Source organism: Ramlibacter agri, assembly GCF_012927085.1.
In the GTDB taxonomy this organism is placed as follows: Bacteria; Pseudomonadota; Gammaproteobacteria; order Burkholderiales; family Burkholderiaceae_C; genus Ramlibacter; species Ramlibacter agri.
The window spans coordinates 382112-606932 of sequence record NZ_JABBFX010000001.1 but is presented as its reverse complement, the minus strand read 5'-3'; the positions used below and the strand labels follow the sequence as shown (position 1 = coordinate 606932).

The following is a 224821-nucleotide window of genomic DNA, read 5'->3' as shown; positions in this document are numbered from 1 at the left end:
CGCCATCGAGGATGGGCACCACCAGCATCTGCTTGGTGCGATAGCCGGAGCGCTTGTCCACTTCCTTCAGGAAGCTGAGGCTGGGGTGGATGCGCTTGAGCGCCTCGTCGTCGTAGACGTCGGCGATGTTGACCATCTGCTTGGTCAGCGCCACGTAGCCGGCCACGCTCTGCGGGCTGATCGGCAGCTTCAGGTCGCGGCTCGCATTGAGGCCGGTCTTGATCTTGGAGACGATCGCCGTGTGATCGTCGTTCACGGCGTACAGCGTCAGCCGGTCGGCGTTCAGGAGCTTGCAGATGTCCTGGCTCGCCTCCAGCATGATCTCGTCGACGTTCTCCGTCGCGTGGATGCGGGTGGTGACGTGCTGCAGCTGGCGGAAGAACAGGGCCTCGAAGGAGATGCCGCGCTTGTCCGGCGGCAACTGCTGGGAGCTGAGGAATTCCTGTTCGGCGTTGTTGTTCTTGAGGACCGCGTTCATAACTTGAATTCCTGGCCTGCCCGCAGCCAGCGGATGTCATGCACGACGTTGGGACCGAAAGGCTGCGTTTGGTCGAAGCGCTGGATCTCCGCCATGATCAGCTCGGTCTCGGCAGGCTTGGTGTGCGTGATGTAGATCGGGAACTTCTTGCCCTTGTCGATGCAATCCAGTTCCTCGGCGAGCGCCAGCGGCGACAGGTGCAGGCTGCGGCGCGCGAGGTCCTGCTCCCGGTTGGAGAAGGCCGTCTCGATGACCAGCGCGGCCACGTCCAGCTGGTTGATGCGCCGCCAGAAAGCGGGGTTGCGCTCGGTGTCGCCGGTGAACACCCAGCAGCCCTGGCCGTTGGCGATGGCGTAGCCGCAGGCCGGCACCGTGTGCACCGCGGGCAGCACCTCGATGGACTTGCCGCCCAGCTCCAGGGTCTGGCCCACGTGGACTTCGTGGAAACTCACGAACGGTGCCTCGGGCGAGGGGATGACGCTGAAATCGGGCCAGATGACGTTGTTGAAGATGTGCGTCTTCAGCGCCTGCAAGGTCCCGGGCAGCGCGGAGATGCGGATCGGCGCGGTGAGTTGCGAAGCAATGGAGTCGACCATCAGCGGCAGGGCTGCCACGTGGTCGAGGTGCGAGTGGGTGAGGAACACGTGCCGGATGGCGCGCATCTCCTCCAGGCTGAGGTCGCCCACGCCGGTGCCCGCGTCCACGAGGACGTCCCCGTCGATCAGGAACGACGTGGTCCGGCAGTCCCTGGCGATCGCGCCGGAACAGCCCAGCACCCGCACCCTCATTCAGCGCCCCCCATTACTTGGTCTCGAAGGTGGTCGCGCCGTCCCAGCTCGGGTCGAAAGGCAGCAACCTCATCGACGTTACACGTTCGGAGTACAGCTCGTAAAGGTACTTTTGCGCATTCATCCGCTGGAGGTTCAGGAGTTGAAGGTCGCATTGGTCCCAGTCCTGGGCCCGGTAGGCCTTGAGGAAGGCGTTCCAGGTCTTGAGCTCGTCCGCCGTCGCGCGGTCCAGGCTGTCGGCCGGGCCCAGCGGGTAGAAGATGCCCACCGCCTGCTCCTTGCCCTTCACGCGCACGCGATCGAGTTCGAGCCAGGCGAACTCCGGCGCCAGCTTGCGGGTCGTCTCGCTCACCACGATGTCGACGCCGTAGACCTTGGACAGGCCTTCCAGCCGCGAGCCCAGGTTCACCGCGTCGCCGATCACCGTGTAGGCGCGGCGGATGTCGGAGCCCATGTCGCCCACGCACATGGTGCCGGTGTTGAGGCCCACGCCGACGCCGATCTCCGGGATGCCCTTGCTGCGGTTCTCGGCGTTGATCTCCTGCACCGCCCGCGACATCTCCACCGCGGACTTCACCGCCAGCGTGGCGTGGTTGGGGGTTTCGACCGGCGCGCCCCAGAACGCCATGACGCAGTCGCCCATGTACTTGTCGATGGTCCCGCGGTTCTGGCCGCGGATGATGTCCGTGAGGCGGTTGAAGACTTCGTTCAGCAGCTCCTGCAGCTGCGTCGGCTCCATCTTCTCGGACATCTTGGTGAAGCCCCGCATGTCGCAGAACATCACCGTGAGCTCCTTGTTGGCCGCCTTCATCGAATAGCTTTCCGGGTCCTTCACCATCTCGTCCACCAGCTCCGGGGGGACGTAGGTGCCGAACAGGTTGGCCAGCTCGCGCTTGCTGCGGCTTTCGACGAAGTAGCCATAGCTCATGTTCAGCGCGAAGGCCGCGCCCGCCATGGCCAGGGCGGCCGCCAGCGGCAGCGCCCACATGTAGCTGAAATAGAGCCAGTAGTTGAGGGCCAGGATGGCCGTCCCGATGGCCAGGCTCAGGACCACGGCGCGGGTCGCCGAGAGCAGCGGCAGCAGGATGGCCAGCGTGAGGCCGGCCACCACCAGGATCACCAGGTCGTAGCCCAGGGACCAGTCCGGCTTGATCGGGATGCGGTCGTCCATCAGGCCCGAGATCAGGTTGGCGTGCGTCTCGACGCCGGCATAAGCCTCGCCCACCGGCGTCACCCGCAGGTCCAGGAGGCCGGGCGCGGTGGTGCCCACCAGCACGATCTTGCCCTTCAGGCTGTCCGCCGGCAGGCGCTTGGACAGCACGTCGGACGCCGACACGTAGCGGTAGGAGCCGCCTTCGACACCACCGGGCCCGCGGAAAGGGACCAGCGTGGTCACGCCCTCGGCCACCGGGATGCGCCGCACGCGTTCGCCCAGGCGCAGCCGGATGTGGTCCAGGCCCTGGTAGTTGCGCCCGGCCAGGCTCTCCTGCGCGAAGCCGGGTTCCACCACCGGCGAGCCGATCATCATGCGGAACATCGCCAGCGCCAGCGATTCGTAGTACTTGTCCTGGTACTCCGCCACCAGCGGCACGGCGCGCACCACGCCGTCCTTGTCCACCATGGGATTGAAGAAGCCCGCGATGGGCGCCGCGTCGGCCAGCTGCTGGATGTTGGAGCCGTAGCCGGTCCAGTGGGTGAACTTGATCGGGCGGCCATGCAGCGCCTCGGGCCCCATCACCGGCTTGGGCAGCACGCCGCTGGTGCGGCCGCGCGGGTCGGTGGTGAAGTAGTAGCCCAGGACCACCGGGCGGTCCTTCAGCGCGCGCGCGAAGGAGGCGTCGTAGTCCAGGGTGGACTGCAGCTGCTGCAGCTTCTCGCCGAAGGCCGGCTGCTCCTTCAGTTCCGATTGCGCCAGCTGGCGCAGCCGCTTGAGGCCCGAGCTGTCGTCCGGCTCGGCGAACACCACGTCGAAACCGAGGATGGCGATCTTCTGCCGGTCGAACAGTTCATCGACCAGGTCGGCGAGCCGGTTGCGGCCCCAGGGCCAGCGCCCCACTTCCGCCAGGCTCTTCTCGTCGATGTCGACGATGACGACACGGTCGTCCAGCGTGCGCGGCATCGAGGCGCGCAGCCGGGCGTCGTAGATGATGTTGTCCAGGCGCTGCAGCACGCCGATGGGCAGGATGTCCATCGCGTGCAGCAGGGCGAACATCAGCGGCACGAGCGTGATCGCGATGCGTGGCCAGTGCTTGGACAGCAAGCTTCAACCTCCCACGGGGGGCGGAGCGGACGGTGGAAAAGGCGGGCCTCAGCCCGCCTGCAGGAATTGCATCTGGGTGCCGGCCAGTTCCAGCATGTCCCCGTTCTTCAGCGTCACCGGCTCGGGCCCGATCGCCGCGCCATTGAGCGTCGGCTTGTTCGCGCCTTCCACGTGCGCCACGACGAAGCCGTGGGCGCGCTTGGTGATGGCGGCGACGGCCACGCCCGGCTTGCCGATGGTGGTGACCACCTTGACCAGGGGCACCTCGCGGCCGGCGGCCGCGCCGGACAGCACCTTGATGCTGGCGTTCATGGCGGCCATCTCGGCATGCACCGGGCCGCTCATGCTCGCGCCGGCCGGGGCCGGGGCGCCAGTTGCAGCGGGTGCGCCGGCCGGGGCTGGCGCGGGCTTGGCCGGCATGGGCGGCACCATGCCCGGCTTCATGATCATCGTCTTCTCGAACGTGGCGCCGGGCGCCTCGTTGATGAACTTGATCTTGTACTTGCCGATCTCCACCGTGTCGTTGTTCTGCAACAACTGCTTCTTCACGGCCTTGCCGTTCACGTAGGTGCCGTTCGTGGAATTCAGGTCTTCGAGGTAGACCTCGTTGCCCGTCAACTGCAGCACCGCGTGCTCGCCGCTGACGGCGAGGTTGTCGATGACGATGTCGTTGTACGGCCTCCGTCCCAGCGTCGTACGGTCCTTCGTCAGCTGCACTTCCTTGATGACGACACCGTCGATCGAGACGATCATTTTCGGCATGTCGACTCCTGTGATCCCTTTTTGATACTGCCTAGTTTGTCAGCATGGCTATTGTCCCAGCCAGCGGGAAATCAAGCCACGCTTTTTGGAGCCGCTGTTGGCTTGAGCCAGCAGCACCGAAATATTGTCCCGTCCTCCATTCGCGTTCGCCGCGTCGATCAGTTGCCCCGCCTTCTGGTCCAGGGGGATCTCCGCCGCCACGATGCGCGCGATGGCCTCGTCGTCCAGCATATCCGACAGGCCGTCGGAGCACATGAGATAAAGGTCGCCCGCTTCCACCTTGTGCTCGTTCACTTCGAGCAGCACGGCATCCTCGACGCCCAGGGCGCGCGTGACGAGGTTCTTGTTGGTGGAGGTCGCGGCCTGCTCCGGAGTGATCAGGCCGGCGTCCATCTGCTCCTGCAGCAGCGAGTGGTCCTTGGTGATCTGCTCCAGCGAGCCATGGCGCAGGCGGTAGCAGCGCGAGTCGCCGATGTGACCGAGCATGAGGCGGCCGTCCTGGAACACGCCCACGACGAGTGTGGTGCCCATGCCGCTGTACTGCGGGTTGGAATTGGCGGCGTTGAAGATGGAACGGTTCGCGTTGTCGACGCAGATCTCCATCGCCCGGCGCACCTCGCGTGCGTTGGCGTGCCGGCCCGCCTGCGCGAGCCAGCGACCGAGTTCCGACTTGATGAACGTGGTCGCCATCCCGCTGGCGATCTCGCCGGCGTTGTAGCCCCCCATGCCGTCCGCCAGGATGCCCAGGCGGGTCGGCTCGTCGAAGGTGACGGAATCCTCGTTGTTCTCGCGCGCCAGACCGGGGTCGGTGCGGAGGCAAAACTCGTAGTTCATAAAGGTCGCGCGGATCAAGGCTCCTGGCCAGTCTTGCCACCGCCGTCCTGGGGGTTCGCCCCGGGCCTGTTCATCACGGAAGTCTTGTCGAACTGCGGCGCCGCTGAGTCTTTCTGGACGGCATCATAGCCGGGCATGGCCGATGCCGGCACGGTCGCAGCAAAAGCGGGTTGCGTTTCCGCGAATGTCGCCCCCAGTCCGGACGGACTGCCGGGCGCGCGGTCGAAGGCCATCACGACCGTCTTGTCCCCCGCGTCGTCGGTGGCGGCCGGCCGCCAGGTCTGGGTGGCCTCGGCCGCGGCGGTGGTGACGATCGGCTGGACGGTCGCCATGGCCGGCTGGGCGGCGGCGACTGCCGGGCCCCCGGCCAGCATGGCGGCCACCGCCTTCAGGTCCTGGGCCAGGCTTTCGCCGTCCTGGTAGCGCAGCTCCGGCTTCTTGGCCAGGGCACGCGCGACGACGGCAGCCAGTTGCGGCGGCAGGTCCGGGCGCAACATGCGCAGCTCGGGCGCCTCCTCGTTGGCGATCTTGTACATCAGCTCCGCCATCGAGTCGCCGCGGAAGGGCAGCACGCCGGTGAGCATCTGGAACAGCATGACGCCCAGCGAGTACAGGTCCGAGCGGCCATCGACCTTCTTGCCGGCGATCTGCTCCGGCGACATGAAGCTGGGCGTGCCCAGTACCAGGCCCGTCTTGGTCTTGCTGGAGTCGGTGATGCGCGCGATGCCGAAGTCCGTCACCTTCACGGTGTCGGTGCCGAGCTCGTACATGATGTTGGCCGGCTTGATGTCGCGGTGCACGACGTTCTGCCGGTGCGCATAGGCCAGCGCCTCCGCCACCCGGGCGACGATGGACAGCACCTTGGGCACCGGCAGCAGGTTGCCGTCCTTGCAGTGATCCACCAGGTCGCGGCCCTTGAGGAACTCCATCGCGATGTAGGCCAGGTCGTGTTCCTCGCCGGCATCGAAGATGGTCACGATGTTCTGATGCTGCAGGCGGCCCGCGGTCTCGGCTTCGCGGAAGAAGCGCTCGCGCGCATCGGTGAGCTCCTCGCCCTCGAACTCCTGCGACAGGGCCATCGTCTTGATGGCCACCACGCGGCCGATCTTGGGATCGCGGCCCTGGTAGACGACGCCCATGGCGCCCTTGCCCAGCTCCTTCTCGACCTGGTAGCGGCCCAGCATCGGTTTTTCGACCGCGCCGCCATCCAGCAGCATGGTGCCGCCAGGATGGCTGCCACCGCCGCCGAGGATGACCGTCTCCGACAGGTTCTTGGCCCGCGTGAGCTTGGACTCGAGGTCCTTGTACTTCGGGTTGAAGCTGGCCATGTGCTCGTACACCGCCTGCGCCTTGTTGAACTGGCGCTTGCGCTCGAAGTCCAGCGCCAGGTTGTACAGGTTGGCCATGACCTCGTCGTTCAGCGGCACGCGGCGGAAGCGGTCGAAGGCCATGTCCAGCTGGCCCTGGCCTTGCAGCGCCAGGCCCATCATGCGGTTGGTCTCGGCGGACTCTTCATCGGCCTTCACCTTGCCGGCTTCGGTGACGAGGAAGCGCTTGGTGGTCAGCGCCAGGTGCCCGATCAGCAGCACCGCCGCCGGCAGGACCAACTGCAGCCAGACGCCGGAGCTGGAAAGCATCGCGTACTCGGCGCCCACCAGCACCACGAAGGCGCCGGCGGTCACGGCGCCGGCCATGCCGGCCGACAGGCGCGGCAGCAGGAAGACGATGTACCCGGCCACCAGCAGCAGCGCCGCGGCCATCAGGCCGTGGCCCCACGCCGGCTGCACGATGAAGTGTTCCGACAGGATGCTGGAGGTGGTCTGGGCCAGGAGCTCCACCGGCGTCATGCCGCTGTAGCCCGGCGTCGGGAAGGAGCTGCCCAGGCCGGCGGCCGTGGGGCCGATCAGCACGATCTTGTCGGCGTACTTGGAGGCCGGGATCTTGCCGCTCAGCACGTCGTAGAAGGAATCGATCGCGAAGGGGAACTTGCCATCGCGCACCTTGTAGAACTGCGGGCGCATGTGCGCCATGTCGTCGGTCTTCACCCGCAGCTTCCCGAGCTGCACCGACTCGCCGGCGTTCAGGCGGATGTCGCCCGGGCCGAGGTTGAGGCTCTTCGCGGCTGCCAGCAGCGCCAGCGAGGGCACGGCCTTGCCGTAGTAGTTGACCAGCAGCGGCTCGGAGCGGACCGTGCCGTCGGCGTCATTGAGCTGGTTCAGGTGGCCGACGCCGGCCGCCGCATTGGCGATGGCGTCCAGCGGCTGCTGCGTGCTGACGGTGGGCTCGGAGTAGCCCTTGTTCTCGTCCAGCGCGGACTTGAGCGCAGCGGGCGGCAGCGGCTTGTCCGGCCGTCCCTGCGGCTCGCCCAGCACGAACACCGAAGGCGTCAGCACGTTGCCGGCCTTCTGCATGCTGGCGGCAAGCTTGGCGTCGGTATCGAGCGCCTGCTCGGCGTCCGCGATGATCTTGCCGGCATCGGTGGCATCGCCCGGCAGCGCCTGCTTGATCTTGCGGATCCAGGGCAGGCCGCGGTCCACCTGCGGCTCGAAGAAGAACACCGTGTTGACGATGGTCTTGGCCTTGGCGGCGGAAAGCTTGTCGATCAGTTCGGCCTGCACGTCGCGCGGCCACGGCCAGCGCCCGATGTTGGCGAGGCTCTGGTCGTCGATGGCGATGATCGCGATCTTGTCACTGGGCTGGCGGCTGCTTTGCGTGCTGGCGTAGTCGTAGAAGCGGCGGTCGAGGGTGGCGAAGAGATCGGTGGACCAGTGCAGGACCAGCACCGCGACGACGACGAGCACGCCCACGAACCAGTCGGTGCGCCAGAACTTGCCACGCGTGGCGGATGACGAAGTGCTCACAATGCAGCCCCTTGCCCGGCTTGGCCGGGACGCCCCTTGAAGTTAACCGACAGCAACGTCCCCGTACACCTCCAAAGGGCGCAGGACTCCAGGCGGGTGACGGTAGCAGAGGCCTTTCGTACCCACAAGCGACTTTCGCACGCTGGGCCTACATTCTGTTGCAATCGTGCATGCGGGCACGAAAAAGCCGGCGGCCCTGGCGGGCGGCCGGCTTGTTCGCGAGGCTAGAAGCCGCTTACAGCATGGCCTTCAGCAGCTTGCCCATCTCCGACGGGTTGCGCGTCACCTTGAATCCGCACTCCTCCATGATGGCGAGCTTGGCGTCGGCGGTGTCGGCGCCGCCGGAGATCAGCGCGCCGGCGTGGCCCATGCGCTTGCCGGGGGGCGCCGTGACGCCGGCGATGAAGCCCACGATCGGCTTCTTCATGTTGTCCTTGCACCAGCGGGCGGCGTCCGCCTCGTCGGGGCCGCCGATCTCGCCGATCATGATGACGGCGTCGGTGTCCGGATCGTCGTTGAAGGCCTTCATCACGTCGATGTGCTTCAGGCCGTTGATCGGGTCGCCACCGATGCCGACGGCGGACGACTGGCCGATGCCCAGCTCGGTGAGCTGCGCCACGGCTTCATACGTCAGCGTGCCGGAACGCGACACCACGCCGATGCGGCCCTTCTTGTGGATGTGGCCGGGCATGATGCCGATCTTGATCTCGTCGGGCGTGATCAGGCCAGGGCAGTTGGGGCCCAGCAGCAGCGTCTTCTTGCCGCCCTTGGCTTCCTTGGCCTTCATCTTGTTGCGCACTTCCAGCATGTCCCGCACCGGGATGCCTTCGGTGATGCAGATGGCCAGGTCCAGGTCGGCTTCGACCGCCTCCCAGATGGCCGCAGCAGCGCCCGCCGGCGGCACGTAGATCACGGACACGGTCGCACCGGTCTGCGTGGCGGCTTCCTTCACCGATGCGTAGATCGGGATGTTGAAGATGGACTCGCCCGCCTTCTTGGGGTTCACGCCGGCCACGAAGCAGTTCTTGCCGTTCGCGTATTCCTGGCACTTCTCGGTGTGGAACTGGCCGGTCTTGCCCGTGATGCCCTGGGTGATGACCTTGGTGTCCTTGTTGATGTAGATCGACATGTCTGTTTACCTCAGGCCTTCTTCACAGCGGCGACGACTTTTTGCGCGGCTTCCGCCATCGTGTCCGCGCTGATGATCGGCAGGCCGCTCTCGGCCAGCATCTTCTTGCCCAGTTCCTCGTTGGTGCCCTTCATGCGCACGACGAGCGGGACGTTCAGGTTCACGGCCTTGCAGGCGGTGATGACGCCGGTGGCGATGGTGTCGCACTTCATGATGCCGCCGAAGATGTTGACCAGGATGGCCTCGACCTTCTTGTTCTTCAGCATGATCTTGAAGGCTTCGGTCACCTTCTCGGGGGTGGCGCCGCCGCCCACGTCGAGGAAGTTGGCCGGCTCGGCGCCGAACAGCTTGATGGTGTCCATGGTCGCCATGGCCAGGCCCGCGCCGTTCACCAGGCAGCCGATGTTGCCGTCCAGCGAGATGTAGGCCAGGTCGAACTTGGAGGCTTCGATTTCGGCCGGGTCTTCTTCGTCCAGGTCACGCAGGGCCACGATCTCGGGGTGGCGGAACAGCGCGTTGGAGTCGAAGTTGAACTTGGCGTCCAGGGCGACGACCTTGCCCTTGGAGTCGCGGTTCAACGGGTTGATTTCCACCAGGGACGCGTCCGTGTCCATGTAGCACTTGTAGAGCTTCTGGCAGATGTCGACGAACTGCGCCATCGAGTCGGCCGGCATGCCGATGCCCTTGCCCAGTTCTTCGCCCAGGGCCTGCGTGAAGCCAACCAGCGGGTCGACGAAGATCTTGACGATCTTCTCGGGAGTGGAGTGGGCCACTTCCTCGATGTCCATGCCGCCTTCGCTGGAGGCGATGAAGGCCACCTTCTGCGTGCCGCGGTCGGTCACGGCGGACAGGTAGTACTCCTTCTGGATGTCCGCGCCGTCCTCGATGTAGAGGCGACGGACCTTCTGGCCTTCGGGGCCGGTCTGGTGCGTCTTCAGCTGCATGCCCAGGATCTGGCCGGCCAGCGCCTTGACGTCGTCCACGGTCTTGGCGACCTTGACGCCGCCGCCCTTGCCGCGGCCGCCGGCGTGGATCTGCGCCTTCACGACCCACACCGGGCCGCCCAGCTTCTGGGCGGCTTCGACGGCTTCCTGCACGGTAAACGCCGGGATGCCGCGCGGAACGGGCACGCCGAAGTTGCGCAAGATCTCCTTGCCTTGATACTCGTGAATCTTCATTGAGGTGTTCTCTCGAGAGTCTGAAAATCGGGGGGTGGCAGCGGCTCAGGCGGGGCGCATTGTCCAGGCCGGGCGCGGTGCGCGGGGGTTCAAATGTATCATGCTGCAATGCACAACAATCCAGCAGGGTTTAGAGTGCGTTTCAGCAGTCATTTCAGGAACGAGCATGCCCAAGGTCTTCATTGACGGCGAGGCCGGCACCACCGGCCTGCAGATCCGCGAACGGCTGGCCGCGATGCCCCAGATCGAGCTGGTCAGCATCGCGCCCGAGAAGCGCAAGGACCCGGCCGCCAAGCGCGAGCTGATGGCGGGCGTGGACCTGGTCATCTTCTGCCTGCACGACGACGCCGCCCGCGAGTCGGCCGCGATGATCGAAGAGATCGGCCGGGCCGGCGGGAAGAAGCCGCGCATCATCGACGCCTCGACGGCGCACCGCACCGCCGAGGGCTGGGTGTTCGGCTTCCCCGAGCTGGCCCCGGGCCAGCGCGAGGCCGTCATCAAGGCCGAACGGGTCAGCAACCCCGGCTGCTACGCCACCGGGGCCATTGCGCTGCTGCGCCCCCTGGTGGACGCCGGCGTGCTGCCGAACGACTACCCCGTGGTGCTGCCTTCGGTGAGCGGCTATTCGGGCGGCGGCCGCACGATGATCGAGGCCTACGAGTCCGGCAGTGCGCCGGCCTACGAGGTCTACGCGCTGGGCCTGAAGCACAAGCACCTGCCGGAGATCATGAAGTACACCGGCATGGTCCGCCGGCCGCTGTTCATCCCCGCCGTGGGCAATTTCCGCCAGGGCATGCTGGTGGAGTTGCCGCTGCACCTGAACACCTTGCCCGGCAAGCCGACGCCGCAGGACCTGGAGTCGGTGCTGCGCCGCCACTACCAGGGCAGCGAATGGGTGACCGTGCAGGAGCCCACCGCCGACGGCAAGCTGGATCCGCTGGCGCTGAACGACACCAACAAGATGGAGCTGCGCGTGTACCACAACATGGACTACGCGCATGCCGTGCTGGTCGCCCGGCTGGACAACCTGGGCAAGGGCGCCAGCGGCGCGGCAGTGCAGAACCTGAAGCTGATGCTGGGGCTCTGAGGCAGGTCAGGAAGCCGCGCGGCGGGCAAGCTCTTCGCGCACCCGGGCTATCACCGGCGCCCAGTCGCCCGTACCGTCCTGCCGGAACAGGCGGGCGCTCGGATACCAGGGCGAATCCTCGCGATGCAACAGCCAGCGCCAGTCGGCGCGCTGCGCCAGCAGCACCCACGTCGGCAGGCCCAGCGCGCCCGCGAGGTGGGCGCCGCTGGTGCAGACCGTGATCACAAGGTCCATCTCGGCGGCCAGCGCCGCCGAATCGCTGAAGGTCTTCAGGTCCTCGCCGAAGTGGCGCAGCTCGCGCCATTCGCGCAACGCCGCCTGGTCGCGCGGCTGCACCACGTTCAGCAGGCTCACGAATTCGACGCCGGGCACGGCCAGTCCACGGAACTGCGCCAGCGGCATCGAGCGGTTGTGGTCGTTCTTCTGCGCCGGGTTGCCGGACCAGACCACGCCCACGCGCAAGCCCCGACGCGGGCCCAGCTGCCCGGCCCAGGCGCTGCGACGCTGGGCGTCGGCGTGCAGGTAGGGCACGGCCGCCGGCAAGGTCTCCAGCGTCGTTCCCAGCGCCAGCGGCAGGCTCATGATCGGGCACTGGAAGTCGAAGGGCGGCAGCGCTTCCAGCTTGCTGCCCACCACGCAGTTCGGCGATACCGTGGCGACCAGCCCCACCAGGGGTTCCGGCACCCACACCAGCACGCGCGCGCCAGCCTGCTCCAAGGCGGGCACGAAGCGGATGAACTGCAGCACGTCGCCATAGCCCTGCTCGGGATAGAGCAGGATGGACTTGCCGCGCAGCGGCTGCCCGGTCCACAGCGGTTCGCGGAAGGGGTGGCGCTGCAGCGCCACGCCGATGTCCGCCGTGCGCCAGCGCGCCTCGAAGGCGGGCCAACCCTCCTGCATGCGGCCGGCCAGCAGGTGGCCGAAGCCGTAGTCCCATTCGACCCGGGCGTCGCCCGGGTAGGCGGCCTTCAGGCGCTCCAGGCTTGCCAGCGCCTCCGGCTCGCGCTGCGCGTACAGCAGCAGCATCGAGCGCATGTAGAGCGCGTTGCGGTGCGCCGGCTCCAGGCCAAGAGCCCGGTCCAGCGAGGCGATGGCCTCGTCGTAGCGCTTGAGGCGGTCGAGCGCGACGGCGTGGTTGGCCCAGGCATCGGCCCACTCCGGCGCCGCCGCCACGGCCTGCGCATAAGCTTCGGCAGCTTCGGCAAAACGCTGCAGGCGGAACAGGCCGTTGGCCCGCGTGTAGGCCACGTAGGCGTGTCCGGGGGCCAGCTGCTGCGCCCGGTCCAGCACGGGCAGGGCTTCGGCGTCGTGACCGAGGGCCTGCAGGGCCTGCGCATGCACGAAGTGCGCGCTCCAGTCCTCGGGCGCCCGCTCGCTCCACGCCCTGGCGCTTTGCAGCGCATCCGCGTGGCGTCCGAGTTGCAGCAGCATGCGGGCGCGGCCGCCCAGGGCGTCGACCAGGTCCGGGGCGTGGCGGCTCGCGCGCTCGTAGGCGTCCAGCGCCGCCGGTGCATCGCCCAGCTGCTCGCAGGCCACGCCCAGGTCCTTCCATGCAAAGCCGAAGTCGGCGCGGGCGTCGACGGCGCGGCGATGGCTCGCGCGGGCCTCCGCCCAATCGCCGCGGGCGGCGTGGGCCTGCCCGAGCAGGTAGTGCGCATCGGCGCCGCCGCCCAGCGCAACGGCCTTCTCGAGGCTGTCGCGGGCGACATCGAGCTGGCCCTGCTCCAGCAGCACGTAGCCGAGGTTCAGGTGCGCCATGGCATCGCCGGGCGCCTGCCTCACGGCGGCGCGGTAGTGCTTGCCGGCCGCCGCCAGGTCACCCGCGGCCAGCGCGGCGTTGCCTGCCTGCAGGTGCGCAGCCTGGGATTCGGGCGTGGGCGTGGGCGTGGGCGTGGGCGCCGGCACCGGCGGCGTGTTGCGGCCCAGCAGCCGGCCGAAAAGTGCTCGCATCAGCGGGCCTCCCCGGTTCGCCGCTGCTGCACCAGCGCGGCGAGCTCGCCGCGCACGCGCGCCAGCACCGGGGGCCAGCCGTCCGCGTCCTGCTGCCGCAGCAGGCGCGCGCTCGGATACCAGGGCGAGTCTTCGCGCTCCAGCATCCAGCGCCAGTCCGGCGAGCGGGGCAGCAGGATCCACAGCGGCCTGCCGAGCGCGCCGGCCAGGTGCGCCACGCTGGTATCGACAGTGATCACGAGGTCCAGCGCATTCAGCAGGGCCGCGGTGTCGTTGAAATCGCGCAGCTCCGCGCCGGCCGGCGCGAGGCCGGCCCAGTCCCGCAGCACCGCCTGGTCGCTCTCGCGCACCTCGGGCTGCAGGCTGACGAAGCGGACGCCAGGAGTTTCCAGCGCGCGCATGGCATGCAGCGGAATGGAGCGCCGGCGGTCATCGCCATGGCCCGGGTTGCCGGACCAGACCAGGCCGACCCGCAGGTCGCCACTGCCATCGTCCAGCCGCGCCCGCCAGGCCTCGGCACGCGTGGCGTCGTGGGGCAGGTAGGGGACCGCTCGCGGCAAGTCCTGTTCGCCGGAGCCGAACGCCAGCGGCAGGCTCATGAGCGGGCAGTACCAGTCGAACCGCGGCAGCGGCGCTCCTGGGGGGACCACCACGCAATTGGCGGGCAGCCCCGCCTGCTGCACGAGCGAGTGGACGCCCAGCGAGACGTGCACCAGCACGGACGCCGCGCGCGCCGCCACCAGCGGCACGTAGCGCAGGAACTGGATGGTGTCGCCGAAACCCTGTTCGGCAAACAACAGGATGGTGCTGCCGGAAATGTCCTCTGCGCCGGTCCAGCGCGGTCGGCCGAAGTCGGGCAGCGGTGCCTGGTTCTTGCGGCTCGATGTATGCCAGCGCCATTCATGCTCCACCCAGCCCGCCTGGAAGTCGCCCGCCAGCAGCAAGGCGTTGGCGAGCTGCCAGTGCAGGTTGGCGTCCTGCGGATGGTGCGCCAGTCCGGCGCGGGCGGCGGCGGCGGCTTCCTCGAGGCGATCGAGGTCGAGCATCACGGCAGCGCGGGTGGAGTGCACAGCTTGGTGACCGGGCTGCGAGGCCAGGGCCTGCTCCAGCAGGGACAGCGCTTCTTCCTCGCGGTGCAGCGCGCGCAGCGAGTTCGCGGCCTGCACGAAGACATCCGGGTCCGGGCCGCCGAGCGCCACGGCGCGCTCGAAGGAACGCAGCGCGGCTTCGTGCTCGCCGGTGGCCTGCTGGGCCTCGCCGCGCAGGAACCAGGCCGCGGGCTGGTCCGGCGCCTGCGCCAGCACCTCGTCCAGCAGCTTTCCGGCTTCGTGCGCACGGCCCAGGGCAACCAGCTCCTGCGCCTGCAGCAGCGTCCCTTCGGCCGGCCGCAAGGCGGCCAGGCGGCGGCTGTAGCCGAGCGCCTCTTCGTGGCGGCCGGCCTGGTGCAACAGCCGCACGGCCGCTTCCAGCGGTTCGGCGAATGCGGCCTGCGCGGAGGCCGCGGCCTCGAAGGCGGCCAGTGCCGCATCCGGCGCGCCCAGCTGCTGGTGCGCGCGTCCGAGCAGGAACTGCGCTTCGTGCACGAAGGTGTCGCCAGGACGCCGCAGCGCGAGCGCCTGCTGCAGGCTCTCCGCCGCCGGGGCGCCTGCGCCCTGTTCCAGCAACACGAACCCGAGGTTGACACGGGCCAGCGGGTCGGCCGGTTCGGCCTGCACGGCTTCGCGGTAGCAGCGCCCGGCCTCGGCCAGGTCGCCCTTCGCGAGGGCCTCGTTGCCGCGCGCCTTCCAGTCGGGGGGAGCAGGCGGCGCCGGCGCGAAGAAGGAGGTGACGTTGCGCAGCCAGGCCATCACAGCCGGAACGTGAGCCACTCCGTCAGCTGCTTCGCGTACTCGGGCGGGCAGCCGCCGTCCTTCAGCTTCCAGAGGAAGGCGTTGGCCAGGCGCGCCTTCTTGTAGAAGTTCAGGCGTTCGCGGGTGCGGAAATCGCGCGCGTTGCGGTCCACGCGCACCAGCACCTTTTCGGCCTTCGCCGTGAACTTGGCATCGCGCTTGTCCATCGAGCCGCGCAGCTGCGACAGGATGAAATCAGCTTGCTCCTGGGCGAACTGCTGCGCCGGTGCCGTTGCGAACCACTTGAACATGTTGGGGGACCGGGAAAAGACCAGCCTTTACTCTACCCGAGGTCCCGCGGTACACCCGCCGAGCCGGCCCGCTGCGTGACGAGAGCACGCAGGTTGTCGCGTGCACGCGCCAGGGGCGCGTGCCAGCTGCGCTCCGGGCCCTGCCGGTACAGCCTTGCAGTGGGGTACCAGGGCGAGTCTTCGCGCTCCAGCAGCCAGCGCCAGTCCGGCACGTGCGGCAGCAGGAGCCACACGGGCCGTCCGAGCGCGCCAGCCAGGTGCGCCACGCTGGTATCGACGCTGATCACCAGGTCGAGCGCCTCCACCAGGGCCGCCGTGTCGCCGAAGTGCCGCAGTTCGCGGCCGGCGTGCAACAGCTCGGGCCAGGCCGCGAGGGCGTCCGCGTCGGCGGCCTTCACCTCCGGCTGCAGGATGACGAAGCAGCAGGCTTCGCTGGCCAGCGTGCGGCAAGCCGCCAGGGGAATCGAGCGGCGGCCATCGTTGACGTGCGTGGGCTTGCCGCTGAAGGCGATGCCCACGTTCAGGCGATCGCTGCCCAGGCGCTTGCGCCAGGCGGCGACGGCGGCCGGCTCCGCGCGCAGGTAAGGCACGGGCGCGGGGACCGTCGCCAGGCGGGTGCCCAGTACCGCCGGCAGGCTCATGAGGGAAGCCTGGAAATGCACCTTCGGCAGCACCGCACGTTCGGGCAGGAGCCGGCAATTGGCAGGCAGCTCGCCGAGCAGCGGCACCAGGGGCAGCGGCAGCTGCAGCAGCACCGTGCCGGCGCGGCGGGCCAGCTCCGGCAGGTAGCGGATGAACTGGATGCTGTCCCCGAAGCCCTGCTCGCCATACACGTAGATGGTGCGGCCGGCCAGGTCCTCGCCCTGCCAGGGCGGGCACTCGGCCTGCGGCAGCGGCGCCTTCAGGCCCGCGCTGCGGCCGCGCCACTCGTGGTCGGCCCAGCCCTGCTCGAACTCTCCCAGCAGCAGGTGGCAGAAGGCCCGGTTCACGTGCAGGTCGGCATCGTCCGGCCGCGCCGCCAGCAGCGCATCGGCGCAGGCGATGGCTTCGCGCGGGCGGGCGGCCTCCATCAGCGTCGCCACCTTGTTCAATTGCGCCTCGCGGCGGCCTGGCTGCAGGCGCAGCGCTTCGTCCAGGCAAGCCAGGGCTTCGTCGAAGCGCCCCAGCTTCTCCAGCACGACGGCCTTGTTGATGTTCAGCGCCGCGCTCGGCCCGGCCTGGGCACCGGCGCTTTCCGCGATGGCCAGCGCCTCGGCGTAGCGGCCCTGCGCCAGCAGGTCCTGGAACTGGCGGAAAGCGGCGTCGAGGTCGAGGGGCGCAGCCGGACGCGCCGGCACGGCCAGCGCCGTGCAGCGTTCCCGCCAGGCCCGCTGCAGCAGCGCTTCGAAGTCGGCGGCGAAGCGCTTTTCGTCCATCAGCGGCGACGCCCGCATCCGGCCGCGCAAAGTGCGCCGCAGTTGCGCGATGGTCGCGGTGTCCCGCGCGCGTTCGATGGCGAGGGCCTCGTAGTTCCCGATGCCGTCCGCGATCCAGTCCGTGAGCCCGAGCGCGCCGACCACGGCGGCCGCGCTGCGCGACACTGGCAGCGGGCCGGTGGCGGTGAGCACCGGCACGCCCATCCAGAGCGTGTCGAAGGTCGTCGTGCCGCCACCGCAGGGATAGGTGTCGAGGGCGATGTCCACGTCGTTCATCAGCCGGTAGAAGCCCTCGAGATCCAGCCGCGGCATGAACTGCACCCGCTCGGGCGCGCAGCCGGCCTGCTCCATGGCGGCACGGACGGCGGCCCGCTTGCGATCCGAGGCGACCGTGACCACGACCAGCCGCGAGGAGGGAACGGCGTTGAGGATGCGTGCCCAGCGCGCGGGCATGTCCTCCGTCAGCTTGGTGACGTTGTTGAACGAGCCGAAGGTGATGTAGCCATTGCGCTCGAAGGGCGCCGTCGCGGCGGCCTCCACATGCATGAAGGGGCGGTAGCACCACTGGCTGTGCGGCAGGTACAGCAGGCGCTCCGTATGCAGGTGCTGCGACAGCTGCGGCGGATCGGCGCGGACGTCCGTGATGCGGTAGTCGATGCGGGTCAAGCCCGTGGTGTTCAGGTATCCGAGCCAGCTCACCTGCACCGGCGCCGGCCGCGCGGCGAACACGCCGAGGCGGATGCTGCCCGTGTGGCCGCCGAGATCGACGAGGATGTCGATGCCGTCGGCCGCGATCCGGTCGGCCAGTTCCAGGTCGTGCAGCTCGCGCGCATCGACCCAGCGGTCGACCAGCTGGCGCATCTGGCGCGTCACGTGGTCGGCGCCCTTGGAACTCGAATAGCAGACGAACTCGAAGCGCTCGCGCGAATGGTGCTCCAGCAGGGGCAGCAGGAACAGGGCGACCGGGTGCGAGACGAGGTCTTCCGACACGAAGCCCACGCGCAGCCGCGGTTTCGCAGCGATCGGCGGCGGCAGCTGCCGCGGACGGACCGCGGCTTCCAGCTCTCGCCCGAGGGCGACGTGCCGCTCGAACAGGCTTTCCGCGGTCTCGCCCTCGACCAGGCTTTGCAGGAACAGCTCGCGGCAACGCAGGGCCAGGCGCTCCGGCGCCGCGGCGATGGCGCGGCGCAGGGGCTCCAGGCCTTCGCGCACGAAGCCCTGGATGTAGAGCAGCAGGCTGGCCAGCGAAAGGTATTCGGGCTGGTCGGGCCGCAGCTGCGCGGCCCGGCAGGCCGATCGGGTCGCGGCGTCCAGCTGGCCGAGCCGGCGCAGCAAGCCCGCCTGCTGGAACAGGGCGCTGGCCTGTTCAGGCTGCAGGCGCAACGCCTGCGCAATGGCGTCGGCGGCGCCTTGCGCGTCATCTGCCTCCAGCACGCCGGCCAGCAGCACCCATGCATCGAAGAAGCCCGTCTTCGCCGCCAGGGCCTGCCGGAGCAATGCCTCGGCCTGCGACGCGTTCCCCCGGGCGGACTCGCGCCGGGCAGCCTCGTACAGCTCCAGCGCCTGGGAGACCCCGGCCAGGCGCTCGCGGGCGGCCGGCAAGGCTGCCGCCGCGCGCGCGTAAAAGGCCTGCGCCTCGCTCACACGCCCGGTCGCCTCGGCCGCCTCGCCTGCGGCAAGGAGCTCCTGGCCTTGCGCTTGCGGGTCGGCCGACGCCGCAGCCGCGCGCTGCGCGAGTTCCGCGTGCACCCGCCCCAGGACGGGAGTCCAATCGCCGGCCCGCTGCTGCCGCAACAGGCGCATGCCGGCGTACCAGGGCGAATCCTCGCGCTCCAGCAGCCAGCGCCAATCGGGACAGGCGGGCAACAGCACGCAGGTCGGCTTGCCCAGCGCGCCGGCCAGGTGAGCCACGCTGGTGTCGACGCTGACCAGCAGGTCCAGGTTGTCGATGAGGGCCGCGGTGTCGGCCATGGTCCGCAGCTCCTTGCCGAAATGCAGCAGCCCGCCGGGCCAGGCCTGCAGCGCCGGCAGGTCGCTGTCGCGCACCTCCTGCTGCACGCTGACGAACTGCACGCCCGGTCTGGCAAGGGCCTGGAGCGCTTCGAGCGGAATGGAGCGGTTGCTGTCGTTCTGGTGCGCGGAGTTGCCGGACCACGCGAGGCCGACGCGCAGAGCACCCCGCGGGCCCAGGCGCTGGTCCCACTCGCGGCGGCGCTGCGCGTCGCTGCGGAAATAAGGCTGTTGCTGCGCCGGGATCGTGGCCAGGGTCGTCTGGAACGCCCCGGGCAGGCTCAACATGAAGCAATGGAAGTCGCTCGCCGGCACCGGGCCATCGCTCGCCATCACCTGCACGCCGGGGAAGGCATCGGCGACCAGGGCATGCAAGGGGCGCTGCAGCAGCACCGAGACCTGGGCGCCACGTTCCTGCAGCAGGGGCAGGTAGCGGACGAACTGGATCGAGTCACCGAGCCCCTGCTCGCAAACCACCAGCATGCGCTTGCCACGCAGATCCTCGCCGCCGGTCCAGGCGGGCGAACCGTAGTCGCGACGCGCCGGATGCGGCTGCGTCGCCGCCGCGTCCCAGCGTGCCTCGTAGTCGCCCCATCCGGCTTCCAGGCGACCGGCCAGCAGCAAGGCGATGGCATGGTTCCAGCGCAGGTCGGCATCGCCGGGGTGCAGTTGCAGGGCCGCTCCCAGCACCCGAGCGGCCTCCTCCAGCCGCAGCAGGCCGACGAGGATCGCACCGCGGTTGTACAGCGCGTCACGATGGCCGGCGTCCAACGCAAGCGCCCGTTCGGCGGCCGCCAAGCCTTCCTCCAGCCGGCCGGCGGCATGCAGCGCGGCCGCGATATTGGACAAGCTGCCAGCGCTGGGGCCCCGCAGCGCCACGGCCCGCTCCAGGCTGGCCAGCGCCTCCTGCGGGCGGCGCAGTTGCAGCAGGACGTTGCCGCGGCCTTCCAGGGCGCTGGCGTGATCCGGCTGCGCGCCGAGCACCGCATCCAGCGCTGCGAGCGCCTCCACCGGCCGCTGCAGCTCGTAGAGCGCAATCGCGGCCGCGAGCGCCGCGTCCAGCGAGCCCGTCGCGGCAGCCCAGCGGCGCGCCCACTCCAGCGCCTCCGCGTGCCGGCCTGCCTGCTGCAGCAGCTGCACGGCCGCCTCCAGGGGCTCGCCGAAACCGGCTCGCGCCTGCACCGCCTTGCCGTAGCTGGCGAGCGCCTCTTCGGGCTGGCCGGCGGCTTGCTGGGCCCGGCCCAGGAGAAAGTGGGCTTCGTGAAGGAAGTCGTCGCTGCGGCGCAACGCGATGGCCTGGTCCAGCTCCTTCGCCGCCTCGGCAGGCCGCTGTAGTTCGAGCAGGGCGAAGCCCAGGTTGAGGCGCGCGAGCGCATCGGCAGGGTCCGCCGCCGTGGCTTCGCGGTAGCACCGCTCCGCTTCCGCAAGCTGGCCCGCGCCGAGGGCGGTATTGCCGCGCGTGCGCCATTGCTCGGCGCTTTCCGTCGGAGGCGCCGGCGGCTGGGCCGGTGCCTTGCGGCGGCCGCCGCTCAGCGCATTCAGCAGGTCTCGGAACAAGGCAGGCTCGAGGGCGTCATGGACATCGGGCAACTCTACCCCAGGGCCTGCGAAGCGCTCCGCCGGCAGCGCGCGCTATTCCTCGTCCGGCGCGTTCAGGACGCGACGCACGACGTCGCCACCAAACCCACGAGCCGCCAGGAAGCGCGCCTGCTTCGCACGCTGCGCCGCGTCCAACGGCGGCACGCCGAACTTCCGCCGCCAGACCTCGCGCGCCCGTTCGAACTCGCTGGCGCGCAGGTCGGCGACGGCGGCCGCAATGCGTTCGGCATCCAGCCCCTTGGCCTGCAGCTCCTGCTTGATGCGACCGGCGCCCAGGCGCGGGGCCCGGCGATGCAGCAGCGAATCGAGCACGCGCTGTTCGTCGAGGAAGCCCTTGGCCTGCAGTTCGTCCAGTGCCTGCCGCAGCTGGCCGGGCTCCTGTTCGTGCTCGGCCAGCTTGCGTTCGAGCTCCTGGCGGGAATATTCGCGGCTGGCGAGCAGCCTGAGCGCGCGGCCTTTCAGGGACGGCTGCGCAAAGCCCACGGAAGATTATTCCTCTGCGCCGATCTCGGCGGGCAGCAACGCGATGTTGAGGCTCTCGCGGACCTTGTTCTCGATCTCGCGCGCCAGCTCGGGGTTTTCGCGCAGGAACTCGCGCGCGTTGTCGCGGCCCTGGCCGATCTTCTCGCCGTTGTAGGCGTACCAGGCGCCGGACTTCTCCAGGATGTTGTGCGTGACGCCCATGTCGATGATCTCGCCTTCGCGGCTGATGCCCTCGCCGAACAGGATGTCGAACTCCGCCGTCTTGAACGGGGGCGAGACCTTGTTCTTGACCACCTTCACCTTGGTCTCGTTGCCGATGGCCTCTTCGCCCTTCTTGAGGGTGCCGGTGCGGCGGATGTCCAGGCGCACGGAGGCGTAGAACTTCAGCGCGTTGCCGCCCGTGGTGGTCTCGGGGCTGCCGAACATCACGCCGATCTTCATGCGGATCTGGTTGATGAAGATGACCATGCAGTTGGTCTTCTTGATCGTGGCGGTGAGCTTGCGCAGCGCCTGCGACATCAGGCGGGCCTGCAGGCCGGGCAGCGAATCGCCCATTTCGCCTTCGATTTCGGCCTTGGGCACCAGGGCCGCCACCGAGTCGATGACGATCAGGTCGACCGCGCCGGAGCGCACCAGGCTGTCGACGATTTCCAGCGCCTGCTCACCGGTGTCCGGCTGGGAGATCAGCAGGTCGGAGACGTTCACGCCCAGCTTCTGCGCGTACTGGATGTCCAGCGCGTGTTCGGCGTCGACGAAGGCGCACTGGCCGGCCTGCTTCTGCATCTCGGCGATGACCTGCAGGGTCAGCGTGGTCTTGCCCGACGACTCCGGACCGTAGATTTCGACCACGCGACCCCGCGGCAGGCCGCCGACGCCCAGGGCGATGTCCAGGCCCAGCGAGCCGGTGGAGACCACCTGGATGTCCTCGATGGCCTCGCCTTCGCCCAGCCGCATGATGGTGCCCTTGCCGAACTGCTTCTCGATCTGGGCCAGCGCGGCCTGCAGGGCCTTGGCCTTCTCGGTGTCGGCGGCGGCGATCTTGGTGCCCTTGACTTGTGCGTCCATCGAAGTTTCTCCTTGGGAATCAACAGGTTGGCGTTTTCTCATCCAGTGGATTTAAGCACAGGCTGGATACATGGCCAGTACTTTAACGAGCGAGGTGGCCGCCGGACAACGGTATTTTTGGTCAGTTTGCCTTACGATCTGTGAAATATGAACCAAGAAGGCTGGCGGCTCACGCACCTGGGGCGGCTCCTCGGCCACGCAGTGCGGCGTTTCGACGAACGGGTGCTGTACCTGATGTCGCACGACGTCGACGTGCCGCTGGCGCTGTCCAACCTCGCCGCCCGCGCGCAGGTGAGCGCCGCGCACATCCACATCACGCGCCACCTGGAGTTGCAGGGGACGCGGCTGACGGACCTCGCGCAGAAGGCCGGCATGAGCAAGCAGGCCATGGGCGACCTGGTGGACCAGTGCGAGGCCTGGGGCCTGGTGACGCGCGCAGCCGACCCGCGCGATGCCCGCGCCCGCATCGTCAAGTTCACGGCCACCGGGCTGGCCTGGCTGCAGGCTTTCAAGGACGCCGTGTCACAGGCCGAAAGTGAATTCCGCGCGGAAGTGGGCGAGGAGGTTGCGACGGTGGTGGCGATCGGGCTGGAGGCCTACGCCGGCACGGCCTGACGTGCATCAAGGCGGAAAGGAGAGCTGGGGTTCGCTGCCGCGAAACCCAGCCTACACTCCCGTGAGCGCACGCAGAGGCGCCGAAGGAGACAAGCATGCGGATCCTCATTGCCGAAGACGACCAGGTGCTGGCAGACGGCCTGCTGCGCAGCCTGCGCGCTTCCGGCGCCGCCGTGGACCACGTGGCGAGCGGCACCGAAGCCGACGCCGCGCTGCTGGCGAACAGCGAATTCGACCTGCTGATCCTGGACCTGGGCCTGCCCCGCATGCACGGCCTGGAGGTGCTGCGCAAGCTGCGCGCCCGCGGCTCCTCGCTGCCGGTCCTGATCCTCACCGCCGCCGACGCCATCGAGGAGCGCGTGAAGGGCCTCGACCTCGGCGCCGACGACTACATGGCCAAGCCCTTCGCGCTGTCCGAGCTGGAAGCGCGCGTGCGGGCGCTCACCCGCCGCGGCATGGGCGGCACCAGCAGCACCATCAAGCACGGTCCCCTGGTGTACGACCAGGCTGGCCGCGTGGCCACCATCGACGGGCGCATGGTGGAACTGTCCGCGCGCGAGCTGGGCCTGCTGGAGGTGCTGCTGCAGCGCGCCGGCCGCCTGGTCAGCAAGGACCAGCTCGTGGAGCGCCTGTGCGAGTGGGGCGAAGAGGTGAGCAACAACGCCATCGAGGTCTACATCCACCGCCTGCGCAAGAAGATCGAGAAGGGCCCGATCCGCATTGCCACCGTGCGCGGGCTCGGCTACTGTCTGGAGAAGATTCCGTAGAGCGTTCGGCGTTGAGCGTTCAGCGTGAATTCCGCTCGACGCCCAACCCTCGACGCCCACCCGCATGAAGATTTTCCAGCGTGAGCAGCGCTCCCTCTTCGGCGAAATCCTCGACTGGATGCTCACGCCCCTGCTGCTGCTGTGGCCGGTCAGCCTGGCGCTGACCTGGCTGGTGGCGCAGAGCATCGCCGGCAAGCCCTTCGACCGCGCGCTCGAATACAACGTGCAGGCGCTCGCGCAGCTGGTCACGGTGCAGCCCCAGCACGCCAGCTTCAACCTGCCGCAGCCGGCCCGCGAGATCCTGCGCGCCGACGACTCCGACCAGGTCTACTACCAGGTGCTGGGCCCGCACGGCGAGCTGCTTTCCGGCGAACGTGACTTCCCGCAGCCCTCGGAGGACGATCGCGCCGCCCCGGGCGAAACGCGCCTGCGCGACGACGAGATCCGCGGCCTCGACGTGCGCGTGGCCTACACCTGGGTGCAGGTACCGGGCGCCACGCCGGCGCTGGTGCAGGTGGCCGAGACGCGTGAGAAACGCTCCGTGCTGGCCACCGAGATCATCAAGGGCGTGATGCTGCCGCAGCTGGGCATCCTGCCGCTGGCGGTGCTGCTGGTGTGGCTGGCGCTGGTGCGCGGCATCAAGCCGCTGTCGGAACTGGAGGAGCGCATCCGCGCCCGCAAGCCGGACGACTTGAGCCCACTGGACGAGAAAGTGGTGCCGCTGGAAGTGGCGCCGCTGGTGTCCTCGGTCAACGACCTGCTGACGCGCCTGAAGGACTCCATCGCGGCGCAGAAGCGCTTCCTGGCCGATGCCGCCCACCAGCTGAAGACGCCGCTCGCGGGCCTGCGCATGCAGGCCGACCTGGCGCAGCGCGAGCAGTTCAACGCCGAAGAATTGAAGCAGTCGCTGAAGCAGATCGGCCGCTCCAGCATGCGCGCCACCCACACCGTCAACCAGCTGCTGGCGCTGGCGCGCGCGGAAAGCGGCGGCAGCACGCTGGTCCGGCAACGCTGCGACCTGGCGGCTCTGACGGTGGACGCGGTGCGCGACACGGTGCCGCGCGCCATGGAGAAGCACCTGGACCTCGGCTACGACGGCGCCGAGCCGGGCAGCCCGGGCGTGGTGCTGGAGGGCAATCCGACGCTGCTGAAGGAGATGATCCGCAACCTCCTGGACAACGCCGTCAACTACACGCCGTCCAGCGCACGGCAGCCGGGCGTGATCACGGCGCGCGTGCTGGCCGACCCTTTCGGCCGCGCGCTGGTGCTGCAGGTGGAAGACTCCGGCCCGGGCATCCCGCCGGCCGAGCGCGAGCTGGTGTTCCAGCCCTTCTACCGCAGCCTGGACACCCAGGTGGATGGCTCGGGCCTGGGGCTGCCGATCGTGCGCGAGATCGCGCAGCAGCACCGCGCGGCGATCAGCCTCGAGGACGCCCGTCCCGGCCACAAGCCGCCGGGGACGCGGGTGACGGTGCGCTTCGAGGCGGCGGAGGAAAAGGCGGCGCTGCACGCCGCCGACGCTCAGGCCTTGTAGAGATTCAGCTCCAGCCGTTCGCGCTCCATCGCGCGCTTCACGGCCGGCAGCTCCGCCACCTTCTGCACGTGCGCCCACAAGGTCTTGAACTGCGCCGGGTCGACCTTGGCGAAGCCGCCCCAGCGCAGCACGGTCAGCGCGTAGGCGTCCAGCGGGCCGAAGCGCTCGCCTCCCAGGAAGGGGCCTTTCGCCAGCGCCTTCTGCGCGATCGCATCCAGTTCCGCCATCAGGCCCGGGTAGACCTTGGCCGCGTGCGCCTTGATGTCCGCCTGCCCTTCGGGCGTCTCGGCGAACTTGAAGGGCATGAAGAAGTGCGTGAAGGTGGGATGCACCGTGTTGTTCAGCCAGGCCAGCGTCTCCATCGCCCTGGCGCGGGCCAGCGGCTCCTTCGGCAGGAACTGCTGCTCGGGGAACTTCGCGTCGAGGTAGGTGATGATGGCCAGGATCTGCGTGACCACCGCCTCGCCGTCCACCAGCACGGGCACCTGCGCGCGCGGGTTGACGGCCTTGAAGGCGTCCAGCTGCTGCTCGTTCTTGTGCAGCTTGACCAGCATGGGCTCGAAGGGCGCGCCGGTCGTTTCCAGCAGCGTATGCGGGATGAAGGAACAGGCGCCGGGGGCGTAGTACAGCTTCAGGCTCATGGCTTTCTCCAGGGATGCGATGGGATCAGCGGCAGGGCCGCAGCGGCCGGCTGGCCAGCGGGGCCTTCAGTTCGTCCAGCCGCGGCCGCAGGCTGTCGTCGACGGCCGGCAGCACCAGCCGCTGGCCCCGGTGCTCGGGCCGCTCCTGCAGCACCCGGGCGGTGTGCACGCCGCGCTCGGCCAGCGACTGCAGCTGCTGGTTGGCGGCGGCCTCGCTGGTGAAGCCGCCCAGCGACAGGCCCGGCTCGAGGTCCGGGTTGGCCGGGGCCTCGAAGCTCACGCCGATCTGGCGTAGTTCGGCGCGCTTGCGCGCCACCTGCTCCACGCCGGCGTACTTGCCCATGTAGATGATCCAGCGCGGCGGCTCCACGGTCTGCTCGAAGTTCCAGCTGCCGGTGGGCCACGTGTCCAGCACCGGCTTCAGGGACGCCATGGCGGCGTCATCCAGCGTCACGCTGGCCAGGCATTCGGGCGGGCGGGGCGCCTGGGCGGCGGCCACTTCGGCCCGCTTCAGGTCCTCGCCTTTCAACACGCGGATGGCCTCCGGCTTGATCTGCTGGTCCAGCCGCTGCGGCTCCGACTGCTGCATCGGGCCCTGGCCCCAGGCCTGCAGGTAACCCTGCGACCAGGCGAAATAGGCGCCATTCGCAAGCAGCAGCAGGAGGACGATCAGTCGCAGCATTCGTGGGCGGGCTCAGGGGGCAGCCGGCCGCACGCTCACCTCGGAGCTGCTGATGGCCTGCATGCCGGCCGCAGTATGCACCAGCAGGCTGCCGTCCTCGGCCACGCCGTGGGCCGTGCCGGCCGTGCCGTCACTGAGCTTCACCGGCCGGTCCAGGAGCACGTCGCGGGCCGCAAAACGGGCCCGGAAGGGCGCGAAACCGTAGTCCTGGAAGGCCAGCACGGTGCGCACCAGCGGCTCGGCCACGCGCAGCAGGGTGCTGCCGGCCTCGGCCTGCAGGTCCAGGTCCTGCAGGCAGGCCGGCGGCGTGGACAGGCCCAGCGCCGGCCGGGGCGCGATGTTGATGCCGACGCCGATGACGGCGTAGCGTGGCGTTGCAGCGCCGCCACTACTGGCCGTTTCGATGAGGATGCCGGCCAGCTTGCGGTCGTCGTCCAGCCACAGGTCGTTCGGCCATTTGAGGCGGGCCCGCGGGTGCAGGCTTTCCGCCACGCTGACGCCGACGGCCAGCGACAGCCCCGACCAGTCGGCGGGCGCCAGCGGCAAGCCCAGCGAAAACATCAGGGAATCGCCCGGGGCGCTCTGCCAGGCCCGGCCCAGGCGGCCGCGGCCGGCGGTCTGCTGCTCGGCCACCAGCAGGACCGGCCCGGTCCGGCCGGCACGGGCGCGGCGCATCAGCTCGGTGTTGCTGGAGTCGATTTCGGCCAGCACTTCGACTGCAAAGCCCGGCAGCAGCGGCGCCACGGCCTCCCGGATCGCGTCTACCGGCCAAGCACCCATGGGGTTCAGCGGCGGCGCTTGGGCGCCAGCAGCGTGCCGCGGCAGTCCTTGCTGCCGCACCAGCAGGGGTATTCGGCCTTCAGCTTCTTCGTGTACGGCTCATCGATGATCAGGCCGTAGTCGTAGCTCAGCTCTTCGCCGGCCTTGATATTCCGCAGGCTCTTGATGAAGATGCGGCCTTCTTCCTCGTCCGCCTCGCAGTTCGGCTCGCAGGAGTGGTTGATCCAGCGGGCGGCATTGCCGCCGACCGAGGCATCGATCACCCGCTTGTCGTCCACGTGGAAATAGAAGGTATGGTTCGGATCCTCAGGGTTCCAGGGGTGGCGGCGCTGCGCCTCCTTCCAGGTGATGATCTCGCCCAGGTATTCGATGAGCTTCTCGCCTTCGGGGATGTCCTGCACGGCGAAGACGCCCTTGCCGTGGACGCCCGACTTGCGGACCTGGATTCTGCGGTTGGACTTGGGAGCGCCGGAAACAGCCATGCCGGGAATTTCTGTTAAGTTGAATTCGTACACGTGCGCACATGCGTGCGCGTATGCGCGCGAGGAAAAGCGCAGATTGTAAGAACATCCGACATGAGCAAGACCCTAGTCATCGCCGAGAAGCCCTCCGTCGCACAGGACATCGTGCGGGCACTGCAGCCGGTGGCCGGCAAGTTCGACAAGCACGACGAGTACTTCGAGAACGACAAGTACGTCGTCACCAGTGCCGTCGGCCACCTGGTGGAGATCCATGCGCCGGAGCAGTTCGACGTCAAGCGCGGCAAATGGAGCTTCGCCCACCTGCCCGTCATCCCGCCCTTCTTCGACCTGAAGCCGGTCGACAAGACCAAGTCGCGCCTGAACGCGGTGGTCAAGCTGGCCAAGCGCAAGGACGTCACCGAGCTGGTGAACGCCTGCGACGCGGGCCGCGAAGGGGAGCTCATCTTCCGCCTGATCGAGCAGTTCGCCGGCGGCGCCAAGCCGCTGGGCAAGCCGGTGCGGCGCCTGTGGCTGCAGTCGATGACGCCGCAGGCCATCCGCGAAGGCTTCGAGAAGCTGCGCAGCGACAAGCAGATGGAAGGCCTGGCGCACGCGGCGCGCTCGCGCTCCGAGGCCGACTGGCTGGTGGGCATCAACGGCACCCGCGCCATGACCGCGTTCAACTCGCGCGACGGCGGCTTCTTCCTCACCACCGTCGGCCGGGTGCAGACACCCACCTTGGCCATCGTGGTCGAGCGCGAAGAGCAGATCCGCAAGTTCGTCAGCCGCGACTACTGGGAAGTCCACGGCAGCTTCGACGCCGAGGCGGGCCAGTACCCGGGCAAGTGGTTCGACCCCAATTTCAAGCGGGACCCGGAAGACGCCGAGAAGAAGGCCGACCGCGTCTGGAACGAAGCGCAGGCCAAGGCCATCGCCGACGCCGTGCGTGGCAAGCCCGCCACGGTCAGCGAGGAATCCAAGCCCAGCACGCAGGCCTCGCCCGGCCTGTTCGACCTGACCTCGCTGCAGCGCGAAGCCAACGGCCGCTTCGGCTATTCGGCCAAGACCACGCTGGCGCTGGCGCAGTCGCTGTACGAGCGCCACAAGGCGCTGACCTACCCGCGGACCGACTCGCGCCACCTGCCTTCCGACTACGTGAAGGTGGCGCAGGACACCATGGGCATGCTGGCCGGCAGCGGCATGGGCCACCTGGCGCCGTTCGCGCAGCAGGCCCTCGACGAGAAATACGTCAAGCCGATCAAGAAGGTGTTCGACGACAGCAAGGTGTCGGACCACTTCGCCATCATCCCCACCCTGCAGGCACCGAGCGGCCTGTCGGAGGCGGAGCAGAAGCTGTACGACCTGGTGGTGCGGCGCTTCCTGGCGGTGTTCTTCCCCAGCGCCGAATCGCTGGTCACCACCCGCATCAGCGAAGCCGCGGGCCACAAGTTCCGCACCGAAGGCAAGGTGCTGGTCAAGCCGGGCTGGCTGGCCATCTACGGCAAGGAAGCCGCCGACCCCGAAGCCGAGGCCAAGGAAGGCGACAAGACCCTCGTTCCGGTGAAGCCGGGCGAAATGGTGCTGACCGAGTCCGCCGAGGCCAAGGGCCTGAAGACCCGGCCGCCGGCGCGCTACAGCGAAGCCACCTTGCTGGGCGCGATGGAAGGCGCCGGCAGGTTCGTCGAGGACGAGGAACTGCGCGAAGCGCTGGCCGAGAAGGGCCTGGGCACGCCGGCCACCCGCGCGGCCATCATCGAAGGCCTGATCAACGAGAAGTACATGCTGCGCGAAGGCCGCGAGTTGATCCCGACGGCCAAGGCGTTCCAGCTCATGACGCTGCTGCGCGGCCTGGGCGTGGAGGAACTGAGCAAGCCCGAGCTGACCGGCGAGTGGGAATACAAGCTGTCCCAGATGGAGCACGGCAAGCTCTCGCGCGAGCAGTTCATGCACGAGATCGCCGACATGACGAAGCGCATCGTCATGAAGGCCAAGGAGTACGACCGCGACACGGTGCCGGGCGACTACGCCACCCTGAAGACGCCCTGCCCCAACTGCGGCGGCGTGGTGCAGGAAACCTACCGCCGCTACAACTGCGTCGGCAAGAAAGGCCAGCCGCCCTGCGGCTTCTCCTTCACCAAGATCCCCGCTGGCCGCGCCTTCGAGCTCGACGAGGTGGAAGAATTTCTGGCCAACAAGAGGATCGGCCCGCTGCAGGGCTTCCGCTCCAAGGCGGGCTGGCCATTCACGGCGGAACTTGCGCTGGTCTACGACGAGGAAGAGAAGAACTGGAAGCTGGAGTTCGACTTCGGCAACGAGGACGATCCCGCCGAGACCGGCGAGGTCGTCGACTTCTCGGCGCAGGAGCCGCTGGGCCCTTGCCCCAAGTGCGGCCACAAAGTGTTCGAGTGGGGCAGCAACTACGTGTGCGAGCGTTCCGTGCCCACGCAGGAGCATCCGCACCCGACCTGCGACTTCCGCAGCGGCAAGATCATCCTGCAGCAGCCGGTGGAGCGCGACCAGATGGCCAAGCTGCTGGCCACGGGCAAGACCGACCTGCTGGACAAGTTCGTCTCCATGCGCACGCGGCGCTCGTTCAAGGCCTTCCTCGCCTGGGACGCGGAAGCGGGCAAGGTGAACTTCGAGTTCGAGCCGCGCGCCTCCAAGTTCCCGCCGCGCAAGGGTGCACCCGCGGCCGGCAAGACGGCCACCGCCAGGAAGGCACCCGCCACGCCGGTGAAGGCCACGGCCAAGGCCGCCAAGGCGGCGGCGAAGGCACCGGCCGCGAAAAAGGCGCCCGCCGCCAAGAAGGCCGCGGCGCCGCGCAAGACCGGCCCCGGCCTGAAGCCGAGCCCGGAGCTCGCCGCCGTGGTCGGCAGCGAACCGCTGGCGCGCACCGAGGTGATCAAGAAGATCTGGGACTACATCAAGGCCCAGGGCCTGCAGGACGCCAAGGACAAGCGCGCGATCAACGCCGACGAGAAGCTGCGCAAGGTGTTCGGCAAGCCGCAGGTGACGATGTTCGAGCTCGCCGGCATCGTCGGCAAGCACTTGTCTTCGGAGTGATCAGGCCGGCAACTTCGTCGCCAGCACCGCCCAATCCACCAGCACCTGCACCGGCTCGGGCGGCTCCATCGCCTGCGTGACGCCCACCTCGGCGCGGCCGGTGTTCCCCAGCGGGATGCGGCGCAGCAAGTGCCCGAAAGGCAGCAGCGCGATGCGCAGCAGCTGCCCCGCCGCCTCGCCCCAGTCGCGCGTTTCGCCGGCCAGCCGCAGCATGCGGCGATGGCTGTCGAAATGCAGCCCCGGCTCGTGCTGGCCCACCACGTGGGCGGCCATCAGCCAGTTCCAGCGCACGTCCGACGCGGCGTCGACGAAGCCGCGAACCAGGCGGGCGTAGGCAATGCGCCGCTCCAGGGGCGTGAGGGCATCCATGTCATTTTGTAACGCGAAAGCTTGAGCTGGGTCAAGGACCGCGAGAGCGTTCCAGCCCGCGGCCCGCCGCATCCGCCCCCCGGCGGCGCAGGCCGACGGCACAATGCGCCCCGTGAAGCTTCCGTTCCCGCCGCCCGAGCCGCCCGGCGCCGCGCTCATCACGGGCCAGCTGCGCGTGCGCAGCATCCTGCTGGCCGCCATCGCGCTGCTTGCCCTGCTGCACCTGCACCTGTTGTCCTCGCTGTTCGCGGGACTGACCGGCTTCGTGCTGTATCGGCGCATCCGCGCCTTCACGGGGCCGGCTGGCGGCAACTGGCGCACGCGCGCCATCCGCTGGCTGCTGCTGGCGGCGGCCGTGGCCGGCTTCGTGCTGGCCGTGCTGGCCGGCTTCGAGCTGCTGTTCAAGTCCGGCGGGCTCGGGCGCTTGCTGCAACTGCTGGCCGACACGCTGGACCAGGTCCGCGCCATGGCGCCGCCCTGGCTGGTGCAATGGCTGCCCGAATCGGCGGACGCCGTGCAGCACGCGGTGACCACCTGGCTGCGCGAGCACGCCGGCGAGGTGCAGCACTGGAGCGGCACCGCGCTGAAGGTGCTGGTGCACATCATCATCGGCCTGGTCATCGGCCTGATGGCCGCGACCGGCACCGCCAACGCGCGCCGCATGCCCTCGCGCCGGCCGCTGGTGCTGCTGGCGCAGTCCCGGCTGCTGCAGCTGGCGCAGGCGTTCGAGGACGTGTTCGCGGCGCAGTTGCGCATCTCCGCGATCAACGCCCTGCTGACCGGCCTGTACCTGCTGGTGCTGCTGCCCATGCTGGGCTACCGCGTGCCGCTGTCGCCGACGCTCGTGGGCTTCACCTTCTTCGCCAGCCTGATCCCCATCGTCGGCAACCTGTTGTCCAACACGGCGATCACCATCGCGGCCCTCACGGTGTCGGCCTGGCTGGGCGTGGCATCGCTTGGCTTCCTGATCCTCGTGCACAAGCTGGAGTACTTCCTCAACGCGCGCATCGTCGGCGGCCGCACCAACGTGCCGACCTCGGCCATGCTGGCTTCGATGCTGGTGCTCGAAGCGGCCTTCGGTCTCTCGGGGCTGGTCGCCGCGCCGATCTACTGCGCCTGGCTCACGCGCGAGCTGCGCGACGAGGACTGGGTCTAGCACTGCTCGGCCGTTTTCGTCCTTCGTGAGGTGGACGCGTCAACGCCGCACGCCTAAGCTTGCCTGGCGTCTTCCCGGGCAAGGGGGTCTGACATGACGGCGTTCGAGATCGTGGCGCTCACGGGCGCCCTGGCTGGCATCTCCATGGTCCTGGGCGGTATCTGGCTGGTGGCGAAGGGCGTGATCACGCTGGCGGCCACGCCCAAGCGGGATGCCATCACCATCGAGTGGAAGAAGCAGTTCCGCATCAACACGCAGGTCCCCGGCATCGCCTTCTTCCTCGTCGGGCTGCTGTTCATCACGATGTCGCTCGGCTTCCTGAAGCCGCCCGACATCGTCCCCATCGAATTCGACGGCGAGATCAAGGGCATCGACGACCCGCCCGCCATCCTGGTGCGGCCGGCCAACTGGGAACTGCCTTCGAGCACGGGCGGGCGCATCAACGGCCGCGTGTACCCGGACCTGTCGGTGGTCGTGCTGATGATCAACGCGCCGGGCTACGAGCCCTATACGCAGTCGATCCGCATCAACCCGCGCGGGCGCCGGGTGGCACACGTGGGCACCCTGGAACTGCGACGCAAGGTGCAGGAATCGGACCTGGAGAAGCGCATCGCCGTCCTGCCTTTCACCACCCCGGCCACGGAGGGCGGTTTCGGGGTGGCGCAATGAACCGCCGCCTGGGCCTCGCAGCGGCCTTGCTGGCGCTGCTCGCGCCGTGGCCGGCGGCGGCACAAGGGCGGGGCATGGTGCCCGTGCAGGGCCAGCTGCTTTCGCGCAACCGCGGCCCGGTGCCCGGCGTCACGGTCGTGCTGGTGCACAGCGTGCTCGGTCGCAGCACGGCCGCCACCACCGACGCCTACGGACGCTTCGGCTGGAACGCCATCCCCGTGCGGCCGGAGCCGTATTTCCTGGAGATGTACTGGGGCCAGAAGCTGATCTTCCGCGACCAGGTGCTGGTGCGGGAACCGGTGGTGCTGCAGCCGATCGTGCTGTAAGCCGCTCAGCCCGCCCCGGCTCGCGCCAGGTGCACCTGGTGCAGCGTGATCTTGCGCACCTCCGCCTGGCTGGTCTCGATGTGGGCGCGCAGCAGCAGCACCGCCTGGTCGCCGCGGCGGCGCTGCACCGCCTTCAGGATCCTGGCGTGTTCGTCGTAGGTGGCGGCAATGCGCGGCTGCTTGGTGAAGTCCAGGCGCCGGATGATGCGGATGCGCTCCGTCACCTCGCGGTGCACGCGCGCCATTTCCGCGTTGCCGGCCGCGGCCACCAGCGCGCAGTGGAAGGCCTCGTCCCAGGCCGCCACCTGTGCCGCATCGCCGCTGCGCGCGGCGGCCGGCACCAGCCAGATCGCGGCCAGTTGCTCCAGCAGCGCCTGGTCGACGCGGCTGTCGCCGGCGCAGATGCGCTGGACGGCCGTGGTCTCCAGCACCATGCGCAGGTCGTAGAGCTGCTCGAAGCGGTCGAAGTCGAAGGGCAGCACGCGCCAGCCGCTGCGGAACAGCACCTCGACGAAGCCCTCCTGCTGCAGCCGGTACAGCGCCTGCCGCACCGGCGTGCGGCTGACGCCCAGGCGCTCGCTGACTTCGTGCTCGGTCAAGCGGTCGCCAGGCACCAGCCGGAATTCGGCCACGTCGCGCTTGAGCTGGTCGTAGACGTCGTCGGCGCGCGAACGATGGGCGTGGACGGCGGCGTGGGTGCGGGCCGCGACGGCCCTAGCGTGTGAGTGCATGCAGCAATTGTGGGCTGGTGGCGGTCCAGCCGACGATGGCGCCCTGGGCCCGCACCATCTCCAGCGTGGCCGCCTTGAAGGCCGGGAAGTAGCTTTCGGTGCAGTCCTCCAGCAGCAGGCAGTCGTAGCCGCGGTCGTTGGCTTCGCGCATGCTGGTCTGCACGCACACTTCGGTGGTGACGCCGCCGAACACCAGGTGCGTGATGCCCTGGTCCTGCAGCAGTTCGTGCAGCGGCGTGGCGTAGAAGGCGCCCTTGCCGGGCTTGTCGATGACGATCTCGCCCGCGAGCGGCGCCAGCTCCGGCACGATCTGGTTGCCGGGCTCGCCGGCAACGAGGATGCGTCCCATCGGCCCTTCGTCGCCGATGCGCAGGCGCGGGTTGCCGCGGTTGCGCTTGGCCGGCGGGCAGTCGCTGAGGTCCGGCCGGTGCGCCTCGCGCGTGTGCACCACGGTGCCACCGGATGCTCGCCAGGCGTCGAGCACTGCGCTGCACGCCGGCAGGATCGCCTGCAGCAGCCGAACGTCGTTACCCAGCGATTCGCCGAAGCCGCCCGGCTCGACGAAGTCGCGCTGCAGGTCGATCAGGACGAGGGCGGTAGTGGCGAGCTCGAAGTCGTAGGGGAAGGGGTGGGCGGCCAGGCGCGTCATGCGGCGACCTCTTCTTCCTGTTCGACGACCTGCGGCAGAGCGGCTGCCGGCGCATGGTGGCCGCCGCCCATGTGCGCGCCCAGCACCTGGCGTTCGGCGCTCGCCGCATCGCATTCGTAAGCAATGCGGCCTTCACTCATCACCGCGATGCGGTCGGCCAGCTCCAGCAGTTCGTCCAGGTCTTCGCTGATCAGGAGCACCGCGCCGCCGCGCTCGCGCACGCCGCGGATGCGCGCGTGGATCTCCGCCACCGCCGCGAAGTCGAGGCCGAACACCGGGTTGGCGGCGATCAGCACGCTGATCTCGCCGGCCAGTTCGCGCGCCAGCACCGCGCGCTGCACATTGCCGCCGGACAGGCTGCGCATCGGCGCGTCCTCGCCGCGGGTCTTGATGCCGTAGGCCGTGATCCACTCGCGCGCGCGTTCGCGCCAGCGGGAGAAGTGCAGCACGCCGGCGGCCGCCAGCGGCGCGCGGTCGAAGTCGCGCAGCGCCATGTTCTCGGCGACGCTCAGGTCGCCGACGCAGGCATTGCGCAGCGGCTCCTCGGGCAGGCTGCGCACCTGCAGCCTGTGGTTCTCGCCGCGCCGCGCCGCATAGGGCTCGCCGCGCACGCGCACGCGGCCGCCGGCGCGTTCGCGCTGCCCCACCAGGGCTTCCACCAGCTCGCGCTGGCCATTGCCCGAGACTCCCGCCAGGCCGAGGATCTCGCCGGGCCGCACTGCCAGCGACAGGCCGCGCACGGCCAGCGTGCCGCGATCGCCCATCACATCCAGCGCGTCCACCTCCAGCGCGGGCCTCGCTGCCACGGCCGGCCGACAAGGCGCGCGCGGACGGACATCGGCCTGCGCCACCTGCGCGTCACCGACCATCGCCTGCGCGAGGCGCGGCGGGTCGGTGTCCCGCACCGCGCATTGATGCACCTGGCGGCCGCGCCGCAGCACGGTCACGTCGTCGGCATAGGCCATCACCTCCCGGAACTTGTGCGTGATGATCAGCACCGTGCAAAGGCCAGCGCGCGCGAACGCGCGCACGTGACCCAGCACCTCGTCGGCCTCCTGCGGCGTCAGCACCGAGGTGGGCTCGTCCAGGATCAGCAGGCGCGGCTTCAGGTACAGCTGCTTCAGCAGTTCCAGCTTCTGCTTCTCGCCGGCGGCCAGCGCGATCGGGCGCGCGTCGAGGTCCAGCCGGAAGGGCGTGGTCGCCAGGAAGGACTCCAGCGCTTCGCGCTGCCGCCGCCAGGCGATCACGCCCGGCACCGCGCCGCCGGCCAGCAGCAGGTTTTCGGCGACGGTCATGCCCGGCGCCAGCGTGAAGTGCTGGTAGACCATGCCGATGCCCAGCCCGCGCGCCACGACCGGGTTCGCGATGTCCTGCTCGCGGCCGTCGGTGACGATGCTGCCGTGCTCGGCGCGGTGGAAACCGGCAATGCACTTCACCAGCGTGCTCTTGCCGGCGCCGTTCTCGCCCAGCAGCGCGTGCACGCTGCCCGGCGCCACCTTCAGGCTGACGCCGTCCAGTGCCGTGAAGCTGCCGAAGCGCTTGGTGAGTTCGTAGGTTTCCAGCGCCATGGCGCCGGTGGGTGGCGGCAGCGGATCGACTCTCATAAGACCTCCAGCACCGCGGACGAAGGCGCGTGCGCTCCGAACACGCCGCCCTGCATCGTGACCATCTTCAGCGCCGCTTCGTGGTTGCAGCGGTCGGTGGCCGCCGTGCAGTCCGAGAGCAGCAGGCACTCGAAGCCGCGGTCGTTGGCTTCGCGCATCGTGGTGTGCACGCAGACGTCGGTAGTGATGCCCGCCAGCAGCAGGTTGCGGATGCCGCGCGTGTGCAGCACCAGTTCGAGGTCGGTGGCGCAGAAGCTGCCCTTGCCCGGCTTGTCGATGACGGTTTCGCCGGGCAGCGGCGCCAGCTCCGGGATGATTTCCCAGCCCGGCTCGCCGCGCACCAGGATGCGTCCGCACGGGCCCGCATCGCCGATGCCGACGCCGCCGGTGCCGGCCTGGCGCGAGCGCCAGCGCTTGTTGGCTGGCAGGTCCGACAGGTCGGGACGATGGCCTTCGCGCGTGTGCATCACGTGCCAGCCACCGGTGCGCAGCGCCGCCATCAGCTGGCGCAGCGGCGCGATGGGCGCGCGCGCGAGCGAGATGTCGTAGCCCATCTTGTCGACGTAGCCGCCAGGGCCGCAGAAGTCGGTCTGCATGTCGATGACGATGAGCGCCGTGTTCGACGGCTTCAGGTTGCCGTCGAAAGGCCAGACATAGGGATTCGCGCGGACGTAGCGTTCCATGTCACCTCGCCGAGAACTCGCCCGGCGCGCCCGCCGCCAGCTGGCCCGGCTTGCAGCTCAGGACCAGGATCAGCAGGGTCAGCACGTAAGGCACGATGTTGAACAGGTGGTAGCCCCAGCCGATGCCGATGGCCTGCAGCGCCGGCCCGAGGGCACCGGCTCCGCCGAACAACAGCGCCGCGCCGACGCAGCGCAGCGGGCTCCAGCGAGCGAAGATCACCAGCGCCACGGCGATCAGGCCCTGGCCGCTGGAGATGCCCTCGTTCCAGCTGCCCGGATAGAACAGCGTGAGGCAGGCGCCGCCGAGGCCCGCGACCATGCCGCCGGCGATGGTGGCTGCGATGCGGATGGCGGGCACCGAGTAGCCGAGCGCGCGCGCCGCCTGCGCCGAATCGCCCGCCATGCGCACCAGCAGGCCGGCGCGCGTGTTGGCGAAGCCCCACCAGAGCGCCACGGCCAGCAGCAGGCCCAGCGGCACCAGCGGGTTGATCTGCAGCGCCGCCTTCACCGCCGGCGAACTGCTCCAGTTGCCCAGTTCGATCGGCGGCAGCTGCGGCGCCTGGGGCTGGATCAGCGGCTTGCCCAGGTAGAAGGCCAGCCCGGTGCCGAGCAGCATCAGCGCGATGCCGGTGGCGACGTCGTTGACGCGCGGCAGCGAACACAACACGCCGTGCAGCGCAGCCAGCGCGCCGCCGGCCAGCACCGCGCACAGCACGCCCAGCCAGACGGAACCGGTGAGGTAGCTGCCACCGAAACCGCACATGGCCGAGAGCACGAGAACGCCTTCCAGCCCCAGGTTGATGCGACCCGCCTTCTCGGTGATGCATTCGCCGAGGGAGACGAAGAGGAAGGGTGCGCCGACGCGCAGGGCGCCGCCGAGGATGCCGGCGACGAGGGCGAGGAGTTGATCGGCAGTCATGCGCTCTTGCCACGCCACGATGGATCCCGGGTCGGGCCCGGGATGACGAACAGGCGGGCCCAAAGCGCCTTCCAGTCCACGTCCCGCAGCGCTTCGCTCGCGAGGATCAACACGAACGCGATCCCCTGCAGCACCAGCACCGACGCATCGGGCAAGCCCAGGCGCCGCTGCAGCAGGCTGCCCGCCGCACCGAAGCCGCCGAACAGGATGGCCACCGGGATCACCGCGAGCGGCTCCTGCCGGGCGATGAAGGCCACCAGGATGCCGGCATAGCCGTAGCCCGCGATCAGCGAGGCATTCGCGCTCGTGTGCACCGCCGCCACTTCCACCGCGCCCGCGAGGCCCGCCGCGCCGCCACCAAGCGCGCAAGCCAGCAGGATGAGCCCCGCTGCCGGCAGCCCTACGAGCTGCGCCGCGCGCGGGTTCCCACCCACCACGCGCGTGGCGAAGCCGGAGGGCAACCAGCGCAGCCACACCGCTGCGGCCAGGCAGGCCAGCACGCCCAGCACCAGCCCCCAGTGAACGTCCGAGCCGGCGATGCCGCCGATGCGCAGGCTCTCGGCGAGCGCATGCGTCGACGGCTTGTTCAGCGACGCCGGGTCGCGCAGCGGTCCTTCCACCAGGTGCTTGAACAGGCCGATCGCTACATACGCCAGCAGCAGGCTGCTGATGGTTTCGTTGACGCCGCGCCATTGCCGCAGCCAGCCGGCCAGCGCGATCCAGGCAGCCCCGGCCAGCGCGCCCGCGACGCACACCGCCACCGTGCCCGTCCACCCGGTGAATGGCAGCACCTGCGCCGACGCAGCCGCCGCCAGCCCGCCCAGCACCAGCGCGCCTTCGCCGCCGATGATGACCAGCCCGGCGCGCGCGGGGATCGCCACGCACAGCGCCGTGAGCATCAGCGGCGCGGCGCGCTGCAAGGTGTTCTGCCAGGAGAACCAGTCGCCGAAAGCGCCCTTGAACAGGATCACCCAGGCTTCGACCGGGCTCGCGCCGGCGAAGGCGACGAAGCCGCCGAACAGGACCAGCGCCGCCAGGATGGCGGCAACCGGCAGGGCGGCTTGTTGCAGGACGCTTCGCATGCCCTTGCTTTCAGCCGGCGCTGCCGACCACGCCTTCGACCAGGTAGTTCATCTTCTCCAGCTCGATGTCGGTCTGCTTGTAGACCTTGCCGGCGGGGATGGCGACACCGCCCTTGTTGTCCTTCAGCGGGCCCTTGAAGATGTCGAACGTGCCGGCCACCATCTGCGCCTTGATGCCGTCGGCCTGCTTCTTCGCGGCGTCGCTGACCGCGGGCCCGTAGGGCGACATCTTCACGTAGCCCTCCTTCAGGCCGCCGCGGATGAAGTTGGGATGCGGCTTGCCGCTGCGCGCCGCGTCGAGGAAGGTGGTGTAGGCCGTCAGCCAGTTCCACTCGGCGCCGGTCAGGTAGGCTTGCGGCGCCAGCTTGGCCTGGCTCGCGTGGTAGCCGCAGACCATCTTGCCGCGCTTGGCGGCCGTCTCCACGATCACCTTGGGCCCGTCCACGTGCATGGTGAAGACGTCCACGCCCTGGTCGGCCAGGCTGTTGGTCGCCTCGGCCTCCTTCACCGGCATGGACCAGTCGCCGGTGAAGATCACCTGCGTCGTGAGGTTCGGATGCACCGAGCGTGCGCCCATGGTGAAGGCGTTGATGTTGCGCAGCACCTGCGGGATGGGCTTGGCGGCGACGAAGCCCAGCTTGCCGCTCTTGCTCATGTGGCCGGCGACGACGCCATTGAGGTACTGGCATTCGTCGATGTAGCCGAAGTAGCTGGCCGTGTTCTTCGGGTGCTTGCCCTCGGTCCACATGCCGCCGCAATGCGCGAAGCGCACGTCCGGGTACTTGGCGGCCACGGCCAGCATGTGCGGGTCGAAGTAGCCGAAGGAGGTGGGGAAGACCAGCGTGGCGCCGTCCTGCGCGATCATGCCGGTCATGGTCTTCTGCACGGCGGCGGTCTCGGGCACGTTCTCCTCCTCGACCACCTTCACGCCGGGCAGTTTCTTCAGCGCCGCCGCGGCCTCGGCCTGCGCCTGGTTGTAGCCGTAGTCGTCGCGCGGCCCGACGTAGATGACGCCCACCGTGATCGGCTTCTGGGCGAAGGCGAAGGGGCTGGCGCCGAGCGCCGACAGGGCGGCGATGGACTTCAGCGTGTCGCGGCGGTTGAAGTGCTGGCTCATGGTGCTCTCCTCACGGGTTGAAAGGGAATCAGGCAAGCAGGCTCACGTGGGCGGCGACGACGCGCCAGCCTTCCGGCATCCGTACCCAGGCCTGGCTCTGGCGGCCGGTGCGCGCGCTGCCGCTGCGGCGAAACTCGGTGTCGGCGGTAGCGAAGTCGCGGCCGTAGGTGGTGATGACCGTCTTCAGCAGCTCGCGCCCGAGGCCTTGCGCAGGACGGGCCGCGCGGAAGGCCGCGATCGCGTCCCAGCCGTACAGGTTCTCGCCGGCGCCGTAGCGCAGCGTGTGCGGGCTGTTCCAGAACAGCTCGTCGAGCACGGCGACGTCGTTGGACGTGAGCGCGCGTTCGTAGCGTTCGAACTGGGCCCGCACTTCGGCCAGGACCTCGGGCAGGTTGATGTCCATCACAGCCGCGCCACTCCTTCGTCCTGCAGCACCTGCGCGGCGCGCAGGCAGAGGTCTTCGCGCCAGGGCGCGGCGATCAACTGCACGCCGATCGGCAGGCCGCCTGCTCCTTCCGGCCACAGCGGCGCGGCCACCACCGGACAGCCGGCGAAGGAGATCGGCTGCGTCAGCAGGCCCAGCGAAGGCCGGCTCGGATGCCGCTGCCCATTGATGTCTATCCACTCCTCGCCGATGCGCGGCGCGCTCACCGGCGTCGCCGGTGCGATGAGCAGGTCCCAGTGCTCGAACAGTGCGTTGACCCGCGCGCGGTAGGCGCGGCGGAAGCGCTGGGCCCGCAGGTACCAGGCGGCGGGCTGCAGGGCGCCGGCGATGAAGCGGTCCACCGACAGCGGCTCGAAATCCTGCGGCCGCCGGCGCAGGTCGTCCAGGTGCAGTGCGCCGCCTTCGCTGGCGGTGACGATGAAGGCGGCGGCGCGGGCGGCAGCCGCATCGGGCCATTCCACCTCCTCGCTCGCGCCCAGCGTGCGCGCAGCCAGCTGCGCGGCGGCGCGGGCAGCCGGGCCGGCAAGATCGTGGAAGTAGCCGCCCAGCAGGCCGATGCGCAGTCCTTCGACGCCGCGTGCCAAATGGGGCACAGCGGGCTGCGCACGCAAAGCGTGGCAGCCGGGATCGAGCGGGTCGGCGCCTTGCATCGCATCGTAAGAGAGGGCCAGCCCTTCGACGCTGTCGGCCAGCGGCCCGAGATGGTCGATGCTGTGGACGAAGGGATAAGTGCCACGGCGCGAAAGGCGGCCGAAGGTGGGCTTCAGGCCCCACACGCCGCACAGCGAAGCCGGCACGCGGATGGAGCCGTTGGTGTCCGAGCCCAGCGCCAGCGGCACCTGGCCCGCGGCCACCGCCGCGCCCGAGCCGCCGGAAGAACCGCCCGCCATGCGCGCTGCGTCGTGCGGATTGCGCGCCGCCCCGTAGTGCGTGTTCTCCGTGCTGAAGCCGTAGGCGTATTCGTCCATGTTGAGCGCGCCCACCAGCACCGCGCCCGCTTCACGCAGGCGCTGCACCAGCGCGGCGTCGGCGCGCGCCGGCGCCAGCTCGCGGTTGATCTTCGAGCCGGCCAGGGTGGTGACGCCTTCGATGTCGAACAGGTTCTTCACCGCGTATGGCAAGCCCGCGAGCGGCGGCAGCGGCTCGCCGGCCGCGCGCCGGCGGTCGATGGCATCTGCCTCGGTGCGAGCGCGCTCGATGGTGCGTTCGGTAAAGGCGTTGATGCGCGGCTCGCTGGCGGCGATGCGCTCCAGCGCCGCCTCGCACAGCTCGCGCGCGCTGCGCTCGCCGGAGGCCACCGCCTGCAGCAGGTCCAGCGTCTTCATGCGGCGTCCTCGGCCGGGAAGGGCGCAGGCCGGTAGACCTCGGCCGGTTCGTCCTCGGGCGCCAGCGGCGCGGCTTCCAGCAGGCGGGCCAGCGCCACGGTGCGCGCGAGGTGCATGGCCACGGCTTGCGCCCGCGCTTCGTCCAGCGGCATGGCGAGCAAGCCCGCAGCGGCCTTCACATAAGCCAGGACTTCGTCTTCCGTCATGCGACCCGCTCCGTCTGTGCGGCCAGGTAGGCGCGCCAACCGCCGAACTCGCTGATGTCCTCGGCGTGCTCGGTGGCGAGCGCTTCGCAGCTGAAGCCCTGCACCTGCGTGCCGTCGTCCAGGCGCAGCGTGGCGATGCCCAGCGGCGGCGGGATCATGGCCACGAAGGAGCCGTACTGCTCCAATGGCATCTCCCAGATCTCCAGCGCGATGCGCGCACCGCTCCCCGGCGCGACGCGCAGCAGCCCCGGCTTGGGCGGCGTGGTGCCGGGCAGCGCATAGAGCCGGTAGTCGGGTGCCGTATGTGCGCTGCGCAGCAAGGTCGCGCCCCGCTCGGTGAGCTGGCCATTCAGCGGCATGCCGGACAGGTGCGCGCCGACCACTGCGACCTTCACGGTGCGCGGCGCTGCGAGGCCGGGAATCGATTCCGGCGGCGGCAGCGGCACGCCGGTCGCCCCTTGCGGCAGGCCGGTGGCGTGGTGAAAGCGCTGGCCCAGTTCCGCCAGCTGCCAGTCGCTGCCGCAAGCGCCGATGAAAGTGATGCCGAAGGGCAGGCCGTCCGGGCGCATGGCGGCCGGCACGGCCAGCGCCGCGTAATCGAGCAGGTTGACGAAGTTGGTGTAGGCGCCCAGGTTGCGGTTGAGCGCGACTGGGTCGGCGTGCATCTGGGCGATCGTGTAAATCGTCGGCGCGGTGGGCACCACCAGCGTGTCGATGCGGTCCCACATGACGTCAGCCAGCTGGCCGTAGGAGCGCAGCATGGCTTGCGCCTCGCACCACTCGGCGGCGCTGTAGCCGCAACCGGCGCCGATGATGCTGCGCACCGGCTCGATGATGTCGCCATCGCGGCCGTCGAAGAAGCTGCGCAGGGCCGCATAGCGCTCCGCCACCAGCGCGCTTTCATAGAGCAGCGCGCCGGCGCCCGCCAGCGGCCGGTAGTCGACGGCCACGCGCGTGCCGCCCAGCTCCTGCAGTGTCTGCACGGCCTGCACAAAGGCGAGGCGCGAGAGCTCGTCGCCGAAGAAGTTCAGGCGGTCCGGCACGCCGAAGCGGAAACGCGCCGGGAAGGGGCGGTCTACCAGCTTCAGCTTGCGCGAGTACGGATCCTCCGGGTCGTGGCCATGCGCCGCCTGCAGCACGCGTGCCGCCATGCCGACTGTCGGCGCGAAGATCGACACGCAATCCACGCTCTGCGCCGCCGGCAGCACGCCGCGCGTGCTGAGCAGGCCCTTGGAGGGCTTCAGCCCCACGATGTTGTTGAAGCCGGCCGGCACGCGGCCCGAGCCCGCCGTGTCCGTGCCCAGCGCGAAGTCCGCTTGCCCGGTGGCCACGACATAGGCCGAGCCCGAGCTCGAGCCGCCGCACACATAGGCAGGGTTGAACGCATTGGGTACCGCGCCGTAGGGCGAGCGCGTGCCGTTCAGGCCGCAGGCGAACTGGTCGAGGTTGGTCTTGCCGAGCAGGCGTGCACCGGCGGCGAGCAGGCGCTGCACCACGCTGGCGTGCCGCTGCGGGCGGTAGCTGAAGGCAGGGCAGGCCGCGGTGGTGGCGACGTCCTCGACGTCGATGTTGTCCTTGACGGCGAAGCGCAGGCCGGCGAGCGGCCCCTCGTCCCGCAGCGCGATCGGCGGCTCGGTGCGGACGATCCAGGCCGCGGCCGGCGAGCCATCGCGATCGGGTTGCACGGGGAGCCGGAGTTGCACCATGGGCGAGCATCCAAACTTGTATGCAAGTGCTGGATGCAAGGGTTGTGCCAAACAACCGGGCGCGCCCGGGGCCCCGGCGCGGGAACAAGAGCCGTCGACTCAGTCCAGCTCGCGGACGCGATAGAGCTCCCACCGGTCCGGCACGCCCCGCAGCGAATGCGTCCCACGCTGCGTGAACGCCAGCGGGGAGCCGGCCAGGAGATCCTTGATCGTGCGAGACGCCAGCACCTCCCCGCATCCGGCCAGGGCCGCGATACGAGCGGCCGTGTGCACGGCAAGCCCCATGACCTGGCCGCCGCGGACCTCGACCTCACCGGTGTGGACTCCGGCCCTGGCTTCCAGGTCCAGGGTGCGCACATAGCGCAGCATCGCCTCGGCGCAGCGGACCGCCTGCCGCGGCCCCTCGAACACCGCGAGGATCCCGTCGCCGGCGGTGTCGACCACCTCGCCTCCATGGTGCCGGACCTGCTCGCGCAAGCCTGCATGCAGTTGCTCCAGCACGTCTGCCCAGCGCTGGTTTCCCAGTTCCGCAAGCGTTCGCGTGGAATCGGCCACGTCGGCGACGACGATCGTGGCCACACGCCGATGCGCCGCCTCCCCGGGTGCCTTGCCCGTCAGGAATTCCTGGATGGCCCCTGCGATTTCCGAGCAGTTCTCGGTGGTGTGCGGGAAGTGGTCCCGGGACTGGAGTTCCACGTACCGCGCGCCAGGGATGCGCGCGGCAAGCTCGCGGCTGTAGTCCACAGGCACCACCTGGTCCCCACTGGCATGCATGACCAAGGTGCGCGCCTGGATAGCCGGCAGGATGTCCCGCAGGTCGACCTGGGCCGACGCGGCACTGAGCGCACAAGCCCGTGCAGGTGATGCCGCCAGGCGCTGGGCGTGCGCGAGCCAGAGGCGGTAGTCGGCATCCTGCGCGAGCGCGGGAGCGATCGCTTCCAGCCACGCGGGGTTGGCGTCGTTCCCCCACCTCTGCGCCAGCAAGCGCAGGTACTTTTCCTGCACGGGCGCCGGGACGCCGTCCGGATAGCCAGGAACGCTGGTATGCGCCCAGCTCGCATACAGGACCAGCGCATCGACACGCCCGGGGTTCGCTGAAGCAAAGCTCAGGACCGCGGACCCGCCGCCGGCGATGCCCATGAACGCCGCGCGCTCGAGCCCCAGGGCATCCATCAAGCTGGCGAGATCGCGGGCGCGCCCCTGCGTCAGGTCGTTCGGGGTGATGGGCGACGGATCGGACAAGCCGATGCCGCGCTTGTCCAGCAGCACCACGCGCGTGAACCTCGCGAGAGCCAGGAACAGCCGGGAGGGTTCCGGCCGCGACCAGACCGCCTCGATGTGGGTCAACAGGCCGGGAACGACCACCAGGCAACCCGTGCCTGCCCCGAACGACTGGTAGGCGATGCTGCCGTCGGCTGTGCTCAGGTACTTCACTTCGGGTGGAGTCATGGGAGCTGTGGCAGGGCTGCAGGCTTCTGCCGACTCTGAACCGAAAGCCGCCCGTGCGCAACACGCGATTCGCCGGGCGGCTTGGCCTTGTTCCCCCCCTCGCCCCCGGGCAAACCCGGATGGTGTACCGGTTAGTACATGAATTAACGTACTGATTCGTACATTTCATCCGCCGCCTCCGGGCGGGCCGGTTTTCCCACCTCCACTCCCCGGAGGCCACGTGCTTCGAATGGTCCTGCGCCGCTTGGCGCTCTCGGTGCCGCTGCTGCTGGCGGTCACCCTGCTCACCTTCCTCCTCAACAGCCTGGCGCCCGGCGACCTCGCGCGCACCCTCATGCAGGGCGAAGGCAGCGAACAGCAGTACCAGGAACTGCGCCACCAGCTGGGGCTGGACCAGCCGCTGCTGGCGCAGTACGGCCACTGGCTGCAGCAAGCCGCCACCGGCGACCTCGGCACGTCCTACTTCACCAAGGAGAGCGTGGCCTCGCTGCTGAACGACCGCATCGGCGTCACCGTGTCCATCATGGCCGGCGTGCTGGTCGTGTGCCTGGCCGCCGGCCTGGCGCTAGGCGTGCTGAGCGCGCTGCGCGGCGGCTGGGTCGGCCGCTTCATCGACACGCTGTCGCTGGTGGGCCTGACCCTGCCTTCCTTCTGGGTGGCGCTGGTGCTGATCGCGGTGTTCGCGGTCTGGCTGCAGTGGCTGCCCGCCACCGGCTACACGCCGCTGCGCGACAGCCCGCGCGAGTGGTTCCTCTCGCTGGTCCTGCCGGTGCTGTCGGTCTCGCTGATCTCCATCACCACCATCGCCAAGCAGACGCGCGACTCGATGAACGAGGTGATGGGCCGCGACTTCATCCGCAGCCTGCGCGCCAGCGGCCTGCCGGAGCGCAGCATCATCTGGAAGCACGCCCTGCGCAACGCCTCGCTGCCGGTCGTGACGGTGCTGGGCCTCGTCATGGTCAACGCCATCAGCGGCGCCGTGTTCGTGGAGCGCGCCTTCGTGCTGCCCGGCCTGGGCAGCCTCGCCGTCAGCGCGGCGCAGAACAACGACATGGCGCTGATGCAGGGCGCCACCTTGTACTTCACGCTGCTCACCATCGTCATCAACCTGCTGGTCGACCTGAGCTACGGCTGGCTGAACCCCAAGGTGCGCGTGCAATGAGCGAAGCCACCGCTGCCCTGCCGGTGACGGCGCCGGTCGCCATCGCGCTGCCGAAGACCTTCCTGCAGCGCCTGCTGCGCAAGCCGCTGGCCTGGGTAGCCATCGCCTGGCTGGCGCTGGTGCTGGGCCTGGGCCTCGCCGCCAACCACGTCGCGCAGTTCGACCCGCTGGACCAGGACCTGCTGGCGGTCAAGCAGCTGCCGTCCGCCGAACACTGGCTGGGCACGGACACGCTGGGCCGCGACGTCGCCAGCCGCGTGCTGCACGGCGTCACGCCCACGTTCATCGGCGTGCTCCAGGCGCTTCTGGTGGTGTCCGCGCTGGGCGTCGGCATGGGCCTGGCGGCCGGCTACTTCGGCGGCCGCACCGATGCCTTCGTGGGCCAGCTCACCAACCTGTTCCAGGCCTTGCCGATGATCGTCATCGCGCTGGCGGTGCTGACGGTGTTCCACCGTTCGATGCTGGCGGCGATGGTCACCTTCGGCATCATCGGCTCCGCCGGTCCGGCGCGGGTGATCCGCAGCGCCACGCTGGCGATCCGCAACGAGCTCTATATCGAGGCCGCGCGCATCTCCGGCCTGTCAGACATCTCCATCCTGTTCCGCCACGTGCTGCCGCGCGTGGTCGGCCCGGTGATCGTGCAGCTCTCGCTGATCGCCGCCATCGCCGTCATCGTGCAGACCGGCATCAGCTTCCTGGGCCTGGGCGTGCCGCCGCCCGCGCCCACCTGGGGCGGCGGAATCTTCGAGGCCGCCGCCAGCCTCAACGACTTCCCCTGGCTGCTGGTCCCCAGCGGCGGCGTGGTGGCGCTGACCATCCTGGCTTTCGGCCTGCTGGGCGACGCGCTGCGCGACACCGCCGTGGAAGCCTGGTCGCGCCCGGTGCACCGCAAGGCCACGCGCCTGGTGGACAACGCCGGCCTGGCCGCCGGCGCCTTCGGCCAGGCGCCCGGCAACGCCGTCCTGTCCGTGCGGGCGCTGAGCATCGTCACCGGTGAAGGCGCGCAGCAACGCACGCTGGTCGACCGCGTCGACTTCGACCTGCTCGCCGGCGAGACGCTGGGCCTGGTCGGTGAGTCCGGCAGCGGCAAGACGCTGACCAGCCTGGCCCTGATGGGCCTGCTGCCGCCCGGCACGCGCATCGCCAGCGGCGCGCTGCGCCTCGCGGGCCAGGTCATCGACCTCACCGACGAAGAGCGGCTGCGCTCGCTGCGCGGCCAGGACTTCGCGATGATCTTCCAGGAGCCGATGGCGGCTCTGGACCCGTGCTTCACCATCGGCCACCAGTTGGCGGAAGTGATCCGCTGCCACGCCAGGCTCGATGGCCGCCAGGCGCGCGAACGCGCGATCGCGTTGCTGCGCCAGGTGAAGATCCAGAACGCCGAAGAGGTGGCGAAGCGCTACCCGCACCAGATCTCCGGCGGCATGGCGCAGCGCGTGGGCATCGCGCGCGCGCTGGCGCCGCACCCGAAGGTGCTGTTCGCCGATGAACCGACCACCGCGCTCGACGTCACCGTGCAGGCCGACATCCTGGAGCTGCTGCGCACGCTGAAGGAGGAGCACGGCATGGCGGTCGTCTTCGTCACGCACGACTGGGGCGTGGTAGCCGACATCTGCGACCGCGCGATGGTGCTGTTCCGCGGCCGCATGCTGGAGACGGCGGACGTCATCGACATCTTCGACCGGCCGCAGCACCCCTACACGCAGGCGCTGCTGCGCGCCAACCCACACAACGCGCCGCCCGGGCAGGTGCTGCCCACGGTAGACGAGACGCTGGCGCGCATGGCGCAGGAGGCCGCATGAATCCGCTTCTTTCGGTGCAGGACCTGCGCATGGACTTCGCCCAGGGCCGCGGCAAGGTGGCCCAAGTGCTCAAGGGCGTCAGCTTCGACATCGCACGCGGCGAGACGGTCGGCCTGGTGGGCGAATCGGGCTCCGGCAAGACCACCATCGGCAAGATCATCCTGGGCCAGCTGCAGGCCACGGCGGGCCGCGTCGTCTTCGATGGCGAGGACATCACGCACGCCACGCGCCAGCGCCGCCGCCTGCTGGGACGCGAGATCCAGGTGGTGTTCCAGGACCCGATCGGCTCGCTGAATCCCTCGCGCACCATCGGCGACACGCTGGCCGAACCGCTGATCGCCGCCGGCGTGCGCGATGGCAACGAGATCCGCCAGCGCGTGGCCGACATCCTGCAGCGCGTCGGCATGCCCGTGGACACCGCGCTGCGCTACCCGACGCAGTTCTCCGGTGGCCAGCGCCAGCGCATCGCCATCGCCCGCGCCGTCATCAACCGGCCGCGGCTGGTGGTCTGCGACGAGCCGGTGAGCGCGCTGGACCTGTCGGTGCAGGCCCAGGTGCTGAACCTGCTCAACGAGCTGCAGCGCAGCCTGCAGCTGTCGCTGCTGTTCATCTCGCACGACCTCACGGTGGTGCGCCACGTGTCGCGCCGCACCGTGGTGCTGTACCGCGGAGAGATCGTGGAGCAGGGCGATGCCGCGCAGGTGCACGACGCGCCGCGCGATCCCTACACCCAGGCGCTGCTCGCCGCATCGCCGGTGCCGCATCCGGTGCTGCAAAGGCAAAGACGCGAACAGTGGCGCGCCCAGCGCACCGCTGCCTGAAATCATTTCGTCCACAAGGAAGAACCATGGAGAGACATCCCCTTTCGCGCCGAGCCGTCCTGGCCCTGGCCACCGCGGCGGCCCTCGTTAGCGTGCCGGCCTTCGCCCAGGACAAGGTGCTGACTGTCGGCAACCCCTTCGCGCCCCTGAGCATGGATCCGTCCCTCTCGGGCAATGGCCGCGCCGGCACGCACCTGATGCCGGCCTACGAGCCGCTGGTGCGCGTGCGCGCCGACGGCAGCCTCGAGCCGGCGCTGGCCACCGCCTGGGAAATGAGCCCGGACAGCAGGCAGGCCACTTTCACCTTGCGCCGCGATGCGAAGTTCAGCGACGGCGAACCCGTCAACGCCGAAGCGGTGAAGAGGTCGGTCGACTACTTCCGCAACAAGAAGGGCGGGCCGTTCGCGGTCAACCTGGCGACCGTCACCGCCATCGACACGCCGGCGCCGGACAAGATCCGCTTCACGCTGAGCGAACCGAACCCGGCTTTCCTGAACCTGTTCGAGGCCTACTGGCTCGCCGGCGACATCATCAGCCCCAAGGCGCTGGCGCACCCCGACAGCCTGGCCAAGGAGACCTTCGGCGCCGGCCCCTACAAGCTGGACCCGAACGCCACGGTCACGGGCAAGACCTACACCTACGTCCCCAACCCGTTCTACTACGACAAGTCGCGCATCAAGTGGGACAAGATCGTGCTCTCGGTGTTCGAGGACCAGAACGCCGCGATCCAGGCCATGAAGGCCGGCCAGGTGAAGTTCCTGGTCAGCGACCCCGTCACCGGGCATGCCAACGCCGGCAAGCTGGGGCCCAGGATCCACGTGGTCTCCGAGCCGGTGCAATGGACCGGCATGGTCGTCGTGGACCGTGACGGCGCCGTCAACCCCGCGCTGAAGGACGCGCGCGTGCGCCAGGCCATCAACCTGGCGCTGGACCGCAAGCTGATCTCCAAGGCCATCCTCGGCGAGTTCGCCGAGCCCACCGTGCAGCTGCAGGGCAAGGGCTTCATGGGCTACGACGCCGCCAACGAAGCGAAGTACCCGTACGACGTCGCCAAGGCCAAGGCGCTGCTGGCGCAGGCCGGCTACGCGAACGGCCTGAACATCAAGCTCTCCTACGTCAACAACACGCTGAGCCGCACGATGTCGCAGGTGGCCGTGGGCCAGCTGAAGAAGATCGGCATCAACGCGCAGCTCGACGAGCTGCAGGGCTTCGGCGCCATGCTGGCCGCCGCCGCCAACAAGCAGCTGGAGGTGCTGTTCTTCAACAGCAATTCCGGCGTGCCCAACCTCGCGCGCTTCCAGACGCTGGCGCCCAACGGCAGCCTCAACTTCTACCACTCGCAGGACGCGGAGCTGACGAAGCTGATGGACGAAGCCGCGAAGCTGCCCTTGCCCAAGGCCGAAGCCGCCTGGAAGAAGGTCTACGCGCACACGGTGGACCTGGCCTGGTTCGCGCCGGTGGCCGCCACCAGCACCGTCTATTTCACCAGCGACGACGTCAAGACGCCCAGGATCGGCCAGTCCGTCGTCATCGACCTCGTCAACGTGGTGCCCGCCAAATGAGTGAAACGAAAGCTCCCCTCGACGCCGAGATCGCCGAGATCGACCGCCGCTGGAAGGCCAGCGGCATCCCCGACCTGTACGTGGGCAGCGGCCCCGAGATGCGCGCCCGCGGCATCGAGGTGCGCAACCGCTTCTATCCCAAGCCGAAGCTGAAACACGGCGAGATCCGCGACATCCGCATCGGCAACATCCGCGGGCGCGTCGTGCGGCCCGTGCAAGGCGAGCCCACCGCGACGCTGGCCTACTTCCATGGCGGCGGCTTCATCCTGGGCGACCTCGATTCGCACGAGGCGCACTGCATCCGCATCGCCAACGCGACCGGCGCGGTGGTGGTGAGCGTGGACTACAGCCTGGCGCCGGAAGCTCCCTTCCCCGCCGGCGCCGATGATTCGATCGCGGCCTCGCGCTGGATCTACGAAAACCGCGCCCAGTTCGGCGGTGCGGACCAGCCTTTCGCGCTCGGTGGCGACAGCGCCGGCGGCAACATGGCCGCGGTGTCGGCCATCGCCTGCCGCGACGCCGGCGTCCCGGTGGCGGTGCAGTTCCTGCTCTATCCAGCGACCGACATGACCGGCCCGGCACACGGACCGGTCGGCACGCATTACCTGGGCGAAGGGCCGGAGCGCGAACGCAAGGCGCGCGACTGGCGCGCCTCGCCGGTGCTGGGGGACCTGAAGGGCGTGGCGCCCGCCATCATCGGCGTCGGCCCCTACGACTTCCTGTACCGGGACAACCTGGCCTTCGCGCAGGCGCTGCGCGCCGCCGGCGTGCCGGTGAACCTGCGCGAGTTCCCCACGCTGAACCACGGTTTCTTCAGCTACACGGCGGTGTCGAAGGCCAGCCTGGAAGCCGCCGAATCGCTCTGCGCCGACCTGGCTGCAGCCCTGAAGCGCTGACGCATGGACCGCTTGCCCCTGAACCCCGTGGTCGAGGACATCCTCACCATGGCCGTGAGCGAGTTCGCGGCCCACGGGCTGGCGGGCGCGCGCGTCGACGCCATCGCCGCGCGCACCCGCACCAGCAAGCGGATGCTGTACTACCACTTCGGCAGCAAGGAAGGCCTGTATGCGGCCGCGCTGGACCACGCCTTCCGCGTGGTGCGGCACGCCGAGCCGGACTACGACGCGCTGCCGCCGATGGAGGCGCTGCGCGCCTGGACCGGCTTCGTGTTCGACGCCCACCTGCGGCATCCCGAGTTCGTGCGCATGGTGATGGGCGAGAACCTGGTGGGCGGCCGCTTCCTGCGCGAGGCGGATGGCATCCAGAAGCTCAACCGTGCTGGGGTGGAGGTGCCGGCGCGCATCCTCCGGCGCGGGCAGGCCGAAGGCAGCATGCGGGCCGACGTGCGGGCGATCGACGTCTACACCAACGTGATCGGACTTTCCTTCTACTTCGTGTCCAACCGGCACACGTTTTCGGCGATCTTCGAGCCCGGCAAGGACCCGCAGCAAGCCGCGGACGAGCGCAAACACGTCATCATCGATACCATCGAACGCCAGGTGACCGCTTGCCAGCCATGAACCCACCGACCCTGCGGCATGTCTACGACGCCCTTGTCGACATTGCCCCGCGCCGCGACCTCGGCCGCTCGGCGCGCGGCGAGCGCTTCATCGTCGACATCCTGGGTGGCACCTTCGAGGGCCCCGGCCTGCAGGGCCGGGTGCTGCCCGGCGGCGCCGACCGCCAGCTGCTGCGCGCCGATGGCGTGAAGGAGCTCGATGCGCTGTACGAAATGGAAACGCACGACGGCGCCGTGATCACGGTGCACAACCGCGTCCTCATCGAAGATCCTTCACCGGACGGCCGCTATGTGCGCTCGGTCGTGCAGCTCAGCGCGCCGGAAGGGCCTTATGCCTGGTTGAACCGCCGCGTCTTCGTGGGCACGCTGCAGGGCCTGCAGCCGGAGCGCGCCGCCGTCAAGATCTCGGTCTACCAACTCGCCTAGCATTCGGCCATGGCACGCACCAAGAACAACGCACCCGCCGGCGTCCCGCAACTGCTGCAGGACTGGCGCTTCGACGAACCGCGCAAGAAGATCGACCTGGCCAAGCTCGACCCGGCCGCAAAGCCTTTCTCCAGCGGGGACAAGGCCCTCGACAAGCAGCAGGTGGAGCAGCTGGCCATCGACCTGGACGCCTGCCAGAACCTGCTGTGGGCGAACAAGCGGCCCCGGCTGCTGGTGGTGCTGCAGGGCATCGACACCAGCGGCAAGGACGGCACGCTGCGCGCGGTGTGCGGCCGCATGAGCCCGCTGGGCGTGCGCACGACGGCCTGGAAGGCGCCGAACGAGACGGAGCGTTCGCACGACTTCCTCTGGCGCATCCACCGGCAGATGCCGGCGGCCGGCGAGATCATGGTCTTCAACCGCAGCCATTACGAAGACGTGCTGGTGCCGGTGGTGAACGGCACGCTGGAAGGCGCGGACATCGCGCGGCGCTACGCGCAGATCAACGACTTCGAGCGCCTGCAGCACGAGACGGGCACCGTGGTGCTGAAGTTCATGCTGCACATCTCCCGGCAGGAGCAGCGCGCGCGGCTGCAGGCGCGCATCGACGACCCCACCAAGCGCTGGAAATTCCAGCGCGAGGACCTCGACGTGCGCACCCTGTGGGACGCCTACCAGCAGGCCTATGCCCGCGCCATCGCCGCCACCTCCACGCCGAACGCGCCGTGGATCATCGTGCCGGCGGATTCCAAGACCCACCGCAACCTGATGGTGGCGAGCGTGATCAAGCACACCCTGCAGTCGCTGAAGCTGGAATATCCGGACCAACCGGACATCGCCGGCCTGAAGATTTCCTGAGCCCGGCGGCAGCCCGCCCGGATCCGGGCGTATCAGGGTAAGCCAGGGTTTCTTGTTACTAACCAGATGGTACATTTTCCGTGACCAAGCTGCGGGCACCTGTCCCTGCAGCTGGAACCCCAACACGAAGATGAACCACTCAGTCGCGGCCTCGGAGAACGAGCCCACCGGCCCGGGATCGGTCGCGCACGACGACCTGCCCCACCAGCCGTTTTCGCCGGCCATCGAGCACGCCTTCGACGTGCTGCTCGCGCTGGTCCTGTTCCTCGAGCTGGTGCTGCTGTTCGGCAATACCGCCATGCGCGGAATGTTCAACACCTCGCTGGTCTGGGCCAACGAGGTGGCCGAATATTCGCTGACCAGCCTGGCCTTCATCGGCGGCGCGGTCGCCTATCACCGCGGCCTGCACCTGGTGGTGCGCATCGGCATCGACCAGTTGCCCAGGCGCTGGCAGGAATATGCGGAGTGCGCGCGTCACTACTTCGTGATCGCGGTGGCCATCATCGGCCTGTGCTACGCCTGGCCCATGTGGCACGACTCGTGGACCGTGCTGACGGTGGTGCTGCAGATCCCGAAGTCGTGGACCCTGCTGCCCTTCTTCATCGGCATGGGCCTGACGGTGATCTTCGCGCTGGCGGAACTGCGCCGCCACACGCTGAAGGAAAACATCGTCGCTGGCGCCGCCGTCGCCGTGCTCGTGATCGCCTGGTACCTGGCCTGGTACTTCACCGGCTCCTGGAGCGGCGGCCCGCTGATCGCCTTCGCGCTGGTACTGCTGCTGTTCCTGGTGTTCGCCGGCGTGCCGATTGCCTACGTGCTCTCGGTCACCGCCTACATCGCCATCTACAGCTCGGGCGAAGACATGATGGCCGTGTCGCTGGCCATGTCCAACGGCATCAGCAGCTTCATCCTGCTGGCCGTGCCTTTCTTCATCCTGGCCGGCAACGTCATGACCGACGGCGGCCTCACCAAGCCGCTGGCCGACTGGGTGACCGCGATGGTCGGCCGCATGCGCGGCGGCCTGCTGCAGGCGCTGGTCGTGGCCATGTACATCTTCTCCGGCATCTCCGGCTCCAAGATCGCCGACGTCGCGGCCGTGGGAACCACGCTCAAGGGCATGCTCAAGGAACAGGGCTACGACCCGGCCGAAAGCGCCGCCGTGCTGGCCGCCGCCGGCATCATGGGCGAGACCATTCCGCCCAGCCTGGTGATGATGGTGCTGGCCTCCATCACCACCTTGTCGGTCGCCACCTTCTTCGTGGCCGGCGTCGTGCCCGCCGCGGTGCTGGGCGTGTGCCTGATGATCATCATCCACCGGCGCGCCAAGAAGCATGACTGGCCGCGCTGCGCCCCCATCTCCTGGCCCGAGCGCCTGCGCCTGAGCGGCCGCGCGTTGCCCGCACTGGCGGTGCCCATCATCCTGATCATCGGCATCGTCGGCGGCATCGCGACGACGACCGAGGTGTCCTCGATCGCCGTGGTGTTCTCGATCGTCGTGTCGGTGTTCATCTACCGCGGCATGAACCTGCGCTCCTTCATCCGCACGCTCGCGAGTTCGGGCGCGATGGCCGGCATGGTGCTGTTCATGGTCAGCGCCGGCAGCGCCTTTTCGTGGACGCTGGCGATCAGCGGCCTGCAGTCGGTGGTGACGGACTTCCTGGCACTGCTGGGCGGCTCGGCCTTCGCCTTCATGGTCTTCTCCGTCGTCCTGATGGTGATCATGGGCTCGATCCTGGAAGGCCTGCCTTCGCTGCTGATCTTCGGCCCCATGCTGCTGCAGCTGACCAAGAACTACGGCATCGACCCGATGGCCTACGGCATCGTGATCATCATCTCGATGGGCATCGGCACCTTCATTCCGCCCTTCGGCGTGTGCTACTTCGTGACGTGTTCGGTGATGGACACCACCGTCGAACGGGTGACGCCGCGCTTCCTGCCCTATCTCCTCATGCTGCTGGTCGGCCTGGTCTTCATCGCCATCTTCCCGGCGATCAGCCTGGCCCTGCCGCACGCTTTCAATCTCCACTAGCCCATCAACAACAGGAGTTCATCCCATGAAGACTTCATCCAGCCTTTTCTCCGCCGCCGCCCTCGCCGCCGCCGTGGCCTGCACGCCCGCCCTGGCCCAGAACAAGTTCGTGCTGAAGCTGGCGCACTCCGACTCGGTGGACATGGCCACTTCGCGCAAGGCCGTCATGTCCGATGTCTTCGCCAAGGAAGTGAAGGCACGCAGCAACGGCCGGATCGACGTGCAGGTGTTCGGCGCCGGCGCGCTGGGCGGCGAGAAGGACCTGGTCGAAGGCGTGAAGAACGGCGTCATCCAGGCCGGCCTGGCCTCCGGCGTGATGGCCAACTTCTTCCCCAGCGCGATGGTCACCGACATGCCCTACCTGTTCCCGAACGACGAAGTCGCGGACAAGGTGATGGACGGCCCCTTCGGCCAGAAGCTGTCGGCCGACTTCCAGGCTGCCACCGGCATGCACAACCTGTGCTTCGGTGAAGTGGGCTTCCGCCACTTCTCCACCGGCAAGACCCCGGTGCACGCGCCCAAGGACCTGAAGGGCCTGAAGATCCGCGTGCAGGAGACCCCGCTGTACGTGACCGAGATGAAGGCCCTGGGCGCGCAGCCCACGCCGATCGCCTTCCCCGAGACCTACACCGCGCTGCAGACCGGCGTGGTCGACGGCCAGGAAAACCCCCTGCCCACGTTCATCTTCGCCAAGTTCTACGAAGTGCAGAAGAACGTCACGCTCGATGGCCACAACTACGGCATCGACTGGTTCGTGCTGAGCGACCGCTTCTGGAAGTCGCTGCCGGCCGACCTGCAGAAGGTCGTGGGCGACTCCGCCAAGGCCGCCTGCGCCGCCGAGCGCAAGGCCAACCGCACCTTCACCGCCAACGGCACCAAGATTCTGGCCGAGAAGGGCGTCGCGGTCTACACGCCGACGGCCGCCGAGATGGCCGAATTCCGTGCCGCTGCGCAACCGCCGGTGGTCGAATTCCTGAAGACCAAGGTCGACGCCAAGCTGATCGACAGCATCCAGGCCGCCGTCAAGGACGCCGAAGGCAAGAAGTAAGCAGCGCGCGTCCCATGGCCTCCACCATCCGATGGGGCGTGCTCGGCGCCGCCGCGATCGCCACCGGCCGCACGATGCCGGCGATCCAGGCGGCGCCCAGCGCCACCTTGCTGGCCCTGGCTTCGCGCGACCTCGCCAAGGGACGGCGGGTGGCCGCCGAACTCGGCATCCCGCACGTGCACGCGAGCTACGAGGCGCTGCTGGCCGACCCTGCCATCGACGCCGTCTACGTGCCGCTGCCCAACCAGCTGCACTTCGAGTGGGCGCTGAAAGCGCTGCAGGCGGGCAAGCACGTGCTGTGCGAGAAGCCGCTTTGCATCAGCGCCGAGCAGGTGCGGCAACTGTGCGCCGAGCGGGACCGCAGCGGCAAGCACATCGAGGAGGGCTTCGCCTTCCGCAACCACCCGCAGTGGGCCAAACTCGATGAGGTGATCGCGGCGGGCACCCTAGGCGACGTGCGTTCGGTGCATGCCACGCTGGCCAAGCAGTTCCTCGACCCGGCGGACGTGCGCAACAACCCGGACGCCGGAGGCGGCGCGCTCTACGACCTGGGCTCGTACGCGATCAGCGCCTGCAACCTGGTGTTCAAGCGCGCGCCCGCTCGCGTGGTGGCCACGCTGGATCGCGACCCGAACTTCCGCATCGACCGCCTCTCCAGCGCCTTGCTGGATTACGGCGACCGCCATGCCGCTTTCACCGTCGGCACCCAGGCCGGCTCCGATGCCTGGGGCACGCACCAGCAGTTCTCCGTGCTCGGCTCCAGGGGCTGGCTGCGCATGAACTTCGCGTTCGCGCATGCGCGGCCGACGGCATCGCAGCTGGAAGTGGGCGACGCCAGCAGCGTCGGCGCCTTTCCGACCACGACCTACACCTTCGAGCCGGCCAACCATTACCTGCTGCAGGTGGAGCGCTTCTCCCGCCTGCTGCTGGGCGACAAGGTACCCAGCTGGCCGATCGAGGATGCGCTGGACACCATGCGCACCATCGAAGCGCTGTTTACCTCGGCCCGCCAGGACAGCTGGCAGGACGTCGCGCGCTAGAGATCCACTTTCACCTCCGCCACGTAGCTGCGCTGCGGGTAGGGGTGGAAGTTCCAGTACTGGTAGCCGTTGACGTTGTCGATGCCGAAGGCAAGCCGCGTGGTCTTGCTCGCCTGCCAGGTGGCGCGCAAGTCCACCGTGAAGAACTTGCTGACGCCCATGTAGCTGTAGCCGTTGGTGTCGCTGTTATTCATCGTGCGGAACTGCGGCCCGCTGTAGCGCGCGGCGACGCTGGTGCTGAAACCCGGCAGCCAGCGGTAGGCGGCCACCGCGCTGGCGCGCCAGCGCGGCACGTTGGGCTGCTGCTTGCCGACGGTGTCGCCCGGCACGGCGACGAAGCCGGCGTTCTCCTTGATGATGGAGTCGGCGTAGGTCACGCTGCCGGACAAGTCCATGCCCGTGAGCAGCACGTCGCTGCCTTCATAGGCCAGCTCGACGCCTTGCGTCGCGATGCGGCCGACGTTCTGCACCCGCGTGACGTTGACGTTGGCATTCGCATCGAACAGCGTCTGCGAAAACAAGGCATCGCGCGTGTCTTCTGCAAACAGCGTCACGCGCAGCAGCGCATTGCCCAGGTCCTGTTCCGCGCTCAGCTCGCCGGTCCAGGAACGCTCCGACTTCAGGTTGGGATCGTTGATGAACTGCGCGTTGGTCGTGGAGGTTGCGCCATAGAGTTCCGCCACCGTCGGCATGCGCACAGCGCGCCCCAGCGAGGCCTTCAGCACCGTGGCCGGCCGCCATTGCCAGGACAGCGCCGCCTTCGGCGACCAGAAGTCTTCGCTGCGTCCCGGCCAGTTGGTCGCCACGTTGGCGCCCGGGATGATCGTGCGGCCCGTTGCAGCGGTCCAATGCTCGCCGCGCAGGCCCAGCACGGTCTTCCAGCCCGGCGCGAAGGCCCAGGTGTCCTGGCCCCACAGGCTGCGCAACTGCGTGCGGCCGCCGACTTCGCTGACCAGGCTGCCGGGGTCTCCGGTCAACCAGCTGGCCACCGCGTTGCTGGTCACATAGCGCAGTTCGTAGCTGTCCTGCTGCAGGCCGAAGTCGAACAGGTGCGGCCCGCCCGGGCGCCACGTGCCCTTCCAGGCCAGCGTGTTCCAGCCGGTGCCGTCGCCATCGGCGATGGTGCCGGCGCCACCGCTCGCCGCACCGGGCAAGGTGTTTCCTGCGGCGTTCTGCCGCTTGCGGTCCTCCACGTAGTCGTAGCGGCTGGCCGCCAGCTCCCAGTCGAACACGCCTTGCGTATGCCGCTTCAGCGAAAGCCCCTGCATCACGTGGAACAGGCTTTCGTCGGTGAGCGGCAGGTCGCCGCCCGTGAGCGGCGCGAAGCTGCTGCCGTTGATATTGATCGCGCCGCTGGTGACCGGCTGGCCGGCGGCATTGCGCAGGTAGCTTTCGGACGAACCCTGCGACCGGTTCTGCCAGGCGCCGATGGTGTACGCCGCCCGCAAGGTCGGCGAGATGTCCCAGGCCAGCTTGGCCTTCGCGTGGTCCTGCACGGTGTGGTACTGGGTCGCGGCGCCGACGATGTACCAGGGCTGGCCCGCGCTGTTGCGATCCAGCACGGCGCCGGTCACCGGCTGGCCGGCGCCACCTGACGTGCCACTGGAGACGAGCCGCGTCGCGAAAGTGAGCGGCTGGCTCTCGCTGTCGGTGCGGCTGAAGTCCAGCCACCAGGCCCAGTCGCCTGCGCGGTTGCCCACCGAGGCACTGGCCTCGTAAGCCTGGAAGTTGCCATGCGTGCCGTACAGGTCGAACGGCTGGCTGACGAAGCCGGCCTTGCCGTGCGCCTCGAACCGCTGCGGCATGCGCGTCGTGTATTCCACGACCGCGCCCACCGAGTTGCCCGGATAGGCCGCGGAGAAGGGCCCGTACATGACGTCGACGCGCTCGATCTCCTCCGGCGTCACCAGGCCCCAGCGCGGCGGGAAGCTCAGGCCGCCGACGCCGTTGCCGAGGAAGTTGGACAGCAGGATGCCGTCGGCATAGACCGCCGAACGCGCGCTGTTGCCGGTGCCCGAGGCCCGGCTGGAAAGGATGGCGTGGTTGTAGTCGCCGATATAGCGCTTGCGCACCAGCAGGCTGGGCAGGTACTTCAACGCATCCTCGCTGTCGCGGGCATTGATGGTCTGGTCGATCTGCTCGCGCGTGACGCTTTCGACGGTGGCGGGGATCTGCGTGGGCAGCGAGGTGGGCTGCCCGCCCGTGACGGTGACGACGCCGAGCGAGCGCACGGGGGCCTCGACGGTCTGCGCCGCGAGGACGAAGGGAAAGGCGGCGGCCAGGGCCGCGGCCAGGGGATGGGGACGCACGGAAAACTCCTGATGCGATGGACAGTCGCCCGCGGACGCAGGCGCGTTCCGCGGGAGCGGGCCGGATCAGGAGAAGGCGGGAGGTCCGCGCGCGGGCAGCGGCGCGGCGGAGTGAGGCGGGGGCGGCGCGAAGAGCGCGGGAACAGGAACGACGCTGGCGAGTTCCGCCGGCACGCGGGGCAACTGCGGCAACGGCGGCGGCGCAGCAACGTGCAGGCACAGCACGCAGTGCGCGGCATGGTCGCCCGGCAAGCCTTGCGGCGCGTTGTCCTGCAGCTGGATGCCGGCGCTGGAGCAGACCACGTCCGGAACCGGCGTGGCAAAAGCCGGCGCCAGCACCGCCGCCGCGATGGCCAGCGCGAACCAGGCCAGCACGAGGCGGGCGAGGTGGCGGGCGCGGCGCAGTTGCTGCATGGCCGCGATTATGTCCCCGCCGAGCTTGGACGCAACTGCCCGCCGCCGGTGAATCCGTACGCCGCGAGTGAACCCCGCGCGGCGCTACGCCGGCGAGCGCAAATGCCAGGCCTTCGGCCGTGTGAAGGCCTGGATGCCGTACTTCGACAGGGTCAGCCCCACGCCGGAATCGCCAACCCCGCTCCAGGGCAGGCGCGGGCTGACGCGGTCGCAGCAGTTCCAGTAGACGCTGCCCGCGTGCACGCGTGCCAGGAGGCGCCGCGCGCGCGCCTCGTCCGGCGTGTAGACGCCGGCCGTGAGGCCGTAGCGTGTGTCGTTCATCAGCTTGATCGCCTCCTCGTCATCGGCGACCTGCTGGATGCCGATGACGGGCCCAAAACTTTCCTCGCGCATCAGCTCCATACCGTGGTGCACGTCCACCAGCACGGCCGGCTCGAACCAGTTGCCCGGTCCCGCAAGCGGCGTCGCGTTGCCGGCCAGCAGCTTCGCGCCTTGCCGCACCGCGTCTTCCACCTGCCGCTGCAGCACTTCGAGCTGCGGCCCGCGCGTGAGGGCGCCGATGTAGGTTTCCTCGTTCATCGGGTCGCCGCGCTGCATGCCGCGCACGGTCTTCACGAAAGCCTCGACGAAGGCGTCGTGGATCTTCTCGTGCACGTAGATGCGCTCCACCGAACAGCAGCTCTGGCCGGTGTTGTACATGGCGCCGTCGGCCAGCGACTCGGCGGCGGCCTGCGGGTCTGCATCCTCGCAGACGTAGGTCGGGTCCTTGCCCCCCAGTTCCAGTTGCAGCTTGACGAAACGCTTGCCCACCGTCTCGGCGATGCGCTGGCCCGTGGCATACGAGCCGGTGAAGAACACGCCGTCCACAGGTTGCTCCAGCAGCGCCCGGCCCACTTCGCCGCCGCCGACCAGGACGGTCATCACGTCGCGCGGTACGCCGGCTTCGTGCAGCAGCCGCGCGATTTCCAGGCCGGTGAGCGTGGCGTACTCGGAGGGCTTGTACAGCACCGCATTGCCGGCCAGCAACGCTGGCAGGACGACGTTGCAGCCGACGAACCAGGGATAGTTCCAGGCCGAGATGTTGGCGATGACACCCAGCGGCTCGTGCTGGATCTGCTCGCGCATGCCGCCTTCGTCGTGCACCGTCTCGGCGCCGAGCGCCTGTGGCGTCTCGCCGAGGAAGAAGTCGATGCGCGGCAGCAGCCCGTTCAGCTCGTTGCGCGACATGCGGATCGGCTTGCCGGTCTCGCGCGTCATCGTCGTGGCGAGTTGCTCCAGGTCGCGCACCACGCCCGCACGGAAGCGGGCGATGCAGGCCAGGCGTTCGTTCAGGTGCCGCGCCGCCCAGAGCGGCTGCGCGGTGCGCGCCGCGGCGGCCTTGGCCGCCACCGACTCCGCGTCGTCCGCGGGCAAGGCGATGATCAGCTCCCCGTTGGCGGGGTTGTGGATGGTGAGGGTGCTCATTCTTTGGCGCGGGCGCGGCGCGCGGCCTCCAGGAAGTCGCGCAGCAGCGGCGTGTCGTCCACCACGCCCAGTTCGGGGCGGTGGAACTCGGGATGCCACTGCACGGCGGCGATCCAGGCGTCGCCGCCGTGGCGAATGGCCTCGATCACGCCGTCGGCGGGCGAGACCGCTTCCACCTGGAAGCCGGGCGCGACGTCCTTGATGCCCTGGTGGTGCACGCTGTTGATCTTGTGGCGGCCGCCACCCAGCAGCCGCGCCAGCCGCGAATCGGCCAGGATGTCGACCTGGTGGAAATTGAGGTCGTAGGCTACGGCGTCGCGGTGCACCAGCGCGCCGGGCTTCTGGGTGCTGATGTCCTGGAACAGCGTGCCGCCATGCGCCACGTTGATCAACTGCAGGCCGCGGCAGATGCCGAACACCGGCTTGCCGGCGGCGGCGAAGGCCTTCACCAGCGCGATCTCGTATTCGTCGCGCACGCGGTCACCGTGCCATTCGGGCCGCAGCGGCTTTTCGCCGTAGCTGCCCGGCCAGACGTCGGCGCCACCGTGCATGACGAGGCCGTCCAGGAAGTCCACGTAGTCCTGCACGTGGATCGGGCCGCGGAAGGTGGAACCGCCGAAGGACGGCACCATCACCGGGAAGGCGCCTTCGGACATCAGCCAGTGCGCGGTGGACTGCTCGATCCACAACAAGGTCTTGGACGGCGCCGCTTTGCGCTCGCCATCCGGATGGAAGAAGCAGGCGGAAACGCCGATCCTCAGGCGGTCCATCTCACATCGCCGCTGCGAACAGCCGCTCGAAATCCTGCGGCGTGCACGGCCGCGGGTTGGTCTGGTGGCAGATGTCCTGGAAAGCGATGTCCACCAGCCGCGGAAGCTGCGCGGGCGTGACGCCATGCGTGGCCAGGGTGCCGGTGATGCCGATGTCCTGCTTCAGCTGGCGCAGCCAGGGCACGAAGGCCGCGCCGCCGCCGGCCACTTTGCACACGTGCGCCAGCTCCTCGAACTTCTCCGGCACCGCTTCCTGGTTCCAGGCCAGCACCGTATCGATCATCAGCGCGTTGGCCAGCCCGTGGTGCAGGTCGCAGACGGCGCCCAGCGCATGGGCGCAGGAATGCACCGCGCCCAGGTCTTTCTGGAAGGCGATGGCGCCCATCATGGAAGACATCAGCATGTCGCCGCGCGCCGCCAGGTTGCCGGGCTCCTTCACCGCGGTGCGCAGCGAGCGCGCCGCGATGCGTGCACCTTCCAGCGCGATGCCGTCGCACAACGGGTGGTAGGCCGGCGAGAGATAGCTTTCGATGTTGTGCGTCAGCGCGTCCATGCCGGTGGCCGCGGTCACGTGCGGCGGCAGGCCGACGGTCAGCTCCGGATCGGCGAACACTTTCTGCGCCAGGATCTTCGCGCTGAACACCACGCGCTTGAGGTGCGTCGCGTCCTCGCTGATCACCGAGGAGCGGCCCACCTCCGAGCCTGTGCCAGCCGTCGTCGGCAGCGCGACGAAGTACGGCAACTCCTGCGCGATCACGCGCACCTGCGGATGGTCCCAGCGGTATTCGAGGATGTCGCCTTCGTGCGTGGCCGCAAGGCCCACCACCTTGGCGACGTCGAGCGCCGCTCCGCCGCCGAAGCCGATGACGCAGTCGGCGCGATGCGCCTGGTACGCCGCGGCGCCAGCCATCACCTGGCTGGCGGTCGGATTGCCAGCGACGCCGCTATAGACCGCAACGTCCAGGCCCTGCAGGTGGGAGCGGAATTCAGCCAGCACGGGCAGCGCCGCCAGCGCCTTGTCGGTGACGACCAAGGGCCGCTGCAAGCCCTGCCCGCGCAGGTGCGGCCCCACTTCCTTGCGGGCGCCGGGCCCGAAGCGGATGGCGGTGGGAAAGGCAAAGCTGGCGAGCGTCATGCGGATTCCAGTTGCAGCAGCATGTGGTTCTTGGCGTAGTAGCGGCCGTCCACCTTGATCGCACGCGGCTCGATGCCGAAGCTGCGGAAGCCGGCGCGCTCGTACAGGCGCTGCGCCGCCTCGTTGCCCTCGGTCACCGTCAGCACCAGCGCCTCCAGGCCTTCGGTGCGCGCCTGCGCCACCAGCGCCTCCAGCAGCTTCACGCCCAGCCGCTGGCCGGACGCTTCCGGCGCCACATACATGCCGACCACCGTGGCCTTGTGGCGGTTCTTGGCGCGCGGCTCGCGCTCCAGGCCGACGATGCCGTACAGCTCGTTGCCGCGGAAAGCGCCCCAGAAGGTCGTGCGCGTGGACGCCAACCGCGTTTCGGCGCTGGACACCGGCTGCTGCGCGTCCTCCTCGTAGCTGGAGGTGAAGGCGTCCGGATGCTCGCGCAGGCCGCGCAGGCGCAGCGAGCGGTAGGCCGAGGCGTCGGCGGGATGCAGCAGGCGGATGTGGATGTCGCTCACGTCAGATGATCTCGAAATAGCGTTTGAGCTCCCAGTCTGTCACGCCGTCCTGCCACTGGCGCCATTCCCATTCGCGGGTGGCGGCGAAGTGTTCGACGAAGGTGTCGCCCAGCCAGTCGCGGGCGATGCGCGATTCGCGGAAGATGCGGGTGGTCTCGATCAGCGTGCGCGGCGCCCGCGCGACGCCTTCGCTGCCCTGGTTGGTGCCGGTGATCGGCGGCGTGGTCAGCTTCAGGCCCTGCTCCACGCCATGCAGTCCGGCGGCGATGACGGCAGCCATTGCGAGGTAGGGGTTGACGTCGGCGCCGGGGCAGCGCGTCTCCAGCCGCGTGCCCTTGGGCGAGCCGGCGATCACGCGGAAGCTGGCGGTGCGGTTGTCGATGCCCCAGGTGGGTTTCACCGGCGCCCAGAAGCCGTCGACCAGCCGCTTGTAGCTGTTGATGGTGGGCCAGATCATCGGCCCGAACTCCATCATGCAGGCCACCTGCCCGGCCAGGTAGCTCTCGAACAGCGGGCTCATGCTGCGCGCGTTGCCGCCGTCGAAGAACAGGTTCTTCTTGCCGTCCGACAGGCTCTGGTGGATGTGCCCGCTGCAGCCCGGGTACTTCTGGCTCCACTTCGCCATGAAGCTGGGCATGATGCCGTAGCCCTTGGCGATCTCGCGCGCGCCGGTCTTGAACAGGATGGCGCGGTCGGCCTGCTCCAGCGCGCTCGAAAAGCCGATGGCCACCTCGTACACGCCGGGGCCGGTCTCGGTGTGCAGGCCTTCGATCGGCACGCCGAAGGCCAGCATGTCGTCCATCAGCGCATTGAAGAAGCCGGGGTTGTCGGCCATGCGCAGCAGCGAATAGCCGAACATGCCGGGCGTGATGGGCTCGGGCGGCGCGCCGTTCTTCGCGGCCCACGTGTGTGGCGTCTCGCGGAAGTTGAACCACTCGAATTCCATGCCCGTCATCACCTGGAAGCCGAGCTTCTCCGCGCGCGCCAGCACGCGCTTCAAGGTCTGGCGCGGGCACACCGGATGCGGGGAACCGTCGGCGTTGACGAACTCGCCGAGGAAGAAGGGCACGCCGTTGTCCCAGGGGACGCGGCGCGCCGTGTCGAGGTCGACGCGGGCGAGCGCGTCGGGGTAGCCATGCTGCCAGCCGGTGACGCTGGTGTTGTCGTAGGTGACGTCCAGCATGTCCCAGCCCAGCACCACGTCGCAGAAGCCGAAGCCGCCTTCGGCCGCGCCCTCGAACTTGTCGATGTGCAGGTACTTGCCGCGCAGCACGCCGTCGATGTCGCTCACCGCCACCTTCACCTTGGTGGCGCCTTCCTTCTTCAGTTCGGCGAGGGCAGGATGGTTGACCAAGTGGATTCTCCCGGCTTCGGGAAAATCCTAGCAGGCTACGGCCGGGCGCGGGGGTCCGCGCCGTCGTCAAGTGGTGAAGGGGTCGCGGCATCGGGCGCTACGCCCTCGTCACGGAGATTGCGGTTGCCGTTGCCTTCGCTCAGCTGCGCGAGTTGCTGCGTCAGCAGCTGGCGCTGCAGCGTCCTGCCGAGCTCCTTGGTGTAGTACGCGACTTCGAATTCAGGCCGGCCCCCGGGATGTTTGCGATTCCTGTCGGGCATACGGTCCAGCATGAGCGAGCTTGCGCTCACATTGTGTAGGACATCGCCGAACGCGCCGTCGGACACCGGAGGACAGCGCCCGAACCACGCGTTGACGTCATTGCGGGCCGCGCGCCGGGGCCGTAGGATGGTCCCTCCCTGAAGTTGCCGGAGGTCCCGTGGCTTCTCATCGCGACATCGCCGCCCGGCGCACCGTGGCCCTCGTGGGGCCCAGCGCCGCAGGCAAGACCAGCCTGGCCGAGGCCTTGCTGTGGAAAGCCGGGGCGGTGGGCGCGCCCGGCAGCGTCGAAAAGGGCAGCACTGCCTCCGACTACGACCCGCTGGAAAAACGCTTCCTGCGCTCGCTGAACACCAGCCTGCTGCACGTCGAACACCGCGGCATCCTCACCCACCTGGTCGACACGCCCGGCGCCCCTGACTTCCTGGGCCAGTCGCTGCCCGCGCTGGAAGCGGTGGAAACCGCCGCCGTCGTGATCAACGCGTCCACCGGCATCGAGCCGATGGCGGTGCGCATGATGGAATGGGCCAGGCAGCGCGGACGCGACCGCATCATCATCGTCAACAAGATCGATGCGCAGGGCGTCAACCTCGGCAACCTGCTGCAGCAGCTGCAAGCAGCTTTCGGCAAGGAATGCCTGCCGGTCAACCTGCCCTCGCAGAAAGGCGAGCAGGTGCTCGATTGCTTCTGGAAGCTGAAGGACGAAGGCCCGCCGCCCGACTTCTCCTCGGTCGAGGCCGCGCACCGCGCGCTGGTGGAGCAGGTGGTGGAAGTCGATGCCGCTTTCGTCGAGCGCTACCTGAACGAAGGCGACGTCAACCCCGAGGAGTTGCACGCGCCGCTGGAGCAGGCGTTGCGCGAAGGGCACCTCATCCCGGTCTGCTTCGTGTCCTCGCGCACCGGGGTCGGCGTGGAAGAACTGCTGGACGTCATCGAGCGCCTGCTGCCCGACCCGACCGAAAGCAACCCGCCCGAATTCCTGCAAGGCACCGGCGACGACGCGAAACCCATCGAGGCGTTGCCCGACCCGGACAAGCACGTGCTGGCCCACGTCTTCAAGGTCACGCAGGATCCTTACGTGGGCAAGATGGGCGTGATCCGCGTGCACCAGGGCACCGTCACGCGCGACAGCCAGCTCTACGTGGGCGACGGCCGCCGCCCTTTCAAGGTCGGCCACCTCTTCATGCTGCAGGGCAAGGACGTGAAGGAGGTGGCGAAGGCGGTGCCGGGCGATCTCTGCGCGATTGCGAAGGTGGAGGAACTGCACTTCGACGCCGTGCTGCATGACGCCGCCGAGGACGCCACCATCCACCTGAAGCCGCTGGAATTCCCGGTGCCGGTGCACGGCCTGGCGATCGAGCCCAAGCGGCGCGGCGACGAACAGCGCCTGCACGACATCCTGCAGAAGCTGATCAGCGAAGACCCGTGCCTGCGGGTGGAGCAGGCCACCGGCACCAACGAGACGGTGGTCTACGGCCTGGGCGAGTTGCACCTGCGCACGCTGCTGGAACGCCTGACCGACGTGCACAACTGCCAGGTGGAGACGCGGCCGCCGCGGATCGCCTACCGCGAGACCATCATGGCGCCGGCCGAGGGCCACCACCGGCACAAGAAGCAGACCGGCGGCGCCGGCCAATTCGGCGAGGTCTTCCTGCGCATCGAACCCCTGCCGCGCGGCAGCGGCTTCCAGTTTTCCGACGAGGTGAAGGGCGGGGCCATCCCCTACAATTTCATGCCGGCGGTGGAAAAGGGTGTGCGCCAGGCCATGGAGCAGGGCGTGCTGGCCGGCTATCCGGTGGTCGACCTCAAGGTGACGGTGTACGACGGCAAGCACCACACGGTAGACAGCAAGGAAATCGCCTTTGTCACCGCCGGCAAGAAGGCGTTGATCGCCGCCGTGCAGGCCGCGCGGCCCTGCGTGCTGGAGCCGATCGTCAACGTGGAGATCTCGGCGCCCGAGAACAACATGGGCGACATCACCGGCGACCTTGCCTCCCGGCGCGGCCAGGTCAGCGGCACCGCGGCTGCCACTGATGGCGCACTGACAGTGCTGGCGCAGGCGCCGCTATCGGAGCTGTCCAGCTACCAGTCGCGCCTGAACTCGCTGACCGGCGGCCAGGGCCGCTACACCATCGCCTTCAGCCACTACGAGCCGGTGCCGGCCAACGTGCAGGCGCAGCTGGCGTCGCAGTACAAGGTGAAGGACGAAGGCTAACCGCGGTTCGAGCGGCCGCGGCCTTCACCCTGGCCGCGGTTGTTCTGGTCGTCGGCGTCGCGCTCCGGCCTTTGCTGTTGCTGCTGTTGCAGGCGCTGGCGCGCCTGCTGTTGCTGCAGTTGCTGTTGTTGCTGCTGCTGGAGTTGCTGCTGTTGCTGGCGCTGCAGCACACCGGCTTCTTCCATCTGCCGCCGCAAGGCCTCGCGCTGCGCGTCCATGCGCTGCATGTTCGCTTCGTGCTGCTGGCGGATGGCCTCCTGGTTGCGCGCGGCGTCCTGCTGTTGGCGCTGCAGCAGGTTCTGCTGCTCCTGCTGGTGGCGGGTCGCTTCGGCCTGCTGGCGCTGGTCGCGGGCGGCCCGGTTGGCTTCGCGCTGCAGGCGGTCCTGCTCGCGCTGCGCCTGCCATTGCTCGCGCGCAGCGCTGCTTGGCGCCACCTGCTGGGGCGTCGCGGGTTGGGCGAAGCGCTGCGGAGTCTGCACCACGCCGGGCTGGTCCAGCGGCACCGGATGCTGCGGCCGCGACTGCACGAAGTGCGGCTGCTGCGCCGGCGCCGGTGGTTGCTGCTGCGGCGAAGCCACCAGCGGCTCGCGCCGGTTGCCGCCCCAGAAGCGGCTGGGCATTCCGGACCCCGTGCCGGCCGGCGGCGCCACCTGCAGCCGCGGCGCGGCGCCGGGCTGCACGCTGGTGCGCTGGCGTTCCGGCCGCGGCGGCACCACGCCCGGCTGGCTGAAGCTGCCCGGCAGCACCGGCTGCCATCGACCCCGCGTGCCGCGGCCACCGCGGAAGTCGTCCTCCCGCAGCGAGGTCTGCGCCCAGGAACGCTGGCGGAACTGGTGGTTGTCGAACTGGCGCGGATACGCGTTCAGGTTGATGTTGAAGTTGGCGAAGCCCACGTAGCGGTTCGAGGCGCGATAGGTCGGCCACCAGGCCTCGCCGGGCGCCAGCGGATACCAGCCGATGCCTTGCGATGACCCATTGCCCATGAAGGCCACCAGCGCCGGCGAATAGACCGGCCGCGCCACCATGCGGCCCGGCACCCAGGCCCAGCGATTGCCGATCGTCGTCCAGCGGCCGTAGTGGAAAGGCGCGAAGCCCCAGGGCGCGTCGTCGATCCAGGTCCAGCCCCAGGGGCTGATCCACTCCCAGCGGCCATAGCGGTAGGGCGCCCAGTCGCTCTGCGCGACCGCCGGGTACCAGACCTCGCCGTACTGCTGGTCCTGCGACCAGCTGCCGTAGGCATCCAGCTGCGAATAGCCGACCACCCCCAACGGCACATTGCGCGCCGCCGCCGAAGCGTCTTCGGCCCGGTTGCGCTCGGCCGCCCATTGGCTGAAGCCATCGGCGCGGAACGGCGTGCCGGCGACCTGTCCCAGGTAGCGCCCGGCGAAGCTGGCCTGCTGCCCGGCGCCGAGGTTGATGGACTGGCCGCCTTCGCCGAAGACGGTCGCCAGCCCGCTGTCCACCACCACGCGCGTCTCGCCGCCGTCGGGGCTGATGTCGATGCGGTAGTCGCCCGGCTGGTTCGCCCGGAATGCGAGGTTGGGCGTGTCGATCTCGAAGTTCTCGCCCTGGGTGACCTCGCGCACGCGCGCATTGACCGTGCCCTGCATCAGGATGAACTGCGCCGCCCGCTCGTCCAGCGCGGCGATGCCCAGGTGGCTTTCGGAGGCGACGTGGACCGTGGCGGAGCCGAGCTGCACTTCGGCGCGGGCGCCGGCATCGGTCCAGAGGCGGTCGCCCAGCGTGAGCGGCCGGTTCTGGGGCAGGGTCACCCACTCTTCGTCGCCCTGCGGCGCGAACACGACGCTGCCCTCGCGGTAAGTGACGACGGCCACGCGGCCGGGCGGATCGCCCTCCTGCTGCGCGAACGCAGCGCCGGTGCCAAGGAGGAAGACGGCAGCGAACAGGCTGCCCCAGAAACGGTAGGTAGCGAGGTAATGCATGGCGACCCCCTGATGACGATCCATGGTCTCTCAACGCACGAGCGTGGACCCATCTGGTAAACCCGGCGTAAAGGCCGCAACGCCGGTATGTACGTGCAAGCTCTTCCGTGATTTTGTTACGGCCGCCTGCCCCGCCACAATGCAGCCTTCCAACTGAACGAGAGATGAACGTGCCCACCGAAGTCCTGAGTCCCGTCGTCGCCGCCGTTTGTGAAGCGCGCCGCTCGCGCCAACCCGTCCCCGCCGCCCCGCTCGCCGGCCTGTTGCCCGATGCCGAAGCCGCCTACGCGGTGCAGGACCAGGTCGCGCGCGAGCTCGGCTGGTTCGCGCCCGGCGTGCCCCGCCACTGGAAATCGGGCGGTCCTTCGCGCGAGGCCGTCCTCACCCACGCGCCCATGCCCGATGCCGGCATCTGGGCGAGCCCGGCGCGCGCCGGCGCTTTCCACCTGAACCTGCGGCAAGTGGAGGCGGAAGTGGCGCTGCGCCTGGCCCGCGACGTCACGCCGGCCCAGGCCGCCGCGCTGACGCACGAGCAGGCCGCGTCGCTGGTCGATGCCATGACCGTCGCCATCGAGCTGGTCGACTCGCGCTGGAGCGACGTGCGCCAGGCGCCGGCGCTGCTGAAGCTGGCCGACCAGCAATCGCACGGCGCCTTCGTGTTCGGAGCGTGGCAGCCTTTCGTGGCGCGCGACTGGGCGCAGCAGGACTGCGTGGTGCGCATCGGCGCCGGCGCGCCGCAGGCCTTCCGCGGCACCCACACGCTGGGCGACCCCACTTGGCTGCTGCCGACCTGGCTGCGGCACGTGTCGCGGCACGGCGCGACGGTGCCCGCCGGCACCGTGGTGACCACCGGCACCTGGTGCGGCCTGCTGCCGGCGCAGGCCGGCGATCGCGTCCACGTGGCCTTCGAGGGGATCGGCGAAGCGGAAGTCCAGTTGTGACGTCTTCGTCCAAGCGCACGGCCTGGACGATGCTGCTGGTCCTGGTCGGCGGCTTCGCCCTGAGCCAGGCCTTTCGCACCGCGGCCGCCATCATGGCGCCGCCGCTGCAGCAAGCCTTCGCGCTCACGCCGCAGCAGCTGGGCCTGTTCGCCGGCGCCTTCCACTTCGCCTTCGGCGCGCTGCAGCTGTTCATGGGCATGGGCATCGACCTGTACGGGGTGCGGCGCACGGTGGTCGCGGTGTTTCCGCTGACGATCCTCGGCGCGCTGGTCACCGCCAGCTCGCACGACTTCACCAGCCTGCTGCTCGGGCAGGCGCTCACCGGCATCGGCTGCGCGCCGGCCTTCCTGGCCTGCACGGTGTTCATTGCGCGGCGCTTCCCCGCCGGGCAATACGCGTCCGTCAACGGCGCTGCGCTGGGCATCGGCTCGGTGGGCCTGCTGCTCACGGGCACACCGCTCGCCCTCGTGATCCAGGCCTGGGGCTGGCGTGCCGGCTACGTGGCGCTGGCGGCCTGCGCGGCGCTGGCCTGGCTAGCCATCTTCCTGTTCGTGCGCGAAGAAGCGCCGGCCCGCACGGGCGAGCGCCTCGACGTGATGGCCGCGCTGCGCGGCTACGGCGAACTGTTCCGGCTGCCGCAGACGGCCGGCATCATCGGCCTGGCGCTGTTCACCTATGCGTCCTTCCTGTCGCTGCGCGGGCTGTGGCTGGGGCCGGTGCTGATCGACCGCTACGGCTTTTCGCTGGTGCAGACCGGCAACGTGGCGCTGGCGATCTCGGTGCTGGGCATGGTCGGGCCGCCGCTGTTCGGCCGCCTGGACCCGGGCGACGCGCAGCGGCGCCGCACCTGGATCGGCAACTTCACCATCGGCTGCGCCGCGCTGTTCGCGCTGCTTGCCTTCGCGCTGCCGGCCTGGCTGGAAATCACGCTGGCACTGGGCGTGGGCATCGTGTCCGGCTACATGGTGATGCAGTACGCGGACGTGCGCGCCACCTACCCGGCCCGCATGACGGGCCGCGCGATGGCCGTGTTCACGATGGCCATGTTCCTGGGCGTCGCGCTGATGCAGTGGCTGACCGGCCTGGCTGCGTCGGCCGCCGCGGCGCTGCACGCCGAGACCTACGCGGCCGTGTTCTTCACCATCTGCTTCTTCCTGGTGCTGGGCGCCTGCCTGTACCGCTATCTGCCCGGCCCCAGCACGGTCACGGCCGAACCGTCACAATCGGCGCCATGAAAATCGCGAAGGACACCGTCGTCACCCTGCAATACAAGGTGGCCGACAGCAACGGGCGGCTGATCGAGCAGAGCAAGGACCCCATGGTCTACCTGCACGGCGGCTACGAGAACACCCTGCCCAAGATCGAGGAAGCGCTGGAAGGCCAGGAAGCCGGCTACCAGGTGACCCTGGCGCTGGAGCCCGAAGACGCCTTCGGCCAGCGCGACGAAGCGCTGCTGCGCGTCATCCCCAAGAGCGAATTCCCGCCGGGCGTGAAGGTCGGCGGCCAGCTCGAAGGCCGCACCGACGACGGCACGCCGCACGTCTTCCACGTCATGAAGATCAAGGGCCAGGAAGTCCATCTGGACGGCAACCACCCGCTGGCCGGCAAGTCGCTCAAGTTCACGCTGATGGTCACCGGCGTGCGCATGGCCAGCGGCGAGGAGATCGAGCACCGGCACGTGCACGGGGAGCACGGGCACCACCATTGATCGCGGGCGCGGCGCCCTCATCTAGTTCGTCATGACCACTCCGACCTCTCCCGTCCTCGCGGTGCGTCCGCTCGGTTTCCCCTGGGAAACGGCGGATCCCTTCCTGTTCTGCGCCTATCACGACGACGCCTATCCCAAGGGCAACGGCCAGATGGGGCCGGCGGTGTCGCTGGCCGGGCGGGACATCGGCCAGGACTTCAGCCGCAAGGACGGCTGGAGCATGTACCACGGCGACACGGTGCCGGGCTTTCCCGCGCACCCGCACCGCGGCTTCGAGACGGTGACCATCGTGCGCAAGGGCCTCATCGACCACAGCGACTCGCTGGGCGCGGTCGCGCGCTTCGGCGGCGGCGACGTGCAGTGGGTGACCGCGGGCAAGGGCATCGTGCACTCGGAGATGTTCCCGCTGCTCCAGACCGCTGAAGAGAATCCGCTGGAGCTGTTCCAGATCTGGCTGAACCTGCCCAAGCGCAGCAAGATGGCCGACCCGCACTTCACCATGTTCTGGAACGAGCAGATGCCGCGCCGCGTGGTCGAAGATGCCGCCGGCCGCAAGACCGAAGTGGCCGTCATCGCCGGCCGCTACGGCGACCTGCAGCCGCTGGCTGCGCCGCCCGATTCCTGGGCCGCGCAGGCCGAAAGCGACGTCGCCATCTGGACGCTGCGGCTGGAGCCGGGCGCGGGCTTCTCGCTTCCTCCTGCAACTCTCGCGGGCACGAAGCGCACGCTCTACTTCTTCAAGGGCGCGGCGGCCCATGTGGGCGGCCAGGCAGTGCAAGGGCCCGCGGCCATCACGCTGGAAGCGGACGTGGAAGTCGCGATCGCGGCCGGTGACAGCGTGTGCGAGTTCCTCATGCTGCAAGGGCGCCCGATCGGCGAGCCGGTCGCGCAGTACGGCCCCTTCGTGATGAACACGCAGGCCGAGATCATGCAGGCCATGCAGGACTACCGCCGCACGCAGTTCGGCGGCTGGAGCTTTGCGGATTCCGCGCCGGTGCACGGCAGCGAGCCCAAGCGCTTCGCGAAGTACCCGGACGGACGCGAAGAAGTCCCCGCCTGAGGCGGCATCGGGTCCTACAGGTGGGGCGGGATGGCGGCACCTAGAGTGCCCGCCATGCCAGCCTCAGCTGTTCGCCCGCTCGCCATCGCAGCCTCGCTGCTGCTCGCCACCGTCACCGCCTTCGCGCAGGAAGCGCCCCGCGAGGTCCAGGACCAACCGCAGCTGCCGCACTGGCGCGACCCCGGCCTGGTGGCGGCCGAGATCGTCGGCTTCCAGGTCCTGCTGAACCGCTTCAATTATTGTTGCGGTGCCAGCGGCGACCGCGAGGACTACCACGTGACGATGGACTCGATCCGTCGCAACCTGCACCACAGCTGGGTCGTGGACCACGATCCCTTCAGCGTCAACCAGCTCGGCCACCCCTACTCGGGCTCGATGTACTACGGCTTCGCGCGCTCGAACGGCTTCAACTTCTGGGAGTCGGGCGGCGCCGCCATTGCCGGCAGCGCGCTGTGGGAGATCGCCGGCGAGACCACGCCGCCCTCGCGCAACGACCTCATCTCCACCGGCATCGGCGGCAGCTTCCTCGGCGAGTCGCTGTTCCGCATGGCCAACCTGCTGCTGGAACAGGGCGGCGGCATGTCGCCCTTCTGGCGCGAGACCGTGGCAGCCGTGGCTTCCCCCTCGACCGCGTTCAACCGCTACCTGCAGGGACGCGGGCCCGCCACCGTGTTCAGCAGCCGCGGCGCGCCCTACTACAGCCGCGTCGACCTCGGCGTGATGGGCAGCACGCAGACCTCGCAGGGCAACTCCACCGCCACGGTGAGGAACGAGGCGCAGGCGCAGTTCTCGCTGGACTACGGCATGCCGGGCAAGGAGGACTACCAGTACCGCAACCCGTTCGACTACTTCGCCTTCCAGGCCACGGCCACCACGGCGAACTGGTTCGAGAACGTGATGACGCGCGGCATGCTGGCCGGCGCCAACTACCGGGCCGGCCGCAACTACCGCGGCATCTGGGGCCTGTACGGCAGCTACGACTACATCTCGCCGCAGATCTTCCGCATCTCCACCACGGCGCTGTCGCTGGGCACCACCGGCCAGTGGCGCAACGGCGACTGGGTGGTGCAGGGCACCGGGACGGCCGGCGTGGGCTATGCGGCCGTCGGCACCATCAACAGCACCGCCGGCGGTTCGGACCAGGACTACCACTACGGCGTGGCGCCCCAGGCCCTGCTGGCCGGCCGCCTGATCCACGCGGACCAATGGGCGCTGGACATCACGGCGCGCGAGTACTTCGTCACCGACATCGTGCCCGGCTCGCGCGGCGGCCACGACAACATCGTGCGGGCCGACATTGGCTACACGTGGCGCATCCGCGGACCGCACGCGATCAGCGTGAAGTACCTGTGGAACCGGCGCGACGCGCAATACCCCGACCTGGGCGACCGCAGCCAGACCCGCGGCACGGTCGGCGTGTTCTACACGCTGCTCGGGCAGGACCGCTTCGGCACCGTCGACGAGTAGAGCCTAATCGCGCAGGAAATCTGACAGCAAGTGCGCAGCGACGCGCCGGTCCTGGTCCAGCGCGCGGCGGAACAGGGCGATGGTGGCGTCGCAGGCGGCGGCCGGCTCCAGCTGCGCGACCTCGCGCGAGCGCAGCTTGGCGACGACGTCGCCATGTTGCGGCTGCAGCTCGTCGAGGATCGCGCGGTAGGCCAGCTGCACTTCGCGCATCTCCACCGGCGCTGCGACCGGGTCGGCGTTGCGCGCGTCGCGGCTCTTGCTGAAATCGAGTTCCGCGCGACGCACCACCAGGCCCGCGGCGTCCTGGTAGGCGGCCCCGGTTTCGGGGCTGAGCTGCGCAGCGACCGGGAAAGCCGGCCCGCCGTTCTTCCACGCCAGCCGCACGCACAGCGCGGGGTCACGCGCCTTCAGTTCCTGCAGCGCCGGCAGCACTGCCTCGGCATAGCGAAGCACGGGCGTGCCGAAGGCGAAGGGCAGGTAATGCCGCACCAGCGGCAGTTGCTGCTCGCGCGTGCGCGCCAGGATCTGCGGCGGTGGCATGCCGCCCACCGCGGCCTGTTGCACGAAGGGCTGCAGCTTTTCCCATTCCCAGGGCTTGGTGTCGCGCAGCGCGGCGTTCACCGGGTCGGCCATGACCACGCGGTCGGCCCTCACCTGCGGGTCGAAGCGCTCGCGGAACCAGTCGCTGCGCGGCACGGCCAGCGAGGCGCCGACGAAGAACAGGGTGGCCGCGAGGAAGAAGCCCAGCAAGTGGCCATCTCCCGGCTCCTGCCGGCGCAAGGCCAGCCAGGTGCAGACGCCGCCCAGGAGCGCGCTCGCGGGCAGGACGAAGAAGGGAAGCAGGGCCAGCCAGAGGGCGAACATGGGGCTCACTCCCGCGCTCCCAGCAGGCCCACGCGCCAGCCCGCGGCGCGCAGGGCGCGCGTGGCCTGCACGCTCAGCACGATCCAGGTGAGCAGGTTCGCGAGCGGCAGGAAGGTGAGCACCATGCAGGCGACCTTGGCGCCCACCGAGCGGCGCAGGCCCGAGGCCAGCCGCAGCACGCCGAGCAGGCTGTAGACGGTGAGCGCGAGGCTCAGGGCCAGCACAAGCACGGGCGAGACGTTCGCGCCATATTCGAGAGCGTTCAGCACGAAGCCGCCGAGGATGCTGAACACCAGCATGCGCTGACCGCGCGCAGCCTTTTCCAGGTCCGCTTCCTCGGCGCCGGGTTGCGGCGCGTCGTCGTCGTCATCCGCGCGCGGTGGCGGCGCCGCAGGCCGCGCCAGCTCCGCATGCGGATGCCAGCCCTTCTCGTCGAAGCGGTAGATGCAAGCCGAGAGCGCGGCATCGCCGGCGTTTGCCAGCAAGCGGGTCGCCTGGCGGGACAGCTCGCCTTCGGAGGCGGGGTCGCCAGCCGGCACGAACATCAGCATGCCGCGCCGCGGCAGGGCCGCGAGCAGGCCTTGCGGAAACTTGGCGAGCTGGGCGCGCCAGAAGGTGCGATCGAGCAGCCAGCAGGGATCGTAGTCGCGATGCTGGCCTCGCAGGGAGTAGACGCCGTTGCCCAGCGAGGCGACCTGCGGCGGCCCGGCGAGCCGGCGGAAGTTGGCCACCGCATGCGCCACGGCCTGCGGCGGCTGCAGTTCCAGCCGCAACAGGTCCTGCGGCCGCACCACGGCCGGCGTCGCGACGCCGGGTTCGTCGAACACGAAACGCAGCTGCATGTCGCCGAGGAAGCCATAGGCGACGGCCTCGGTCCCCCCCTGCGGCGGCGGCACCAGGCTTTCGCGCGGCACGCGGTCCCAGGGCCAGGCTTGCAGTTGCACCAGCAGGTTGCCGCGCTCGCGCGCGGGCTCCTTCGTCCCCATCGTCTCCTCCGGATGATGGAGAACGATGCTAGCTGCAGTGTCGAATCAACCGTCTCCGCCGAATGGCGGAAACGCAACAGCGCCTGGAACGCCCGACGATAATTGCCGACCCATGCACCTGAAGGTCGGCGAACTCGCGCGGCGCACCGGCCTCACGGTGCGCACGCTGCACCACTACGACGAGATCGGGCTGCTGAAGCCTTCGGGCCGCAGCGAGTCCGGCTACCGCATGTACGACGCGCAGGACGTCGCGCGGCTGCATGCGATCCAGGCCCTGCGCTACCTGCGGCTGCCGCTGGCGGAGATCGGGCCGCTGCTGGAGGGCCGGCACGCGCAGCCCGAAGCGATCATCGACGAGCAGATGCGGGCACTGCAGCGGCAGATCCGCGAAGCCACCGAGCTGCACGAGCGGCTGGCGCTGCTGCGCAAGGGCATCCTGGCCGGCAAGTCCCCCGATATCGCCGACTGGGTGGAGAGCCTGGCGCGGATGGCGACTCTCGACAAGTACTTCAGCGCCGACGAACTCAAGTCCATCTTCACCCGCTACGCCGAGATCGAGCGCGAATGGCTGGCCCTGCAGCCCGAGGTGCGGGCGCACATGGATGCCGGTGGCGCGATCGATTCGCCGCAGGGCCAGGCGCTCACGCGCCGCTGGATGCAGCTGATGATGCGCTGGATGCGCGGCGACTTCGCGCTGATGGAACGCTGGGGCGCGATGTACCGCGAGGAACCCTCGGCGCACGGCATGCGCGGCGCGCCGCCGGCGGACATGATCGCGTACATGGAGGGCGCGATCGCCTGGCGCTACCGGCTGCTGTGCACGCACTTCGAGGAGGCCGAGATCAAGGTCCTGGGCTACGTGCCGGACGCGGAGTTCGCCGCCATCGACGCGGCCGGGCAGAAGCTGCTGGCCGCCGGCGCCAGCCCGCACAGCCGCCCGGCCCGGGCCCTGCTCGCCCGCTGGCAAGCCTTGACCGAGCGCACGGCCGGCGGCAACCCCGCGATCCGCCGCAAGCTGCAGACGATGCACCTCGCCGATCCGCTGCTGCTGGCGGGGCATCCGCTCGGCCCGGCAGTGCGACGCTTCCTGCAAGCGGCCGGCGAAAGCGCTTGACCCTCACGTAACGTGAGGCCTGACAGTGGATCCCGTCCCAGGAGGATCCACATGCAAACAACAAAGACGAATCCACGCGCCGAACTGCTGCGCGACCCCAACTTCCGCTGGCTGATGGCCGGCAGCGCCGTGTCGCTGCTGGGCGACCAGTTCACCCTGATCGCGCTGCCCTGGCTGGTACTGCGCATCACCGGCGACACGGCGGCGCTCGGCCTCGTGCTGGCGCTGATCGGCGTGCCGCGCGCGCTCTTCATCCTGGTCGGTGGCGCGGTGGTCGACCGCTTCTCGCCCTATCGCGTGCTGATGCTGACCAAGCACGTCAACGCGGTGCTGCTGGCGGTGCTCGCCGCCGGCGTCTACCTGGGCGCGCTGCCCTTGCCGGCGCTCTATGCGCTGGCGCTCGCGCTGGGCCTGGCCAGCGCCTTCAGCATCCCGTCCGGGACCTCCATGCTGCCGCACGCGCTGAAGCCCCAGTTCCTGGGCGCCGCCAACGGCATGATGATGGGCCTGCGCCAACTGAGCTTCTTCATCGGGCCGATGGCCGCCGGCCTGCTGATCGCGCTGTTCGGCGACGGCGGCGGCTCGGTGCGCCAGCCGACCGGCATCGCCCTGGCCTTCGCGGTCGATGCCTTCAGCTTCGCGCTGTCGGCATGGACGCTCGCGCGCGTCCGGCTGCATGCGGCGCCCGCGCCGGCCAAAGCCAACGCCACGCTCTGGTCCTCGATCGCCGAGGGTCTGCGCAACGTCGGCCGCGACCGCGAGCTGAAGGCCTGCTATCTCTATTGGACGGCGGTGGCGCTGCTGGTGCTGGGGCCGCTGCAGATCGCGATGCCGGTGCTGGCGCAGAGCCTTCCACAGCTGGGCGCCTCGGCGCTGGGCCTGATGGCCGGCGCGCACGGTGGCGGCACGCTGCTCGGGATGCTGGTTTCCGGCACGCGGCGCCTGCGCATTGGCACGCTGGGCACCCGCCTGCTGCTGGCCGACGTCGTGATCGGGCTGCTGTTCGTGCCCATGGGCCACATCACGGCGACGGCGCAGGGCGCGGCCCTGATGCTGGCCATCGGCGTGCTGGGCGGCTTCATGCAGGTGGCGGTGTTCACCTGGATCCAGCGCCGCGTCGCGCCGGCGATGTTGGGCCGGGCCATGAGCCTGTTCATGTTCATCTTCATGGGCCTGGTGCCGCTGGCCTCGGCCGTCACCGGCTGGGTGCTGCACTACGTGCCGCTGGCCACGCTGTTCAGCGCCTGCGGCCTGCTGCTGGTCGCGGTGGCGGCGATCGCCTGGGTGGCGTCGCCGGTGCGGCGGATCGACGACGCGCTGCAGCCGGCGTGAGCCGGCCGGCACTCAGAACGCCGTCTTGCCCCGGCACCAGGCGCCGCGCACCACGGGCATGCCCGCCACCTCGCGCACGCGCAGGAAGTCGGCACGCAGGCCCGGCGCGATCTCGCCGCGGTCCGCGAGGCCGATGGCCTGCGCCGGATTGCGCGTGACCGTGGCAATGGCGCGCGGCATGCCCCAGTCCAGGTCGTTGCGCAGCAGGAAGGCCGCCTGCAGCAGGCTGGACGGCACGTAGTCCGAGGACAGGATATCCAACAGCCCGCGCTCCGCCAGTTCCGCCGCCGACACGTTGCCGGAATGCGAGCCGCCCTTCACCAGGTTGGGGCCGCCCATGACGATGGCCATGCCAGCGTTGCGCGCCGCCTGCGCCGCGCGCACCGTCGTCGGGAATTCCGAGATCTGCACCTTCTCCGCGATCGCGAGGTCGACGTGTTCCAGCTCGGTGTCGTCATGGCTGGCGAGCGGGATGCCGCGCTCGTGGCAGCCGGCCACCACCTTGGCGCGATGGCTGGCCGCATACAGCGCCTGCTGCTCGGTGCGCTCCCTCACCAGCAGGTCGTACTCGTCGTCGCGCAGGCTGCCGTTGCGCTCCGTGTAGCGACGGTACTTGGACAGGTCGCGCCACTGGCGCTGGCCCGGCGTGTGGTCCATCACGCTCACCAGTTCCAGCAGCGGGTCGTTGCCGAAGCGCTCGAAGTTCTCCACGATGTCCGCCGCCGACACCTCGCAGCGCAGGTGCAGCAGGTGCTCCACCCGCAGCAGGTCCGCCAGCCGGCAGGCATGCAGCGCGTCGATGGAGACCTGGTAGGTCTGGCTGCGGGTCCCGCCGTTGTCCATGTCGCCGATGACGATGGAGTCGAGCACGGTGGTGATGCCAGCCGCGGCGCATTGCGCGTCGTGCGTCACGGTGGCGGAGGTCGCGTTCCAGATCACGCCCGGACGCGGCACCAGGTGCTTTTCCAGGTTGTCGGTGTGCAGCTCCACCAGGCCGGGCAGCAGCCAGTCGCCCTCCCAGTCCTCCGCGCCCAGGGCGGAAGTGGAGCCGGTGTCGACGGCGCGGATGACGTCGTCTTCGAACACGACGCAGCCGGTGAAGCTGGCGTTGGCGGTCACGATGCGCGCGTTGCGGATGATGCGCTGGTTCATGGTTGGGGTCTCAGGTGCGGAAGGCTTCGAGGTCGAGGCGGCCCGTGGCGACGGCGTCGCGCACCTCCTCGTCGTGGAAGATGCCGATGACGGCAGCGCCGCGGGCGCAGGCCTCGCGGATCAGGTCCACCACCACGGCGCGGTTGGCGGCATCGAGCGAAGCCGTGGGCTCGTCGAGCAGCAGGATGGGTTGCGCGGCGATCATTCCGTGCGCGATGTTGACGCGCTGCTGCTCGCCGCCGGAGAAGGTGGCCGGCGGCAATTGCCACAGGCGCGGATGCAGGTTCAGGCGAGCCAGCCAGGCGCCGGCGCGCTCGCGCGCTTCTTCGATGCCCACGCCCAGCTGCCGCAGCGGCTGCGCCACCACGTCCAGCGCCGGCACGCGCGGGATGACGCGCAGGAACTGCGAGACGTAGCCCAGGGTGTCGCGGCGCACGGCCAGCACTTCGCGCGGCTGCGCCTTCGAAAGCGCCAGCCATTCGCCCTGGTGGCGCACACCCACTTCGCCGGCGCTGGCGGCATAGTTGCCGTACAGGCAGCGCAGCAGCGAACTCTTGCCGCTGCCGGAGCGGCCGGTCAGCGCCAGGCATTCGCCGGAGCGCACCTGCAGGTCGACATCGGCGAACACGGGCAGCTGCACGCCGCCGCGACCGTGCAGCGTGAAGCTCTTGGCGAGGCCGCGGGCCTCCAGCATCGGGTTCGTCATGGTGTGAGCACCGAGGAAACGAGGAGTTGCGTGTAAGGGTGCTGCGGGTCGTCCAGCACGCGGTCGGTGAGGCCCTGTTCCACGACCTGGCCGTCCTTCATCACCAGCATGCGGTGCGCCAGCAGCCGCGCCACGGCCAGATCGTGCGTCACGATGATGGCGGAAAGATGAAGGTCCGCCACCAGCTCGCGCAGCAGGTCCAGCAGGCGCGCCTGCACCGAAACGTCGAGCCCGGTCGTGGGCTCGTCCATGAACACCAGCCGCGGCTGGGTGACCAGGTTGCGGGCGATCTGCAACCGTTGCTGCATGCCGCCCGAGTAGGTGCCGGGCAGGTCGTCGACGCGCTCGGTGTCCAGCTCCACCCGCTCCATCCAGTGCAGCGCCTCGCCGCGCAGCCGGCCGTAGTGGCGCGCGCCCAGCGCCATCAGCCGCTCGCCGATGTTGGCGCCGGCCGAGACGTTCATGCGCAGGCCTTCGCGCGCCTGCTGTTCGACGAAGCCCCAGTCGGTGCGGGCCAGCCAGCGCAGGCGCGCCTCCGACAACGCCGCGAGATCGCTGAGCCCGCCCTCGCCGGTGCCGGTGTCGCGCACGTCGTAGTGCACGGCGCCTTCGTCGCAGGGCAGGCGCGCCGCCAGCAGCTTCAGCAAGGTGCTCTTGCCGGAGCCTGATTCGCCAACCACCGCCAGCACCTCGCCCTGCCAGAGGTCGAAGCGCACGTCGCGGCAGGCCCAGCGCGTGCGGCCGTTGCGGGTGAAGGCCTTGCCGAGGCCGTCGGCGCGCACCAGGAGTCCTTCGCTCATTCGCTGGCCTCCAGCACGTTGCGCATTTCCACCGCCTGCTGCGTGCCGGCGTGGCCCTGGTCGCGGCGCTCGCCGCAGAAGTCGCTGTCGGAGCAGACGAACAGGCGGCGGCCGGCGTCGTCGACGATCATTTCGTCGAGGAAGCTCGCGCGCGAGCCGCACAGCGCGCAGGCATGTTCCCAGCGCTGCACGGTGAAGGGATGGTCCTCGAAGTCGAGGCTGCGCACGCGCGTGTAGGGCGGGATCGCGTAGATGCGCTTCTCGCGGCCCGCGCCGAACAGCTGCAGCGCCGGGTTCATGTGCATCTTGGGGTTGTCGAACTTGGGGATGGGCGAGGGCGAGGTGAGGTAGCGCTCGTTCACCAGCACCGGATAGTCGTAGGTGCGCGAGATGGCGCCCAGCTGCGCGATGTCCTCGTACAGCTTGACGTTCATCAGGCCGTATTCGGCCAGCGCGTGCATGCGGATCGCTTCCGCGCGCCGCGGCTCCAGCCGGAACAGCGGCTCGGGCATCGGCACCTGGTAGACCAGCACCTGCCGGTCGGTGAGCGGCGTCTCCGGGATGCGGTGGCGCGTCTGGATCACCGTCGCTTCGGCGGTGCGCTCGGTGGTCGCCACGCCGGTGGTGCGCTCGAAGAAGCGGCGGATGTTGACGGCGTTGGTCGTGTCGTCGGCGCCCTGGTCGATGACCTTGAGCACGTCGCCGCGGCCGATCAGGCTGGCCGTCACCTGGATGCCGCCGGTGCCCCAGCCGTAGGCGAAGGGCATCTCGCGCGAGCCGAAGGGCACCTGGTAGCCGGGAATGGCCACGGCCTTCAGCATGGCGCGGCGGATCATCTTCTTGGTGCGTTCGTCCAGGAAGGCGAAGTTGTAGGGCTGGTCCATCTCAGGCGGCCTTCTGTTCCTGTTCCGAAGCGGCTTCGCGGGCGTGGGCGGCGCGCAGGCTGCGCACCAGTTCCAGCTCGGACTGGAAGTCGACGTAGTGCGGCAGCTTCAGGTGCTGCACGAAGCCGGAGGCTTCCAGCACGTCGGCATGTGAAAGAACGAATTCCTCGTCCTGCGCCGGCGCGACGATGTCTTCACCCAGTTCGCGGGCCCGCAGCGCGCGATCCACCAGCGCCATCGCCATCGCCTTACGTTCGCTGCCGCCGAAAGCCAGGCCGTAGCCTTGCGTGAACTGCGGCGGCACTTCGCGGCTGCCGGCGAACTGGTTGATCATCTGGCACTCGGTGACTTCGACCTCGCCGATGTCGATGGCGAACCCGAGTTCGTCGGGCACCAGTTCCACGGCCACCGAGCCGCGCCGGATCTCGCCGGCGAAAGGGTGGCCATTGGCGTAGCCGCGTTGCGTGGAGTAGCCCAACGCCAGCAACCAGCCTTCGTCGCCGCGCGCCAGCGCCTGCAGGCGGGCGGGCCGGTCGGCCGGGAACAGCATGGGCTCGCGGGTGAGGTCGGCGGGCGGCATGTCGGCCTGCGGCTGCGGCGTCTCGATGAGGCCTTCGCGCGCCATCAGCACGTTGACGCGCGGCATGTCCGCGGGAACTTCGTGCGTGGTAGTCGCCGGGGCGGGCGCTTGCCCGCCTTCGGCCAACAGCTTGAAATCCAGCAGCCGCTGCGTGTAGTCGTAGGTGGCACCCAGCAGCTGGCCACCGGGTACGTCCTTGAAGGTGGCGGAGACGCGGCGTTGCAGCTGCATCTTCGCCGTGTCCAGCGGCTCGCCGTAGCCCAGGCGCGGCAGCGTCGTGCGATAGGCGCGCAGCAGGAAGATGGCTTCGACCAGGTCGCCCGCCGCCTGCTTGATCGCCAGCGCCGCCAGCTCGCGGTCATACAGCGAGCCTTCGCCCATGACGCGGTCCACCGCCAGCGGCAGCTGCTGCAGGATCTGCTCCACCTGCAGTTCGGCCACCGCGGGATCGCCGCGGCGCTGGCGGGCCAGCAGGGACCAGGAGTTTTCGATGGCGGCGGCGCCACCTTTCACGGCTACGTACATGTCAGCCTCCGCACGGCCGCCCGAAGGGGGCTGAAGCCCCCTCGGGGGGCAGCGCAATACACGCAGTGATAAGCGTGGGGGTCATTGAATCTCCTGCAAGCGGCCGATGCGGGCCGTGCGCGGCAGGCCGAGCACCTGGCTGCCGCTGGTGAAGAAGATGTCCACGCCCTGCGGGAAGGCGGCGTGGCTGGCCTGCCATTCGGCCCAGAAGCCTTCGGCCAGGCCGGCGATGCGCAAGGTGGCGCTGTCGCGGATGCCCGGGCCGCGGGCCTGCAGCGGCTCGCCCGCGGCGAGCGAGGGCACTTCCAGCAGCAGGGTGCAGGAATGCTCCGGGGCCTGCAGCGTGCCAGGGCAGAAGCGCTCCAGCGGCGGCAGGTCGGCCGCCGCAGTGATCACCGCGAAGCTGGCCTCAGCCGGTTCATCCACCGAGCGCGCGCCGGTGTGAAAGCGCAGCCACTGGCGCAGCGCCGGCGTGCCGTGCTGCCACCACACGGGCGTGTCTTCGTCGGTCAGCGTCAGCAGCAACTGCGCGAGCGCGGCGCCGAGCGGCAGGCCTTCGATGGGCTGGCCCAGCGAATGCAGCGTGCCGGGGCGGGACATCGCTTCCAGCGCCGTGCGGAAGGCCAGCTGCGCGTCGTGGACCGGATCGGCAAAGCCGGCAGCGGGGACGGCGCTCATCACGCTTCTCCTCGCACCATGGTGAAGAACTCGACCCGCGAGGCGGCCGCTTCCCGACTGCGGGCGGTGCGCGCAGCCTCCTGCTCGCGCGCCAGCGGCTCGACCACTTCGGCCAGCAGCCGGGGCTGGCGCGCGGGGTCCTGCAGCAGCGCGTCGAGCACCGCCACCAGTTCGGCGTGCCGGCGATCGCGCCCGAGCACGTAGCCGACGCCCAGGAAGTCGGCGATGCGGGCCGCGCAGCGCGTGACCGTCGCTTCGCCGAAGTTGAAGGCGTCGCCGGTGCCGCCGACGCGGCCGCGCAGCATCAGCATGCCGCACTCGGGCGCGCGCACCAGCGCATGGGGCGGCGCGTCGCTGCGGGAGACGGCGTGCTCCAGCTGCTCGCGCGGCGCGCGGGCCAGCACGGCCAGCCAGCGCTTTCGGGTTTCGTGGGATTCGGCTTGCACTGTCATACAGATGTCTAGATCGCGGCCTACAGTGGCCCGGAGCCGCATTTCGACCGTCCAACATGACCGACTGATGACAATGGACCGCCTCCTCCACACCCATCCGCAGCGCCGCAGCGGCATCGCCGTGTGGCGCCAGATCGCCGAGCGCCTGTCGGAAGAAATCCGCAACGGCAACTTCGCAGCCGATGGCCGCCTGCCCAGCGAAGGCGAGCTCGCCGGCCGCTTCGGCGTCAACCGCCACACGCTGCGCCAGGCCGTGCAGTCGCTGCAGGACGAAGGCCTGGTGCGGGTGGAACGCGGCCGCGGCATGTTCGTGCAGCACGAGCTGCTGGACTACCCGCTGACGCGGCGCACGCGCTTCACCGAAAACCTGCAGCGGCAAGGCCTGCTGCCTTCGCAGCACCTGCTGACCGCGCATGCGGAAGCCGCCAGCGAGAAGGTGGCGCGCGAACTCAGGATCGAGACCGGGGAGCGCGTGCTGAAGATCGAGAACCTCAGCGAAGCCAACGGCCAGCCCGTGAGCGTGATGACCGCCTGGTATCCGGCGGCGCGCTTCGAAGGCCTGCTGGAAATGCTGCAGGAAGGCGCCAGCACCACTGCCATGCTGCAGCGGCTGGGCCTGGAGGACTACGTGCGCGCCGAGAGCCGCGTCACCTCGCAGATGCCCAGCGAGGAAACCGCGCGCCTGCTGAAGCAGCCGGCCACGCGGCCGCTGCTGTGTGTGGCCAGTATCGACGCCGACCTCGAAGGCCGGCCGGTGAAGTACGGCGAGACACTGTTCTGCGGCGATCGCGTGCAACTGAGCGTGAGCATGGGAGACACCCGATGAGCGCCGCCCGCTATGCGCTGTACTACGCGCCGGCCGTGGACTCGCCCTGGTGGCGCTTCGGCGCCGGCTGGCTGGGCTGGGACGAGCGGCGCGGGCAGGCCCTGCCGCAGCCGAACCTGCCCGAGTTCCCGCCCGACGAGTTCCATGCGCTTACGGCGGAGCCGCGCCGCTACGGCTTCCACGCCACGCTGAAAGCGCCCTTCCATCTGCGCGACGGCGTGGACGAGGCGCTGCTGCGCAGCCGCGTGACGTCCCTCGCGGGCGAGCTGCGCGCCTTGCCGCTCGGCGAGCTGCAGGCCGGCGTGCTGGACGGCTTCGTCGCCCTGCAGGCGCAACCGCGGCAGCCGGCCGTGGAAGCGCTCGCGGCAAAATGCGTCCTCGTGCTGGACGACCTGCGTGCGCCATTGACCGAAGCGGAGATCCTGCGGCGCCAGCCCGAGCGGCTGGAACCGCAGGCGCGCGTGCTGCTGCAACGCTTCGGCTATCCCTGGGTGCTGGGCCTGTTCCGCTTCCACCTGACCCTGAGCGGGCGCGTCGACGTCGTCACCGCGGACCTGCTGGTGGAAAGGGCGCGGCGCGCCGTGCAGGCGCTGAACGCGCAGCATCCGCCCAGGCTGGATCGCGTGTGCCTGTTCCGCGAAGACCATCCCGGCGCGCCCTTCCTGCGCGTGCACGAGGAGGTGCTGCAGGGATGAGCGGCGCCGGCATGTGGGTGATCGTCTGCGGGCCTTCGGGCGCGGGCAAGGACAGCGCGCTGCGTTGGGCTGCCGGGCAGCTGGCCACGCATCGCCGCATCTGCTTCGCGCGCCGCCTGGTGACGCGTCCGCCCGGTGCCGGCGCCGACGATGACGCCATCGGGCTGCCCGAGCTGCAGGCGCTGCGCGCCCGCGGGGCGCTGGCCTGGCACTGGCAGGCGCATGGGCTGCACTACGGCATCGCCTCGGACTACCAGCGGCGCGTCGCCGCGGGCGAGGTGGTGGTGGTGAACGGCTCGCGCGAGCACGCGCGGCAGCTGGCCGGCCACAACGGCGTACGCTGCGTGCTGGTGACGGCGCCCGCGCCGCTGGTGGCCGAACGGCTGCGTCGGCGCGGCCGCGAGGACGAAGACGGCGTGGCGCTGCGCGTCGCCCGCAATGCCGAACTGCAGCCGCCCGCGGCCGACCGCGTCATCGTCAACGATGGCCGGCTGGAACAGGCCGGCGTGGCGCTGCGAGACTACTTGCTGGAGCTGGCGGAATGAAAGTGATGCTGCGGACGGCCCGCGTCGAGGACGCGCCAGCCATGGTGGACCTGCTCCGGCAGCTCGGCTACCCGGGCACCGGGGCCTTCCTCGCGCACCGGCTCGCGCAGCTGGCCGCGCATCCTGACGCGCTGGTGCAGGTGGCGGAAGTGCAAGGCGTGCTGCGCGGCGTGATCGCGCTGCACTTCATCCCGCAGCTGGCGCTGGCCGGCGACTTCTGCCGCGTCGCCTACCTGTGCGTCGACGAGCAGGCGCGCAGCCTGGGCATCGGCGCGCTGCTGGAGCGCTTCGCGCACGAGGAGGCCCAGCGGCGCGGCTGCGAGCGCATCGAGCTGCATAGCAGCGCGCATCGGGTGGATGCGCACCGCTTCTATGCGCGACTGGGTTACGAGGAGTCGCCGAAGTACCTGGCGAAGAAGCCTTAGGCCGCCAGCTTTTCGGGCTGGTGCAGGCAGACCCGCTCCAGCACCCGCCGATAGTGCTCCCAACCCGGCGTGACGCGCAGCGGGTCCTTCGCCAGGTCGTCCCACATGCGCAGCGACACCGCGTCCAGGGCGTGCGGCTCCAGCAGGAACTGCTCCACCTCGTCGACGCTGAAGGGGCCGCCCTGCAGTTCCAGGCTGTGCTTGGAGGCCTGCGAGAGGCTGTCCCAATAGTCCGCCTGCGTGGCGCACAGGTAGCGCTTGGCTGCGACGTGCAGCCGCACCGGCTGCAGCACCGCCTCCGGGTATTCGCCGCGCAGGAAAGGCAGCGCGCGGTACTCGTGCAGGTCGTCCTTGCCGGTCGCCGATTCCGGCAAGGCCAGCAGGTGGCCCAGGTCGTGCAGCAGCGCCGCCGCGACCAGCGCCACGCCGGCGCCGGCCTGCTCGGCGAGTTGCGCGCATTGCAGCGCGTGCTGCTCCTGGCTGACGGCTTCCATGCCGTAGCGCGCCGCGCCTTCAGTGCGGTACAGCTGGACGATCTGGGCAACGGTGAGGGCCATGGTGTGTCTCCCGGATTCAGATGAGCGCCTTGCGAATGCGCGAGGACAGCAGGTCGATGGCCGTCACGGTGACGACCACGATGATCATCACGGCGCAGGTCTGCGGGTACTGGAAGGCGCGGATGATGTCCCACAGGATCACGCCGATGCCGCCCGCGCCCACCATGCCCACCACCGAGGCGGAGCGCACGTTGGATTCGAAGCGATACAGCGAGAACGAGATCCACAGCGGCAGCACCTGCGGCAGCACGCCGTAGAGGATTTCCTCCAGCGCGTTGGCGCCGGTGGCGCGGATGCCTTCGACGGGCTGCGGGTCGATCGCTTCCACCGCCTCGGAGAACAGCTTGGCCAGCACGCCGGTCGTGTGCACCCACAGCGCCAGCACGCCGGCGAAGGGCCCCAGGCCCACGGCCACGATGAACAGCATCGCGAACACCATCTCGTTGATGGCGCGCGTGGCGTCCATCAGGCGGCGCACCGGCTGGTAGACCCAGGCCGGCACGATGTTGGCCGAACACAGCAACCCCAGCGGGACGGCGCAGATAACCGCAAGGAAGGTACCCCACAGCGCGATCTGCACCGTGACCAGCATCTCCTCCAGGTAGCTGCGCCACTCGTGGAAGTCCGGCGGGAAGAAGCCGGTGGCGAACTGGCCCATGTTGCCGGCGTCGCGCAGCAGGTCCAGCGGGCGCATGTCCGCGCCCTTCCAGGAGCCGGCCAGCACCGCCAGCAGCAGGCCCCAGCCCACCAGCATGGCGAGGCTGGCGCGCTTGCCGGCCGGCGGCAGCGCGGGCGGCACGACGGCCAGGTGCGCTTGTTGCGCGCTTGCGTTCACGCCGTCCTCAGAGCTTGTCCAGCGCGGCGAGCTTCGCGTCGATGTCCGCCAGCCTGGCCTGCTTCTCGGTCGCGGCGAGGCCGGCGTCGGCTTCGATCTTGTTGCGTTCCTTGAACAGCTCCAGTTGGCGGATCGGCACCAGTTGCGCGTTGGTGGAGGGGCGGAAGCCGGACAGCTTGTTCAGCTTGACCAGGTTGTCCTTCTCCTCCGGCGTGGCGCCATAGCCGTAGAAGAAGTCCTGGATCTTCTTCTTGCTCGCTTCCGGCAGGTCCTTGCGGATCACCAGCGGGTCGGACGGGATCAGCGGCGAGGTCCAGACGATGCGGATCTGCGCGAACTTCTCGGGCGCGCCCGCCTGCATCTTGTCCATCTCCTCGCTGTTGTTGGTGGCCACGTCGACCTGCTTGTTGGCCACGGCCATCGCGTTGGCCTCGTGGTTGGAGCTGCGCATCACCTTGAAGGCGCTCTTGGGGTCCACGTGGTTCTGCGCGAAGACGTAGTAGCTGGGCACCAGGAAGCCGGAGGTGCTGTTGGGGTCGCCGTTGCCGAAGGACAGGCTCTTGGCGTTGGCCAGCACGTCCTGCAGGTTCTGCAGCTTGCTGTCCTTGTTGACGATCAGGTGCGAGTAGTAGCCCTTGGTGCCGTCGGCATTGACCATCTGCGCGAAGATCTCGCCGCTGGCGCGATCCACGGCTTCCATCGCGGACTTGTTGCCGAACCAGGCCACCTGCACCTTGTTGAAGCGCATGCCTTCGATGATGCCGGCGTAGTCGGTGGCGAAGAAAGCCTTGACCTTCATGCCGGTCTTCTTCTCCATGTCGGCCAGGATGGGCGTCCACTGGCTCTTGAGGTTCTGCGCGGATTCGGTGGAGATGATGCCGAAGTTGATTTCCTTCAGCTCCTGCGCGTGGGCGGCGCCGGCGATCGCCAGGGCGGCGGCCAGGCCGGTGAGGGCGTGCTTGATCATGGAGGAACTCCTTGGTGTGTCGGTTGGGTGTGCGGGGGTTCAGGCGGCCTGCGGCACCGGCCACACGGCGGGCCGGCGCGGTTCCTGCAGGCTGGTGATGTGGTCGCCCAGCGCGAGGATCTCGTCGGCGTCCGCGCCATACAGGTCGCGCAGCAGCGCCGGCGTGAGAGCGGCGGAAGGGCCGTCGTAGACGATGCGGCCCTGGTGCAGCGCCACGGTGCGCGGGCAGTACTTGAGGGCCACGTTCACCTGGTGCAGCGAGACGAGCACGGTGCAGCCGTCTTCGCGGTTGACGCGCGCCAGCAGGTCCATGACGCGGCGCGAGGACTCGGGGTCGAGCGAGGCGATGGGTTCGTCGGCCAGCACGACGCGCGCGCCCTGCACCATGGCACGGGCAATCGCGGCGCGTTGCTGCTGCCCGCCCGAGAGCGTGGAGGCGCGCTGCAGGCAGCATTCGGCGATGCCGACGCGAGCCAGCGCCTCATAGGCGCGCGCCTTCTCGGCGGCGCTGAACCAGCGCAGCACGCTGCGCCACAGCGGCACGCGGTGCAAGGTGCCGGCCAGCACGTTCACCAGCACCGGCAGGCGGTCGACCAGGTTGAACTGCTGGAACACGAAGCCGATGCCGGCGCGCACCTGGCGGATGTCCCTGGCGGCCTTGCCGTTGTCCTGCACGACGCGGCCGTGCAGTTCGATGCGCCCTGCGTCAGCCAGCGTGAGGCCGGCCAGGTGGCGCAGCAGCGTCGACTTGCCGGAGCCGGAGGCGCCGATCAGCGCCACCATTTCACCGGGCCGCACCTCGAGGTCGATGCCTTGCAAGGCCTTGCGGCCGTTGCCGAAGGTCTTGGCGAGCGCGTGCACGCGGATGGCCGCATCCATGGGATCTCCTGAAGAATTCCCGCGGATGCTGGGGAGTCAATATGACGTTTTGATGGCAGGGCGCCGGACGGCTCAGATCTGCGAACGCAGGTGGAAACGCGTGGTCGGGATGGGCTCGTAGGGGCCGAACCCGGCCTGTTTCGCTTCCAGCGTGCGCGCCAGCGCGGCGATGGCGTCGACGGCTTCCTGCAGGGCTGCGGCCTGGGCGGGCGACAGCGGGTCGCCGAGCGGGTCGCGCGGCCAGCCGTCGCGCGAACGCATGGGCTTTTTGCTGATGGCTTCTTTCAGGATGTCTGCCACCGGCTTGTTGAAGCCGCCCGCCGTCACCGCGTCGGCGTACCCGTGCAGATGCGTCGCCAGGGCCTTCAGCTCGTTCATCGTGCGCACATAGAGATGTTCCCGCCAGGCCTCGGTGGGAACGCCGGTATCGGAGACGAAGCGCTTGGCTAGCATGCGTCCGCCGCAAGTGCCGTACTCCGAGGCCATCTTCATGATGGTCTTGGGCGGCATGGTGATGTGCAGCTCGCCTTCGCCGGCGAGCAGGTTGATCCGCAAGACGCGATTGCGCACGTGCGGCAAGCGCGTGAGGAGGTTGTCGTTCCAGCGCAGCGCCGTTCCGAACAAGGCGCCGAACAGGCCGAACAGCCCCCCCAGGGGACCGGGCACGCTGCCATCCTCGCTGGCGCCAGGCACGCCGCGGGACCAGCTGTCGGCGCGTCCTTCGTCCGGGCGCTCCGGCAGCCAGAGCGATTCGCCCCGGTATTTCCCGAGGCGGCGGCTCAGGAGCAGCCCGAAAGTGGGCCACTTCGGATGCGCGGCGTCGAACAGGTGGATCGGAAAATTCGTGCAGATTCCGCCATCGGTCAGCTGGCATTGGCGCAGCACCCGCTGGCCGCGTGGACCCGCGTAGTCCACGGCATAGACAGGGATGCAGCTGAAGAGGACGGGGAAGGACAGGCTCAGGCGCGCGGCGACCACGATCGGCATGCCGCCGGCCGGCAGCTCGCGATACTCGTCACCGTCCGGCACGGGCGGATCGCCATCGGTCAGCGGCCGGTACGGCGCGGACGCCTTCCACAAAGCGTCCAGCAGGGTCGGAGGGAAGAAGCGCTCCCACTCACCATGGCGGAAGAAGAGGCGCACGTTGGGATCCCGCTGCGGCCAGACCAAGGGCCGCCCGAGAGTGAGGTTCGTGCTGAACATCTGCAGGCTGATGGACTCTTCGCCCGGCGCCAGCGGCACCTTGCGCGGCGCGCTCCAGAGCTCCGCGAACGTGAGCGGCGCGTCTTCCTTGTCGCGGCCGATGGAGCGCTGCACGCCTTCGTGCAACCACTCGACCAGGGCCTTCTCTTTCAGCTTGCCGTTCTCGTCGGGCTGCGCTTTGCCGGGGCAGAGGCCGTAGCCGTTCTCCTTGAAGGCCTGAACCTCCGGGATCAACAGCAGCCCGAAGGCAACCAGGACGACCACCGTCCAAGCCAGGATGCCGAGAACTTGCAGCAGGAGCGCGTACAAGCCCCACGCGAGCGACATGAGGCCATGGGCAGGCCAGAGGGACAGGACCAGGGCGACTGCAGCAAGGACATGCGCCACCGCGAGCACCTTGAACAGTCCGAGGAGGAAGCGGGCCCGTTTCTCTGGAGACGTCTTCTCGGGCTCGCGCTGCAGGCGGAGCAGGATCAGTCCGGCGAACGCAACGACCAGGCCGGACGCCAGGCGCGAGACGGCCAGCAAAGCGGGAAGCATCACGGCCAGCGAGCCGAGCAGCCAGACGGCGAAGAGATGGTAGTGGCTGAGGACATCGCGCACCGTCAGCACGGCTTTCAACAAGGGCTGGGTGCCGACGTCTTCGTCATTCGCATGCCGGATGCCCTTGATGGCGCAGTCGAACAGCCTTTGCACGCCCGGCGCCGGCTGGAACAGCCGCTCCATGCGCGTGCGCCCATCCGGGGCCGCTTCGGCCAGGTCGATGGGAGACTGGCGCAGCACCTCGAACGCCCCATCCTGTCCAGTGCAGCGCCCGTATTCGGCGGCAGCAGCGAGGACGGCCGCCATCGCGCCGACGGAATTGCCGCCGATGCGGCGGAAGCGGTAATGCCGCGCGAGTTCCACGAGCGCCCAGGGATAGACGACACCGCTGGCGACGCCGCCGGTGAGCACCAGGTCGCAGAAGCGGTCCTCCGGCGGGCGCTGGCGCAACGCTTCAGGCATCACCGGCTCGTGGCTCACAGCCACGGCGCGTCGTCCTTCTTCACGTAGTCCCACTTCAGCAGCCGGTCCAGCGCCTCCTTGCCCGGATACCAGCCGTAGGCCATGCCGCGCGTGCGGGTCCAGTTGCCGAGGCCGTTCAACTCGATTGGATCCTGGCCCGGCACCGGAATCAGGGCGGCCGCGGTCCCGTCCTGCTGGCCGGCCAGGGGATCGCTCGCAGCATCCGGCGCAGCCTGGCCCGGCGGCGCGGCGTTCGCCCATTGACCAAGCAGCAATTCGAATTGGTCCTCGATGTGGGCGCAGAAGAACAAGCCGAGCAAGCCGCGCGCCTTGCCGTCGTTCTGGCCCTCCCAGTTGGCGTCACCGTATGGCATGCCCCGGCGCAGCAGGAAGCGCCGGCGGGTCTCGCCAGGGCCCGGGTGGCCGGCGGCGTTCATGCGCCGCACATGGGCGAACCACGGACATCCGGTCGCGTCCGGATCGGCCGAGAAATCGATGTCGACGTTCCCCTGTCCACCCGCGGCAGGAGCCTGCAGCGCACCAGGCTGCACGGGCTCGCCGCTCGGCCAGCGGCCACACAGCTTCGCCTTCACCCAGTCCGAGCCGACAGCCGTCCCGCCCGCTTGCTGCAGGCCCGCTTGTGCCTGCAGCTGCCAGCGCTTCACCGCCTCTTCGAACGCCCAGACGTCCTGCTCCATCGAACGCAGCACGCCGAAACTGCTGTCGTGGAAAAAGGCGCGCACCTCGTCGGGCGCCACCGGCAGATTGAAGGTGTTGGACCCGTTGTCGGCGCGGTATCCCAGCAGGAACTCGCCGGGCGCGTGTTCGATCACGCCGGCCTTGTTGGCCTTCCTGGAGGGGATGCCCGTGATGCGGTGATCGAGAATTCCATCGCGGTAGCCGAAGTGCACCCATTCGTCTTGCTGGCCCGGCGGAGCGCCCAGCCGGGCGCCCGCCAACACCTCGACGCGCGCCAAGGGAGCGCCTGGCCCCTGGCATGCCGCCCACTGATGGATCAGGTGATCGATGGTGGCGCGCTCCCCGTGGAGGGTGACCAACACATGCGCGTTGTCCGTCTCGAAACCGGGCGACCATCCCGTGGAGGCATTCGCGCCGGTGTCCCCCAGCTGCGCGGCGCGCTGCGGCGCGCCGTCGCGAAACGCGCGCGCGAGCAGCGCAAAGATGCGCAGGTAGTCCCGCGGCATCTCGAGCGCTTCCAGCCCGCGATAGGTGAATCCCACGGAACAATGCACGGCGGCTGCCGCCTGGTCTTCGCCCGTCGTCAGCGGTGCGGCCTGCAGCAGGTTTTTCAGCGCATCCCGGGCGTCGGCGCCGCGGGTGGGCGTCACCCGCAGCAGCAGATGCACCACGGCCTTCGCGGCCACGGGGCGCAGCAGGATGGACTGGACGTTGCTTGAATTCAAGTCCATGCGAACTACACCCGGCTGAAGAAGTAGTTGGCCGCCGGCGGGCGGTTGAAGCGGCGGACGGTCTCGACGAACTCGAACGGGTAGTCCGCCACCGGCATCGGCGGCGCGCCCTCGATGCACTCGAAGATCTGGTCGAACAATTCACCCGCGCTTTCGGCGAAGTGCAGGATGTAGGAATCGAAGTCGCCGTCGTAGACGGTGTGCAGGGTGAGCAGCGTGTCGCCCGCGAGGAACTCGAACCATGCCACCTGCACCATGCTCGAACCGAGCAGCACGCTGTCGATGCGGGGCGCGGCGGACCGGATGACGGCGCGCAGGCGAGCCGCGTTTTCCGCGATCGGCGCCTTGATCGGCATGGTCACGATCAGCGGCTGCCGCGTCCGCACCTTGTCCCGGCGATAGCGCAGCGGGTAGCGCGTGCAACCGAAGCCCCACAGGCGTTCCGGCTTCAGCACCTCCCCGGTGACGCCGTCCCGCACCTGGTCGAGGCCGCGCAGCGAGAGCACGTGGTTGACGATCGCCACCAGCAGGGGTTCGACGAACGCCTGGCCCAGGCAGGCATGGGCAGCGTCCCCCTTGGGCACCTGGCCCCAAGGGCAGCCTTCATGATCCTGGCGGGGACGCAGAGCCAGAATGCAGTCGGTGTCCTGTGGAACGTTGCCAACGATCTTCAACGTCCGGCGCGGCAGGAAGGGCACCGGTGGATGTTTTGCCAGGAGCTTGCGCACATCACCCAGCGTCTGCTGCTGCGGCTCCTTCTTCATGAGGTCCTGGACCATCAGGCACACCGCCGTCTGCACATTGCCGACCATGCCCACCAGCAGTCCCGCCACGATGGTGCACAGGTCCTGCCCACTGAACACAGCGCCGCCGGCTGCGGGCGCCGTCCGCAGCAGCGGATCGCCCAGGCTGCTCAGGCCAAGCTCGCTCCAGGGCTGGACGCCAGTGGGCCAGGTGTCCGAGGGCCTCGTCACTCCGGGCCGGGTCGGGCGGCGCGGCGCGCGCGCCAGCGTGGCGTACTCGTCGATCAGCGAGGAGGTCCGTGCCGCCAGCATCCCCATGGCCGCCTGCGCCTGCGGAACGATCGTGGGGTCGGACACGAAGTGGCGGCCGACGATCTGGTATTGCAGCGCCTTGTAGCCGCGCGCCGCGGCGGCTTCCAGCAAGGGATGGTCGGCCGTGCCGAAGCCGAAAAGCAGGCCGAAATAGCGCAAGGCCGCCTGCTGCGCGTATTCGGCCAGGTCGAACTGCGAACCGGCGAGGCTGACAACGGCGGCCTGCTCCACGGCGAGTTCCGCCACCTTTTCCAGCTGCGTGGAATTGAAGGCGCCAAGCCAGGTGGATGCGAACTTGCGCTGCTCGCCATGCCAGTCCGTCACGCCCGGGCCGGCGGGCGCGGGGTCGATCGCCAGCATGAAGCCACCGCCACCCAGCTCCGCATAAGGGATGTTGCTGTAAGCCTGCGTGTCCACCAGCGCCTTGTCGACTTCCGCCGGATCGACGATCAGCGCCACCTTCGCGTGGCCTTGCGGCACGGGCTGCGACCGCGGTGGCGCCGGGTCGTCCTGCACATGCGCGCGACTGGCGATCCACCCGATGCCCGTACCGAGGGACTTCAGGTAAGCCTCGCGGTCGTCGTCGTCGCACCACCAGTCGAACACCAGCCGCGCCTGTTGTTCGAGGTTCTTGTTGTTCAACTCCGCGGGATTGAACTTCGGACGGACAAACCGTTGCATGCTTCAGCCCTCTTGTTGTTGTCGATCGCTCCCGGCCCAGGCGCGGCGCGCGTCCTGCGCAGCCCGGTAGTCGCGGGTGCGAGTGTGGCCGGGCACCGCGGCCATGGCTTCATCCAGCAGGGGGATGGCTTGCTCCACGCGATGTGATTCCGCCCAGGCCTGGCCCAGGGCCAGGGCGGCGCGCAAGGCCAGGCCCAGGTTGCGTTGCTGGCGTGCCAGTTCCAGCGCCTGGCGCAGCAAGCCTTCCGCCACGCTCGCATGGGCCGGACTCGATCGCAGCTGCCACTGCGCGGCGCCGCGCAGCCGCAGCAGCTCCGCCTCGTAATAGCGCTCGCCGTGCTGGCGCGCGATCTCCTGCGCCAGCGTCACCTTGCGCAAGGCGGTCTCGGGCTCGCCCTGTTCGAGCCAGACCTCCGCCTGCAGCGCCAGGTAGGTGGCGGCGGTGATGCGCGCGCCGGTCGCCGTCCACAGCGCCAGCCCTTCCTCCATGTCGTCCAGGCCGGCACGCACCTCGCCGAGCGCTGCGCGCACGCGGCCCCGCATCACCTGCGCGTGCGCCAGCCAGGCCTGGAAATCCTTGGCGCTGCAGCGGCGGATCGCTTCCTCCGCGTGCTGCAGGCCCTCCTCGTGGTCGCCGCAGAACATCGACACGCTGGCGGCGAATCCGTAGGCGATGGCCTGGCTGAACTGGTGATCGAGTGTGCGCGCCAGTTCGAGCGCGCGGCCGATCAAGAGGTAGGCCGCATCGCCACGCCCTTGCTGGAACGCGCCCCAGCCGCCGTAGCAGAGGAACATGATGGCCGGGTCCTGCACGGCGCCCCGGTGGTGCAGCGCGGGGTCGTAGCGCGCGAGGCACTCCTCGCCCATGGCCAGCGCGCCGACGATGTCGCCCAGGTGGAAGACGACGTTGCCCCAGGCCCAGCGCGCCTGCAGCGCGTAGCGCAGGTTGGCGTCCCACGAGGTCCGGCGCACCGCGGATTCCGCCAGCTCCTTGGCCCGGGCCAGGTCGCCCCGCATCGCGTAGCAGGCCTCCAGCCCCAGCTCCACGCGCAGCCGCACGCCCTCGTCCTCGTCGTCCGTGCACAGCGCCGCAGCGCGCAGGTAGGCCGCTTCCACGCTGTTGGCGCCGTAACCATCCAGCGCGATGTGGCGCGCGGCCTGCAGCAGGTGCTGCTGCAGCGCCTGGCCGCGCGTTGCCGGCGTCGCGGGCAGCTCCTGCAAGGTGTCCAGCGCCCGCTGCGACAGCAGCAGCGCTTCACGGTCGGCGCCCGCCGCGGCCGCCTCGCGCGCGGCCTGCGCCCACGCCGCGCACGCGGCTTCGCGCTCGCCCGCTTCGGCCAGGTGGTGCGCGCGCAGGGCGGTCGCGCCATCGGGCGAATGGGCCTGCAGCACCCGCGCCGCCACCGCGTGCAGGCGCATGCGGTCCGTGCTCCAAAGCGAGTTGTAGGCAGCATCGCGGATCAAGGCGTGGCGGAAGCGGCAGCGGGGCACATCGGAAGGCTCCACCACCATCAGGCCTGCGTCCACCAGCCGTTGCCAGGTTTCCTGCGTGCTCGCCCGCTGGATCCACGGCTCTTCATCCGCGAGCATCGCCTCCCACAGGGCCAGCGGGAACTCCACGCCCAGGACGGAAGCGATCTGCGCCAGCGGCTTGGCGGGGCCCAGCGCGTCCAGGCGCGCGGTCAGCAGGCCCTCCAGCGTGGCGGGAATGCCGTTCAACGCGCCGTCCTGCAGCTGCCCGATCATCCGCACCGTTTCCTCGACGAACAGCGGGATGCCGCCGGTGCGCTCGGCGACGAACTGGCGGATGTCGGGGGACAGCAGGCGCGCAGCCGGCAGCGAACCGATCAGGTCCAGCGCCTCGCGTGGCGCGAGGGCGGCGAGGGTGATCGCCTTCTGCGCATCGAGGCCGCGCAACAGGCCGCGCGCTTCCTCGCGCAAGCTCACTACCGACAGCAGCGGAACCTGTTCCGCGGCCAGGCGCAGCCGCTCGACGAAATCGATCGTCGACGGATCGAGCCACTGGGCATCGTCGACGACCAGGCACAGCGGCGTCTCGCCAGCGCTGCGCAAGCAGCCTTCCACGAGGCGCCGCAGCGTCTCGTTGCGATCGCGCGGCCGCCCCGCGATCGCCTTGGCCCCCGGCAGCAGCCCGGCCAGCTGCGCCAGCGGCGAGTCCGCAAAGGCCTTGGCCAGCGCCGCGAAGGCGCTGGACTGCAGCTCCTGGTGGCCGGTGACGGTGACGACGGCGACCGCCTCGCCGGCGCGGCGCAGCTCGCGCTCGAACTCCTGCAGCAGCCGCGTCTTGCCGATGCCCGGCTCGCCAACCACGCAGCGGAACTGCGCGCGTCCGGTGGCGCGCACCACGAACCAGGCTTCCTTCAGCACGGCCAGCTCCTGCTGGCGGCCGACGAAGGCGCCCAGCCCTTCCCGTTGCCGGAAGCCACCGGGGGGCGCCTCCAGCTGCACCACCCGCCAGGCCTGTTGCGGTTCGTCGAAGCCATCCAGGTGCAGCGGCTCCGGCAGGCTCTCGCACACCACGCCCCGCGCCAGCAGGCCGTGCGTGGCATCGGACACCACGATGCCGTTCACCGTCGCGACGCGCTGCAGGCGCGCAGCCAGGTGGATCAGGTCTCCGAAGGGCAGTCCGTTGCGGACCGCGACGCGGCCCGTGGTGATGCCGATGCGCACGCCGAAGCCCAGGGCCGGCGCCCGCGCCGCCAGCTCCCAGGCTGCCCGCACGGCCTGCGTGGCGGCATCCTCGCGCGCCTCCTGCAGGCCGAAGTAGGCCATCAGCCCGTCGTCGCCCTGCGGGTCGTCGACGCGCCCGTGGTGGGCCTCGACGACCTCGCGGCAGTGCTGGTAGAAGTCGCCGTGCTTGCGCGCGTAGCGCTCGGCGCCCCATTCCTTGAGCAGGCCCGTCGACTTCACCAGGTCGATGCTCACGCTGCTGACCTGGCGCCATTCCTCGTCCGCGGGTCCGCCGGGGACGAAGCGCGCCTCGCCATACAGCCGCCATTCGGCACGGGTGAGGCCTGCCGCGTCAGCGGCCTCCACCGCGGCCTGCGACAACGACGGCTGCGGCCCCCAGTGCGCCAGCACCTGCGCGCGGAACCGCTCCGCACGAGCCGCTTCGACTTCCTGCGAGACGACGACCAGCGCCCCACCATCCTCCTGCAAGGCCACTGCCTGCGCGAACGGCTCGCTGCTCCCGTGCACCCAGCCGGCGTCCTTGCCGCCGCGGGCGCCAAGCATCACCGGGGTGGCGTCGTTCGAGGCGGATGCGCTGGCGCCGAGATAGCGGGACACCCGCAGCCCCGCGCGGGCGGCGTCCAGTTCGCTTTCCCAGGGCCAGGCGTCGAGTGAGGCATCCAGCTGCAGCCGCAGTGCAACGTGGGTTCCGTCCGCGATGTCCCGCAGCAGCGGGGCCGGCAGCGCGGGCGCGCCTGGCACCGGCGGCCACGCAGCGGCGGCGTGGCGGAAGCGGCTGAAGCCGTCGCTGAGGAAGCACGTCAGCTGCGAGCCCGACGCAGTCAGCGCCAGCAACCAGCCCTCTGCCGCCGGGGCCGGTCGCGCGGAATCGTCGCGAAGGCTCATGCCCGGGCGCCGCCCCGAACCGACTTCATGCCTTCCATGTCCGCTCCCTGCCTTCTTCGAAGTCCCCGTTTGTAAGCATTGGGAACCAGCGTGTCCAGAGGTTTGACCACCTAGACAGAAAGTTCAGGAGGTGCCGCGGCAACGAAAAACGCGCCCGAAGGCGCGTTTGGATCGTCGAAGCGACTGCGCTTACTTCGCGACGACGCGGACCATCTCGAGGCACTTGTTCGAGTAGCCCCACTCGTTGTCGTACCAGCTCACCAGCTTGACGAAGGTGCCGTCCAGCGCGATGCCGGCGTCGGCGTCGAAGATGGAGGTGCGGGCGTCACCGCGGAAGTCGGTGGCGACCACCTTGTCTTCGGTGTAGCCCAGGATGCCCTTCAGCTTGCCTTCGCTCTGGGCCTTCATCTCGGCGCAGATCTCGGCGTAGGTGGCCGGCTTTTCCAGCTCGCAGGTCAGGTCGACCACGGAGACGTCGGAGGTCGGCACGCGGAAGGACATGCCGGTCAGCTTCTTGTTCAACTCGGGGATCACCACGCCCACCGCCTTGGCCGCGCCGGTGGAGGAGGGGATGATGTTTTCCAGGATGCCGCGGCCGCCGCGCCAGTCCTTGTTGGACGGGCCGTCCACGGTCTTCTGCGTCGCGGTGGCGGCGTGCACGGTGGTCATCAGGCCGCGCTTGATGCCCCACTTGTCGTTCAGCACCTTGGCCAGCGGGGCCAGGCAGTTGGTCGTGCAGGAGGCGTTGGAGACGACGGCCTCGCCGGCGTACTTCTCGTGGTTCACGCCGAACACGAACATGGGCGTGTCGTCCTTGGACGGGGCGGACAGGATGACCTTCTTCGCGCCGGCCTGGATGTGCTTCTGGCCGCCTTCCTTGGTCAGGAAGATGCCGGTGGACTCGATGACGACGTCGGCGCCGACTTCGTTCCACTTCAGGTTCGCGGGGTCCTTCTCCGCGGTCAGGCGGATCTTCTTGCCGTTGACGATCAGCGTGTTGCCGTCGACGGCGATGGTGCCCTTGAAGCGGCCGTGCACCGAGTCGTACTGCAGCATGTACGCCAGGTAGTCCGGCTCCAGCAGGTCGTTGATGCCAACGATCTCGATGTCGGAAAAGTTCTGCACCGCCGAGCGCAGCACGTTGCGGCCGATGCGGCCGAAGCCATTGATGCCTACCTTGATCGCCATTGCACTATCTCCTGGATGAACTAAGAAACCTCGTCAGGCGCGCTGCAGGGCGGCGCGCACGGTATCAGCCACATTCTCCGGCGTGAAGCCGAAGAGCTTGAACAGGACATTGCCCGGAGCCGACTCGCCGTAGTGGTCGATGCCCACCACCGCGGCGCAGCCGTACTTCCACCAGCCGTCCGTCACGCCTGCCTCGACGGCGATGCGCGGGATGCCAGTGGGCAGCACGCTTTCCTTGTACTCGCGGTCCTGGCGGTCGAAGGTGGTGGTGCTGGGCATGGAGACCACACGCACCGCGATGCCGTCGGCGGCCAGCAGCTCCTGCGCCTTCAGCGCGTGCTGCACTTCGGAGCCGGTGGCGATGATCACCGCCTGCGTGCGCTTCTTCGCGCCCACTTCGCGCGGCTCGGCCAGCACATAGCCGCCGCGGGTGATGGGCTCCAGCGCCGCCTTCGGCGCGTAGGGCAGGTTCTGGCGCGACAGCAGCAGCGCGGTCGGGCGGTCCTGGTTTTCCAGTGCCACGGTCCAGGCGATGGCCGTTTCGGCCGTGTCGGCCGGACGCCAGACGTCCAGGTTCGGGATCAGGCGCAGGCTGGCGGCGTGCTCGATCGACTGGTGCGTCGGGCCGTCTTCGCCCAGGCCGATGGAGTCGTGCGTGAACACGTGGATCACGCGGCGCTTCATCAGCGCCGCCATGCGGATGGCGTTGCGGCTGTAGTCGCTGAAGGTGAGGAAGGTGCCGCCGTAGGGAATGAAGCCGCCGTGCAGGGCGACGCCGTTCATGATGGCGGCCATGCCGAACTCGCGCACGCCGTAGTTGATGTGGCGGCCGATCTTGCCATCCGTCTTGACGACGTCGCCCGATTGGTCGAAGCGCAGCGGCAGCGTGCTCTTGGTGTTGGTGAGGTTGGAGCCGGTCAGGTCGGCCGAGCCGCCCAGCATCTCGGGCAGGGCAGCGGTCAGCGCTTCCAGCGCCAGCTGCGAGGCCTTGCGGCTCGCCACGGTCTCGGCCTTCGCATGGGCGGCCGTCGTCATGTCGGCGGCGATGTCGGCGAAGTTGGCGGGCAGCTCGCCCTTCATGCGGCGCGTGAATTCGGCGGCCAGTTCGGGGAAGGCAGCGCGGTAGGCGGCGAAGCGCCCGTTCCACTCGCTTTCCAGCGTGTCGCCCTTGGCGCGGGCATCCCACTCTTCGTAGACGGCCTGCGGCAGTTCGAAGGGCGCGTGCTCCCAGCCGATGGCGGTACGCGTCAGCGCCACTTCCTCGGCGCCCAGCGCTTCGCCGTGGGCCTTGGCGGTGTTGGCGCGGTTCGGCGAACCCTTGCCGATCTGCGTCTTGGCGACGATCAGCGTCGGCTTGTCGGCGCTGTTCTTGGCGTCGGCGATGGCGCGGTCCATCGCTTCGATGTCGTGGCCGTCCACCGGGCCGATCACGTTCCAGCCATAGGCGCGGAAGCGCTCCGGCGTATTGTCGATGAACCAGGGCGCGACCTGGCCGTCGATGGAGATGCCGTTGTCGTCGTAGACGGCGACCAGCTTGTTCAGCTTCCAGGCGCCAGCCAGGGCGCAGGCTTCGTGGCTGATGCCTTCCATCAGGCAGCCGTCGCCCAGGAACACGTAGGTGTGGTGGTCGACGATGCTGTGGCCGTCGCGGTTGAATTCCGCAGCCAGCAGCTTCTCGGCCAGCGCAAAGCCCACGGCATTGGTGACACCCTGGCCCAGCGGGCCGGTGGTGGTCTCGACGCCGGGGGTGACGTCCACTTCGGGGTGGCCGGGGGTCTTGCTATGCAGCTGGCGGAAGCCCTTGAGCTCGCCGATCGGCAGGTCGTAGCCGGTCAGGTGCAGCAGCGCGTAAAGGAGCATCGACGCGTGGCCGTTGGACAGCACGAAGCGGTCGCGGTCGAACCACTTGGGGTTCGCGGGGTTGTGGCGCAGGTGGCGGTGCCACAGAGCTTCGGCGATGTCCGCCATGCCCATGGGCGCGCCGGGGTGGCCCGAGTTCGCTTGTTGCACGGCATCCATGGCAAGCGCGCGGATCGCATTTGCCATCAGGGAATCGTTGGACATCGGGGGCTGCTCCGGGGGTAGGTCAGGGGAAACCCGCGATTTTACTTGGACCCCGGACCGTGCCTTTTCCCACAGGCCATGCCCCCTGGATGCCCTACATTCAGGCCATGAAGGGCCTGCACCTCACCGCCGACCTGTACCGCTGCCGCTGCGACGAAGCGTGGCTGACGGATCCGCAGAAGCTGGGCGCATGGTGCGTGGCCGCCGTGCAGGCCGTCGGCCTGCAGGCCGTCAACCAGTTGTTCCACGCCTTTCCGGCCACAGCCAAGGGCAAGGGTGGCGTCACCGCCACCGTGCTGCTGGCCGAATCGCACGTCTGCCTGCACACCTGGCCCGAGGAGAAAGCCGTCACCTGCGACGTCTACGTCTGCAACTTCAGCGGCGACCACACGGCCAAGGCACGCGGGCTGATGTTCGCGCTGGTGAACCGGTTCCAGCCGGAATGGACGGAGCAGCGCTCGCTCGATCGCGGGGAAGAAGAAGCATGATGAAAGCGCAGGCGATGATCCTCGCGGCGGGGCGGGGGGAGCGGATGCGCCCGCTCACCGACAGTTGTCCCAAGCCGCTGCTGCAAGTGAAAGGCAAGCCGCTGCTCGGATGGCACCTCGAAGCGTTCGCCCAGGGCGGATTCAGCGAGGTCGTGATCAACACCGCCTGGCTCGGCGAACAGATCGAACAGCACTATGGCGAAGCCGCGGAAGGCCTGCGGATCCAGTACTCCCACGAAGGCCGCGACTTCGGTGGCGCGCTGGAGACGGCCGGCGGCATCGCCCGCGCCCTGCCCGTGCTGGACGACCCCTTCTGGCTGGTGGCAGGCGACGTCTACATGCCCGGCTTCCGCTTCGAGCATGTCAAGCTGGCGCGCTTCGCCTCCTCCGGCAAGCTGGCCCACCTGTTCCTCGTGCCCAACCCGGAGCACAACCCCAAGGGCGACTTCGGCCTGTCCGCCGACGGCCTGGCGCTCAATGAAGCGCCGCAGCGCCACACCTACTCCACCACCGGCCTGTTCCGCCACGAACTCTTCGCCGGCCTGCCCGCCGGCAACCCGCAGGGCCTGAAGGTGGCGCTCGCGCCGCTGCTGCGCCAGGCCATCGGTCAGGAGCTGGTCAGCGCCGAGCTCTACACCGGCCCCTGGACCGACGTGGGGACGCCGCAACGCCTGGATTTCCTCAACCGCCACTGAACCCTATAGTTCAGCTGGAGGGCGGCGGCGGGAGACGGCATGCCCGCCGGAAATGAGGGAACAACAAGCATGGTGAGCTGGAGCGACCTGGGCGCCAGCCTGCGGGCCAGTCCGCGGGTCGCTTTGCGCTGGGACCTTGTGTGGGTGGTCGCCCGGCGCCTGTTCTTCTCCCGCGTCTCCTTCGGCTATGCGCTGGCCGTGCTGTTGCTGTTCCTGGCCGGCCGCATCCTGTTCGACCTCACCGAAGAAGGCCAGGTGCCGGCGCCGCTGGTCGCCCTGCTGCTCGCCGGCCCCGCCATCTTCGCGGTCGCCTCCGCTTTCCTGGTGCCCTGGGCCTGCTGGGTGCTGATCCCGGCGGTCTCGCTGGTGCTGCCCGAACACATGGCGCTGCCACCGCCCCAAGTGGACGAAGAGCCTCCATTCACCCAGTACCTGCTGTGGGCGGTGCCGCTGGTCGGCTCGGCCCTGCTGCTGGCGGGACTGTCCTTCGTGCCCTGGCTGGACCACGGCTGGGCGGGTTGGGTGTTCGCCTTCGCCTGCTCCGTCGTGCTGGGACTGGCGGCCCTGACGCTGTTCACGCGCACCGCGCTGGCCGCGCACTACGAGGGCGAGGAGATCCGGGCCTTCCTGCGCGTCACGCGCCGGCCGCGCCGCTTCCTCGTGCTGCCGGTGGCGCTGGCCATCGGCTGGGGCGCCTGCGCCCTGCTGCGCCTGGTCGATCGCGTCCTGCCGGACCCGCCCTTGCTGGCCTGGATCGCGCTGGACCTGCTGATGGCGCTGCTGGCCCTGCTGGCGGCCATCACTTGCACAGGCGCTGTGCTGCGCTCCGCCGGGCGCCTGCAGGACGTCGAGAGCGACAACAGCTCCGCCGCGAACAGCACCCAGGCGACGACGATGGATTCCGAAGGGCCGCGCTTCTACGTGCCGACCCGGCCCATGGTGATCCCGCGGCGACCGCGCCGCGGGCGCAAGCCCAAGGCGCGCCTGAGCTGGATCGGGTCCACCTTGCGCATCACGGGCGTGTTCGCTGCGCTGGCCGGCGCGGCCTATCTCGCGCGGCTGCCGCTGGCGGACTGGTACCTGGCGCACGATCCGGCCTATGTGACGGCAACCGAAACGCTGGACCGCATGCACGGCGACACCGGCCACCGCTTCGGTCCCATCCTCGACCCGAACGTGCTGGAACAGCGGCTGCGCGCCGGCTACATCGTCGCGGGCTGCAACGGCGACCTGGAACGCGCCGGCCGGCTGGAGTGGCTGGGCGTGCCGCAGGACGTCGACCACATGCGGCTGCTGGCCTGCGCCGCCTGCAACTACCAGAAGGAGGCCGCGGCCTGGGTGCTGGAAACCCAGCCGACGCTGCGCCCGGGCCTGGTGGTGATGGCCAGCAACGGCGACCGGCGCAAGCCGCGCAGCGCGCTGTCCTGCGCCGCCCGCAACAACGACCTGGCGCTGGCGCGCCAGCTGCTCGCCCGCGGCGCCCGCGTGCGCGACCTGGACGGACCGTATTCCGCGGTGGCCGTGGCCGCCGCCCAGCAGAACTGGGAGATGGTGCGCCTGCTGCTGCAGAAGGACCCCGCCGCCGCCGACGCCGCCACCTTCGCCGGCCTGGACGCTGCCTACGCGCGCGACCCCAACCGGCCGGCCGAGGTGCTGCCGCGCCTGCTGGCGCCGGGCAGTGACCTGCGTGCCGTCGACCGCCAGGGCCGCAACCTGTTCCACTGGGCCGCCATGCGCCACGACCTGGCCACCGCCCGCGAACTGGTGCAACGTGCACGGCCCGACGCCGTGCAGCAGGCCCTGCAGCGCCCCGACCGCCAGGGCGCGCTGCCCTGGATGTACGTGCTGCGCAAGGCGGAACGCGACGCCCAGCCGCTGTCCGCGGATGCGGCGGAACTGCTGCACCTGCTGCTGCCCCCGGGCGCCGACGTCAACCAGGCCTTGCCGCGCAGCCTGGAGCCTATTCCGGGCGACAACTTCCCGCCCGGCTGGAGTGCCGGCGCCGCCTCGCTGAACCTGCCGGCGGCGCGCGCCGTCCTGGGACCGGAGCTGGATTTCGGCCTGCTGCCGGAGGATCCGTCGCGCTGGTGGAACTTCGCCGGCGCCGCCCAGGCCGAGGATTTCGTGCGTGGCCTCAGCCCGGCGCAGCTGGATCGGGTGGAGCATCCGCAGGCGCCGTCCGGCCTCGAGCCGCGCAGGCTGTCCGATGCGCTCGCCGAAGCCGGCTGGGGCGAGCTGGCGGCCCAGGTGCGCAAGGCCCAGCAGGGCCATCGCGGGGCACCCGCCCACCGGGCGGAACCGCCACAATCACGTCCATGAACACCACCGTTCCCACCTCGGTCTACGCCCAGCGCCGCGCCCGCATGGCGGCCCAACTCGGGGCCAACGGCATCGCCCTCATCCCCACGGCGCCGGAGCGGCAGCGCAACCGCGACTCCGACTTCCTGTTCCGGCACGACAGCTACTTCTACTACCTGACCGGCTTCACCGAGCCGAACGCGTGGCTGGTGGTCACCGGCGACGGCCGCAGCACGCTGTTCTGCCAGCCCAAGGACCTGGAACGGGAGATCTGGGACGGCTATCGCCTGGGCCCCGAGGCCGCGGTCGGCGCGCTGGGCGTGAACGCCGCCTTTCCCGTCAGCGAACTGGACGCGCAGTTGCCCAAGCTGCTGGAAAACCAGGAAACGGTCTGGTTCCCCTTCGCCACCCACACCGGGCTGGAACAGCGGGTGGCCGGCTGGCTGAACCAGGTGCGGGCCCGCGTGCGCTATGGCGCGCTGTGCCCGGAGCAGCAGCGTGACCTGTGCGCCGTCCTCGACGAGATGCGCCTGGTGAAAGACGCCCACGAGCAGGACATCATGCGCCGCGCCTCCGCCATCAGCGCGCGCGCCCACGTGCGGGCCATGCAGACCAGCGCCCGCATGCTGCGCGAAGGCCGCGACGTGCGCGAGTACCACCTGGACGCCGAACTGCTGCACGAATTCCGCGCAGGCGGCTCGCAGTACCCGGCCTACGGCTCCATCGTGGCCGCCGGCGCCAACGCCTGCGTGCTGCACTACCGCGCCGACGTGGCGCCCGTGCGCGCCGGCGAGCTGGTGCTGATCGACGCCGGCTGCGAGCTCGATGGCTATGCCAGCGACATCACCCGCACCTTCCCGGCCGACGGCAAGTTCACCGGCCCGCAGCGCGCGCTGTACGACATCGTGCTGGCTTCGCAGGAAGCGGCCGCGGCCGCCACCCGGCAGGGCGCCCGCTTCACCGACCCGCACGAGGCGGCCGTGAAGGTGCTGGCGCAGGGCATGCTGGACGTCGGCCTGCTGGATCGCGACAAGGTCGGCTCGCTGGAAGACGTGATCGAGCAGCGCGCCTATTTCCCCTTCTACATGCACCGCACCGGCCACTGGCTGGGCATGGACGTCCACGACGCCGGCAGCTACGTCGAGCCGGGGCAGGCGGGCGAGGTCAGCGAACGGCGCGACCCGCTTTCGGGCGAGGTCATCAAGAACCGTCCGAGCCGCATCCTGCAGCCGGGCATGGTGCTGACCATCGAGCCGGGCATCTACGTGCGCCCAGGCGTTGGCGTGCCGGAGCAGTTCCACAACATCGGCATCCGCATCGAGGACGACGCCATCGTCACGGCCACCGGCTGCGACCTGATCACCCGCGGCGTGCCGGTGAAGGCCGACGAGATCGAAGCCTTGATGCGCGGCTAGCCGCGCGGTGCCGCCCGGCGCCCCTTAATCCCCCTCCCTAAGCACCCCTGCTGTCGTTCAGGCTTTAGGCTCAAATTTCGGCACCCAAAACTCCCAAGTTGCCACAAAATGTCAATTGGGAGCCCGCCGGGCGTGACTTACTGCACAGGAACTGCTTGGCACGGCAGTTGCCTTGAGTTACCTCGCGAGGTGAAGTCATGAAAAGCAAGGTAGGGTTCAAGCAAAAGCGGCAGCAGGGGTTCACGCTGGTCGAATTGATCATCAGCATGTGCATCCTTGCCGTCCTGTCGTCGATCGCGCTGGCGCAGATGCGGGACTACACCCGCAGGGCGCGCATTTCCGAAGTCGTCATGGCCGGCACCAACTGCAAGACGGCGGTCAGCGAAAACTACCTGGTGCGCGATAGTGCGCCCAACCCCGGCAGCTGGGGCTGCGAAAGCCCGACCGCCGGCACCAACTACGCCAGCTCGGTGAAGACCTCCTCGAACGGCGTGATCCAGGTGACGATCCAGAACCTGGACGGCCTGGTGGACGGCCGGCACATCTACCTGATCCCGACCCGTGTCGACGGCGGGTTCATGACCACGCCCAACGACCTGGGCAAGAGCGTGCGCGGCTGGACCTGCGGCTCCGACTGGCAGCCGGTGCGCAATGCGCTGCCAGGCAACTGCCATTCGGACACGACCGGCGTCTCTTCGGACACCTACCAGTAACCCACCGGCCGCGGAGAGCCCGCAAGGCGCACCGCGGCTCCCGGCATGCTCACTCGCCTCACCCCGGCCCCGGGCGTGTGCGAGCTCCGTCTCGACCGCCCCGAGCGCCTGAATGCGCTCACGCAACCGCTCGCTTCCGCGCTGCTGGAGGCCGTGTGCGCCGCGCAGGAAGACGAGTCCGTGCGCGTGCTGTTCCTCACCGCAGCAGGCCGTGCCTTCTGCGCCGGCAAGGACCGCGACGAGCCGCCCACGCCGGAATTCGTGGCAGTGCTGCAGCAGCTGGCCGCGGCCTGGGTCGATGGCGCGAAGCCGGTGGTCGCCGCCTGCCAGGGTTGGGCCGTCGGCGCCAGCCTGGAGCTGCTGCTCGCCTGCGACATCGTGGTGGCGGCGCGCGATGCGCGCTTCCAGCTGCCTGAGGTGAACGTCGGCCTGTTCGGCACCGGCGGCGTGTTCGCGCTGTTGCCGCGCAAGGTGGGCCTCGCGCGCGCCAAGGGTGCGCTGCTGCTTGGGCAGCCCCTTACCGCCGAAGAGGCGGAACGCTGGGGGCTCGTGTGGAAGCTGGCGGAGGACGCGCGGGAGGAAGCGCTCGCCATCGCCACGCAGCTGGCGCAGGCCGACCCCACCGTCGTCGGCGAGATCAAGCGCTTGCTGCACAAGGAAGCGCTCGGGACTTTCAGCTCCGTGCTGGCCCGCGAAGCACAGGCGCACGGGCGGCTTGGTCACTAGCTTCGCGCGCCGGCGCGGTGCCCGAGGGTGAACGCCTCCTCGAAGATCGAATAGCCCGCCCAATCGCCGTGCGCGTACTGCATCCGCGCCGAATCCGGCGGCGCAGTCCATGCACTGATGGCCCCCGGCACGGGAATGGGCATCGCATGCCCATGCCGCGCGACCTCCACGTGGGTGAGCCTGGCACGCAGGTCTGGATGCGGCACCGAGAGCTCCTCCAAGATGCGGTCGCGCCACTGGGTCCACGGCGCGGAAAGCAGCTCCGGCCGCGCAGCCTCGCCGGGTGCGCAGTACCAGGTAAGCACGGTGGGCCCGGGCACGGGGTTCAGGTCCTGGTGGGTGGCGACCACGTAGCCCAGGCTGCCGGCGCCGTACAGGACGTTGTCCCAGCAGGCCGGCATGCCCGGCGCTTCGGCGAGCGGCCCTGACAAGTGCAGGTTGGCGACCACCCAGGGCGCATAGCGCGTGCGGGCGGCCAGCGCCTGCAACGGCGCCGGCGGCGACTCGACGACGCGGGCCGCGACAAAGGCGGGCAGCGCGACGATGCAACGCTGTGCCAGCCAGCGCTCCACGCGCTGCGCCTGGGTGTCCAGCACGTCCACCGCCACGCCGTTCGGCCGCTCCGAAATGCGCAGCACCAGCTGGCCGCCACGGAAGCGGTCGCCCAGTGGCGCGGCCAGCGCATTCACCAGCCAGCCGTTGCCCTCGGGCCAGGTGAGCAGCTGCTCGCGCTCGCCGCCTTCGTCCGCGCCCGGCGGATGGAAGCCGTGGCGCGCGGCGAAGTAGTGCAGGCCCGCCCAGGCCGCGACCGTCGAGAGCCCGGCGCCGAAGTCGTCGCGGCAGCAGTAGTCCAGGTACCAGCGCAGCTGCGGGTCGGTGAGTTCCTGCCGGTCCAGCCATTGCGCGAAAGTCTCGCCGTCCCAGGCGCGCAGGCCCACGTGGCTGCGCTGCGGGATGCGGAAGGCGCCGGTCTTGCGCGCCGCCTCCACTTCGCACGCGAAGCGCTGGTAGTGCGCCAGCGTCGACGCGCCGACGCCGTTCAGGGGCAGCAGGCCGTCCTGCCAGCTGCCCTGGAAGAACAGGCGCTCCTGCGGCGCGTGGCACAGGTGGCGTTCGTCGTACTGCCAGCGGCCGGCGACGCGCTTGCGCAGTCCCAGTTCCTCCAGCAGCTGCTGCACCTCCGGGGCATCGTCGGAAGGCACCGGCAGGTAGTGCGCACCCAGCGGGCAGCCGATGCCCTTCACTTGCGAGCCGCGCGCATTGCCACCGGGCTGGTCCTCGAGATCCAGCAGCACGAAATCCTCGACATGGCGCTGGCGCAATGCACGAGCGGCGGCCAGGCCGGCGATGCCCGCGCCGGCGATCACGACGTCGGCCCGGCGCGAGACGGCCGGCTCCGGCGCGCTCTTCAGGTCGCGCAACACGTGGCCGCGCGTGAAGCTGGCGCCGGCGAAGCCGCCGGTGACCTCGGGCGGGCGCTCGCAGCCGGCGAGCGCCGCGGCCCCCGCAAACAGTGCGCCGCGGCGCGTGATGCTCACGGTCCGACCTTGCCCCACTCGCGCTCGTAGGTCGTCACGAGCACCTGGTTCGAGAGGCGGTTCACTTCCGCCGGCACCCGTTGCATGTCGCGCGGGAAGTCGAACAGCGAGGGCAGGCCAGCCACCGTGAGGAAGCGCAGGCCCTCGGGCAGCGCCTGCGGCGCATGCCAGGGCCGCCGGCTGGCCAGCACGTAGCCCCATTCGCCGAAGCTGGGCACGTTGGCGTGGTACGGGTAGGCCGTGAGCCCCACCGATTCCACCGTCCTCACGACGGTCCAGAAACTCTGGCGCGCGATGAGCGGCGAGGTCGTCTGGATCACGGCGTAGCCGCTGGCCGCCAGCCGCTGCTCCAGCAGCGCATAGAAGGAGTTCGTGTACAGCTTGCCGATGGAGAAGTTGGTCGGGTCGGGGAAGTCGACCACGATCACGTCGAACGGGTCCTGCGCCTGCTGCAGCCACTGGAAGGCATCGGCATGCACGATGTGCACCTTGGGCGAAGTCAGCGAACCGCCGTTCAGCGCCACCAGCCGCGGGTCGGTGGAGAACAGCCGCGTCATGTTCGGGTCGAGCTCCACCAGCGTGATGCTCTCCACCTGCGGATAGCGCAGCAGCTCGCGCACCGCGAGCCCGTCGCCGCCACCCAGCACCGCGACGCGCTTGGCCGCGCCGTGCGCCGCCATCGCCGGATGCACCAGCGCCTCGTGGTAACGGTATTCGTCCGACTGGGCGAACTGCAGGTTGCCATTGAGGAACAGGCGCATGCCCATGCGGCCCTGCGTCACCACGATGCGCTGCCAGGTCGAAGTCTCGGCAACGACGATCTTGTCCTGGTAGAAGTGGTCTTCGGCCAGCGAAGTGATGCGCTCGGAGCCGGCGAAGGCCGCGCCCAGCACGCCCAGCGTCAGCAGGCAGGCGAGAACATGTGCCGTGAGGCGCCGCAGCTCGTGCCGGAACAGCCACAGCGCCCACAGCGCGACGAAGGCGTTCATCAGCCCGAACAGCAGCCCGGTGCGGATCAGTCCCAGCTGCGGCACCAGCAGCAGCGGGAAGGCCACGGAAACGGCGAGGGCGCCAAGGTAGTCGAAGGTGAGGACCTGCGAGACCAGCTCGCGCAGCGCGACGTTGCGCTTCAAGATGCGCATCACCAGCGGAATCTCCAGCCCCACCAGCGTGCCCACCGCCAGCACCAGCGCGTACAGCAGCAGGCGGAAGGCGCCCGGCTGCCAGGCATGCGTGAGAAACAGCGCAGCCGGCAGGCCGCCGCCCACCACCGCCACCAGCAGTTCGATGCGCAGGAAGTGCGCCGGCAGCTGGCGCTCGAAGAAGCGCGACAGCCACGAGCCCACGCCCATCGCGAACAGGTAGGCGCCGATCACGGTGGAGAACTGCAGCACCGAGTCGCCCAGCACGTAGGAAGCCAGCGCGCCGGCCGCGAGCTCGTACACCAGGCCGCAGGCGGCGACCACGAACACCGAGGCGAGCAGCGCCACTTCCAGCGGGCGCGGCGCGGCCTGTCTATCCATGCACGGCCGCCGCCACGATGATCGACACCCCCAGCGCCATGGCCGCGACCACGATGGCCAGTGCCACGTTGTGCTTCTCCACCAGTTCCTCCCACAGCTTGTAGGGCGTGAGCTTGTCGATCAGGACGAAGCTGCCCCAGAACATCACCACGCCGATCAGGGCGTAGACGATGGAGCCGAAGAAGGCGCTCGGTTTGAGCCAGTCGAGATCCATGGTCACCTCCTAAGAGTCATTTGTGCGAGCCCCCGCTGGACCAGCCGCCGTTGCTGGAACTCGGGTGCGAAGAGCTGTAGCCGCTGCCGCCGCCGCGCCAGCCATCATCCTCGCAGGCCTTCAGCACCACGAGCAGGATGATGACGAGGATGACCAGCACGATGATGGTGGCGCAGCCACAGCCGGTGCCCGTGCCCTTGGGCGTCACCGGGCCGGCGTCGCCGCCGCGCTGCAGCAGCTTGCGGTCCAGGCCGAAGGCCTTGGCCACCGTGTCGGCTTCCACCTGGCTGCCGATCGACCAGGTGACTTCGCGCGCCGTCTTCTCCGACGCGAGCAGGCCCTTGCCCTTGGCGTAGTCCTGGTTCCAGGTGGCCTGGCCGCGTTCCACCGGCCAGTAGAACTCGCCGGCCACGTAAGTGGTCTGGGCCTTGTAGGCGTACTGGCGCTCGTAGACGGTGCCGAGATAGGTGGCGCACGATTCGCCCGCGGTCAGCACCGGCGTGCCGGTGACCGTCTTCACCAGGCTCCAGCCCTCGGTGGTGTCGACCAGGAAGCTGAAGCCGCGCTGGCGGTTGTAGAGCAGGTACTCGTCCCAGCCGAAATGCTCGTCCGGGTCGTCCGGCTCGGTGCCCAGGCGGTGCTGGTAGCCCACCACCTGCCACTGCACGCCCTGCAGGAGGCCGCTGGCGCCCAGCGGGACCAGCGGCTGCACCGGCTCGTCCTGCAGCGCGTGCGCCAGCTGGCCGCCGGTGCCTTGCAGGAGGTCGATGATGGCGTTGCAGGAGCGGCAGGTGATGCTCTTGCTGGTGGCGGCCAGCTGCACGTCGACGGTGGCGCCGCAATGGGGGCAGTTGAACTGGCGGCCGCCCTTCAGCTCTTTCGCGCTGTCCTCGCGCAGCCCGGTGAGCTGCAATTCCTCCAGCGCCACCGGGCGGCCCAGCGCCAGCTGCGGCGGCTGGCTGCCCCAATCGATCGACAGCACCTCGTTGTCGGTGCTGCGCAGCTCCACCACCGGGAAGGGCTGGTTCAGCGGCGGCAGCTTGGGTAGCTCGCCCTGGGCGGCGACCAGCGCCGCCTGCTCGGTGGCGGCCACGCGCCAGCTGTGGCCGTCGATCGCGGTGGCGCTGTCCAGGCGCAGGAAGCGCGGCTCGGGCAGCGGATGCTGTGGCACGTAAGGCTGCGCCATGACGTAGCCGCCGTTGTCCTCCGCCAGCCAGCCGGTGCGGCCGTCGTCGAACAGCATGTGCCATTCGGTCCAGGCGCCGCTGCCGCCGCGGTACTGCAGGCGGCCGACCAGCGTGAAGCCCTGGCCGTGCCAGCGGCCGCGGGCCTGCAACTGCAGCGGCGAGAAGTCCTCGAACAGCTCCGCGACCTTGCCGATGCGCGAGAGCGTCTCGCCGTCGCGCACGACGGCGCTGTGGCAATAGGAGCAGACCGCGAACGCCGACTGGGCGCTGCGGAACTCGACCGGCGCACCGCAGCCGGGGCAGGGGGCCGTGTAGGAACGCGAGGGCGACGCCAAGGCCGCTTACACGAGCTTCTTCAGCAGTTCCGCCTTCTTGGCGTCGAACTCTTCCTGCGTGAGGATGCCCTTGGCCTTGAGGTCGCCGAGCTTTTCGAGGGTGGCCATCACTTCCTCGGGCTTCACCGCCGCGGCCGGCCCCTGCTGCAGGCCTTCCTGCAGGTTCTTCGCCAGCACCTGGCCCAGCGCCAGGCCGGCGCCCAGGCCCATGGCATCGCCGGCCACTCCGCCACCGCCCTGGCCGGCCGCGCGGGCCAGCTCGGGCACGGCCTGCGCCGTCTGGTACTGCATGAACTTGCCCATGTCGCCGCCGACCATGCCCATGCCGATGCGCTGGTCCAGGACCTTCTGCAGTTCCTCGGGCAGCGACAGGTTCTGCACGGTCATCGCCTCGAGCTTGAGGCCGATCGCCTCGAAGGCGGGCCCCAGCTCCTTCAGCAGCGCGTTGGCGAATTCCACCTGGTTGGCCGCCAGGTCCAGGAAGGGCACGCCGCTCTGCGCGATGGCGTCGGAGATGTGCTGCAGGATCAGCCCGCGCAGCTGGCCTTCCAGTTCGGCCACCGTGTACAGCTCGCGGGTGCCGGAGATCTTGGTGTGGAAGGCACGCGGGTCGGCGATGTCGTAGGCGTAGTTGCCGAAGGCGCGCAGCCGCACGGCGCCGAAGTCCTTGTCGCGGATGGTGATGGGCTGGGGCGTGCCCCAGCGCTGGTCGACCTGCTGGCGCGTGCTGAAGAAGTAGACATCGCTCTTGAACGGCGACTCGAACAGCTTGTCCCAGTTCTTCAGGTAAGTCAGCACGGGAATCGTGCGCGTGGTGAGCGTGTAGGTGCCCGGACCGAAGACGTCGGCGATCTTGCCCTCGTCGACGAACACCGCCATCTGCGACTCGCGCACGGTCAGCGATGCGCCGTACTGGATTTCCATCCCCGCCATCGGGAAGCGCCAGCTCAGCACGCCATCGACGTCCTCCGTCCACTGGATGACGTCGATGAATTGCTTCTTGATGAAATCCATCAGCCCCATGTCGCGGTCCTCTCCAGATCCTTCTCTTCTGCGGGCCATGATAGCGGCAGGCCGCGGCGCCGCCCGCATTTCGGGGGCTTCCATCGTCCGTTTTCATGAACTTTTGGACACGGGCCGGGTCCCATCCCTCCCCCATGCAGAAGCAACCCGACTACATCCAGGAAGACACCCCCGGCGGCGTGCCGGTGAAGATGTGGACGCGCGGCGTCCCCGTCGAAGACGAAGCCCGGCGCCAGCTGGCCAATGCGGCCCGGCTGCCGGTGGTGTTCCGGCACGTGGCCGCCATGCCGGACGTGCACTTCGGCATCGGCGCCACGGTGGGCTCGGTGATCCCGACCTTGCACGCCATCATCCCGGCTGCCGTGGGCGTGGACATCGGCTGCGGCATGATCGCCTGCAAGACCACGTTGAGCGCGCAAGACTTGCCGGACAACCTGGGACCGCTGCGCACGGCGATCGAGCGCGCCGTGCCGCATGGCCGCGCCCCGGGCGCACGCGATCCGGGCGCGTGGCAGAAGACGCCGGGCGCCGTCGATACGGCCTGGGCCCAGCTGGAACCCGAATTCGCCGAGCTCTGCCGCGACCACCCGAAGCTGGCGAAGACCAACCACCACATGCACCTGGGCACGCTGGGCGGCGGCAACCACTTCGTCGAGGTCTGCCTCGACGAGCAGGGCAGCGTCTGGTTCATGCTGCATTCGGGCTCGCGCGGCGTCGGCAATGCGATCGGCACGATGTTCATCGAGCTGGCGAAGCAGGACGCGATGCGCAACAACGCCAACCTGCCGGACCGCGACCTCGCCTATTTCGAGGAAGGCGCGCGCTATTTCGGCGACTACGTGCGCGCGGTCGGCTGGGCGCAGAAGTACGCCAAGGCCAACCGCGAGGTGATGATGCGCCGCGTGCTCGAAGCGGCGAAGACCGTGATCCGCAAGCCCTTCCAGTCGCACACCGAGGCGGTGAACTGCCACCACAACTACGTGCAGAAGGAGACGCACTTCGGCGCCGATGTCTATGTCACCCGCAAGGGCGCGGTGAGCGCGAAGAAGGGCGAACTGGGCATCATCCCCGGCAGCATGGGCGCGCGCAGCTACATCGTGCGCGGCAAGGGCAACCCGGAGAGTTTCCAGAGCTGCTCGCATGGCGCCGGCCGCACCATGAGCCGCGGCGAAGCCAAGCGCCGCTTCACGCTGGCCGACCACCGCGCCGCCACCGCGGGCGTCGAATGCCGCAAGGACAAGGACGTGATCGACGAGACCCCGGCGGCCTACAAGGACATCGATGCGGTGATGAAGGCGCAGGAAGACCTGGTGGAGGTCGTGCACACGCTGAAGCAGGTCGTGTGCGTGAAGGGCTAGGCTCCTTTAAACGCGGAAGACGCAAAAGTACGCAGAAAGCGCAAAAGGCCTTTTGATTTTTTCTGCGGCTTCTGCGTAACCTCTGCGTCTTCTGCGTTCTTCCTCGAGGCGCGGCGCGACTACACCAAGTTGCGCAGTTCCCGCAGCGCCACCGACAGCATCGCGAGATCGCCGACCGGCTGCTCCCGCAGTTCCTGCAGCAGCTGCTGCGCCCGCTCCAGCGCCTGCCGGTTGCCGCTTTCCCACGCGCCGAGCACCTGCGACGCGTCGCCCTGCTGCCGCCCCAGCGCCTCCTGCGCGATCGAACGCTGCAGGTCGGTCAGGTCGTCCGCCAGCGCCAGCTTGGCCAGGTTCTGCCAGTAGCTTTCGGCCGGCAGCAGTTCGATCTGGTGCCGCATGCGGTCCAGCCCGACGCGCTCGCCGACGCCGCCGTGCACGTCGGCCACCAGCTGCAAGGGCAGCTTGCCGGCCTCGGCGATCTCCGCGATGTCCAGCGCGCTGAACCAGCCTTCGGCGCCGTCCACCTGCACGGCAAGTGCCTGCGGCACGCCGGCCTGGATCCACAGCGCCGCGCGCGAGCCGGGCTCGCCGGCCTGCTCGATGCGGGCCCGCAAGGCCTGCACCGCCGGCGCGAAGCGCGCCACCTGCTGCTCGGTCGACTCGCTGAGCCGGCGCGAACGCAGGAACCAGGTGGTGCCGCGGGTGATCAGGTTGCGCAGCGCCAGCACCATCTCCGCCTGCGTGGCGTCCGGCACGTGGTTGTCCAGCTTCTCGATCTCCTGCCACAGCGGCACCAGCCCGAACACTTCGCGCGTAGCCAGGTAGGCCCGGACGATCTGCGGCGGCTTGGTGCCGGTGATCTCCGCCAGCCGGTGCACGAAGGTCGGCCCGACACGGTTGATCATGCTGTTCAACACGTGCGTGGCGATGATCTCGCGCTTCAGCGGATGGCGCGGGATGTAGGCCGCGAATTTCTCCTTCAGCAGCGCCGGGAAGTAGCGCTCCAGCGCCTTCGCCACCCACGGGTCTTCCGGCAGGTCCGACGCGATCAGTTCGTCGTTGAGCCACATCTTGCTGTAGGCCAGCAGCACGGCGCGTTCCGGCGAGGTCAGGCCCAGGTTCTTCGCCTTGCGTTCGGCAAGTTCTTCCTCGCTGGGCAGGAATTCGATCGCGCGATCGAGCTCGCCGCTCTTTTCCAGGAAGCGCATGAAGCGCGCCTGTTCGTCCAGCTGCCGGGGCGCGGTGCGCCCGCCGATCGACAGCGCCTGGGTCTGGAAGTAGTTGTCCCGCAGCACCAGCGCCGCGACGTCGTCGGTCATCTGCGGCAGCAGCGCGTTGCGCTGCTTCTCCGTCATCTCGCCGTCGCCCACCGCCAGCCCCAGCAGGATCTTGATGTTGACCTCGTGGTCCGAGGTGTCGACGCCGGCGGAGTTGTCGATGGCGTCGGTGTTGATCTTGACGCCATGCAACGCCGCCTCGATGCGTCCGCGCTGGGTGAAGCCCAGGTTGCCGCCTTCGGCCACCACCTTCACGCGCAGGTCTTCGCCGTTGATGCGCACGGCATCGTTGGCGCGGTCACCCACGTCCGCATGCGATTCGGTTTCGGCCTTCACGTAGGTGCCGATGCCGCCGTTATAGAGAAGGTCTGCCGGAGCCTTCAGGATCGCCGTCACCACTTCGGCCGGCGTCAGGTGTTCAGCGGTGATGCCGAGCGCCGCACGCGCCTGCGGTGACAGCGGCACTGATTTCTCGGTGCGGGCCCAGATGCCGCCGCCTTCGGAAATGAGCTGGGTGTCGTAGTCGCCCCAGGACGAGCGCGGCAGCTGGAACAGGCGCTCGCGCTCGGCGAAGGAGCGCTGCGCATCCGGCTCCGGGTCGATGAAGACGTGCCGGTGGTCGAAGGCCGCGATCAGCCGGATGTGCTTCGACAGCAGCATGCCGTTGCCGAACACGTCGCCCGACATGTCGCCGACGCCCACCACCGTGAAGTCGGTGGCCTGCGTGTCCATGCCCGTCTCGCGGAAGTGGCGCTTGACGCTTTCCCAGGCGCCGCGGGCCGTGATGCCCATGGCCTTGTGGTCGTAGCCCTGGCTGCCGCCCGACGCGAAGGCATCGCCCAGCCAATGGCCGTACTCAGCGCTGATCGCGTTGGCGTAGTCGGAGAAGGTCGCCGTGCCCTTGTCGGCGGCAACCACCAGGTAGGGATCGTTGTCGTCCCTGCGCACCACCATCGGCGGCGGCACGGCCTGGCCGTTGACCAGGTTGTCGGTCAGGTCCAGCAGGCCGCGCAGGTATTCCTGGTAGCAGGCCACGCCTTCCTTCATGAAGGCTTCGCGGTCGCTGGCCGGCGGCGCCTTCTTCAACACGAAGCCGCCCTTCGAACCCACCGGCACGATGACGGTGTTCTTCACCATCTGCGCCTTCACCAGGCCCAGCACCTCGGTGCGGAAATCGTCGGGGCGGTCGGACCAGCGCAGGCCGCCGCGCGCCACCTTGCCGCCGCGCAGGTGGATGCCCTCGAAACGCGGCGAGTAGACGAAGATCTCGTACAGCGGCTTCGGCGCGGGCAGGCCCGGCACCTGGTGCGAATCGAGCTTGAAACTGAGGAAGCTGCGGCGCGCGCCCGGCGCGCCACTGGCGCCGACGCCGGTGCGCCAGAAGTTCGTGCGCAAGGTCGCCTGCACCAGCGCCAGCAGTTGGCGCAGCACGCGGTCTTCCGACAGGTTGCTGACCTTGTCCAGCGCCTGCTCCAGCGCGTTCACCTGCGCCTGCGCGCCGGCCTCATCCAGCTGCCGCGGGTCGAAGCGCAGGCGGAACAGCGAGACCAGCATGCGCGCGAGGCGCGGATGGTTGGCCAAGGTCGCCGAGATGGTGGCCTGCGAGGCCGCGAAGCCGATCTGCTTGAGGTACTTGGCATAGGCGCGCAGCACCACGATCTCTTCGGCGGACAGGCCGGCCAGCAGCACCAGCCGGTTGAAGTCGTCGTTCTCCACTTCGCCGCGGAAGACGCGCGCGAAGGCGTCCTCGAACAGGCGGGCCAGCGCCTGCGGCTCGGTCTCGGACGGCACCTGCGCTTCCAGCTCGAAGTCGTGCACCCACACGGCTTCTTCCTCGTCGGCCGCGGCGACGCGGTGGTTGTATTCGCCGAGCACGCGCACGCCCATGTGCTCCAGCATCGGCAGGCTGTCCGACAGGATCACCGGCGTGCCCAGGTGGTAGACCTTCAGGCCCAGGCGTCCTTCACCGGCGCCCAGTGGCGAGTACAGCGCCAGGTCCAGCGGATGGCTGGCGCTCAGGCCCGCCATCTTGCGGATGTCGTGCACCGCGGCGCGTGACGCAACGCGTTCGCGATAGGAGCCCGGGAAGGCGTGGCTCCAGCGCTTGTCCAGCGCCAGGCCGTTGGCCTCGCCCTCGCTTTCGACCAATGCATCGCGCAGGTCGTCTTCCCAGCGCCGCGCCGCCGACGCCAGCTTGCGTTCCAGCTCCTTGCGGTCGATGGCCGGCATGGGATTGGGCGCGACCCGCACGGTGAAGTGGATGCGCGCCAGCTTGCCGGTGAGCTGCACTTCGAAATCGAGCTGCGTGCCACCCAGCTCCTGCATCAGGATGCGCTGGAACTTCAGCCGCAGCTCGGTGGAGAAGGATTCGCGCGGCGCGAACACCAGGCAGGACACGAAGCGGTCGAAGGGGTCGCGCCACAGGAACAGCCGCAGGCGGTGCCGCTCGCCGAGCGCCAGGATGCCCAGCGCCGTGTCGTACAGCTCGTCGGCCGGAATCTGGAACAGGTCGTCGCGCGGATACGTCTCCAGCGTGTGCTGCAGCGCCTTGGACAGGTGGCCGCCCGGCGCCAGGCCAGCGCGCTGCTGCACGTCGCGCACCTTCTGCCGCAGCAGCGGGATCTCGTCGACGCGCGCCGCATAGGCGGTCGAAGTGAACAGGCCGATGAAGCGGTGCTCGCCGATCACCTGGCCCTGCGTGTCGTAACGCTTCACGCCGACGTAGTCGGTGTAGCCGTCGCGGTGCACGGTGGCACGGGTGTTGGCCTTGGTGACGATCAGCACCGGCAGGGGCGCCCGGGCCAGCGCGCGCGCCGCCGGTTGCAGCGCGGCGAAGCTGGCCGACAGCGGCTCGTCTTCGCGTTCGCGCAGCAGGCCCAGGCCGGTGCCCGGCACCAGCCGCAGCGCCGTCTGGCCGTCCTGCTCCACCAGGTCGTGCTGGCGGTAGCCCAGCAAGGTCATGTGGTCGTCGCCCAGCCATTGCAGGAAGGCGCGCGATTCGGCCACCTGTTCCGGCGGCAAGGTGGTGGGCGCGCGGCCCAGCTCCGCCTCGGCTTCGTGCAGGCGGCCGAGCATGTCCTTCCAGTCGGCCACCGACGCGCGCACGTCGGCCAGCACGCGCTCGATGCCTTCGGCCAGGCGCGTGCGCTGCTGCGCGTCGACCAGCCGGTCGATCTCGATGTACATCCACGATTCGCGCGGCAGCTGCGGCGCGTCACGGCGCGGGTGGATCGCCTTCAGCACGCCCTTGGCGTCGCGCTCCACCGCGTAGATCGGGTGGATGATCAGGTGGGTGCCGTGGCCCTGGCGCGCGATCTCCATCGAGACCGAGTCCACCAGGAAGGGCATGTCGTCGTTGACCACCTGCACGACGGAATGGCGCGAGCCCCAGCCGTCCTCGCCCGGCGACGGGCTGAACACCCGCACCTTGGGCACGCCCGGTTTGCGCTGCGCGCCGAACTGCCAGTGCGACAGCAGCGCGCCCAGCAAATCCTCCGCGGTGCGTTCGCTCAAGTCTTCGAGGTCGACCTGCGCGAAATATTCGTGGGCGAAACCGGCGATGGGCTGGCGCTCGGCGGGCGGTTGCCGGTCGGCGGCCAGCGCCAGCACAGCGGCCACTCGTTCTTCGCGCTGCATCTCGGTGGAAGCGGCCATGGATGCGTTCTCCTTTGACGCCGACAACTGTAGGTCGTCCAGGGGAAATGGGGCAAATGCCGATGCGTCGGAGACCTATGCGCACCTTGCATAAAGAGCCGGGCTCGGCTGACGCCGCACCCAGCCTACGATTTGGTAGGAGCGCCCATGACCGTGTGCACGGCATTCATCAGCGCCTCGGGTTCGAAAGGCTTGGTGACGTAGCCGTCGGCGCCCCCGGCCATGCCCTTGAGCACGGCCTCGCGCGTGGCCTTGCCCGTCAGCATGATCACCGGCACCGTCTTGAAGGCGTTGTGGCGGCGCAGGCTGGCCAGCACCTCGAAGCCGTCCACGTCGGGCAGCACCACGTCGAGCAGCACGAGGTCCGGCACCGGCGGCTTGCGGAATTCCGCCAGCACCTCCTGCCGGTTCGTCGCCACGCGCACCGTGAAGCCTTCGAACTGCAGGTAGCTGCTGACGAAGCCCGCGAGGTGGGTGTCGTCCTCGACGATCGTCGCCGTCTTGGCCCGGCCGGCCACGGGCGCGGCGCCCGGGCGCGGACGCGCGATGCGCACGAAGTAGCCGGAGCGTTTCAGCGAGCGCACGCCGGCATCGGCTTCGTCCGTGCCCTTGGCCTGGGCGAAGTTGTCCAGTTCCGACTGCAGCTGCAGCGCGAAGGTATCCAGCTGCACCGGCTCGATCAGCTTGCTGACGCGCAGGTGGTGCAGCGAGCGCTGGAATCCCGGTTCATCGAGGTTCACCATGCCGGCGCGCAGCTGCGCCACGCTCAGCGAACCGTCGATGCGCACCAGCAGTTCGAGCTCCACCGGAGGCAGGGTGGTGGCGCCGCTGTGCAGCTCGTCGCGGCCGCGATCGGTCAGTCCGAAGATTTCCTGGTCGTTCATGTTCAGTGCGAAGGATGCATCAGGCCGGCGAGCCCGTGTGAAACTTGGCGCAAGACGGCTCCGCAACTCGGCCGTAGCGAAGGGCCGCTTGCTAAACTGCCGAGCACGCTTCCCATGCTACTGGATTGAAGGAGGAGAAGAAAATGAGCAAATTCCTGGGCCTCGTCCGGTGAGCGCCACCTTGCATGTCGAGGAGACCGCCTTCGGGAAGTGGTTCCTGAAGACCGAGACCTGGCGCGTGCACGTGCTCGAGCGCGCGATGGCCGACCTGGTGCGGCTGATCCCCGAGCGCCAGGCCAGCTACGGCGTGGTGGTGGATGTGGGTTGCGGTTCCGGCTATTCGCTGCCCAAGCTGGCCCAGCGCTTCGCGCCGCGCGAGCTGGTGGGCGTCGACATCGACCCGCAGATGCTGGCCCTGGCCGGCGCCGAGGCCCGTGCCGCCGGTGTCGGTGTGCGGCTCGCCGAAGCTTCCAGTTCCCGCATGCCGCTGCCCGATGGCTACGCCGACCTGCTGTTCTGCCACCAGACCTTCCACCATCTCGTGGAGCAGGAAGAGGCGCTGGCGGAATTCCTGCGCGTGCTGAAGCCGGGCGGACTGCTGCTGTTCGCGGAGTCGACGCGGCGCTACATCCACTCGTGGATCATCCGCGCCCTGTTCCGCCACCCCATGGAAGTGCAGCGCACGGCGCCGGAATACCTGCAGATGCTGCGCAGCGCGGGCTTCGTGGTGCCCGAGGCTTCGATCTCCTATCCCTACCTGTGGTGGAGCCGCGGCGACCTGGGGATCCTGGAGCGCTGGTTCGGCGTGCAGCCGCCGAAGGAACGGGAAGAGACGCTGCTGAACCTGGTGGCGGTGAAGCCGGCCTGACGTCGCGACGTCAGGCGCCGTCGGCTACCTGCCACCGCCGCACCGGCACCGGCCGCGCCGTGTGCCACTTGGTCGCTTCCTCCTGCGTGCACAGCGCGATGCGCCAGCCCTCGCCGGTCCACGTGCGCACGTCGCCTTCCTCGGCCGGCTTCGCGTCCAGTTCCTGCAGCCGCTTGGGCGCAATCCATTCGCCGCGGCGCTTCAACCAGGCTTCCTTCACCGTCCACAACTCGTGGAACAGCGCCTCGCGCTGCGGCGCCACCAGCAGCAGGCGCTCGGCCGGCGTGCAGCACAGGTCGATGAGCCCGGCGACATCGCGCCGGCGGTCCGGCGGCGCCTCCAGGTCCAGCCCCATAGGCACCGCGCCCGCCGCACAAGCCGTGAAGCTGCCGCTGTGGCTGATGGAAAGATGCAGGTCCGCGCGCCCGGCCAGGCAAGGCGGCGCATCCTCCGGTGCCTGCAGCGGCCAGTCGTGCGGCAGCCCGCCGAAGGCCTGGGCCAGCAGCCAGCGGGCCTGCCAGCGCGCCGCCAGGAACTGCGAACGGCGCTTGTTCGTCACCAGCCGCGCCAGCCGCGCGCTTTCGCTGTCCGTGAGCCAGCTCTCCGCCAGCGGGGCGGATGCCAGCACGGCCTCGACACCGCCGCAGGCGAGGTGGATCTTCATGCCCAGCGCCGCAGCACCAGCGAGGTGTTGATGCCGCCGAAGGCGAAGTTGTTGCTCATCGCCCATTCGGCCTGCAGCGCGCGGCCGTTGCCGGTGACGTAGTCCAGCGGCGCGCAGTCCGGGTCGACGTTCTCGAGGTTCAGGTTGGGGGCGAACCAGCCCTCGCGCATCATCTCGATCGTCATCCACGCTTCCAGCGCGCCACAGGCGCCCAGCGTGTGGCCCATGTAGCTCTTGAGCGAGCTGATGGGAACGCTGTCGCCCAGCACTGCGAGCGTGGCCTTGCTCTCGGCCACGTCGCCATGGTCGGTGGCGGTGCCGTGCGCGTTGACATAGGCGATCTCGGAAGCGGGGATGCCGGCGCTTTCCAGCGCCAGCCGCATGGCCTGCGCCATGGTCGGCGACTGCGGTTGCGTCACGTGCGTGCCGTCGCTGTTGGTGCCGTAGCCGCAGACTTCGGCCAGGATGCGGGCGCCGCGCGCCTTCGCGTGTTCCAGTTCCTCCAGCACCAGGGTGCAGGCGCCTTCGCCCAGCACCAGGCCGTCGCGGTCGCGGTCGAACGGGCGCGGCGTCAGCGCCGGCGTGTCGTTCTTCACGCTGGTGGCGAACAGGGTGTCGAAGACGGCCGCATCGATCGGGTCCAGTTCCTCGGCGCCGCCCGCCAGCATGGCGACCTGGCGGCCGGTCTGGATCGCCTCGAAGGCATAGCCGATGCCCTGGCTGCCGGCCGCGCACGCGCTCGACGTCGTGATGATGCGGCCCGTGAGCCCGAGGAACACGCCGATGTTCACCGCCGCCGTGTGCGACATCATCTTGATGTAGGTGTTGGCGTTGATGCCCTCGGTGGCGCGCGCCACGATCATGCGGCCGAAGTCCGCGATGGCCGGCGGCGAGCCGCTGGACGAGCCGTAGGAGATGCCCATCTTCCCGCTCTTCACCAGCGGGTCGCCCAGCAGGCCGGCGTCCTGCAGCGCCAGCTCGCTGGCGCGCGTCCCCATGATCGCCACCCGGCCCATGCTGCGCGTCGCCTTGCGGTTGTAGGTGTCGGGCAAGGTGAAGGGCTGCGCCGGCGCGCCCAGCCGCGTGTTGAGGCCGTCGAAATCCCAGTTGGGCATGAACTGCACCGCATTGCGCTGCCCGCGCAGCCGCGCCCTCACCGTGGGCCAGTCATGCCCCAGCGGGCTGATCGCCCCCACGCCCGTCACCACGACCCGCTTCAAACCATGCCTCCGTTCACCGAAATCACCTGGCGCGTGATGTACGCCGCCTCGTCCCCCATCAGGAAGGCGACCAGGCCGGCCACCTCCTCCGCGCGGCCCAGCCGCTTCATGGGCACCATCTTCAGGGCCTCTTCGCGCACTTCCTCCGGCAGCATCTCCGTATCGACCAGCCCCGGCGCGACGCAGTTCACGGTGATGTTGCGCTTCGCCAGCTCGATCGCCAACGCCTTGGTCGCGCCCATCAGGCCCGCCTTGGCGGCGCTGTAGTTGGTCTGCCCACGGTTGCCCACCAGCCCCGACACCGAGGCGATGGTGACGATGCGCCCCGGCTTGCGCCGCTGGATCATCGGCATCGTCACCGGATGCAGCACGTTGTAGAAGGCGTCGAGGTTGGTGTGGACGACGCGGTCCCACTCGTCAGCCGTCATCGCGGGGAAGGCGTTGTCGCGCGTCACGCCGGCGTTGCAGACCACGCCGTAATAGGCGCCGTGGGCCGCGATGTCTTCTTCCAGCGCGGCACGGCAGGCCGCGCGGTCGCCGACGTCGAACTGCAGCACGCGCGCTTCGCGCCCCATGGCGCGGATGCGCTGCGCCACCGCGTCGGCCTTGCCGCGGCTCGCGCGGCAATGCACGACGATGTCGTGGCCGGCCGCGGCCAGGCGCAATGCGATCGCTTCGCCGATGCCGCTGGAGGAACCGGTGACGAGGACGGTCGTCATGCCGTGCCTCCCAGCAGCTTGGAGCCTTCCGGCGGATCCAGCACCGAGATGCGCGCGCCCGCCACCTCTTCGCCGTTCATGCGGATGCGGCAATCGAACTGGCCCAGGCCATTGGTGGCCACCAGCTCGACGCGCGCCTCCACCCGCAGCTTCGCGCCGCTGGGAAAGCCTTCGCAATGCACTTCGTACTTGCGGCTTCCCAGCAGCAGGCCGGGCCGCGGCTGGCCACCGCTGCCGCGGGCACGGCTGCCGGCCCAGGCGGACACGGTTTGCGCCATGTACTCGATGCCGATCCACGACGGCACCTGGCCGTCGCGCACGAACAGGCCGCCGAAAGGCACGTCCACTTCGGCCACCACGTGCTCGTCGTCCACTTCCAGCAGGCGGTCGATCAGCCGCATGCCGGCGCGGTGGGGGATGAAATTCTCGATGCGCTCGTTGATCACGCTCATGTCATTCGCTCGCGAGCAGGAGGCAGGCGTTGCTGCCCCCGAAGGCAAAGGAGTTGCTCAGGATATGGCGCGGGGCGCGGCCCAGCGCGGCGCCGGGTTCGGCCACGCGCACGGGCGGCAGCGCGGCGTCGCGCGCGCCGTCCCACCAGTGCGGCGGCAGCAGGCCGCGCGGGTTGTCCACCAGCGTGTGCCAGCAGGCCGCGGCTTCCACCGCGCCCGCGGCAGCCAGCGTGTGGCCGGTGAGCGGCTTGGTCGAACTCACGGGGACGTCCAGGCCCAGCACCTGCGCCACCGCCAGGCTTTCCATCGCGTCGTTCTGCGGAGTGGCCGTGCCGTGCAGGTTGACGTAATCGACCTGCGCCGGCGCCAGTTGCGCGCGCTGCAGCGCCTGCTGCATGGCGGCGATCGCGCCGCGGCCGCCCGGCTCCGGGGCCGACATGTGGTGGGCGTCGGAGCTTTCGCCCCAGCCGGCCAGGCGCACCGGGCCGGCATCGCGGCCCACCAGGAAAACGCCGGCGCCTTCGCCGATGTTGATGCCCTTGCGCTGCGCCGACAGCGGGTTGCAGCGCTCGGCGCTGACGGACTCCAGCGCGCTGAAGCCGGCGATGGTGAAGCCGCTCAGTGCGTCCACGCCGCCGGCGATCACTGCATCGACGATGCCCGCGTTCAGCAGGCGCGCCGCCGCCGCCAGCGCCTTGGCGCCGGAGGAGCAGGCGGTGGAGATGGTGTACGCGGGGCCTTGGACGCCGAGCGCGCGTGCAAGGTACTCTGGCGCGTTGCCCATCTCCTGCTGCGCGTAGTCGTAGCTTTCGGGCCAGTCGCCCTGCTCGCGGAAGCGCTTGGCCGCGGCCACGCCTTCCTGCAGGCCGGCGGCGCTGACGCCCAGCACGATGGCGATGCGCTGCGGGCCGAAGCGGGCCTTCGCGGCTTCCACCGGCTCGCGCAGTTCGGGCAGCAAGGCGGCGAGCAGCGCATTGGTGCGGCTGCGGAAGGCGACGGGTTCGTCGTCCAGCGCCGGCAGCGCTTCGTGCACGCGGCCGAGATGCAGCACGCGCCCAGGCGTATAGGCATCGGTCGCTGCCACGCCGCGCGCTTCTTGCAGTGCGAACAGGGCATCGCGCGCGGCGCTGCCGCGTCCCAATGCGCTGATCCAGGCGGCGTGATGCAGGTAGACCGCGCTCATCGTGCTTCCGGCCAGGCGTCGAGCCGCAGGCGATAGCCCACGGCGAGGTTCTCGAGTTCGGCGGACCCGGGCGCCGGGTAGCGCACGCGGATCATCGGCGTGTCGCCGTAGCGCACGGTGCGCGCGCGGTCAGCAGCTTCGTCCACGCTCCAGCCCGCGGGCAGCGCGGGGCGGATCGCCGCCAGCGGCCAGTGCACCAGCTGCAGGTCGCTCAACACGCGCGAGCCCGTGACCGCTTCGGGCCAGCCCTTGGCGCGGCTTTCGTTCAGGTCGCGGCCATCCCATTCGAGCCGGGCGACGGTCTGGCCGAAGTCCATGACGGCCATGCGCACGGCTTGCGCATCGACTTCCAATGCCACGTCAAGTTGCTGCGACTGCCCGTGGCTGCTGACCGTCATGCGCTGCTGCAGCGCGAGCTCATGGCCCAGCGAAGCAGGGCTCAGGCGCAGCGCGAGTTCTTCCTGCCTCGGCGCCGTGGCGCACGCCGCCAACACCAGCGCCATGAGTACAACCAGGACCCTCATTCGGCTGCCTTCTTGGGGTGCCCAGCTCCGCTGCGCACCAGCGGCGACCCCAGCCAAACGAGCAGCACCCCCACCATCAAGGTCAGCCCGAACGCATGCAGCGCCGGCGTCGACGACAGCGCCAACAGCCCGAACGACAGCCACGTACTCGCCGCCCCCAGCACCACGGCCAGCCATGCCGCCCCATCGCCATCGTGTTCCAGCAGGAAGATGCCGTAGTCCACGCCGATCCCCAGCAGCAGCAGCAGCGCCAGGATGTTCGCCAGCTGGAAGGGTTCGCCCAGCCAGCCCTGCACCGCCACCGCCAGCACACTCGCGAGCAGGGTCGGCACCCAGGTGCGCCAGGCGGCGCGGCGGAACCGCAGCCAGAGCACGAACAGCACCAGCGCGTGGCCGGCTGCGAGCAGCGCCGTCATCGACCAGCGATAGCGTCCGAGCAGCGAAGAGATGTCGGCGGCGCGGTCCACCCAGCGCACGCCGTCCAGGCCGGCCGCCGCGCCTTCCAGCAGCGGCAGCTGCTTCGCGTCGTGCAGGCCGTGCAGCATCACGACCGTCATGTACTGGCCGTGGTCGGCGCCCAGCCAGAGGGTCCGAGCGGCGGCCGAAGCAGGATGCGCCAGCCACTGCTCCGGGGTCAGCGCCCCGGCCCCGGGCGCGGGCCGGACCAGGCGCTCGCCCAGAGCGGCGTTGACGCCAGCCAGCACCTCGGCCTCCACCCGCGCGGTCAGGCGCGCATCGGCCTGCTGGCGGCGCAGCGAGGGCACCCAGTCGGAGACGGCGGCGTAACCGGCGAAGGCATGGCGGGCGACGAGTCCGTCCAGGCGCTCCTTCAGCGCCTCCTCGCGTTCCAGCACTTCCTGCGGGCTGGCGCCGCGCACCAGGTAGAACTGCGCGACGCTGGGCGTGCCGAGCAGGCGGCCGATCTTGATCTGCGCCTGGATCAGCGCCGGCGGCGAGCCTTGCCAGTCGCGCACGTCGTCGCTGGCGTGCAGGCGCACCAGGCCGATCAGCGAGAGCACGGCCAGCACCGCGGCAATGCTCCAGGCCAGGCGCGTATTGCGCCAGCTCGGATAGCGCGCCAGGCTGTCGCGGATGCGGGCGGCGAAGCGCGTATCGCGCGGCGCATGCCGATCCAGCAGCGGGAACCAGCACACAGCGGTGAGGAAAGCGGCCAGCAGGCCGGCAGCGGAGAACACCGCCATCTGGCGCAGGCCGGGGAAAGGCGCCAGGCCCAGGGCCAGGTAAGCCAGCACGCTGGTGGACAGCGCCAGCACCAGGCCCGGCAGCAGGCTGCGCATCAAGGTGCGCGGCCGCGCCCAGGGCTGGCCCTGGCGCGAGGCGAAGTAGTGGATGCCGTAGTCCTCCGCCACGCCCACCAGGCTGGCGCCGAACACCAGGGTCAGCAGGTGCACGCTGCCGTAGATCCAGGCCGTCACCGAGATCGCCGCGGCGACGCCGATGGCCAGCGACACCGCCGTCAGCAGGATGGGCGTGAGCCGGCGGAAAGCCAGCCAGGCCAGCAGCAGCACCGCGGCCAGCGAGCCCCAGCCGATCGTGTTGATCTCGTTGTTGGCGCGCACGGCGGCGGCTTCGGCATGCAGCGGCAGGCCGGCGGCGATCATGCGGGCGCCCGGCACTTCGCGTTGCGCGGCCTGCAGCGCGCCATCCAGCGCCGGCTGGTACAGCGCATTGCCGTTCATGGCGAAGGGCGCGCCGGTGATCTCGTAGATCAGCACGACCCAATCGGCGTCTTCGCCGTGCACCCACAGCTCGCCATCGCGCGGGCGCGCGCGGGTCTGCGCGGCGCGGGCCTGCAGCCAGTCGGGGAACAGGCCCAGCGGGTCGGAAGCGAAGTCCGCCAGCCGCGCCGAAGCGCCGGGCTGCGCCAGCAAGGCCAGCGCGCGCTGCACCTGGCTGCCGGGCGGGGCCTGCAGCAGTTCGGCGCGCTGCGCCGGCGTCAGCAGGCGGTCGCGCCGGGAGCCATAGAAATCGAGGATCTGGTCCAGTGACTGGGCACCCACGCTGGCGCGCAGCGGCGCATCGGCCTGCTCCAGCGCATGACGCCACTGGTCCGCCGCGCGCTTCGCATCGGACCACGCCGGCGCACCGAGCAACACCACGACCTGGCGCGACACGCCTTCGGCCATCAGCTTGCTGGCGCGGCCCACTTCGGGCGCCTGCTCGGAGACGGGCAGCAGCGCCAGCACGTCGGTGTCGAGCTTGCCGGCGCGCCAGAACTGCACCTGGTGCACGACCACCACCAGCACGAACACGAGCCAGGCCAGCCCGGCCAGCCGCCACGGCGTGGCGGCCACCTGCGGCAGGTGGGTCAGTTCCTCCGGCGAGCCGAGCAGGCTGGGATCACTCAAACTGGCTCTCCTCCTCGGGGCGCAGCGCCGCGCTGGTGGTGTGCCGCGCAAGGTGGATCTGCGTCAGGTCGCCGCTGCCTTCGGCCAGCTTCACGCCGCGCAGGAAATGCTCGCCTTCCAGCTCGACGCGCTGGACCCAGCGGGCCAGCGCCGCATCGCGCGGCAGCAGGGCGAGCTTCCAGCCTTCGCGGCCGACCAGTTCGCCTTCGATCGTGAAGCGCTGCGCCAGCGCCTGCAGGTCGGCGGCCATCACGCCGAACAGCGTCTCGCTGATCGCGCGCACGGCCGGCTCCTCGCTCGCGCTCAGCCGCCGCGCCACGCTGCCGTCGGCGCCGCGCGCCAGCACGCGGTCGCGCGTGACGACCAGCGTCGACGCGAACGGCTGCAAGGTGCGCCAGACCACGCCGCGGTCGCGCGCCACCACGAAGTCGCCGGTCGAGACCAGGGGATTGCGGAAGCCCTTGACCGTCTTGCGCTGCTCGAAGACGCCGCGCACGACGGGCTCGTTGGCCAGGCGCTGGCGCACTTCGCGCAGCAGCGCCGGCACGGGTTCAGCCGCGAAGGCCGGCGCGGACAAGGCTGCCAGCAGCAGGGAACGGCGGCGCATCATGGCTTCACCCCCAGCCGCTCCCACAGCACGGGCGGGCAGACGAACTGCATTTCGCGCGTGGCCATGTGCACCGCCACCTGGATGGTGGAGGCTTCGGTGAGCTTCCGGCCGCTCAGGGCGTCGGTGATGCGGTATTCGATGCGCAAGCGGTTCTCCCACTCCTTGATTTCGGCGCGCACCTTCAGGCGCTGGCCGAATTCGGCCGGCCGCACGTACTTGAGGCGCATATCGACGATGGGCCAGCCGTAGCCGGACTCGCGCATGCGCGGATAGTCGTAGTTGAACTTGCCGAGCAGGGCGGTGCGGGCGACCTCCAGGTATTTCACGTAGTGGCCGTGCCACACGATCTCCATGGGGTCGATGTCGTAGAAGGCGGGGACCACCTCCACTTCGTGGCTCAGGTCGGTCGTCATGCCCAGAAGGGATAGAAATTGAACCAATCGTAAGGCGCGCGGACCAGCAGCGCCTCCATCCGTCGGACGAACTGCTCCGTCCATTGTTGCAAGGCGGCGTCACGGCCGGCGCGCGGAACAAGCACCCGTTCACCCAGCAATTCGAAGCGCACCACGTGCCGGCCGTTCTCGCGCACGCAGCCCAGCATCAGCAGCGGGCAGGCGAGCAAGGAAGCCAGCACATAGGCGCCGACAGGGAACTTCGCCGGCGCTCCAAGGAATGGAACGGTCGCGGTGCGCGCGCTGGCGACCGGAACCCGGTCGCCAGCGATGGCGACGAATTCGCCGGCCTGCACGCGGCGCTCCAGCTCCACGGCGGTGGAAGCATCGACCTCGGTCACCTGCAGCAAGGTCACCTGGCTGGCCGGGTTCAGCCGCTTCAGGATCGCGTTGAAGCGCTCCGCGTGGCGGGTGTGGACCAGCACCGTCAGCCGCAGGCCGGGCAGGCGGTTGGCGAGCGCCTGGCACAGCTCCAGGCAGCCGATGTGGGCGGTGACCAGCAGCGCGCCGCGGCCTTGCGCCAGCAGCGCGTCGACCTGTTCCTGGCCTTCCAGTTTCACCTCGGCGAAGGCGTAGCGCCCGGAGGTGGCGAGCAGCTTGTCCAGCAAGGTCTCGGCGAAGGACATCAGGTGCCGCAGCCAGTGGAGCGTGCCGGGCTGGGCGCCGATCACGCCGTGCGCGGCCTGCATGCGGGCCAGGTAGTCCAGCGAGGCGCGGCGCGCGCGCGGCTGCGTGGCGGCGTAGAACAGCACCACCGGCCAGAGCAGGGCGCGCAGCAGGCGCCGGCCGACTACGCGGTGCACGCCGTACAGGAACCAGATCCCGGCGGCGAAGGTCGACTCGCCGATGCGCGCCCAGTGGATGGCGGTCGCTGTCATGCCGCAACCTTGCGCCAAAGCAGCATCGGCAAGCGCGCCAGCATGCCGAAGAACAGGCGCGTGTGCATCGCCGAGATGCGCACGTTGTCGCGCAGCATGCGGAAGTGCGAGATGCCGTCCTGCGGATAGGTGACGCGGGTCGCCAGGTTCACGACCGGCACGCCGCGCCAGTGCAGGCGCACGATGACGTCGCTGTCGAAGTCCATGCGGCGGCCGATCCGGACCTTCTCCAGCAGCGGCATCAGGCTGGCGAGCGGATAGGCGCGGAAGCCGCACATGGAATCGCGGATGTCCAGGGACAGCGTGTTGATCCAGACCCAGACATGCGTGGCATAGCGGCCGTAGAGCCGGCCCTTGGGCACGCTGGCGTCGTACACCGGACAGCCGGCTATGACCGCATCCGGATGCAGGCGCGCCTGCTCGATGAATTGCGGGATGTCGCCGGTGTCGTGCTGGCCGTCGGCATCGACCTGCAGCACGTGCGTGAAGCCGCGGCGCGCGGCTTCACGGAAGCCTGCCACCATGGCGGCGCCCTTGCCCTGGTTGGTCGCCAGCCGCAGCCGGTGCACGCCGAGGTCATGCACGGCCAGGCGCTGCACGGCAGCCTGCGTGCGGCCGTCGCTGCCGTCGTCGACCAGGATGCATTCCAGCCCGTGCGCGCGCACCGCTGCGCACACCGCGGGAATCGTGTCCGGGTGGTTATAGACGGGGATGACGACGACCGGCTTGAACACGGTCAGGCCTCCCCGAACACCAGCCGGCCGCTGGAATGCTGGCCGGTTTGCGAGGCGAAGCGGAAGTGCAGTTGCCGCGCCTCGGCCTTCCATTCCAGCTCCAGTTCCAGCTGCACCGGCGGCAGCACCGGCTGCTGGAACTTCATCTGCTCGGCGCGCAAAAAGCGCGGCGGCAGTTCGAAGGCCCGGCGGCCGAAGGCGATGGCCCAATCGAGCTGCACCACACCCGGCAGCACCGGCGCGCCGGGGAAGTGCCCTTCGAACACGCGCAGCTGCGGCACGATCTCCAGGCTCACCGCCGCCTGCGGCGCGCGGCGCTCACGCCAGGTGGCGCGCGGCAGCTCAGGCTGGAACAGCACGCCCAGCAGCGCCTCGGTGGCCTTGCCCTGGGTGTTGACCGGCAGCTCGCGCAGGTAGCGGAAGCGGCGCGGCAGCACCACGCGCTCGAAGCCTTGCAGCAGGTGCTGGCGGATGCGCGCGCTCATCCCGCGCTTGCCTTCGGCCTGCAGCACCGACCAGCCTTCGGCGCTGGGCACCGCGACCACCGCGAGCCGCGGCCCGCCTTCGGACGGCACCAGCAGCGCCTTGCCTTCGGCGACCAGGCCACTGGCCGCGAGCGCGTCTTCCAGCGCCACCAGCGAGACACGCTTTTCCTCGATCTTGACGATGCGGTCGGCCCGCCCCTGCAGCACGAAGCGGCCATCGGGCAGCGCCTTGGCGCGGTCGGCGGTTTCCCACCACTCGTCGCCATCGAGGTGCGCGGAGCGCACGCACAGCGTGTCGTCCTTCAGCCGCCACTGCACTTCGGGCAGGGCGGTCCAGGCATCGCCATCGTGCGCGCGCTGGCGCCAGGCGACGCCGCCGGTCTCGGAGCTGCCGTACACCTCGGTCGGCGACACGCCCAGCAGCGCATGGGCCTGCCCGGACGATTCCGGCGGCAGCGGGCCGCCGGAGGAGAAGATCGCCCGCAGCTGGCCGCGGGCCGCGGACCAATCCAGGCTCTCCGGCAGGCGCTTCAGGTGCGCAGGGCTGGACACCAGCGCCGTCGCTTCGAGGCCCAGGCGCTGCGCCATCTGTTCGGGATAGACCAGCTTCTCGACTTCCACCACGCGCCCGGCCGCCAGCGGCCAGGTGGTGACGAACAGCAGGCCGTAGATGTGCTGGTGCGAGACGGTTGCGCGGATCAGCGGCGCGCCGCCCGCATCCATGCGCGCGCCGAACACCGTTTCCAGGTGCTGCACTTCGGCCTCCAGCTGCGCCAGCCGCTTGCGGATGGCGACTGGCTGGCCGCTGGAGCCGGAGGTGTAGATCACCGCCTGCGTCTCGTGCAGGTCGAGCTCATGCAGCGGCGCTCCGGGCGCCGCGGCCGGCTGCAAGGCGCCCGGCAATTCGCCGGCGCAGGCAGCCACCTGCGGCAGCAGGCGTTCCAGGGTCGCGGGCTGGGCATCGCCGGGCAGCATCGCCACCTTGCCGGCATGCCAGGCGCCGAACAAGGCGCAGGCGAAGTCGTAGCTGTCGGCGAAGTAGATCGCCACGTGCTGGCCCGGCACGGCCGCAAAGGCCGCCTGCCAGCGCGCGACGTCGGCACTGAAACGTTCGTGCGCAATCAGCGCGCCGCCACGGCGCGCCACCGCGCGCTGCGCGGGGCCGGGCAAGGCCACCCGCGCGAGGGAGATCCAGTCAGCCATGGGACCCCGCGGCCGCCAGGCGGGCCCGCATGCGCTGGCGCAGCAGCCATTCGGCGGCGAAGAACAGGCCCATGGCCCCATACGAAAGCAGGCCGTTCCACAGCAGCCACGCATGCTCGCTGCCCCACAAGGTGGTGGCGAGCGCGATGGCGCCATTGACGACGAAGAAGGCGCACCAGGCGATGGTGACCTTGCGCGTGTAGGCCACGCCTTGCGGCGGCAGGTCCGGCTCGGTGAGGCGGGCGATGCGCTCGATCATCGACGGCCCCCGCCACAGGCTGGCGCCGAACACCCCCAGCAGCACGGCGCTGACCAGCACGGGATAGAGCTTCATCGGCAGCCAGCTGTGCCCCAGGCTGGCGGACGCTCCCAGCACCAGCGCACCGCAGCCGGCGACCAGCCACACGGGGTCGCGCCCGCTCCACGCGCGCAGCAGCAGCAGCGCGGCCAGCGCCAGGGCGACCCACAGCGGGTCCCAGCGGCCGAGGCCCAGGTAGACCACGAGCGGATAGGCGACCGTGGCCACCGCCGCCAGCAGTTTCAGCGGAGCACGCACGCGCAGCCTTCAGGCGGGCGTGGGGTTGTCCAGCATGCCGTACAGCGCGTCGACCACGTCGGCCACGGTGCGCACCGACTTGAAGGCCTCGGGGTCGAGGCGGCGGCCCACCAGCGGCTTCAGCTGCACGATCAGGTCGACGGCGTCGATGCTGTCGATCTCGAGGTCGTCATAGAGCTTCGCCTCGGGCTTCACCTTGGCGGGATCGATCTCGAAGGTTTCCTCCAGGATGGCGGCGATGTGATTGAGGATGTCGTCCTTGGTCATGGCGTTCACCTGGCTTGCACGGTGGCTGGGCGGGATTGGGAGACGAAGCGCGCGAGCGCGGCGACGCTCGCGAAATGCTGGCGGGTTTCGGCCGCGTCGGCCGACAGGGTGACGCCGTAGCGCTTCTGCAGCGCCACGCCGAGTTCCAGCGCGTCGATGGAGTCCAGGCCCAGGCCTTCGACGAAGAGCGGCGCTTCCGTCGCGATGTCCTGCGGCCGCACGTCTTCCAGCGACAGGGCGGAGATGATCAGTTCCTTGATCTCTTGTTCAAGCGCTTGCAAGTTCGTGCTCTCTCGAAAAATAGTCGGTGAGGTGGCGATTGAGGTGGCGCGCGGCCAGCGCCGCGCTGGGGGCCGCCGCGATGAAGGGCGACACCCGGATCACCTCGTCCACCTCGATCCGGATGTGGGCGCGGCGCGGCGGCACCTGCCACCACTTCTCGCCCTTGGCCAGGGTGAGCGGCGCGCAGTGGATGCGCACCGGCGTGATGTCCAGCTCGCCGTGCACCGCCACCCGCGCCGCCCCGCGCTGCAGGCGCATGGGCTCGGTGCGCGAGGTGCGCGTGCCCTCGGGGAAGATGATCAGGTTGTTGCCGGTGCGCACCGAGCGCACGCAGCCTTCCAGCAGCTCCTCGCCGCCGTCGTCGTTGAAAACGAAGCCGGCCGCGCGGACCGGGCCGCGCGTGATCGGGTTGCGCGAAAGCGCGCCCTTCACCACGCAGTCGCCCTGCTCGATCAGCGCCATCAGCAGCACGACGTCGATCAGGGTCGGGTGGTTGGCCAGGATCAGCCGGCCGCCGCCCTGCAGGCGCTCGAGGCCGCGCACTTCCACGCTCAGCACGCGGGTGGCGCGCATCAGCGTGACGAAGGAGCGGAAGGTGTGGCGGATCATCCAGCGGGCAACCGCGGAGCGGCGCCGCGAGTCGCGGATGCAGGCGCGCAGCATCGGAAAGACCACCATGCCCAGCATCAGGCTGCCGGTGCCGAAGCTAGCGAAGCACAGGCCGGTGGCGGCGACGCGCCAGGCCCGGTCGATGCGCTCAAGCATGGCGGCTCCAGGTCCAGCGCATGCCGTTGGCGCGCGTCTCGGCCTGCGCGTCTTCGGACACGGCGAAGCGCAGCGCCTGCAGGCCGAAGGGCAGTTCCGAAGCCGGCGCGGCAGCGTCGTCCGCGGTCCACGCCAGCGCGATGTGCGGCTCGCCGGCGTCGGCCGCGGCAATGCGCCAGGCCCAGGCATAGGCTGCGGCCGGCTCGTTCTGGAAGGCGGCGTATTCGCCGGGCAGCGGCGCGTCGTAGCAGACCAGCAGCACCTCGCGCGCGCCATCGGCCAGCAAGGCGCAAGCCTCCACCACGCCGTTGGCGGCGCTGGCGGGTCCGGCGGCCACGCTGCTGTAGCTGGCCTGGTCGTTGCGGCTGATCGAGTACATGGCGCCGATGGCGTTGTGCACGGAAAAAGTGAAATCGGTCGGTGAGGCGGCTCCGCTGGCCGCGAATTCCTTCAGCAGGGCCAGGCAACGCTGCGCGTCGCCATAGCCGGAGGCGAACACCACGGGCTGGCCGCTGCCGGGAGCGTGGGTTTCCCACGCCATCTGGGCCGCGGCGCGGCCCAGGGCATTCAGCCGTCGGCGCTGCATCGCCGGCATGGCCTCGAGTTTCGCTTCCGGCAGGCCCTGCGGGCAATGGGGTGCGCGCGCCCAGGCGCGCCAGTCGGCGGCCGCGTGCAGGCCAGGGGCCAAGGCCGCCCAGTCCCGGATCACGAAGCGCACACCCATATGGCCCCTCCCGAGGCTGCTCATCCTTAATTCTTCCTCAATGTTAATTGATGTATCTGAAGCGCCCGTCGCCCAGATGTAAGCGACTACTGTGGTTCCAAGGATTCCCGCTTTTGGCGTGGCGCGGCGCCGACACCGCCAGGGTGCAGGTGCATTGACTTGTACACATGGAGTGAGGTCCTAGGGTTTACCCACCTCAGGTCTACAATCGCAAGCCCTTTTGCGATGATTCCGCCAAAGAACAAGGTGGCCGCGCCCGGTTGCCAGGAGACTTGCATGTCCGATACCCCCGCCAAGCCCGACAAACGCGCCCTGTTGCGCGAAGCGGCGCTCAAGTACCACGAGATCCCGACGCCCGGCAAGATCGCCATCTCGGCGACCAAGCAGCTGATCAACCAGTACGACCTGGCGCTGGCGTATTCGCCCGGCGTCGCGGCGCCCTGCGAAGAGATCGTCAAGGATCCCGCCAACGCCTTCCGCTACACCGCCCGGGGCAACCTGGTGGCGGTCATCACCAACGGCACCGCGGTGCTGGGCCTGGGCGACATCGGCCCGCTGGCCGCCAAGCCGGTGATGGAGGGCAAGGGCGTCCTGTTCAAGAAGTTCGCCGGCATCGATGTCTTCGACATCGAGATCGCCGAGAAGGACAACCTGGACAAGCTGGTCGACGTGATCGCCGCGCTGGAGCCCACCTTCGGCGGCATCAACCTCGAAGACATCAAGGCGCCGGACTGCTTCTACGTGGAGCGCAAGCTGCGCGAGCGCATGAAGATCCCGGTCTTCCACGACGACCAGCACGGCACCGCCATCGTCGTCGGCGCCGCCATCCTGAACGGCCTGAAGGTCGTCGGCAAGGACATCACCAAGGTCAAGCTGGTGACCTCCGGCGCCGGCGCCGCGGCGCTGGCCTGCCTGGGCCTGCTGCTGAAGCTGGGCCTGCCGCGCGAGAACATCTACGTGACCGACCTCGCCGGCGTGGTCTACAAGGGCCGCAAGGAGCTGATGGACCCGGACAAGGAGCAGTTCGCGCAGGACGTCAAGGCGCGCACGCTCACCGAGGTGATCGAGGGCGCCGACGTGTTCCTCGGCCTGTCTGCCGGCGGCGTGCTGAAGGCGGAGATGGTCAAGAAGATGGCGGCCGACCCGCTGATCCTGGCCCTGGCGAACCCCAACCCGGAAATCGCCCCGGAAGACGCCAAGGCGGCGCGGCCCGACTGCATCATCGCCACCGGCCGCACCGATTACCCGAACCAGGTCAACAACGTCCTGTGCTTCCCGTACATCTTCCGCGGCGCGCTGGATAGCGGCGCGACGACGATCACCATGGAAATGGAGATCGCCGCGGTGCACGCCATCGCCGAACTGGCGCAGGCGGAGCAGAGCGAAGTGGTGGCGGCGGCCTATGCGGGCCAGCAGCTGTCCTTCGGCGCCGAATACCTGATCCCGAAGCCCTTCGACCCGCGCCTGATGATGAAGATCGCGCCGGCGGTGGCCAAGGCGGCCGCGGACAGCGGCGTGGCGGCGCGCCCGATCCAGGACATGGATGCCTACCGCGAGAAGCTGCAAAGCTTCGTCTACGCGTCCGGCACCACCATGAAGCCGATCTTCGCGCTGGCCAAGAGCGCGCCGCGCAAGCGCGTGGCTTTCAGCGAGGGCGAGGAAGAGCGCGTGCTGCGCGCCGCGCAGATCGTGGTGGACGAGGGCGTCGCCCGGCCCACCCTGATCGGCCGCGCCAAGGTGATCGCCCAGCGCGTCGAGAAGTTCGGCCTGCGCCTGCAGCAGGGCCGCGACTTCGACGTGGTCGACACCGACTACGACGATCGCTACCGCGACTTCTGGCAGACCTACCACCGCATGACCGAGCGCAAGGGCGTGACGGTGCAGATGGCCAAGATCGAGATGCGCCGGCGCCTGACGCTGATCGGCTCGATGCTGCTGCAGAAGGACCAGGTCGACGGCCTGATCTGCGGCACCTGGGGCATCACCTCGCTGCACCTGCAGTACATCGAGCAGGTGATCGGCAAGCGCCCGGGCGTCAACACCTACGCCTGCATGAACGGCCTGATGCTGCCGAACCGGCAGGTCTTCCTGGTGGACACGCACGTCAACTACGACCCGACGGCGGCGCAGCTGGCGGAGATCACGATCATGGCGGCCGAGGAGATGATGCGCTTCGGCCTGAAGCCGAAGGCGGCGCTGCTGTCGCACTCCAACTTCGGCAGCAGCAACCAGCCCAGCGCGCACAAGATGCGCGAGACACTGGAAATGCTGCGTACCACCGCGCCCTGGCTGGAAGTGGACGGCGAGATGCACGGCGACGTGGCACTGGACGGCCAGGCCCGCGCGCAGATCATGCCCCACAGCACCCTGTCCGGCGACGCCAACCTGCTGGTGCTGCCGAACATCGACGCTGCCAACATTTCCTACAACCTGCTGAAGACGGCGGCCGGCGGCAACATCGCCATCGGCCCGGTGCTGCTCGGTGCCGCCAAACCGGTGCACATCCTGACGGCCAGCACGACCGTTCGGCGGATCGTCAATATGACAGCTTTGACGGTCGCGGACGCAAACGCCGCCCGTTAAGCTCTTCCCACCAAGCGGGCGCTAACTTAAGTCAGCACTCGCCGCTTCGAAAAGCCTTGCCCGGTGCCCAATTTTTGGGCACCGGGCTTGCCTTTTGGTGACACATCGGTCACACTACCGGGCTTGAAAGGTCCGGGTAAACCCGGGGTTTGAAGCAGTCCCGGCGGCAGGATAAGCCGGGTGAAGTTGAGAGGCCCAGCGGCGGAAAGCCAAAGGGTGGTGCCCTTGAAGATCTCCCGAGAAGGTCCGCTCCAATCCCGTCTCCAAGCCCTCAAGTTTGCGCTCACTAGCGCACTTGTGGCGGCGACGATGCTCGGGATGTCCCACGCGCAAGCCTGGGAGCAGCAGTGGAAAGCGGGCGAAGTCGCCGTCATCGCGGTGGTGGAACTGCCACCGCAGGGCCGGGAGACCTACGAACGCATCCGGCGAGGCGGGCCGTTCCTGCATGAAAAGGACGGCACGGTGTTCGGCAACAGGGAGCGGATGCTCCCGCCCGAAAAGCGCGGCTACTACCGCGAATACACCGTGGAAACGCCGGGTGCGCGCGACCGGGGTGCCCGACGCATCGTGTGCGGCGGCCCCGCGAAGGTACCGCACGCCTGCTACTACACCGCAGACCATTACGCCAGTTTTCGCAAGATCGTGGAGTGACCCGAGCATGAAGATGAAGCGGGAAGAGTTTTTGACTACCGAGAAAGACACGGAGATGGAACAGCAGCCACTTCGTCCTGACATTTCCGAAACGCCGCTGAAAGGCGTGCGCAGCAACATCGTGCAGTCCATCCGCGCGTTCCGCGTGCAGGACCTGCAGGAGACCGCGACGAAACTGGGCCAGCATTTCCTGTACGCCAACCTGGCCATGGCCATGAGCAAGCAGGACGTGCTGGACATGATCGCCCAGCAGTTCACCTTCCCGGCGCACTTCGGCAAGAACTTCGACGCGCTGTACGACTGCATGACCGACCCGCTGCACAAGTCGGGCCCGCAGCCGGGCTTCATCGTGGTGCTGGAACACATTCCCGCCAACGGCAAGTTCGACAAGGAAGGCCGCGAGCAGCTGCTGGACATCTTCCGCGACACCGCCGATTACTGGGCGGACCGAAAAGTCCCCTTCCGCTGTTTCTATTCTTTTCGGTAGCCCGTTCCGCACAACAAGGCCAAGCGGAACGGGCGAACGAGGCCCAGGGCGAACCCGTGCAACAGCCGGTCGCCGATGGCGAGAAGATGCCCACGGACAAGATCCTGGACGTCTCCCCGCTGGCGCTGCGAATGAGCAGCCCGTTCAACGCGGGTTACTGGCTCGCGGCGGCCTGATCGATCAGGCACGAAACAAAGCCCCGCAACTGCGGGGCTTTTTCTTTGGGCGCCCTGGTTCCCCGCCTCCGCGGGGATGACGACACTCACGCCAGGGCCTGGGCCACGGCAACGTACTCCGCCACCGCCACTTCCTCGGCCCGGCGCTGCACGTCGAACTCGCCGGCAAAGCCTTTCTCCTCCAGCCACTTCCCCAGCGTATTGCGCAGGATCTTGCGCCGCTGGCTGAAGGCCACCTGCACCAGCTCGGACAGCAGCGCCTCGTCGACGACGGCCGGCTGGTCGTAGGGCACCATGCGCACCACCGCGCTGTCCACCCGCGGCGGCGGGTCGAAGGATTCCGGCGGCACGAACAGCACGTCCTCCATCGCGTAGCGCCACTGCAGCATCACCGACAGCCGCCCGTAGTCGGACGTCGCCGGCGCGGCCACCATGCGGTCGATCACTTCCTTCTGCAGCATGAAGTGCTGGTCCTGCACGTGGCCCACGTGCTGCAGCAGGTGGAACAGGATGGGGCTGGAGATGTTGTACGGCAGGTTGCCGACCACGCGCAGCTTGGGCACGCCGCGCTCCCGCGCCAGCGCCGTGAAGTCCACCTTCAGCACGTCGGCCTCCACCACGTCCAGCTGCGCGTGCTGGCGCAGCCGCGCGGCGAGGTCGCGATCGAGCTCGATGACGGCCAGCTTGCCCAGGCGCTCCACCAGCGGCTGGGTGAGGGCGGCGAGGCCCGGGCCGATCTCCACCATGGGCTGGCCGGGCCGCGGATCGATCTCGCGCACGATCGCGTCGATGATCCCCTGGTCGGACAGGAAATGCTGCCCGAAGCGCTTGCGCGCGACGTGCTTCGAACGGTGGGGGTCAGAGCCCAATTTCGTTCACCGGTATCTCGGCCTCAAACATGATCGTCGTGAATTGGGATCTGACCCCCAGGTCACAGAACGGGGGGCTCCCTGTATTCCACGTACGCCCGGCCGCGCACTTCCTGCGACCAGCGCACGTAGGCTTCGTCCAGCTTCTTCTCTTTCACCAGGTTGCGCGCCACCTCGCGCTGCTCCTTCGGGCCCAGGGTGTTCTGGCGCCGCTCGATCAGCTGGATCAGGTGGATGCCGAAGCGGCTGACCACCGGGTCGGAGATCTGGCCGGGCGCCAGCGCGTTCAGCACGTCCTCGAACTCCGGCACGAACATGCCCGGGCTGGCCCAGCCCAGGTCGCCGCCGTTCTTGGCGCTGGCGTCCTGCGAGTTGTCGCGCGCCAGCTCGGCGAAGGTGGCCGTGCCGCCCTCGATGCGCTTCTTGAAGTCCGCCAGCCGCTGGATGGCCTGCGTCTCGCTCAGGTTGGGGCCGGCCCGCAGCAGGATGTGGCGGGCATGGCTTTGCGTCACCGAAATGCCGGCGCGCGTGGCCTGGCGCTTCTCCAGCACCTTGACGATGTGGAAGCCGGCCGACGAGCGCACCACGTCGCTGATCTGGCCTTCCTTCAGGTCCTTGGTGACGTCCACGAACAGCTGCGGCAGCCGGTCGGCCGCGCGCAGGCCGATCTGGCCGCCGTTCTGCGCCGCGCCGGCGGCGTCGGAGTTGTCGCGCGCCAGCTGCGTGAAGTCCTCGCCGGCCCGGGCGCGTTCCAGCAGCTTCATGGCCTTGGCCTGCCGCTGCGCCACCTCGCTGGCGGGTGCGCCTTCGGGCACGACGACCAGGATGTGCTGCAGGTTCAGCTCGGTGCTGTTGGTGTCGCTCACGCCCGACTCCTGCTCGCGCAGGAAGGCGTCGATGTCGGCCTCGCTCACCTTGGAGCGCGGCTCCAGCTCGCGATCGCGCAGGCGCTGCAGCAGGATCTGGTTGCGCAGGTCATCGCGGAACTGCGCAACCGTCGTGCCGGAGGCGACGACGCGCTGGCGCAGTTCGGGCACCTCGATGTTGTTCTGGCGGGCCACGTTCTGCTCCGCCAGGTCCACCGTGGCGTCGTCGGCCCGGACGCCGGTTTCCTTGGCCAGCTGCAGCTGCGCCTTCTCGGTGATCAGGCGTTCCAGCACCTCGCGTGCCAGCTGCGTGCGCGGCGGCATCGGCGAGCCCTGCTGCGCCAGCTGCTGCTCGTAGCGCACCATGCGCAGGCGCACCTCGTTGTTGGTGATCGGCTCGGAATTGACCACGGCCACGATGAAGTCGGCCGCCTGCGGCCCGCGCTGCACGGGTTCGGCGCCGAGGCGGCCCGGGCCCAGCTGCGGCGTCGCGCGCAGGCCCTGCGCCGCCGCGGAGGCGGCGAGGACGGCGGCCAGGAGGGCCAGGGAAAGCTTTTTCATCATCGGAGGCATGTCTAGTCGTAATTGCTGAACCGGCTGGGCGGCAGCACCTGCTCGCGCAGGAATTGGTAACGCGGGATATTTTCCTTCAGCGACTGCAAGGCGTTCGAACCCAGGCGGCTCAGGCCCACGAATTCGATCTGGAACAGGACGCGCTTGTTCGCCTGGGTCGTGCCGGCCTGGAGGCGTTCCACCACGACCCGCCCGATCCAGCAGCCCGCATCGTATTCCAGTCCCACCACCGCATCGACCAGTTTCTTGGCCTGCATGTCGTAGTTCATGCGGCCGACGCTGTACCAGCGCCCTTCGCCTTCGCCGCGGCCGGGGCCCAGTTCCTGGCCCTTGTCGCCCCACAAGTCGTTCAGCGGCCATTGCCAGCCCACGTCCATCTGCTCGCTGCCCGGCGCGATGCGGTTCAGGCGGTAGGCGGCGGTGATCACGTGGTAGTTCTTCGGCGAGTAGCGCGCGCCGATGGTGGAGCGGATCGACCGGTTGGTCTTCGGGTTGTATTCCACCGTGGAATCCACGCTCCAGGACGGCACCAGGTTGGCCGACACCCCGAACAGCAGGTCCGACAGGCGCTCGCTGACCGGTGTGCCGCCCGGCAGCGTCACCAGTTGGTCCTTGAAGCGCACGCGCTGGGCGATGCCGAACTTGGCCGCCTCGGCGCCGGTGTCCGGGTCCAGCAGGCGGCTGGTGGCGCCCAGCGTCAGCAGGTTGCCGTCGGAGATGCGGTCGTTGCCGCCGAAGGCGTTCTCGGTCCAGATCGTCGCGAAGTTGAAGTCGTTCAGCGCCGAGTCGTAGTTCGGCAGGTTGGTCTGGTCGCGGAACGGCGTGTAGGTGTAGAAGGCGCGCGGCTCCAGCGTCTGCAGGAAGGCGCGGCCGAAGTAGCTGGTGTTGCGCTCGAAGACCAGGCCGCCGTCGAGGCTGAAGGTCGGGATCACGCGGTCTTCGGTGCGGCCGTTGGCGGTGCTGGTGGCGTCCAGGTCGTAGTGGGCCGCGTGCACCTGCGCCTTGGGCACGAAGAACCAGCCAGGCGCTTGCCAGGGTCGCGACAGCTGCAGCAGCCCGTAGGTGCGCTGGCCGTTCGGCTGCAGCGACTCCGGCGTGGCGGCGAAGGCTGTCTGCGCGATCGGGTCCAGCGTGCGCGTGAAGCGGGTGGTGTCGGCCTCGATGGTCGACTCGAAACCGGCCGGCAGCGAGTTCTTGACGTAGCGCGCCTGCACCTGCGGTGAGCGGTCGTACGGCGGCAGGATGGGCGCGGTCGCGTCCTGCAGCGTCTGCCACTTCTGCTCGCGCGCGAACACGCTCAGGTCGCCGATGCCCCAGGACAGGGTGCCGTCGGCGGCCAGCAGGCGCTGCGTCAGCACCGAGCTGTTGCGCGAGAAGTCGCGCCAGTAGTTGTCGTCGCTGACGCGATTGAGGTTCAGCGCCAGCGCGCCGCCGCCCAGGGCGCCGCCCGCGGGCGCGAAGCTTTGCGTGTGCTGGTAGGTGTAGCCCCAGCGGTCCATGTCGCGCAGCTTGTCATTGGGCAGGATGTCGCCGCGGAAGATGCCGTTGTAGCTGGGCTCCAGGTAGCGGAACTCGCCGCCCAGGTCCACGCCGCGCTTGCTCATGAGCGTCGGGTAGATGGTGGCGTCGCGGTTCGGCGCGATGTTCCAGTAGTAGGGGACAGTGACTTCGACGCCGCTCTTGTTGTCCAGGCCGATGGTGGGCGGCAGCACGCCCGACTTGCGCTGGTCCGTCAGCGGGAAGCTCATGGCCGGCAGGCCGAGGATGGGGACGCGGAAGAAACTGAGCACAGCGCCGGTGGCCACGCCGGTGTCGGTGTCGTCGTCCAGCGTGATCTTGTCGGCCTTCAGGATCCAGTCCGGCATCCAGTCCGGGCCGGGCCGGCGCTGGCAGGTGGTGTAGGTGGCCCGGTGGATGATCGAGTGCTTGTCGTCCTCGAAGTCCACGCGCTCCGCCTCGCCGTAGGCGTCGTTGCGCAGGAAGTGGTAGCGCGGCTCGTTGAAGAAGCCGTGGAAGGCATCCACCTCCAGCTCGAGGAACGGCCCTTCGTAGATGGTGCCGGCCTTGTTGATGTGGACGTTGCCGGTGGCGGTGGCCAGGTCCTTGGGCGTGTTGTATTCGAGCTTGTCGGCGCGGATGATCGTGTCACCCTTGCGCAGCACCGCATTGCCCTGGACCTCGGTCTGGACGTCGGTCTGCCCGCGGATCGCGTCGCCCTCGACGAAGGTGGGCAGCTGGGGGCGCACGTCCGCCGGGATGTTCTCGCGCAGCACCGGGCTGGGCTTCAGTTGCGGCGCGGCCTCGGGCTGCTCCTGCGCGCGCGTCGCCAGGGGCAGCAACGCGGCCGCGACGAAGGCCACCGGAGTCAGTGCAAAGCGGGCGCGCGACGCCTGGAATCGGGTGTAGTGCATCAAGGGTGGACCCCTGGCGGTCCGGCCGTCCGGCGCGCCAGGTTGGATTTGTAGAATCGATTATCCATGAGCGATTCCGCGTCTTTCCCCCCTGTTACCTGGCCCGATCCGGCGCGCGAAGCCGCATTCGCCGGCTGGCTGGCTTCCATTGCCGAGCGCCACGGCCTCCAGCCCGCGACCCTGCGGCCGGCTTCCGCCGACGCCAGCTTCCGCCGCTACCTGCGGGTGGACGCCGCCGGCGGCAGCCGCATCGTGATGGACGCCCCACCCGACAAGGAAGACTGCAAGCCTTTCGTCAAGGTTGCCGCCCTGCTGGCTGCCGCCGGACTTTACGTGCCGCGCGTACTGGAGTGGGACGAGCCGCAAGGCTTCATGCTCCTCGACGACCTGGGCACGCAGACCATGATCGAGGTGGTGGATGCGCAACAGCCGCGCGCCAATCTCCCGCTTTACATGCGCGCCGTCGACGCCCTTGTCGACTGGCAGAAAGCCTCGCGGCCGGGCGTGCTGCCGCCTTACGACCAGGCGCTGCTGGCCCGCGAGCTGGCGCTGTTCCCGGACTGGTACCTGGCGCAGCATAAAGGCCTCACGCTGACCGATGCCCAGCGCAACACGCTGGACGCGCAGTTCCGCCTGATCGTCGAGCGCAACCTGGCCGCGCCCAGCGTCTACGTGCACCGCGACTTCATGCCGCGCAACCTGATGATCCCGCGCGACCCCGCGGAGCCGCGCCTGGGCGTGCTGGACTTCCAGGACGCGGTGTACGGGCCCATCACCTACGACATCGCCTGCCTGATGCGCGACGCCTTCCTGTCCTGGGACGAGGAGTTCGTGCTGGACGTCACGGTGCGCTACTGGCAGAAGGCCCAGAAGGCCGGCCTGCCGGTGGACAGCGACTTCGGCGAGTTCTACCGCGCGGTGGAGTGGATGGGCCTGCAGCGGCACCTGAAGGTGGCCGGCATCTTCGCCCGCCTGACGCTGCGCGACGGCAAGCCGAAGTACCTGGCCGACGCGCCACGCTTCATCGCCTACATCCGCGCCACAGCCGCCCGCTACCGCGAACTGGCGCCGCTGGCGCGCCTGATCGACGAGGTCGAAGGCAGCGCCGCGGCGACCGGCTTCGCCTTCGGCCGCGTCTAGACCGTGGCGCGCATCCACTGCTCCGAGCCGCTGCGCCCCGGGCTGGAGCTCGCCCTGCCGGCGGGCGCCGCGCGCCACGTGCAGGTGCTGCGGCTGCAGCCGGGCGATGGGCTGACCCTGTTCGATGGCCGCGGTGGCGAATACCTGGCCCGCGTCACCCACATGGGGCGCAGCGAGGTGCGGGTGGCGGTGGAGCAGCACGACCCGGTCGAACGCGAAACGAGCATCGCCGTCCACCTGGCGCTGGCCATGCCGGCCAACGAACGCATGGACTGGCTGGTGGAGAAGGCGGCCGAACTGGGCGCCATGTCGATCCAGCCGCTGGTGGCCGAACGCAGCGTGCTGCGCCTGGCCGGCGAGCGGGCGCAGAAGAAGCAGGCGCACTGGCAGGCCATCGCCGTCGCCGCCTGCGAGCAGTGCGGCCGCAACCGCGTGCCGGAAGTGCACGCCGTGCAGCCGCTGGCGGCCTGGCTCGCGCAGCCGCGCACGCCTGGCCTGGTGCTGTCGCTGCGCGAAGGCACGCGGCCGGTGGCAGCGCATGCCGGCCTGCCCGAGGTGACGCTCCTGAGCGGCCCCGAAGGCGGCCTGGCGCCAGCCGAGGAAGATGCGGCGCTGGCCCGGGGCTGGCAGCCGGTGCACCTGGGCCCGCGCGTGCTGCGGGCCGAAACGGCGCCGCTGGCTGCGCTCTCCGTCCTCACCCTGGGAACCGCTGCATGAATCGCAACCTGTGGCTGCTGGCCATCCTGCAAGGCCTCTTCCTCACCAACAACGTCACCTTCATCGCCATCAACGGGCTGGTCGGCCTGTCGCTGGCGCCCTATGGCTGGATGGCGACCTTGCCGGTGATGGGCTACGTGGTCGGCGGCGCGCTGTTCACCGGGCCGGTGGCGCTGGCGCAGGCGCGGCTCGGGCGGCGCAATTCCTTCCTGCTGGGACTGGTGGTGGGCCTGCTGTCGGCGCTGCTGTGCGCCTGGGCCGCTTCCACCCACAACTTCTGGCTGGTGTGCGGCGCCACCTTGCTGGCGGGCTTCTACGCCGCCAACGCCAACCTCTATCGCTTCACCTCGGCGGAACTGGCCGCGCCCGGCATGCGCGAGAAGGCGGTGTCGCTGGTGATGGCCGGCGGATTGATCGGCGCCATCGTCGGCCCCAATCTCGCGGCGCGCACGCGCGACCTGGGCTCCGCGCCCTTCGTCGGCGCCTACCTGGCGCTGGCCGTCGTCGCGCTGCTGGCCATGGCGCTGCTGGCTTTCATGCGCTTCCCGCCCGTGCAGCGCAAGTCGGCGCATGGCGGCGGCCGCACGGTGGCGCAGCTGCTGCAGGACCCGACCTTCCTGGTGGCCGCGGCCGCCGGCGGCCTGGGCTACGGCGTGATGAACCTGCTGATGGCGGCGACGCCGCTGGCCATGCAGCAATGCGGCCTCCCGTTCTCCGACGCCGCCATGGTGCTGGAGTGGCACGTGATCGGCATGTTCGCACCCGGCTTCTTCACCGGCCACCTGATCAAGCGCTTCGGCACCTTGCCCGTGATGGGCGTCGGCGTGGCGCTCTTGGCCGGCTGCATCGCCGTCGCGCTTTCGGGCGTGCAACTGCACCAGTTCCTGATCGCGCTGACCTTGCTGGGCGTCGGCTGGAACTTCGTCTTCACCGGCAGCACCACGCTGTCGCTGACGGCTTACGCGCCGGAGGAGAAGGACCGCGCGCAGGCGGTGCTGAACCTGTTCGTGTTCCTCACGCTGGCCTGCACCTCGCTCGCCTCGGGCGTGCTGGTGACGACGCAGGGCTGGACCTGGCTGAACGTGGGTTCGCTGCTGCCGGTGGTGCTGGTGGGCGCGGGGATCGCCTGGCTGGGGCTCAAAACCGTCCGTCCAGCCACCGCCGCAAGGTAAGGAACACCGCTTCCTGGCCGGCGCCGGTCTCGTTGAAGATCTCGTGCCACAGGTCCTGGAAGCAGTGCGCTTCCACCGGGCCGCCTTGCGCGCCCTGCGCGAAGGCGCGGCTGCCGGCCGGGTCCACGAGGCGGTCGTCGCCGGCGTACATCAGCAGGGTCGGCACCGTCCAGCGCGGCGCCGAGGCCACCACTTTCGGGCCTTCGTCGACGATGAAGCGCGCCAGCCGGCCGGTGAGGCGGTCGTGCACCCGCGGGTCGGCCCGGTAGGCGTCGACCACGGCGCGGTCGTGCGTGAGGAAATCGGGGTCCAGGCCGTTGCTCACCGCCATGTTCGGCGCGATCCGCGGCACGCAGGCCATCAACATCTTTTGCAGCGGTGACAGGCGCGTGCCCAGCGCCGGCGAGGACAGCACCAGCGCGTCCACCGGCAGCAGCTGGCGCGCCACGGCGGTGGCCGCGATCAGTCCGCCCATGCTGTGCCCCAGCACCACCAGCGGCACGCCTTCGGGCACGCGCCGGCGTGCGCTTTCGGCCAGGTCCGCCAGGTCGTCGAGCAGCCGCGTGGCCGTGGGCAGGCCGCCGCGCATGCCGCCGGACTCGCCGTGCCCGTACTGGTCGTAGCTGCGCACCGCGAAGCCCCAATGGTTCAGGCGCTTGGCGACGTGGTCGTAGCGGCCCGCGTATTCGCCCAGGCCGTGGACGATGAGCACCATGCCGCGCGGCACCCGGCCTTCCGGCAACGGCCAGTCCTGCACCGCGATGTTCTCGCCATCGCTGGCCGTGAAGGTCGAAAGAGTGGAATCCGGCTGCGCGCTCACCGGGCCGATCATCGCGGCACGGCTGAGCCTGTCAATGCCTCTTGTGACGTAGTACCCAAGTTTCGCCGCGCGGGCGGCGACGCTCAGGGCATCTGCGCCATCACCTCCGCCACACTGGCGGTCAGCCGTTTCGCGTACGGAACGTGCAGGAACTCGTTGGGGCCGTGCGCGTTGCTGCGCGGGCCCAGCACGCCGCAGACCATCATCTGCGCCTTGGGGAAACCCTGGCTCAGCATGTTCATCAGCGGGATCGTGCCGCCCTGGCCGATGTAGCCGACCGGCGCACCAAAATGGGCCAGCGAGGCGGAGTTCAGCGCGTTCTCGAACCAGGGCACCATCGAGGGCGCGTTCCAGCCGGAGGCGCCGGCGCCGCTCTCGAAAGTGACGATGGCCTGGTAGGGCGCGTTGTCCTCCAGCAGGGTCTTGAGTTCCTGCACGGCCTGCGCCGCGTCGATCAGCGGGGGCAGGCGCAGCGACAGCTTGAAGGCGGTGTAGGGCCGCAGCACGTTGCCGGCATCCTTCAGCGCCGGGAAGCCCTCGGCGCCGGTCACCGACAGCGTCGGCGTCCAGGTGCGGTTGATCAGCGCCTGCACCGGGTCGGTGGTGGTGGGCAGCGCGGACTGCGCCGAGCCTCCGCAATCCGCGTGGGCCCAGGGGAAGCGCTTGTAGACCTCCTCGCCCAGGATCTTCGCCGTGGCCTGCGCCTGCGCCAGCCGGTCGGCCGGCACCTCGCAGTGGAAGCTGGCCGGCAGCAGGCGGCCGGTCTTGCTGTCCTCCAGGCGGTCCAGCACCTGCCGCATGATGCGGAAGCTGGAAGGCACCAGACCGGAGGCGTCGCCCGAGTGGATGCCCTCGGTGAGGATCTGCACCTTCAGCGTGCCGGCAGCCATGCCGCGCAGCGAGGTGGTGAGCCAGAGCTGGTCGTAGTTGCCGGCACCGGAGTCGAGGCAGATCACCAGCGCCACGTCGCCCAGGCGCGCGCGCAGGGCGTCGACGTAGGGCAGCAGGTCGTAGGAGCCGGATTCCTCGCAGGTCTCGATGAGGCCCACGATGCGCGCGTGCGGCTTGCCCTGCGCCTTCAGCGCCTGGATGGCGGCGATGCTGGCGTAGACCGCGTAGCCGTCGTCGGCGCCGCCGCGGCCGTAGAGCTTGCCGTCCTCGTACTTGGGGGTCCAGGGGCCGAGGTCGGAGCGCCAGCCGGTGAACTCCGGCTGCTTGTCCAGGTGGCCGTACATCAGGATGGTCTGCTGCGCGTCCGTCTTGGTGGCGGCCACCTCGAAGAACAGCACCGGCGTGCGGCCCGGCAGGCGCACGATCTCCAGCTTCAGGCCTTCGACCTTCTGCGACTCCACCCAGGCGGCGGCGTTGCGCAGCACCGTTTCGATGTAGCCGTGCTGCGACCACTCGGGGTCGAAGCCGGGCGACTTGGCCGGGATGGCGATGTACTCGGTGAGCTGGCGCACGATGTCGCCGTCCCACTGGCGGGTGACCTGGTCGAGCGCCTTGGCGCTATCGAGGATGGCTTGGGGCAGTTCGCGGGGAGCGTTCATGGGCAGGACTCGCGGGTTCGGATTTCGCCATTTTGACCGCCCGCCGTCCAGCTGGGCTAGGATGGCGGCCGTTGTCCCGGCGGCACCCGTGGTCAAGTTCCTCGTCCTCGCACTCTTCTACGGCGATCATCCCGAGCTGGCCCTGCGCTGCGGCCGGACGCTGCGCGCCTTGTGGAACACCGGGCGCGTGGACCTGCGCGTCGGCCTGAACGAGGTCTCGGGGCGCTCGCGTTCGGTGCTGGAAGGCCTGCTGCCTGGCGTGCATTTCGAGAGCGCGGACCCGCAGGTCTACAAGAACCCGATGATGCGGCGCCTGCTGGCCGGCTACCACGGCGACGCCACCCACATGATGTGGTTCGACGACGACTCCTGCCTGCTGCCCGGCATCGACCCGGCTGCCTGGCTGCAGGCGGTGAGCACCCGCACGGCCACCGTGCGCGGTTCGCTCGGCTCGCTCTACACGCAGGATGTCACCGAGGACCAGCGCAACTGGGTCGCGCAGCAGCCCTGGTCCACCGGGCGGCCGGTGCCGCAGCAGGTGCTGTTCAACACCGGCGGCTGGAAGGTCGTGCCGCTCGCCCTGATGCGGCGCTTCGACTGGCCTTTTGCCGACCTGGTGCACGCGGGCGGCGACCTCGCCCTGGGGCTGCTGCTGCAGCAGCTGGGCCTGGAGCCGGAGCAGTTCCGCGTTGGCCTGGCGATCAACGCCGATGGCGCGCTGCGCGAGTCGAACGCGCCGCGCCGCGGCATCACCGAGCCCGCGCATGCGGGCGCTCACCTGTGGGGACCTCCTCGATGAACACGCGCATCCATGTCGGCATCGGTGGCTGGACTTTCGAGCCCTGGCGCGACAACTTCTACCCGGCCGGCCTGGCGCACAGCAAGGAGCTGAACTACGCCAGCCGGCAGGTGACGGCCATCGAGGTGAACGGCACCTTCTACAGCACCTTCGGCGCGTCGACCTTCGCCAAGTGGCGCGACGAGACGCCGGAGCATTTCGTCTTCTCCCTGAAGGCGCACCGCTTCACCACGCACCGGCGCGACCTGGGCACGGCGGAAGAGGGCGTGCAGCGCTTCGTGAACAGCGGCCTCGCGGAGCTGGGCGACAAGCTCGGGCCGCTGCTGTGGCAGCTGATGCCGACCACGCAGTTCGTGCCGGAGAACATCGAGGCCTTCCTGAAGCTGCTGCCACGCGAGGTGGCCGGCCGGCCGCTGCGCCACGTGATCGATGCGCGGCATCCGAGCTTCTCCAGCGAGGCCTACCTGGACCTGCTGCAGAAACACAGCTGCACCACGGTCTACACCGATTCGGACAAGTTCCCGTCCATCCCGCATGCGCGCAGCGACCTGGCCTATCTGCGCCTGATGCGCAGTTCCGCCGACTGCGCTACCGGCTACCGCGTGGAGGACCTGCAGCCCTGGGTGACCGGCGCGCGCCAGTGGGTGCAGACCAGCCAGAAGCACGAGGCTTTCGTGTTCTTCATCAATGGAGCGAAGGAAAGGGCACCAGCCGCGGCGATGTCCTTCCTGCAGCTCCTCTGATCGTCACCCCCGCGAAGGCGGGGGCCAGGGCGCCCTGGTTTCCCGCCTTCGCGGGAATGACGAGTCAGAGCCAGGCGAGTTGCCCTTGGCCGGCTTCGTTCAGCCGCATCTGGAGGGCAGCCGCCGCATCCTCCAGCACGCTGAAAGCCATCTCCACGACGCTCCCATGCGTCACCTCGCCCAGCGTCCCGCCGGCAGCCTGCACCTCGCGCCGCACCATGCCTTCCAGCGCATACGGCACGCTGCACGCCAGTTGCACCCGCTTCTGCAAGGGCAGCTTCTCCGCCTGCAGCAGCGCCTGCGCCACCGCGTCGGTGTAGGCCCGCACGAGCCCGCCCGCGCCCAGCTTCACGCCGCCGAAGTAACGCACCACGGTCGCGAGCACGCCTTCCAGGTCCTGGTGCCGCAGCACTTCCAGCATGGGGCGGCCGGCGGTGCCGCCTGGCTCGCCGTCGTCGTTGGCGGCCGATTGCCCGCCGGCCAGCAGCGCCCAGCAGACGTGGGCCGCGCCGGGATGTTCGGCCCGCAGTCCGGCCACGACCTCCAGCGCCTGCGCGCGCCCTTCCACCGGCTGCACGCAGCCGAGGAAGCGGCTTTTCTTGATGACCAGCTCGCTCGTCGCCGGGCGCGCCAGCGTCAGCGCCACTTGCGCAGCCAGCCCAGCCCTTGCGATGTGCCGCCGGCCGCCGGGCCGCGCGCCGGCCGGTATTCGCAGCCGATCCAGCCGTCCCAGCCGCAGGCCGCCGACACCTCGTCGATCACGCCGAACAGGTAGTCGTAGTTCAACTCGCCGAGATCGGGCTCGTGCCGCTGCGGCACGCCGGCGATCTGGAAGTGGCCGACGCGGCCGGTGGGCAGGTACTGGCGGATCTTCATCGCCACGTCGCCCTCGACGATCTGGCAGTGGTACAGGTCCATCTGCACCTGCACATTGGCGGCGCCGATCTCCTGCACCAACTCGTGCGCGTGGTCCTGGCGATTGAGGAAGAAACGCGGGATGTCGCGCGTGTTGATCGGCTCCAGCAGCAGGTTCACGCCCTGCCTGGCCGCCTCGGCCGCGGCCCAGCGCACGTTGGCGACGTAGGTGGCGCGCAGCGCGGCGCGCTCCTGGCCGTCCGGCACCAGGCCCGCCATGACGTGCACGCGCGGGCAGGCGAGCGCCTGCGCGTAGCGAAGCGCGTCGGCGATGCCGGCGCGGAACTCCGCCTCGCGCCCGGCCAGGCAGGCAAGGCCGCGCTCGCCGCCGTTCCAGTCGCCGGGCGGCGCATTGAACAGCACTTGCTGCAGGCCGTGGTCCTGCAGGCGAGCCGCCAGTTCGCGCGGCTCGTGCTCGTACGGAAACAGGAATTCGACCGCGCGGAAGCCGTCGCGGGCGGCGGCGGCAAAGCGGTCGAGGAAGGCATGCTCCGGATAGAGCATCGACAGGTTGGCGGCGAATTTCGGCATGGTCAGCGGACCGTGAGACGCACGGCTTCGGGGTTCTCGGCGATGTACTGGCGCACGACCGCATCGAAATCGGCATCGGCCCGCAGGCCCAGCACGCGGGCGCGGTCCCAGGTGATTTCTCCCGGCCAGCTGCGCACGAGGCGTTCGACGGCGGGATCGGGCGTCCAATCGAGCAGCGCACGCGCGGCGGGACCGCCGGCACGTTCGAGTGCGGCGGCCATTTCGCCGACGGTCGTTGTCAGCGAGGGCAGGTTGATCGCGGTGAGCGGCCCCCAGTCGGCGTCGCTGGCCTCGGCGGCGCGGATGAAGCCTTCGACGGTGCGGGTGGGCGAGGCGATCGCCACCACGGTTTCGGGCCCGACCGGCACGCGCGCCTGCACGCCGGCCAGCGGCTCGCGGATCATGCCGCTGAAGAAGCCGGAGGCCGCGCCGTTGGGCCGGCCCGGACGCACGCTCACCGTCATCGGCCGCACGCTGCGGCCCACGAGGAAGCCCTTGCGCGCGAAGTCGGCCACCAGTTGCTCGCCGATGAACTTCTGGATGCCGTAGCTGCCTTGCGGCGTCGGCAGGCTGTCGTCGCCCACGCGGCCCATCGGCTTGCCGCCCGGCTGCTGGCCGAACACGGCCAGCGAGCTCGTGTAGACGAACAACGGCTTGCTGCCCAGCGCGCGGCAGGCTTCCAGCAGCGCGCGCGTGGTGTCGAGGTTGCTGCGCATGCCGAGGTCGAAATTGGCCTCGCATTCGGCGCTGACCGCGGCGGCCAGGTGGAACACCAGGTCCGTGCCCGCGGCCGGCAGGTCGCGCCGCTGCACCAGCTCCAGCAGGTCGCCCCGCACGGAACGCACGCGCGGGTCGGCCGCGAGATCGGCCGGCGCCGGGCCGAGGTCGGCCAGCGTAATGCTTTCGATCGCGCGAGCCGGCGCGCCCCGCAGCGACAGCTTGCCCGCCGCGAGCAGCGCCCGCGCCAGCCGGGCGCCCAGAAAGCCGGCGCCCCCGGTGATGAGGATGTTCATGCGCGCAGGATAGCGCGAGAGAACTTCCGGACGCAAAGGACGCAAAGGTTGCGCAGAGGCCGCAAAAAATTCATCTGGATTTCTTTTGCGACCTTTGCGTGCTTTCGCGTCCTTTGCGTCCGGAAGTCCGCCTCCGTCTTCTGCGTCCGGAAGTCCGCCTCCGTCTTCTGCGTCCGGAAGTCCGCCTTCCGCCTTAGCCCCGCTCGAACTTGAACACCGCCGTGCTCGCCGTGAGGTTGGGCAGTACGCGCCGCACCTCGCCGTCCTGCAGCCCGAAGGCATCGAGGATGGACAGCCGGTTGCGCGTCGCCAGCACCTCGAAGTCCTTGAAGGTGCCGACCCGGATGTTGGGCGTGTCGTACCACTGGTAGGGCAGGCGCTTGGTCACCGGCATGCGGCCGCGGACGATCGACAGCCGGTTGGGCCAGTGCGCGAAGTTGGGGAAGGCGACGATGCCCAGCTTGCCCACGCGCGCCGTCTCGCGCAGCATGGTCTCGGCATTGCGCAGGTGCTGCAGCGTGTCGATCTGCAGGATGACGTCGAAGCTGTCGTCCTCGAAGATCTTCAGGCCCTGGTCCAGGTTCAGCTGGATCACGTTGACGCCGCGCTTGACGCAGGCCAGCACGTTCTCGTCGGCGATCTCGATGCCGTAGCCGCTGCAGCCACGCTCCCGCTGCAGGAAGTCGAGCAGGGCGCCGTCGCCGCAGCCCAGGTCCAGCACGCGCGAGCCCTGCGGCACCAGGTCCGCAATGATCTTGAGGGTGGCGCGATCGGTCACAGGACGGCTCCCGCGGGCAGGTCGCGCACCACCGGCGCGTCGGTCATCGCCGGCTCGCTGGCGATGCGCTCGAAGTAGGCCCGCACCACCGCCAGGTACTGCGGGTCCTCCAGCAGGAAGGCGTCGTGGCCGTGCGGCGCGTCGATCTCGGCGTAGCTGACGTCGCGGTGGTTGTCCAGCAGCGCCTTGACCATCTCGCGGCTGCGCCCCGGCGAGAAGCGCCAGTCCGTAGTGAAGCTCACCAGCAGGAACTTGGCGCGCGCGGCGGCCAGCGCTTTGGTCAGGTTGCCTTCGGTGCGGATCGCCGGGTCGAAGTAGTCCAGCGCGCGCGTGATCAACAGGTAGGTGTTGGCGTCGAAGTAGTCGCTGAACTTGTCGCCCTGGTAGCGCAGGTAGCTCTCGATCTGGAACTCGATGTCCTGCGTCGTGTACGCGAGCAGGCCGTTGCGGAGTTGCCGGCCGAACTTCTCGTTCATCACGTCGTCCGACAGGTAGGTGATGTGGCCCACCATGCGCGCGATGCGCAGGCCGCGCTTGGGCACCACGCCGTGCTCGTAGAAGTTGCCGCCGTGGAAATCGGGGTCGGTGACGATGGCGCGCCGCGCCACCTCGTTGAAGGCGATGTTCTCCGCCGTGAGGTTGGGCGCGCTCGCCACCACCACCGCATGCCGCAAGCGCTGCGGGTACTGCAGGGTCCAGGACAGCGCCTGCATGCCGCCCAGGCTGCCGCCCATCACGGCGGCCAGCTGCTCGATGCCCAGGCCATCGAGCAGGCGCGCCTGCGCGTTCACCCAGTCTTCCACCGTGACCACCGGGAAGTCGGCGCCGTAGACGCGGCCGGTGTCCGGGTTCACGTGCATGGGCCCGGTGCTGCCGAAGCAGGAGCCGAGGTTGTTGACGCCGATGACGAAGAAGCGGTCGGTGTCCACCGGCTTGCCGGGGCCGATCATGGTGTCCCACCAGCCTTCGCTGCGCTCCTGCCCGGGGTACACGCCGGCCACGTGGTGCGAGGCGTTCAGGGCATGGCAGATCAGGACCGCGTTGCTGCGGTCGGCATTGAGCGTGCCGTAGGTCTCGTAGGCCAGCGAGTAGCCGCGGATCTGCGCGCCGCTTTGCAGCGGGAGCGGCGCGTCGAACTGCATGGCCTGGGGATGGGCGATGAGCGTCATGGAAAAGAAAAACCCGGCGCCGCTGAAGCGGCCCGGGTTCGGGCGGACTTTAGCGGCATTTATTGAGCGCCCGCAAGCGAGGCAAATCGGCGCTGTGGAAACAGTATAGCGGCTAGTGAATGAGCGCCAACACGCCCAGCACGAGGAACACCACTGCCCCGATGGAGTGCACCACCTTGATGGGCACCTTGCGGGTGATGGCCTCGCCGAAGAACACGACCGGCACGTTGGCCAGCATCATGCCCAGCGTCGTGCCGGCGACCACGCTGGCCCAGGCGTCGAAGCGCGCGGCCAGCATGACGGTGGCCACCTGCGTCTTGTCGCCCATCTCGGCCAGGAAGAAGGCGATGACGGTCGCGCCGAACACGCCGAAGCGCGGCTTGGTCTCGGCTTCGTCTTCGTCCAGCTTGTCGGGGATCAGCATCCAGATCGCCATGGCGATGAAGGAGCCGCCCAGCACCCAGCGCAGCATGTCCGGGCCCAGCATCTGGGTGACCCAGGCGCCGACCGCGCCGGCCAGGCCGTGGTTGACGAGCGTCGAAACGAAGATGCCCGCAACGATGGGCCAGGGACGGCGGAACTTGGTGGCGAGAACCAGCGACAGCAGCTGCGTCTTGTCGCCCATTTCGGCGAGGGCGACGATACCGGTGGAGACGAGGAAGGCTTCCATGGGAACTCCGGCCGGTTCGAGCACGCAATGACCGCACAGCTTCCCCGGCCTGAAACGGAGGCTGCGCAGCCAAAGGTCTCGCCAAACCGAAAGGTCCGCCTGCGCCATGGAACCGGGGTTCCAAGTCTGTTGACGCAGGGCCGTCGCAGAAGGACGGAGGCTACTCCCCAATGACAGCCCGCATTCTAACCCGAAGCTGAGCGGAAGCCTGCACACTTCTGGCGCACTTATTGCTTGCCATTGGTGCAAGAAGCCGACCAACGGCCAAGAACGCACCAAAACACAGCATTTCCATCCAAAGAGGTTTTATGGAAGCACTAAAACAGGGCTCGGACGTCCTGTTCATCCTGCTGGGCGCCATCCTGGTCCTGGCGATGCACTCCGGTTTCGCCTTTCTCGAACTCGGTACCGTCCGCAAGAAGAACCAGGTCAACGCCCTGGTCAAGATCCTCAGCGACCTCTCGGTTTCCACCGTCGCCTACTTCCTGGTCGGCTACGCGGTGGCCTATGGCACCAGCTTCCTGGTCAGCGCCGACCAGCTAGTCGCGCAGCACGGCTTCGGGCTGGTGCGCTTCTTCTTCCTGCTGACCTTCGCCGCGGCCATCCCGGCGATCATTTCGGGCGGGATTGCGGAACGCGCCCGCTTCGGCCCGCAGCTGATCGCCACGGCCGTCATCGTCGGCGTGGTCTATCCGTTGTTCGAGGGCGTGGCCTGGAACCAGCGCTTCGGCATCCAGGCCTGGATCCGGTCCGTGACCGGCGCCGAATTCCACGACTTCGCCGGCTCCATCGTGGTCCACGCCGTCGGCGGCTGGCTGGCGCTGCCCGCCGTGCTGCTGCTGGGCGCGCGCAGCAACCGCTACCGCAAGGACGGCGCGATGTCGGCCCACCCGCCGTCCAACATCCCCTTCCTGGCGCTGGGCGCCTGGATCCTCACCGTGGGCTGGTTCGGCTTCAACGTCATGAGCGCGCAGTCCATCGACAAGGTTTCCGGCCTGGTGGCCGTGAATTCGCTGATGGCCATGGTGGGGGGCACCCTGGCGGCGCTGGCCCTGGGCCGCAACGACCCCGGCTTCGTCCACAACGGGCCGCTGGCCGGCCTGGTGGCCGTGTGCGCGGGCAGCGACCTGATGCACCCGGTGGGGGCGTTCATCACGGGGGGCGCCGCCGGCGCCATCTTCGTCGTCATGTTCACGCTGACCCAGAACCGCTGGAAGATCGACGACGTCCTGGGCGTCTGGCCCCTCCATGGCCTGTGCGGCCTCTGGGGCGGCCTGGCGGCGGGCATTTTCGGCAGCAAGGCGCTGGGCGGGCTGGGCGGCGTGTCCTTCCTGGCCCAGGTATTCGGCAGCCTGCTGGGCGTGGCCTGGGCGCTGGTGGGCGGCTTCATCGTCTACGGCACCCTGAAAAAGGTGCTGGGCCTGCGGCTGTCGCCGGAGCAGGAATTCCAGGGCGCGGACCTGTCGATCCACCGGATCGGGGCCACGCCGGAACGCGAAGCGAGCTGGTGACGGGGCCCAGACAGTGGCGCGGACGCCTAAATGCCTCATCCGAATGAAGCATCCGGGGCAGCCCTAGTGCAACGATTTGCGTTCTCGTCGCATAATCCAGGGTAGTGGTGCGCAGGTGCGTACCATTGTTTGCGGTGTTTGTCGGTCTCGCGTGGTTCGTTGATTGCGTCTTGCGGACTCCATCGCTTTCCGCGTTTCTTGATCCAGGAGTCCCGTAATGGGCAACAAACTTTACGTGGGGAACCTTCCCTACTCTTTCCGCGATAGCGACCTCGAGCAGGCTTTCAGCCAGTTCGGTACCGTCACCAGCGCCCGTGTCATGATGGAGCGCGACACCGGTCGTTCCAAGGGTTTCGGCTTTGTCGAAATGGGCAGCCCCGCTGAGGCGCAAGCCGCCATCCAGGGCATGAGCGGCCAGATGCACAGCGGCCGTGCGCTGGTGGTCAACGAAGCCCGCCCGATGGAGCAGCGTCCCCGCGGCTTCGGTGGCGCCGGCGGCGGCGGTGGTGGTGGTGGTTTCGGCGGCGGCGGCGGCTACGGTGGTGGCCGGCGTGAAGGCGGCGGCGGTGGTTACGGCGGTGGCCGTGGCGACGGCGGCGGCGGCGGCGGCGGCTACGGTGGTGGCGGCCGCGACCGCTACTGATTGCTCCGGAAATTCGAACGAATTTCCCGGAAAATGCAAACAAAGGGCCTCAGGGCCCTTTTGTTTTTTCGCAGCACCGCGCGCTTCGCCTCTTGCGTGCCATGTGGTGATCTGCTTAATAATGGCCCAGCGTGATCAAGCTTTACACGCGGGTTGCGGTGAAAAGTTGCCTTTCGCTTCCGTAGGTCGAATGCGTTTTCGGGACTCCATCGCGAACAAGTCCGTTATGTCTTACCAGGAGTCCCGTTGATGGGCAACAAACTGTACGTAGGCAACCTGCCCTACCAAGTACGCGACAGCGATCTCGAACAGACGTTCAGCCAGTTCGGCCAGGTCACGAGTGCCAAGGTCATGATGGAGCGCGAAACCGGCCGCTCCAAGGGCTTCGGCTTCGTCGAAATGGCGAGCGACGCCGAAGCGCAGGCCGCCATTACCGGCATGAACGGCCAGTCGCTCGGCGGCCGCAGCGTCGTGGTCAACGAAGCGCGCCCGATGGAGCAGCGTCCGCGCGGCTTCGGCGGCAGCGGCGGCGGTGGTGGTGGCGGCGGTTACGGTGGCGGTGGCGGCGGTGGCCGCTCCGGCGGTGGCGGCTATGGCGGCGGCGGTGGCCGCTCCGGTGGCGGTGGTGGCGGCCAGGACGGCGGCTTCCGCAGCCCGTACGGCGCCGGCCCGCGCGGCGGCGGTGGCGGTGGCCGCTCCGGCGGTGGCGGCGGTTATGGCGGCGGCGGTGGCGGCAGCTACTGAGTGACGCTTCGCTGGGGTGCGCTGCGCGCAACCCAGCCTGCGGGCCGACAGCCCCAACAAAAAAGCTCCCCGCGGGGAGCTTTTTTTGTCGGCTACTGCGCTTGCCGGGGCTTGCGGGCGCGGCCCACGAGCAGCCGGTCGAACAGGGCGTTGGGCAACAGGCGCATCAGCTTCGCCACCACACCCATCTGCCAGGGGATCACGCGGTAGCTCACGCCCGCCTCGACCGCGCGGAAGGCGCGCTCGGCAAAATCCTGCGGCTGCATCAGGAAGGGCATGCCGTAGCGGTTCTTCTGCGTCAGCGGCGTATCGACGTAGCCCGGCGCAATGGTCACCACCTTCACGCCGCTGCCTCGCAGCTCGCCGCGCAGGCTCTCGCAGTAGCTGATGACCCCCGCCTTGCTGGAACAGTAGGCGCCGTGCCCCGGCAGCCCGCGGATGCCGGCAACGCTGGCGATGCCCACCAGGCGGCCGCTGCCGCGCGCGCGCATCGCTTTCACGAAAGGGTGGAAGGTGGCGGCCAGGCCGATGTTGTTGGTGGCGAAGGTGCGCGCCAGCACGGCCAGGTCTTCGCGCTCCGCGGTGTCGATGCCGACGCTGATGCCCGCGTTGGCGATCACCGTGTCCGGCAAACCCTGCGCGGCGATGCAGGCCTCGGCGGCGCCGATGATGCTGGCGCTGTCCGCGACGTCAGCGCCGTACACGCGCCAGCGCTCCGCCGGGATGCCCGCCCCGCGCGCCCAGGCCTCGATCTCCGCCGTCCGCCGCGCCACCAGCGCCAGCCGCCAGCCGGCCTGGTGGTAGCGCCAGGCCAGCGCCTGGCCGATGCCACTGGACGCGCCCGTGATGAAGACCAGCGGTCCCGCGCTCATGGGGCCTTCGCCGGCGCAGTGGCGCCCGGACTCGCGGGCTGCGGCTGGATGACGCCGTGCACGCGCCCGTGCAGTTCCAGCACGCGGTCGAGGTTGTCGTAGTCCAGCGAATCGCCCGCGAAGCGGTCGTCACCACGGGTCAGCACCACCGGCTTGTTGGTGCGGACCTTCTCGGTGTTGCCGAAGATGTGCAGGAAATCGCTGCGGATCTCCAGCTTGGGCTGGGCATTGCCCTTGGCGTCGTTGCTCTGGCGCGTGACGATCGCATTGCCGAACAGCTGCACCTCGGACCCATCCGAGTTGCTGAGCGCGCGATCGGCCGTGCCGGTGGTCAGCGCGCCCGTCTCGCTGAAGCTGCGCATGCGCGGCTGGTCGATCTCCAGCGTGTCGTTGTCGGGGAAGTGACGAGCTTCGGTGCCGCGGATCTCGGTCTTCAGCCGGCCGTTGGGGTCGAAGGACTTCACCGAGAAGCCGCGCAGGAAATAGTCCGGGTCGTGCGTGGGCGCCTCCTGCACCGGGGCCGCGCCACTCGTGGGCGTGTTGCGCGCCAGCCAGTAGGTGCCCAGCGCCAGCAGGCCCATCAGGATGACGGGCAGGTAGATGGTGAGGCGGTCGACGGCGCGGGCGAAGCCGCGCAGCGGCGTCACCGGTAGTCCTCCAGCAGGCGCGCGTACTGGCCCGAGGCCACCAGCAACAGGTCGCAGAACTCGCGCGCGGCGCCGTGGCCGCCGGCCGCCTGCGTCACGTAGCGGGCCGCGGCGCGCACCTCGGCATGCGCGTTGGCCGGCGCCACAGGGAAGGCGCACCGGCGCAGCACCGGCAGGTCGGGCCAGTCGTCGCCGATGGCGGCGGCCTGCGACCAGTCCAGCCCCAGCTGGGCCAGCACGCTTTCGGCGGCCGGGCGCTTCTCTTCGGTGCCGTAGTGCACGTTGGTCACGCCCAGCGCCTGCAGACGCTTGCGCAGCGGCGCCGAATCGCGGCCGGTGATGACGGCCGGCGTGATGCCGGCGCGCTGCAACAGCTTGAGGCCCAGGCCGTCGAGGATGTTGAAGCGCTTGAGCGTCTCGCCTTCGGCCGACATCAGCAGGCCGCCGTCGGTGAGGACGCCGTCGATGTCGAAGAAGGCGAGCTTGATGCCTTGCGCCGCAAGCAGGAGCTCGGGCGGGAATTGGACTGCGGGCGACATGCTTTAGATGACTTTAGCCCGCATCAGGTCGTTGCTGTTGACGGCGCCGACCAGAATGCCGTCCGCGTCCACCACCAGCACGCTGGTGATGCGGAACTGCTCCATCTGCTGGGCCGCCTCGGCAGCCAGCGCGTTGTCGCGGATGGTCTTGGGGCCGGCGTGCATGACGTCGCGCGCCTTCATCGCGCGCAGGTCGATGCCTTGCTCGATGAGCCGGCGCAGGTCGCCGTCGGTGAAGATGCCCAGCACGCGGCCGGCTGCGTCGACGATGGCCGAGGCGCCCAGGCCCTTGCGGCTCATCTCGCGCATCAGCGCGGGGAACTCGGCGTCCGGCGGCACGCTCGGCACAGCCTCACCGGTGCGCATGACGTCGCTCAGGTGCGTCAGCAGCTTGCGGCCCAGCGCGCCGCCCGGGTGCGAGCGGGCGAAGTCCTCGGCCTGGAAGCCGCGGGCGTCGAGCAGGGCGACCGCCAGGGCATCGCCCATGGCGAGCTGCGCCGTGGTGCTGGCGGTGGGCGCCAGGTTCAGCGGGCAGGCTTCCTTGTCGACGCCGCAATCCAGCACGATGTCGGCGTGGCGCGCCAGCGTCGATTTGGCGTTGCCGGTCATCGCCACCAGCGGGGCGCCCAGGCGCTTGAGCACGGGCAGGATGACGGTGATCTCGTCGCTCTCGCCGCCGTTGGAGATGATCAGCACCAGGTCGACCGGCTTGATCATGCCCAGGTCGCCGTGGCTCGCCTCGGCCGGGTGCACGAACATGGCTGCGGTGCCGGTGGACGCCAGCGTGGCGGCGATCTTGCGGCCCACGTGGCCGCTCTTGCCCATGCCCATGACGACGACCCGTCCCTGCACGGCCAGCATGGCCTCGACCGCCTGCGCGAAGCTGTCGCCGCAGCGGGCCTTGAGGCCCTGCACGGCGGCCGCTTCGATGTCGAAGGTCTCGTGGGCCAGCCGCACCGCGCGGTCCCGGTCGAAGCCGGCAGGGCTGGCCGTGGACGGGGGGGTAGCAAGATTCATCCCGGGATTTTAGGGGCGGGGGCGGATGGGCAGATAGGATAGGGACATATGTCCGCCCTCGAGTTGACGCTGGTGTATCTGGTGGCCGCGGTGCTGGGCGTCGTCGCGTTCCGTTCCCTGAAGTTGCCGCCCATGCTGGGCTACCTGGCCGTTGGCGTCCTGATCGGGCCCAACGCGCTGGCGCTGGCCGACGATTCGGCCGGCGTGCGCCACCTGGCCGAATTCGGCGTGGTGTTCCTGATGTTCGTGATCGGCCTGGAGTTCAACCTCTCCAAGCTGCGCGCGATGCGGCGCCACGTGTTCGGGCTGGGCCTGTTCCAGGTGCTGCTGACCATCGTGCCCGCGACCCTGGGCGCCGTGCTGCTGGCCTGGCTGCTGCCAGGCCAATGGCGCATGGGCTGGCAGACGGCGCTGGCGCTTTCGGGCGCGCTGGCCATGAGCAGCACCGCCATCGTCGTGAAGCTGATGTCGGACCGGCTGGAGCTGGACTCCGAGCACGGCAAGCGCGTGATGGGCGTGCTGCTGCTGCAGGACCTGGCGGTGGTGCCCTTGCTGGTGCTGATCCCGGCCCTGGGCAGCCCGGGCGAGGTGCTGGCCAAGGAGATCGGCATCGCGCTGGCCAAGGCCGCGGTGCTGCTGACGATCCTGCTGACCGGCGGCCAACGCCTGATGCGCTGGTGGCTGACCCTGGTGGCGCGGCGCAAGAGCGAGGAACTGTTCGTGCTGAACCTGCTGCTGGTGACGCTGGGCCTGGCCTGGCTCACCGAGATGGCGGGGCTGTCGCTGGCGCTGGGCGCCTTCGTCGCCGGCATCCTGATTTCCGAGACCGAATACAAGCACCAGGTGGAGGCCGACATCCGGCCCTTCCACGACGTGCTGCTGGGCCTGTTCTTCATCACCATCGGCATGCTGCTGGACTGGCACCCGGTGCTGCAACGCTGGGGCCTGGTGCTGCTGCTGCTGCTGGCGCCGGTGGCTTTCAAGCTGCTGCTGGTGACGGTGCTGGCGCGCGTGTTCGGCGCCACCACCGGCGTGTCGCTGCGCACCGGCCTCTACCTGGCGCAGGCCGGCGAGTTCGGCTTCGTGCTGCTGGCGATGGCGCAGCAGCAGAAGCTGATCCCGGCGGGGCTCATCAACCCCATCCTCGCCAGCATGGTGCTGTCGATGCTGGCCACGCCCTTCATCATCCAGTGGAGCAACCGCATCGTCATGAAGCTGGTGGCCAGCGAATGGATGATGCAGTCGCTGCAGATGACGACCATCGCGCGGCGCTCGATCAACGCCAACAAGCACGTCATCATCTGCGGCTACGGCCGCTGCGGGCAGAACCTGGCGCGCATGCTGGAGCAGGAGAACATCCCCTACATCGCGCTGGACCTCGACCCGGACCGCGTGCGCCAGGCCGCGGCGGCGGGCGACCAGGTGGTGTTCGGCGATGCCTCGCGGCTGCAGGCGCTCATCGCCGCCGGCCTGGGCCGGGCCAGCGCGCTGGTCATCACCTACCTCGACGTGCCCGGCGCGCTGAAAGTGCTGGACAAGGCGCGCTCGCACGCGCCTAGCGTGCCGGTGATCGTGCGCACGCAGGACGACCACGACCTCGAGCGGCTGACGGCCGCCGGCGCCACCGAGGTGGTGCCCGAGACGCTGGAAAGCTCGCTGATGCTGGCCAGCCACGCGTTGGCGCTGGTGGGCGTGCCGATGCGGCGCGTGCTGCGCACCGTGCAGAACCAGCGCGACGCGCGCTACAACCTGCTGCGCGGCTACTTCCACGGCGCCGACGACGACAAGACCTCGGAAGACCAGGAGCAGGAACGCCTGTCCACCGTCACCTTGACCGGCGAAGCAGGCGGCCTGGGCCGCAACCTGAGCGAGCTGGCGCTGCTGGCGCAGGGCGTGCGCGTGGTGAGCCTGCGCCGCAGCAACGGCCACACCGTGGACCCGGCCACCGACCCGGCGCTGAAGGACGGCGATACGCTGGTGCTCTCGGGCCGGCCCGAGCCGCTGGCGATGGCGGAACAGGCGCTGCTCGGAGGATGACAATCATGGCCATGACCGACGATTTCAATGCAGGCGTCAACGACTACCTGCGCAGCAAGATCCGCACGGTGCCGGACTGGCCGGCGCCCGGCGTGCAGTTCCGCGACATCACCCCGCTGCTGCAGGACCCGAAGACCTTCCGCGTCCTGATCGACGCTTTCGTGCACCGCTACATGGACCGCCGGCCCGATGTCGTGGCAGGCCTCGACGCCCGCGGCTTCATCCTGGGCTCGGTGGTGGCCTACGAGCTGGGCGTGGGTTTCGTGCCGATCCGCAAGAAGGGCAAGCTGCCCTTCACGACGGTGGAGGAAACCTATGAGCTGGAGTACGGCAGTGCGACGGTGGAACTGCACACCGACGCCGTCAAGCCGGGCCAGCGCGTGCTGCTGATCGACGACCTGATCGCCACCGGCGGCACCATGATGGCCGGCAAGAAGCTGCTGGAGAAGCTGGGCGCGACGGTGATCGAGGGCGTGGCGATCGTCGACCTGCCGGAGCTGGGCGGGTCGGCGCGCTTGAAGGAAGGCGGACTCGAGGTCTTCACCTTCGTCCACTTCGCGGGGCATTGAGCCCCGCCGCCTTCAACGCAATTCGCCGTATTGCGTGCCGGAGAGATCCGGCTCGTCGCCGTGCTGCGACGGCATCTCGGTGTCCTCGAAACCCGTGAGCAGGGCATAGCGCTGCTTGTCGTCCGGCTTGCCGCGCGACACCGAGGACAGCGCCTTCTCGCCACGCACGCTGGCCGACAGCGCGCGCTTGAAAGCCGCCACTTCGTCCGGTGACGGACCCTGCGCTGCATGCAGCTGCGCGGGACCGGAGATGGCTTCGGCACGCGCTTCGAGCGGCGCCGGCCGCGAAGGCGCGGCGCGCAGCCCATGGCCGTGGCCATGCGCCGGGTGATGCTGCGGATGCGCGCGCGCCGCCGGGTCACCAACGGCCACGTGTTCGTTGGCGCGCCAGTACACCGAGGTCACCATGATCTGGTGCCGCGACTTGGCCTGCTGCGCGATCATGGCTTCGATCTCGGCCAGCCGCACCATGTCGGCGCCGGAGCCCTGGGCCAGGTCGACCATCACCAGGAACTGCTGGCCGCGCGCGTCGAGCGACAGCACCTTGAACTTGTACGTGGAGGACAGCACGCCGGCGCGCACCATGGCTTCGCGCACGACGGCATAGAGCTGCTCGCGGCGCGTCAGGCGCTCCTGCTTGCGGTTGGCCGGCTGCGCCCGCGCAGCGTGGGCCGTCTGGCCGAACGGCTTGGTGGAATCCAGGCGCGAGAGCCCGGAACTGGGCATCACGGATGCCTGCGCATCGTGATGATGTTTCTTCCTGGATCCGAACCAGTCGAACAGCGACATCGTGAGTCTTTCTGGCGGTGTTGCTTGTAGTGCTTTTATTTCCCGCTGCCTCAGTGTAGGCCGGCGGCCCCGGGATGGGGACGGGCTTTCGACCGGGCGGCGGTCTCCCTCATGCGAGCGGTGTGACAGCGTGAGAAAGTTGTTGTCGCGGCGCTGCGTTCAAGTCACAGCCACGCGCTTCGGCCGGTTGGCCAGGCGGCGAGAGACCAGTGAACCGAGTGCCATCGCGACCTCCAGCGCCAGCTGCGGCTGGCGGTTGGACAGTTCCGTGAAGCGGATCGGCGTGAGCGACCAGATCTTGCAGGCCGTCGCGGCCTGCACCGTAGCGCCACGCGGATTGCGGCTGAAGAACGCACCTTCGCCCACCGCGGAGCCCGCTTCCACCGAGGCGAGGCGCAGCCGCCCCTTGTCGTCTTCGTAGTGCACCGTGAGCTTGCCGGTCTCGACGAAGTACACGGTGCGATCGTTGGCGTTCTGTTCGATCAGCACCTGCCCCGGCTGCAGTGCGAAGGGCTGCAGGTAAGTTCCGAGCAGCTCCCACTGCTTGGAAGGCAAGGCCGGATGGAACGCGTCGAGCGACTGGTTGTGCGCGCTTGCGTGCACGAGACCTTGGACGTCGAAGTGGATCGGAGTGCGGAGCGGTGCGTTCATACACTCCAACACTAAGGGCCGGTACGGGGGTAGCACAAGCTTTGTAAGGCACCCATTACACGAGATACCGTTGCCCCCGCCTACCGTTACGCGCGCTTGTCGCGTCGCGGGACGAACGGTCAAATTACTGGAACGAACGGCAAGCGCTGCGCAGTCCTGTGCATCACTTGCCGATGCAGAAGCGGCTGAATATCACGCCGAGCAGGTCGTCGGCATTGAATTCGCCGGTGATTTCATTGAGCGCGTTCTGCGCGAGCCGCAGTTCCTCGGCGAGCAGGTCGAGGGCTTGCGCTTGCTGCGCCAAGAGGGCCGCCGCTTCCATCAAGTGCGCATCGACACGGCGCAATGCATGCAGGTGGCGCTCGCGGGCGATGAAGACGCCCTCGGGCGCGGCGTGGTAGCCGGCGATGGCCAGGAGTTGCTTGCGCAGCGTGTCGAGACCTGCGCCAGTCTTGGCCGACAGGCTCAGGGAGCCCTGGGTTCCCGCCTGCGCGGGAATGACGAGGGGTTGCGCATCGAGCTTGTTCCAGACGTCCACGACCGGCACGTCCTCCGGCAGCTTCGCGCGAATGGCATCGTCTGCTGCGCGATAGTCCGGCGCATCGGCGCGCGTGAGGTCGTGCAGGAACAGCACGGCGTCGGCCTTCTCGATCTGGCCCCAGGCGCGTTCGATGCCGATCTGCTCCACCTGGTCGGCGCCCTCGCGCAGGCCCGCCGTGTCCACCACGTGCAGCGGCACGCCTTCGATCTGGATGGTCTGGCGCACGACATCGCGCGTGGTGCCGGGAATCGGCGTGACGATCGCGAGCTCCGCGCCGGCCAGCGCATTCAGCAGCGAACTCTTGCCGGCATTCGGCTGGCCCGCGATGACGACGTGCAGGCCTTCGCGCAGCAGCGCGCCCTGGCGCGCGCGTTCGAGCACTTCGCCCAGCTTCAATTGCAGGCGTTGCAGCTGGCCATCGGCATCGGCCTTCTGCAGGAAGTCGATTTCTTCCTCGGGAAAGTCCAGCGTCGCTTCGACCAGCATGCGCAGGTTGATCAGCGCATCGCGCAGCACGTGGATCTCACGCGAGAACTCGCCGGCCAGCGAACGCGTCGCACTGCGCGCCGCCGCTTCGGTGCTGGCGTCGATCAGGTCCGCGATGGCTTCGGCCTGCGCCAGATCGAGCTTGCCATTGAGGAAGGCGCGCTGCGTGAATTCGCCCGGCTCCGCCACGCGCAAAGTCATGCCGGCACCGGCTTCCAGGCAGCGCGCCAGCAGCAGCTGCAGCACCACCGGCCCGCCGTGCGCCTGCAACTCCAGCACGTCCTCGCCCGTGTACGAGTTCGGGGCGGGAAAGTGGATGGCGATGCCCTGATCGATGAAGCTGCCGTCGGCGGACCTGAAGGGCAGGTAGGTGGCTTCGCGCGGCTTCAGCGCGCGGCCGCAGACGGCTTCGATGACGGCTTGAACCGACTTGGCCGAGACACGCACGATGCCGACCGCGCCGCGGCCGGGGGCGGTGGCGATGGCAGCGATGGGTTGGTCGAGGCGGGCGAGCATGGTCATTCGAGCTTGAACATCTGCTGGCGTTCGTGCTTCAGCGCCAGCAGGACAACTTCTTTGTCGCTATGCGCGTACAGCAGCACATAGGGCTTGAGGACAAGCTCACGCACGTGCGGCACCTTGTGCGTCGCAGCCAGCGCGGCGACGCGAGCAGCAAGTTGAGCGCCCTTCGCGGAGCGCGCCTCCATGCACCTGGCCGGCCGGCCCAACGCGGGGTTCCAGCCAAGTTGCTCGCGGGCCTCATTCAGCTGCTGCAGCAGCAGGGCTTGCCGATGTTCGGCGGAAGTGCTGTCCTGCGCGACCAGGAATTCGTGCACCGCCTGGACGTCGCGGACCAGGGAGTGCGCGACCAGGACGCGCGCATTGGCGGGCAGGGGCACGTGGCTTCAAGCCTTCTTGCGCGGCTTCGGGGCAGCCAGGGCTCGATCGATTTCGGCGCCTTCCAGGACCCTTCCGGCAGCGAGATCTTCGAGCCCGTCGACGGCTCCCTGCAGGAGGACCAAGTTGCCATGCTCCGCTTCGAGTGCGTGGTAATAGTCCAGCTTCCGCGCATCCACCAGTGCGACGTAACTGGCGCCGTTCTTCGTCAGCACTTTCTCGCTGCCGTTTCCGACAACATCCTCCGCCAGCTCCGTCAGGCGGGCCCTGGCTTCGCTGATCGGCACAACGTCGGCGGCGCGTACGCCCATGGCGCTTCTCCGTTAAGGAACTCGTTAAAGGATAGTGTAAAAGAAAAGCGGCCTTTCGGCCGCTTTTCTTTGCTTCTCGAGGGCTGGGGTCGCTCTCGCGAACCCAGCCTACAGCGGCGCCAAAGGCGTTACTTCTTCTCCGCCGCCTTGCCGAACAACTTCGGCAGGTTGAATTCCGGCGGCACGCCCATGCGGGTGTTGATCAGCCATTGCTGGGCGATCGACAGGACGTTGTTCGTGATCCAGTACAGCACCAGGCCGGCCGGGAAGAAGAAGAACATCACCGAGAAGGCCAGCGGCATGATCCACATCATCTTGGCCTGCATCGGGTCCGGCGGCACCGGGTTCAGCGCCGTCTGCAGCAGCGAGGTGAGCGTCATCACCGCCGGCAGGATGAAGAAGGGATCGGGCGACGACAGGTCGTGGATCCACAGGATCCAGGGCGCGTTGCGCATCTCGATGGACGACAGCAGCACCCAGTACAGCGCGATGAACACCGGGATCTGGATGAAGATCGGCAGGCAGCCGCCCAGCGGGTTGACCTTCTCCTCCTTGTAGATGCGCATCATCTCCTGCTGCATCTGCTGCGGGTTGTCCTTGTGCCGTTCGCGCAGCGCCATCACGCGCGGGTTGATGGCCTTCATCTTGGCCATGCTCTCGTAGCCCTTGGCCTGCAGCCAGTAGAAGCAGACCTTGATCAGCAGCACCAGCAGCATGATCGACCAGCCCCAGTTGCCCACAAAGCTGTGGATGGTGGTCAGCAGCCAGTACAGCGGCTTGGCCAGGATCTTCAGCCAGCCGTAGTCCTTGACCAGCTCCAGGCCGGTGGCCAGCGCTTCGAGCTTCTTCTCTTCCTCGGGGCCGGAGTACAGCTTGGAGGAGACGGTCTGCGTCGCGCCGGGCGCGATCGTCATCGGCGTGATCATGCCGACGGCGTACAGGTTGTTGTCCACCTTGCGCACGAAGTTCTCGCGCTTCACGCCGTCCGGCAGGATCCAGGCGCTGGCGAAATAGTGCTGCACCATGGCCACGAAGCCGGTCTCGGAGTTCTTGTCGACTTCGGCCTTGCCCTTCTCGATGTCCTCGAAGGTGACCTTGTGGAACTTGGCGCTGTCGGTGTAGACAGCCGGGCCCGTGAAGGTCGAATAGAAGGACGAGCCGCCGGGCGCCTTGTTGCCGTCGCGCACCAGCTGCAGGTACAGCTGCGGCGACACGGGCGTCGTGCCGACGTTGACGATCTCGTGCTTGACGCCGACCGCGAAGGAGCCGCGGGTGAGGGTGAAGGTCTTCACCACCTTCACGCCGCCCATCACGGGCGACTCGAAGCGCACCTGCAGTTCGTTCTGGCCCTCCGGCATCGTGCGCGGGCCGGCCACGGGCGTCATCACCGTCTTGTGGTTCGGGAAGTCGCCGCCGATCAGGCCGGTCTGCGCCAGGTAGATGCGGTCCGGGCTCTGGTCCATCAGCACGAAGGTGGGCGCGCCGGCGTCGCCGCGGATGTGCGGGAACTCGGTGCGCACGACGGTGGCGCCTTCGGTGTCGAAGGTCACGTTCATCACGTCGTTGCTGGCGGTGAAGCGCTCGCGCGGGGCGGCCGCGGGGGCGCCGGGCGTGGCCACGGGCGGCTGCACGCCAGGCGTGGCCGTCGTCGCGGCGGGCACGCCGCCCGCATTGGCGATGGGCGCCGGCACGCTGGCCGCGCCCGTGGGCGTCGGGGCCGTCGCGGTCTGCTGCTTGGTCGCGCTGGGGAAGAAGGTCGCCGGCTTGCCGTTGTAGACCTGCCATTGGTCCCACAGCATGACCAGGGAGAAGCCGAAGATCACCCAGAGGATGGTGCGGCGGATGTCAGTCATGGATGCTTCTTTTCATGAAGGCCCCAGCGCGTGAACAGCCGGGGCGGTGCGTCGGGCACGGGGTCGAGCCCGCCGTCGCACCAGGGGTGGCAGCGCGCGATGCGCGCAACCGTGAGATAGGCGCCCGCGGCGGCGCCATGCCTTTCCAGCGCTTGCAGGGAATAGGCGGAGCAGGTGGGCGTGAAGCGGCAGGCGTTGCCGAGCCAGGGGGAGAGGATCAAGCGATAGGCCTGGACCACGGCCATGAGGACGCGTTTCATTGCGGCTGCTCCCCCTGGATCCTGGCCTGCGCCGGAATGACAACGCGGGAAAACAGCTGCAGCAATTCTGCGCGCACGACGGCGCCCAGCGCGGGCGACCAGGCGCTGGGGAATTGCGCGCGCGCGAAGTCCTGCCGCAGCCGCACGACGAAGGCGGCACGGGGCAGGCGCTGCTCGAACGCTGCGCTCACGCTGTAGATCTGCCGCTTGATGCCATTGCGGGTGACTGCCCGTTTGGCCCAGCGCTTGGGCACCACTGCTCCGATCCAGGGCTGGTCGGAAACGGCAAACAGGACCTGGCGCTTTTCGCTCTCAGGTCCTGTCGCGGTGGGCGGCACATCGAGGCCTGCACGGTGCAGGACGAAATGCGGCGTCCGGGAAATGGTGCCGCCTGCCATGGTCGCCTCGAACTGGGCCCGGGTCTTGAACCGGTGCACGTCAGGTCAGGCAAAAGGGCAGGGCGCCGGCATGGCGCGGGCGACCCAATGGCCTTAGACGGCCAGGCGCTTGCGGCCCTTGGCGCGACGGGCGTTGATGACGGCGCGGCCGCCACGGGTCTTCATGCGGACCAGGAAGCCGTGGGTACGCGCGCGGCGCACTTTGGAGGGTTGGTAGGTGCGTTTCATGGTGGTTCTCGGGGAAACCCGGCATTCTCGCAGAAACCAGGAGTCCGGGCAACCCGGCGGGTATGTCCATGGGCCTGTAGAAGCAGTACTTCATGCCTGAACGGTCTTATGTGGATAAGGTGTCATCAACTAGAATGCGGCGTTTCGCGCATCAAAACTAATCCACAGGAGCGACGGGACTTACATGAGCGAGGGGCAACACAACAGGCTGGCGGCGACGCCCAGTCTGGAAGCTGGCGACAGCCTATGGCAGGCATGCGTCGAACAGCTGGCACAGGACCTCCCCGAGCAGCAGTTCAACACCTGGATCAAGCCCCTGACGGCCCAGGTGACCGAGGACTTTTCCAGGGTGACGCTGTTCGTCGCCAACCGGTTCAAGCTGGACTGGGTCCGGGCCCAATATGCGGGTCGCATCGCGGCCGTATTGGAGAAGCTGTACGGCCAGCCGGTGCAACTCGAGTTAGCCATCACTCCGCGGGAAAACGTTGTCAGGGCTTACCCGGCGCCCGCGGTCGCGGCCAATGTTCCGGTGGCCGAAGCAGCCGAGCCGGAAGAAGAACCGGGCGGCGGCACCTTCAAGACCCGCCTGAATACGGCACTGACTTTCGACAGCCTGGTGGAGGGTACGGCCAACCGCATGGCCCGCGCCGCCGCCATGCACGTGGCCGGCACGCCCGGCCACCTGTACAACCCGCTGTTCATCTATGGCGGCGTGGGCCTGGGGAAAACCCATCTTGTGCACGCCGTCGGCAATCGGCTGCTCGCCGACAAGCCGCAAAGCAAAGTTCTCTACATCCACGCCGAACAGTTCGTGTCGGATGTGGTTAAGGCTTACCAGCGCAAGACTTTCGACGAGTTCAAGGAGCGTTATCACAGCCTCGATCTGCTGCTGATCGACGATGTGCAGTTCTTCGCCAACAAGGACCGCACGCAGGAAGAGTTCTTCAACGCCTTCGAGGCCCTGCTGGCCAAGAAGAGCCACATCGTGATGACGTCGGACACCTACCCCAAGGGCCTGGCGGACATCCACGAGCGGCTGGTTTCCCGCTTCGACTCGGGCCTGACGGTGGCCATCGAGCCGCCGGAGCTGGAAATGCGCGTGGCCATCCTGATCAACAAGGCCCGCGCCGAAGGCACCGAAATGCCGGAGGAAGTGGCCTTCTTCGTGGCCAAGAACGTGCGCTCCAACGTCCGGGAGCTCGAAGGCGCGCTGCGCAAGATCCTGGCGTACTCCCGCTTCAACCAGAAGGAAATCTCGATCATGCTGGCCCGGGAGGCCCTGCGGGACCTGCTGTCCATCCAGAACCGGCAGATCAGCGTCGAGAACATCCAGAAGACGGTGGCCGACTACTACAAGATCAAGGTCGCCGACATGTACAGCAAGAAGCGCCCGGCCAGCATCGCCCGCCCGCGCCAGATCGCCATGTACCTGGCTAAGGAGCTGACGCAGAAGAGCCTGCCCGAAATCGGCGAGCTGTTCGGCGGCCGCGACCACACGACCGTGCTGCACGCGGTGCGCAAGATCTCCGCCGAACGCCAGAACGTCACCGAGCTGAACCAGCAGCTGCACGTGCTGGAACAGACGCTCAAGGGATGAGGCCGGCCGCCCCACGTGGGTGCCTCCGGAAGCCTGTAGGGTGCGCAGCTCCGCTGCGCACCGCACGAGGCGGTAAGTCCCTGTCAAAAAAGGCGAAAATAGCGGTCTGAGGGGGCCGCCGCCCGTATTTCAAAGATCGAACGAGGAAGACATGATCGTCCTGAAGGCAACGCAAGAAAAACTGCTGTCGGTGCTGCAGTCGGTGGCGGGGATCGTGGAGAAGCGCCACACCCTGCCGATCCTGGCCAACGTGCTGCTGCGCAAGACCGGCAACAACGTGCAGTTCACGACGAGTGACCTCGAGATCCAGATCCGCACCAACACGGACATGGACGGCGACACGGGCAACTTCACGACGACCGTCGGCGCGCGCAAGCTCATCGACATCCTGCGCACCATGCCCGGCGACCAGACGGTCAGCCTGGAAAGCGCCCAGAACAAGCTGATCCTGAAGGGCGGCAAGAGCCGCTTCACGCTGCAGACCCTGCCGGCCGAGGATTTCCCCCTGGTGCAGGAAGCCCCCAGCTTCGGCCCGGTGTTCAGCGTGCCGCAGAAGACGCTGAAGGACCTGCTGAACCAGGTGAGCTTCGCGATGGCGGTGCACGACATCCGCTATTACCTCAATGGCATCCTGTTCGTGGCCGAAGGCAAGTCGCTGTCGCTGGTGGCCACCGACGGCCACCGCCTGGCTTTTGCGAGCGCCACGCTGGACGTGGAAGTGCCCCGCCAGGAAGTCATCCTGCCCCGCAAGACGGTGCTGGAGCTGCAGCGCCTGCTGTCCGATGCCGAAGGCGCCATCGAGATGCAGTTCGCCAACAACCAGGCCAAGTTCGGTTTCGGCGGCATGGAGTTCGTGACGAAGCTGGTCGAGGGCAAGTTCCCCGACTACAACCGCGTCATCCCCAAGAACCACAAGAACGCGCTGACCCTGGGCCGCGCCCCGCTGCTGGCCAGCCTGCAGCGCACCGCCATCCTGACCAGCGAGAAGTTCAAGGGTGTGCGCCTGAACCTGGAGCCGGGCACGCTGCGCGTGGCCAGCAACAACGCGGAGCAGGAAGAGGCCGTGGACGAACTCGACATCGACTACGGCGGCGACGCCATCGAGATCGGCTTCAACGTCACCTACCTGATCGACGCCCTGGCCAACATGGACCAGGACATGGTGAAGCTGGAACTGGCCGACGCCAACAGCTCGGCGCTGATCACGATCCCCGAGAACGACAGCTTCAAGTACGTGGTGATGCCGATGCGCATCTAGTCGCTCTACGGTGTGAGCATGTAGGGTGCGCAGCTTGCTGCGCACCACGCGCGGTGCCAGGTGCGCAGCAAGCTGCGCACCCTACGAGACGGAATCCGCGCAAGAGAGTTAGACAAAGCAGGTTATGGCCCAAGACAACAGCACCCCCCTCCCGCCCGAAGACCAATCCGGCCAGCCCGCGGTGCCCCCCGCCGGGGTGTCGGGGGACTACGGCGCCAGCTCCATCCAGATCCTGGAAGGCCTGGAGGCGGTGCGCAAGCGCCCCGGCATGTACATCGGTGACACGTCGGACGGCACCGGCCTGCACCACCTGGTGTTCGAGGTGGTCGACAACTCCATCGACGAAGCGCTGGCCGGCCACTGCGACGACATCATCGTCACCATCCACACCGACAACTCCATCAGCGTGGTGGACAACGGCCGCGGCATCCCCACCGGCATCAAGTGGGACGACAAGCACGAGCCCAAGCGCAGCGCCACCGAAATCGCGCTGACCGAGCTGCACGCCGGCGGCAAGTTCAACCAGAACAGCTACAAGGTGTCCGGCGGCCTGCACGGCGTGGGCGTGAGCTGCGTGAACGCACTGTCGAAGATGCTGCGCGTGGTGGTGCGCCGCGAAGGCAAGGTGCACGAGCTGGAGTTCAGCCGCGGCTTCGTCGTCAAGAGCGGCGAAGTGCATGAGGAAACCGGCCCCAACGGCGAGAAGGCGCTGATCCGCCCGATGCACATCGTGGGCGACACCGACAAGCGCGGCACCGAGGTGCACTTCCTGCCGGACAACACCGAGATCTTCAAAGAGAACAACGACTTCCACTACGAGATCCTGGCCAAGCGCCTGCGTGAACTCTCGTTCCTGAACAACGGCGTGCGCATCCGCCTGCTGGACGAGCGCACCGGCAAGGAAGACGACTTCGCGGGCGCCGGCGGCGTGAAGGGCTTCGTCGACTTCGTCAACAAGGGCAAGCAGGTGCTGCACCCGAACGCCTTCAACGCGATCGGCGAGAAGCAGAGCGACCAGCAGACCATGATCGGCGTCGAAGTGGCCATGCAGTGGAACAGCGGCTACAACGAGCAGGTGCTCTGCTTCACCAACAACATCCCGCAGCGGGACGGCGGCACCCACCTGACTGGCCTGCGCGCTGCAATGACGGGCGTCATCAACAAGTACATCGAAGTCAACGAGCTGGCCAAGAAGGCCAAGGTCGAAATCAGCGGCGACGACATGCGCGAAGGCCTCACCTGCGTGCTGAGCGTGAAGGTGCCCGAGCCCAAGTTCTCCAGCCAGACCAAGGACAAGCTGGTCTCCAGCGAAGTGCGCGGCCCGGTGCAGGATGTGGTGGCCGCCAAGCTGACCGAGTACCTGGAAGAGCGGCCCAACGACGCCAAGATCATCGTCGGCAAGATCATCGAAGCCGCCCGCGCGCGCGAAGCCGCGCGCAAGGCCCGCGAGATGACGCGCCGCAAGGGCGTGCTGGATGGCATGGGCCTGCCCGGCAAGCTGGCGGACTGCCAGGAGAAGGATCCCGCCATGTGCGAGATCTACATCGTCGAGGGTGACTCCGCCGGCGGCTCCGCCAAGCAGGGCCGCGACCGGAAGTTCCAGGCCATCCTGCCACTGCGCGGCAAGATCCTGAACGTGGAGAAGGCGCGCTACGAAAAGCTGCTGACGTCCAATGAAATCGTCACGCTGATCACCGCGCTGGGCACCGGCATCGGCAAGGCCGCCGTCGAAAGCGGCAAGAGCGGGGCCGACGACTTCGACGTGGCCAAGCTGCGCTATCACCGCATCATCATCATGACCGATGCGGACGTGGACGGCGCCCACATCCGCACGCTGCTGCTCACCTTCTTCTACCGCCAGATGCCCGAGCTGGTGGAGCGCGGCCACATCTACATTGCGCAGCCGCCGCTGTACAAGGTGAAGGCCGGCAAGGAGGAGCTGTACCTGAAGGACGGCAGCGAGCTCGATCGCTTCCTGCTGCGCATCGCGCTGAACCATGCGCGCGTGGAGACCGGCGGCGCGGACAACCGCGTGCTGGAAGGCGAGACGCTGGCGGAACTGGCGCGCAAGCACCAGGTGGCCGAGAGCGTGATCGCGCGCCTGGGCGGCTTCATGGATGCCGAGGCGCTGCGCGCGATCGCGGACGGCGTGGCGCTGAACCTGGACACCGTCGCCGAAGCGGAAGCCAGCGCGGTGAAGCTGCAGGAGAAGCTGCAGGAGATCGACAAGCTGACGAATGCGGCGCCCGCCGAAGTCGCCGGTGAGTTCGATGCTCGCGCCGACAAGCCGGTGCTGCGCATCTCGCGTCGCCACCACGGCAACATCAAGTCTTCTGTCATCACGCAGGACTTCGTGCATGGCGCCGACTACGCGGCGCTGGCCGAGGCCGCCAACACCTTCCGCGGTTTGCTGGCCGATGGCGCGCTGGTGAAGCGCGGCGAGGGCGACAAGGGGCGCGAGGAGAAGGTCGGCGACTTCCGCACCGCGATGAAGTGGCTGCTGTCCGAAGCCGAGCGCCAGACCGCGCGTCAGCGCTACAAGGGTCTGGGCGAGATGAACCCCGAGCAGCTGTGGGAGACCACAATGGATCCGAATGTGCGCCGGCTGTTGCGGGTGCAGATCGATGATGCGATCGAGGCGGATCGGGTGTTTACGATGTTGATGGGCGACGAAGTCGAGCCGCGGCGGGATTTCATTGAGACCAATGCGCTGCGGGCGGCGAATATTGACGTCTAGATAATTTTGGAATAAATGGCGGAAGTATTTCAGCGAAGCGGGAGTGAGATCCGCGTTCTGTCCTTGTTTTCCGGATGTGGCGGGATGGACTTCGGAATCGAAGCTGCAGGCGGCACTATCGTGTACGCCAATGACATTCTGAAGGACGCATGCAAGACCTTGGAAAGTTACTTCCCGAAAACGGAGGTGGTCTGCGGCGATGTGACTTCGGTTAAGTCATTCCCAGTCGTCGATGTGATTGTCGGCGGTTACCCATGCCAATCCTTCTCCATGGGGGGAAACCGACGTCCTGGTGCAGACGCACGCACCAACCTATATAAGCAATTTTTGCGTGCTGTACATTCAGCTCGTCCGCCATATTTCGTAGCCGAGAACGTTTCCGGCCTCGGACAACTTCGCAGCGGCTCCTTTCTACATGAGCAAGTGAAGGCATTCACGGAAGCCGGCTACGTAGTCACACACCAGCTTGTAAATGCCCGTGAGTACGGAGTTCCCCAGTCCCGCAAGCGCCTTTTCATCGTTGGGGTCCGCGGAGATCTGGATCAGAATTTTAAGTTTCCGGCGGCAACTCATGGGAGGGAGGCGGAAGGACTAAGGAAATACGAGTCACACGGAGATGTCATTCGCGGTTTACCGCTCTGGCCAGAAGGAGAGTTCTATGAACGCCCTCACGACCCTGACGGACACTTTTCCTGGTACTACATGTCCCGAAACCGCAAAGCAAAGTGGGATGACCCAAGCTACACGGTAGTCGCGAACTGGCGGCATGTGACGCTCCACCCTGCGAGTCCCGTAATGACTCTAACTTGGTCCAACCTAGCAGACGGTTGGAAGCAGAAGTGGGACTTCAGCAACGCGCATGAGCATGTGCAAACTGACGCGAGTCGACCTGTTTTGGAGGTTCCGCGCCGCCTATCTTGGAGAGAGTGCGCACTCATCCAGACATTCGCGGACGATTTCGAGCCTGTTGGAGACGTTGCATCTAAGTTCACTCAGATAGGCAATGCAGTTCCGCCGCTGCTCGCCGAAGTGATCTTCCGGCATCTCTTCTCAGGGGCGGGACTGGAGCGTGAAGTGCAATGTAGCAAACGCGTCGCATGAGACTCACCGAGGCAGCGGATCTCTTAGCTAGCAGCGTTGCTCGAGTCACAGCCGCCGCTGCAAATGAAGCGCAACTCCGGCACGAAATCGAGTTGCGGCTTGAGCAGATTTGCGGCGACACGCGAATCCCCTGGACTGCTTTCCAACTGGAAAGACCGCTACGTAGCGGCACGGCGATGAGGTTCGCTGACGTTGCACACGGCGCCTTAATCATCGAGTATGAGCCGCCGAACAGTTTTCGCAGCTCTGAGGGCGCAAAGTTAAACCACGCTCGCGCGCAAGCAGAAGAGTACGGTCGACTTATCGCAATTGAAGAAGGGCGAGATCCCTCCGAGTATGTCTTGCTTGCATGGGATGGCGCGAGCACTAGCTTTGGTGCTCTCGCGGGAGATCATGCCAAATGGGAACCACTGACGCCGTTTTCACGCGGCGTAGCGGAACGCCTGCTGCGCGCGCTTGAGCAAAACGGGCGGCCGCTCGTCCACCCGCAGTTGCTTCAGGCCTGGATTGGTCCTGACTCGGAGTACGGGGCCAAGCTTGTGCCTCTGATGTTCGAGGCGATTTGCGAGGCGAACTCAGCGCACGACACTACCAAGACGAAGCTGTTGTTCACCGAGTGGAAGCGGCTATTCAGTCAAGTGGTTGGGTTCCAGCCAACTGCCATGCGTCGCTTACTCGAGCGACAGAAAATTGCGCACAGCCACAATTACGGGGCTGAGCCAGCAGCGTACCTGTTCGCCCTGAACACGTACATAGCCGTAATCGCAAAGCTTGTTGCAGCTTGCGCGCTGCCCAATGCGGCTCAGAACGTTTTGGATAATTCGGTCTCCGTCCACGACCGCCTTCAGACTTTAGAGTCTGGATACTTGTTCGAGAGTGCCGGCATTTCGAACATGCTGGACGGAGACTTCTTCTCTTGGTACGTCGACGATCCTAAGCTTGACTTCTTTATCGCTTCGCTCGAAAGCATTCTGAACAAGCTGTCTTTCGTCGATTTTCAGATCACTAAGAAGAGCCCTCAAACCACACGTGATTTGTTCAAAGGGATCTATGAACGGTTTATTCCGAGGGAGGTGAGACACGCACTCGGTGAGTTCTACACACCCGACTGGCTGGCTGAGCACGGGATGAATCAATTGGGTTGGACGGAGGAACATCCCCTCACCGACCCGACCTGTGGCACCGGCACGTTCTTACTCGAGGCCCTGCGGCGCCGCATGGTGGCGTGGCCGCCCTCGGCGACTGCCAGACAGCTGCTCTCAGGCTTGCATGGGATCGATCTGAATCCGCTGGCTGTACTTGCAGCGAAGGCATCAATCGTCGTCTTCATTTCTGCGTCCCTCAGTGCTTCAGACCAGATTCGGATTCCAATCCACTTGGCAGACGCAATTGATCCTCCGCAAGAGGACCTGTTCGGTAACTATTCCCACGTCCTGAGCACAGCCATCGGGTCCAAGGAGTATCGACTGCCTGTCGCCGTAGTACGGCACCCAGACTTTCAGCAGTTGATGGCTCGCGCTAGGCTTCTGATTGACGCAGACGTCCCGCTTCCAAGCATCATGAACGCGCTAAGGGGAGCGTTCATGCGCGACATTGAGCCCGATCTATGGGACGTCGTCGAACAAACTGTCGCGAATTTCGTGTGGCTACACGAGAGGGGGTGGAATGGAATCTGGTGCACGATTTTGGCCGAACGCTTCGCTGCAGCGACGATTCCCCCGTCGACATTCGTTTGTGGCAACCCACCCTGGGTACGTTGGAGTACGCTACCGAAAGAGTATGCGAAGGCTATACAGCCTAGATGCAAGCAACTCGGCGTTTTCAGCGGAGACAAATGGGTCGGTGGCATCGAGGCCGATGTTTCGACCGTAGTCACCTTTTCCGCAGTAGAGCGCTATCTCGCCCCAGGGGGCTTACTCGGGTTCTTCTTACCCGGTTCTGTCTTCACGACCGAGTCGAGTGCCGGGTTCCGGCAACTGCAGATTGCAGGAGGAAGAGTGACGGCTGCAGCCGTCCGGGTCGAAGACTTCGAGCAAATCCGGCCGTTCGACGGCGTCACCAATCACGCCACATTTTTGATCTTGGAGAGGGACTCGCAGACCACCTTTCCTGTGCCATACAGTACATGGAAACTCACCTCTCGGCCGACCGCCGGGTCCGTAGAGCGGTTCGCAAACGCAGCGGCGTTTGTTGCTCAGGCCTCGGCCACTGAGCAAGTGGCGGCACCGGTTCCTGGTGGTCAAGGGCGGCCCTGGCTGGTTGGAGTGAGTTCTGAACAGAGTACGTTCTCGCGTGTATTCGCGAAGAGGGAGCATGCATACATCGCGCGAAAAGGAGTCACAACAGACCGGAACGGCGTCTTCTGGCTGGAGATTCTTGTTCAGAGCTCTCCCGGGCTACTTACCGTTAAGAACGATCCGAGCATTGGAAAAACCCGAGGGATTCCGCAGGTAACTGCGCGAGTGGAAGATGAACACGTCTTTCCTCTTCTTCGCGGACGAGGAGTGCGACCGTTCAATGCAGTGCCGGATGAGAAGTTTTTTGTACTTGTGCCCCAGCGCGGCATGCACGGCGACAACGCGCTGCCGGAAACTCACCCGCTCACCTATCGCTATTTGAGTCAATTTGAACGGGAGTTGGTTTCTCGCGGCAGCTTCAGGCGGTTCCAGGCCGGCCAAGCGTACTACTCGGTATGGAGCACAGGCGCATATACGTTCGCTCCGTTCAAAGTCGTATGGCGCGAGATCGGCAAGGAGTTTGCTGCTGCATACATTGGAACTGCTCCGTCAAAGCATCTGGGCGACAAGGTGGTGGTGCCTGACCATAAGGTCTACTTCATCCCGGTACAGACGGAAGGCGAAGCTGCATACCTTACGGCCTACTTGAATGCCCCCTTAGTTTCCAGATCTATTTCGGCGTACGGGGCGCAGCTTAGCTTGGGGACGAGTGTCGCGGAGTACCTAAACATTCCGGGATACGTTCCGAATAATGCAAACATGGCCGGACTGAGCGAGGTAGGACAGCTAATCACTCGCCGCGGCACGAGTGCCACGCAGGCAGAATTACATCTCTTGGACGAATACGTCAGCGCTCTACTGCATTCCTCCGCGGCCAACGCAACTCGGAGCTAGAGGCCACGGAGCGGTCGATTGCGAAATCCGTGTGTCTACATTGCGTCGCGATCTAAGAACCGCCTTATGCGCCGCTGCAGCGCATCCAGTTTCGCCGGCACTGTCTGGCACTCCCAAACCACCATCACCCGCCATCCGAGTCTCCTAAGTGCTTTGGCACTTCGCACGTCCCGTTCTACGTTTCGATCGATTTTGGGAGTCCAGTAGGCCAGGTTGGATTTGGGCCTTCGACCAACTCTGCACTCATGGCCGTGCCAATAGCAGCCGTGCACCTGAATGACAGCTTTGCGACTCGGAAAAACTAGATCCGGGCTTCCAGGCAACCTCTTGTCATGAAGCACGTAGCGGTATCCCATGCCATGCGCGAGCTGCCGGACTCTCATCTCCGGCGCGGTGTCTTTTGCGCGGATCGATCGCATTAGCGCGCTGCGCTGCGAAATGGATAGCGTATCAACCACAGCTACATGATCTGAAGCGCCAGGGCAACATCGACGTGAGCCCCCAGCGGCAGGAGCGGCATCCCGAAGTCCCTGTGCAGGTTCACCAATCGAAGCCTGTCTACCATGATGGCATCACCAAAGTCAGACTTGTTCGCCCAGTCCCCGTCTGACCAGCGCAGGTCTATGGGCATGAAATAATAAGTTGCCCAGGCATGGTGGGGATTCATCTTCGCTCGAAGCTTTGCCGGAGACGCTTCGAGATGCTTACGCCGCCAGTCCTCACGCGAACATCCACATTGTGCAAGTGCCGCCGGAATCGCATCGCGAGCATCACCCATTGGATGCCACGCAACTATGTCGATCCCGCCATCCCCGTGATCACCGGGCTTGAAGTCCCGATCCTTGAATGTGGCAACGGCCCGTATGTCTTCTGCGATCGCCTTGTACTTTTCCGGAAGCGTCCCGCGATAGCGAGCCGAAACTCCAGCTCCGGCCCATGCTGGATGCACCTCCGATCCGGTGGGCATCAGACGCCGAAAGATCTCAAGGCTGCAATCCTCGAAGACACGCGCCATCTTCTGAACGGCGTTCAGGTATGCCATGCTGGAGCAAAGCAAGAGCGTCAGATACAACAGCTGGGTATTGGTCAGCGGCGATTCAATGAGTTCGATAGTGTCCTCATCCTGCGAAATGAGGAACGGATAGGCAGCGCCAAATGCGCTTTGCCTGCCGCGTACAAACGCACGCACGTCAGCCCACATTAGTTGCGCGTCCGGCACTGAGCCGCCACTTGACTTATTGCGCGCGAGCAGGCTTGCGAACTCGCCGCGGGTATAGCATTTATCGGGATGAACGAGCGCGCGCAGCTCAATATAGTCTGCCCACGAGTAGGTGTCTGAAGTACTTGGCGTCGCCTCCAGGTTGGAGATCATGCGTCAGTCGCCTCCCAACGAATGTGCGATTTGGTCATAGATCTTTTTTGCGCGGACGTGAATGTCCTTTGCAGCCTCGAGGTGTTCCTCTGAAGGAGAACTTTGCAGCAACGTCTCCCACACAAGTCGGAGTTTCGCGTCAGCCTGCTGCAATGCACCGCCTAGCGCCTGCTCTGGGCCATCCGTATGGAGGTAAGCGTCTTCGAGCCGACCTGTCTTCTCGAGTGCCCGCAAAGCGTCGTCGCTCTTTACAACTGCTGCTAACTGCTGGAGCATACGGGACTCTCTAACGACCGCGTATCCGTTCGGCTGTGGTACGAACATCCAATAGAACAGGGACTCCACCCTCTTGGGATCGACTCCCTCTGCGTCTACATCGCCAGACCCGTCGAGTCCGAGCCACTCGGCGATGGCGCTATAACTGATTGCTGTCGAGACATACGAGAAGTCCAGGGCATCGGGACTAAGGTTATGCCGCGAAAAAAACTTTCCACGCTCGACCTGTTCGTATAGCTTTAGACCCGCCAACAACTTGGCCACATGGTCGGATCTGCTGCCTATTTCCCTAGCGATTGTTCTCAGCTGCTCTTCGACATCGAGATCGGGATAGAAAGTGTCCCGCAACTCCGCTAGATACTTCGCCTTGGAGAGTGCGTCCCACTCCTTGATGCCGGTAATGTGACGGTATCCAAGGTAACGCAGTACATCAACACGATCCTTGTGGACAATGCACGGCACTTCTGTGGGCGTTTCCTGTGCCACGTCGATTAACATCTGAACCGACCGAGCTTTGCGCCGTGGCGCGCTGAGCTCTCCATTCAGAAGCTTCAGGGCTGCCAATCGTCTGTTGCCTTCGACGACTATGTATTTGCCGCCTTTCGTTGGCACCACGAGGAGCGGTTCGCCTTCAAAGTAGCCTTGCTGCCCGATTGAACTCATAAGGTCCTGGACACCCTCATCGTCCAGCATTTCCTCGACGACCTTGGCGTCAGTTGCTTTGCCGTGAAGCCGATAAAAGCGGGGATTTTGCGGATCAAAGTCGAGATCTTCGGTTGCAAGCCACGTGATCTCCTTTGTCTTCCGCTTCGCGGGTAGTTTCGTTCTTGTTTTAGCCTGGGTTTTTTTGGCAGTGACCATGAACGCTCCAGGTTCCATTCCTTAATAATGCGACGGTAGCATACCGCGCCAACGCTGGGACGATGCTCACATCCGTCGCGCTTGGCGGATTCGAGGTTTGTCTGCGACGCCGGACATTGATCTTGGTCTGCGGTTACCGCTGCCCCTGGCGTCCCTGGATAGGCCCGCAGCATAGGCTGGTCGGAGTCCTGCAGTGCTTGACGCACCGGGGAGGCTTTCCCGAAGACTCCTGAACATACCCGCGAGAACAATTGCCTGGTTCAATCTGGGGTAGTCACAATCTGACCAAACGTCCGCGTGCCGCTACTCGTAACGATCAAACGATGCGTCGCCCGTGTCGCAGCTACGTAGAAGAGCCGCGCCTCCTCCGAAGCATCTTCGTTCTCCTGTGGCATCTCGCCTATCGCGGGCAACGCCACTACCGGGAATTCCAATCCCTTGCTTGCATGCATCGTCATGATCTTTATAGTGTTCGCCAGCGGGTCATATTGCCCTGACTTCAGGCGCACTTGATAGGGAATACGCAGCCGCCCCAGCTCGCCAGCGCAAGCGTGCATCAGCTCATAGTGGCGGCACAGAATTGCCATCTCACCCCATGCGTGACCTTCCGCGTGAGAATCGGCTAGCAACTCAGCCACCTTGCGCACCTCATCCCGCAACGTCGGCAACTTGACGACGATTGGCGCCTTGCCGTCGCGCCCGCATGTGATTGGTTGCAGCAGCGGTGCCCCGTCATCGTCCGCGGCGTCCGGCGTAAGGACGTCCTTGGCTACCTTGTTGGCCAACTCCAGAATCTGCCGCGTGTTGCGGTAGTTGATCCTCAGAATGGTCGTGCGGCCCTGGGCTTGAATGCCTAGGCTCTTGAAACTGAATTTCTGTCGCTTGGCCTTCTCATAGATGCTCTGAGCACTGTCGTACAGCACGAGCAAGCTATTGGTCGAAGGGTCCACCATTTGCACGACCAGCTTGAACCACTCCGGTTGAAAGTCGTGCCCTTCATCGATCAGAACTGCGGCGTATTGGCCGGACGGGATTTGGCTGCGCTCAACTCCGCGAATGACGTTTTCCACCATCTGGTCAAACATCCTTTGGCTCTGCGCCGGGATCGGCTGCCCAAAGGCCACCAGCTGTTGACGGCACCACTTGTGGAAGTTGCGCACGTGTACTTGGCGGTGTAGTCCCTTGGCTGCCATCATGGCCTGCAACTTGACGGCGAGCGGCTCGTTGTAGCAAAGAATCAACACGGGCTTGCTCACGGCTGCTTGTGCGAGCTGCTGCGCCCTATAGCCCAAGATCATGGTCTTGCCCGATCCCGCAACGCCATGAATCACGCGATGACCATCGCCTAGACTCCGCGCCAGCTGTTCCTGCTGCAGGTCCATCACACGCATGATGTCCGGGAGGTCGGTTTCCTCCTCCGCGTCAGAGTTGGTGTCGAAGAGCCCCGTTTGATCCCCCACCCGGATTTCCGGAAACATGATCCATCGCACGCGATCCAGTTGCGGCAGTGACAACGCCTTGCCAAACGCATGTGGGAACATGTCCCACAAGCGCTGCTGAAACGCCTCAGCATCCGTCGCTTCCAGCATCTCGTCTTGGCAGATCGCCAGGTGCGACTCGATGGCCTCGCCCAGGCCTGCTGCCTCGAACTGCGCGCGCGTAATCCGGGTGAAGACCACGCCGTAGCCCCAAGGGAATATGAGCTTTCCTTGGTGGGGCCCGTCAGCGTGAACCAGTTGCTTATCGCGATCCAAGGCGTTGACGACTTGGATCGCACAATGCCTCGCTTGCGCGAGCGGGTTGACTATGGTCTTCAGCCCGCCATCGGCATGGATCTCAAAGTACTGCCTGGTCGCCTTGGCAATGGTGTCGATCCGCCAATCTTTGGTTTCCAGGATCAATGCGCCACGGCGAGGATGAATGACGACAAAATCGGGATGCGCCTGTTTCGGCCCAACGGGCACGTTGTGCCAAAGCAAGTAGTCGGAGTCGAGCTTTTGCTCCAGCCGCTCCGCCAGCCGCCGCTCACCGCTTGAATCGAATTTGCACGCCCCGATCGCCGGAATCAGTACCGCCACGTCCGCTTGCCTCCTCAAGAGCAATGATCATCGGCAAGCGACGGGAAGGCAAGGGCGATTTCCGAGGCGCTATATCCCCCCCAACCTCCCCACATCCACCGGCTTCGTCCAATGCTCGTCGAAGCCCGCCTCCACCGCCCTGCGCTTGTCCTCCGCCTGGCCCCACCCGGTCAGCGCCACCAGCCGCACGCTGTCGCCGCCAACCCGCTGGCGGATGCTGCGCGCAACCTCGTAGCCGTCCATGTCCGGCAGCCCGATATCGAGCAGCACCACCTCGGGCTGCGCCGCGTCGAAGCGCGCCAGCGCCGACGCGCCGTCGTTGGCGGTGGTGGGGGTGTGGCCCAGCACTTCCAGCAGCTGCGACAGCGTGTCGGCGGCGTCGACGTTGTCGTCCACCACCAGCACGCGCCGTGACGCCCGCGGCTCCTCACTGGGGGTCGCCGGCGCGGGCATGCTTTCGACGGCGGCCGCGCGCGGCAGCGACACGACGAAGCTGCTGCCCTGGCCGGGCCCGCCGCTCTGCGCCTGGATGTGCCCCTCGTGCATCTGCACCAGGCCCTTCACCAGGAACAGGCCGATGCCCAGGCCATGCTGCTCCAGGTGCGGCGCGGTCCCGGCCTGCGTGAACAGGTCGAACATCTGCGGCAGCAGCTCGGGCGGGATGCCCACGCCATCGTCGCTCACGCTCACCTCGATGGCCGCATCGGCCACGCGCAGGCGCAGCTCGATGCGGCCGCCTTCGTGCGTGTACTTGGCCGCGTTGTTCAACAGGTTGGCGAAGACCTGTGCCAGGCGCACCGGGTCGCCGTCCACGCGGGCCGGCTCGCCGGGCAGCTCGATGGACAGCACGTGCCGGCGCCGGTCGATCAGCGGCTGGCAGCTTTCCACGGCGGCGCGCAGCACGTCGCGCAGGTCCAGCACTTCGCGCCGCAGCTCGATCTTGCCGGAGTTGATGCGCGCCAGGTCCAGCAGGTCGTCGACCAGCCGCACCAGGTGCCGCGCCTGCCGCTGCATCACGTGCACGGCCCGCGGCAGCAGGCGCTGCGGGTCGCGCGCGCGGGCCAGCATCTCCACGCTGTTGACGATGGGCGCCAGCGGGTTGCGCAGCTCGTGGCCCAGCGTGGCCAGGAACAGGTCCTTCTGCGCGTCCGCGCTGCGCAGCGCATCGAGCAGGCGCGCATTGGTGATCGCCACCGACGCGCGCGCAGCCAGGTCGATCGCATGCAGCAGGTCGCGCTCGGTGAACACGCGGCGCGACTCGGAGGTGATGAACGAGATCGCGCCCAGCATCGTCCCCTGCGCGCGCAGCGGCACGCCGATGTACGAGTGCAGGCCCAGCGCCAGCAGCGCCTGCAGGTATTCCGGGTCGCCCACGCCGGCCTCCAGCATCGCGGGGGTGATGACAGGCACCAGCTCCGCGTGGCCGGACTGCACCACCGTCCATGTGCCGCCGGGCGCGTCCGGGCCGGGCGGGAAGCGGTCGAACAGCTCCTGGACCTGGCTCACCTTTGCCTCGTCGACGTGCGCCACCGCGACGCGCTGGAGCTTGCCCTGGTCGTCCAGCATGTCCACGGCGCACCAGTCCGCGAAATGCGGCACGGCCAGCCGGGCGATGCGCTGCATGGTGGCCGGGTAGTCGGTCAGCGCCGCCAGCTCCGCGCTGGCCTCGGCCAGGAACTGCAGGTTGGCTTCCTCTTCCTTGCGGGCGTCGATGTTCAGGCACACGCCGGTCATCAGCTCGGGCTGGCCCTCGTCGTCGCAGACGGTGGTGCCGGTGCCCTCGAGCCAGTGCACCGAGCCGTTCGCCCACACCACGCGATACTGCACCGAATGTTCGCCGCAGGTCCGCACCGGCCCGTGCATGGCCTCGCGGAAGCGCTGGCGGTCGTCCGGATGAACCAGCGCGTAGTAGTCCGCGGGCAACTCGCTTGCGGGCGGCAGCCCGTGCAGCGGGAACATCTCCGGCGACCACCAGCGCCGCGGGCTGCGCAGGTCCCATTCCCACGCGGCCATCTTGCCGGCGGCCAGCGCGAGCTGCAGGCGCTTCTCCAGCCCGCGGCGATCGCGGCCCAGTATGCGGCGGACTACATCGAGCATCGGGGGGATTCTTCGGCTTGCCCCGGTGGCGCGGGTGTACGACAGCATCGACAAACAGCCGCGGCATTCTTCGAGTCGAGCTCTTCGGCGTGGTCCGCTGCCGGGCTGGGCGGCATGTCGGCTACCATGCTCCTGTCGACGCGCCCGACCAACCCTGGTGAAAGCAGGAGCCGAGATCCACAGGCCCAGCGCCCCTGTCCAAACTGGAAAGCAGTTGCATTCCATGCAAGACGAGATCAAGACCAAGGTGCGGGCCGGCGGCCTGCGCTACCAATCGAAGTCGCCCGGCACCGCGTTCGCGGGGCCTTTCGGCGGCACGATGAGCTGCATCCTCTGCAGCCGGCACATGCCGCGCTCCCGGCTGGAGTCCTTCCGGCTCGCCGGCAACCTGCAGTACCGCTGCCGGGACGGCTGCTAGAACGCGAACCCGCCCCGCCGCCGGATCCCCTCCGACGCCGGGCCTGCCACCAGTTCCGCCAGCTTCGCCGCCAGCGCGGGCTCGCGCGTCCCGGTGCACACCCCCAGGGTGTAGTTCGTCGCCAGCTCGAACTCCCTCGGCAGCGACCCCACCAACTCCACGCCCTCGGTGTAGTTGATCTCCGTTTCCTGCGTGCAGCCGATCACCGCGGCCTCGCTCGATTTCGCCATGGCGGCCATCGCGGTCGCGCCGTTGGCGAAGGGGCGGAAGGCGGCCTTCAGCTCCTGGTCCAGCCCCAGCGCCTTCAGCACGTTCATGAAGTGGATGCCTGCCGTGGCCTTCTCCGGGTCCGGGTAGTAGATCTCGCGCGCCGCGCGGAAGGCCGCGGCCAGCTGCGCGCGGTCGGCGATGGGCGGGTGGGCGGCGCCCGCGCGCACGGCCACGCCGGTGCGCACCAGGCCCAGCGATCGTTCGCTGCCCGCCACCACATGGCCGGACGCCACCAGCTGCGCCACCAGCGGCTTCGTCAGGATCACCAGGTCGCAGGGGCTGCCGGCCAGCAACCGGTCGCGCATTTCGCCCACCGCGCTGAAGGTCGCCTGGAGGGTGGCGCCGGTCTCGCGCTCGAACTGCGCCTGTACGCCCTTCACCACCGCCGCCGCGGCACCGCCGCTCAATACATTCACCACGCTCACTCTTCTTCCTTCGTCGTTGCTTCGTTCGTTGTCCGCTGCGCCTCGCGCATCAGGTTGTCGGCGCTGAAGGGCATCACGCGCATGCGCACGCCCAGCGCATCGTGGATCGCGTTGGCGATCGCTGCGGCCGTGGGGCCGATGCTGCATTCGCCCGCGCCCAGCGAGGGGCTGTCGGGCCGGTCCACCAGCGCCACCTCCACCGCCGGCACGTCGGCGAAGCGGAAGATGGGATAGGTCTCCCAGTCCTCCGAGCGCACGCCCTCGCGCCCCAGGTCCGCCTGTTCGCGCAGGGTCCAGCTCGCGGCCTGGATGGCGCCGCCTTCGATTTGATTCTTCGCGCCGTCCGGGTGGACGACCAGGCCCAGGTCGGCGGCAATCCACAGCCGGCGCACGTGGGCTTCGCGCAGCACTTCCACCTCGGCCACCACCGCGCAGTACGCGCCGGTGTTCTTGTAGCGGGCAAAGCCCAGGCCGCGGCCGATGCCGGCCTCGCGCGGCACGGCTTCTTGCCAGCGCGCGATGCGCGCGGCTTCGCGCAGCACCGCACTCGCGCGCTCGTCGTGCGCCAGGTGCTCCAGCCGGTAGGCGAGGGGGTCGCGGCCCAGCGCCAGCGCAATCTCGTCCATCATCGATTCTGCCGCCAGCACGTTGGCGTGGGCGCCCAGCGCGCGCATGGCCGACACACGCAGCGGCATCGCCAGCACGCGGTGGTTGCGCACGTCCAGCTGCGGCACCTGGTAGGGCGGCACCGCATTGCGGTCGGAGCCGCCGCCGCTGGCCTGCGCTGCGTTCACGGCCATCGTGATGGGCGCGGGCTGCGCGACCTGCCAGGCGCCCAGCAGCGCCGGCGTGGCGCCGCGGCCCGGACGCGTGCCGTGGCCCTGGCTCCAGACGTCCTGCGTCCAGGCCACCAGCCGGCCGGCGGCATCCACGCTGGCCTCGATGCGCACCGCCATCGCCGGGGCGAGTGGCGCGTTCGCCATTTCCTGTTGCCGCGTCCATTGCAGGCGCACCGGGCGGCCGCCCGCATGGTGCGCCAGCCAAGCCGCGTCGAAGGCGACGTCGTCCGCGCCGTTGTGGCCGTAGCAGCCGGCGCCTTCGGCGTGCGACACGGTCACCGCATCGGCCGGCAACCCGAAGGCCAGCGCCAGGTCGCGCCGCAGGTTGAAGATGCCTTGCGAGTGGCTCCAGACCTGCAGCGTGTTCTGCGTCCACTGCGCCAGCGCGCAGCACAGGCCGATGGACGCATGCTGCAGCCAGCCGCGGCCGTAGTCGGCGCGGAACACGTGCGCGGCGGCCGGCGCGTCGTCGCGCCGCTGCTGGATGACCGTGCTGTCCAGGGGCTGCGCCTGCAGCCAGCGCGCCGTGTCGTGCGGTGGTGGCACGTCGGCCTCGCCTTGCCACAGGCCCGCGAGCGCCACGCGCTCACCGGCCTGCGCCAGCGCGTAGTCGCTGTCGGCGAGCACGCCCACCAGCAGGCCGTCGCGCACCACCTGCGCGACGCCCTCGATTTCCTCCAGGCGCGGCTGCAGCCGCGTCCACACGTCTTCGTGCACCTGCGCCTGCAGCGTGCGCGGGCGGAACACCGCGCCGTGCAACAGGCCCGCGGGCGCGAGGTCCTGGATGTACTGGAATTCGCCGAACACCTTGTCGGCGACATCGCTGCGCGGCACGGCGCCCAGCGCGGAGGCGCGGCCTGCGCGCGGCGCCAGGTGCGCCGGGTCGACGGCGGCTTCCAGCAGGCCGGCATCGGCCAGCTCGCCGTAGCCCGCCTGCTCGCCGCGCGCCTGGAACATGCCGCGGTCCAGGCTCACCGCATCCAGCGGCACGCCCACGCGCTGCGCGAAGCGCTCGCGGCAGGCTTCGCGCAGGTGCGCGGCGGCGAAGCGCAGCACCGCGCCCGACTGCTGCACCGACTGGCTGCCGGAGGTGACCGCTTCGTCGGGGCTGTGGCGCGTCGACGGCACCACCATCTCTACGCGCGCGGGTTCCAGCTGCAGCTCCTCGGCGACGATCAACCGCAGCGCATGCGAGATGCCTTGCCCGATATCGACCTTGCCCGAGGTCGCGCGGATGCGCCCACCGGGCGCCGGCGCCAGCCACTGGCCCAGGCGCGGATGCTGCCGCAGCACTTCGGGGACAGCGCGTTGCGTCATGCCTTGGCGGCCTTGCGCACAGCGCGCACGACGCGGTTGTGCACGCCGCAGCGGCACAGGTTGCCGTCCAGGGCCTGCCGGATCTCGTCTTCGCTCGGGTGCGGATTGCGCTGCAGCAGCGCGGCACTGCGCATCAGCATGCCGCTGGTGCAGAAGCCGCATTGCAGCGCCTGCTCCTCGACGAAGGCCAACTGCAGCGGATGCGGCGCGGCGCGGTTGCCCAGGCCTTCCACCGTGAGGACGGCGCGGCCCGCCGCGACCTCGATGGAGGTATCGCAGGCATGCACGGCCTCGCCGTCCAACAGCACCGTGCAAGCGCCGCACTGGCCCATGCCGCAACCCAGGCGCGTGGCCTTCAGCCCGCAGGTGTCGCGCAGCGTCTCCAGCAGCGACTGCGCGGGCTCGGCCCGCACGGTGGTCGCTTGCCCGTTCAGCGTGAACGCGAACTCGGCCTGCACGGCTTCACTCCGGCTTGATGCCTGCCGCCTTGACGATCGTGCCCCACTTGGCGATGTCCTGGTTCAGGTAGGTGGTGAACTCCGCCGGCGTCATCGACATGGGCATCGCGCCCTGTTTGGCCCACGAAGCCTTCACGTCCGGCTGCGCCACGATCTTGCGCACTTCGGCGTTGAGCTTGTCGACGATCGCCTGCGGCGTGCCCTTGGGCGCCATCAGGCCCAGCCAGATGGTGGCTTCGTAGTTGGGCACGGTCTCCGCCACGGTGGGCAGGTCGGTGGTGCGGGTGAGGCCGGTGGTGGCCAGCGCGCGCACCTTGCCCTCCTTGGCGATGGGCGCCATGGTGGTCACGGCGTCGAACATCATGTCGACCTGGCCGCCCATCACGTCGGTGCGGGCGCCGGAGCTGCCCTTGTACGGCACGTGCACGATGTCCACGCCGGCCAGGTGCTTGAACAGCTCGCCGGCCATGTGGTACGGCGTGCCGTTGCCCGAGGACGCGTAGTTCATCTTGCCCGGCTTGGACTTGGCCAGCGCGATCAGCTCCGGCAGCGTCTTGGCCGGCACCGAGGGGTGCACCACCAGCATCAGGTCGGACGAGTTGATCGGCGCGACGCCGACGAAGTCCGTCATCAGCTTGAAGGGCTTGTTGGCGATCAGCGTCTCGTTGACCGTGTGCGTGTTGGACATCAGCAGCAGCGTGTAGCCGTCGGCCGGCGACTTGGCGACGGCGTCGGTGCCGATCACCGAGCCCGCGCCCGGCCGGTCTTCGACCACGAAGGACTGCTTGAGCGAATCGCCCAGGCGCTGCGCGATGACGCGCGCGAAGTTGTCCGCCGGCCCACCGGCCGCGAAGGGCACGATGATCTTGACGGGCTTGTTCGGGTAGTCGCTTTGCGCGAAAGCGCCGGTGGCGGCGGTGGCGGCCAGGGCTGCAAGCAGCAGGCGGCGGGCGATGATCATCCTTGTCTCCTCTTTTGTTTATTGGCTCAGGCGAACTTGTTCTCGATGGAACCGATGCCTTCGATCTCGATGCGCACCACGTCGCCGGCGTTCAGGTAGCGCGGCGGCTTGAAGCCCATGCCCACGCCGGCCGCGGTGCCGGTGGCGATGAGGTCGCCGGGCAGCAGCGTGATGCCGCGCGACACGGTCTCGATCAAGGTCGGGATGTCGAAGATCATGTTCTCGGTGGGCGCGTCCTGGCGCAGCTCGCCGTTGACCCAGCAGCGCACGTGCGTGTGGCGGCCGTCCATGGCGTCGGCCGTCACGATCCACGGGCCCATCGGGCAGAAGGTGTCGAAGCTCTTGCCCATGTCCCATTGCTGGTGGCGCATCTGCACGTCGCGGGCCGTCACGTCGTTGCAGATCGTGTAGCCGAAGATGTGCTTCATGGCGTCGGCCTTGGCGATGTTCTTGCCGCCGCGGCCGATGACCACCACCAGTTCCGCTTCGTAGTCGATCTGCGAAGAAACGGCGGCGCCGGGCAGGGCGACGGTGTCGCTCGGGCCGGTCACGGTCTCGGGCACCTTGGTGAAGACGATGGGCCACTCCTGCACGTTGGCCGCGTTGTCCTTGAACACGGAAGCGGCCAGTTCCTTGGCGTGCGCGTGGTAGTTGCGGCCCACGCACCAGACGTTGCGGCGCGGCAGCGGGATGGGCGCTTCCAGCTTCACCGAGGCGATGGGCAGGCTGGCGGCTGCCAGGGCAGGCAGCGGCTCGCCGCGGGCGGCCGCTTCCACCAGGGGCTGGGCGCCACGTTGCGCGGCCTCGGGCGACAGCTGGAAGGGCGTGACCTGCTGGCCATCGGCCGACACCTGGCCCACTTGCCGGCGGCCGCCGGCGACGAAGGTAGCGATGCGCATTCGAAACTCTCCAGATACGTCCGCGTCGATTGGTTTCGATCGCGAACCAATAACAACCAAATCGGCTCGCGATGATAGGCCAATGGCCGCCGCGGTCAAGCGCGTTCCTGAGAGATTGCTGGCGTCGCCGAATTGGTATGATTTGGTTGAGAACGAAGAAGGAATTGGCGTTGAACACCGCATCGGGCCTGCGCGACTACATCCTGGGCAGCCTGCGCGCCGGCCGCTGGCAGGCCGGCGACCGCCTGCCCACCGAGCGCGCGCTGTGCGAGCAATTCACCATCAGCCGCACCAGCGTGCGCCGCGTGCTGCAGGAGCTGAAGGACCTGGGCGCCATCAGCCAGACAGTGGGCAGCGGCACCTACGTGACGGAGCAGGCCGGCGCCGTGGTCAACGGCATCGCAGCGGCCGCGCCCGTGCGCCAGACCAGCCCGGCGGAGCTGATGGAGGCGCGGCTCGCGCTGGAGCCGGCCATCCTCGACATGGTCATCGGCAACGCCACCGCGGCGGACTTCGAGCAGATGGACGCGTGCTGCGAGAAGGCCGAAGCGGCGATCACGCTCGAAGACTTCGAGCACTGGGACGGCATGCTGCACGAGGTGATCGCCGCCGCCGCCCACAACAGCTTCGTCACCAACGTCTTCCAGCTGATGAACCAGGTGCGCAACCAGGGCGAGTGGGGCGTGCTGAAGAAGCGCAGCGTCACCCCCGAGCGCCGGTTGCAGTACCAGGCCGAACACCGCCAGCTGGTGCAGGCGCTGAAGCGCCGCGACATGGACGAGGCACGCGCGGTCGCCACCGAGCACCTGCTGCGCGTACAGCGCAACCTGCTGCGGCCCTGAGAGGCGCGCGCGCCCTCAGGCGCTGACGATCACCTGGAAGCCGCCGAAGATCATGCGCTGGCCGTCGAAGGGCGCGTTGCCCATGCCGCCCTTCATGAGCGGATGCTCCATGGACTTCTTCATGCCCTCGTCGCGGGCCGCGCGTGAGGGCCAGGTGATCCAGGAGAACACGACCGTCTCGTCCTCCTTGCGCTTCACGGCCATGGGGAACGAGGTGACCTTGCCTTCCGGCACGTCGTCACCCCAGCATTCGGTGACGGAGAGCGCGCCGTTCTCCTTGAACACGGCAGCGACGCTCTCGGCGAGCTTGCGGTAGGCCTCCTTGTTTGCGGTGGGAACGGCGAGGACGTATCCATCGACATAGTTCATGCATGGCTCCTGGGTCGGCAGCGGCACGATGCCGCCGCCTGCAAGCATGACGAACGAAGGACGCCGATTTCGACATCAGGGTTGCTGCACTGGCACCGTCCAGCATCGCAACGTTCCGTCACGCTACTGCCCACCTTCCACCACTACGATGGGCTCCGGCGTTCGCGGGACCAAGGAGCAAGCCATGAACATCACCGATCTGCTGGCGCAGTCCGGCGGCCTGTCGTCCATCGCAAAGGAGTTGGGCATCAGCCAGGAGCAGGCCGAAGCCGGCGCCCAGGCGCTGGGGCCGGCCATCCTGGGCGCCTTCCAGCAGCGCGCGGCGCAGGAAGGCGGCGGCGGCTTGCCGGACTTGCTCTCCTCGCTGGGCGGCGGTGGCCTGTTGGATCAGGTGCTGTCGCCACAGCCCACGGACCCGAGTGCCGGCAACGAGGCGTTGGGTCAGATCTTCGGCTCGCCGGACGTGAGCCGTTCCGTCGCGCACGAAGCCGCGGGCAACAGCGGGCTCGACCCGGAGCTGCTGAAGAAGATGCTGCCGCTGCTGGCGATGGTCGTCACCGGCTTCCTGTCGAAGAGCCATGCCGAAGGCGCCGGCGAGGGCGGTGGTGGCCTCGGCGGGTTGCTGGGCGGCCTGCTGGGTGGCGCCGGCCAGTCGTCCGGCCAGGGCGTGCTGGACGACGTGCTGCGGATGGTGGGGAAGCTGGGGCGCTAGCAGCTATTGCTGCTTGAAACTCCAGGTCACGCCACTCGCACTTCGGACCTCGATCACCTCGCCACCCTTCACCTGGATCGTGCCTTCGTACGCCGGCGGGTTCTGGCTGGTGCCGAGGGATTCGTTGACCAGCAGGCGGGTGCCATCGGCCCACACGGCAAAGCGTTGCCGCGCACCGGGGTAGAGTGCCTGCACGCGCAGGCGCATGGGCTTCGCCGGCAGACGGAAGACGTCCGCGTCGGTGTCCGACCGGCCGAAGATGCCGGCCGTGGAGGGCGTGGGCTCCGGCGCCACTTCGTCCAGCGACCAGGCGACCTTGGCGGCCTGCGTGATCTTCACGGTCTCGCCGGGCTTGACCACGAAGACGCCGTCGAAACCAGCGGGGACGTTGTGCGAGCCGACCGTCTCGCCCACCACCAGCCGGTCACCGATCCACACGGCGAATTCGGCGGAGGCGCCGGTCGTGGTGCCGCGGATGCGAAGCCGCGTGATGTTCGGCAGCGTGACGACCCCGGCACCCGTGCCGGACTTCGAGAAGAAGGTGGCCGGGACTCCCTTGTTGGTCTCGCCGCCGCTGCAGGCCTGGGCGCTTCCCAGGCACTCGCCGGCGTTGCCTTCGCCGCTGTTGTTGTTGTTGCCGACACAGGCGGTGAGGGCGGCCAAAGCGACGAGGGAAAGCCAAGCTTGCGTCTTCATTTGTTCTTGTCGGGTGTCACTACGGACTTTAGCTCATCCGTAGAAACACCAGGCAGGACGGGACCTTGACGCAACGCCCCGGCCGCTTTGCGGCTTATTCGGGCAAGCGCCCCAACCCGAACATCACCATCATCGCCGGGCTCGGGTCCCCCAGCCCGCCGAACCAGCGCGTGTAGATCTCCTGCAGCGCGGGGCTGGAGTAGACCTGCGCCAGCGCGGCGTCCACGGCCTGCTGCAGCGCCCAGTCGCCACGCGGCAGCGCGATGGCGTAGGGCTCGTAGGAGAGGGCTTCGGACAGCAGCGCCATGTTGGTCGGGTCCTTGGCCTTGGCCAGCAGCCCCAGCAGCAGCAGGCGGTCGCTGGCGAAGGCGTCGAAGGCGCCGGACTCCAGGCCTTGCAGGCCTTCCTCGCGCGTCTTCACCGGCACCACGGTGGCCGACACGGACATGCCTTTCAGGGCGTCGGCCAGCGCGCGCTCGTTGCTGGTGCCGGTGATCACGCCGATCTTCTTGCCGTTCAGCGCCATCAGCGAATAGCCGGGCGTGGCCTTCATCACCAGCAGGCCGGTGCCGTCCAGGAAGATCAGGGACGAGAAGCCCACTTCCTTCTTGCGCGCCAGCGTCACGGTGCTCGCGCCGCATTCCATGTCGGCCTGGCCGCTGGCGAGGGTGGTGAAGCGGTTCTGCGTCGTCACCGGCACCCACTTCACGTTGAGCGGACCGGTGCCCAGTTGCTGCTCGATGCCGGCGACGACGGCCTTGCACAGGTCGATCGTGTAGCCCTCGGGCTTCTTGTCCGCGTTCTCGTAGGAGAAGGGCAGGGCGTCGGTGCGGTAGGCCAGGGTGATGGCATGGCTGTCCTGCACCTTCTTGAGGCGGCTGTCGGCGGGGACCTGCGCCAAAGTGAGGGATGGCGCCAGGCACAGCGCCGCGAAGAGGAGGTGGTGGAGGCGTGACATGGCGCGACTGTCGGGCTTGGCCGCGCCAAGTCGTATTGGACGAAAGTCCCATCGGCGCGCGTACAGTCCCGCCATGCACACCCACGCCCTCGTGCTCTTCTCCGGCGGCCAGGACTCCACCACCTGCCTCGCCTGGGCGCTGGACCGCTACCAGCACTTGGAGACCATCGGCTTCGACTACGGCCAGCGGCACCGCGTGGAGCTGGACTGCCGCCAGGCCCTGCTGGCCGACCTGCCCCGGCAGTTTCCGCAATGGGCGCCCCGGCTGGGCCAGGACCACATGGTGGACCTCGGCGTGCTGGGGCAGATCAGCGACACGGCGCTGACGGCCGACAAGGCCATCGCGTTTGCACAGGGCGGCCTGCCCAACACCTTCGTGCCCGGGCGCAACCTGCTGTTCTTCACCTTCGCGGCCGCCATCGCCTACCGGCGCGGCATGAGCGTGCTGGTGGGCGGCATGTGCGAGACCGACTACTCCGGCTACCCGGATTGCCGCGACGACACGCTGAAGGCCTTGCAAGTGACGCTGGGCCTGGGGATGGACCAGCGCTTCGTCATCGAGACGCCGCTGATGTGGCTGGACAAGGCGCGCACCTGGCAGCTGGCGGAGCAGCTGGGTGGCGAGCCGCTGGTGGAACTGGTCCGAACCGGCACGCACAGCTGCTACCTGGGCGACCACCACACGCTGCACGACTGGGGCTATGGCTGCGGGACCTGTCCTGCCTGCGAGCTGCGAGCTCGGGGGTGGCAAGCGTATAGCGGCAAGGCGTAGCAGGTCGAGCGGTGCGCAGCGGAGCTGCGCATCCTACTTGGGCGACATCCGTTGTTGGAGGAAGTCCAGGAAGCAGCGGATGCGTCCCGCCAGCTGCGTGTTGCGGTAGTACACCGCCTGGATCGGCTGCCGCACGTCCACGGTCTCGCGCGCCAGCACCTGCACCAGCGCGCCCTCGGCGCGGTCGCCCGCGGTCATGAAGTCCGACAGGCAGACGATGCCCACGCCTTCCAGCGCCAGGCGGCGCAGCGTCTCGCCGCTGGAGGCGCGTAAGGACGGCGTGATGACCAGGCCGTCTGCATCGCCGCCACGCAGTGGCCAGCGGTTGAGGGACTCGGGCTGCGTGAAACCCAGGAGCGTGTGGCCGGCCAGGGCCGCCACGTTCTTCGGCTGCCCATGCGCCGCGATGTAGGCGGGGCTGGCCAGCACGCGGATCTTGCTGGTGCATAGCGGCCGCGCGTGCAGGCTGGAATCGCGCAGCGCGCCGATGCGGATGGCGACGTCGGTGCGGCGCTCCAGCAAATCGATGTTCAGTTCGTCGGTGTCCAGCTCCAGCTCGATGCGCGGCCAGGCACGGCGAAACTCCGGCACCAGCGGCGCGATGGCATGCAGCATGAAGGGCGTGGCGGCGATGGAGCCGGCGTCGGCCACGGCGACCAGCGCCTGCAGTTCGTCCAGGGTGGATTCCATGATTGTTGATTCTGGCGCAAGAATCTTTGGCGCGAGCACGGCTTTTTCTGCAAGGGTTGCGCCTCCACATCCTGGCCTTCCCCCAAAGGTCCACAAGCACCATGCCAATCGCATTGCTCGCGCTGGCGCTCAGCGCATTCGCCATCGGCACGACGGAGTTCGTCATCGTCGGCCTCATCCCCACCGTCGCCGCCGACCTCGGCGTCGGCCTGCCTTCCGCCGGGCTGCTGGTCAGCCTGTACGCGCTGGGCGTCGCCATCGGCGCGCCCGTGGTCACGGCGCTCACAGCGCGCGTGCCGCGCAAGCCGCTGCTGCTGGGCCTGATGGCCTTGTTCGCGCTGGGCAACCTGCTGGCCTGGCATGCGCCGGGCTACGGCGCGCTGGTCGCGGCACGCCTGCTGACCGGCGTGGCGCACGGCGTGTTCTTCTCGGTCGGTTCCACCATCGCCACCGGCCTGGTGCCGCGCGAGAAGGCCGCCGCCGCGATCGCGACGATGTTCACCGGCCTCACCGTCGCCCTGGTCACGGGCGTGCCGCTGGGCACCTTCATCGGCCAGCACTTCGGCTGGCGCGAAGCTTTCCTGGCGGTGGCCGCGCTGGGCGTGCTGGCCTTCGTGGGCAGCTTGATCTTCGTGCCGCGCAAGCTGCCGCAATCCGCTGCCGCGCCCTTGAGCGCGCAGGCCCGCGTGCTGGCGCAACCGCGGCTGCTGCTGGTGTACGCGATGACGGCCGTCGGCTACGGCGGCAGCTTCATCCCCTTCACCTTCCTCGCGCCCATCCTCACCGACGTCGCTGGCCTCGATGCAAGCGTGGTCGGCTGGGTGATGCTGGTCTACGGCGTGTCCGTCGCCATCGGCAACCTGTGGGGCGGCCGCCTCGCCGACCGGCTGGGCGCCATCCCCGCGCTGCGCATCATCTTCGCGCTGCTGGCCGCCGTGCTGTTGCTGCTGCAGTGGACCGCGCCGCATCCGTGGCTGGTGGTGGCCACCGTGCTGCTGTGGGGCGCCGTCGCTTTCGGCAACGTGCCGGGGCTGCAGGTCTACGTGGTGCAGCAGGCGCAGATCGTCGCGCCGCGAGCCGTGGACGTTGCCTCGGCCTTGAACATCGCTGCGTTCAACCTCGGCATCGCGGCCGCGGCCTGGGCCGGCGGCGAGATCGTCGCGCGGCTGGGCCTGATGCACACGCCGTGGATCGGCGCCGTGGTCGTGCTGTTCTCGCTGGCGCTGACGCACTGGAGCGGCCGGCTGGACCGCCGCGCGGCGCCGGTCCGGCTGGCCGCATCGCCCTGCCGCTGATGCCGTTTTCACTTCGTCGCTATCAAGGACTCACCATGAATACCATTCCTCCTTTCGGCCTCGGCACCTTCCGCCTGCAAGGCGAGGTCGTGCGCGCCTCCGTGCGTGAAGCGCTGCAACTGGGTTACCGGGCCGTCGACACAGCGCAGATCTACGGCAACGAATCCGACGTCGGCCAGGCCATCGCCGAGAGCGGCGTGCCGCGGCAGGAGCTGTTCCTCACCACCAAGATCTGGGTCGAGAACTTCGGCCGCCTGGTCCCCAGCCTGAAGGAGAGCCTGCAGCAGCTGCGCACGGAGCAGGCGGACCTGGTGCTGATCCACTGGCCGTCGCCGAAGAATGCCGTGCCGCTGCCCGAATACATGGCCGCGCTTGCCGAGGCGAAGGCGCAGGGCCTGACGCGCCAGATCGGCGTGTCTAACTTCCCGATTGCCTTGCTGCAGCAGGCGATTGCCGCCGTGGGCGCCGGCGAGATCGCGACCAACCAGGTGGAGCTGCATCCCTACCTCCAGAACCGCAAGCTGGCGGAGTTCGCTCTTGCACACGATGTGCACGTCACTTCCTACCAGACCCTGGCTTATGGCCGCGTGCTGAAGGACCCGGTGATCGCCGCCATCGCACAGGCGCACGGCGCGACGCCGGCGCAGGTGGCGCTGGCCTGGGCGATGCAGCTGGGGTATTCGGTGATTCCGTCGTCGACGAAGCGGGAGAACCTGGCGAGCAATCTCAAGTCGCGTGAGCTGCGGCTGACCGAGGGGGAGATGGCGCTGATCACAGGTTTGGATCGCGGCGAGAGGGTGACGAATCCGGCGGGGTTGGCGCCGGCGTGGGATTGAGCCTTGTGCACCGGGGCAGGAGCTAGCTGCTACGATGGACGTGCCCAACCGGGAAAGGCCCCAGTGCACCCTCTGATCGAACAGAAGCTCGCTGACATTTCCAGCATCTGCCGACAGCATCACGTCCGGCAGCTGGAAGTGTTCGGCTCCGCTGCGCGGGGGAGCGACTTCGATCCAGCGACGAGCGACGCGGACTTTCTCGTCGAGTTCGTGCCAGGCGGACGGAAGGGGCTCGATTCCTATTTCGGCCTGAAGGCGGCGCTGGAGCGACTGCTCCAGCGCAATGTCGATCTGGTCGAGTCAGGCGCCGTGCGAAATCCTTACGTCATGGCAGACATCAACAGGGAACGAGAGATTGTCTATGCCGCGTGATCCTCGCGCCTGGTTGTGGGACGTGCAGGAAGCATCGGGGTCGATTCAATCTTTTGTGAATGGGATGGACGCGAGCGCCTATGTTGCGTCCGAGCTGGTCCGAGCAGCGGTGGAGCGCAAGTTCGAAGTGATTGGAGAATCGCTCAGCCAGCTATCCAAGTCCGAGCCCGCTCTCGCGGCTCGCGTGCCCGACTTACCGAAGATCGTCGCGTTCCGAAATCTGCTGATTCACGGCTACGCGAACGTCAGGCACGACACCGTCTGGAGCGCAATCCATGATTCTTTGCCGCTATTGCGGCAAGCGGTGGAAGAGCTGCTAATCGAGCTCGGAAGCGAAGGCAAGACCAACTGAGGCCGTCCCCCTCTCGAAGAAGAGGGTCCCGCGGCCGCTGAGGGTCCATCATCCCTTCCAGCCATGTCCGCGCCCACCACTCTCTCCATCGACGTCTCCTTCGACCTGATCTGCCCCTGGTGCCTGATCGGCAAGCGCAACCTCGAGGCTGCCATCACGCAGCTGCGCAGCGAGCTGCCCGAGGTGGACGTCGCGGTGGAATGGCGGTCCTTCCCGCTGATCCCGGACACGCCGCTGGGCGGCGTTCCCTATCGCGAGTTCTACATCGCGCGCCTGGGCAGCCCCCAGGCCGTGGCCATGCGGCAAGCGCAGGTGCGGGCGGCCGCGGAAGCGGCGGGGCTGACACTGGCCTTCGAGAAGATCGAGACCTTCCCCAACACGATCCTCGCGCACCGCTTCGTGCAATTCGCGCGGCAGCACCAGGGCGCAGACGCAGCTTCGGCGCTGGTCGAGGACCTGTTCTCGCGCTACTTCCTGCAGGGCCAGGACATCGGCGACCCGTTGATCCTGCGCGAAGCCTTGCAGGCCTGCGGCGTAGAAACGCCTGGCCGGCCCGACGCGCTGCTGCGCCATGACCTGCCGTGGTTGCCGCAACTGTCGCAGGAGTCCTTCGGCAGCACTGGCCAAGGCGTCCCGTACTTCGTGTTCTGTGGAGCTTTCGCGGTCGCCGGCGCGCAGCCGCCCGCCCTGTTGCTGCAGGCCATGCGGCGGACGCTCGCCTGATCACGGCCTCGGCTGCGAACCCGCCTTGACGAGGAACTGCAGGACGGCCGCATTAAAAGCGTCCGGCTGCTGGATGATTGCCAAGTGGCGCCCGCCCGGGATATCAACAAGCTGGGCGCCAGGAATGCAGGCGACGGCTCCCTGCGCCGCAAGCCGGTAGAAGGCTCGCGTATCCGCGCCGTCGGTGATCAGGACCGGAACCTTGATCTGCCGAAGCTGGTCGCACGGCATCGCCGGCGGTGGCGGCGCCGCCACCAGGGCCAACCGGATCGTGCGCGCGTTGTCGTCGAACATGGCCCGCGTGTCCGGCGTTGCGGTATCCCAGAAATCAGGTTGCTGATTGACGGCGACCGGCACGAGCCGGGCGGCGCCCGCGGCGTCGCCGGCCCGCGCAGCCGCAACGACGGGCCCCAACATCGCCGTGCGGTCATCGACGGCTGCCTTGAGGGTTGCGGGATCGGTGACGTAAGCCACGGTGCCCGGCTCGTGGATGGTGAGACTGCGCACCAGCTCGGGATGCTCCACCGTCACCAGCATCACGATCAGGCCGCTATACGACCAGCCAACCAGATCCACCGGACCGGCGTTCAAGCCGCGAATGAAAGCGGCAATATCCTCCGCGTGCGTCTGGATCGAATACTTCGATCCGTCGTCCGGCCACGGCGCCGTCCCGTGGTACCGCAGGTTCAACCCGATGAAGCGGTAGTGCGGCGCAATCGCCTGGCGCTGCGCATCCCACGCGCGGTAGTCCGTGCAGCAACCGTGGACGAAGACGACTGGCGCGCCCGCGCCTTGCTCCTCATAGGTGAGGGTCGCGCCGTTGACGTTGGCCTGCTTGACCTGCAGGGGACCGGCCGCGCCTGGCCAGGCCTGGCAGCCAGCCAGCAACGCCATGCACGCGGCGATCATGAGTCCGATCCCCAGTGCGCGTAGAAATCTCGTTTCGCTCATGTGTTGGTCCTCCTGGCTGGACAAGGCTGCACGCTAAGCGAAGCTGGACGGGCCGGGCGTCACCTCATGAGGGGATGACAAGCTTCTCCTACAAACCGCCGAGACTCCCGCGTGCAACAGTCGCTGTCGCGGAATGCACAGAGAGGACCTCGACATGCTCGGCAAGCTCATCACCCTTGGCGCCGTCGCCTATGGCGGCGTCCTGTTGTCCCGGAAGCTGAAGGACTCCATGTCCAGCGGCTCCCTCTCGGAGGTCGAGTCGTCGATGGAAGTCGACGTGCCCGTGCGCGCGGCCTACGACCAGTGGACGCAGTTCGCGGAGTTCCCGCAGTTCATGGCCAGCGTGGAGAAGGTGCAGCAGCTTGATGACACGCACCTGCGCTGGAACGCCAAGGTGGCCGGCAAGGCCAAACAGTGGGATGCCGAGATCACCGAGCAGATCCCCGACCAGCGCATCGCGTGGCGCAGCCTCAACGGCCCCATGAGCATCGGCGTGGTCACCTTCGACAAGGTCGCCGAAGGCCGCACCCGCGTGACGCTGCGCATGGTCTACGGCCCGCAGGGCCTGGACGAAAGAATCGGCGATGCGTTCGGCGCGATGAAGCTCGAGGCCAAGCGCAACCTGCTGAACTTCAAGCAGATGATCGAACGCCGCGGCAGGGAGTCGGGCGCCTGGCCCGGCTCCGTGGACGGGAGCGCGGCGCAGCACTGAGGCACCGCGCCTGCGGCCCACATAGGGGGTCGGAAGGTCTCGACACGCCATGCCGCAGAATGCGCTGCCATGGCCGTCCTTCACCCCACGCTGCATGCCAGGTCCGCGCTGACCGCCGGCGCCTATCGCGAACTCGACGTACTGCGCGAGCTGGAAGATGGCCTTCCGGGCGGCTGGGACGTGTTCCACAACCTCGATTGGGCTTCCGTCTTCAACGGCCGCCCGCAGGTGGGCGAGGTGGACATCGCGGTGGTCTCGCCCGGTGGCTTCCTGCTGCTGGTGGAAGTGAAGGCCGGCGCAATCGACGAGCAGGACCGCGGACTCGTCAAGCGCTATGGAAATGAAACCTCGGACATCGGCGCGCAGCTGCGGCGCAATCATGCGGCGCTGCTCTCGCGGCTGAAGGACGCCAGCCTGCGCGACGTTCGCGCCGGCACATTGCTGGTGTTGCCCGATCACCACCTGCAGGCGCCGGTGCTCGCGCACACGCCCGAAGGCATCGTCGATGCAGCGGCATGGGCACAGCTTTGTGCACGCGTGCAGCAGCTGGTGCCCTGGCAGGCCGTGGGCGATGAAGCGCGCGGGCGGTTGCTGGATTTCCTCGCCAACCGCTTCCACGTGGTGCCGGATGTCTCCGTGCAAGTGGGCCAGGTGCAGCGTGCATCCGCGGCGCTCGCGTCCGGCCTGGCGACCTGGGTGCCTTCGGTGCAGCACGATTCCGGCCTGTACGTGGTGGATGCCACCGCCGGCTCCGGCAAGACGCAACTGGCCCTGGCCTTGCTGCGCGACGCGCATGCGGCGCGTCAGCGCAGCGCCTACGTGTGCTTCAACCGCCCGCTGGCGGACCACATGGCGCGCATCGCCCCGAGTTCCTGCGTGGTCACCACCTTCCACGAACTGGCGGTGGAGCATGCGCGCCGCCAGGGCGAGGAGCCGGACTTCCGCCAGCCGGGCATCCACGAGCGCCTGGCCTCCAGCTTTGCGGATGACGCAGCGACGGCGCAGGCCCGCTGGGACCTGCTGGTGGTCGACGAGCACCAGGACTTCGATCCCGCCTGGGTCCAGGCGCTGCTGGGCCTGCTCGCGCCGCAGGGACGCGCCTACGTGATGGGCGACCCCGCGCAGCAGGTCTATGCCCGCGACGGCTTCGCATTGCCGGATGCCGTGGCGATCCGCTGCATGGACAACTTCCGCAGCCCGCGCAAGGTGGTGGAGGCGATCAACATGCTGCGCCTGGCGCCGCAGGCGGTGCAGGCGCGCTCGCCCTTCGCCGGTGACGTGCCCGGTTTCCACACCCATGCGCCAGGCGCGGGGCTGCGTGCAACGGAAGACTGCATCCGGCAGCTCCTGGGGCAGGGCATGCAGCCGGAACAGATCGCCGTCATCAGCTTCGCCGGCCTGCAGAACTCCGCGGTGCTGAAGGCCGAAGCGCTGGCCGGGCTTCGCACGCGGCGTTTCCGCGGCGAATACGACAAGGCCGGCAACGCGTTGTTCACGCAGGGCGACCTGCTGGCCGAGACGGTGTACCGCTTCAAGGGCCAGAGCGCTCCGGTGGTGGTGCTGTGCGAGGTGGAGTTCGCCGAGCTGGGCGAGAAGGAGCTGCGCAAGCTCTTCGTCGGCTTCACGCGCGCGCAGTTCCGCGTGGAATGCGTGCTCAGCGAACCGGCCGCGCAACTGCTGATGGCACGCGCAGGCTAGATCCTGCGACACGGCGCGTCGCGCGCGCCGGGATGATGGCCTCCCCAAAAGGAGGCTTCTTGCTGCTGTTCACCGACATCCTCACCAGCGCGCTGCTGCGCGCCACCTTCTACCAGGGCCTGTCGTGGCGCTCGCCCGGCGACGGCTTCGCCATCGAGCGCGGCACCCTCGTCGATCGCATCACCGACGCTTTCCGCTTCGAGGACGACGGCGCCTGGATGGAGATGGAAGCGAGCGCGAGCGTTCCCATCCACGAGATGCCGCACATCAAGCTGCGCGTCTCCGTGCCGGCGAGCTTGCCCGAAGACAAAGGTTTTCGCGCGGCCAACGACGTCAACCGGCGCGGACTCGCGTCGGTGCACTTCGATGCCCCGGAGGGTGCGCTGGTCGTGCAGCAGACGCTGATCTTCAGCGGCTACCACGAGGTCAACGGCCTCGAGATCGATTCCAGCATCGTGTTCGCCCAGCGCGAGGCCACGCTCAACATGCTGCTCGCCGTGTTCGGCACGTGCGAAGCCTGCCTGCGCCAGCTGCAGCCCAACCAGGTGCTGCCGTCACCGCACGTGCGCCGCGTGAAGATGCCGTCCGCGGAAGTGCTGGAGCAGTTCACGGCCTTCGTGCTGGCCCGCATGTATCGCTGGGACTGCGTGGACCTGCCCCCAGGCAGCGCCGCGCTGGAACTGTTGCGGCAGGCGGCGATCCGCACCTTCACCGAGGAGACGCTGCAGGTCGAACAGGACGCGGACCCGTGCCAGCGGCCGGATCGCCAGTTGGCCGCCGAAGCCGCCCGCGAGCGCATCGACCGCTGGCTGCGCGATCGCTTCCAGCAGCGCACCCCCATCGACCCGTGGTTCGACATGCTGCTGTACGACGTGGACCGCAAGCTGCGCTGGACGCTGCGCGACGTGATGGCCAATCCGCCCAGCACGCGCGAAGTGCACCAGCTCACGCTGCTCGAACAGGCGCTGGCGGTGCACCGGCCGGTCTGGGAAGGCGTGCGCTACGAATGCAAGGACCTGCGCGCCGCGCTGGCGCTCGGACTGGACATCGAAGTGGACGACGTCGCGCCGAGGACGGTGGACCGGCTGCTGGAGCGCTTTCCCTTCCTCGCTCCGGCGGCCGACGCCACGGCGACGGTGCCGCCGCAGCCGGTGTGGCTGACGCGCTGAATCAGCTGACCTGCCCGGCATAGGCTCGCAGCAGGGTGCGCGCGGCCGCGTAGCTGGTGCGCAGCCACTGCACGAGGCCGGCCACGTCGCGGGCGACGGGCATGTCGTCCAGCAGCGGCTCGCCCGCTTCCGGCGCCACGCCCGTGAACACCTGCGCGCGCACCTGGATCTGGCGCGTGCGCTCCAGCCGCGAGAAGTGGCACGGCCAGTCCAGCATCCACAGGTGCTGCACGCGCTCGTACAAGGCCACAGTGTCGGCCTGCTGCAGCTCGGGCAGCAGCAGGAGCAGCTCCACGCGCGGCAGGCCCAGCTCGCTGGCGGCGAAACGCAGTTCCGCGGCCGTCGCGCCTTCACGCATGGGGAGGTCGCAGCAATGCACGCCGGCGGGATACAGCACGCTGCGCGCCAGGCCGATGCGGACGAAACGGGGCGCGAGGCCGGACTTCAGCAGGGCGCGGCAAAGGAGATCGTCGGTCTTCATGGCTGCGGACTGTAGGCAGCGGTGCGACGCAACGTGTCGCAAGCCTGCGGACACTGCCGGCTCCCCCTTGCAACAGGAGACTCGATGGGATTCAGGGACGGCGAATGGCGCCCCGAGGGCAGCAAGCCGGAGCAGCTGGCCAACGTGCGCGTGTGCCTGGCGCTGCTGCGCATCTACCGCGCGGTGCGGGTGCGCGAGAACGAGTCCGACTACGCCTCGGTGGCGCTGCCCTTCTGGCCCATGCTGCGGCGGCAGCGCACGCTGTTGCTCGCCTCTCTGGCGGATGCGCCGCTGCCGGCCGGCCGGCGCGGTGTCCCGCGTCCGCCGAACCCTGCCGCGGTGGAAGCCGTGGAACAGTGGCGCCGCGATTGCGCGCGGCGGCGCGGGCACCTGCCGCTGCTGCCGCCCGACAGCGGCATCCTCATGATCCTGGGCGAAGGGCTGGTGCTGGGACGCACGCGCTTTCGCGCCCTGTTCGACGCAGTGGAGTCCGAACTCGCGCAGCGCGCCGCACGCATCCTGCTGCCGTCGGACCGCAACGTGCAGGTGCTCGCCGAGCTGCTGGCGTTGACGGCGCCGGAGCGCAACTACCTGCAGCTCGCCGCTTCGGTGCACGCCAGCACCATCGGGCCCACGCCTTTTGCCAACTCCGCCAGTTCCAGGCGGCTGGCGCCGGCGATCAACGCGATGCTGCCCGAAGCCGCGGAACACGAAGTGCGCTCGATGATGCGGCGCAGCTCCGCGCTGCTGCGCAGCGGCGTGCTGGACTCCTCCAGCTTCAACGGCCGCAACGACCTGGAGGACATGCTGCGGCTGTCGCGCCTGGGCATGCTGCTGCTCACCTCGCGCTCGCCCAGCCCCGAAGCCATGGCGCACATCGTGCTGCGGCGGCTGGCCGCACCGGGCGAGGCGCTCGCCTGGCCGCACCTGGAAAGCCGCAGCCAGCTGCTGCAGGCCGCGCTGGCGCGGGCCTTGGCCACGCGCAGCGGCGGCGTCAACATCCTGTTGTATGGCGCGCCGGGCACCGGCAAGACGCAGTACGCGGCGCAGCTGGTGCAGCGCCTGGGCGCCGAAGGTTTCGCCGTGGCCGACATGGACGCCGACGGCGACCCCGCCTCGCGCGACGACCGCTTGGCCAGCCTGATGCTCACGCAAGTGTTCGCCCCCAAGGGCCGCAGCGTCGTGGTGCTGGACGAGGCCGAGGACATCTTCCAGGCCGAATACAACAACCCGCTGGGGCGCATGTTCGGCCAGCGCGACGACAGCAAGTCGTGGATCAACAGCCTGCTGGAACGCAACGTGCACCCGGTGGTCTGGATCAGCAACCGCATCGACCACCTGGACCCGGCCTACCTGCGGCGCTTCACCTACTGCCTGGAATTCCCGGCCACGCCGCGCCAGGTGCGGCGCGAGGTGGCGCGGCGCCACCTGGAGCCCCTGGGCTGCACGCCGCAACTGGTGGAGGCGGTGGCCTCGGACCCCAACGTGTCGCCGGCGCTGGTGGCTTCGGCCGCGAGCTTCACGCGGCTGGCCAGGCTGTCCGGCGACCAGGCCGACACCGGCGTCAAGACCATGCTGCACGACATGCTGCGGGCCATGGGCAGCAAGCTGCGCTCCAGCGTGCCCGAGCGCTCCACGCGCTTCGACCTGCGCTACCTGCATGCGCAAGGCGCCGTGGGCGCCGAAGCGGTGATGGGCGGACTGGAGCGGTTGGGGCGCGGCCGCCTGCTCCTGAGCGGGCCGCCCGGCACCGGCAAGACGCAGTTCGCGGCGGAGATCGCGCAGCGCCTGGGCCGCGAGCTGGTGTACCGCACCGCGTCCGACATCAACTCGATGTGGTTCGGGCAGAGCGAGCGCAACGTGGCGCGCATGTTCGAGGAATGCGAGCCTCAGGGCGAAGTGCTGTTCCTGGACGAGGCCGACACGCTGCTGGCCGCGCGCGAGGCTTCGGGCCAGCGCGCCGAAGTGGCGGTGACGGCGGAATTCCTGCGCCAGGTGGAAGCTTTCCAGGGCGTGTTCGTCTGCGCCACCAACTTCGGCCGCCACATCGATGCCGCGCTGCTGCGCCGCTTCGAGTACCGGCTGGAGATGCTGGCCTTGCGCGGCGACCAGCGCGAGGCGTTGTTCTGCGAAACCGCGCTCGGCTGGTCCGGCCAGGATGCACGCCCGGCACTGGCGCCCGAGGTGCTGGCCCGCCTGCAACGGCTGGACCAGCTCACGCCCGGCGACTTCGCCAACGTCGTGCGGCGCGTGACGGCGCTGCAATTGCAGCTGGACGCGGACGGCTGGGTGGGCGAGCTCGAGGCCGAACACGCGACCAAACCGGGTGCGCGGCGCGGCGGGATCGGCTTCGTCTGATGCCACGCTCCAGAAAGTGGAACGATCGTGGATACGCCGCAACATCCCACGATTGGCGTATTGCTTACATGCGGTTACTTCCCTAGGATGCCGTTCCGGCAGGTGGAGCAAGAATAAATGACAACAGGGACTCGGCGGGGGCAGGCCCGGACGCGTGCGCGCCCGGCCTCGCTGGAAACGCTCGCCTTCACGCTGGAGCTGCTGAAGCGGATCCCGCGCAACCGCAAGGTCACCGCCCGGGAACTGTGGCAGCAGCTGCAGGACGCCGGCTGGCAACGCGACCTGCGCACCGTGCAGCGGCAGCTGGACGAACTCTCCGGCCACTTCGACATCGAGCGCGACGACCGCGAGCGGCCTTACGGCTATCGCTGGAAAGACCTGGCCCGCGGGCTGTCCGTGCCCGGGCTGACGGAGCCCGAATCGCTGGTGCTTGCTCTCGCGGAGCGGCAGCTGCAGACGCTGCTGCCCGCGGAAGTGATGCAGTCCATGCAACCTTTCTTCGCACAGGCGCGGGACAAGCTCTTGCTGGATGCGCGCCAGGCCCCGGCCGGCGAATGGATGGACAAGGTGCGGGTGGTGAGCAGCACGCAGCCGCTGCTGCCGCCCGACATCCGGCCCGGCGTCTTCGGCGCCGTGAGCCGCGCGCTGTATTTCAATCACAAGCTGGACGTGGAGTACGAGAACTCCGCCGGCCACATCGTGCGCAGCAGCGTGCTGCCGCTGGGGCTGGCGCAGCAGGGTGAGCGGTTGTACCTGGTGTGCCGCTTCGGCGGCTTCAACGACAACCGCCAGCTGGCGCTGCACCGCATGCACAAGGTGCAGGACACAGGCCTGCCTTTTCCGCGGCCGGCCGATTTCGATCTCGCGCGCTACGAAGGCGAAGGCGGCTTCGCCTTCAGCCAGGACGAGTCCATCGAGCTGGAGATCCGCATCCGCAAGGGCGCGGGGCTGCACCTGCTGGAGTCACGGCTGTCCGACGACCAGCAGGCCTGGGAAGAGGGCGACTGCTACCGGTTGCGGGCGACGGTGCTCTCGACGCTGCGCCTGACCTGGTGGCTGCGCGGATTCGGCGAGGACGTGACCGTGCTTGCGCCCGAGGCGCTGGCGGCGGCCGTGCATCCGCACCGGATGCAGGTGGCCGCGTGAGGACGCTTTCCAAGTCGAAGCTGATTGCCTGGCGGCAATGCCCCAAGCGGCTGTGGCTGGAGGTGCACCAGCCGGAGCTGCGGGCGGATTCTTCGTCGACCGCCGCGAGCTTCGCGGCAGGCCACGAGGTCGGCGATGTGGCACGGCGTATCTATGACCCGCAGGACCTCGGCACGACGCTGGACCCGGGCGAGATCGGCATCGGTGGCGTGCTGGCGCGCACGCAGGAGTTGCTGGCGCAGCGGCGGCCGATCTTCGAGGCGGGGTTCAGCGTGAAGGAGGGCGAGCGCGGCGCGCTTTCGCTGGCCGACGTGCTGTTGCCCGAGCCGGATGGTTCGTGGCACATGGTGGAGGTGAAGTCCTCGACCCAGGTGAAGGACTATCACGTCGAGGATGCAGCGATCCAATTCCACATCGCCACGCGGGCGGGGCTGCGCGTGTCGCGCGTTTCGGTGGCGCACATCGACAGCAAGTGGGTCTATCCGGGCGGGGCGGATCGGCGCGGCCTGCTGAAGGAAGTGGATGTGAGCGGGCGGGTCGGCACGTTGCAGGCCGAGGTGCCACGGTGGATCGCTTCCGCGCACGACGTCGTCGACGGGGACGAACCCGCGCAGCGCATGGGCGGGCATTGCGGCGCGCCCTTCGACTGCGGGTTCCGTGGCCATTGCGAGCAGCAGCTCGTCGCGGCCGAAGGCACCGTGGAGTTTCCCGTGCACTGGCTTCCGGGCATCCGGTCGGAGGCGCTGAAGGAACACATCGCGCAGAACGGCGTGCGCAGCATGGAGGACGTGCCGGACGCGCTGCTGTCTGAGCGGCAGTTGCGGGTGAAGCGGCAGATGCTGGAAGGGCAGGTGTTCTTCGACCGTGAAGGCGCAGCGAGTGCTCTTGCCGCGCATCCTTTGCCCGCGCTCTTCCTCGATTTCGAAACGATCGGCTTTGCCGTTCCGCGCTGGGCGGGCACGCGGCCTTATCAGCAGATCCCGTTTCAATTTTCGCTGCATCGGCTGGATGCCGCTGGTGCGCTGACGCACAGCGGATTCCTCGACCTGACCGGCACGGACCCGAGCCATGCGCTCGCGCGGGCCCTGGTGGACGCGTGCGAGGCGCCGGGGCCGATCTTTGCGTACAACAAGGGCTTCGAACGCGGCCGGATCGCTGAACTGGCCGAGCGCTTCGCGGAGCTGCGCTTGCCGCTGCTGCGCATCGCGAACCGGCTGGTCGACCTGTTGCCGGTGGCGAAGGAGCACTACTACCACCCAGAGCAGCAGGGGAGCTGGAGCATCAAGAGAGTGCTGCCGGCGATGGTGCCCGACCTTCGCTACGACGACCTCGCCGGCGTGCGCGATGGAGGAGAAGCACAGCAGGCCTACATCGAGGCCATCGCATCGCAAACGAGCGCAACCCGCCGCAACCAACTACGCGATCAGCTTTCACGCTATTGCGAACTGGACACCTTCGCAATGGTCCGCATCTGGCAACAGTTCCATCCCGACACGAACGAACCATGACGGAAAACAACCTGCAAATTCACTTCGTCGAAAAGAACCGGAGCATGAAGCCGGTTCAACCTGGAAACAACACCTTGTGGGAAAGCGGAGACTGGATCGTCTCCGAGACGCGCGCGAAAGCCTTGGTCGGCGGGCGCATTCATTTTCACGAAAAACGCGGCGAGCCCTCGTACTTCGGCGGCACGATCCAGGACTACCGCGTCCTCCCCGAGGAGCATCCGAACGCCGGTAAGGTGGTATTCACCTTCCTGCGTGCACAGGAATCGATCGGCGTTTCGGCCGGACGCGACGGCTGGCGCAACGAGCAGAAGATGGTGGGCGGCACTTCGGAGGAGAGCGCCTCGCCGGACTGGGAGCAGGGCGTCGACATCCTCGCCGATGCGCTCGCTCGCCTTCCCGTTCTCCAGCGCGTGGACGAGGAAGTGCGGGGAGTCGACGATGCCCCGGTGCTGAACGCGCAGAAGAATGCAAGGCGCCGCATCATCCTTCAGACCCGCGCCCAGGCCCTTACCGTGCAGGACCTCTGGTGGCAGTTCGTGGTTTCGGGCACGACGTCCCAGGAAGCGTACAAGCCGGGCAGCCCGTCCTACCATTTCCACACTGCGCCTGCCAGCATGTACCTGGTTCGCCGCTTCGCTGAAGTAAAGAAGAATGCAGCGCTCGGCCCCGCCGCTTTCGAAGCCTGGGTGCTCAGCGAGTTCAAGTCCGTGCAGGTTCCGGCGAAGAGCGGCGGCACGCGCGGCTTCCGCTTCGTCCAGTCGAACGCCGACCTGGTCGTGCGGCTCTACGAACACTTCCGGCACCTGCAGGACACGGATCCGCTGTCTGCCATCACGGCTGCGACCGCACCCACGTTGCAGCAATTCGGCGAGCTGGCCACGCCCGGCTCGACCCTGCACCTGCTGGACGCCTCGCTAGCGACTTCCGACAAGTCCAGCGCCATGCTGGACCACCTGCCGTTTCATCGCATCGGCTCGAAGCAGTTGCGCAACGTGCTGGTCAGCTGCGGCCTGGCGAAGAACGTCCTCCCGCTCGATTCGCGCTGGGCCGACTTCCTGACCAAGCAAGGCATCGCTGTGGACAAGACCAGGCTCGGACGCGACAGCTACTACCTTGCCGTTGAAGACCTCGCCCGGCGTGCGCTGCTCAAGCTGCACACCGCCGGCCAGCGGCTCGATATCCCGAACCTGGCGGTGCTGGACGCGATCGTGTTCCTGCTGGTTCCCTGAAAGGCGAGGATGGACACGAAGACCCCATTTGAACCGGCAGACAGCGTGAGCGTCGGTGTGCAGACGTTCGCACAGCTTTTCTCGGGCCAAGGCCTGCCGCTGGCCATCGACACCTACCAGCGAGGCTTCGTCTGGAACGACGAGAAGATCAAGCAGCTGGCACTCGATCTGGCCGAGTACCAGGACACGCAGGATCCGAAGCCGGACTATTACATGGGAACCGTGCTGCTGCACAGGAACGATGCCAAGCAGCTGCGCTTCATCATCGACGGCCAGCAGCGGCTGACGGCACTGTGCCTGCTGCACTCTGCCGTCCGCGGCAACTTGCCCGGAAACTGCGCGATGACCTACTCGCCGGCCTCCGCCCGCCGCATCCGCTCCGCAGCCGAGGTGTATCGGCAGGAAGCACCTGGCATCTGCGATGAGATCTTCAACCGCATCGTGTTCACGGTTGTCATGGTGGACGACGTCGATCTGGCGTTCACCTTCTTTGACACGCAGAACAACCGCGGCGTGCCGCTGCACGCCACTGACCTGCTGAAGGCGCATCACCTGCGCGTGGTGGCTGGCGCCCAAGGCGCCCAGCGCGAGCGTCTGCAGGAAGTTTGCGCGCGCCGCTGGGAAGGCCTGCAACAGGGCAGCACCGTCATTTCGCACGAGCAGGAGTTCACGGCCAGCCTGTTCGGCAAATTCCTGTGGCGCGCGCGTTCATGGACAGGCAAGCAGGTGGCATCGGCCAGCCATGACGCATTGCTGCACGAGTTCGAGCGGGACACCTGGCCCGTCGAAGAAGATCACGCCACCGTGCCGTTGTATTCGTCGCGAAACAATCGCATGGGGGCGGCCCTTACGCTGAACGCCGAAGGCGCCTGCGAGATCCAGCTGCGGCCACTCGTTCTGGGCTCGCGGCCCACCGACCTGCCGTTCGCCATCCGGCAGCCAATTCACAAAGGCATCGGCTTCTTTCTCTACACGGACAAGTATGCCGCCCTGCTTCGACGCCTCCTGCACGATGAAGCAGTAGCGCCGGAAATCCTGCGCGCACGCGAGCTGTACCAAACGCTCGTGATGACCAATTCGCTGTTCCTGCGCGAGATCCACGTGCTGGCGCTGCTGATGTTCGCGGATCAGTTCGGGGACAGCAGGCTGTGGGAGTTCTCGCTGTGGCTGGAGCACGCCTTGGGCGCGCTCCGGCTGAATCAGGATCAAGTGCGCAGGGAAACGGCGCAAAAGTTCTTCCGGGACGCGGACCTGAACCTCCTGGACGTCATCGCCGGTGCCTACCGCCCCGAGCAGGTGATCCGGCACCTGCGGCAAAACACCAAGACCGACGAAGCCTACGCCCAGGAGCAGGTGCAGCGCAGCGGCTCCGGCGTGCAGGCCAGGTACAAGCAGGCAGTGCTGCGCTATTTCCACAAGGAGGCGGACTCCTTGCAACACAAGCGCCAATGGATTGAAGCCGCCCTCCGGGAGCACCGCGCATGATCGAATCGAAACTTTTCAGCCTCGCGAAGCTGGCCGCCCAGGTCCCGCAATGGCAGTTCAGCGTCCCCATCTACCAGCGCCTGTACGTCTGGGGTGAGGACCAAGTCCGCACGCTGCTCGAAGACCTTTGCAACGCGTATGCCCGACGCGACCAGTTGTTCTTCCTCGGAGGCACCCTACTTGTGGAGCAGGAGAGCATGCAGGGGCGCCAGTTCGACCTGGTCGATGGCCAGCAGCGCTTCACCACGCTGTGGCTGCTCTCGCACGCATGGCGCCACGCGCTGGAAGGGTTCCTCCGGGTCCGGCATGGAGAGCACGTGGAGTCGCGCCTGCGCTTCGCCATCCGGCCGGAGGTGAATGCGTTCATGGAAAGCCTTGCCGTGAACCTGGAGGGACGGACTCTGGTCGATGCCGAGGGTACCGGGCGCATGCGGGCCGCGCTGGCGCTGATGCAATCGGTATTTCAGAACCAAGTCGACAAGCGCGCCGCCAGCGCGGAGGATTTCCTGGCCGGCATAACGGAGTTCGTGTTCGAGCGCGTCCAGTTCGTGATCACCGCCGTTCCCCGGGAAACAGACCTGAACAAGCTGTTCGAGGTGATCAACAACCGCGGCGTCCAGCTGCAGCACCATGAGATCCTGAAGGCGCGCATGCTGGATGCGCTGACGGAGGCGGAACGGCCTGCATTTGTCGCCCTGTGGGATGCCTGCGCGGACATGGAGGACTATGTCGAGGACAACCTCTGCGGAGTCTCGCGCCTTCAGAAGAGAGACGTGACGGCCCTGCACGTCGCCGGCCGGCTCGACGATGCGGCGGCAGTGCGGGCGGCGCTACTGCTCGGTCCCGAAGGGGAAGGCCCTGGGCGGGCCTACACGCTGCAGGAAATCCTGGAGGACTCCGGGCAAGACGACGTGCGAGGCGCGAGCGGAGCCGGGGACCAGGAACAGCGCGCGACCGGAGTACGCAGCATCTTCGGCTTCCCGCTGTTCCTGCAGCACGTTCTTCGCATCTGGTTGCATGAACGTGGGCTGGAGGACCTGCCGCGCGTCCTGGACCGCGAGCTGCTCGCGCTGTTCGGCGAGCGCTTTCTCGCGCTCGAGGACCGCGCGTCCAACGTGCGCTCCTTCATCGACCTGCTCTGGCGCCTGCGCGTCCTGTTCGACCGGCATTTCATCAAATGGGTCGACCAGGGCGAGGAAGAGGTGCACCTGATCGGGCGTATCAGCGTCAGTGAGACACGTGGCGTGCAGTACATGAGCCGCTCGCGGGAAGACGACTCGCACCGCGAGCTGTCGATGCTGCAAAGCATGCTGTACCACTCGCAGGAGATCACAACGCAGTACTGGGTCACGCCGCTGCTACTGTTCATCCATCGCGACACCGGCCAGGGCGCGGCTGAGTACTTCCGCTACCTGCGCCACCTCGACAACCATCTGCTGGGCTCCGATGCGCAGGAAAGCCTGGCCTCGCGGACCCGGCTCTTCATGGTCGAACCCTGGCGGAAGTACCGTCTGGTGCATCGCGAAGTGCTGGCGCAGCGCCTGGGAGTGCGGTTTCCGCACTACTGGTTCTACAAGCTGGAGTTCGTGCTCTGGTTCCAGCGCGCCCGGCAGGACGAGCGTTGGGGCAGGTTCCGCATGACTGCGAAGAATTCGGTCGAGCATATCTCGCCGCAGACGCCGACGACGTGGGACCACAATCGAGTCACAAAGGACAGCCTCGACGCCTTCGGCAACCTCGCGCTCGTGTCGCGAAGCGTGAACTCCGAATACAGCAACATGCCTTACGACGAGAAGCGCACGCGCTTCCGCAACCGGAACCGCACGCGGCTCGACTCGCTGAAGATGGAGCTGATCTACGCCAACGACCAGTGGAACGACGAGCGCGCGTCGGCGCATCAGCAGGGCATGGTGGACAAGCTGGATGCGTACTGCAATGGCGCCACGGAAGCTGCGTAGGCTCGGAACTCGCTGCGACACCGCGTGTCGCGGCATCCCCGCACCATGGGTGCCAGACCATTCATTGAGCTGCCCATGCCCACCGAATCCATCAAAGACCCCCACTTCCGCACCCTCGGCTACATCGACACCCGCTCCGACGGCGTGCAGGTGGCCAAGGACGCGCACTACCGCGTGCTGGGCTACTACGACCCGAAGCGCAACGAGACGAAGGATGCGCACTACCGCGTCGTGGGGCGCGGCAACCTGCTGTCTTCGCTGATCACTTCCGCGAATTGACGGCGTCCGCGTCGGTGGTGGCACTCATGCTGGAGGCGCTGCATGGCGCGGCACCGGAACACCGCCTGCAGTGGCAACCGCCATTTCTGCCTTCGGCATGCGGACGTGTCGCGGCAGCCTTCCGGTTCGACGACGAGCCGGAGGGCGAGTGGCTGCAGATGGAGGCGCAGGCCGCGATCGGCTTGGGCCGCATCCCTTCCGTGCAGGTCCGCATCTGCATTCCGATTCCGCAACTCCAGGCGCAGGCCGGATTCGGCGTAGCGAACGACGCCAGCCGGCTCGGCCTGGCAGCAGTGCATTTCGACGCGCCCGCACCCGCTTTGGTCGTTCAGCAAGTCGCCGTCTTCGCGGGTTTCCACGACGAAGCGGTGCAGCGCGAAACCACCCTCAACATGCTCGCGGCCGTGTTCGCCACGGTGCGCGCCTGCCTCGAACTGGCACGAGCGGCCGAAGGGAACAAGCCGGACGAACTGGAGAGCTTCGCTACTTGCGTGATCTCGCGAATGATCCGCTGGGACGTTGCCATGCTGGTCCCGGACAGTCCCGCGTTCCGTCACATGCTGGAGGCCGCGGCGCGGCCCGACGACGAAGCTGACCGCAGCCTCGTCGACAGGTGGCTGCGCGCGGGGGTGGCACGCGATCCCGCGGAAGAACGTGACTTCCAGCATCCCTTCTTCGACCTGGAACAGCGCTGCCGATGGATCCTGCGCGATGCCATGCCCAACCCGCCATCAGCGGCGCCGCAGCGGCAGCTGCAGCTCCTGGAACGAGCCCTCTCGGACCGGCCGGAGCCATGGAATGGGATGGTGATCGCGGTGGACGATATCCGCGGGGCATTCGCCCTCGGCCTCGACCTGGAAATCGCGCAGGTGACGCCAAGCCAGGCGGAGCAATTGCGCCGGCACTTCCCGATGCTCCATCCGGCTGGGCAGCCTTTGCCAGCGCTCCCGCCGCAGGACTACTGGCTCACCAAGCCCTCCCACCCGCAACTCCTGCCTCATGGCCTGCAGGGACTGGCCATCGCGAGCCCGCGCACCCGCGCCCCGCTGCGCTGAAACGTGGCCCGCAGGCCAGGCAGCGGATGACCCCTGTCAGGAATACGGATGCGGTTTACCCGAAGGCGCCTTAGGAAATTTCCCGCTGGCGCGCAAGCCCGTACGGGGTGACACTCGTAAGCGTCTGTTTCCGTTGACACACAAGCCCATGACCAACAAGCTCGCTGCCATCGCCCGCTGGCTCAACGTGCGCCAGCAACTCAACCAGTCCTGGATCGATACCGAAATCGCCCCGCCGGACACGCAGATCCTGGGTGAAGACGTTCGCATTACCGCTGCCGAACAAGAGTGGTTCAACGATTGGCAGGACGAATCCGTGGTGGCCGGCGCGCAGGCGCACTGAAAACGCGCGCGCCAGTCCCCTGATGCTCCTTGAATCGGCCCTCGTGGCCGATTTTTTTTGGCCCGGAAAAGCCTGTGGAGCGTTCTGGCACAACCGCAACGTTGTCCACACAACCCGGGCTTACGGCCGACTTGTCCAGTTTTGCGCGACAGCAGAAAAGCGCAGGTGCCCACAGTCGTGTACCGCGCGCAAGTCCTTGACGGAAAAGGGGAAAAAGACGGTTGTCCACAGAACCGGGTGGCCCTTATCTACTACGACTATCTTTGAAATAGAACTTCTATAAGGGATAGCCGGAACAACTTTTCGCGGCCTGGTCGCGTCCCGGCCGGGTCCGAGCCGGTGGCCGGCCGGAACGAGGATTGACGGGCTGGTCAAGGAGTTTCAAGAGCATGTGGGCGCGGTCCGTGTCGGCGGCACCACAGATCCTGCGGCCCCAAAATTTTTTTGCGGGAACAAGCCTGTGGACCGTTCTGGCACAACCCAACTGTTGTCCACATTGGCTGGCGGCTACGCGGACTTGTCCAGTTTCCCGGAACACCGTGAAAGCACGCCTGCCCACAGCCTGGTCCCCCGCGCAAGTTGGCGGCGCGAAAGGGAAAAATGGCGGTTGTCCACAGACAGGCGGCGCCCTTAGCTACTACGACTATCTTTGAACAAGAAATTTAAAGAGGAGTCAGGCGAAGCCCGAAACCGCGGCTGCCGGGGGGCCTCTCGCGCCGCGGCTGTTCCCTCGGCACAATCCGCTCCTCAAGACGGCTGGAGGGGATTTCCATGGTCGCACTCGTTCTCGGACTGGTGCTTTTTCTCGGCGTGCATTCGACTCGCATCGTGGCGGACGGCTGGCGCACGGCCACCGTGGCCCGCATGGGCGAGAAGCCGTGGAAAGGCGCCTACTCGCTGCTGTCGATCGTGGGTTTCGTGCTGCTGGTGTGGGGCTATGGCCTGGCGCGGCAGCACCCGGTGGTGCTGTGGCCAACGCCGCCCGTGTGGGTGCGGCATCTCACGGCGCTGCTGGTGCTGGCCGGTTTCGTGTTGCTGGCCGCGGCCTACGTGCCGGGCAACCAGCTGAAGGCGAAGCTGCACCACCCGATGGTGCTCGCGGTGAAGCTGTGGGCCTTCGGCCACCTGATCGCGAACAACACGCTGGCCGACGTGGTGCTGTTCGGGGCCTTCCTGCTGTGGGCGGTGCTGGATTTCCGCTCCTCGCGGATGCGTGACCGGACCGCCGGCACCGTGTATCCGCCGGGTCGGGGCAGCCGCACGGCAATCGCGGTGGTGATCGGCGTCGTGGCCTGGGTGGTGTTCGCCTTCTGGCTGCACGCAGCCTGGATCGGGGTGGCGCCGATGGGGAGGACGCTGTAGGTGGAACTCCGGGTTCACGTGTTGCGCCTGCAGCCAGGAGATGACCTGCGGGTCGCGTTGGCCGCGGTGCTGCAGGAGCAGGGGGAGAAGGCGGCCTGCATCGTCTCCGGCATCGGCAGCTTTTCGCAGGCGATGCTGCGCTACGCGGGGGAGGAGCAGGGCACGCACCTGGCAGGGCCGCTGGAGCTGCTGTCGCTCGCTGGAACCTTGAGCCTGGGTGGACCGCATTTGCATGCGAGCGTCAGCGATGCGCAAGGGCAGGTGCACGGTGGTCACGTGATGCAGGGCTGCATCGTGCGGACCACGGCGGAGATCGTGCTGGGCTTGCTGCCTGGCTGGGCGTTCGGCCGCCAGCTGGATCCGGCGACCGGGTATCCGGAACTGGTGGCGAGAAGGGCGGGCTGAGGAGTATCGCCAACGGTCCGCCGGGTATCCGGCCCGAGTATTCGCCGGGCTACTACGCGGCCTTCGTGCGGGACCCGGACGGCAACAAGGTCGAGGCCATGTTCTGGGTCAGGAAGTAGCGCCTGCCTGCATCACCGCCCCTGTCTGACAGGCGGGGGCCAGGGTCCTTCCCAGAATGGTCGGAAAGGAAGGATTCCATTCATGAGCCACAAGTACCATCCGTCCGAGCAGGACAAGCAGGCGCCCATGAGCGGCAAGGTCGAGAACGACACCAACAAGCTGGGCAAGGGCCAGGCTTCGCAGGTCAACGAGGGCCAGCGCACGCCCCAATCACGGCACGACCGGGACAACCTGGTCGGCAACAACCAGACGCACATGCGCAAGGGGGGCCCGAACCAGGGCGAGGGCGGGGATCCGCGGACGCGGAAGGGCTAGGCGGCTTCGCGCGACACCGGCTGCAGCAGGTCGCAGAAGTCGAAACATCGGGCCAACCCGAGCTGGCAGCCCTTGGGACGCCACCGGCCGTCCGCCTGCTTGACGAAGAACTGGGGGCCGGCCAGCAGACGGCGTAGCACGGGATCGAAGTCGAAGACGGCTTCGGCCGCGAGGGTCGCTGCGACAACGCTGCCGGTGGCGAACGGGTCGGTGACGGTTGTCATGGGGCGGATTGTCCGCCCAAGGCTGACCTCAGTCTGTCAGACGTATGACGATTGATGCACTGCAGCAACAGTGCGGGCGAAAGTTCTCAGAAAGCGACACGGCCCAGTCAGAGCTGGACGCCGATGCGCCTTGGGAACAGTTCCCGCTCCAGCGTGTTCAGCATCGAATCCCAGCCTTTGCGCGTGGTCTCTTCGACCTGCCTGGCGTGGTTGCCGTGGCCCAGGTTGTGGCTGATGGTGAGCTCGCTGGCCATCGGGCCGAGCGGTTGCACTTCGACGGTGACGCGGGTGCTGTCGTCCGAACCGAAGGTCAGCACGCTGAAGTCGAACACCAGGCGGCGCGGCCGGTCGATCTCGACATACTTGCCCAGGTGCACCACGTCGAACACGCTTTCGTCGCCGTCGCTGGTGGGACGGCGGTCGGTGACGGTGAAACCGCCGCCCACTTCGGGCGTGATTTCGCACTGCATGACGTTGCCTGTGCGGGTGCGGAACAGGAAGCGCGCGGCTTGCCCCGGCGTGAGCCAAGCATCGAACACGCGCTCTGCTGGCGCGCTATAGCGATGGGACACGCGGACTACTACATCGGAGCTCATCCGTCTTTATCGCGCGCCGCACCGCCAGTGTCAAGCTGGCAACTTTGCCAGGGTTAGCGTGCTAACAGAGAGTTACCGCGACTGTCAGCGTACCGCGTCAGGCAGCTCGATCTTGACCTCCAGCACCTCGAGGTTGTCCTGGCGTTCCAGGTTCACCTTCAGGTGGGCGGGGTCGATCTTCACGTACTTGCTGATCACCGCCACCAGGTCACGCTGCAGCGCCGGCAAGTAGTCCGGGCTGCCGCCCGGGTTGCGCCCGCTGCGCTCGTGGGCGAGGATGATCTGCAGCCGCTCCTTGGCGACGCTGGCACTTTTCTTCTTCTCTCCCAGCAGGAAGGTCAGCAGGGACATCGTTCACTTCCTCCCGAACAGGCGCTTCAGCAGGCCGGCTTTCTGCGGGTCGACGAAGCGCAGCGGCTTGTCTTCGCCCAGGAAGCGTCCCACCACGTCCAGGTAGGCCTCGCTGACGTCGGTGCCCTTCAGGTGCACGGCGGGCGTGCCCTGGTTGCTGGCCTGCAGCACCGACTCGCTTTCGGGAATCACGCCGATCAGCGGGATGCGCAGGATGTCCTGGATGTCCTCCAGCGACAGCATGTGGCCGGCGTCGACGCGGTTCGGGTTGTAGCGGGTGATGAGGAGGTGTTCCTTCACCGGCTCCTTGCCGTCGATGGCGCGCTTGGTCTTGCTGGAAAGCATGCCCAGGATGCGGTCCGAATCGCGCACCGAGCTCACTTCGGGGTTGGTCACCACCAGCGCCTCGTCGGCGAAGTGCATGGCCATCAGCGCGCCGGTTTCGATGCCGGCCGGCGAGTCGCAGATGATGTACTCGAAGCCCATGGCGGCCAGGTCGTTCAGGACCTTCTCGACGCCTTCCTTGGTCAGCGCTTCCTTGTCGCGCGTCTGCGAGGCGGCCAGCACCGACAGGTTGTCGCTGTGCTTGTCCTTGATCAGCGCCTGGTTCAGCGTGGCTTCGCCGTGGATCACGTTGACGAAGTCGTAGACCACGCGGCGTTCGCAGCCCATGATCAGGTCGAGATTGCGCAGGCCGACGTCGAAGTCGATGACGGCCGTCTTGTGGCCGCGCAGGGCCAGGCCGCTGGCGAAGCTGGCGCTGGTGGTCGTCTTGCCGACGCCGCCCTTGCCGGAGGTGACAACGATGATCTTTGCCATGGGGCTCCTTGTTCCCGGGTCGGGATGTCAGGGGTTGATGGGTTCCATCACCAGCTTCTCGCCCTGCAGGCGCAGCTGCGCGGGCTTGCCGCGCAGGCCGTCCGGCCAGGGTACTTCGCTGGTGCGGTAGACGCCGGCGATGGAGACCAGTTCGGGCTCCAGGCACAGCGTGAAGATGCGGGCGTCCGCATCGCCGCGTGCGCCGGCAATCGCCTTGCCGCGCAGCGGTGCATAAACATGGATGTGGCCGTCGGCGATGACTTCGGCACCGGGGTTCACCATCGCCAGCACGACGACGTCGCGGCCGCGGGCATAGACCTGCTGGCCAGAGCGCAGCGGGCGCTCGATGACGAGGGCGGAAGCGGGCGGTGGCGGCGGCACAGCTTGTTGCGGCTGTTGCTGCGGTTGCTTCTGCGTTTCGACGGTACGCACTTCGTCGGCCTTCACCAGGCCGGCTTCGTGCGCCTTCGCCATTTGTTCCTCGCTGCCGCCCTTCACCGCCACCGGCGCCAGCTTGTAGCCGCGCAGCAGCTTCAGCAACTCCGGAAAGTCGATATCGGCCGCGCCTTGCAGCGGCGCCAGGTCCAGCACCATCGCGTCGCCGTCGAAGAACTCCGGCATCTCGCCGAAGCGTTCGCGGAATTCCTCGGCCAGCAGGGCCAGGTCGGGTGACTTCAGCAGCAGCGCGACCAGCGGCAGCGACGCGCTCTTGATCTCGAACGTGGCGGGCACGCGGCCCGCGAGTGAAACGGTCATCGAACTCAGCTTGAATGCCGCCG

General features: G+C 68.5%; 208 protein-coding genes, 1 pseudogene and 1 riboswitch (1 of these 210 only partly in view). Of the genes and pseudogenes, 81 read left to right on the top strand and 128 right to left on the bottom strand.

All coding sequences use genetic code 11. The features are described 5' to 3' along the window. The 8 genes from HHL11_RS02965 to sucC all read right to left on the bottom strand — a co-directional run. On the bottom strand, nt 1-478 hold the 5' end (the start) of the coding sequence (locus HHL11_RS02965) for a GspE/PulE family protein (protein WP_169416955.1). It extends 1931 nt beyond the left edge of the window; the window shows 478 of its 2409 coding nt (coding positions 1-478); it begins with the start codon at nt 476-478; the stop codon falls past the left edge of the window. Continuing rightward, nucleotides 475-1266 carry a 3',5'-cyclic-nucleotide phosphodiesterase gene (locus HHL11_RS02960; protein ID WP_169416954.1) on the bottom strand — a complete coding sequence of 264 codons (792 nt, stop codon included), beginning with the start codon at nt 1264-1266 and terminating at the stop codon, nt 475-477. The genes HHL11_RS02965 and HHL11_RS02960 overlap by 4 nt, the downstream gene beginning before the upstream one ends. A 13-nt stretch (nt 1267-1279) precedes the next feature. Beyond that, on the bottom strand, nt 1280-3478 hold the full coding sequence (locus tag HHL11_RS02955) for a CHASE2 domain-containing protein (protein ID WP_169419891.1): 2199 nt from the start codon (nt 3476-3478) through the stop codon (nt 1280-1282). Nucleotides 3479-3574: 96 nt separating this feature from the next. After that, nucleotides 3575-4288 (bottom strand): FHA domain-containing protein, encoded by a 714-nt coding sequence (locus tag HHL11_RS02950; protein WP_169416953.1) that lies wholly within the window; start codon nt 4286-4288, stop codon nt 3575-3577. Between the two features lie 48 nt (nt 4289-4336). Next, nucleotides 4337-5122 carry a Stp1/IreP family PP2C-type Ser/Thr phosphatase gene (locus HHL11_RS02945; RefSeq protein WP_169419890.1) on the bottom strand — a complete coding sequence of 262 codons (786 nt, stop codon included), beginning with the start codon at nt 5120-5122 and terminating at the stop codon, nt 4337-4339. Between the two features lie 14 nt (nt 5123-5136). Beyond that, on the bottom strand, nt 5137-7983 hold the full coding sequence (locus HHL11_RS02940) for a protein kinase domain-containing protein (protein WP_169416952.1): 2847 nt from the start codon (nt 7981-7983) through the stop codon (nt 5137-5139). A 235-nt stretch (nt 7984-8218) separates the two neighbouring features. Next, nucleotides 8219-9112, bottom strand: coding sequence for a succinate--CoA ligase subunit alpha (gene sucD / locus HHL11_RS02935; protein ID WP_169416951.1), 894 nt, complete (start codon nt 9110-9112; stop codon nt 8219-8221). A gap of 11 nt (nt 9113-9123) precedes the next feature. After that, a complete protein-coding gene (sucC, locus tag HHL11_RS02930; RefSeq protein WP_169416950.1) occupies nt 9124-10290 on the bottom strand; it encodes an ADP-forming succinate--CoA ligase subunit beta in 1167 nt (388 codons plus the stop codon). A gap of 166 nt (nt 10291-10456) precedes the next feature. Here sucC and argC point away from each other — a divergent pair, with 166 nt between their 5' ends. Beyond that, nucleotides 10457-11377, top strand: coding sequence for an N-acetyl-gamma-glutamyl-phosphate reductase (gene argC, locus HHL11_RS02925; RefSeq protein WP_169416949.1), 921 nt, complete (start codon nt 10457-10459; stop codon nt 11375-11377). Nucleotides 11378-11383: 6 nt separating this feature from the next. Here the strand turns inward: argC and HHL11_RS02920 are convergent, their stop codons facing one another. The 6 genes from HHL11_RS02920 to recA all read right to left on the bottom strand — a co-directional run bounded on the left by HHL11_RS02920 (nt 11384) and on the right by recA (nt 22039). Further along, complete coding sequence (locus HHL11_RS02920) at nt 11384-13327, bottom strand: tetratricopeptide repeat protein (RefSeq protein WP_169416948.1); 1944 nt, start codon at nt 13325-13327, stop codon at nt 11384-11386. After that, nucleotides 13327-15174: a tetratricopeptide repeat protein gene (locus HHL11_RS02915; protein WP_169416947.1), complete on the bottom strand. Its 1848-nt coding sequence runs from the start codon at nt 15172-15174 to the stop codon at nt 13327-13329. Before HHL11_RS02915 ends, HHL11_RS02920 begins: the two co-directional genes overlap by 1 nt. After that, nucleotides 15174-15467, bottom strand: a complete 294-nt coding sequence (locus tag HHL11_RS02910) for a hypothetical protein (protein WP_169416946.1) — start codon at nt 15465-15467, stop codon at nt 15174-15176. Before HHL11_RS02910 ends, HHL11_RS02915 begins: the two co-directional genes overlap by 1 nt. 32 nt (nt 15468-15499) lie before the next feature. Next, nucleotides 15500-20449, bottom strand: a complete 4950-nt coding sequence (locus tag HHL11_RS02905; RefSeq protein ID WP_169416945.1) for an O-linked N-acetylglucosamine transferase family protein — start codon at nt 20447-20449, stop codon at nt 15500-15502. A 75-nt stretch (nt 20450-20524) separates the two neighbouring features. After that, entirely contained in the window at nt 20525-20974 is a 450-nt protein-coding gene (gene recX, locus HHL11_RS02900; RefSeq protein ID WP_169416944.1) for a recombination regulator RecX, read from the bottom strand. Between the two features lie 6 nt (nt 20975-20980). Beyond that, nucleotides 20981-22039 carry a recombinase RecA gene (recA, locus tag HHL11_RS02895; protein ID WP_169416942.1) on the bottom strand — a complete coding sequence of 353 codons (1059 nt, stop codon included), beginning with the start codon at nt 22037-22039 and terminating at the stop codon, nt 20981-20983. A gap of 147 nt (nt 22040-22186) precedes the next feature. Between recA and HHL11_RS02890 the strand changes: the two genes are divergently transcribed. The 3 genes from HHL11_RS02890 (at nt 22187) to HHL11_RS02880 (ending at nt 24955) form a co-directional block, all read left to right on the top strand. Beyond that, nucleotides 22187-22654, top strand: coding sequence for a MarR family winged helix-turn-helix transcriptional regulator (locus HHL11_RS02890; protein ID WP_169416940.1), 468 nt, complete (start codon nt 22187-22189; stop codon nt 22652-22654). 95 nt (nt 22655-22749) lie between these two features. After that, on the top strand, nt 22750-23421 hold the full coding sequence (locus HHL11_RS02885) for a response regulator (protein WP_169416938.1): 672 nt from the start codon (nt 22750-22752) through the stop codon (nt 23419-23421). A gap of 64 nt (nt 23422-23485) precedes the next feature. Continuing rightward, entirely contained in the window at nt 23486-24955 is a 1470-nt protein-coding gene (locus HHL11_RS02880) for a sensor histidine kinase (RefSeq protein ID WP_169416936.1), read from the top strand. Here the strand turns inward: HHL11_RS02880 and HHL11_RS02875 are convergent. Genes HHL11_RS02875 through HHL11_RS02860 form a run of 4 tightly spaced genes read right to left on the bottom strand, consistent with a single transcriptional unit; the run spans nt 24943 to nt 27540 of the window. Next, entirely contained in the window at nt 24943-25596 is a 654-nt protein-coding gene (locus HHL11_RS02875; protein ID WP_169416934.1) for a glutathione S-transferase family protein, read from the bottom strand. The two genes, HHL11_RS02880 and HHL11_RS02875, sit on opposite strands and share 13 nt — an antisense overlap. Before the next feature lie 25 nt (nt 25597-25621). After that, nucleotides 25622-26278: an SPOR domain-containing protein gene (locus HHL11_RS02870; protein ID WP_169416932.1), complete on the bottom strand. Its 657-nt coding sequence runs from the start codon at nt 26276-26278 to the stop codon at nt 25622-25624. A 12-nt stretch (nt 26279-26290) separates the two neighbouring features. Then, the gene (locus HHL11_RS02865) at nt 26291-27058 is read right to left on the bottom strand and encodes a biotin--[acetyl-CoA-carboxylase] ligase (RefSeq protein ID WP_169416930.1); all 768 of its coding nucleotides are present in this window, start codon (nt 27056-27058) and stop codon (nt 26291-26293) included. Between the two features lie 5 nt (nt 27059-27063). Next, nucleotides 27064-27540: an SET domain-containing protein gene (locus tag HHL11_RS02860; protein ID WP_169416928.1), complete on the bottom strand. Its 477-nt coding sequence runs from the start codon at nt 27538-27540 to the stop codon at nt 27064-27066. A gap of 93 nt (nt 27541-27633) precedes the next feature. Here HHL11_RS02860 and HHL11_RS02855 point away from each other — a divergent pair, with 93 nt between their 5' ends. Beyond that, nucleotides 27634-30582, top strand: a complete 2949-nt coding sequence (locus HHL11_RS02855) for a DNA topoisomerase III (protein ID WP_169416926.1) — start codon at nt 27634-27636, stop codon at nt 30580-30582. On the opposite strand, the gene HHL11_RS02850 is transcribed toward HHL11_RS02855, so the two are convergent. After that, the gene (locus HHL11_RS02850) at nt 30583-30951 is read right to left on the bottom strand and encodes a DUF3703 domain-containing protein (protein WP_169416924.1); all 369 of its coding nucleotides are present in this window, start codon (nt 30949-30951) and stop codon (nt 30583-30585) included. A gap of 112 nt (nt 30952-31063) precedes the next feature. Between HHL11_RS02850 and HHL11_RS02845 the strand changes: the two genes are divergently transcribed. The 3 genes from HHL11_RS02845 (at nt 31064) to HHL11_RS02835 (ending at nt 33102) form a co-directional block, all read left to right on the top strand. Then, entirely contained in the window at nt 31064-32107 is a 1044-nt protein-coding gene (locus HHL11_RS02845; RefSeq protein ID WP_169416923.1) for an AI-2E family transporter, read from the top strand. Between the two features lie 93 nt (nt 32108-32200). Then, nucleotides 32201-32776 (top strand): hypothetical protein, encoded by a 576-nt coding sequence (locus HHL11_RS02840; RefSeq protein WP_169416921.1) that lies wholly within the window; start codon nt 32201-32203, stop codon nt 32774-32776. Further along, the gene (locus HHL11_RS02835) at nt 32773-33102 is read left to right on the top strand and encodes a carboxypeptidase-like regulatory domain-containing protein (RefSeq protein WP_169416919.1); all 330 of its coding nucleotides are present in this window, start codon (nt 32773-32775) and stop codon (nt 33100-33102) included. Before HHL11_RS02840 ends, HHL11_RS02835 begins: the two co-directional genes overlap by 4 nt. 5 nt (nt 33103-33107) lie before the next feature. On the opposite strand, the gene HHL11_RS02830 is transcribed toward HHL11_RS02835, so the two are convergent. The 12 genes from HHL11_RS02830 to HHL11_RS02775 form a co-directional block, all read right to left on the bottom strand. Then, the gene (locus tag HHL11_RS02830; RefSeq protein WP_169416917.1) at nt 33108-33833 is read right to left on the bottom strand and encodes a GntR family transcriptional regulator; all 726 of its coding nucleotides are present in this window, start codon (nt 33831-33833) and stop codon (nt 33108-33110) included. Then, entirely contained in the window at nt 33817-34482 is a 666-nt protein-coding gene (locus HHL11_RS02825; protein WP_169416915.1) for a cysteine hydrolase family protein, read from the bottom strand. The genes HHL11_RS02830 and HHL11_RS02825 overlap by 17 nt, the downstream gene beginning before the upstream one ends. Next, a complete protein-coding gene (locus tag HHL11_RS02820) occupies nt 34479-36086 on the bottom strand; it encodes an ABC transporter ATP-binding protein (RefSeq protein WP_169416913.1) in 1608 nt (535 codons plus the stop codon). The genes HHL11_RS02825 and HHL11_RS02820 overlap by 4 nt, the downstream gene beginning before the upstream one ends. Beyond that, nucleotides 36083-36769 (bottom strand): biuret amidohydrolase, encoded by a 687-nt coding sequence (gene biuH / locus HHL11_RS02815; protein ID WP_169416911.1) that lies wholly within the window; start codon nt 36767-36769, stop codon nt 36083-36085. The genes HHL11_RS02820 and biuH overlap by 4 nt, the downstream gene beginning before the upstream one ends. Before the next feature lies 1 nt (nt 36770). Beyond that, complete coding sequence (locus HHL11_RS02810; RefSeq protein WP_169416909.1) at nt 36771-37688, bottom strand: ABC transporter permease; 918 nt, start codon at nt 37686-37688, stop codon at nt 36771-36773. Next, the gene (locus HHL11_RS02805; RefSeq protein ID WP_169416907.1) at nt 37685-38770 is read right to left on the bottom strand and encodes an ABC transporter permease; all 1086 of its coding nucleotides are present in this window, start codon (nt 38768-38770) and stop codon (nt 37685-37687) included. The genes HHL11_RS02810 and HHL11_RS02805 overlap by 4 nt, the downstream gene beginning before the upstream one ends. Before the next feature lie 10 nt (nt 38771-38780). Next, the gene (locus HHL11_RS02800; protein WP_169416905.1) at nt 38781-39887 is read right to left on the bottom strand and encodes a BMP family ABC transporter substrate-binding protein; all 1107 of its coding nucleotides are present in this window, start codon (nt 39885-39887) and stop codon (nt 38781-38783) included. 28 nt (nt 39888-39915) lie between these two features. Continuing rightward, the gene (hpxZ, locus tag HHL11_RS02795; protein WP_169416903.1) at nt 39916-40290 is read right to left on the bottom strand and encodes an oxalurate catabolism protein HpxZ; all 375 of its coding nucleotides are present in this window, start codon (nt 40288-40290) and stop codon (nt 39916-39918) included. Further along, nucleotides 40290-41657: an AtzE family amidohydrolase gene (locus tag HHL11_RS02790; RefSeq protein WP_169416901.1), complete on the bottom strand. Its 1368-nt coding sequence runs from the start codon at nt 41655-41657 to the stop codon at nt 40290-40292. The genes hpxZ and HHL11_RS02790 overlap by 1 nt, the downstream gene beginning before the upstream one ends. Continuing rightward, on the bottom strand, nt 41654-41863 hold the full coding sequence (locus HHL11_RS02785; protein WP_169416899.1) for a DUF4089 domain-containing protein: 210 nt from the start codon (nt 41861-41863) through the stop codon (nt 41654-41656). The genes HHL11_RS02790 and HHL11_RS02785 overlap by 4 nt, the downstream gene beginning before the upstream one ends. Beyond that, the gene (gene atzF / locus HHL11_RS02780; protein ID WP_169416898.1) at nt 41860-43569 is read right to left on the bottom strand and encodes an allophanate hydrolase; all 1710 of its coding nucleotides are present in this window, start codon (nt 43567-43569) and stop codon (nt 41860-41862) included. The genes HHL11_RS02785 and atzF overlap by 4 nt, the downstream gene beginning before the upstream one ends. Nucleotides 43570-43668: 99 nt before the next feature. After that, nucleotides 43669-45003 carry an alpha/beta fold hydrolase gene (locus HHL11_RS02775; RefSeq protein ID WP_169416896.1) on the bottom strand — a complete coding sequence of 445 codons (1335 nt, stop codon included), beginning with the start codon at nt 45001-45003 and terminating at the stop codon, nt 43669-43671. A 244-nt stretch (nt 45004-45247) separates the two neighbouring features. Between HHL11_RS02775 and HHL11_RS02770 the strand changes: the two genes are divergently transcribed. The 11 genes from HHL11_RS02770 to HHL11_RS02720 all read left to right on the top strand — a co-directional run bounded on the left by HHL11_RS02770 (nt 45248) and on the right by HHL11_RS02720 (nt 57285). Further along, complete coding sequence (locus HHL11_RS02770) at nt 45248-46180, top strand: ABC transporter permease (protein WP_240980142.1); 933 nt, start codon at nt 45248-45250, stop codon at nt 46178-46180. Then, the gene (locus tag HHL11_RS02765) at nt 46177-47982 is read left to right on the top strand and encodes a dipeptide/oligopeptide/nickel ABC transporter permease/ATP-binding protein (RefSeq protein ID WP_205964202.1); all 1806 of its coding nucleotides are present in this window, start codon (nt 46177-46179) and stop codon (nt 47980-47982) included. The genes HHL11_RS02770 and HHL11_RS02765 overlap by 4 nt, the downstream gene beginning before the upstream one ends. Next, nucleotides 47979-48803, top strand: coding sequence for an ATP-binding cassette domain-containing protein (locus HHL11_RS02760; RefSeq protein ID WP_169416893.1), 825 nt, complete (start codon nt 47979-47981; stop codon nt 48801-48803). The genes HHL11_RS02765 and HHL11_RS02760 overlap by 4 nt, the downstream gene beginning before the upstream one ends. 26 nt (nt 48804-48829) lie before the next feature. Then, nucleotides 48830-50365, top strand: coding sequence for an ABC transporter substrate-binding protein (locus tag HHL11_RS02755; protein ID WP_169416891.1), 1536 nt, complete (start codon nt 48830-48832; stop codon nt 50363-50365). Next, the gene (locus tag HHL11_RS02750) at nt 50362-51261 is read left to right on the top strand and encodes an alpha/beta hydrolase (protein ID WP_169416889.1); all 900 of its coding nucleotides are present in this window, start codon (nt 50362-50364) and stop codon (nt 51259-51261) included. The genes HHL11_RS02755 and HHL11_RS02750 overlap by 4 nt, the downstream gene beginning before the upstream one ends. Before the next feature lie 3 nt (nt 51262-51264). Further along, entirely contained in the window at nt 51265-51885 is a 621-nt protein-coding gene (locus tag HHL11_RS02745) for a TetR/AcrR family transcriptional regulator (RefSeq protein WP_169416887.1), read from the top strand. Then, nucleotides 51882-52310, top strand: a complete 429-nt coding sequence (locus HHL11_RS02740) for a DUF3237 domain-containing protein (protein ID WP_169416886.1) — start codon at nt 51882-51884, stop codon at nt 52308-52310. Before HHL11_RS02745 ends, HHL11_RS02740 begins: the two co-directional genes overlap by 4 nt. Nucleotides 52311-52319: 9 nt before the next feature. Next, on the top strand, nt 52320-53168 hold the full coding sequence (locus tag HHL11_RS02735; RefSeq protein ID WP_169416884.1) for a PPK2 family polyphosphate kinase: 849 nt from the start codon (nt 52320-52322) through the stop codon (nt 53166-53168). 130 nt (nt 53169-53298) lie between these two features. Continuing rightward, nucleotides 53299-55197, top strand: a complete 1899-nt coding sequence (locus HHL11_RS02730; protein WP_169416882.1) for a TRAP transporter large permease — start codon at nt 53299-53301, stop codon at nt 55195-55197. A 25-nt stretch (nt 55198-55222) separates the two neighbouring features. Further along, nucleotides 55223-56245 carry a TRAP transporter substrate-binding protein gene (locus tag HHL11_RS02725; protein ID WP_169416881.1) on the top strand — a complete coding sequence of 341 codons (1023 nt, stop codon included), beginning with the start codon at nt 55223-55225 and terminating at the stop codon, nt 56243-56245. 14 nt (nt 56246-56259) lie between these two features. Beyond that, nucleotides 56260-57285, top strand: coding sequence for a Gfo/Idh/MocA family protein (locus HHL11_RS02720; RefSeq protein WP_169416879.1), 1026 nt, complete (start codon nt 56260-56262; stop codon nt 57283-57285). On the opposite strand, the gene HHL11_RS02715 is transcribed toward HHL11_RS02720, so the two are convergent. From HHL11_RS02715 to HHL11_RS02680, 8 genes are all read right to left on the bottom strand, one after another. Beyond that, on the bottom strand, nt 57282-59594 hold the full coding sequence (locus tag HHL11_RS02715; RefSeq protein ID WP_169416878.1) for a TonB-dependent receptor domain-containing protein: 2313 nt from the start codon (nt 59592-59594) through the stop codon (nt 57282-57284). The two genes, HHL11_RS02720 and HHL11_RS02715, sit on opposite strands and share 4 nt — an antisense overlap. Nucleotides 59595-59660: 66 nt before the next feature. Then, nucleotides 59661-60008: a DUF2946 family protein gene (locus HHL11_RS02710; RefSeq protein WP_169416876.1), complete on the bottom strand. Its 348-nt coding sequence runs from the start codon at nt 60006-60008 to the stop codon at nt 59661-59663. Nucleotides 60009-60092: 84 nt separating this feature from the next. Next, a complete protein-coding gene (locus HHL11_RS02705) occupies nt 60093-61472 on the bottom strand; it encodes an aldehyde dehydrogenase family protein (RefSeq protein ID WP_169416874.1) in 1380 nt (459 codons plus the stop codon). Then, entirely contained in the window at nt 61469-62242 is a 774-nt protein-coding gene (locus HHL11_RS02700) for a gamma-glutamyl-gamma-aminobutyrate hydrolase family protein (protein ID WP_169416873.1), read from the bottom strand. Before HHL11_RS02700 ends, HHL11_RS02705 begins: the two co-directional genes overlap by 4 nt. Before the next feature lies 1 nt (nt 62243). Continuing rightward, nucleotides 62244-63377: an iron-containing alcohol dehydrogenase gene (locus HHL11_RS02695; RefSeq protein ID WP_169416872.1), complete on the bottom strand. Its 1134-nt coding sequence runs from the start codon at nt 63375-63377 to the stop codon at nt 62244-62246. Continuing rightward, complete coding sequence (locus tag HHL11_RS02690; protein WP_342593164.1) at nt 63374-63886, bottom strand: GNAT family N-acetyltransferase; 513 nt, start codon at nt 63884-63886, stop codon at nt 63374-63376. The genes HHL11_RS02695 and HHL11_RS02690 overlap by 4 nt, the downstream gene beginning before the upstream one ends. A 1-nt stretch (nt 63887) precedes the next feature. Next, nucleotides 63888-65240, bottom strand: coding sequence for a glutamine synthetase family protein (locus HHL11_RS02685; protein ID WP_205964201.1), 1353 nt, complete (start codon nt 65238-65240; stop codon nt 63888-63890). 35 nt (nt 65241-65275) lie between these two features. Further along, nucleotides 65276-65512, bottom strand: a complete 237-nt coding sequence (locus tag HHL11_RS02680; protein ID WP_169416870.1) for a hypothetical protein — start codon at nt 65510-65512, stop codon at nt 65276-65278. A 146-nt stretch (nt 65513-65658) separates the two neighbouring features. Between HHL11_RS02680 and fusA the strand changes: the two genes are divergently transcribed. Further along, nucleotides 65659-67713, top strand: a complete 2055-nt coding sequence (gene fusA, locus HHL11_RS02675) for an elongation factor G (RefSeq protein ID WP_169416869.1) — start codon at nt 65659-65661, stop codon at nt 67711-67713. On the opposite strand, the gene HHL11_RS02670 is transcribed toward fusA, so the two are convergent. Further along, nucleotides 67710-69656, bottom strand: a complete 1947-nt coding sequence (locus HHL11_RS02670) for a DUF6600 domain-containing protein (protein ID WP_169416867.1) — start codon at nt 69654-69656, stop codon at nt 67710-67712. The two genes, fusA and HHL11_RS02670, sit on opposite strands and share 4 nt — an antisense overlap. 164 nt (nt 69657-69820) lie before the next feature. Here HHL11_RS02670 and HHL11_RS02665 point away from each other — a divergent pair, with 164 nt between their 5' ends. From HHL11_RS02665 to HHL11_RS02645, 5 genes are read left to right on the top strand one after another with little or no spacing between them, the layout of a single operon-like run. Beyond that, nucleotides 69821-70597, top strand: coding sequence for a fumarylacetoacetate hydrolase family protein (locus tag HHL11_RS02665; RefSeq protein WP_205964200.1), 777 nt, complete (start codon nt 69821-69823; stop codon nt 70595-70597). 29 nt (nt 70598-70626) lie between these two features. Continuing rightward, complete coding sequence (locus HHL11_RS02660; RefSeq protein WP_169419885.1) at nt 70627-71832, top strand: MFS transporter; 1206 nt, start codon at nt 70627-70629, stop codon at nt 71830-71832. Further along, nucleotides 71829-72305, top strand: a complete 477-nt coding sequence (locus HHL11_RS02655; RefSeq protein WP_169416865.1) for an FKBP-type peptidyl-prolyl cis-trans isomerase — start codon at nt 71829-71831, stop codon at nt 72303-72305. The genes HHL11_RS02660 and HHL11_RS02655 overlap by 4 nt, the downstream gene beginning before the upstream one ends. A 31-nt stretch (nt 72306-72336) precedes the next feature. After that, nucleotides 72337-73365 carry a pirin family protein gene (locus HHL11_RS02650; protein ID WP_169416864.1) on the top strand — a complete coding sequence of 343 codons (1029 nt, stop codon included), beginning with the start codon at nt 72337-72339 and terminating at the stop codon, nt 73363-73365. 54 nt (nt 73366-73419) lie between these two features. Then, on the top strand, nt 73420-74832 hold the full coding sequence (locus HHL11_RS02645) for a DUF3943 domain-containing protein (protein ID WP_169416862.1): 1413 nt from the start codon (nt 73420-73422) through the stop codon (nt 74830-74832). Between the two features lie 3 nt (nt 74833-74835). On the opposite strand, the gene HHL11_RS02640 is transcribed toward HHL11_RS02645, so the two are convergent. After that, nucleotides 74836-75696 (bottom strand): hypothetical protein, encoded by an 861-nt coding sequence (locus HHL11_RS02640; protein ID WP_169416860.1) that lies wholly within the window; start codon nt 75694-75696, stop codon nt 74836-74838. 5 nt (nt 75697-75701) lie between these two features. Further along, nucleotides 75702-76682: a DUF1444 domain-containing protein gene (locus HHL11_RS02635; RefSeq protein WP_169416859.1), complete on the bottom strand. Its 981-nt coding sequence runs from the start codon at nt 76680-76682 to the stop codon at nt 75702-75704. Nucleotides 76683-76794: 112 nt separating this feature from the next. Between HHL11_RS02635 and HHL11_RS02630 the strand changes: the two genes are divergently transcribed. Both HHL11_RS02630 and HHL11_RS02625 read left to right on the top strand, forming a co-directional pair. Further along, nucleotides 76795-77796, top strand: coding sequence for a MerR family transcriptional regulator (locus tag HHL11_RS02630; RefSeq protein ID WP_169416857.1), 1002 nt, complete (start codon nt 76795-76797; stop codon nt 77794-77796). Between the two features lie 51 nt (nt 77797-77847). Continuing rightward, a complete protein-coding gene (locus tag HHL11_RS02625) occupies nt 77848-79128 on the top strand; it encodes an MFS transporter (RefSeq protein WP_169416855.1) in 1281 nt (426 codons plus the stop codon). Nucleotides 79129-79140: 12 nt separating this feature from the next. Here the strand turns inward: HHL11_RS02625 and HHL11_RS02620 are convergent, their stop codons facing one another. From HHL11_RS02620 to phnG, 7 genes are all read right to left on the bottom strand, one after another. Beyond that, nucleotides 79141-80280 carry an alpha-D-ribose 1-methylphosphonate 5-triphosphate diphosphatase gene (locus HHL11_RS02620; RefSeq protein ID WP_169416853.1) on the bottom strand — a complete coding sequence of 380 codons (1140 nt, stop codon included), beginning with the start codon at nt 80278-80280 and terminating at the stop codon, nt 79141-79143. A 10-nt stretch (nt 80281-80290) separates the two neighbouring features. Further along, nucleotides 80291-80986 carry a phosphonate C-P lyase system protein PhnL gene (gene phnL / locus HHL11_RS02615; protein ID WP_169416852.1) on the bottom strand — a complete coding sequence of 232 codons (696 nt, stop codon included), beginning with the start codon at nt 80984-80986 and terminating at the stop codon, nt 80291-80293. Then, nucleotides 80983-81786 carry a phosphonate C-P lyase system protein PhnK gene (gene phnK, locus HHL11_RS02610; protein ID WP_169416850.1) on the bottom strand — a complete coding sequence of 268 codons (804 nt, stop codon included), beginning with the start codon at nt 81784-81786 and terminating at the stop codon, nt 80983-80985. Before phnK ends, phnL begins: the two co-directional genes overlap by 4 nt. Then, a complete protein-coding gene (locus HHL11_RS02605; RefSeq protein WP_169416848.1) occupies nt 81783-82670 on the bottom strand; it encodes an alpha-D-ribose 1-methylphosphonate 5-phosphate C-P-lyase PhnJ in 888 nt (295 codons plus the stop codon). Before HHL11_RS02605 ends, phnK begins: the two co-directional genes overlap by 4 nt. Nucleotide 82671: 1 nt before the next feature. Then, on the bottom strand, nt 82672-83775 hold the full coding sequence (locus HHL11_RS02600; protein WP_169416846.1) for a carbon-phosphorus lyase complex subunit: 1104 nt from the start codon (nt 83773-83775) through the stop codon (nt 82672-82674). Nucleotides 83776-83856: 81 nt separating this feature from the next. Then, a complete protein-coding gene (gene phnH, locus HHL11_RS02595) occupies nt 83857-84453 on the bottom strand; it encodes a phosphonate C-P lyase system protein PhnH (protein WP_169416844.1) in 597 nt (198 codons plus the stop codon). Next, nucleotides 84453-84905, bottom strand: a complete 453-nt coding sequence (gene phnG / locus HHL11_RS02590; protein WP_169416843.1) for a phosphonate C-P lyase system protein PhnG — start codon at nt 84903-84905, stop codon at nt 84453-84455. Before phnG ends, phnH begins: the two co-directional genes overlap by 1 nt. Nucleotides 84906-84978: 73 nt before the next feature. Between phnG and phnF the strand changes: the two genes are divergently transcribed. From phnF to HHL11_RS02570, 4 genes are read left to right on the top strand one after another with little or no spacing between them, the layout of a single operon-like run. Next, nucleotides 84979-85731 (top strand): phosphonate metabolism transcriptional regulator PhnF, encoded by a 753-nt coding sequence (gene phnF, locus HHL11_RS02585; RefSeq protein ID WP_240979991.1) that lies wholly within the window; start codon nt 84979-84981, stop codon nt 85729-85731. Continuing rightward, nucleotides 85728-86426, top strand: a complete 699-nt coding sequence (locus tag HHL11_RS02580; protein ID WP_169416840.1) for a DUF1045 domain-containing protein — start codon at nt 85728-85730, stop codon at nt 86424-86426. The genes phnF and HHL11_RS02580 overlap by 4 nt, the downstream gene beginning before the upstream one ends. Next, the gene (locus HHL11_RS02575; RefSeq protein ID WP_169416839.1) at nt 86423-86971 is read left to right on the top strand and encodes a phosphonate metabolism protein/1,5-bisphosphokinase (PRPP-forming) PhnN; all 549 of its coding nucleotides are present in this window, start codon (nt 86423-86425) and stop codon (nt 86969-86971) included. Before HHL11_RS02580 ends, HHL11_RS02575 begins: the two co-directional genes overlap by 4 nt. Continuing rightward, nucleotides 86968-87396 (top strand): GNAT family N-acetyltransferase, encoded by a 429-nt coding sequence (locus HHL11_RS02570; RefSeq protein ID WP_205964199.1) that lies wholly within the window; start codon nt 86968-86970, stop codon nt 87394-87396. The genes HHL11_RS02575 and HHL11_RS02570 overlap by 4 nt, the downstream gene beginning before the upstream one ends. On the opposite strand, the gene HHL11_RS02565 is transcribed toward HHL11_RS02570, so the two are convergent. From HHL11_RS02565 to tkt, 10 genes are all read right to left on the bottom strand, one after another. Continuing rightward, on the bottom strand, nt 87393-87953 hold the full coding sequence (locus HHL11_RS02565) for a phosphonate degradation HD-domain oxygenase (RefSeq protein ID WP_169416837.1): 561 nt from the start codon (nt 87951-87953) through the stop codon (nt 87393-87395). The genes HHL11_RS02570 and HHL11_RS02565 overlap by 4 nt on opposite strands. A gap of 16 nt (nt 87954-87969) precedes the next feature. Then, nucleotides 87970-88707, bottom strand: a complete 738-nt coding sequence (gene phnE, locus HHL11_RS02560) for a phosphonate ABC transporter, permease protein PhnE (protein WP_169419883.1) — start codon at nt 88705-88707, stop codon at nt 87970-87972. An 88-nt stretch (nt 88708-88795) separates the two neighbouring features. Next, nucleotides 88796-89755 carry a phosphonate ABC transporter substrate-binding protein gene (phnD, locus tag HHL11_RS02555; RefSeq protein WP_169416835.1) on the bottom strand — a complete coding sequence of 320 codons (960 nt, stop codon included), beginning with the start codon at nt 89753-89755 and terminating at the stop codon, nt 88796-88798. A 39-nt stretch (nt 89756-89794) separates the two neighbouring features. After that, nucleotides 89795-90634 carry a phosphonate ABC transporter ATP-binding protein gene (gene phnC / locus HHL11_RS02550; protein ID WP_169416833.1) on the bottom strand — a complete coding sequence of 280 codons (840 nt, stop codon included), beginning with the start codon at nt 90632-90634 and terminating at the stop codon, nt 89795-89797. 72 nt (nt 90635-90706) lie between these two features. Further along, nucleotides 90707-92866 carry a patatin-like phospholipase domain-containing protein gene (locus HHL11_RS02545; protein ID WP_169416832.1) on the bottom strand — a complete coding sequence of 720 codons (2160 nt, stop codon included), beginning with the start codon at nt 92864-92866 and terminating at the stop codon, nt 90707-90709. Next, nucleotides 92857-94272 (bottom strand): Dyp-type peroxidase, encoded by a 1416-nt coding sequence (locus tag HHL11_RS02540; protein WP_169416830.1) that lies wholly within the window; start codon nt 94270-94272, stop codon nt 92857-92859. Before HHL11_RS02540 ends, HHL11_RS02545 begins: the two co-directional genes overlap by 10 nt. Before the next feature lie 5 nt (nt 94273-94277). Further along, the gene (locus tag HHL11_RS02535) at nt 94278-96008 is read right to left on the bottom strand and encodes a cytochrome P450 family protein (protein ID WP_169416829.1); all 1731 of its coding nucleotides are present in this window, start codon (nt 96006-96008) and stop codon (nt 94278-94280) included. Between the two features lie 3 nt (nt 96009-96011). Continuing rightward, nucleotides 96012-99605, bottom strand: coding sequence for an ATP-binding protein (locus HHL11_RS02530; RefSeq protein ID WP_169416827.1), 3594 nt, complete (start codon nt 99603-99605; stop codon nt 96012-96014). Nucleotides 99606-99794: 189 nt separating this feature from the next. Further along, nucleotides 99795-100793 carry a type I glyceraldehyde-3-phosphate dehydrogenase gene (gene gap / locus HHL11_RS02525; protein ID WP_169416825.1) on the bottom strand — a complete coding sequence of 333 codons (999 nt, stop codon included), beginning with the start codon at nt 100791-100793 and terminating at the stop codon, nt 99795-99797. Between the two features lie 33 nt (nt 100794-100826). Further along, on the bottom strand, nt 100827-102857 hold the full coding sequence (tkt, locus tag HHL11_RS02520) for a transketolase (protein WP_169416823.1): 2031 nt from the start codon (nt 102855-102857) through the stop codon (nt 100827-100829). A gap of 107 nt (nt 102858-102964) precedes the next feature. Here tkt and HHL11_RS02515 point away from each other — a divergent pair, with 107 nt between their 5' ends. From HHL11_RS02515 to HHL11_RS02490, 6 genes are all read left to right on the top strand, one after another. Beyond that, on the top strand, nt 102965-103345 hold the full coding sequence (locus tag HHL11_RS02515) for an S-adenosylmethionine decarboxylase family protein (protein ID WP_169416821.1): 381 nt from the start codon (nt 102965-102967) through the stop codon (nt 103343-103345). Continuing rightward, nucleotides 103342-104040: an N-acetylmuramate alpha-1-phosphate uridylyltransferase MurU gene (gene murU, locus HHL11_RS02510; RefSeq protein ID WP_240979990.1), complete on the top strand. Its 699-nt coding sequence runs from the start codon at nt 103342-103344 to the stop codon at nt 104038-104040. Before HHL11_RS02515 ends, murU begins: the two co-directional genes overlap by 4 nt. A gap of 69 nt (nt 104041-104109) precedes the next feature. Continuing rightward, nucleotides 104110-106359, top strand: coding sequence for an ankyrin repeat domain-containing protein (locus tag HHL11_RS02505; RefSeq protein WP_169416819.1), 2250 nt, complete (start codon nt 104110-104112; stop codon nt 106357-106359). Then, entirely contained in the window at nt 106356-107753 is a 1398-nt protein-coding gene (locus HHL11_RS02500) for an aminopeptidase P N-terminal domain-containing protein (RefSeq protein WP_169416817.1), read from the top strand. The genes HHL11_RS02505 and HHL11_RS02500 overlap by 4 nt, the downstream gene beginning before the upstream one ends. Nucleotides 107754-107950: 197 nt before the next feature. Beyond that, entirely contained in the window at nt 107951-108466 is a 516-nt protein-coding gene (locus tag HHL11_RS02495) for a pilin (protein ID WP_169419881.1), read from the top strand. Between the two features lie 45 nt (nt 108467-108511). Next, nucleotides 108512-109192 carry an enoyl-CoA hydratase/isomerase family protein gene (locus HHL11_RS02490; protein WP_169416815.1) on the top strand — a complete coding sequence of 227 codons (681 nt, stop codon included), beginning with the start codon at nt 108512-108514 and terminating at the stop codon, nt 109190-109192. On the opposite strand, the gene HHL11_RS02485 is transcribed toward HHL11_RS02490, so the two are convergent. The 5 genes from HHL11_RS02485 to HHL11_RS02465 are packed head-to-tail and all read right to left on the bottom strand — an operon-like array spanning nt 109189 to nt 115012. After that, nucleotides 109189-110730: an FAD-dependent oxidoreductase gene (locus tag HHL11_RS02485; protein ID WP_342593163.1), complete on the bottom strand. Its 1542-nt coding sequence runs from the start codon at nt 110728-110730 to the stop codon at nt 109189-109191. The two genes, HHL11_RS02490 and HHL11_RS02485, sit on opposite strands and share 4 nt — an antisense overlap. Continuing rightward, nucleotides 110727-112253, bottom strand: coding sequence for a polyamine aminopropyltransferase (locus HHL11_RS02480; RefSeq protein WP_169416813.1), 1527 nt, complete (start codon nt 112251-112253; stop codon nt 110727-110729). Before HHL11_RS02480 ends, HHL11_RS02485 begins: the two co-directional genes overlap by 4 nt. Next, complete coding sequence (locus tag HHL11_RS02475) at nt 112246-112467, bottom strand: DUF350 domain-containing protein (protein ID WP_169416811.1); 222 nt, start codon at nt 112465-112467, stop codon at nt 112246-112248. Before HHL11_RS02475 ends, HHL11_RS02480 begins: the two co-directional genes overlap by 8 nt. 16 nt (nt 112468-112483) lie before the next feature. Next, nucleotides 112484-113989: a DUF4178 domain-containing protein gene (locus HHL11_RS02470; RefSeq protein ID WP_169416809.1), complete on the bottom strand. Its 1506-nt coding sequence runs from the start codon at nt 113987-113989 to the stop codon at nt 112484-112486. A gap of 6 nt (nt 113990-113995) precedes the next feature. Further along, on the bottom strand, nt 113996-115012 hold the full coding sequence (locus HHL11_RS02465) for an SPFH domain-containing protein (RefSeq protein ID WP_169416808.1): 1017 nt from the start codon (nt 115010-115012) through the stop codon (nt 113996-113998). Nucleotides 115013-115146: 134 nt separating this feature from the next. Between HHL11_RS02465 and HHL11_RS02460 the strand changes: the two genes are divergently transcribed. Continuing rightward, nucleotides 115147-116370 carry an RtcB family protein gene (locus HHL11_RS02460; RefSeq protein ID WP_169416806.1) on the top strand — a complete coding sequence of 408 codons (1224 nt, stop codon included), beginning with the start codon at nt 115147-115149 and terminating at the stop codon, nt 116368-116370. Nucleotides 116371-116489: 119 nt separating this feature from the next. On the opposite strand, the gene HHL11_RS02455 is transcribed toward HHL11_RS02460, so the two are convergent. Together HHL11_RS02455 and HHL11_RS02450 are read right to left on the bottom strand one after the other, a co-directional pair. Further along, nucleotides 116490-121301 carry an NAD-glutamate dehydrogenase gene (locus tag HHL11_RS02455; RefSeq protein WP_169416804.1) on the bottom strand — a complete coding sequence of 1604 codons (4812 nt, stop codon included), beginning with the start codon at nt 121299-121301 and terminating at the stop codon, nt 116490-116492. A 125-nt stretch (nt 121302-121426) separates the two neighbouring features. Then, a complete protein-coding gene (locus HHL11_RS02450; protein ID WP_169416802.1) occupies nt 121427-122185 on the bottom strand; it encodes a response regulator transcription factor in 759 nt (252 codons plus the stop codon). A gap of 169 nt (nt 122186-122354) precedes the next feature. Between HHL11_RS02450 and HHL11_RS02445 the strand changes: the two genes are divergently transcribed. After that, nucleotides 122355-123053, top strand: a complete 699-nt coding sequence (locus tag HHL11_RS02445; protein ID WP_342593162.1) for a class I SAM-dependent methyltransferase — start codon at nt 122355-122357, stop codon at nt 123051-123053. A 10-nt stretch (nt 123054-123063) separates the two neighbouring features. Here HHL11_RS02445 and HHL11_RS02440 read toward each other — a convergent pair whose 3' ends face one another. From HHL11_RS02440 to HHL11_RS02360, 17 genes are read right to left on the bottom strand one after another with little or no spacing between them, the layout of a single operon-like run. Continuing rightward, nucleotides 123064-123717, bottom strand: coding sequence for a 4'-phosphopantetheinyl transferase family protein (locus HHL11_RS02440; RefSeq protein WP_169416799.1), 654 nt, complete (start codon nt 123715-123717; stop codon nt 123064-123066). Further along, nucleotides 123714-124937, bottom strand: coding sequence for a beta-ketoacyl-ACP synthase (locus HHL11_RS02435; RefSeq protein ID WP_169416797.1), 1224 nt, complete (start codon nt 124935-124937; stop codon nt 123714-123716). The genes HHL11_RS02440 and HHL11_RS02435 overlap by 4 nt, the downstream gene beginning before the upstream one ends. Continuing rightward, nucleotides 124934-125656: a 3-ketoacyl-ACP reductase FabG2 gene (locus HHL11_RS02430; RefSeq protein ID WP_169416795.1), complete on the bottom strand. Its 723-nt coding sequence runs from the start codon at nt 125654-125656 to the stop codon at nt 124934-124936. Before HHL11_RS02430 ends, HHL11_RS02435 begins: the two co-directional genes overlap by 4 nt. Beyond that, nucleotides 125653-126108: a hotdog family protein gene (locus HHL11_RS02425; RefSeq protein ID WP_169416793.1), complete on the bottom strand. Its 456-nt coding sequence runs from the start codon at nt 126106-126108 to the stop codon at nt 125653-125655. The genes HHL11_RS02430 and HHL11_RS02425 overlap by 4 nt, the downstream gene beginning before the upstream one ends. Nucleotide 126109: 1 nt before the next feature. Then, on the bottom strand, nt 126110-127291 hold the full coding sequence (locus HHL11_RS02420) for a beta-ketoacyl-ACP synthase (RefSeq protein WP_169416791.1): 1182 nt from the start codon (nt 127289-127291) through the stop codon (nt 126110-126112). Then, the gene (locus HHL11_RS02415) at nt 127288-127815 is read right to left on the bottom strand and encodes a DUF3261 domain-containing protein (RefSeq protein ID WP_169416790.1); all 528 of its coding nucleotides are present in this window, start codon (nt 127813-127815) and stop codon (nt 127288-127290) included. The genes HHL11_RS02420 and HHL11_RS02415 overlap by 4 nt, the downstream gene beginning before the upstream one ends. After that, nucleotides 127812-130184: an MMPL family transporter gene (locus HHL11_RS02410; protein WP_240979989.1), complete on the bottom strand. Its 2373-nt coding sequence runs from the start codon at nt 130182-130184 to the stop codon at nt 127812-127814. The genes HHL11_RS02415 and HHL11_RS02410 overlap by 4 nt, the downstream gene beginning before the upstream one ends. Then, entirely contained in the window at nt 130177-130791 is a 615-nt protein-coding gene (locus HHL11_RS02405; protein WP_240979988.1) for a LolA family protein, read from the bottom strand. The genes HHL11_RS02410 and HHL11_RS02405 overlap by 8 nt, the downstream gene beginning before the upstream one ends. After that, nucleotides 130791-131207, bottom strand: coding sequence for an acyl-CoA thioesterase (locus HHL11_RS02400; RefSeq protein WP_169416789.1), 417 nt, complete (start codon nt 131205-131207; stop codon nt 130791-130793). Before HHL11_RS02400 ends, HHL11_RS02405 begins: the two co-directional genes overlap by 1 nt. Beyond that, a complete protein-coding gene (locus tag HHL11_RS02395) occupies nt 131204-132124 on the bottom strand; it encodes a lysophospholipid acyltransferase family protein (protein ID WP_169416787.1) in 921 nt (306 codons plus the stop codon). The genes HHL11_RS02400 and HHL11_RS02395 overlap by 4 nt, the downstream gene beginning before the upstream one ends. Continuing rightward, the gene (locus tag HHL11_RS02390) at nt 132121-132858 is read right to left on the bottom strand and encodes a glycosyltransferase family 2 protein (RefSeq protein WP_342593161.1); all 738 of its coding nucleotides are present in this window, start codon (nt 132856-132858) and stop codon (nt 132121-132123) included. The genes HHL11_RS02395 and HHL11_RS02390 overlap by 4 nt, the downstream gene beginning before the upstream one ends. 2 nt (nt 132859-132860) lie before the next feature. After that, nucleotides 132861-134546, bottom strand: a complete 1686-nt coding sequence (locus HHL11_RS02385; protein WP_169416783.1) for an ApeI family dehydratase — start codon at nt 134544-134546, stop codon at nt 132861-132863. Beyond that, a complete protein-coding gene (locus HHL11_RS02380) occupies nt 134539-135102 on the bottom strand; it encodes a COG4648 family protein (RefSeq protein WP_169416781.1) in 564 nt (187 codons plus the stop codon). The genes HHL11_RS02385 and HHL11_RS02380 overlap by 8 nt, the downstream gene beginning before the upstream one ends. A gap of 9 nt (nt 135103-135111) precedes the next feature. Further along, nucleotides 135112-135369 (bottom strand): acyl carrier protein, encoded by a 258-nt coding sequence (locus tag HHL11_RS02375; protein ID WP_169416780.1) that lies wholly within the window; start codon nt 135367-135369, stop codon nt 135112-135114. 5 nt (nt 135370-135374) lie between these two features. Then, nucleotides 135375-135650 carry a phosphopantetheine-binding protein gene (locus tag HHL11_RS02370; RefSeq protein WP_169416778.1) on the bottom strand — a complete coding sequence of 92 codons (276 nt, stop codon included), beginning with the start codon at nt 135648-135650 and terminating at the stop codon, nt 135375-135377. Beyond that, nucleotides 135637-136416, bottom strand: coding sequence for a lysophospholipid acyltransferase family protein (locus HHL11_RS02365; RefSeq protein ID WP_169416777.1), 780 nt, complete (start codon nt 136414-136416; stop codon nt 135637-135639). The genes HHL11_RS02370 and HHL11_RS02365 overlap by 14 nt, the downstream gene beginning before the upstream one ends. After that, nucleotides 136409-137140: a beta-ketoacyl synthase chain length factor gene (locus HHL11_RS02360; protein WP_169416776.1), complete on the bottom strand. Its 732-nt coding sequence runs from the start codon at nt 137138-137140 to the stop codon at nt 136409-136411. The genes HHL11_RS02365 and HHL11_RS02360 overlap by 8 nt, the downstream gene beginning before the upstream one ends. A 276-nt stretch (nt 137141-137416) precedes the next feature. On the opposite strand from HHL11_RS02360, the gene HHL11_RS02355 reads away from it, so the two are divergent. The 3 genes from HHL11_RS02355 (at nt 137417) to HHL11_RS02345 (ending at nt 140861) form a co-directional block, all read left to right on the top strand. Beyond that, a complete protein-coding gene (locus tag HHL11_RS02355; RefSeq protein ID WP_169416775.1) occupies nt 137417-139723 on the top strand; it encodes an NADP-dependent malic enzyme in 2307 nt (768 codons plus the stop codon). A 318-nt stretch (nt 139724-140041) separates the two neighbouring features. Then, nucleotides 140042-140374, top strand: a complete 333-nt coding sequence (locus tag HHL11_RS02350) for a guanyl-specific ribonuclease (protein ID WP_240979987.1) — start codon at nt 140042-140044, stop codon at nt 140372-140374. Nucleotides 140375-140429: 55 nt separating this feature from the next. After that, nucleotides 140430-140861, top strand: a complete 432-nt coding sequence (locus HHL11_RS02345; RefSeq protein ID WP_169419876.1) for a barstar family protein — start codon at nt 140430-140432, stop codon at nt 140859-140861. A gap of 262 nt (nt 140862-141123) precedes the next feature. Here HHL11_RS02345 and rsmA read toward each other — a convergent pair whose 3' ends face one another. The 3 genes from rsmA to HHL11_RS02330 form a co-directional block, all read right to left on the bottom strand. Then, nucleotides 141124-141906, bottom strand: coding sequence for a 16S rRNA (adenine(1518)-N(6)/adenine(1519)-N(6))-dimethyltransferase RsmA (gene rsmA, locus HHL11_RS02340; protein ID WP_169416774.1), 783 nt, complete (start codon nt 141904-141906; stop codon nt 141124-141126). A 62-nt stretch (nt 141907-141968) separates the two neighbouring features. Beyond that, nucleotides 141969-143333 (bottom strand): peptidylprolyl isomerase, encoded by a 1365-nt coding sequence (locus tag HHL11_RS02335; RefSeq protein ID WP_240979986.1) that lies wholly within the window; start codon nt 143331-143333, stop codon nt 141969-141971. 14 nt (nt 143334-143347) lie between these two features. After that, nucleotides 143348-145756, bottom strand: a complete 2409-nt coding sequence (locus tag HHL11_RS02330; RefSeq protein ID WP_169416772.1) for an LPS-assembly protein LptD — start codon at nt 145754-145756, stop codon at nt 143348-143350. A 66-nt stretch (nt 145757-145822) separates the two neighbouring features. On the opposite strand from HHL11_RS02330, the gene HHL11_RS02325 reads away from it, so the two are divergent. Genes HHL11_RS02325 through HHL11_RS02315 form a run of 3 tightly spaced genes read left to right on the top strand, consistent with a single transcriptional unit; the run spans nt 145823 to nt 148785 of the window. After that, nucleotides 145823-146896 carry an aminoglycoside phosphotransferase family protein gene (locus HHL11_RS02325; protein WP_169416771.1) on the top strand — a complete coding sequence of 358 codons (1074 nt, stop codon included), beginning with the start codon at nt 145823-145825 and terminating at the stop codon, nt 146894-146896. Nucleotides 146897-146899: 3 nt separating this feature from the next. Continuing rightward, nucleotides 146900-147613 carry a 16S rRNA (uracil(1498)-N(3))-methyltransferase gene (locus HHL11_RS02320; protein ID WP_169416770.1) on the top strand — a complete coding sequence of 238 codons (714 nt, stop codon included), beginning with the start codon at nt 146900-146902 and terminating at the stop codon, nt 147611-147613. Then, complete coding sequence (locus HHL11_RS02315) at nt 147610-148785, top strand: MFS transporter (RefSeq protein WP_169416769.1); 1176 nt, start codon at nt 147610-147612, stop codon at nt 148783-148785. Before HHL11_RS02320 ends, HHL11_RS02315 begins: the two co-directional genes overlap by 4 nt. On the opposite strand, the gene HHL11_RS02310 is transcribed toward HHL11_RS02315, so the two are convergent. Beyond that, nucleotides 148751-149605, bottom strand: coding sequence for an alpha/beta hydrolase (locus tag HHL11_RS02310; RefSeq protein ID WP_425355180.1), 855 nt, complete (start codon nt 149603-149605; stop codon nt 148751-148753). The two genes, HHL11_RS02315 and HHL11_RS02310, sit on opposite strands and share 35 nt — an antisense overlap. Before the next feature lie 83 nt (nt 149606-149688). Then, nucleotides 149689-151155, bottom strand: coding sequence for a M20 family metallopeptidase (locus tag HHL11_RS02305; protein WP_169416767.1), 1467 nt, complete (start codon nt 151153-151155; stop codon nt 149689-149691). A 61-nt stretch (nt 151156-151216) separates the two neighbouring features. Here HHL11_RS02305 and HHL11_RS02300 point away from each other — a divergent pair, with 61 nt between their 5' ends. After that, the gene (locus HHL11_RS02300) at nt 151217-151954 is read left to right on the top strand and encodes a hypothetical protein (protein ID WP_169416766.1); all 738 of its coding nucleotides are present in this window, start codon (nt 151217-151219) and stop codon (nt 151952-151954) included. Next, nucleotides 151951-152697 (top strand): DUF72 domain-containing protein, encoded by a 747-nt coding sequence (locus tag HHL11_RS02295; RefSeq protein ID WP_169416765.1) that lies wholly within the window; start codon nt 151951-151953, stop codon nt 152695-152697. The genes HHL11_RS02300 and HHL11_RS02295 overlap by 4 nt, the downstream gene beginning before the upstream one ends. A gap of 64 nt (nt 152698-152761) precedes the next feature. On the opposite strand, the gene HHL11_RS34250 is transcribed toward HHL11_RS02295, so the two are convergent. From HHL11_RS34250 to HHL11_RS02265, 6 genes are all read right to left on the bottom strand, one after another. Beyond that, the gene (locus HHL11_RS34250; protein WP_169416764.1) at nt 152762-153343 is read right to left on the bottom strand and encodes a YigZ family protein; all 582 of its coding nucleotides are present in this window, start codon (nt 153341-153343) and stop codon (nt 152762-152764) included. Further along, nucleotides 153334-154143 (bottom strand): 2-oxo-tetronate isomerase, encoded by an 810-nt coding sequence (gene otnI / locus HHL11_RS34245; RefSeq protein WP_169416763.1) that lies wholly within the window; start codon nt 154141-154143, stop codon nt 153334-153336. Before otnI ends, HHL11_RS34250 begins: the two co-directional genes overlap by 10 nt. A 2-nt stretch (nt 154144-154145) precedes the next feature. Further along, nucleotides 154146-155156, bottom strand: a complete 1011-nt coding sequence (gene denD / locus HHL11_RS02280) for a D-erythronate dehydrogenase (protein ID WP_169416762.1) — start codon at nt 155154-155156, stop codon at nt 154146-154148. 193 nt (nt 155157-155349) lie between these two features. Next, a complete protein-coding gene (gene metW / locus HHL11_RS02275) occupies nt 155350-155934 on the bottom strand; it encodes a methionine biosynthesis protein MetW (protein ID WP_169416761.1) in 585 nt (194 codons plus the stop codon). Then, nucleotides 155931-157103: a homoserine O-succinyltransferase MetX gene (gene metX, locus HHL11_RS02270; RefSeq protein ID WP_169416760.1), complete on the bottom strand. Its 1173-nt coding sequence runs from the start codon at nt 157101-157103 to the stop codon at nt 155931-155933. Before metX ends, metW begins: the two co-directional genes overlap by 4 nt. 112 nt (nt 157104-157215) lie before the next feature. Further along, nucleotides 157216-157773, bottom strand: coding sequence for a TMEM165/GDT1 family protein (locus tag HHL11_RS02265; protein ID WP_169416759.1), 558 nt, complete (start codon nt 157771-157773; stop codon nt 157216-157218). Further along, nucleotides 157774-157954: riboswitch (yybP-ykoY riboswitch) on the bottom strand. 127 nt (nt 157955-158081) lie between these two features. On the opposite strand from HHL11_RS02265, the gene HHL11_RS02260 reads away from it, so the two are divergent. The 3 genes from HHL11_RS02260 (at nt 158082) to HHL11_RS02250 (ending at nt 160671) form a co-directional block, all read left to right on the top strand. Continuing rightward, complete coding sequence (locus tag HHL11_RS02260; protein WP_169416758.1) at nt 158082-159284, top strand: ammonium transporter; 1203 nt, start codon at nt 158082-158084, stop codon at nt 159282-159284. A gap of 217 nt (nt 159285-159501) precedes the next feature. Further along, nucleotides 159502-159927: an RNA recognition motif domain-containing protein gene (locus HHL11_RS02255; RefSeq protein WP_169416757.1), complete on the top strand. Its 426-nt coding sequence runs from the start codon at nt 159502-159504 to the stop codon at nt 159925-159927. 249 nt (nt 159928-160176) lie between these two features. Then, complete coding sequence (locus tag HHL11_RS02250) at nt 160177-160671, top strand: RNA recognition motif domain-containing protein (protein WP_169416756.1); 495 nt, start codon at nt 160177-160179, stop codon at nt 160669-160671. Nucleotides 160672-160763: 92 nt separating this feature from the next. On the opposite strand, the gene HHL11_RS02245 is transcribed toward HHL11_RS02250, so the two are convergent. Genes HHL11_RS02245 through HHL11_RS02230 form a run of 4 tightly spaced genes read right to left on the bottom strand, consistent with a single transcriptional unit; the run spans nt 160764 to nt 163746 of the window. After that, a complete protein-coding gene (locus tag HHL11_RS02245) occupies nt 160764-161543 on the bottom strand; it encodes an SDR family oxidoreductase (protein WP_169416755.1) in 780 nt (259 codons plus the stop codon). Further along, nucleotides 161540-162190 carry an LPS export ABC transporter periplasmic protein LptC gene (gene lptC / locus HHL11_RS02240; RefSeq protein WP_425355179.1) on the bottom strand — a complete coding sequence of 217 codons (651 nt, stop codon included), beginning with the start codon at nt 162188-162190 and terminating at the stop codon, nt 161540-161542. The genes HHL11_RS02245 and lptC overlap by 4 nt, the downstream gene beginning before the upstream one ends. Continuing rightward, nucleotides 162187-162729, bottom strand: a complete 543-nt coding sequence (locus HHL11_RS02235) for a KdsC family phosphatase (RefSeq protein ID WP_169416754.1) — start codon at nt 162727-162729, stop codon at nt 162187-162189. The genes lptC and HHL11_RS02235 overlap by 4 nt, the downstream gene beginning before the upstream one ends. A gap of 3 nt (nt 162730-162732) precedes the next feature. Further along, the gene (locus tag HHL11_RS02230; protein WP_169416753.1) at nt 162733-163746 is read right to left on the bottom strand and encodes a KpsF/GutQ family sugar-phosphate isomerase; all 1014 of its coding nucleotides are present in this window, start codon (nt 163744-163746) and stop codon (nt 162733-162735) included. 48 nt (nt 163747-163794) lie between these two features. On the opposite strand from HHL11_RS02230, the gene HHL11_RS02225 reads away from it, so the two are divergent. Both HHL11_RS02225 and HHL11_RS02220 read left to right on the top strand, forming a co-directional pair. Beyond that, complete coding sequence (locus HHL11_RS02225) at nt 163795-165783, top strand: cation:proton antiporter domain-containing protein (RefSeq protein ID WP_169416752.1); 1989 nt, start codon at nt 163795-163797, stop codon at nt 165781-165783. 11 nt (nt 165784-165794) lie between these two features. After that, nucleotides 165795-166352: an adenine phosphoribosyltransferase gene (locus HHL11_RS02220; RefSeq protein ID WP_169416751.1), complete on the top strand. Its 558-nt coding sequence runs from the start codon at nt 165795-165797 to the stop codon at nt 166350-166352. A gap of 12 nt (nt 166353-166364) precedes the next feature. Here the strand turns inward: HHL11_RS02220 and HHL11_RS02215 are convergent, their stop codons facing one another. The 9 genes from HHL11_RS02215 to rpmH all read right to left on the bottom strand — a co-directional run bounded on the left by HHL11_RS02215 (nt 166365) and on the right by rpmH (nt 172766). Further along, nucleotides 166365-167078, bottom strand: a complete 714-nt coding sequence (locus HHL11_RS02215) for a hypothetical protein (protein ID WP_240980135.1) — start codon at nt 167076-167078, stop codon at nt 166365-166367. Nucleotides 167079-167300: 222 nt separating this feature from the next. Next, nucleotides 167301-167792 carry a Crp/Fnr family transcriptional regulator gene (locus HHL11_RS02210; RefSeq protein ID WP_169416749.1) on the bottom strand — a complete coding sequence of 164 codons (492 nt, stop codon included), beginning with the start codon at nt 167790-167792 and terminating at the stop codon, nt 167301-167303. A gap of 163 nt (nt 167793-167955) precedes the next feature. After that, nucleotides 167956-169335, bottom strand: a complete 1380-nt coding sequence (gene mnmE / locus HHL11_RS02205; protein WP_169419874.1) for a tRNA uridine-5-carboxymethylaminomethyl(34) synthesis GTPase MnmE — start codon at nt 169333-169335, stop codon at nt 167956-167958. Between the two features lie 2 nt (nt 169336-169337). After that, entirely contained in the window at nt 169338-169718 is a 381-nt protein-coding gene (locus HHL11_RS02200; RefSeq protein WP_169416748.1) for a type II toxin-antitoxin system RelE/ParE family toxin, read from the bottom strand. A 6-nt stretch (nt 169719-169724) separates the two neighbouring features. Next, nucleotides 169725-170027: a type II toxin-antitoxin system Phd/YefM family antitoxin gene (locus tag HHL11_RS02195; protein WP_169416747.1), complete on the bottom strand. Its 303-nt coding sequence runs from the start codon at nt 170025-170027 to the stop codon at nt 169725-169727. A gap of 128 nt (nt 170028-170155) precedes the next feature. Next, nucleotides 170156-171880 carry a membrane protein insertase YidC gene (gene yidC, locus HHL11_RS02190; RefSeq protein ID WP_169416746.1) on the bottom strand — a complete coding sequence of 575 codons (1725 nt, stop codon included), beginning with the start codon at nt 171878-171880 and terminating at the stop codon, nt 170156-170158. Further along, the gene (gene yidD / locus HHL11_RS02185) at nt 171877-172140 is read right to left on the bottom strand and encodes a membrane protein insertion efficiency factor YidD (protein ID WP_169416745.1); all 264 of its coding nucleotides are present in this window, start codon (nt 172138-172140) and stop codon (nt 171877-171879) included. The genes yidC and yidD overlap by 4 nt, the downstream gene beginning before the upstream one ends. Continuing rightward, the gene (locus HHL11_RS02180; RefSeq protein WP_169416744.1) at nt 172137-172577 is read right to left on the bottom strand and encodes a ribonuclease P protein component; all 441 of its coding nucleotides are present in this window, start codon (nt 172575-172577) and stop codon (nt 172137-172139) included. The genes yidD and HHL11_RS02180 overlap by 4 nt, the downstream gene beginning before the upstream one ends. Nucleotides 172578-172631: 54 nt before the next feature. After that, entirely contained in the window at nt 172632-172766 is a 135-nt protein-coding gene (gene rpmH / locus HHL11_RS02175; RefSeq protein WP_027101598.1) for a 50S ribosomal protein L34, read from the bottom strand. A gap of 184 nt (nt 172767-172950) precedes the next feature. Between rpmH and dnaA the strand changes: the two genes are divergently transcribed. The 5 genes from dnaA to HHL11_RS02150 all read left to right on the top strand — a co-directional run bounded on the left by dnaA (nt 172951) and on the right by HHL11_RS02150 (nt 182590). Then, nucleotides 172951-174363, top strand: a complete 1413-nt coding sequence (gene dnaA, locus HHL11_RS02170; RefSeq protein ID WP_169416743.1) for a chromosomal replication initiator protein DnaA — start codon at nt 172951-172953, stop codon at nt 174361-174363. Between the two features lie 151 nt (nt 174364-174514). Beyond that, complete coding sequence (gene dnaN, locus HHL11_RS02165) at nt 174515-175621, top strand: DNA polymerase III subunit beta (protein ID WP_169416742.1); 1107 nt, start codon at nt 174515-174517, stop codon at nt 175619-175621. A 124-nt stretch (nt 175622-175745) separates the two neighbouring features. Continuing rightward, nucleotides 175746-178358, top strand: coding sequence for a DNA topoisomerase (ATP-hydrolyzing) subunit B (gene gyrB, locus HHL11_RS02160; RefSeq protein ID WP_169416741.1), 2613 nt, complete (start codon nt 175746-175748; stop codon nt 178356-178358). A 15-nt stretch (nt 178359-178373) separates the two neighbouring features. Next, complete coding sequence (locus HHL11_RS02155) at nt 178374-179459, top strand: DNA cytosine methyltransferase (RefSeq protein ID WP_169416740.1); 1086 nt, start codon at nt 178374-178376, stop codon at nt 179457-179459. Beyond that, entirely contained in the window at nt 179456-182590 is a 3135-nt protein-coding gene (locus HHL11_RS02150; RefSeq protein WP_169416739.1) for an N-6 DNA methylase, read from the top strand. Before HHL11_RS02155 ends, HHL11_RS02150 begins: the two co-directional genes overlap by 4 nt. A gap of 35 nt (nt 182591-182625) precedes the next feature. On the opposite strand, the gene HHL11_RS02145 is transcribed toward HHL11_RS02150, so the two are convergent. The 5 genes from HHL11_RS02145 to HHL11_RS02125 form a co-directional block, all read right to left on the bottom strand. Beyond that, nucleotides 182626-183048, bottom strand: a complete 423-nt coding sequence (locus HHL11_RS02145) for a DNA mismatch endonuclease Vsr (RefSeq protein WP_169416738.1) — start codon at nt 183046-183048, stop codon at nt 182626-182628. Between the two features lie 2 nt (nt 183049-183050). Then, nucleotides 183051-183962, bottom strand: a complete 912-nt coding sequence (locus HHL11_RS02140; RefSeq protein ID WP_169416737.1) for a hypothetical protein — start codon at nt 183960-183962, stop codon at nt 183051-183053. 3 nt (nt 183963-183965) lie between these two features. After that, nucleotides 183966-185099, bottom strand: coding sequence for a ParB/RepB/Spo0J family partition protein (locus HHL11_RS02135; RefSeq protein WP_169416736.1), 1134 nt, complete (start codon nt 185097-185099; stop codon nt 183966-183968). 260 nt (nt 185100-185359) lie between these two features. Continuing rightward, nucleotides 185360-187177, bottom strand: a complete 1818-nt coding sequence (locus HHL11_RS02130) for a 3'-5' exonuclease (RefSeq protein WP_169416735.1) — start codon at nt 187175-187177, stop codon at nt 185360-185362. A gap of 69 nt (nt 187178-187246) precedes the next feature. Then, nucleotides 187247-189274, bottom strand: coding sequence for an ATP-binding protein (locus tag HHL11_RS02125; RefSeq protein ID WP_169416734.1), 2028 nt, complete (start codon nt 189272-189274; stop codon nt 187247-187249). Nucleotides 189275-189497: 223 nt separating this feature from the next. On the opposite strand from HHL11_RS02125, the gene HHL11_RS02120 reads away from it, so the two are divergent. Beyond that, nucleotides 189498-189692, top strand: a complete 195-nt coding sequence (locus tag HHL11_RS02120) for a hypothetical protein (protein WP_169416733.1) — start codon at nt 189498-189500, stop codon at nt 189690-189692. On the opposite strand, the gene HHL11_RS02115 is transcribed toward HHL11_RS02120, so the two are convergent. The 5 genes from HHL11_RS02115 to HHL11_RS02095 are packed head-to-tail and all read right to left on the bottom strand — an operon-like array spanning nt 189689 to nt 194861. Then, on the bottom strand, nt 189689-190378 hold the full coding sequence (locus HHL11_RS02115; protein WP_169416732.1) for a substrate-binding domain-containing protein: 690 nt from the start codon (nt 190376-190378) through the stop codon (nt 189689-189691). The two genes, HHL11_RS02120 and HHL11_RS02115, sit on opposite strands and share 4 nt — an antisense overlap. Before the next feature lie 5 nt (nt 190379-190383). Continuing rightward, nucleotides 190384-192543, bottom strand: a complete 2160-nt coding sequence (locus HHL11_RS02110) for a xanthine dehydrogenase family protein molybdopterin-binding subunit (protein ID WP_169416731.1) — start codon at nt 192541-192543, stop codon at nt 190384-190386. Then, entirely contained in the window at nt 192540-193001 is a 462-nt protein-coding gene (locus tag HHL11_RS02105; RefSeq protein WP_169416730.1) for a 2Fe-2S iron-sulfur cluster-binding protein, read from the bottom strand. The genes HHL11_RS02110 and HHL11_RS02105 overlap by 4 nt, the downstream gene beginning before the upstream one ends. Before the next feature lie 4 nt (nt 193002-193005). After that, nucleotides 193006-193962 carry a tripartite tricarboxylate transporter substrate binding protein gene (locus HHL11_RS02100; protein ID WP_205964197.1) on the bottom strand — a complete coding sequence of 319 codons (957 nt, stop codon included), beginning with the start codon at nt 193960-193962 and terminating at the stop codon, nt 193006-193008. A 26-nt stretch (nt 193963-193988) separates the two neighbouring features. Further along, a complete protein-coding gene (locus HHL11_RS02095) occupies nt 193989-194861 on the bottom strand; it encodes a fumarylacetoacetate hydrolase family protein (protein ID WP_169416729.1) in 873 nt (290 codons plus the stop codon). A gap of 170 nt (nt 194862-195031) precedes the next feature. Between HHL11_RS02095 and HHL11_RS02090 the strand changes: the two genes are divergently transcribed. Further along, nucleotides 195032-195703 carry a FadR/GntR family transcriptional regulator gene (locus tag HHL11_RS02090; protein ID WP_169416728.1) on the top strand — a complete coding sequence of 224 codons (672 nt, stop codon included), beginning with the start codon at nt 195032-195034 and terminating at the stop codon, nt 195701-195703. A 15-nt stretch (nt 195704-195718) separates the two neighbouring features. On the opposite strand, the gene HHL11_RS02085 is transcribed toward HHL11_RS02090, so the two are convergent. After that, on the bottom strand, nt 195719-196072 hold the full coding sequence (locus tag HHL11_RS02085; protein WP_169416727.1) for a DUF1428 domain-containing protein: 354 nt from the start codon (nt 196070-196072) through the stop codon (nt 195719-195721). A gap of 184 nt (nt 196073-196256) precedes the next feature. On the opposite strand from HHL11_RS02085, the gene HHL11_RS02080 reads away from it, so the two are divergent. Beyond that, nucleotides 196257-196784, top strand: coding sequence for a DUF937 domain-containing protein (locus HHL11_RS02080; protein WP_169416726.1), 528 nt, complete (start codon nt 196257-196259; stop codon nt 196782-196784). Between the two features lie 3 nt (nt 196785-196787). Here the strand turns inward: HHL11_RS02080 and HHL11_RS02075 are convergent, their stop codons facing one another. Next, nucleotides 196788-197480, bottom strand: coding sequence for a hypothetical protein (locus HHL11_RS02075; protein ID WP_169416725.1), 693 nt, complete (start codon nt 197478-197480; stop codon nt 196788-196790). A gap of 94 nt (nt 197481-197574) precedes the next feature. Beyond that, complete coding sequence (locus HHL11_RS02070) at nt 197575-198438, bottom strand: amino acid ABC transporter substrate-binding protein (RefSeq protein ID WP_169416724.1); 864 nt, start codon at nt 198436-198438, stop codon at nt 197575-197577. Between the two features lie 73 nt (nt 198439-198511). Between HHL11_RS02070 and queC the strand changes: the two genes are divergently transcribed. Next, nucleotides 198512-199210 (top strand): 7-cyano-7-deazaguanine synthase QueC, encoded by a 699-nt coding sequence (gene queC, locus HHL11_RS02065; RefSeq protein ID WP_169416723.1) that lies wholly within the window; start codon nt 198512-198514, stop codon nt 199208-199210. A gap of 33 nt (nt 199211-199243) precedes the next feature. On the opposite strand, the pseudogene HHL11_RS02060 reads toward queC, so the two are convergent. Next, a pseudogene (locus tag HHL11_RS02060) lies at nt 199244-199840 on the bottom strand (LysR substrate-binding domain-containing protein); the annotation flags it as partial. A gap of 161 nt (nt 199841-200001) precedes the next feature. On the opposite strand from HHL11_RS02060, the gene HHL11_RS02055 reads away from it, so the two are divergent. From HHL11_RS02055 to HHL11_RS02035, 5 genes are all read left to right on the top strand, one after another. Next, nucleotides 200002-201195, top strand: coding sequence for an MFS transporter (locus tag HHL11_RS02055; protein WP_169416721.1), 1194 nt, complete (start codon nt 200002-200004; stop codon nt 201193-201195). A gap of 35 nt (nt 201196-201230) precedes the next feature. Beyond that, on the top strand, nt 201231-202031 hold the full coding sequence (gene dkgB, locus HHL11_RS02050) for a 2,5-didehydrogluconate reductase DkgB (protein ID WP_169416720.1): 801 nt from the start codon (nt 201231-201233) through the stop codon (nt 202029-202031). 63 nt (nt 202032-202094) lie between these two features. Then, nucleotides 202095-202403 carry a nucleotidyltransferase domain-containing protein gene (locus tag HHL11_RS02045; protein WP_169416719.1) on the top strand — a complete coding sequence of 103 codons (309 nt, stop codon included), beginning with the start codon at nt 202095-202097 and terminating at the stop codon, nt 202401-202403. Then, nucleotides 202315-202755: a HepT-like ribonuclease domain-containing protein gene (locus HHL11_RS02040; protein ID WP_342593160.1), complete on the top strand. Its 441-nt coding sequence runs from the start codon at nt 202315-202317 to the stop codon at nt 202753-202755. Before HHL11_RS02045 ends, HHL11_RS02040 begins: the two co-directional genes overlap by 89 nt. Before the next feature lie 63 nt (nt 202756-202818). Then, a complete protein-coding gene (locus HHL11_RS02035) occupies nt 202819-203478 on the top strand; it encodes a DsbA family oxidoreductase (protein ID WP_169416717.1) in 660 nt (219 codons plus the stop codon). Here HHL11_RS02035 and HHL11_RS02030 read toward each other — a convergent pair whose 3' ends face one another. Then, nucleotides 203479-204429, bottom strand: a complete 951-nt coding sequence (locus HHL11_RS02030) for an alpha/beta fold hydrolase (protein ID WP_169416716.1) — start codon at nt 204427-204429, stop codon at nt 203479-203481. It lies immediately after the preceding gene. 154 nt (nt 204430-204583) lie between these two features. Between HHL11_RS02030 and HHL11_RS02025 the strand changes: the two genes are divergently transcribed. From HHL11_RS02025 to HHL11_RS02015, 3 genes are all read left to right on the top strand, one after another. Next, nucleotides 204584-205141 (top strand): SRPBCC family protein, encoded by a 558-nt coding sequence (locus tag HHL11_RS02025; RefSeq protein ID WP_169416715.1) that lies wholly within the window; start codon nt 204584-204586, stop codon nt 205139-205141. Between the two features lie 69 nt (nt 205142-205210). Further along, the gene (locus tag HHL11_RS02020) at nt 205211-206839 is read left to right on the top strand and encodes an AAA family ATPase (RefSeq protein WP_169416714.1); all 1629 of its coding nucleotides are present in this window, start codon (nt 205211-205213) and stop codon (nt 206837-206839) included. A gap of 59 nt (nt 206840-206898) precedes the next feature. Next, entirely contained in the window at nt 206899-208008 is a 1110-nt protein-coding gene (locus HHL11_RS02015) for a hypothetical protein (RefSeq protein WP_169416713.1), read from the top strand. Nucleotide 208009: 1 nt separating this feature from the next. Here the strand turns inward: HHL11_RS02015 and HHL11_RS02010 are convergent, their stop codons facing one another. After that, entirely contained in the window at nt 208010-208489 is a 480-nt protein-coding gene (locus HHL11_RS02010) for a hypothetical protein (protein WP_169416712.1), read from the bottom strand. 84 nt (nt 208490-208573) lie between these two features. Here HHL11_RS02010 and HHL11_RS02005 point away from each other — a divergent pair, with 84 nt between their 5' ends. From HHL11_RS02005 to HHL11_RS01945, 12 genes are all read left to right on the top strand, one after another. Next, nucleotides 208574-210847 carry an AAA family ATPase gene (locus tag HHL11_RS02005; protein ID WP_169416711.1) on the top strand — a complete coding sequence of 758 codons (2274 nt, stop codon included), beginning with the start codon at nt 208574-208576 and terminating at the stop codon, nt 210845-210847. A 117-nt stretch (nt 210848-210964) separates the two neighbouring features. Further along, a complete protein-coding gene (locus HHL11_RS02000) occupies nt 210965-211993 on the top strand; it encodes a helix-turn-helix transcriptional regulator (protein WP_169416710.1) in 1029 nt (342 codons plus the stop codon). After that, complete coding sequence (locus HHL11_RS01995; RefSeq protein WP_169416709.1) at nt 211990-213501, top strand: DUF2779 domain-containing protein; 1512 nt, start codon at nt 211990-211992, stop codon at nt 213499-213501. The genes HHL11_RS02000 and HHL11_RS01995 overlap by 4 nt, the downstream gene beginning before the upstream one ends. Continuing rightward, a complete protein-coding gene (locus HHL11_RS01990; protein WP_169416708.1) occupies nt 213498-214730 on the top strand; it encodes a hypothetical protein in 1233 nt (410 codons plus the stop codon). The genes HHL11_RS01995 and HHL11_RS01990 overlap by 4 nt, the downstream gene beginning before the upstream one ends. Before the next feature lie 9 nt (nt 214731-214739). Then, nucleotides 214740-216215 carry a DUF262 domain-containing protein gene (locus HHL11_RS01985; RefSeq protein ID WP_169416707.1) on the top strand — a complete coding sequence of 492 codons (1476 nt, stop codon included), beginning with the start codon at nt 214740-214742 and terminating at the stop codon, nt 216213-216215. Beyond that, complete coding sequence (locus HHL11_RS01980; protein ID WP_169416706.1) at nt 216212-218173, top strand: DUF262 domain-containing protein; 1962 nt, start codon at nt 216212-216214, stop codon at nt 218171-218173. Before HHL11_RS01985 ends, HHL11_RS01980 begins: the two co-directional genes overlap by 4 nt. Nucleotides 218174-218248: 75 nt before the next feature. Then, nucleotides 218249-218452 (top strand): hypothetical protein, encoded by a 204-nt coding sequence (locus tag HHL11_RS01975; protein ID WP_169416705.1) that lies wholly within the window; start codon nt 218249-218251, stop codon nt 218450-218452. 26 nt (nt 218453-218478) lie between these two features. Beyond that, nucleotides 218479-219507 (top strand): hypothetical protein, encoded by a 1029-nt coding sequence (locus tag HHL11_RS01970; RefSeq protein WP_169416704.1) that lies wholly within the window; start codon nt 218479-218481, stop codon nt 219505-219507. A 148-nt stretch (nt 219508-219655) separates the two neighbouring features. After that, nucleotides 219656-219850 carry a hypothetical protein gene (locus HHL11_RS01965; RefSeq protein WP_169416703.1) on the top strand — a complete coding sequence of 65 codons (195 nt, stop codon included), beginning with the start codon at nt 219656-219658 and terminating at the stop codon, nt 219848-219850. Between the two features lie 771 nt (nt 219851-220621). Further along, nucleotides 220622-221212 (top strand): NnrU family protein, encoded by a 591-nt coding sequence (locus HHL11_RS01960; protein ID WP_169416702.1) that lies wholly within the window; start codon nt 220622-220624, stop codon nt 221210-221212. Further along, nucleotides 221213-221617, top strand: coding sequence for a PCC domain-containing protein (locus HHL11_RS01955; RefSeq protein ID WP_169416701.1), 405 nt, complete (start codon nt 221213-221215; stop codon nt 221615-221617). It abuts the gene before it with no gap. A gap of 201 nt (nt 221618-221818) precedes the next feature. Continuing rightward, nucleotides 221819-222052 carry a hypothetical protein gene (locus HHL11_RS01945; RefSeq protein WP_169416700.1) on the top strand — a complete coding sequence of 78 codons (234 nt, stop codon included), beginning with the start codon at nt 221819-221821 and terminating at the stop codon, nt 222050-222052. Here HHL11_RS01945 and HHL11_RS01940 read toward each other — a convergent pair. The 5 genes from HHL11_RS01940 to minC form a co-directional block, all read right to left on the bottom strand. Further along, nucleotides 222049-222276 carry a hypothetical protein gene (locus HHL11_RS01940; protein WP_169416699.1) on the bottom strand — a complete coding sequence of 76 codons (228 nt, stop codon included), beginning with the start codon at nt 222274-222276 and terminating at the stop codon, nt 222049-222051. The two genes, HHL11_RS01945 and HHL11_RS01940, sit on opposite strands and share 4 nt — an antisense overlap. 107 nt (nt 222277-222383) lie before the next feature. Further along, nucleotides 222384-222872, bottom strand: a complete 489-nt coding sequence (locus HHL11_RS01935; RefSeq protein WP_240979984.1) for an SRPBCC family protein — start codon at nt 222870-222872, stop codon at nt 222384-222386. Between the two features lie 84 nt (nt 222873-222956). Next, entirely contained in the window at nt 222957-223223 is a 267-nt protein-coding gene (gene minE / locus HHL11_RS01930; RefSeq protein WP_169416697.1) for a cell division topological specificity factor MinE, read from the bottom strand. Nucleotides 223224-223226: 3 nt separating this feature from the next. Next, nucleotides 223227-224042 carry a septum site-determining protein MinD gene (minD, locus tag HHL11_RS01925; RefSeq protein WP_169416696.1) on the bottom strand — a complete coding sequence of 272 codons (816 nt, stop codon included), beginning with the start codon at nt 224040-224042 and terminating at the stop codon, nt 223227-223229. A gap of 27 nt (nt 224043-224069) precedes the next feature. Continuing rightward, nucleotides 224070-224798 carry a septum site-determining protein MinC gene (gene minC / locus HHL11_RS01920; RefSeq protein WP_169416695.1) on the bottom strand — a complete coding sequence of 243 codons (729 nt, stop codon included), beginning with the start codon at nt 224796-224798 and terminating at the stop codon, nt 224070-224072. Nucleotides 224799-224821: the final 23 nt, after the last annotated feature.

Coding starts and splice junctions, on each gene's coding strand:
- HHL11_RS02455 (WP_169416804.1), bottom strand. CDS start 121,301: ATGGCCGCTTCCACCGAGATGCAGCGCGAAGAACGAGTGGCCGCTGTG.
- HHL11_RS02950 (WP_169416953.1), bottom strand. CDS start 4,288: ATGCCGAAAATGATCGTCTCGATCGACGGTGTCGTCATCAAGGAAGTG.
- HHL11_RS02740 (WP_169416886.1), top strand. CDS start 51,882: ATGAACCCACCGACCCTGCGGCATGTCTACGACGCCCTTGTCGACATT.
- HHL11_RS02820 (WP_169416913.1), bottom strand. CDS start 36,086: ATGAGAGTCGATCCGCTGCCGCCACCCACCGGCGCCATGGCGCTGGAA.
- HHL11_RS02705 (WP_169416874.1), bottom strand. CDS start 61,472: ATGAGCACCCTCACCATCCACAACCCCGCCAACGGGGAGCTGATCATC.
- HHL11_RS02395 (WP_169416787.1), bottom strand. CDS start 132,124: ATGACAGCGACCGCCATCCACTGGGCGCGCATCGGCGAGTCGACCTTC.
- HHL11_RS02425 (WP_169416793.1), bottom strand. CDS start 126,108: ATGAGCGTGATCAACGAGCGCATCGAGAATTTCATCCCCCACCGCGCC.
- phnH (WP_169416844.1), bottom strand. CDS start 84,453: ATGAGCGCCGTCCCCGCTGCCGGCTTTGCCGATCCGGTCCACGACGCG.
- HHL11_RS02505 (WP_169416819.1), top strand. CDS start 104,110: ATGGTGAGCTGGAGCGACCTGGGCGCCAGCCTGCGGGCCAGTCCGCGG.
- HHL11_RS02830 (WP_169416917.1), bottom strand. CDS start 33,833: ATGCACTCACACGCTAGGGCCGTCGCGGCCCGCACCCACGCCGCCGTC.
- HHL11_RS02910 (WP_169416946.1), bottom strand. CDS start 15,467: ATGTTCAAGTGGTTCGCAACGGCACCGGCGCAGCAGTTCGCCCAGGAG.
- HHL11_RS02305 (WP_169416767.1), bottom strand. CDS start 151,155: ATGAACGCTCCCCGCGAACTGCCCCAAGCCATCCTCGATAGCGCCAAG.
- HHL11_RS01945 (WP_169416700.1), top strand. CDS start 221,819: ATGAGCCACAAGTACCATCCGTCCGAGCAGGACAAGCAGGCGCCCATG.
- HHL11_RS02300 (WP_169416766.1), top strand. CDS start 151,217: ATGGCGGCCGTTGTCCCGGCGGCACCCGTGGTCAAGTTCCTCGTCCTC.
- HHL11_RS02195 (WP_169416747.1), bottom strand. CDS start 170,027: ATGGGCGTACGCGCCGCCGACGTTGTGCCGATCAGCGAAGCCAGGGCC.
- atzF (WP_169416898.1), bottom strand. CDS start 43,569: ATGGTGCAACTCCGGCTCCCCGTGCAACCCGATCGCGATGGCTCGCCG.
- HHL11_RS02360 (WP_169416776.1), bottom strand. CDS start 137,140: ATGGGTGTGCGCTTCGTGATCCGGGACTGGGCGGCCTTGGCCCCTGGC.
- HHL11_RS02350 (WP_240979987.1), top strand. CDS start 140,042: ATGTCCCACGCGCAAGCCTGGGAGCAGCAGTGGAAAGCGGGCGAAGTC.
- HHL11_RS02710 (WP_169416876.1), bottom strand. CDS start 60,008: ATGCAGCAACTGCGCCGCGCCCGCCACCTCGCCCGCCTCGTGCTGGCC.
- gap (WP_169416825.1), bottom strand. CDS start 100,793: ATGGCGATCAAGGTAGGCATCAATGGCTTCGGCCGCATCGGCCGCAAC.
- HHL11_RS02080 (WP_169416726.1), top strand. CDS start 196,257: ATGAACATCACCGATCTGCTGGCGCAGTCCGGCGGCCTGTCGTCCATC.
- HHL11_RS02530 (WP_169416827.1), bottom strand. CDS start 99,605: ATGAGCCTTCGCGACGATTCCGCGCGACCGGCCCCGGCGGCAGAGGGC.
- HHL11_RS02000 (WP_169416710.1), top strand. CDS start 210,965: ATGACAACAGGGACTCGGCGGGGGCAGGCCCGGACGCGTGCGCGCCCG.
- HHL11_RS02955 (WP_169419891.1), bottom strand. CDS start 3,478: ATGTTCGCCCTGCTGCACGCGATGGACATCCTGCCCATCGGCGTGCTG.
- HHL11_RS02750 (WP_169416889.1), top strand. CDS start 50,362: ATGAGTGAAACGAAAGCTCCCCTCGACGCCGAGATCGCCGAGATCGAC.
- HHL11_RS02650 (WP_169416864.1), top strand. CDS start 72,337: ATGACCACTCCGACCTCTCCCGTCCTCGCGGTGCGTCCGCTCGGTTTC.
- HHL11_RS02770 (WP_240980142.1), top strand. CDS start 45,248: ATGGTCCTGCGCCGCTTGGCGCTCTCGGTGCCGCTGCTGCTGGCGGTC.
- HHL11_RS02535 (WP_169416829.1), bottom strand. CDS start 96,008: ATGCAACGGTTTGTCCGTCCGAAGTTCAATCCCGCGGAGTTGAACAAC.
- minE (WP_169416697.1), bottom strand. CDS start 223,223: ATGTCCCTGCTGACCTTCCTGCTGGGAGAGAAGAAGAAAAGTGCCAGC.
- HHL11_RS02120 (WP_169416733.1), top strand. CDS start 189,498: ATGCAAGACGAGATCAAGACCAAGGTGCGGGCCGGCGGCCTGCGCTAC.
- HHL11_RS02635 (WP_169416859.1), bottom strand. CDS start 76,682: ATGGGGACGAAGGAGCCCGCGCGCGAGCGCGGCAACCTGCTGGTGCAA.
- HHL11_RS02660 (WP_169419885.1), top strand. CDS start 70,627: ATGCTGCTGGTCCTGGTCGGCGGCTTCGCCCTGAGCCAGGCCTTTCGC.
- HHL11_RS02110 (WP_169416731.1), bottom strand. CDS start 192,543: ATGACGCAACGCGCTGTCCCCGAAGTGCTGCGGCAGCATCCGCGCCTG.
- HHL11_RS02760 (WP_169416893.1), top strand. CDS start 47,979: ATGAATCCGCTTCTTTCGGTGCAGGACCTGCGCATGGACTTCGCCCAG.
- HHL11_RS02890 (WP_169416940.1), top strand. CDS start 22,187: ATGAACCAAGAAGGCTGGCGGCTCACGCACCTGGGGCGGCTCCTCGGC.
- HHL11_RS02800 (WP_169416905.1), bottom strand. CDS start 39,887: ATGAGCCAGCACTTCAACCGCCGCGACACGCTGAAGTCCATCGCCGCC.
- HHL11_RS02755 (WP_169416891.1), top strand. CDS start 48,830: ATGGAGAGACATCCCCTTTCGCGCCGAGCCGTCCTGGCCCTGGCCACC.
- HHL11_RS02085 (WP_169416727.1), bottom strand. CDS start 196,072: ATGAACTATGTCGATGGATACGTCCTCGCCGTTCCCACCGCAAACAAG.
- HHL11_RS02945 (WP_169419890.1), bottom strand. CDS start 5,122: ATGAACTACGAGTTTTGCCTCCGCACCGACCCCGGTCTGGCGCGCGAG.
- phnG (WP_169416843.1), bottom strand. CDS start 84,905: ATGACAGTGCAAGCCGAATCCCACGAAACCCGAAAGCGCTGGCTGGCC.
- HHL11_RS02670 (WP_169416867.1), bottom strand. CDS start 69,656: ATGCATTACCTCGCTACCTACCGTTTCTGGGGCAGCCTGTTCGCTGCC.
- HHL11_RS02865 (WP_169416930.1), bottom strand. CDS start 27,058: ATGGGTGCTTGGCCGGTAGACGCGATCCGGGAGGCCGTGGCGCCGCTG.
- HHL11_RS02805 (WP_169416907.1), bottom strand. CDS start 38,770: ATGCGAAGCGTCCTGCAACAAGCCGCCCTGCCGGTTGCCGCCATCCTG.
- HHL11_RS02265 (WP_169416759.1), bottom strand. CDS start 157,773: ATGGAAGCCTTCCTCGTCTCCACCGGTATCGTCGCCCTCGCCGAAATG.
- HHL11_RS02575 (WP_169416839.1), top strand. CDS start 86,423: ATGAGCGGCGCCGGCATGTGGGTGATCGTCTGCGGGCCTTCGGGCGCG.
- HHL11_RS02495 (WP_169419881.1), top strand. CDS start 107,951: ATGAAAAGCAAGGTAGGGTTCAAGCAAAAGCGGCAGCAGGGGTTCACG.
- HHL11_RS02735 (WP_169416884.1), top strand. CDS start 52,320: ATGGCACGCACCAAGAACAACGCACCCGCCGGCGTCCCGCAACTGCTG.
- HHL11_RS02570 (WP_205964199.1), top strand. CDS start 86,968: ATGAAAGTGATGCTGCGGACGGCCCGCGTCGAGGACGCGCCAGCCATG.
- HHL11_RS02480 (WP_169416813.1), bottom strand. CDS start 112,253: ATGGATAGACAGGCCGCGCCGCGCCCGCTGGAAGTGGCGCTGCTCGCC.
- HHL11_RS02850 (WP_169416924.1), bottom strand. CDS start 30,951: ATGGATGCCCTCACGCCCCTGGAGCGGCGCATTGCCTACGCCCGCCTG.
- HHL11_RS02325 (WP_169416771.1), top strand. CDS start 145,823: ATGAGCGATTCCGCGTCTTTCCCCCCTGTTACCTGGCCCGATCCGGCG.
- HHL11_RS02420 (WP_169416791.1), bottom strand. CDS start 127,291: ATGAGCGCGGTCTACCTGCATCACGCCGCCTGGATCAGCGCATTGGGA.
- HHL11_RS02825 (WP_169416915.1), bottom strand. CDS start 34,482: ATGACGCGCCTGGCCGCCCACCCCTTCCCCTACGACTTCGAGCTCGCC.
- HHL11_RS02220 (WP_169416751.1), top strand. CDS start 165,795: ATGACCGACGATTTCAATGCAGGCGTCAACGACTACCTGCGCAGCAAG.
- HHL11_RS01980 (WP_169416706.1), top strand. CDS start 216,212: ATGATCGAATCGAAACTTTTCAGCCTCGCGAAGCTGGCCGCCCAGGTC.
- HHL11_RS02640 (WP_169416860.1), bottom strand. CDS start 75,696: ATGTTCGCCCTCTGGCTGGCCCTGCTTCCCTTCTTCGTCCTGCCCGCG.
- HHL11_RS02475 (WP_169416811.1), bottom strand. CDS start 112,467: ATGGATCTCGACTGGCTCAAACCGAGCGCCTTCTTCGGCTCCATCGTC.
- HHL11_RS02730 (WP_169416882.1), top strand. CDS start 53,299: ATGAACCACTCAGTCGCGGCCTCGGAGAACGAGCCCACCGGCCCGGGA.
- HHL11_RS02400 (WP_169416789.1), bottom strand. CDS start 131,207: ATGACGACCGACCTGAGCCACGAAGTGGAGGTGGTCCCCGCCTTCTAC.
- HHL11_RS02245 (WP_169416755.1), bottom strand. CDS start 161,543: ATGAGCGCGGGACCGCTGGTCTTCATCACGGGCGCGTCCAGTGGCATC.
- HHL11_RS02020 (WP_169416714.1), top strand. CDS start 205,211: ATGGCCGTCCTTCACCCCACGCTGCATGCCAGGTCCGCGCTGACCGCC.
- HHL11_RS02005 (WP_169416711.1), top strand. CDS start 208,574: ATGGGATTCAGGGACGGCGAATGGCGCCCCGAGGGCAGCAAGCCGGAG.
- yidD (WP_169416745.1), bottom strand. CDS start 172,140: ATGAAACGCGTCCTCATGGCCGTGGTCCAGGCCTATCGCTTGATCCTC.
- HHL11_RS02600 (WP_169416846.1), bottom strand. CDS start 83,775: ATGTACGTAGCCGTGAAAGGTGGCGCCGCCGCCATCGAAAACTCCTGG.
- HHL11_RS02885 (WP_169416938.1), top strand. CDS start 22,750: ATGCGGATCCTCATTGCCGAAGACGACCAGGTGCTGGCAGACGGCCTG.
- HHL11_RS01970 (WP_169416704.1), top strand. CDS start 218,479: ATGCTGGAGGCGCTGCATGGCGCGGCACCGGAACACCGCCTGCAGTGG.
- HHL11_RS02785 (WP_169416899.1), bottom strand. CDS start 41,863: ATGACGGAAGACGAAGTCCTGGCTTATGTGAAGGCCGCTGCGGGCTTG.
- HHL11_RS02440 (WP_169416799.1), bottom strand. CDS start 123,717: ATGAAGATCCACCTCGCCTGCGGCGGTGTCGAGGCCGTGCTGGCATCC.
- HHL11_RS01965 (WP_169416703.1), top strand. CDS start 219,656: ATGACCAACAAGCTCGCTGCCATCGCCCGCTGGCTCAACGTGCGCCAG.
- queC (WP_169416723.1), top strand. CDS start 198,512: ATGCACACCCACGCCCTCGTGCTCTTCTCCGGCGGCCAGGACTCCACC.
- murU (WP_240979990.1), top strand. CDS start 103,342: ATGATGAAAGCGCAGGCGATGATCCTCGCGGCGGGGCGGGGGGAGCGG.
- HHL11_RS02790 (WP_169416901.1), bottom strand. CDS start 41,657: ATGAAGACGCTGGACCTGCTGCAGGCGGTGGCCTCCGGCGAGCGCAGC.
- HHL11_RS02215 (WP_240980135.1), bottom strand. CDS start 167,078: ATGCCCAGTTCCGGGCTCTCGCGCCTGGATTCCACCAAGCCGTTCGGC.
- HHL11_RS02070 (WP_169416724.1), bottom strand. CDS start 198,438: ATGTCACGCCTCCACCACCTCCTCTTCGCGGCGCTGTGCCTGGCGCCA.
- dnaN (WP_169416742.1), top strand. CDS start 174,515: ATGATCGTCCTGAAGGCAACGCAAGAAAAACTGCTGTCGGTGCTGCAG.
- HHL11_RS02335 (WP_240979986.1), bottom strand. CDS start 143,333: ATGAAAAAGCTTTCCCTGGCCCTCCTGGCCGCCGTCCTCGCCGCCTCC.
- HHL11_RS02695 (WP_169416872.1), bottom strand. CDS start 63,377: ATGACGCTCGCCAGCTTTGCCTTTCCCACCGCCATCCGCTTCGGGCCC.
- HHL11_RS02095 (WP_169416729.1), bottom strand. CDS start 194,861: ATGCGCATCGCTACCTTCGTCGCCGGCGGCCGCCGGCAAGTGGGCCAG.
- mnmE (WP_169419874.1), bottom strand. CDS start 169,335: ATGCTCGCCCGCCTCGACCAACCCATCGCTGCCATCGCCACCGCCCCC.
- HHL11_RS02875 (WP_169416934.1), bottom strand. CDS start 25,596: ATGAGCCTGAAGCTGTACTACGCCCCCGGCGCCTGTTCCTTCATCCCG.
- dnaA (WP_169416743.1), top strand. CDS start 172,951: ATGAGCGAGGGGCAACACAACAGGCTGGCGGCGACGCCCAGTCTGGAA.
- phnK (WP_169416850.1), bottom strand. CDS start 81,786: ATGAGCGAAGGACTCCTGGTGCGCGCCGACGGCCTCGGCAAGGCCTTC.
- HHL11_RS02030 (WP_169416716.1), bottom strand. CDS start 204,429: ATGAGCGAAACGAGATTTCTACGCGCACTGGGGATCGGACTCATGATC.
- argC (WP_169416949.1), top strand. CDS start 10,457: ATGCCCAAGGTCTTCATTGACGGCGAGGCCGGCACCACCGGCCTGCAG.
- HHL11_RS02765 (WP_205964202.1), top strand. CDS start 46,177: ATGAGCGAAGCCACCGCTGCCCTGCCGGTGACGGCGCCGGTCGCCATC.
- minD (WP_169416696.1), bottom strand. CDS start 224,042: ATGGCAAAGATCATCGTTGTCACCTCCGGCAAGGGCGGCGTCGGCAAG.
- HHL11_RS02345 (WP_169419876.1), top strand. CDS start 140,430: ATGGAACAGCAGCCACTTCGTCCTGACATTTCCGAAACGCCGCTGAAA.
- HHL11_RS02125 (WP_169416734.1), bottom strand. CDS start 189,274: ATGCTCGATGTAGTCCGCCGCATACTGGGCCGCGATCGCCGCGGGCTG.
- HHL11_RS02100 (WP_205964197.1), bottom strand. CDS start 193,962: ATGATCATCGCCCGCCGCCTGCTGCTTGCAGCCCTGGCCGCCACCGCC.
- minC (WP_169416695.1), bottom strand. CDS start 224,798: ATGACCGTTTCACTCGCGGGCCGCGTGCCCGCCACGTTCGAGATCAAG.
- phnC (WP_169416833.1), bottom strand. CDS start 90,634: ATGGATGCGGCCATCCGCGTGCACGCGCTCGCCAAGACCTTCGGCAAC.
- metX (WP_169416760.1), bottom strand. CDS start 157,103: ATGACGCTCATCGCCCATCCCCAGGCCATGCAGTTCGACGCGCCGCTC.
- yidC (WP_169416746.1), bottom strand. CDS start 171,880: ATGACTGACATCCGCCGCACCATCCTCTGGGTGATCTTCGGCTTCTCC.
- HHL11_RS02855 (WP_169416926.1), top strand. CDS start 27,634: ATGAGCAAGACCCTAGTCATCGCCGAGAAGCCCTCCGTCGCACAGGAC.
- HHL11_RS02565 (WP_169416837.1), bottom strand. CDS start 87,953: ATGGCCCTCACCGTTGCCCAGATCGTCCAGCTGTACCGCACTGAAGGC.
- denD (WP_169416762.1), bottom strand. CDS start 155,156: ATGAACATCCTCATCACCGGGGGCGCCGGCTTTCTGGGCGCCCGGCTG.
- HHL11_RS02860 (WP_169416928.1), bottom strand. CDS start 27,540: ATGGCTGTTTCCGGCGCTCCCAAGTCCAACCGCAGAATCCAGGTCCGC.
- HHL11_RS02620 (WP_169416853.1), bottom strand. CDS start 80,280: ATGAACCAGCGCATCATCCGCAACGCGCGCATCGTGACCGCCAACGCC.
- HHL11_RS02135 (WP_169416736.1), bottom strand. CDS start 185,099: ATGGTCACTGCCAAAAAAACCCAGGCTAAAACAAGAACGAAACTACCC.
- HHL11_RS02055 (WP_169416721.1), top strand. CDS start 200,002: ATGCCAATCGCATTGCTCGCGCTGGCGCTCAGCGCATTCGCCATCGGC.
- HHL11_RS02720 (WP_169416879.1), top strand. CDS start 56,260: ATGGCCTCCACCATCCGATGGGGCGTGCTCGGCGCCGCCGCGATCGCC.
- HHL11_RS02840 (WP_169416921.1), top strand. CDS start 32,201: ATGACGGCGTTCGAGATCGTGGCGCTCACGGGCGCCCTGGCTGGCATC.
- HHL11_RS02035 (WP_169416717.1), top strand. CDS start 202,819: ATGTCCGCGCCCACCACTCTCTCCATCGACGTCTCCTTCGACCTGATC.
- HHL11_RS02010 (WP_169416712.1), bottom strand. CDS start 208,489: ATGAAGACCGACGATCTCCTTTGCCGCGCCCTGCTGAAGTCCGGCCTC.
- biuH (WP_169416911.1), bottom strand. CDS start 36,769: ATGGAACGCTACGTCCGCGCGAATCCCTATGTCTGGCCTTTCGACGGC.
- hpxZ (WP_169416903.1), bottom strand. CDS start 40,290: ATGGACATCAACCTGCCCGAGGTCCTGGCCGAAGTGCGGGCCCAGTTC.
- HHL11_RS02870 (WP_169416932.1), bottom strand. CDS start 26,278: ATGCTGCGACTGATCGTCCTCCTGCTGCTGCTTGCGAATGGCGCCTAT.
- HHL11_RS02430 (WP_169416795.1), bottom strand. CDS start 125,656: ATGACGACCGTCCTCGTCACCGGTTCCTCCAGCGGCATCGGCGAAGCG.
- HHL11_RS02415 (WP_169416790.1), bottom strand. CDS start 127,815: ATGAGGGTCCTGGTTGTACTCATGGCGCTGGTGTTGGCGGCGTGCGCC.
- HHL11_RS02960 (WP_169416954.1), bottom strand. CDS start 1,266: ATGAGGGTGCGGGTGCTGGGCTGTTCCGGCGCGATCGCCAGGGACTGC.
- HHL11_RS02460 (WP_169416806.1), top strand. CDS start 115,147: ATGCAGAAGCAACCCGACTACATCCAGGAAGACACCCCCGGCGGCGTG.
- phnL (WP_169416852.1), bottom strand. CDS start 80,986: ATGACGAACCCGATGCTGGAGGCCCGCGGCCTCGCCAAGAGCTTCACG.
- HHL11_RS02810 (WP_169416909.1), bottom strand. CDS start 37,688: ATGACTGCCGATCAACTCCTCGCCCTCGTCGCCGGCATCCTCGGCGGC.
- HHL11_RS02230 (WP_169416753.1), bottom strand. CDS start 163,746: ATGAATCTTGCTACCCCCCCGTCCACGGCCAGCCCTGCCGGCTTCGAC.
- HHL11_RS02140 (WP_169416737.1), bottom strand. CDS start 183,962: ATGATCTCCAACCTGGAGGCGACGCCAAGTACTTCAGACACCTACTCG.
- HHL11_RS02385 (WP_169416783.1), bottom strand. CDS start 134,546: ATGGCTGACTGGATCTCCCTCGCGCGGGTGGCCTTGCCCGGCCCCGCG.
- HHL11_RS02465 (WP_169416808.1), bottom strand. CDS start 115,012: ATGGGGCTGATGGATTTCATCAAGAAGCAATTCATCGACGTCATCCAG.
- HHL11_RS02645 (WP_169416862.1), top strand. CDS start 73,420: ATGCCAGCCTCAGCTGTTCGCCCGCTCGCCATCGCAGCCTCGCTGCTG.
- HHL11_RS02655 (WP_169416865.1), top strand. CDS start 71,829: ATGAAAATCGCGAAGGACACCGTCGTCACCCTGCAATACAAGGTGGCC.
- HHL11_RS01975 (WP_169416705.1), top strand. CDS start 218,249: ATGCCCACCGAATCCATCAAAGACCCCCACTTCCGCACCCTCGGCTAC.
- phnF (WP_240979991.1), top strand. CDS start 84,979: ATGGACCGCCTCCTCCACACCCATCCGCAGCGCCGCAGCGGCATCGCC.
- phnD (WP_169416835.1), bottom strand. CDS start 89,755: ATGATCAAGCACGCCCTCACCGGCCTGGCCGCCGCCCTGGCGATCGCC.
- HHL11_RS02745 (WP_169416887.1), top strand. CDS start 51,265: ATGGACCGCTTGCCCCTGAACCCCGTGGTCGAGGACATCCTCACCATG.
- HHL11_RS02355 (WP_169416775.1), top strand. CDS start 137,417: ATGTCCGATACCCCCGCCAAGCCCGACAAACGCGCCCTGTTGCGCGAA.
- recA (WP_169416942.1), bottom strand. CDS start 22,039: ATGGACGCACAAGTCAAGGGCACCAAGATCGCCGCCGCCGACACCGAG.
- sucD (WP_169416951.1), bottom strand. CDS start 9,112: ATGTCGATCTACATCAACAAGGACACCAAGGTCATCACCCAGGGCATC.
- HHL11_RS02295 (WP_169416765.1), top strand. CDS start 151,951: ATGAACACGCGCATCCATGTCGGCATCGGTGGCTGGACTTTCGAGCCC.
- HHL11_RS02250 (WP_169416756.1), top strand. CDS start 160,177: ATGGGCAACAAACTGTACGTAGGCAACCTGCCCTACCAAGTACGCGAC.
- HHL11_RS02500 (WP_169416817.1), top strand. CDS start 106,356: ATGAACACCACCGTTCCCACCTCGGTCTACGCCCAGCGCCGCGCCCGC.
- HHL11_RS02260 (WP_169416758.1), top strand. CDS start 158,082: ATGGAAGCACTAAAACAGGGCTCGGACGTCCTGTTCATCCTGCTGGGC.
- HHL11_RS02605 (WP_169416848.1), bottom strand. CDS start 82,670: ATGGACCAGCCCTACAACTTCGCCTTCCTGGACGAACGCACCAAGAAG.
- HHL11_RS02375 (WP_169416780.1), bottom strand. CDS start 135,369: ATGACCAAGGACGACATCCTCAATCACATCGCCGCCATCCTGGAGGAA.
- HHL11_RS02225 (WP_169416752.1), top strand. CDS start 163,795: ATGTCCGCCCTCGAGTTGACGCTGGTGTATCTGGTGGCCGCGGTGCTG.
- dkgB (WP_169416720.1), top strand. CDS start 201,231: ATGAATACCATTCCTCCTTTCGGCCTCGGCACCTTCCGCCTGCAAGGC.
- HHL11_RS02665 (WP_205964200.1), top strand. CDS start 69,821: ATGAACGTGCCCACCGAAGTCCTGAGTCCCGTCGTCGCCGCCGTTTGT.
- HHL11_RS02880 (WP_169416936.1), top strand. CDS start 23,486: ATGAAGATTTTCCAGCGTGAGCAGCGCTCCCTCTTCGGCGAAATCCTC.
- HHL11_RS01985 (WP_169416707.1), top strand. CDS start 214,740: ATGGACACGAAGACCCCATTTGAACCGGCAGACAGCGTGAGCGTCGGT.
- HHL11_RS02365 (WP_169416777.1), bottom strand. CDS start 136,416: ATGCTTGAGCGCATCGACCGGGCCTGGCGCGTCGCCGCCACCGGCCTG.
- HHL11_RS02680 (WP_169416870.1), bottom strand. CDS start 65,512: ATGCTGGACCGTATGCCCGACAGGAATCGCAAACATCCCGGGGGCCGG.
- HHL11_RS01935 (WP_240979984.1), bottom strand. CDS start 222,872: ATGAGCTCCGATGTAGTAGTCCGCGTGTCCCATCGCTATAGCGCGCCA.
- HHL11_RS02490 (WP_169416815.1), top strand. CDS start 108,512: ATGCTCACTCGCCTCACCCCGGCCCCGGGCGTGTGCGAGCTCCGTCTC.
- HHL11_RS02580 (WP_169416840.1), top strand. CDS start 85,728: ATGAGCGCCGCCCGCTATGCGCTGTACTACGCGCCGGCCGTGGACTCG.
- HHL11_RS01940 (WP_169416699.1), bottom strand. CDS start 222,276: ATGACAACCGTCACCGACCCGTTCGCCACCGGCAGCGTTGTCGCAGCG.
- HHL11_RS01990 (WP_169416708.1), top strand. CDS start 213,498: ATGACGGAAAACAACCTGCAAATTCACTTCGTCGAAAAGAACCGGAGC.
- HHL11_RS02025 (WP_169416715.1), top strand. CDS start 204,584: ATGCTCGGCAAGCTCATCACCCTTGGCGCCGTCGCCTATGGCGGCGTC.
- HHL11_RS02040 (WP_342593160.1), top strand. CDS start 202,315: ATGTCGATCTGGTCGAGTCAGGCGCCGTGCGAAATCCTTACGTCATGG.
- phnE (WP_169419883.1), bottom strand. CDS start 88,707: ATGCTGGTGGGCTGGGGCCTGCTGCTGGCGGTGCTGGCCGGCTCCTGG.
- HHL11_RS02075 (WP_169416725.1), bottom strand. CDS start 197,480: ATGAAGACGCAAGCTTGGCTTTCCCTCGTCGCTTTGGCCGCCCTCACC.
- gyrB (WP_169416741.1), top strand. CDS start 175,746: ATGGCCCAAGACAACAGCACCCCCCTCCCGCCCGAAGACCAATCCGGC.
- HHL11_RS02450 (WP_169416802.1), bottom strand. CDS start 122,185: ATGAACGACCAGGAAATCTTCGGACTGACCGATCGCGGCCGCGACGAG.
- HHL11_RS01960 (WP_169416702.1), top strand. CDS start 220,622: ATGGTCGCACTCGTTCTCGGACTGGTGCTTTTTCTCGGCGTGCATTCG.
- HHL11_RS02835 (WP_169416919.1), top strand. CDS start 32,773: ATGAACCGCCGCCTGGGCCTCGCAGCGGCCTTGCTGGCGCTGCTCGCG.
- HHL11_RS02625 (WP_169416855.1), top strand. CDS start 77,848: ATGCAAACAACAAAGACGAATCCACGCGCCGAACTGCTGCGCGACCCC.
- rpmH (WP_027101598.1), bottom strand. CDS start 172,766: ATGAAACGCACCTACCAACCCTCCAAAGTGCGCCGCGCGCGTACCCAC.
- HHL11_RS02235 (WP_169416754.1), bottom strand. CDS start 162,729: ATGTCGCCCGCAGTCCAATTCCCGCCCGAGCTCCTGCTTGCGGCGCAA.
- HHL11_RS02155 (WP_169416740.1), top strand. CDS start 178,374: ATGGCGGAAGTATTTCAGCGAAGCGGGAGTGAGATCCGCGTTCTGTCC.
- HHL11_RS02920 (WP_169416948.1), bottom strand. CDS start 13,327: ATGCGAGCACTTTTCGGCCGGCTGCTGGGCCGCAACACGCCGCCGGTG.
- HHL11_RS02315 (WP_169416769.1), top strand. CDS start 147,610: ATGAATCGCAACCTGTGGCTGCTGGCCATCCTGCAAGGCCTCTTCCTC.
- otnI (WP_169416763.1), bottom strand. CDS start 154,143: ATGCCGAAATTCGCCGCCAACCTGTCGATGCTCTATCCGGAGCATGCC.
- HHL11_RS02515 (WP_169416821.1), top strand. CDS start 102,965: ATGAAGGGCCTGCACCTCACCGCCGACCTGTACCGCTGCCGCTGCGAC.
- HHL11_RS02540 (WP_169416830.1), bottom strand. CDS start 94,272: ATGGACTTGAATTCAAGCAACGTCCAGTCCATCCTGCTGCGCCCCGTG.
- HHL11_RS02210 (WP_169416749.1), bottom strand. CDS start 167,792: ATGAACGCACCGCTCCGCACTCCGATCCACTTCGACGTCCAAGGTCTC.
- tkt (WP_169416823.1), bottom strand. CDS start 102,857: ATGTCCAACGATTCCCTGATGGCAAATGCGATCCGCGCGCTTGCCATG.
- HHL11_RS02725 (WP_169416881.1), top strand. CDS start 55,223: ATGAAGACTTCATCCAGCCTTTTCTCCGCCGCCGCCCTCGCCGCCGCC.
- HHL11_RS02630 (WP_169416857.1), top strand. CDS start 76,795: ATGCACCTGAAGGTCGGCGAACTCGCGCGGCGCACCGGCCTCACGGTG.
- HHL11_RS02405 (WP_240979988.1), bottom strand. CDS start 130,791: ATGCGCCGCCGTTCCCTGCTGCTGGCAGCCTTGTCCGCGCCGGCCTTC.
- HHL11_RS02700 (WP_169416873.1), bottom strand. CDS start 62,242: ATGGACCGCCTGAGGATCGGCGTTTCCGCCTGCTTCTTCCATCCGGAT.
- HHL11_RS02150 (WP_169416739.1), top strand. CDS start 179,456: ATGAGACTCACCGAGGCAGCGGATCTCTTAGCTAGCAGCGTTGCTCGA.
- HHL11_RS02255 (WP_169416757.1), top strand. CDS start 159,502: ATGGGCAACAAACTTTACGTGGGGAACCTTCCCTACTCTTTCCGCGAT.
- HHL11_RS02330 (WP_169416772.1), bottom strand. CDS start 145,756: ATGCACTACACCCGATTCCAGGCGTCGCGCGCCCGCTTTGCACTGACT.
- sucC (WP_169416950.1), bottom strand. CDS start 10,290: ATGAAGATTCACGAGTATCAAGGCAAGGAGATCTTGCGCAACTTCGGC.
- HHL11_RS02915 (WP_169416947.1), bottom strand. CDS start 15,174: ATGGCCTGGCTGCGCAACGTCACCTCCTTCTTCGCGCCGGCGCCGCCT.